The sequence below is a fragment of the Olsenella profusa DSM 13989 genome, assembly GCF_030811115.1.
GTDB classification, from domain to species: domain Bacteria; phylum Actinomycetota; class Coriobacteriia; order Coriobacteriales; family Atopobiaceae; genus Olsenella_F; species Olsenella_F profusa.
Map to the genome: position 1 here is coordinate 974695 of NZ_JAUSQK010000001.1, position 228109 is coordinate 1202803.

General features: G+C 63.5%; 223 protein-coding genes, 2 tRNA genes and 5 pseudogenes (2 of these 230 running past the window's edge). 141 read left to right on the plus strand and 89 right to left on the minus strand.

Annotated features, from left to right (window positions below):
* The 18 genes from J2S71_RS04455 to J2S71_RS04540 form a co-directional block, all read left to right on the plus strand.
* Nucleotides 1-779: the 3' portion of an RHS repeat-associated core domain-containing protein gene (locus J2S71_RS04455; protein WP_307389057.1), read on the plus strand. The gene continues 76 nt to the left of window position 1, outside the view; only the last 779 of its 855 coding nucleotides appear in the window; the start codon falls outside the window, past its left edge; its stop codon occupies nt 777-779.
* 2 nt (nt 780-781) lie between these two features.
* Nucleotides 782-1486 (plus strand): hypothetical protein, encoded by a 705-nt coding sequence (locus J2S71_RS04460; RefSeq protein WP_307389059.1) that lies wholly within the window; start codon nt 782-784, stop codon nt 1484-1486.
* A gap of 278 nt (nt 1487-1764) precedes the next feature.
* Nucleotides 1765-2076: a hypothetical protein gene (locus tag J2S71_RS04465; protein WP_307389060.1), complete on the plus strand. Its 312-nt coding sequence runs from the start codon at nt 1765-1767 to the stop codon at nt 2074-2076.
* 1 nt (nt 2077) lies between these two features.
* Nucleotides 2078-2803 carry a hypothetical protein gene (locus J2S71_RS04470; protein WP_307389062.1) on the plus strand — a complete coding sequence of 242 codons (726 nt, stop codon included), beginning with the start codon at nt 2078-2080 and terminating at the stop codon, nt 2801-2803.
* A 317-nt stretch (nt 2804-3120) separates the two neighbouring features.
* Complete coding sequence (locus tag J2S71_RS04475) at nt 3121-3825, plus strand: hypothetical protein (protein ID WP_307389063.1); 705 nt, start codon at nt 3121-3123, stop codon at nt 3823-3825.
* 296 nt (nt 3826-4121) lie between these two features.
* Nucleotides 4122-4838: a hypothetical protein gene (locus J2S71_RS04480; RefSeq protein WP_307389065.1), complete on the plus strand. Its 717-nt coding sequence runs from the start codon at nt 4122-4124 to the stop codon at nt 4836-4838.
* 76 nt (nt 4839-4914) lie between these two features.
* Nucleotides 4915-5598: a hypothetical protein gene (locus tag J2S71_RS04485; protein ID WP_307389067.1), complete on the plus strand. Its 684-nt coding sequence runs from the start codon at nt 4915-4917 to the stop codon at nt 5596-5598.
* Nucleotides 5599-5608: 10 nt separating this feature from the next.
* On the plus strand, nt 5609-5773 hold the full coding sequence (locus J2S71_RS04490) for a hypothetical protein (protein WP_307389068.1): 165 nt from the start codon (nt 5609-5611) through the stop codon (nt 5771-5773).
* 51 nt (nt 5774-5824) lie between these two features.
* Nucleotides 5825-6118, plus strand: a complete 294-nt coding sequence (locus tag J2S71_RS04495) for a hypothetical protein (RefSeq protein ID WP_307389069.1) — start codon at nt 5825-5827, stop codon at nt 6116-6118.
* A gap of 2 nt (nt 6119-6120) precedes the next feature.
* Nucleotides 6121-6660, plus strand: coding sequence for a hypothetical protein (locus tag J2S71_RS04500; protein WP_307389070.1), 540 nt, complete (start codon nt 6121-6123; stop codon nt 6658-6660).
* Between the two features lie 340 nt (nt 6661-7000).
* The gene (locus J2S71_RS04505) at nt 7001-7702 is read left to right on the plus strand and encodes a hypothetical protein (protein WP_307389072.1); all 702 of its coding nucleotides are present in this window, start codon (nt 7001-7003) and stop codon (nt 7700-7702) included.
* 12 nt (nt 7703-7714) lie between these two features.
* On the plus strand, nt 7715-8320 hold the full coding sequence (locus J2S71_RS04510; RefSeq protein ID WP_307389074.1) for a hypothetical protein: 606 nt from the start codon (nt 7715-7717) through the stop codon (nt 8318-8320).
* 158 nt (nt 8321-8478) lie between these two features.
* Nucleotides 8479-9894 carry an ATP-binding protein gene (locus tag J2S71_RS04515; RefSeq protein ID WP_307389076.1) on the plus strand — a complete coding sequence of 472 codons (1416 nt, stop codon included), beginning with the start codon at nt 8479-8481 and terminating at the stop codon, nt 9892-9894.
* 408 nt (nt 9895-10302) lie between these two features.
* Nucleotides 10303-10986, plus strand: coding sequence for a hypothetical protein (locus tag J2S71_RS04520; protein WP_307389078.1), 684 nt, complete (start codon nt 10303-10305; stop codon nt 10984-10986).
* A gap of 211 nt (nt 10987-11197) precedes the next feature.
* Nucleotides 11198-11794: a hypothetical protein gene (locus J2S71_RS04525; RefSeq protein WP_307389080.1), complete on the plus strand. Its 597-nt coding sequence runs from the start codon at nt 11198-11200 to the stop codon at nt 11792-11794.
* Nucleotides 11795-11871: 77 nt separating this feature from the next.
* On the plus strand, nt 11872-12978 hold the full coding sequence (locus J2S71_RS04530; RefSeq protein ID WP_307389082.1) for a hypothetical protein: 1107 nt from the start codon (nt 11872-11874) through the stop codon (nt 12976-12978).
* Between the two features lie 67 nt (nt 12979-13045).
* On the plus strand, nt 13046-13831 hold the full coding sequence (locus J2S71_RS04535; protein WP_307389084.1) for a hypothetical protein: 786 nt from the start codon (nt 13046-13048) through the stop codon (nt 13829-13831).
* 80 nt (nt 13832-13911) lie between these two features.
* Nucleotides 13912-14862, plus strand: a complete 951-nt coding sequence (locus J2S71_RS04540; RefSeq protein WP_307389086.1) for a hypothetical protein — start codon at nt 13912-13914, stop codon at nt 14860-14862.
* Between the two features lie 198 nt (nt 14863-15060).
* Here the strand turns inward: J2S71_RS04540 and J2S71_RS04545 are convergent, their stop codons facing one another.
* Nucleotides 15061-15963 carry a hypothetical protein gene (locus tag J2S71_RS04545; RefSeq protein WP_307389088.1) on the minus strand — a complete coding sequence of 301 codons (903 nt, stop codon included), beginning with the start codon at nt 15961-15963 and terminating at the stop codon, nt 15061-15063.
* A gap of 620 nt (nt 15964-16583) precedes the next feature.
* Between J2S71_RS04545 and J2S71_RS04550 the strand changes: the two genes are divergently transcribed.
* The 7 genes from J2S71_RS04550 (at nt 16584) to J2S71_RS04580 (ending at nt 21580) form a co-directional block, all read left to right on the plus strand.
* Nucleotides 16584-18275, plus strand: a complete 1692-nt coding sequence (locus J2S71_RS04550; protein ID WP_307389090.1) for a hypothetical protein — start codon at nt 16584-16586, stop codon at nt 18273-18275.
* Nucleotides 18276-18343: 68 nt separating this feature from the next.
* Complete coding sequence (locus J2S71_RS04555; RefSeq protein WP_307389091.1) at nt 18344-19105, plus strand: hypothetical protein; 762 nt, start codon at nt 18344-18346, stop codon at nt 19103-19105.
* Nucleotides 19102-19527: a hypothetical protein gene (locus tag J2S71_RS04560; RefSeq protein WP_307389093.1), complete on the plus strand. Its 426-nt coding sequence runs from the start codon at nt 19102-19104 to the stop codon at nt 19525-19527. Before J2S71_RS04555 ends, J2S71_RS04560 begins: the two co-directional genes overlap by 4 nt.
* On the plus strand, nt 19520-20053 hold the full coding sequence (locus J2S71_RS04565) for a hypothetical protein (RefSeq protein ID WP_307389095.1): 534 nt from the start codon (nt 19520-19522) through the stop codon (nt 20051-20053). The genes J2S71_RS04560 and J2S71_RS04565 overlap by 8 nt, the downstream gene beginning before the upstream one ends.
* 74 nt (nt 20054-20127) lie before the next feature.
* A complete protein-coding gene (locus tag J2S71_RS04570) occupies nt 20128-20460 on the plus strand; it encodes a hypothetical protein (RefSeq protein ID WP_307389097.1) in 333 nt (110 codons plus the stop codon).
* Nucleotides 20457-20816, plus strand: coding sequence for a hypothetical protein (locus J2S71_RS04575; RefSeq protein ID WP_307389099.1), 360 nt, complete (start codon nt 20457-20459; stop codon nt 20814-20816). Before J2S71_RS04570 ends, J2S71_RS04575 begins: the two co-directional genes overlap by 4 nt.
* A gap of 68 nt (nt 20817-20884) precedes the next feature.
* Nucleotides 20885-21580 carry a PoNe immunity protein domain-containing protein gene (locus J2S71_RS04580; protein ID WP_307389101.1) on the plus strand — a complete coding sequence of 232 codons (696 nt, stop codon included), beginning with the start codon at nt 20885-20887 and terminating at the stop codon, nt 21578-21580.
* Nucleotides 21581-21657: 77 nt separating this feature from the next.
* On the opposite strand, the gene J2S71_RS04585 is transcribed toward J2S71_RS04580, so the two are convergent.
* Entirely contained in the window at nt 21658-23247 is a 1590-nt protein-coding gene (locus J2S71_RS04585) for an IS3 family transposase (RefSeq protein WP_307387982.1), read from the minus strand.
* A gap of 205 nt (nt 23248-23452) precedes the next feature.
* Between J2S71_RS04585 and istA (J2S71_RS12260) the strand changes: the two are divergent.
* From istA (J2S71_RS12260) to J2S71_RS04610, 5 genes and pseudogenes are all read left to right on the plus strand, one after another.
* A pseudogene (gene istA / locus J2S71_RS12260) lies at nt 23453-24529 on the plus strand (IS21 family transposase); the annotation flags it as partial.
* Nucleotides 24530-24908: 379 nt separating this feature from the next.
* Nucleotides 24909-25673, plus strand: coding sequence for an ATP-binding protein (locus J2S71_RS04595; RefSeq protein ID WP_307389105.1), 765 nt, complete (start codon nt 24909-24911; stop codon nt 25671-25673).
* Nucleotide 25674: 1 nt separating this feature from the next.
* On the plus strand, nt 25675-25869 hold the full coding sequence (locus tag J2S71_RS04600; RefSeq protein WP_307389107.1) for a hypothetical protein: 195 nt from the start codon (nt 25675-25677) through the stop codon (nt 25867-25869).
* 151 nt (nt 25870-26020) lie between these two features.
* On the plus strand, nt 26021-27610 hold the full coding sequence (locus tag J2S71_RS04605) for an IS3 family transposase (RefSeq protein ID WP_307387982.1): 1590 nt from the start codon (nt 26021-26023) through the stop codon (nt 27608-27610).
* 97 nt (nt 27611-27707) lie between these two features.
* Nucleotides 27708-28280 carry an IS30 family transposase gene (locus tag J2S71_RS04610; RefSeq protein ID WP_307389108.1) on the plus strand — a complete coding sequence of 191 codons (573 nt, stop codon included), beginning with the start codon at nt 27708-27710 and terminating at the stop codon, nt 28278-28280.
* A gap of 49 nt (nt 28281-28329) precedes the next feature.
* On the opposite strand, the gene J2S71_RS04615 is transcribed toward J2S71_RS04610, so the two are convergent.
* The 9 genes from J2S71_RS04615 to J2S71_RS04655 form a co-directional block, all read right to left on the minus strand.
* On the minus strand, nt 28330-29919 hold the full coding sequence (locus tag J2S71_RS04615; RefSeq protein ID WP_307387982.1) for an IS3 family transposase: 1590 nt from the start codon (nt 29917-29919) through the stop codon (nt 28330-28332).
* Between the two features lie 266 nt (nt 29920-30185).
* Nucleotides 30186-30362, minus strand: a complete 177-nt coding sequence (locus J2S71_RS04620) for a hypothetical protein (protein WP_307389110.1) — start codon at nt 30360-30362, stop codon at nt 30186-30188.
* A gap of 803 nt (nt 30363-31165) precedes the next feature.
* Nucleotides 31166-31807 (minus strand): transposase, encoded by a 642-nt coding sequence (locus J2S71_RS04625; protein ID WP_307389112.1) that lies wholly within the window; start codon nt 31805-31807, stop codon nt 31166-31168.
* Nucleotides 31808-31814: 7 nt separating this feature from the next.
* Complete coding sequence (locus tag J2S71_RS04630; RefSeq protein ID WP_307389114.1) at nt 31815-32252, minus strand: transposase; 438 nt, start codon at nt 32250-32252, stop codon at nt 31815-31817.
* A 1236-nt stretch (nt 32253-33488) separates the two neighbouring features.
* Complete coding sequence (locus J2S71_RS04635) at nt 33489-34976, minus strand: glycoside hydrolase family 32 protein (protein WP_307389116.1); 1488 nt, start codon at nt 34974-34976, stop codon at nt 33489-33491.
* Nucleotides 34973-36019, minus strand: a complete 1047-nt coding sequence (locus tag J2S71_RS04640) for an ABC transporter permease (protein WP_307389117.1) — start codon at nt 36017-36019, stop codon at nt 34973-34975. Before J2S71_RS04640 ends, J2S71_RS04635 begins: the two co-directional genes overlap by 4 nt.
* Nucleotides 36016-37509, minus strand: coding sequence for a sugar ABC transporter ATP-binding protein (locus J2S71_RS04645; RefSeq protein WP_307389118.1), 1494 nt, complete (start codon nt 37507-37509; stop codon nt 36016-36018). The genes J2S71_RS04640 and J2S71_RS04645 overlap by 4 nt, the downstream gene beginning before the upstream one ends.
* A 100-nt stretch (nt 37510-37609) precedes the next feature.
* Nucleotides 37610-38620, minus strand: a complete 1011-nt coding sequence (locus tag J2S71_RS04650; RefSeq protein WP_307389119.1) for a sugar ABC transporter substrate-binding protein — start codon at nt 38618-38620, stop codon at nt 37610-37612.
* 225 nt (nt 38621-38845) lie between these two features.
* On the minus strand, nt 38846-40858 hold the full coding sequence (locus J2S71_RS04655; RefSeq protein ID WP_307389120.1) for a LacI family DNA-binding transcriptional regulator: 2013 nt from the start codon (nt 40856-40858) through the stop codon (nt 38846-38848).
* A gap of 156 nt (nt 40859-41014) precedes the next feature.
* Between J2S71_RS04655 and J2S71_RS04660 the strand changes: the two genes are divergently transcribed.
* The 5 genes from J2S71_RS04660 (at nt 41015) to J2S71_RS04680 (ending at nt 44304) form a co-directional block, all read left to right on the plus strand.
* Nucleotides 41015-42295, plus strand: a complete 1281-nt coding sequence (locus tag J2S71_RS04660) for an ISL3 family transposase (RefSeq protein ID WP_307388900.1) — start codon at nt 41015-41017, stop codon at nt 42293-42295.
* 177 nt (nt 42296-42472) lie between these two features.
* Nucleotides 42473-42736 (plus strand): hypothetical protein, encoded by a 264-nt coding sequence (locus J2S71_RS04665; RefSeq protein ID WP_307389122.1) that lies wholly within the window; start codon nt 42473-42475, stop codon nt 42734-42736.
* A 3-nt stretch (nt 42737-42739) separates the two neighbouring features.
* Complete coding sequence (locus J2S71_RS04670) at nt 42740-43003, plus strand: helix-turn-helix domain-containing protein (RefSeq protein ID WP_307389124.1); 264 nt, start codon at nt 42740-42742, stop codon at nt 43001-43003.
* Between the two features lie 122 nt (nt 43004-43125).
* Nucleotides 43126-43407, plus strand: a complete 282-nt coding sequence (locus tag J2S71_RS04675; RefSeq protein WP_307392429.1) for a transposase — start codon at nt 43126-43128, stop codon at nt 43405-43407.
* Nucleotides 43408-44148: 741 nt separating this feature from the next.
* Complete coding sequence (locus J2S71_RS04680; protein ID WP_307392496.1) at nt 44149-44304, plus strand: hypothetical protein; 156 nt, start codon at nt 44149-44151, stop codon at nt 44302-44304.
* 40 nt (nt 44305-44344) lie between these two features.
* Here the strand turns inward: J2S71_RS04680 and J2S71_RS04685 are convergent, their stop codons facing one another.
* From J2S71_RS04685 to J2S71_RS04705, 6 genes are all read right to left on the minus strand, one after another.
* Nucleotides 44345-45934, minus strand: a complete 1590-nt coding sequence (locus J2S71_RS04685; protein ID WP_307387982.1) for an IS3 family transposase — start codon at nt 45932-45934, stop codon at nt 44345-44347.
* Between the two features lie 615 nt (nt 45935-46549).
* A complete protein-coding gene (locus J2S71_RS12265) occupies nt 46550-47689 on the minus strand; it encodes a transposase (protein ID WP_370873206.1) in 1140 nt (379 codons plus the stop codon).
* A 623-nt stretch (nt 47690-48312) separates the two neighbouring features.
* Nucleotides 48313-50217, minus strand: coding sequence for an FtsX-like permease family protein (locus J2S71_RS04690; protein WP_307389126.1), 1905 nt, complete (start codon nt 50215-50217; stop codon nt 48313-48315).
* A gap of 1 nt (nt 50218) precedes the next feature.
* Nucleotides 50219-50962, minus strand: a complete 744-nt coding sequence (locus J2S71_RS04695; protein ID WP_307389129.1) for an ABC transporter ATP-binding protein — start codon at nt 50960-50962, stop codon at nt 50219-50221.
* Between the two features lie 165 nt (nt 50963-51127).
* The gene (locus J2S71_RS04700) at nt 51128-52102 is read right to left on the minus strand and encodes a sensor histidine kinase (RefSeq protein ID WP_021727245.1); all 975 of its coding nucleotides are present in this window, start codon (nt 52100-52102) and stop codon (nt 51128-51130) included.
* Complete coding sequence (locus J2S71_RS04705; RefSeq protein WP_307389132.1) at nt 52099-52800, minus strand: response regulator transcription factor; 702 nt, start codon at nt 52798-52800, stop codon at nt 52099-52101. The genes J2S71_RS04700 and J2S71_RS04705 overlap by 4 nt, the downstream gene beginning before the upstream one ends.
* A 445-nt stretch (nt 52801-53245) precedes the next feature.
* On the opposite strand from J2S71_RS04705, the gene J2S71_RS04710 reads away from it, so the two are divergent.
* The 4 genes from J2S71_RS04710 to J2S71_RS04725 all read left to right on the plus strand — a co-directional run bounded on the left by J2S71_RS04710 (nt 53246) and on the right by J2S71_RS04725 (nt 56836).
* The gene (locus J2S71_RS04710) at nt 53246-53629 is read left to right on the plus strand and encodes a hypothetical protein (protein WP_040652448.1); all 384 of its coding nucleotides are present in this window, start codon (nt 53246-53248) and stop codon (nt 53627-53629) included.
* Nucleotides 53630-53732: 103 nt separating this feature from the next.
* Nucleotides 53733-54059, plus strand: a complete 327-nt coding sequence (locus J2S71_RS04715; RefSeq protein WP_307389136.1) for a hypothetical protein — start codon at nt 53733-53735, stop codon at nt 54057-54059.
* A 77-nt stretch (nt 54060-54136) separates the two neighbouring features.
* Nucleotides 54137-56023 carry a hypothetical protein gene (locus J2S71_RS04720; protein WP_307389137.1) on the plus strand — a complete coding sequence of 629 codons (1887 nt, stop codon included), beginning with the start codon at nt 54137-54139 and terminating at the stop codon, nt 56021-56023.
* A gap of 306 nt (nt 56024-56329) precedes the next feature.
* A complete protein-coding gene (locus J2S71_RS04725; RefSeq protein WP_021727206.1) occupies nt 56330-56836 on the plus strand; it encodes a hypothetical protein in 507 nt (168 codons plus the stop codon).
* Between the two features lie 231 nt (nt 56837-57067).
* On the opposite strand, the gene J2S71_RS04730 is transcribed toward J2S71_RS04725, so the two are convergent.
* Both J2S71_RS04730 and J2S71_RS04735 read right to left on the minus strand, forming a co-directional pair.
* Entirely contained in the window at nt 57068-58645 is a 1578-nt protein-coding gene (locus J2S71_RS04730) for a Mur ligase family protein (RefSeq protein WP_021727260.1), read from the minus strand.
* A gap of 14 nt (nt 58646-58659) precedes the next feature.
* Nucleotides 58660-59589, minus strand: a complete 930-nt coding sequence (locus tag J2S71_RS04735; RefSeq protein WP_307389141.1) for an HAD hydrolase family protein — start codon at nt 59587-59589, stop codon at nt 58660-58662.
* A 132-nt stretch (nt 59590-59721) separates the two neighbouring features.
* Here J2S71_RS04735 and J2S71_RS04740 point away from each other — a divergent pair.
* The 7 genes from J2S71_RS04740 to J2S71_RS04770 all read left to right on the plus strand — a co-directional run bounded on the left by J2S71_RS04740 (nt 59722) and on the right by J2S71_RS04770 (nt 64054).
* A tRNA-Val gene (locus tag J2S71_RS04740) sits at nt 59722-59797 on the plus strand.
* 56 nt (nt 59798-59853) lie between these two features.
* Nucleotides 59854-60624 (plus strand): ribonuclease PH, encoded by a 771-nt coding sequence (rph, locus tag J2S71_RS04745; protein WP_307389143.1) that lies wholly within the window; start codon nt 59854-59856, stop codon nt 60622-60624.
* A gap of 22 nt (nt 60625-60646) precedes the next feature.
* A complete protein-coding gene (gene rdgB, locus J2S71_RS04750; protein WP_021727244.1) occupies nt 60647-61282 on the plus strand; it encodes an RdgB/HAM1 family non-canonical purine NTP pyrophosphatase in 636 nt (211 codons plus the stop codon).
* 155 nt (nt 61283-61437) lie between these two features.
* Nucleotides 61438-62064, plus strand: a complete 627-nt coding sequence (locus tag J2S71_RS04755; protein ID WP_370873207.1) for a 1-deoxy-D-xylulose-5-phosphate synthase N-terminal domain-containing protein — start codon at nt 61438-61440, stop codon at nt 62062-62064.
* Nucleotides 62065-62175: 111 nt separating this feature from the next.
* On the plus strand, nt 62176-63111 hold the full coding sequence (locus J2S71_RS04760) for an aldo/keto reductase (protein ID WP_307389146.1): 936 nt from the start codon (nt 62176-62178) through the stop codon (nt 63109-63111).
* 51 nt (nt 63112-63162) lie between these two features.
* A complete protein-coding gene (locus J2S71_RS04765) occupies nt 63163-63744 on the plus strand; it encodes an HD domain-containing protein (protein WP_307389149.1) in 582 nt (193 codons plus the stop codon).
* 37 nt (nt 63745-63781) lie between these two features.
* Nucleotides 63782-64054 carry an NAD(P)-dependent oxidoreductase gene (locus J2S71_RS04770; RefSeq protein WP_198009686.1) on the plus strand — a complete coding sequence of 91 codons (273 nt, stop codon included), beginning with the start codon at nt 63782-63784 and terminating at the stop codon, nt 64052-64054.
* Between the two features lie 27 nt (nt 64055-64081).
* Here J2S71_RS04770 and J2S71_RS04775 read toward each other — a convergent pair whose 3' ends face one another.
* Nucleotides 64082-65278: a cation diffusion facilitator family transporter gene (locus tag J2S71_RS04775; protein ID WP_307389152.1), complete on the minus strand. Its 1197-nt coding sequence runs from the start codon at nt 65276-65278 to the stop codon at nt 64082-64084.
* Nucleotides 65279-65833: 555 nt separating this feature from the next.
* On the opposite strand from J2S71_RS04775, the gene J2S71_RS04780 reads away from it, so the two are divergent.
* The 4 genes from J2S71_RS04780 to J2S71_RS04795 all read left to right on the plus strand — a co-directional run bounded on the left by J2S71_RS04780 (nt 65834) and on the right by J2S71_RS04795 (nt 71791).
* A complete protein-coding gene (locus tag J2S71_RS04780) occupies nt 65834-67594 on the plus strand; it encodes an AMP-binding protein (protein ID WP_307389154.1) in 1761 nt (586 codons plus the stop codon).
* Nucleotides 67595-67722: 128 nt separating this feature from the next.
* On the plus strand, nt 67723-68436 hold the full coding sequence (locus J2S71_RS04785; protein WP_307389156.1) for a TetR/AcrR family transcriptional regulator: 714 nt from the start codon (nt 67723-67725) through the stop codon (nt 68434-68436).
* 82 nt (nt 68437-68518) lie between these two features.
* Entirely contained in the window at nt 68519-69271 is a 753-nt protein-coding gene (locus J2S71_RS04790) for an ABC transporter ATP-binding protein (protein ID WP_307389158.1), read from the plus strand.
* Between the two features lie 9 nt (nt 69272-69280).
* Nucleotides 69281-71791 (plus strand): ABC transporter permease, encoded by a 2511-nt coding sequence (locus J2S71_RS04795; protein WP_307389160.1) that lies wholly within the window; start codon nt 69281-69283, stop codon nt 71789-71791.
* Nucleotides 71792-71860: 69 nt separating this feature from the next.
* On the opposite strand, the gene J2S71_RS04800 is transcribed toward J2S71_RS04795, so the two are convergent.
* Complete coding sequence (locus J2S71_RS04800) at nt 71861-72238, minus strand: hypothetical protein (protein WP_040652452.1); 378 nt, start codon at nt 72236-72238, stop codon at nt 71861-71863.
* 26 nt (nt 72239-72264) lie between these two features.
* On the opposite strand from J2S71_RS04800, the gene J2S71_RS04805 reads away from it, so the two are divergent.
* The 3 genes from J2S71_RS04805 to J2S71_RS04815 all read left to right on the plus strand — a co-directional run bounded on the left by J2S71_RS04805 (nt 72265) and on the right by J2S71_RS04815 (nt 76400).
* A complete protein-coding gene (locus J2S71_RS04805) occupies nt 72265-73137 on the plus strand; it encodes a methylenetetrahydrofolate reductase (RefSeq protein WP_021727277.1) in 873 nt (290 codons plus the stop codon).
* A 4-nt stretch (nt 73138-73141) separates the two neighbouring features.
* The gene (locus tag J2S71_RS04810; protein WP_307389163.1) at nt 73142-73897 is read left to right on the plus strand and encodes a hypothetical protein; all 756 of its coding nucleotides are present in this window, start codon (nt 73142-73144) and stop codon (nt 73895-73897) included.
* A gap of 67 nt (nt 73898-73964) precedes the next feature.
* Nucleotides 73965-76400: a homocysteine S-methyltransferase family protein gene (locus J2S71_RS04815; protein ID WP_307389165.1), complete on the plus strand. Its 2436-nt coding sequence runs from the start codon at nt 73965-73967 to the stop codon at nt 76398-76400.
* Here J2S71_RS04815 and J2S71_RS04820 read toward each other — a convergent pair.
* The 7 genes from J2S71_RS04820 to J2S71_RS04850 all read right to left on the minus strand — a co-directional run bounded on the left by J2S71_RS04820 (nt 76397) and on the right by J2S71_RS04850 (nt 84714).
* Nucleotides 76397-77116, minus strand: coding sequence for a DUF6580 family putative transport protein (locus J2S71_RS04820; RefSeq protein WP_307389167.1), 720 nt, complete (start codon nt 77114-77116; stop codon nt 76397-76399). The genes J2S71_RS04815 and J2S71_RS04820 overlap by 4 nt on opposite strands.
* Nucleotides 77109-78602, minus strand: a complete 1494-nt coding sequence (locus J2S71_RS04825; protein WP_307389168.1) for an ABC transporter ATP-binding protein — start codon at nt 78600-78602, stop codon at nt 77109-77111. Before J2S71_RS04825 ends, J2S71_RS04820 begins: the two co-directional genes overlap by 8 nt.
* The gene (locus tag J2S71_RS04830) at nt 78583-79569 is read right to left on the minus strand and encodes an energy-coupling factor transporter transmembrane component T family protein (RefSeq protein ID WP_307389169.1); all 987 of its coding nucleotides are present in this window, start codon (nt 79567-79569) and stop codon (nt 78583-78585) included. Before J2S71_RS04830 ends, J2S71_RS04825 begins: the two co-directional genes overlap by 20 nt.
* 14 nt (nt 79570-79583) lie before the next feature.
* Nucleotides 79584-80777, minus strand: a complete 1194-nt coding sequence (locus J2S71_RS04835) for a DUF4430 domain-containing protein (RefSeq protein WP_307389171.1) — start codon at nt 80775-80777, stop codon at nt 79584-79586.
* The gene (locus tag J2S71_RS04840) at nt 80749-83286 is read right to left on the minus strand and encodes an outer membrane protein assembly factor BamB family protein (protein ID WP_307389173.1); all 2538 of its coding nucleotides are present in this window, start codon (nt 83284-83286) and stop codon (nt 80749-80751) included. Before J2S71_RS04840 ends, J2S71_RS04835 begins: the two co-directional genes overlap by 29 nt.
* Before the next feature lie 488 nt (nt 83287-83774).
* Nucleotides 83775-84224 (minus strand): hypothetical protein, encoded by a 450-nt coding sequence (locus tag J2S71_RS04845; RefSeq protein WP_307389175.1) that lies wholly within the window; start codon nt 84222-84224, stop codon nt 83775-83777.
* 34 nt (nt 84225-84258) lie between these two features.
* The gene (locus J2S71_RS04850; protein WP_021727222.1) at nt 84259-84714 is read right to left on the minus strand and encodes a LytTR family DNA-binding domain-containing protein; all 456 of its coding nucleotides are present in this window, start codon (nt 84712-84714) and stop codon (nt 84259-84261) included.
* Between the two features lie 217 nt (nt 84715-84931).
* Here J2S71_RS04850 and J2S71_RS04855 point away from each other — a divergent pair, with 217 nt between their 5' ends.
* On the plus strand, nt 84932-85900 hold the full coding sequence (locus tag J2S71_RS04855; protein WP_307389177.1) for a Gfo/Idh/MocA family protein: 969 nt from the start codon (nt 84932-84934) through the stop codon (nt 85898-85900).
* Nucleotides 85901-85979: 79 nt separating this feature from the next.
* On the opposite strand, the gene J2S71_RS04860 is transcribed toward J2S71_RS04855, so the two are convergent.
* The 3 genes from J2S71_RS04860 to J2S71_RS04870 form a co-directional block, all read right to left on the minus strand.
* Entirely contained in the window at nt 85980-86594 is a 615-nt protein-coding gene (locus tag J2S71_RS04860) for a flavin reductase family protein (RefSeq protein WP_307389178.1), read from the minus strand.
* 271 nt (nt 86595-86865) lie between these two features.
* Entirely contained in the window at nt 86866-88797 is a 1932-nt protein-coding gene (locus tag J2S71_RS04865) for an oxidoreductase (protein WP_307389180.1), read from the minus strand.
* Between the two features lie 180 nt (nt 88798-88977).
* A complete protein-coding gene (locus tag J2S71_RS04870) occupies nt 88978-91803 on the minus strand; it encodes an oxidoreductase (RefSeq protein WP_307389181.1) in 2826 nt (941 codons plus the stop codon).
* 388 nt (nt 91804-92191) lie between these two features.
* On the opposite strand from J2S71_RS04870, the gene J2S71_RS04875 reads away from it, so the two are divergent.
* The gene (locus J2S71_RS04875) at nt 92192-93883 is read left to right on the plus strand and encodes a phospho-sugar mutase (RefSeq protein ID WP_307389183.1); all 1692 of its coding nucleotides are present in this window, start codon (nt 92192-92194) and stop codon (nt 93881-93883) included.
* A 187-nt stretch (nt 93884-94070) separates the two neighbouring features.
* Here the strand turns inward: J2S71_RS04875 and J2S71_RS04880 are convergent, their stop codons facing one another.
* Nucleotides 94071-94766 (minus strand): DUF4230 domain-containing protein, encoded by a 696-nt coding sequence (locus tag J2S71_RS04880; protein WP_307389185.1) that lies wholly within the window; start codon nt 94764-94766, stop codon nt 94071-94073.
* A 159-nt stretch (nt 94767-94925) separates the two neighbouring features.
* Here J2S71_RS04880 and J2S71_RS04885 point away from each other — a divergent pair, with 159 nt between their 5' ends.
* The 3 genes from J2S71_RS04885 (at nt 94926) to msrA (ending at nt 97282) form a co-directional block, all read left to right on the plus strand.
* Nucleotides 94926-95702, plus strand: a complete 777-nt coding sequence (locus J2S71_RS04885; protein ID WP_307389187.1) for an alpha/beta hydrolase — start codon at nt 94926-94928, stop codon at nt 95700-95702.
* Between the two features lie 92 nt (nt 95703-95794).
* Complete coding sequence (gene hslO / locus J2S71_RS04890) at nt 95795-96706, plus strand: Hsp33 family molecular chaperone HslO (protein WP_307389188.1); 912 nt, start codon at nt 95795-95797, stop codon at nt 96704-96706.
* A gap of 78 nt (nt 96707-96784) precedes the next feature.
* Nucleotides 96785-97282 (plus strand): peptide-methionine (S)-S-oxide reductase MsrA, encoded by a 498-nt coding sequence (msrA, locus tag J2S71_RS04895; protein WP_307389190.1) that lies wholly within the window; start codon nt 96785-96787, stop codon nt 97280-97282.
* A 12-nt stretch (nt 97283-97294) separates the two neighbouring features.
* On the opposite strand, the gene J2S71_RS04900 is transcribed toward msrA, so the two are convergent.
* On the minus strand, nt 97295-98395 hold the full coding sequence (locus J2S71_RS04900) for a M24 family metallopeptidase (RefSeq protein WP_307389192.1): 1101 nt from the start codon (nt 98393-98395) through the stop codon (nt 97295-97297).
* Between the two features lie 128 nt (nt 98396-98523).
* Here J2S71_RS04900 and J2S71_RS04905 point away from each other — a divergent pair, with 128 nt between their 5' ends.
* The 3 genes from J2S71_RS04905 (at nt 98524) to J2S71_RS04915 (ending at nt 99801) form a co-directional block, all read left to right on the plus strand.
* Complete coding sequence (locus J2S71_RS04905) at nt 98524-98814, plus strand: Veg family protein (RefSeq protein ID WP_021727292.1); 291 nt, start codon at nt 98524-98526, stop codon at nt 98812-98814.
* A 3-nt stretch (nt 98815-98817) separates the two neighbouring features.
* Complete coding sequence (gene ispE / locus J2S71_RS04910) at nt 98818-99711, plus strand: 4-(cytidine 5'-diphospho)-2-C-methyl-D-erythritol kinase (RefSeq protein ID WP_307389194.1); 894 nt, start codon at nt 98818-98820, stop codon at nt 99709-99711.
* Between the two features lie 13 nt (nt 99712-99724).
* Nucleotides 99725-99801 (plus strand) — tRNA-Pro (locus J2S71_RS04915).
* A gap of 275 nt (nt 99802-100076) precedes the next feature.
* Here the strand turns inward: J2S71_RS04915 and J2S71_RS04920 are convergent.
* Nucleotides 100077-100331: a type II toxin-antitoxin system RelE family toxin gene (locus tag J2S71_RS04920; RefSeq protein WP_307392434.1), complete on the minus strand. Its 255-nt coding sequence runs from the start codon at nt 100329-100331 to the stop codon at nt 100077-100079.
* Nucleotides 100332-100743: 412 nt separating this feature from the next.
* Here J2S71_RS04920 and J2S71_RS04925 point away from each other — a divergent pair, with 412 nt between their 5' ends.
* On the plus strand, nt 100744-101400 hold the full coding sequence (locus J2S71_RS04925) for a cupin domain-containing protein (RefSeq protein ID WP_021727293.1): 657 nt from the start codon (nt 100744-100746) through the stop codon (nt 101398-101400).
* A gap of 14 nt (nt 101401-101414) precedes the next feature.
* Nucleotides 101415-102605, plus strand: coding sequence for an oxygen-binding di-iron domain-containing protein (locus J2S71_RS04930; protein WP_307389197.1), 1191 nt, complete (start codon nt 101415-101417; stop codon nt 102603-102605).
* Nucleotides 102606-102735: 130 nt separating this feature from the next.
* Here the strand turns inward: J2S71_RS04930 and J2S71_RS04935 are convergent, their stop codons facing one another.
* From J2S71_RS04935 to J2S71_RS04945, 3 genes are all read right to left on the minus strand, one after another.
* Nucleotides 102736-104268, minus strand: a complete 1533-nt coding sequence (locus tag J2S71_RS04935) for a DUF438 domain-containing protein (RefSeq protein ID WP_307389199.1) — start codon at nt 104266-104268, stop codon at nt 102736-102738.
* A gap of 229 nt (nt 104269-104497) precedes the next feature.
* Nucleotides 104498-106321, minus strand: coding sequence for an IS1634 family transposase (locus J2S71_RS04940; protein WP_307388512.1), 1824 nt, complete (start codon nt 106319-106321; stop codon nt 104498-104500).
* A 125-nt stretch (nt 106322-106446) separates the two neighbouring features.
* Nucleotides 106447-106620: a DUF1858 domain-containing protein gene (locus J2S71_RS04945; RefSeq protein ID WP_307389201.1), complete on the minus strand. Its 174-nt coding sequence runs from the start codon at nt 106618-106620 to the stop codon at nt 106447-106449.
* Between the two features lie 284 nt (nt 106621-106904).
* Here J2S71_RS04945 and rplM point away from each other — a divergent pair, with 284 nt between their 5' ends.
* Both rplM and rpsI read left to right on the plus strand, forming a co-directional pair.
* Nucleotides 106905-107348, plus strand: a complete 444-nt coding sequence (gene rplM, locus J2S71_RS04950) for a 50S ribosomal protein L13 (RefSeq protein ID WP_021727314.1) — start codon at nt 106905-106907, stop codon at nt 107346-107348.
* A 3-nt stretch (nt 107349-107351) separates the two neighbouring features.
* Entirely contained in the window at nt 107352-107747 is a 396-nt protein-coding gene (rpsI, locus tag J2S71_RS04955; protein ID WP_021727248.1) for a 30S ribosomal protein S9, read from the plus strand.
* An 84-nt stretch (nt 107748-107831) separates the two neighbouring features.
* Here rpsI and rpe read toward each other — a convergent pair whose 3' ends face one another.
* From rpe to J2S71_RS04985, 6 genes are all read right to left on the minus strand, one after another.
* Nucleotides 107832-108494, minus strand: coding sequence for a ribulose-phosphate 3-epimerase (gene rpe, locus J2S71_RS04960; RefSeq protein WP_307389203.1), 663 nt, complete (start codon nt 108492-108494; stop codon nt 107832-107834).
* Between the two features lie 115 nt (nt 108495-108609).
* Nucleotides 108610-109206 (minus strand): KpsF/GutQ family sugar-phosphate isomerase, encoded by a 597-nt coding sequence (locus tag J2S71_RS04965; protein WP_282742806.1) that lies wholly within the window; start codon nt 109204-109206, stop codon nt 108610-108612.
* 5 nt (nt 109207-109211) lie between these two features.
* Nucleotides 109212-109730, minus strand: a complete 519-nt coding sequence (locus J2S71_RS04970; RefSeq protein ID WP_040652456.1) for a YjbQ family protein — start codon at nt 109728-109730, stop codon at nt 109212-109214.
* A gap of 8 nt (nt 109731-109738) precedes the next feature.
* Complete coding sequence (locus tag J2S71_RS04975) at nt 109739-110029, minus strand: PTS sugar transporter subunit IIB (protein ID WP_021727203.1); 291 nt, start codon at nt 110027-110029, stop codon at nt 109739-109741.
* A gap of 50 nt (nt 110030-110079) precedes the next feature.
* On the minus strand, nt 110080-111408 hold the full coding sequence (locus J2S71_RS04980) for a PTS galactitol transporter subunit IIC (RefSeq protein WP_021727275.1): 1329 nt from the start codon (nt 111406-111408) through the stop codon (nt 110080-110082).
* 81 nt (nt 111409-111489) lie between these two features.
* Nucleotides 111490-112185 carry a PTS sugar transporter subunit IIA gene (locus J2S71_RS04985; RefSeq protein ID WP_232204533.1) on the minus strand — a complete coding sequence of 232 codons (696 nt, stop codon included), beginning with the start codon at nt 112183-112185 and terminating at the stop codon, nt 111490-111492.
* On the opposite strand from J2S71_RS04985, the gene J2S71_RS04990 reads away from it, so the two are divergent.
* The 29 genes from J2S71_RS04990 (at nt 112157) to deoC (ending at nt 144137) form a co-directional block, all read left to right on the plus strand.
* Nucleotides 112157-114049, plus strand: a complete 1893-nt coding sequence (locus tag J2S71_RS04990; RefSeq protein ID WP_307389208.1) for a BglG family transcription antiterminator — start codon at nt 112157-112159, stop codon at nt 114047-114049. The two genes, J2S71_RS04985 and J2S71_RS04990, sit on opposite strands and share 29 nt — an antisense overlap.
* 158 nt (nt 114050-114207) lie before the next feature.
* On the plus strand, nt 114208-115545 hold the full coding sequence (gene glmM, locus J2S71_RS04995) for a phosphoglucosamine mutase (protein ID WP_307389210.1): 1338 nt from the start codon (nt 114208-114210) through the stop codon (nt 115543-115545).
* Nucleotides 115546-115969: 424 nt separating this feature from the next.
* Nucleotides 115970-116770, plus strand: coding sequence for a sorbitol-6-phosphate dehydrogenase subunit (locus tag J2S71_RS05000; RefSeq protein WP_307389212.1), 801 nt, complete (start codon nt 115970-115972; stop codon nt 116768-116770).
* A gap of 118 nt (nt 116771-116888) precedes the next feature.
* Nucleotides 116889-118796 carry a BglG family transcription antiterminator gene (locus J2S71_RS05005; RefSeq protein ID WP_307389214.1) on the plus strand — a complete coding sequence of 636 codons (1908 nt, stop codon included), beginning with the start codon at nt 116889-116891 and terminating at the stop codon, nt 118794-118796.
* Nucleotides 118797-118869: 73 nt separating this feature from the next.
* The gene (locus J2S71_RS05010) at nt 118870-119334 is read left to right on the plus strand and encodes a transcriptional regulator GutM (protein ID WP_307389215.1); all 465 of its coding nucleotides are present in this window, start codon (nt 118870-118872) and stop codon (nt 119332-119334) included.
* A 66-nt stretch (nt 119335-119400) separates the two neighbouring features.
* Nucleotides 119401-119979, plus strand: a complete 579-nt coding sequence (srlA, locus tag J2S71_RS05015; RefSeq protein WP_307389217.1) for a PTS glucitol/sorbitol transporter subunit IIC — start codon at nt 119401-119403, stop codon at nt 119977-119979.
* Between the two features lie 23 nt (nt 119980-120002).
* A complete protein-coding gene (gene srlE / locus J2S71_RS05020; RefSeq protein ID WP_307389219.1) occupies nt 120003-121025 on the plus strand; it encodes a PTS glucitol/sorbitol transporter subunit IIB in 1023 nt (340 codons plus the stop codon).
* Between the two features lie 72 nt (nt 121026-121097).
* Nucleotides 121098-121466 carry a PTS glucitol/sorbitol transporter subunit IIA gene (locus J2S71_RS05025; RefSeq protein WP_021727202.1) on the plus strand — a complete coding sequence of 123 codons (369 nt, stop codon included), beginning with the start codon at nt 121098-121100 and terminating at the stop codon, nt 121464-121466.
* A gap of 192 nt (nt 121467-121658) precedes the next feature.
* A complete protein-coding gene (gene acpS / locus J2S71_RS05030; RefSeq protein ID WP_307389220.1) occupies nt 121659-122225 on the plus strand; it encodes a holo-ACP synthase in 567 nt (188 codons plus the stop codon).
* A 4-nt stretch (nt 122226-122229) separates the two neighbouring features.
* Nucleotides 122230-123846 (plus strand): NAD(P)H-hydrate epimerase, encoded by a 1617-nt coding sequence (locus tag J2S71_RS05035; RefSeq protein ID WP_021727272.1) that lies wholly within the window; start codon nt 122230-122232, stop codon nt 123844-123846.
* Between the two features lie 2 nt (nt 123847-123848).
* Nucleotides 123849-125093 carry an alanine racemase gene (gene alr / locus J2S71_RS05040; RefSeq protein WP_307389225.1) on the plus strand — a complete coding sequence of 415 codons (1245 nt, stop codon included), beginning with the start codon at nt 123849-123851 and terminating at the stop codon, nt 125091-125093.
* Between the two features lie 9 nt (nt 125094-125102).
* Nucleotides 125103-125717, plus strand: a complete 615-nt coding sequence (locus J2S71_RS05045; protein ID WP_021727241.1) for a uracil-DNA glycosylase — start codon at nt 125103-125105, stop codon at nt 125715-125717.
* Complete coding sequence (gene tsaE / locus J2S71_RS05050) at nt 125717-126223, plus strand: tRNA (adenosine(37)-N6)-threonylcarbamoyltransferase complex ATPase subunit type 1 TsaE (protein ID WP_307389233.1); 507 nt, start codon at nt 125717-125719, stop codon at nt 126221-126223. Before J2S71_RS05045 ends, tsaE begins: the two co-directional genes overlap by 1 nt.
* A 219-nt stretch (nt 126224-126442) precedes the next feature.
* On the plus strand, nt 126443-128884 hold the full coding sequence (gene tsaD / locus J2S71_RS05055; protein ID WP_307389236.1) for a tRNA (adenosine(37)-N6)-threonylcarbamoyltransferase complex transferase subunit TsaD: 2442 nt from the start codon (nt 126443-126445) through the stop codon (nt 128882-128884).
* Nucleotides 128885-129046: 162 nt separating this feature from the next.
* Complete coding sequence (locus J2S71_RS05060; RefSeq protein WP_021727307.1) at nt 129047-129979, plus strand: transporter substrate-binding domain-containing protein; 933 nt, start codon at nt 129047-129049, stop codon at nt 129977-129979.
* Between the two features lie 74 nt (nt 129980-130053).
* Nucleotides 130054-131271: an amino acid ABC transporter permease gene (locus tag J2S71_RS05065; protein WP_307389240.1), complete on the plus strand. Its 1218-nt coding sequence runs from the start codon at nt 130054-130056 to the stop codon at nt 131269-131271.
* Nucleotides 131271-132041 (plus strand): amino acid ABC transporter ATP-binding protein, encoded by a 771-nt coding sequence (locus J2S71_RS05070; RefSeq protein ID WP_040652460.1) that lies wholly within the window; start codon nt 131271-131273, stop codon nt 132039-132041. Before J2S71_RS05065 ends, J2S71_RS05070 begins: the two co-directional genes overlap by 1 nt.
* 197 nt (nt 132042-132238) lie before the next feature.
* Nucleotides 132239-132517 (plus strand): hypothetical protein, encoded by a 279-nt coding sequence (locus J2S71_RS05075; protein ID WP_040652461.1) that lies wholly within the window; start codon nt 132239-132241, stop codon nt 132515-132517.
* A gap of 8 nt (nt 132518-132525) precedes the next feature.
* A complete protein-coding gene (locus J2S71_RS05080) occupies nt 132526-133020 on the plus strand; it encodes a hypothetical protein (protein ID WP_307389247.1) in 495 nt (164 codons plus the stop codon).
* 128 nt (nt 133021-133148) lie between these two features.
* The gene (locus J2S71_RS05085; protein WP_307389248.1) at nt 133149-134822 is read left to right on the plus strand and encodes a hypothetical protein; all 1674 of its coding nucleotides are present in this window, start codon (nt 133149-133151) and stop codon (nt 134820-134822) included.
* 218 nt (nt 134823-135040) lie between these two features.
* Nucleotides 135041-135385, plus strand: coding sequence for a hypothetical protein (locus J2S71_RS05090; protein ID WP_307389251.1), 345 nt, complete (start codon nt 135041-135043; stop codon nt 135383-135385).
* A gap of 1 nt (nt 135386) precedes the next feature.
* The gene (locus tag J2S71_RS05095) at nt 135387-135809 is read left to right on the plus strand and encodes a hypothetical protein (protein WP_307389254.1); all 423 of its coding nucleotides are present in this window, start codon (nt 135387-135389) and stop codon (nt 135807-135809) included.
* Nucleotides 135810-136186: 377 nt separating this feature from the next.
* Nucleotides 136187-138127, plus strand: a complete 1941-nt coding sequence (locus tag J2S71_RS05100; RefSeq protein ID WP_307389259.1) for an NAD(+) synthase — start codon at nt 136187-136189, stop codon at nt 138125-138127.
* Between the two features lie 125 nt (nt 138128-138252).
* A complete protein-coding gene (locus J2S71_RS05105) occupies nt 138253-138825 on the plus strand; it encodes a UBA domain-containing protein (protein WP_021727298.1) in 573 nt (190 codons plus the stop codon).
* A gap of 23 nt (nt 138826-138848) precedes the next feature.
* Nucleotides 138849-139550 (plus strand): response regulator transcription factor, encoded by a 702-nt coding sequence (locus tag J2S71_RS05110; protein ID WP_307389262.1) that lies wholly within the window; start codon nt 138849-138851, stop codon nt 139548-139550.
* The gene (locus tag J2S71_RS05115; RefSeq protein ID WP_307389264.1) at nt 139531-140811 is read left to right on the plus strand and encodes a sensor histidine kinase; all 1281 of its coding nucleotides are present in this window, start codon (nt 139531-139533) and stop codon (nt 140809-140811) included. Before J2S71_RS05110 ends, J2S71_RS05115 begins: the two co-directional genes overlap by 20 nt.
* 184 nt (nt 140812-140995) lie before the next feature.
* Nucleotides 140996-141286 carry a co-chaperone GroES gene (locus tag J2S71_RS05120; RefSeq protein ID WP_021727313.1) on the plus strand — a complete coding sequence of 97 codons (291 nt, stop codon included), beginning with the start codon at nt 140996-140998 and terminating at the stop codon, nt 141284-141286.
* A 27-nt stretch (nt 141287-141313) separates the two neighbouring features.
* Complete coding sequence (gene groL / locus J2S71_RS05125) at nt 141314-142954, plus strand: chaperonin GroEL (RefSeq protein ID WP_021727255.1); 1641 nt, start codon at nt 141314-141316, stop codon at nt 142952-142954.
* Nucleotides 142955-143495: 541 nt separating this feature from the next.
* Entirely contained in the window at nt 143496-144137 is a 642-nt protein-coding gene (deoC, locus tag J2S71_RS05130) for a deoxyribose-phosphate aldolase (protein WP_307389269.1), read from the plus strand.
* Between the two features lie 100 nt (nt 144138-144237).
* Here the strand turns inward: deoC and J2S71_RS05135 are convergent, their stop codons facing one another.
* Both J2S71_RS05135 and J2S71_RS05140 read right to left on the minus strand, forming a co-directional pair.
* Entirely contained in the window at nt 144238-145173 is a 936-nt protein-coding gene (locus J2S71_RS05135) for a pseudouridine-5'-phosphate glycosidase (RefSeq protein ID WP_021727228.1), read from the minus strand.
* A 47-nt stretch (nt 145174-145220) separates the two neighbouring features.
* Nucleotides 145221-146318 carry a PfkB family carbohydrate kinase gene (locus J2S71_RS05140; protein ID WP_307389274.1) on the minus strand — a complete coding sequence of 366 codons (1098 nt, stop codon included), beginning with the start codon at nt 146316-146318 and terminating at the stop codon, nt 145221-145223.
* A 227-nt stretch (nt 146319-146545) separates the two neighbouring features.
* On the opposite strand from J2S71_RS05140, the gene deoD reads away from it, so the two are divergent.
* From deoD to ychF, 9 genes are all read left to right on the plus strand, one after another.
* A complete protein-coding gene (gene deoD, locus J2S71_RS05145; protein WP_307389277.1) occupies nt 146546-147271 on the plus strand; it encodes a purine-nucleoside phosphorylase in 726 nt (241 codons plus the stop codon).
* Between the two features lie 144 nt (nt 147272-147415).
* Nucleotides 147416-148468, plus strand: coding sequence for a BMP family ABC transporter substrate-binding protein (locus J2S71_RS05150; RefSeq protein ID WP_370873231.1), 1053 nt, complete (start codon nt 147416-147418; stop codon nt 148466-148468).
* Between the two features lie 126 nt (nt 148469-148594).
* Entirely contained in the window at nt 148595-150124 is a 1530-nt protein-coding gene (locus J2S71_RS05155; protein WP_307389282.1) for an ABC transporter ATP-binding protein, read from the plus strand.
* Nucleotides 150121-151293 (plus strand): ABC transporter permease, encoded by a 1173-nt coding sequence (locus J2S71_RS05160; RefSeq protein WP_307389285.1) that lies wholly within the window; start codon nt 150121-150123, stop codon nt 151291-151293. The genes J2S71_RS05155 and J2S71_RS05160 overlap by 4 nt, the downstream gene beginning before the upstream one ends.
* Entirely contained in the window at nt 151286-152206 is a 921-nt protein-coding gene (locus J2S71_RS05165) for an ABC transporter permease (protein ID WP_021727217.1), read from the plus strand. The genes J2S71_RS05160 and J2S71_RS05165 overlap by 8 nt, the downstream gene beginning before the upstream one ends.
* A gap of 73 nt (nt 152207-152279) precedes the next feature.
* Nucleotides 152280-152726 (plus strand): cytidine deaminase, encoded by a 447-nt coding sequence (locus J2S71_RS05170; protein ID WP_021727232.1) that lies wholly within the window; start codon nt 152280-152282, stop codon nt 152724-152726.
* The gene (locus J2S71_RS05175; RefSeq protein WP_307389289.1) at nt 152723-154054 is read left to right on the plus strand and encodes a pyrimidine-nucleoside phosphorylase; all 1332 of its coding nucleotides are present in this window, start codon (nt 152723-152725) and stop codon (nt 154052-154054) included. The genes J2S71_RS05170 and J2S71_RS05175 overlap by 4 nt, the downstream gene beginning before the upstream one ends.
* Nucleotides 154055-154110: 56 nt before the next feature.
* On the plus strand, nt 154111-155400 hold the full coding sequence (locus J2S71_RS05180; RefSeq protein WP_307389292.1) for a 4Fe-4S binding protein: 1290 nt from the start codon (nt 154111-154113) through the stop codon (nt 155398-155400).
* Between the two features lie 39 nt (nt 155401-155439).
* Complete coding sequence (ychF, locus tag J2S71_RS05185; RefSeq protein ID WP_021727258.1) at nt 155440-156504, plus strand: redox-regulated ATPase YchF; 1065 nt, start codon at nt 155440-155442, stop codon at nt 156502-156504.
* A gap of 33 nt (nt 156505-156537) precedes the next feature.
* On the opposite strand, the gene J2S71_RS05190 is transcribed toward ychF, so the two are convergent.
* Nucleotides 156538-157938, minus strand: a complete 1401-nt coding sequence (locus J2S71_RS05190) for an LCP family protein (protein WP_307389297.1) — start codon at nt 157936-157938, stop codon at nt 156538-156540.
* Between the two features lie 554 nt (nt 157939-158492).
* On the opposite strand from J2S71_RS05190, the gene guaA reads away from it, so the two are divergent.
* Together guaA and J2S71_RS05200 are read left to right on the plus strand one after the other, a co-directional pair.
* Entirely contained in the window at nt 158493-160085 is a 1593-nt protein-coding gene (gene guaA / locus J2S71_RS05195; RefSeq protein ID WP_307389300.1) for a glutamine-hydrolyzing GMP synthase, read from the plus strand.
* A gap of 320 nt (nt 160086-160405) precedes the next feature.
* Nucleotides 160406-161512, plus strand: coding sequence for a restriction endonuclease, SacI family (locus J2S71_RS05200; protein WP_021727173.1), 1107 nt, complete (start codon nt 160406-160408; stop codon nt 161510-161512).
* On the opposite strand, the gene J2S71_RS05205 is transcribed toward J2S71_RS05200, so the two are convergent.
* The 5 genes and pseudogenes from J2S71_RS05205 to J2S71_RS05220 all read right to left on the minus strand — a co-directional run bounded on the left by J2S71_RS05205 (nt 161489) and on the right by J2S71_RS05220 (nt 167146).
* On the minus strand, nt 161489-162583 hold the full coding sequence (locus tag J2S71_RS05205; protein ID WP_040652467.1) for a DNA cytosine methyltransferase: 1095 nt from the start codon (nt 162581-162583) through the stop codon (nt 161489-161491). The genes J2S71_RS05200 and J2S71_RS05205 overlap by 24 nt on opposite strands.
* A gap of 582 nt (nt 162584-163165) precedes the next feature.
* A complete protein-coding gene (locus J2S71_RS05210; protein WP_021727219.1) occupies nt 163166-163327 on the minus strand; it encodes a helix-turn-helix domain-containing protein in 162 nt (53 codons plus the stop codon).
* A 162-nt stretch (nt 163328-163489) separates the two neighbouring features.
* Complete coding sequence (locus J2S71_RS05215; protein ID WP_307387982.1) at nt 163490-165079, minus strand: IS3 family transposase; 1590 nt, start codon at nt 165077-165079, stop codon at nt 163490-163492.
* 110 nt (nt 165080-165189) lie between these two features.
* A pseudogene (locus J2S71_RS12270) lies at nt 165190-165609 on the minus strand (UvrD-helicase domain-containing protein); the annotation flags it as partial.
* Nucleotides 165551-167146 (minus strand): ATP-dependent nuclease, encoded by a 1596-nt coding sequence (locus J2S71_RS05220; RefSeq protein ID WP_307389306.1) that lies wholly within the window; start codon nt 167144-167146, stop codon nt 165551-165553. The pseudogene J2S71_RS12270 and the gene J2S71_RS05220, both read right to left, overlap by 59 nt.
* Before the next feature lie 445 nt (nt 167147-167591).
* On the opposite strand from J2S71_RS05220, the gene J2S71_RS05225 reads away from it, so the two are divergent.
* The 8 genes and pseudogenes from J2S71_RS05225 (at nt 167592) to J2S71_RS05260 (ending at nt 177670) form a co-directional block, all read left to right on the plus strand.
* A complete protein-coding gene (locus J2S71_RS05225; RefSeq protein ID WP_307389310.1) occupies nt 167592-169016 on the plus strand; it encodes an IS3 family transposase in 1425 nt (474 codons plus the stop codon).
* 149 nt (nt 169017-169165) lie between these two features.
* A complete protein-coding gene (gene istA / locus J2S71_RS05230; protein WP_307389313.1) occupies nt 169166-170389 on the plus strand; it encodes an IS21 family transposase in 1224 nt (407 codons plus the stop codon).
* A 90-nt stretch (nt 170390-170479) separates the two neighbouring features.
* Nucleotides 170480-171556 (plus strand): annotated as a pseudogene (istA, locus tag J2S71_RS12275) (IS21 family transposase); the annotation flags it as partial.
* A 379-nt stretch (nt 171557-171935) separates the two neighbouring features.
* Nucleotides 171936-172700, plus strand: a complete 765-nt coding sequence (locus tag J2S71_RS05240; protein ID WP_307389105.1) for an ATP-binding protein — start codon at nt 171936-171938, stop codon at nt 172698-172700.
* Nucleotide 172701: 1 nt separating this feature from the next.
* Complete coding sequence (locus J2S71_RS05245; protein WP_307389107.1) at nt 172702-172896, plus strand: hypothetical protein; 195 nt, start codon at nt 172702-172704, stop codon at nt 172894-172896.
* A 117-nt stretch (nt 172897-173013) separates the two neighbouring features.
* Nucleotides 173014-174603 (plus strand): IS3 family transposase, encoded by a 1590-nt coding sequence (locus J2S71_RS05250; RefSeq protein ID WP_307387982.1) that lies wholly within the window; start codon nt 173014-173016, stop codon nt 174601-174603.
* A gap of 36 nt (nt 174604-174639) precedes the next feature.
* Nucleotides 174640-175920 carry a UvrD-helicase domain-containing protein gene (locus J2S71_RS05255; protein ID WP_307389316.1) on the plus strand — a complete coding sequence of 427 codons (1281 nt, stop codon included), beginning with the start codon at nt 174640-174642 and terminating at the stop codon, nt 175918-175920.
* Between the two features lie 463 nt (nt 175921-176383).
* Nucleotides 176384-177670 (plus strand): ATP-binding protein, encoded by a 1287-nt coding sequence (locus J2S71_RS05260; protein WP_021727337.1) that lies wholly within the window; start codon nt 176384-176386, stop codon nt 177668-177670.
* A 659-nt stretch (nt 177671-178329) separates the two neighbouring features.
* Here the strand turns inward: J2S71_RS05260 and J2S71_RS05265 are convergent.
* Entirely contained in the window at nt 178330-178617 is a 288-nt protein-coding gene (locus J2S71_RS05265; RefSeq protein WP_307389320.1) for a hypothetical protein, read from the minus strand.
* A complete protein-coding gene (locus tag J2S71_RS05270) occupies nt 178614-178880 on the minus strand; it encodes an ECs_2282 family putative zinc-binding protein (protein WP_307389324.1) in 267 nt (88 codons plus the stop codon). Before J2S71_RS05270 ends, J2S71_RS05265 begins: the two co-directional genes overlap by 4 nt.
* 563 nt (nt 178881-179443) lie before the next feature.
* Here J2S71_RS05270 and J2S71_RS05275 point away from each other — a divergent pair.
* The 3 genes from J2S71_RS05275 (at nt 179444) to J2S71_RS05285 (ending at nt 181604) form a co-directional block, all read left to right on the plus strand.
* On the plus strand, nt 179444-180100 hold the full coding sequence (locus J2S71_RS05275; RefSeq protein ID WP_307389326.1) for a type IV toxin-antitoxin system AbiEi family antitoxin domain-containing protein: 657 nt from the start codon (nt 179444-179446) through the stop codon (nt 180098-180100).
* Nucleotides 180097-180504, plus strand: coding sequence for a nucleotidyl transferase AbiEii/AbiGii toxin family protein (locus tag J2S71_RS05280; protein ID WP_307389329.1), 408 nt, complete (start codon nt 180097-180099; stop codon nt 180502-180504). The genes J2S71_RS05275 and J2S71_RS05280 overlap by 4 nt, the downstream gene beginning before the upstream one ends.
* 245 nt (nt 180505-180749) lie before the next feature.
* Entirely contained in the window at nt 180750-181604 is an 855-nt protein-coding gene (locus J2S71_RS05285; RefSeq protein ID WP_307389332.1) for an IS3 family transposase, read from the plus strand.
* A gap of 94 nt (nt 181605-181698) precedes the next feature.
* On the opposite strand, the gene J2S71_RS05290 is transcribed toward J2S71_RS05285, so the two are convergent.
* Nucleotides 181699-182049, minus strand: coding sequence for a winged helix-turn-helix transcriptional regulator (locus tag J2S71_RS05290; protein ID WP_307389335.1), 351 nt, complete (start codon nt 182047-182049; stop codon nt 181699-181701).
* A gap of 166 nt (nt 182050-182215) precedes the next feature.
* On the opposite strand from J2S71_RS05290, the gene J2S71_RS05295 reads away from it, so the two are divergent.
* From J2S71_RS05295 to J2S71_RS12280, 9 genes and pseudogenes are all read left to right on the plus strand, one after another.
* Nucleotides 182216-182851 carry an NAD(P)-dependent oxidoreductase gene (locus tag J2S71_RS05295; protein ID WP_307389338.1) on the plus strand — a complete coding sequence of 212 codons (636 nt, stop codon included), beginning with the start codon at nt 182216-182218 and terminating at the stop codon, nt 182849-182851.
* A 76-nt stretch (nt 182852-182927) separates the two neighbouring features.
* Complete coding sequence (locus J2S71_RS05300) at nt 182928-183626, plus strand: 4Fe-4S binding protein (protein WP_307389341.1); 699 nt, start codon at nt 182928-182930, stop codon at nt 183624-183626.
* Nucleotides 183627-183636: 10 nt separating this feature from the next.
* On the plus strand, nt 183637-184497 hold the full coding sequence (locus J2S71_RS05305) for an SIR2 family NAD-dependent protein deacylase (RefSeq protein ID WP_307389344.1): 861 nt from the start codon (nt 183637-183639) through the stop codon (nt 184495-184497).
* 160 nt (nt 184498-184657) lie between these two features.
* Nucleotides 184658-185056, plus strand: coding sequence for a macro domain-containing protein (locus tag J2S71_RS05310; protein WP_307389347.1), 399 nt, complete (start codon nt 184658-184660; stop codon nt 185054-185056).
* A gap of 477 nt (nt 185057-185533) precedes the next feature.
* A complete protein-coding gene (locus J2S71_RS05315) occupies nt 185534-186181 on the plus strand; it encodes a class I SAM-dependent methyltransferase (RefSeq protein WP_307389350.1) in 648 nt (215 codons plus the stop codon).
* A gap of 184 nt (nt 186182-186365) precedes the next feature.
* The gene (locus J2S71_RS05320; RefSeq protein WP_307389352.1) at nt 186366-187331 is read left to right on the plus strand and encodes an AAA family ATPase; all 966 of its coding nucleotides are present in this window, start codon (nt 186366-186368) and stop codon (nt 187329-187331) included.
* 107 nt (nt 187332-187438) lie between these two features.
* On the plus strand, nt 187439-189844 hold the full coding sequence (locus J2S71_RS05325; protein ID WP_307389355.1) for a S8 family peptidase: 2406 nt from the start codon (nt 187439-187441) through the stop codon (nt 189842-189844).
* Nucleotides 189845-190269: 425 nt separating this feature from the next.
* The gene (locus J2S71_RS05330; RefSeq protein WP_307389358.1) at nt 190270-191238 is read left to right on the plus strand and encodes a hypothetical protein; all 969 of its coding nucleotides are present in this window, start codon (nt 190270-190272) and stop codon (nt 191236-191238) included.
* Between the two features lie 1148 nt (nt 191239-192386).
* Nucleotides 192387-192644 (plus strand): annotated as a pseudogene (locus J2S71_RS12280) (ATP-binding cassette domain-containing protein); the annotation flags it as partial.
* Nucleotides 192645-192677: 33 nt separating this feature from the next.
* On the opposite strand, the gene J2S71_RS12285 reads toward J2S71_RS12280, so the two are convergent.
* Nucleotides 192678-193256, minus strand: coding sequence for a TetR/AcrR family transcriptional regulator (locus J2S71_RS12285; protein ID WP_370873208.1), 579 nt, complete (start codon nt 193254-193256; stop codon nt 192678-192680).
* A gap of 113 nt (nt 193257-193369) precedes the next feature.
* Here J2S71_RS12285 and J2S71_RS05340 point away from each other — a divergent pair, with 113 nt between their 5' ends.
* Both J2S71_RS05340 and J2S71_RS05345 read left to right on the plus strand, forming a co-directional pair.
* Nucleotides 193370-194119: an ABC transporter ATP-binding protein gene (locus tag J2S71_RS05340; protein ID WP_307389363.1), complete on the plus strand. Its 750-nt coding sequence runs from the start codon at nt 193370-193372 to the stop codon at nt 194117-194119.
* Nucleotides 194112-195332 (plus strand): ABC transporter permease, encoded by a 1221-nt coding sequence (locus J2S71_RS05345; RefSeq protein WP_307389366.1) that lies wholly within the window; start codon nt 194112-194114, stop codon nt 195330-195332. Before J2S71_RS05340 ends, J2S71_RS05345 begins: the two co-directional genes overlap by 8 nt.
* Before the next feature lie 268 nt (nt 195333-195600).
* On the opposite strand, the gene J2S71_RS05350 is transcribed toward J2S71_RS05345, so the two are convergent.
* The gene (locus tag J2S71_RS05350) at nt 195601-196296 is read right to left on the minus strand and encodes a DUF8612 domain-containing protein (protein ID WP_307389371.1); all 696 of its coding nucleotides are present in this window, start codon (nt 196294-196296) and stop codon (nt 195601-195603) included.
* A complete protein-coding gene (locus tag J2S71_RS05355; protein ID WP_307389374.1) occupies nt 196227-196817 on the minus strand; it encodes an ATP-binding protein in 591 nt (196 codons plus the stop codon). Before J2S71_RS05355 ends, J2S71_RS05350 begins: the two co-directional genes overlap by 70 nt.
* 251 nt (nt 196818-197068) lie before the next feature.
* Here J2S71_RS05355 and J2S71_RS05360 point away from each other — a divergent pair, with 251 nt between their 5' ends.
* Together J2S71_RS05360 and J2S71_RS05365 are read left to right on the plus strand one after the other, a co-directional pair.
* Complete coding sequence (locus tag J2S71_RS05360; protein WP_021724846.1) at nt 197069-197281, plus strand: type II toxin-antitoxin system Phd/YefM family antitoxin; 213 nt, start codon at nt 197069-197071, stop codon at nt 197279-197281.
* Nucleotides 197278-197661, plus strand: a complete 384-nt coding sequence (locus tag J2S71_RS05365; RefSeq protein WP_021724849.1) for a type II toxin-antitoxin system death-on-curing family toxin — start codon at nt 197278-197280, stop codon at nt 197659-197661. Before J2S71_RS05360 ends, J2S71_RS05365 begins: the two co-directional genes overlap by 4 nt.
* Nucleotides 197662-198979: 1318 nt before the next feature.
* Here J2S71_RS05365 and J2S71_RS05370 read toward each other — a convergent pair.
* The 4 genes from J2S71_RS05370 to J2S71_RS05385 form a co-directional block, all read right to left on the minus strand.
* The gene (locus J2S71_RS05370) at nt 198980-199549 is read right to left on the minus strand and encodes a hypothetical protein (protein ID WP_307389380.1); all 570 of its coding nucleotides are present in this window, start codon (nt 199547-199549) and stop codon (nt 198980-198982) included.
* A gap of 159 nt (nt 199550-199708) precedes the next feature.
* Nucleotides 199709-200146 carry a helix-turn-helix domain-containing protein gene (locus tag J2S71_RS05375; RefSeq protein ID WP_307389383.1) on the minus strand — a complete coding sequence of 146 codons (438 nt, stop codon included), beginning with the start codon at nt 200144-200146 and terminating at the stop codon, nt 199709-199711.
* A 9-nt stretch (nt 200147-200155) separates the two neighbouring features.
* Nucleotides 200156-200809 carry an ABC-2 transporter permease gene (locus tag J2S71_RS05380; RefSeq protein WP_307389385.1) on the minus strand — a complete coding sequence of 218 codons (654 nt, stop codon included), beginning with the start codon at nt 200807-200809 and terminating at the stop codon, nt 200156-200158.
* Entirely contained in the window at nt 200802-201524 is a 723-nt protein-coding gene (locus tag J2S71_RS05385; protein WP_307389388.1) for an ABC transporter ATP-binding protein, read from the minus strand. Before J2S71_RS05385 ends, J2S71_RS05380 begins: the two co-directional genes overlap by 8 nt.
* A 352-nt stretch (nt 201525-201876) precedes the next feature.
* On the opposite strand from J2S71_RS05385, the gene J2S71_RS05390 reads away from it, so the two are divergent.
* The 7 genes and pseudogenes from J2S71_RS05390 (at nt 201877) to J2S71_RS05420 (ending at nt 205253) form a co-directional block, all read left to right on the plus strand.
* On the plus strand, nt 201877-202155 hold the full coding sequence (locus J2S71_RS05390; RefSeq protein ID WP_307389392.1) for a type II toxin-antitoxin system RelB/DinJ family antitoxin: 279 nt from the start codon (nt 201877-201879) through the stop codon (nt 202153-202155).
* Entirely contained in the window at nt 202145-202489 is a 345-nt protein-coding gene (locus tag J2S71_RS05395; RefSeq protein WP_040650607.1) for a type II toxin-antitoxin system PemK/MazF family toxin, read from the plus strand. The genes J2S71_RS05390 and J2S71_RS05395 overlap by 11 nt, the downstream gene beginning before the upstream one ends.
* A 151-nt stretch (nt 202490-202640) precedes the next feature.
* A complete protein-coding gene (locus J2S71_RS05400) occupies nt 202641-203189 on the plus strand; it encodes a GrpB family protein (RefSeq protein WP_021724841.1) in 549 nt (182 codons plus the stop codon).
* Between the two features lie 24 nt (nt 203190-203213).
* The gene (locus J2S71_RS05405) at nt 203214-203345 is read left to right on the plus strand and encodes a hypothetical protein (protein WP_021724852.1); all 132 of its coding nucleotides are present in this window, start codon (nt 203214-203216) and stop codon (nt 203343-203345) included.
* 15 nt (nt 203346-203360) lie between these two features.
* Nucleotides 203361-203822, plus strand: a pseudogene (locus tag J2S71_RS05410) (GNAT family N-acetyltransferase); the annotation flags it as partial.
* Nucleotides 203823-203939: 117 nt separating this feature from the next.
* Nucleotides 203940-204095 (plus strand): nucleotidyl transferase AbiEii/AbiGii toxin family protein, encoded by a 156-nt coding sequence (locus tag J2S71_RS05415; protein WP_156900947.1) that lies wholly within the window; start codon nt 203940-203942, stop codon nt 204093-204095.
* Nucleotides 204096-204728: 633 nt separating this feature from the next.
* Complete coding sequence (locus tag J2S71_RS05420) at nt 204729-205253, plus strand: hypothetical protein (RefSeq protein ID WP_198009519.1); 525 nt, start codon at nt 204729-204731, stop codon at nt 205251-205253.
* Between the two features lie 382 nt (nt 205254-205635).
* Here J2S71_RS05420 and J2S71_RS05425 read toward each other — a convergent pair whose 3' ends face one another.
* Both J2S71_RS05425 and J2S71_RS05430 read right to left on the minus strand, forming a co-directional pair.
* On the minus strand, nt 205636-205899 hold the full coding sequence (locus tag J2S71_RS05425) for a type II toxin-antitoxin system RelE/ParE family toxin (protein WP_198009520.1): 264 nt from the start codon (nt 205897-205899) through the stop codon (nt 205636-205638).
* A gap of 27 nt (nt 205900-205926) precedes the next feature.
* Nucleotides 205927-206190, minus strand: a complete 264-nt coding sequence (locus tag J2S71_RS05430) for a type II toxin-antitoxin system prevent-host-death family antitoxin (protein ID WP_040650610.1) — start codon at nt 206188-206190, stop codon at nt 205927-205929.
* Between the two features lie 954 nt (nt 206191-207144).
* Here J2S71_RS05430 and J2S71_RS05435 point away from each other — a divergent pair.
* The gene (locus tag J2S71_RS05435) at nt 207145-207456 is read left to right on the plus strand and encodes a hypothetical protein (protein ID WP_307389404.1); all 312 of its coding nucleotides are present in this window, start codon (nt 207145-207147) and stop codon (nt 207454-207456) included.
* A gap of 60 nt (nt 207457-207516) precedes the next feature.
* On the opposite strand, the gene J2S71_RS05440 is transcribed toward J2S71_RS05435, so the two are convergent.
* Genes J2S71_RS05440 through J2S71_RS05455 form a run of 4 tightly spaced genes read right to left on the minus strand, consistent with a single transcriptional unit; the run spans nt 207517 to nt 209773 of the window.
* On the minus strand, nt 207517-207678 hold the full coding sequence (locus J2S71_RS05440) for a hypothetical protein (protein WP_307389407.1): 162 nt from the start codon (nt 207676-207678) through the stop codon (nt 207517-207519).
* Complete coding sequence (locus tag J2S71_RS05445) at nt 207675-209321, minus strand: GH25 family lysozyme (RefSeq protein WP_307389411.1); 1647 nt, start codon at nt 209319-209321, stop codon at nt 207675-207677. Before J2S71_RS05445 ends, J2S71_RS05440 begins: the two co-directional genes overlap by 4 nt.
* Nucleotides 209311-209553, minus strand: a complete 243-nt coding sequence (locus tag J2S71_RS05450) for a hypothetical protein (protein ID WP_307389414.1) — start codon at nt 209551-209553, stop codon at nt 209311-209313. The genes J2S71_RS05445 and J2S71_RS05450 overlap by 11 nt, the downstream gene beginning before the upstream one ends.
* Before the next feature lies 1 nt (nt 209554).
* Entirely contained in the window at nt 209555-209773 is a 219-nt protein-coding gene (locus J2S71_RS05455; protein ID WP_307389417.1) for a hypothetical protein, read from the minus strand.
* A 155-nt stretch (nt 209774-209928) separates the two neighbouring features.
* Here J2S71_RS05455 and J2S71_RS05460 point away from each other — a divergent pair, with 155 nt between their 5' ends.
* Complete coding sequence (locus J2S71_RS05460; RefSeq protein WP_307389420.1) at nt 209929-211083, plus strand: EcsC family protein; 1155 nt, start codon at nt 209929-209931, stop codon at nt 211081-211083.
* Nucleotides 211084-211106: 23 nt separating this feature from the next.
* Here the strand turns inward: J2S71_RS05460 and J2S71_RS05465 are convergent, their stop codons facing one another.
* The 3 genes from J2S71_RS05465 to J2S71_RS05475 are packed head-to-tail and all read right to left on the minus strand — an operon-like array spanning nt 211107 to nt 214521.
* Nucleotides 211107-212483, minus strand: coding sequence for a leucine-rich repeat protein (locus J2S71_RS05465; RefSeq protein ID WP_307389423.1), 1377 nt, complete (start codon nt 212481-212483; stop codon nt 211107-211109).
* A gap of 2 nt (nt 212484-212485) precedes the next feature.
* The gene (locus J2S71_RS05470; protein ID WP_307389426.1) at nt 212486-213574 is read right to left on the minus strand and encodes a collagen-like domain-containing protein; all 1089 of its coding nucleotides are present in this window, start codon (nt 213572-213574) and stop codon (nt 212486-212488) included.
* Between the two features lie 53 nt (nt 213575-213627).
* Nucleotides 213628-214521: a phage tail spike protein gene (locus J2S71_RS05475; RefSeq protein WP_307389428.1), complete on the minus strand. Its 894-nt coding sequence runs from the start codon at nt 214519-214521 to the stop codon at nt 213628-213630.
* Between the two features lie 50 nt (nt 214522-214571).
* On the opposite strand from J2S71_RS05475, the gene J2S71_RS05480 reads away from it, so the two are divergent.
* Complete coding sequence (locus J2S71_RS05480) at nt 214572-214721, plus strand: hypothetical protein (RefSeq protein ID WP_307389430.1); 150 nt, start codon at nt 214572-214574, stop codon at nt 214719-214721.
* Nucleotides 214722-214850: 129 nt separating this feature from the next.
* On the opposite strand, the gene J2S71_RS05485 is transcribed toward J2S71_RS05480, so the two are convergent.
* The 10 genes from J2S71_RS05485 to J2S71_RS05530 form a co-directional block, all read right to left on the minus strand.
* Complete coding sequence (locus J2S71_RS05485; protein ID WP_021725220.1) at nt 214851-215570, minus strand: phage distal tail protein; 720 nt, start codon at nt 215568-215570, stop codon at nt 214851-214853.
* Nucleotides 215567-215716, minus strand: a complete 150-nt coding sequence (locus J2S71_RS05490; protein WP_021725237.1) for a hypothetical protein — start codon at nt 215714-215716, stop codon at nt 215567-215569. Before J2S71_RS05490 ends, J2S71_RS05485 begins: the two co-directional genes overlap by 4 nt.
* Nucleotides 215713-216099, minus strand: coding sequence for a minor capsid protein (locus J2S71_RS05495; RefSeq protein ID WP_021725209.1), 387 nt, complete (start codon nt 216097-216099; stop codon nt 215713-215715). The genes J2S71_RS05490 and J2S71_RS05495 overlap by 4 nt, the downstream gene beginning before the upstream one ends.
* A 7-nt stretch (nt 216100-216106) precedes the next feature.
* Nucleotides 216107-216433 (minus strand): putative minor capsid protein, encoded by a 327-nt coding sequence (locus J2S71_RS05500; protein WP_021725241.1) that lies wholly within the window; start codon nt 216431-216433, stop codon nt 216107-216109.
* A 1-nt stretch (nt 216434) separates the two neighbouring features.
* Complete coding sequence (locus tag J2S71_RS05505; RefSeq protein ID WP_021725207.1) at nt 216435-216773, minus strand: hypothetical protein; 339 nt, start codon at nt 216771-216773, stop codon at nt 216435-216437.
* A gap of 2 nt (nt 216774-216775) precedes the next feature.
* Nucleotides 216776-217804, minus strand: a complete 1029-nt coding sequence (locus J2S71_RS05510; protein WP_021725217.1) for a hypothetical protein — start codon at nt 217802-217804, stop codon at nt 216776-216778.
* Nucleotides 217805-217807: 3 nt separating this feature from the next.
* Complete coding sequence (locus J2S71_RS05515) at nt 217808-218056, minus strand: hypothetical protein (RefSeq protein ID WP_210388942.1); 249 nt, start codon at nt 218054-218056, stop codon at nt 217808-217810.
* A 42-nt stretch (nt 218057-218098) separates the two neighbouring features.
* Nucleotides 218099-218350 (minus strand): hypothetical protein, encoded by a 252-nt coding sequence (locus J2S71_RS05520; RefSeq protein WP_307389438.1) that lies wholly within the window; start codon nt 218348-218350, stop codon nt 218099-218101.
* Nucleotides 218351-218452: 102 nt separating this feature from the next.
* Nucleotides 218453-218923 (minus strand): DUF6998 domain-containing protein, encoded by a 471-nt coding sequence (locus J2S71_RS05525; RefSeq protein WP_307389441.1) that lies wholly within the window; start codon nt 218921-218923, stop codon nt 218453-218455.
* 5 nt (nt 218924-218928) lie between these two features.
* Nucleotides 218929-219303, minus strand: a complete 375-nt coding sequence (locus J2S71_RS05530) for a 5-methylcytosine restriction system specificity protein McrC (protein WP_084620800.1) — start codon at nt 219301-219303, stop codon at nt 218929-218931.
* Nucleotides 219304-219417: 114 nt separating this feature from the next.
* Here J2S71_RS05530 and J2S71_RS05535 point away from each other — a divergent pair, with 114 nt between their 5' ends.
* A complete protein-coding gene (locus J2S71_RS05535; RefSeq protein WP_307389444.1) occupies nt 219418-220704 on the plus strand; it encodes an ATP-binding protein in 1287 nt (428 codons plus the stop codon).
* A 123-nt stretch (nt 220705-220827) separates the two neighbouring features.
* On the opposite strand, the gene J2S71_RS05540 is transcribed toward J2S71_RS05535, so the two are convergent.
* On the minus strand, nt 220828-221013 hold the full coding sequence (locus J2S71_RS05540; protein WP_040650904.1) for a hypothetical protein: 186 nt from the start codon (nt 221011-221013) through the stop codon (nt 220828-220830).
* A gap of 193 nt (nt 221014-221206) precedes the next feature.
* On the opposite strand from J2S71_RS05540, the gene J2S71_RS05545 reads away from it, so the two are divergent.
* The gene (locus tag J2S71_RS05545; RefSeq protein ID WP_307392437.1) at nt 221207-221482 is read left to right on the plus strand and encodes a type II toxin-antitoxin system prevent-host-death family antitoxin; all 276 of its coding nucleotides are present in this window, start codon (nt 221207-221209) and stop codon (nt 221480-221482) included.
* A gap of 254 nt (nt 221483-221736) precedes the next feature.
* Here J2S71_RS05545 and J2S71_RS05550 read toward each other — a convergent pair whose 3' ends face one another.
* From J2S71_RS05550 to J2S71_RS05580, 8 genes are all read right to left on the minus strand, one after another.
* Complete coding sequence (locus J2S71_RS05550; protein ID WP_307389447.1) at nt 221737-222258, minus strand: helix-turn-helix domain-containing protein; 522 nt, start codon at nt 222256-222258, stop codon at nt 221737-221739.
* Between the two features lie 970 nt (nt 222259-223228).
* Entirely contained in the window at nt 223229-223486 is a 258-nt protein-coding gene (locus J2S71_RS05555) for a SemiSWEET family transporter (RefSeq protein ID WP_307389450.1), read from the minus strand.
* Nucleotides 223487-223809: 323 nt separating this feature from the next.
* Nucleotides 223810-224031, minus strand: a complete 222-nt coding sequence (locus tag J2S71_RS12290) for a macro domain-containing protein (protein WP_198009548.1) — start codon at nt 224029-224031, stop codon at nt 223810-223812.
* A gap of 229 nt (nt 224032-224260) precedes the next feature.
* The gene (locus tag J2S71_RS05560) at nt 224261-225052 is read right to left on the minus strand and encodes an SIR2 family NAD-dependent protein deacylase (protein WP_307389452.1); all 792 of its coding nucleotides are present in this window, start codon (nt 225050-225052) and stop codon (nt 224261-224263) included.
* Nucleotides 225053-225426: 374 nt separating this feature from the next.
* On the minus strand, nt 225427-226311 hold the full coding sequence (locus tag J2S71_RS05565) for an EamA family transporter (protein ID WP_021725256.1): 885 nt from the start codon (nt 226309-226311) through the stop codon (nt 225427-225429).
* A 93-nt stretch (nt 226312-226404) separates the two neighbouring features.
* The gene (locus tag J2S71_RS05570; protein ID WP_307389455.1) at nt 226405-227064 is read right to left on the minus strand and encodes an ABC transporter permease; all 660 of its coding nucleotides are present in this window, start codon (nt 227062-227064) and stop codon (nt 226405-226407) included.
* Nucleotides 227065-227664: a hypothetical protein gene (locus tag J2S71_RS05575; RefSeq protein ID WP_307389458.1), complete on the minus strand. Its 600-nt coding sequence runs from the start codon at nt 227662-227664 to the stop codon at nt 227065-227067.
* Nucleotides 227657-228109: the end of an ABC transporter ATP-binding protein gene (locus tag J2S71_RS05580; protein ID WP_307389461.1), read on the minus strand. Its footprint extends 459 nt past the window's final position; only the last 453 of its 912 coding nucleotides appear in the window; its start codon lies off the right edge, out of view; the stop codon is at nt 227657-227659. Before J2S71_RS05580 ends, J2S71_RS05575 begins: the two co-directional genes overlap by 8 nt.

Genomic DNA, 228109 nt, shown 5'->3' on the forward strand with positions numbered 1-228109 from the left:
TCGGCGCGCCGCTGGCGTCCGACCCGCTCGTGCCCCTCGGCGCGTTCGGCTACGTGGCCGACCCGGCCACGGGCCTGCTCGCCTCGCCGACGAGGCTCTACGACCCCGCTCTCGGGCGCTTCCTCTCCCCGGACCCCGTGGGGGGCGCGCCCGACAGGCCCCACACCCTCAACCGCTACGCCTACGCCGCCTCCAACCCCACGCGCTACTTTGACCCGACGGGAGGGGAGGTGGTACTTGCCGCTATTGGTGCTATTGCTGCAGGGGCGGCGTTTGCCGCCGCCGAGGCGGCCAACGAGGCTATCAGCGGCCAGCCGCTAGATCCTGCAACGATAGGTGTTGCTGCTGGCAAGGGCGCCGTGTGTGGCGCTTTGGCGGGAGCCACCAACGGGCTTTCCCTTGCACCACTCCTACTCGCAAACTTTGGAGTCGGTGCTGGTGCCTCTGCCTTGGGCACAGTCGTAGACGATGGAATTCATGGTCGTAGCACGGACTATGGTGCGCTTGGTCTCAACGCCCTTAAAGATGGCGCGCTGAACGCGGTAACCATGACTGTGGGTGGCCTGGCCTGGCAGTCTGCCACGAAGGTGGCCGGGGCGGAGGCTGGCAAGGACCTGCTCGGGAGGAACGTCGCGTTCGCCGCGCAGCAGTTCCACGAGAACCTCGTGAAGGGCGTCGTGACGGACCCGAGGGCCCTCGCGAAGATGTACGAGAGCGTCTCCGAGGCGCTCGCCGGCTTCATGGGGGGCGGCTGCGCCCCCGAGGGGGAGGGGGAGTGACGATGGCGTGGGCAGTCGGCGCGTTCCTGGCGGTCTCGGCCGTGGGCCTCGTCTGGCGCCTCGCGTCCCGCCGCGACCGGGGCGCCGCCGTCGTCGCGCCGGGCGCCCTGGAGTGGCGCATGTCGCGGGTGTGGCCGGCCTTCGTGGCCGCCTGCGGTGTGGCGTTCCTCGTGCCCGCGGCCTGGGTCCTTAGCCGCGCTCGTCCCGAGGAGGCCTGGGTGCTCTGGGGGTTCCTCGCCTTCGCCGCGTTCGCCTTCCTCGTGGCCGCCCACATCGCCTCCTGGCGCGTCCTCGTGGACGGCGAGGGCGTCCACGCGAGGAGGTGGCTCTTCGGCCCGCGCGACGTCGCCTGGGGCGACGTCGACGCCCTGAGCGTCGTCATGGCGCAGCGTATGATGGCGGGCAGCGTGGACTCGGTCGCCGTCATGTCCGGCGGCAGGAAGGCCATGAGGATAAGCGGGCTCGTCCTCGGCGGCCCGGCCTCCCAGGGGCGCTTCCTCGACGAGGCCCGCCGCCGCGGCATCCCCGTGGCGCACCCCTCCGAGCTGCCCGCGGGCCTCACCCCCTGGGGGCCGCTGCACCGGCGCTACGCCGCGCTGCCCGGGTGGAAGCAGAACGTGGTCGCCATCGCCATCACCGCCGCCTCGCTCGGCGCGTTCTTCCTCCTGCTGTACGTCATAGGCACCGCCGTCGGGCAGATAAGGTAGGGGAGGGGGGCTGACGTGGATCTCGGCATGCTGCCGCGCCTCGTGCCGACGCTCACCGCGGCAGCAGGCGCTCGTGGTCGTACCCGCCACGCTCCTGGGGACGGCGGCCATCTTCGGCCTTATGATGCTGGTGTGCTACCTGGCCGTGGGGCACCTGTAGATGCGGTGGCGAGGACCCTGCCTGTCCCTGCGGCCGGTGGTCCTGTCGGTGGGGTTCTCGGCCTTGCGAAATAAGCGCGGGCATATATGCGAGGCGTGAGGAGATCAGGAGGGACGGGATGAGGGACTTCATGAGGAGGCGCCTGTGGGACGCGCTCGTCGTCCTAGCCGCCGTCGCCGTGGCGCTCGGGGTGCGCGCCGCGCTCGCCCCGAGCGGGGCGAGCGCGACGACACGGGGGCAGTGGGGCGACCTCCTTGGCTATGACGCCCTAGAGGAGGCCCTCTCGTTCATCTCGTCTGGGGGGATGTCATTGGCGGCGGACCAGGCTGGCATGACGTCCAAGCTTGCCAATGGGCTAGCCGTCCTCTCCGATTGGCTTGAGCGCTATTCGAGGTACGCAGTAGTGGCGTGCGCCCAAGGGGGTCGGTAGCGTGGACTACCCGATCCTCTCGCGCGTCGTGGGGGCGCTGGTTACCGTTGCGCTAATGGTTCTGCTCTTTCGTCGCATGGGGAAGCAGTCCCAGGAGAGGCGCGCCGCTTTGCCGGTGGAGGGTGCCGTTTCCTGCGGCCTTCCTCCTGCGCTCTGGAGGTTCTTCCTCGTGGCCGCCCTCATCCTGCTTGCCCTCGTCGGCATGCTCGGCTTCGCCGCGCCCGCGCTCACAGGTGGTGACCCCCTTGGCCAGCTGCCCGCCAAGCTCGGCTTCCTCGCGGCGGCCGCCCTCTGCGCGCTCCTTGGCGCGCACTACCGCACGTGGCGGCTCGTCGCTGACGGCGAGGGCCTGCACCTGAGGCGCCTGCTGCTGCCGAGCCTCGACGTCCCCTGGGGAAGGCTCGACTCGTTCGCGTTCTCGAACGACGGCCAGGGGGCCTACATCGTCTCTGACGGGAGAAAACGTGCCTCGTTCCCCGTGGTGTGCCTGGCGTATGGAGGTGACTCGGCTCGACTTGGCGAGGTGGTGCGCTCTCATGGGGTCCCTACGGAGCTGGAGCGCGACCTGCCGGAGGGGGTGCCGGGCCCGCACGGGCTCGAGCGTCGGCAGTCCTTCGACGACCGGATGAGGGCGCTTCCCGTGTGGGAGCAGCTCCTCCTCGCGCTGGCGTTCATCCTCGTGTTCTCTGCCGTGTTCCTTCTGCTCGTCGTGCTGCTCATGGGGTAGGGCGCCGTCGGCGGGGACGTCCCCGTGGCCTCCGGGGTGGGGGGCGGGCATGGAGATGGTGGGGCATAGGCTCTCAGTCCAGGGAAGGTAGGTTGGTACTGTGCTACCTTGGGTGGCGGTCGGGAGCCGGCGGCGGAGGCTGGCGAGGGCCCGCCCGGGAGGGACGTCGCGTTCGCCGCGCAGCAGTTCCATGAGAACCTCGTGAAGGGCGTTGTGACGGATCCGAGGGCCCTTGCAAAAATGTACGGAAACCTTTCTAGGTCGCTTGCTGGCCTCAGGAAGGGCGGCTGCGTTCCCGAGGGGCAGGGGGAGTGACGATGCTCTGGGCTGTTGGCGTGCTTCTGGCGTTGTCTGCCGTGGGTTTCGTCTGGCGCATCGCGTCCCGCCATGACCGGGGCGCCGAGTCGCCCGACCCGGGCGTGCTGGAGTGGCGCATGTCCCGCGTGTGGCCGGCCTTTGTCGTCGCCTGCGGCCTCGTCTTCCTGGGCTTCGCGGTGTGGGCGGGCCTCGCGTCCCCCGAGTCCGACAGGTGGACGGCTTGGGGGTTCCTCGGCTTCACCGCGTTCGCCTTCCTCGCCGCCGCCCACATCGCCTCCTGGCGCGTCCTCGTGGACGGCGGGGGCGTCCACGCGAGGAGGTGGCTCTTCGGCCCCCGCGACGTCGCCTGGGGCGACGTCGACGCCCTGAGCGTCGTCATGGCGCAGCGTATGATGGCGGGCAGCGTGGACTCGGTCGCCGTCATGTCCGGCGGCAGGAAGGCCATGAGGATAAGCGGGCTCGTCCTCGGCGGCCCGGCCTCCCAGGGGCGCTTCCTCGACGAGGCCCGCCGCCGCGGCATCCCCGTGGCGCACCCCTCCGAGCTGCCCGCGGGCCTCACCCCCTGGGGGCCGCTGCACCGGCGCTACGCCGCGCTGCCCGGGTGGAAGCAGAACGTGGTCGCCATCGCCATCACCGCCGCCTCGCTCGGCGCGTTCTTCCTCCTGCTGTACGTCATAGGCACCGCCGTCGGGCAGATAAGGTAGGGGAGGGGGGCTGACGTGGATCTCGGCATGCTGCCGCGCCTCGTGCCGACGCTCACCGCGGCAGCAGGCGCTCGTGGTCGTACCCGCCACGCTCCTGGGGACGGCGGCCATCTTCGGCCTTATGATGCTGGTGTGCTACCTGGCCGTGGGGCACCTGTAGGGGCCCGTGGCGTCGTGAAGGGGACCGACCCCGTGCTCGACCCGGGGAGGCGGGCCGAGATGTACGGGAAGATCATGGGTGCGGTGGACCGCTTCGCGGGCCGCCAGTGCGCCCAGGAAGGACGGGGGGAGTAGCCATGCGTGCCTTGGTACCAGTCCTGACGGTCGCGGTCCTGGGGGTCCTGGGCCTGATGGCGGCCCGCCCGGGGAGGGGTGCCGGGTCGCCCGACCCGGACAGGCTCGAGTACCGCATGCCCCGCGTGTGGCCCGCGACGATGGCGGCGTGCGGCGTGATCATACTCGGCTTCGCGGCGCTCTGCGCCTACGAGATGCATCGGGGCAATCCGACCGCCACCTGGCCCGTCCTGGCGTTCTTCCTCGGCTTCGCGGCGTTCGCCTTCCTGGCCTGCGCCCAGTTCCTCTCCTGGCGCGTCTCCGTCGACGGGTGGGGCGTGCGCGTGAGGAGGCTCCTCTTCGGCGCGCGCGACGTCGCCTGGGCCGACGTGGACGCCGTCTCGGTGGGCGCGAACCGCTACGCGCCGCCCGGCGTCCCCGGCGCCGTGGTCCTCATGTCCGGCGGCCGGAGGGCCGCCACCCTGGACGGCATGTACCTCGGCGGCGGCAGGGCCACCGCGGGGCAGCTCCTCGACGCGGCGCGCCGCCGCGGCATCCCCGTGGCCCCGCCCTCCGAGCTGCCCGCGGGCCTCACCCCCTGGGGGCCGCTGCACCGGCGCTACGCCGCGCTGCCCAAGTGGGGGCAGAACGTGGCCGCCGTCGCCATCACCGCCGTGGGCCTCGCCCTCTTCTTCGGCCTCTTGATGCTTGTGTACTACCTGGCCATGGGGCACCTGTAGGGGATTGCGCGTAGTTAGGGGGGCGGCGTGGCGTTCCCTGTCGGAGTTGGCTGTCAATCAGTGGAGGTGGGTTTCCATGCGTGCCCTTGTTCCCATCGTCACGGTCGCGGTCCTGGGCGCCTTGGGCCTGGCGGCGGCCCGCCCGGGGAGGGGAGCCGGGTCGCCCGACCCGGACAGGCTCGAGTACCGCATGCCCCGCGTGTGGCCCGCGGCGATGGCGGTGGGGGGTGCCGCCTCCCTCGGCCTCGCGGCGTGGATAGCCCCCATGGACGACCCGAGCGCCCTCCCCGTCGCCGCGTTCTCCCTCGGCTTCGCGGCACTCGCCCTCCTGGCCTGCGCCCAGTTCCTCTCCTGGCGCGTCTCCGTGGACGGCTGGGGCGTGCGCGTGAGGAGGCTGCTCCTCGGCGCGCGCGACGTCGCCTGGGCCGACGTGGACGCCGTCTCGGTGGGCGCCAACCGCTACGCGCCGCCCGGCGTCCCCGGCGCCGTGGTCCTCATGTCCGGCGGCAGGAGGGCCGCCACCATAGACGGCATGTACCTCGGCGGCGGGGCCACCGCGGGGCAGCTCCTCGACGCGGCGCGCCGCCGCGGCATACCCGTGGCGCCGCCCTCCGAGCTGCCCGCGGGCCTCACGCCCTGGGGGCCCGCCCGCCGCTGGTACGAGCGGCTGCGCCCGTGGCAGCAGGGGCTCGTGGTCCTCGAGTGCGTCGCGGCGTTCATGGCCGCGCTGTTCGCGGCCCTGCTTGCGTGCTGCTCGTAGGGTGGCGCCCGTGGCCGACCAGGCCCGCGAGATGTCACACTTGGGAACCTCGCGGACGTCAGGGCACACGGCGCTCCTCGTCCTGGCGGCCTGCGCCGCGTTCTCCCTCGCGGCGTGCCTGCTCCTCGTGCCGCTCATGCGGCGGGGCGCGCCGCCGGTGGCGCTAGACTGGTGACGGGGCAAGGGCGCCGGCGAGATCATAAGTGAAGTAAAGAATGGCGGGGATATGAACTTGGGGAAGACAGGTGTCGAGGCGGGCGAGGGCGCCGCCTGCGGCGGGGTCGCCGGGCTCACCTGCGGGGCAGGCCCCCTGCTCGCCATGGGCGCCGACCTCGCGGCCGGGGCGCTTGCGTACGGGACGGGCCAGTTCTGTGGTGCCGTGGTGAGGGATGGGGCAGACAGGCTGGCCTGGGACTCGGTGAGGCGCATGGACCTCTACAGAGAAGTGGTGGAGGGGACGAGGTACTACGTGGAGCACCCCTGCGAGCTGGCGCCCGTGGCGGCAAAGGGGGCGGTGTAGCCATGGCCATCCTCGTCCCGCTCGTCGTGATAGCCGTCTTCGCCCTCCTCGGCATGGCCACCTCGCGCCCCGCCGGGCGCGCACGGGCCGGGGGCTCGGGAGGGCTCGAATGGCGGGCCTCCCGGGCGCTGCCGGCGATGGCAATCGTGATCGGCGCGGGCTTCGCCCTCCTGGCCATGGTTGCCGTCCTCAGCGGCAACCCCACGGCCACGCCCCCCGCGCTGGCGTTCTTCCTCGGCTTCGCGGCGTTCGGAATCCTCTTCGGCGTCCAGGTGGGCTCCTGGCGCGTCCGCGCCGACGACGAGGGCATCCACGTGAGGAGGTGGCTCTTCGGGGCGCGCGACGTGGCCTGGGAGGACATGGACGCCCTGGTAGTCAGGGCGAGCCGCTACACCCCTGGCGTCCCCGACAAGATAGTAGTCGTGTCGGGCGGCAGGAAGGCCATGTCCATCGAGGGGCTCGCCCTCGGCGGCGGCAGGGCCACCCCCGGCCAGCTCCTCGATGAGGCCCGCAGGCGCGGGATTCCCGTCGGGGATGCGTAGCCGCCACGTCCCGCCTGCGGCTGGCGCGCCAGCCGCGACCACCCCCCGGTCGGTGCGTGCCGTAGGCGCCACCGTCGGGCAGATTTGATGCCGCGGTAAGGAGGGAGGCTCGTGTGGTGCCTGGTGAAGGCATGGCCGTTGCACCTCTTGTTGCGGTCACGAGGCTGTTGGCCTGGAGGTCGGTGCCCCGTCCTGGGTGGCGAAGCTCTGCCTCGCGATGCTTCAGATGCATGGCGACATCGTGAGAGGAGGTGAGCGACGCCGAGCGGTACAATGGCCTGGCGCCTATCCTCGACGCCATCGTGCGCGGGGCGTGCGCGCCGGAAGGGGGCGAGTGGCCATGGCACAGGTGGTAGCCGCCACGGTGGCCTTGGCGGTGATCTTGCTGCTGGCGGTGTCGTCCTCCCGCGAGCGGAGGGGCGCGTGGTCGCCCGACCCGGATCGCCTGTCGTACCGCCTGCCCCGCGCGTGGTGGGCCGTGATGTACGCCTGCTCCGCCCTCTTCCTGTTCGCCCTCGTGATGGCGGTGCGCGGCGCCGCGGCCGAACACGTGGGCTGGGACTGGGGCGTGGCCGGCTGGCTCGCCTTCTTCGTCCCCTCGGCCCTGCTCGGGGCCCATTGGCAGGCCTGGCGCATGGAGGTCGACCCGGGGGGGATCCGCGTGCGGCGGCTGCTGCTGCCCGACCGGGACCTGCCGTGGGGCTCCCTCGACGCCGTCGCGGTCGACGCCAACCCGCGGAGCAGGGAGTTCGACAACCTCACGTTCGCCTCGCGCGGGAGGAGGCTCCTCCGCATACAGAGGCTCTACCTGGGGGGCCGGGACGCGGCGGAGGGGCAGCTCCTCGACGCCCTGGCGCGCCACGGGGTCCTGGTGGCCCCAGCCGGCGAGCTGCCGCCCGAGCTCAGGCCCTGGGGGCGCTTCGGCTGGTGGTGGGACGGGCTCGCCGGCTGGCAGCGGGATCTCTTCGTCCTCGCCGTGTGCGGCGGGGTCGTGTTCGCCGTCTTCTTCCCGATCTGGGTCCTGACGACCTTTGGCTCGTAGGGGGCGGGTGACGTGGGCGTGGTGGGCATGCTGCTGGCGGTCTCGGCCGTGGGCCTCGTCTGGCGCCTCGCGTCCCGCCGCGACCGGGGCGCCGCCGCCGTCGCGGCGGGCGCCCTGGAGTGGCGCATGTCGCGGGCGTGGCCGGCCTTTTTGGTCGCCTGCGGCCTCGTCTTCCTGGGCTTCGCGGTGTGGGCGGGCGTCGCGTCCCCCGAGTCCGACAGGTGGACGGCTTGGGGGTTCCTCGCCTTCGCCGCGTTCGCCTTCCTCGTGGCCGCCCACATCGCCTCCTGGCGCGTCCTCGTGGACGGCGAGGGCGTCCACGCGAGGAGGTGGCTCTTCGGCCCGCGCGACGTCGCCTGGGGCGACGTCGACGCCCTGAGCGTCGTCATGGCGCAGCGTATGATGGCGGGCAGCGTGGACTCGGTCGCCGTCATGTCCGGCGGCAGGAAGGCCATGAGGATAAGCGGGCTCGTCCTCGGCGGCCCGGCCTCCCAGGGGCGCTTCCTCGACGAGGCCCGCCGCCGCGGCATCAATCCCCCAAAGGCTCGGGGCGGTCCCTCGGAGCCTTGGAAAACTGTAATGGGCGGGGCGTGCTTCCGGCGAGGGTGGGAGGCCTGATGGGTAGCCTTGTCCGGAGCTGAGGGCCCGTCGGGGGTGACAGCCCCACCGTCGATGCCGCCGCGGTCTCGGTCTCGCACAGGGAGCAGACGCACGAGTCTGATATCTATGGGTCTGCTACGATAGGCACGACGGGCAGCGAGGGACGAGGGGGCGTCGTGTTTGTCGGGCGAGAGGAAGAGCTCAAGGCCCTCGAGGACGTGTACGGCCGCGCCGGGTTCCAGATGGTTGTCGTGTACGGACGCAGGCGCGTCGGCAAGACGACCCTCCTCGACCGGTTCGCACGCGGCAAGCGCGCCCTGTACTTCACGGCACAGGAGGAGAGTGGCATCGCCAACCTCAGGCGGTTCTCGAGGCTTGCCTATGAGAGCTTCGGTGTGCCCGCCACGGCCGGTGCGTTCTCGAGCTGGTCCGACGCCCTCGAGTACGTGGCGTCCGAGGCGGCCAAGCTGGAGGGGCCATCCCTGCTCGTCCTCGACGAGTTTCCGTACGCGGCGCAGGCGGACCCCTCCCTGCCCTCTGAGCTGCAGATTGCCATAGACCATTCCTTCAAGGGCACGAACGTGACCATGGTGCTCTGCGGTAGCAACGAGGGGTTCATGGAGAGCGAGGTGCTGGGGAGCAAGAGCCCCCTGTACGGCCGTAGGGCGGCCCAGATCAGGCTGCGCCCCCTTGACTGCATGGACGTCAGGGACATGCTGCCGGGAGTGTCGGCCACGGACGTCGTCCGCTACTACGCGACGTTCGGGGGGACGCCCTACTACGTCGAGCAGGTGGACGTGGCCCAGAGCTACGACGAGAACGTGGCGAGGCTCCTCTTCAGCACCTCCGGCCTCCTCTACGCCGAGCCCTCGATGCTGCTCCGCCAGGAGCTGCGGGAGCCGGCCCTGTACAACTCGGTGCTCTCGGCGGTCGCCCGCGGCATGACGACGCCGAAGGGCATTGCCGAACGTGCGGGGGTGGAGCGCGTGTCGGTGGGCAGGTACCTGCGGGTGCTCGTCGACCTCGGAATCCTCGAGCGACGCGTGCCCTTCGGCACCAACCCGGACACGACGAGGCGGGCGTCCTACGCCATGGCGGATCCCTTCTTCTCCTTCTGGTACCGCTTCGTTGGCCCCAGCACCGACGCCGTGGAGCTGGGCGCGGGTGCGGCCGTCGCGCGGGAGGTGGCGTCAAGCCAGTCCCTGCCGACCTACGAGGGGACGCAGTTCGAGCGCGTGTGCATGGAGTGGCTCGCCCGGCGCAACGCCGCCGGCTCCCTGCCGTTCCTGGCGACGTCGTTCGGGAGATGGTGGGGGACCGACCCCCAGGCGAGAGAGCAGGCTGACATCGACGTGATAGCGGCCAACAGGTCTCGGCGTGCCCTCATATGCGGCGAATGCAAATGGAGGAACTCCTTCGACGAGAGCGGTGCGATACGGACCCTGGAGCACAGGGCCACCCTCGTCGACGGGCCATGGGACGAGTGCCACTACTACCTCTTCACCAAGCGCGAGGTGAGCGAGGGGACGAGGGGGAAGGCGCGGGCGAGGGACGACCTTCACGTCGTAACCGCGGAGGGGATGCTCGGCTGACGGGGACGCTCCGCCGGCGGGACCCACACCCGCCATGGTACCACGGCCGCTCCGTACCTCGCCGGCCTTCCCAATGGGGCCCGGACGGGGATGGTCACCCCCATGCGACCGATGCCCACGATTGGCACTGTGGCCGGTGGCGGGGGAGCGTGTCGCATGGGGGTTGCCCCAGGGCATCATGACCCCCGTGACCTCGGGTGCCACGGTACGGAGGACCGGAAGCTCGTTGCGTTCTTCTTCCCGGCTCCGTGGTTGCGTCGCATTCGCAGTGCTATCCTTCCTGCCGTACACGTTCGTCGGTGGGCGGGTGGCACCGCCAGCCTCGCTGAGATGGGGCCGTCGGTGGGTAGGCGCGGCCGCCGGCCCGTCCACGACGGCCGCGCCTAGCGCAGGGAGCGTGAGGGAGCCATGCAGTTCGTATCGACAGGGGTGGTGGTCGCCGTCCTGGCCCTCGTGGCGGTGCTGGCCCGTCGTGAGGGGGGCGAGCCCCCAGTGGATCCGGGCAGGCCCTCCTACAGGATGCCCCGGGCCTATCCGGCCGTGTTCCGCGTCTGTGCGGCGGGCCTCCTCCTCGGTGCGGCCTTCTGCGCCTACACCCTGTACAGGGGCAACCCCACGGCGGCCGGCGCCCTGCCCATCATCCTCGGCGCCGCCGCGCTCTGCCTGCTCTTTGCCGCCTACTACTCCCGCTGGCGCCTGGAGGTCGATGCAGATGGCGTCCACCTGAGGCGCATGCTGCTCCCCGACCGGGACGTGCCGTGGGGCTCCCTCGACGCCGTGGGCGTCGCCCCGAGCCACACCCTCGACGACTACGACGTCATCACCCTCGTGTCGGGCGGCAGGAGGGCGCTCTCCGTCCAGAGGGGCAGCCTCGGCGGAGGGGCCTCCCCGGAGCTGCTGCTCGACGCGGCGCGCCGCCGGGGCGTGCCCGTCGCCTCGCCCCTGGAGCTGCCGCCGGGCCTCTCCCCCTGGGGCCCGGCCCGACGCTGGTACGAGGGCCTTCCCGGGTGGCGGCGGGGGCTGGCCACGCTGGCGTCCATCGTCGTGTTCTCCGCTGTGTTCCTTCTGCTCGTCGTGCTGCTCATGGGGTAGGACGCGCCGCCGGTGGCGCTAGACTGGTGACGGGCGATGGCGCCGGCGCGGGGGGAGGGGCGTGGCATGGGGGAGTTCATGAGGAGGCACCGGCGGGACGCCCTGGTCGCCCTGGTCGCCCTCGCCGTGGCGCTCGGGGCCGGGGCCGCGCTCGACCGGGCCGGCACGGCCGGCGACGGCGGACAGGCCCAGGTGCAGGCCCAGCCCGCCGATGAGGGCACCACCGGCGGCGACCCCGGTCGGGACGCCGCGCCCGGCGCGGGGGGGCGAGGAGGCCGCCATCGTCCCGGAGTCGGAGCGCGTCGCGCCGGAGGGCACCGAGCGGGTGGTGTACCCGCGGCTCATCTCCGGGCCCGACGCCCGCGCGGCGGCGCGCTACGCCCGCGGCCTCCTCGACGCCTCCCCGAGGCCCTGCGAGGCGGCCTACGCCAACGAGGACGGCACGGTGGACGTCTGGCAGACGCGGGAGCAGGCCGAGGACGTCTCGCGCAGGGCGGGGGACGCGCTCGACTCGCTCCGCGCCGACCTCGCCTCGAAGGGGGTCTCGCTGGAGGTGTCGGGCGACCACCGCTCGGTCACCCTCACGGCGGGCGACGGCGCCACGGCGCAGGACCTCGCGCTTGGGATCGGGCCGGCCGTGAACGCGGCGTCGACCCTGCAGGTGGAGGAGACCGGCGGCGAGGGCTTCGCGCTCTCCGTGGACGTGGTGGACGGGGCCACGGGCGAGGTGATGGGGCACGCGGACCAGGACACGTACCTGGGCTGGAGCGCGGACCTCTCGTGGCTCGGGGGAGGCGGGGCGTCGTGAGCCGGTTGGTTCGGCTCGGCGGCGCGGAGGTCACGGTCCCGATCGGGGCTGGCAGGCCCCTCCCGGAGGTGTTCTGAGTGACGAAGGTAAGCATGCTTGTGTCATGCCGCCGGTGGGGCCGGGTGCCTGGGGCGCTCTTCCTCGCCTACGTGGTCATCCTCATTGCCGTCAGCGCCGTCTGCCCTGGGCTGGACGCGGCCGTCAACCACTCGCCGCTCGGCTACGTGCTGATATGGGTGCCCTTCGCGCTCTGCGTGGCCGCACTCCTGGTCATGGCGTCCCGCTATGTCTCCCTCGTCGGTTCCGCTGAGAGGCTGCTCGATGCCTCCTGCGACCCGGCGGCGCTGGCGGTGAGGGGCGACGAGCTCGGCCTGGCCGATCCGGTGCCGCAACGGGGCTGCACCCGGATAGAGGCAGTCCTCGTGCAGAGGTGGGCCGTGGCCCTGGTGGAGGTCGGTAGGGTCGCCGACGCCGCTGCCGCCCGCAGGAGGCTGGAGGAGTCGCTCGCGAGGAGGTGCCGCACGGGTAGGTCCCTCTACGGCGCGTCGCTGTGCATGCTTCTTGCCGACGTCTCCGCCAGGCTCGGTGACGGGGAGGCCGCAGCGGCGTACGCGGAACTGTTCTGCGACGTGCTCGCCCGCTCCGAACTGGGTCGCACCTGGCGCGCTCTCGGGACGGTGGGAACCGTGTCCATCGACACGGCCTTCGCGCTCTTCGCGCCGGGGCACGCCTCCGGAGGGCCGGGCTTCTCCGAGAGGGACGTCAGGGACCTCGAGGTCCGTGGCACCATGGGACGCAGACTCGCCTCCGAGGCGAGGCTCGCCCTCGCCCGGGAGGCCTCCCTCACGGGCGACCGGGATGCAGAGCTGCTCCTGCTCGCCGGTGCGTCGATGGCTGCGCCGTCCGTCCGCGCCGGCGCGCTGGCTGCCAAGGCTCTCCGGCGGCTCTCCTCGGGGGAGGCCCCATCCGGCGCTGGACTATATGCCTCACTCGTGCAGGCCCCTGCGGTCGATCCGCATCCCGCCGTCCTCGACGCCGATGCCGCTGTGCTTGCGGGTCGCCCCCGTGGCCTGCGGCACGTGCTCGCGACATTCGGTAAGGCGTTTCTCGTCGTCATCCCGGCGCTGCTGGTCGGCGCGATCGTCCTCAACGTCCTCGTGGCTCTCGAGGTCATAAGATGGTAGCCCCATGGGGCGCCCATATCAGGGGCGTATTCCCCGCAGCTCATGCACCGAGTTCGAGGAGGGCCCCATGGGCGAGCGTGGGCATGTAGGCGGCGGGACGAGGCAGGGGTCCGCGACGGTCACGCGGCGCCGGCTGCGCAAGGCCCTCGTCGCCGCGGCCGTGGTCGCCGCCGCCGTCCCCGCCCTGGTGGTGGGCGGCTGCGCGTACTCGTGCGCCTTCGTCCCGTCCTCCCCGGCCGACCTGCCCCAGTCCGTGGGGGAGAGGTCCGAGGCGGCGGCCGGGGCGGCCGCGGCCGCGCCGGACGGCGCGGGGTGGCGCGACACGATAGGCGAGGCGGCCTCCGCCGACGCGGGGGGTGGCAAGGCCGTCGAGGTGGTCGAGGACTTCCCCGACGCGGGCGAGGCGCTCGTGGTCCAGCCCTCGGGGTCGCCCGGCTGCCCGGCCGTCCGCATGGTCACGTACGCCCGCGAGGGCGGGCGCTACGCCGCCACCGGCCTCTGGGGCGCGAGCGTGGCGAGGCCCGGCGAGAGGTCGACCCCATTTGACCCCCTGTACGGCTACACCACGGCCGAGGTCGTCGCCGACGCCCTTGCGGCCTGCCTCACGTCGGGCCGCCCCGTCGCGTTCGGCGTGTCCGTCGACCCGGCCGTGCGCGAGCTCACCGTCGGGGGCGCCGCCCCCACGTGGGTGCGGGAGGTGCCCTGCGACGGGGGGGCCTGCTACGTCTGGTGCTACGAGGGCGTGGACGTGCGGTCCCTGTTCTCCGCCGCCGGCGTGGACCCCTCCGACTTCACCCTCCGGCAGGTCGTGGACGGCCTGGGCGTGCGCGTGGGCGGCGAGGCGCCGTACTAGGGGCGGGGGCGGGGCGCGTGCGGTGGCGGACGGGGACGCGCCCCCTCGCCGTCGAGCGCGCGTGACGGTCGGGAGGACCGATGACAAGGACGAGCGAGCTCAGTTGGTACAGGGTCGCCAGGGCCGCCTGCGTCGCCGCGGCAGTCGCCGCCGACGCGGCGATCGTGGCCTCGGCCCCCTCCGCCGGCGCGGGGCCGAGCCTGGCGGTCCTGGCCGCCACCGCGCTCGCGCTGCTGGCCCCCACCCTGGTCCAGCTGCGCGTCGTCGCCTCCGCGGAGCGCCTCCTGGACGAGCGGTGCGACCCCGCCTCCCTGGTGCGGCGGGGGGACGCCATGGGGCTGTCCGCCCCCATCCCGCGCAACGGGCTGTACCGCACGGAGGCCGTCCTGCTGCACCGCTACGGGATCGCGCTGGCCGACGTGGGCAGGCCGGCTGACGCCGCCGTGGTCCGCAGGCGCATCGAGGACGGCCTCGGCATGCGCCGGCGCCCCGCCCGCAGCATGGACTGCGCGGTGATGGCCATGCTCCTCGCGGACCTCTGCGCGCGGCTGGGCGACGCCGGGGCGGCCCAGGGGTACGCCGCGCAGTTCCTCGAGGGCCTCGAGCGCGTGCCCCGGTCCGCCCGAGGCGGCATCGACGGGGGCCTGGGGGCCGTGGGGGGCGTGACCGTGCGCTCGTCCGCGGCCCTGTTCCTCCCGGCCCACGTCGCCCCCGCCCCGCTCGCCGAGGGGGACGTCGCGGCCCTGGGGGGCTCGGGGGCCGGGCGCCGCCTGGCCGCCGAGGCGCGCATGGCCCTGGCGAAGGCCGCCGCCGCACGGGGCGAGCGGGATCGGGAGGTGCGGCTGCTCGAGCAGGTCGCGGCCGCGGCCCCCGGGATGCGCGTGGGGGAGCTGGCGGCGCGCCGCCTGGGGCGCCCCGCGGACGGCGGGGCGGGCGCGGCGGAGTACGGGTCGCTGCGCCTGGACGCCGCGGTCGACGCGCACGCGCCCGTCACGAAGGAGTACGGGGGAGCGCGGTCGGCGCATCCCTAGGCGTGTGGGTGCCATTTGCGCCGTGTGGGTGCGATTCTCCCGGCCCGGCCCCCCGCGACCTGCGGCCCCGTGGGCCGGTCACGGGAGAATGGCACCCACATGTAGCGAATCGCACCCACACGGGTGGGGAACCGCGCCCACGGCGGGATCCCGCGCCGATGGGGCCTCCAGCCTGGCGTGACCGGGCGGCACGCCAGGCTATGCCCGTCCCGCCGAGGTTGCGGGCTCCCGGGCCTGGGCGGGGTGCGCCGCGAGCCAGGCCGCGGCGTCGCGCGCGGCCCGAATGCCCCCTCCCCGGGCCGCCACGGAGGCGAAGCGCTCGCGCGCGAGCGTCAGGTCGCCCTGGGCCGCGGCGAGGCGGGCGGCTTCGACGTCGGGCGACAGCCTCTGGATCGGCGTGATCGCAGTTTCCCGCATCGTGCCGATCGCCTCGTTGCAGCGCTCCCAGTCGCCGGCCTCGAGCGCGAGGCCGAAGTCTATGCCCGCAAGCACCAGCGCGCCCGCCTTGGCCATTCTCCTGCTCGTTTGGAGAAGCGCCTCCACCTGCCCGCGTATGCGGGCGAGCTCCTCGTAGTCACCGCTGTGACGGGTGGCGTTGGCGCGCACGTTGCAGCACAGGACCCTCTGCGCCGTGCGCGGCCTGAGGTCCCGCTCGGCGTGGTCGACCCATTGGAGGGCGACGTCGTCGCGGCCGAGCTGCTGGGAGCATTGGGCACAGATTATGGCGTAGGTGGCCTGCGCCCACTTCCTGCCCTTGCGCCTCTCCATGACGATGGAGATGACGTCGAGCATCTTCTGGGGGTCGAGGTCGGTGTGGAGTATCCCGTAGAACCCGCTGATGTCGCGGATGAGCAGGAGCGCGAACAAGGCGATGGTAGCCAGGAGGGCCACCACGAAGAAGGCGATGGCCTCGGGGTGCTCGATGTCCGGGCCCGCCCAGGCACGGCATGAGAACGCCAGCACGAACACCGCCACCACGTACGCGGCCACGGTGAGCCTGCGCCGGCCCAGGAACCTTCCCGCCGCCTGCCGCGCGGTCAGGCCGGCGTACCTCGACTCCCCGGAGGGGACCATGAGCCTGGTGAGCCAACCTGAAGCCATGCGGCCTCGCCTCCCCGGGGCCGCCCTGCGGCGGCCTTCGCTCGTCTCCTCCCGCCCGTATGGTACCACGGCCGTACCGTGGCGCTTCCCCACTGTTCGACCGCGAGCAAACGGTGAAGCCGTCCGACTGTCCAACAAAGATGTTGCATGGCTGGTCAGTAGATTTTGGGCAGTATCGTTACAGGTGGCGTCCCGCACCAGCCCGAAGGTCCGGAACGATCCGGGAGGCTCGCGATGATGGCGGACGAAGGCCTGACGAGGGCCATCGAGGGCATGCCCGTGGTCCGTTGCCGAGATGCCGGAGCTCCCGCCATCCTCTAGGCCGCGCTGCGTGACCGACCGGGGCATGTACCAGGGGCCCTCCAGTTTCGCGCGCCGGCCACGCCCAGTGCCTGCCGCGGCTCGCCGCACGTCCGCCACGTCTGCACGGGACCCTACGAGACGAACGACGAGAGGGCGGAGGGATTCCCGGCTCCTCCCGGCGTTCCTGAGCACTACAACGTTCCTGAGCACTACAATGGTGACGGGGCACGCGGTGCCTGCGGGGCCTGTCTCCCGTGTCGCGCGTGAGCGGCGCCCTGACTCTGAGCGACTGGCGTACCGGAGGGCCAAAGGAGTGCATGACGACGAGGGTGACGATAGAGGCCACGGCTTCGGCCCTGGAGGGGGAGTCAGAGTCCCTGTCGGGCAAGGTCGATGCCGCGGAGGAGCAGATCTCGAGGATGGCAAACGCCCTGCAGTCGCCAGAGCTCGCCGGAGAGGGGTACGCGGCGATCCGGAGCGTCGCCCGGGACCTCGCGGTGCCCGCCGCGAAGGCATACTACGTGGCGTTCGACGCCATGAACTCTGCGTGTACGGCCGACGCGCAGGCGGTCAGGGGACTCCCCCAGTCATCCAGCGGCGTCTGCGACACGGACGAGTTCCAGAAGAAGATAGAGGCCGTCCAGAGCGACATAGAGGAAACCCAGAGACGGATCACCCAGAATCGCGCCAACGCGGGCGGCACGTCCACGAACGGATCATCCGGCAGCTCGTCCGGCGGCACGAACACGTCCCAGGACACCACGGCAAATGTCAACACGCAGGTTGACGAGGCCCTGCTGGAAAGCGAAAAGACGGAGAAGCAGGGCTACGAGGACGACCTCAAGAAGGCCCAGGAGTACGACGAGGCCAGCGCCTCCACCTACTCCTCCGCGCAGGACGCCGTCTCCACCATGAAGTTCGCCGCCGACTCGGTGTCGTCCTACCTCGCCGGCAACGGCTACGGGGACACCTCCTGGGCCGCGGGAGTGGACGACGCCTACTCCACGGTGTTCGAGCGCAGGGTCGAGGAGTGCGCGCAGAGTATCTACCACGACGGCGGCATCGACAGGGACGCGCTCTCCAAGCTCCTCGGAAGGGACGACCTCACCCCATCCGAGGCGGAGGCCCTCGCACGCGTGTGGAACGAGCACTCGGACGAGGACGGGGTCGCCGAGGCGTTTGCCGAGGCGGGATCGAAAGATGGGCAGATGACTGGTGCATACGCGGCATTTGTGACCCAGGAGCTGGCTGATGTCTACAACACCAACATGCAAGGTGCCGATCCGAGTGATCAGGCTTCCGAGGGGCAGAAGAAGCAGACGCTCCAGGCGATGGATGACGCCATTAATAAGCTGTTCCCCTCTATAGGTGCCACAGGGGCGTCATACAAGGTCTCTGTTCTTTTACCAAATGGTGTTTTATATACACGAGAGCATTCAGCTAGCGGGGATGTAGGTGGAGATGGTCCTCTCTCAACAGAGATTAAAAAGGATGCAAGCGGGAGACCTGTGCCAGGATCTCTTACCTTTGACCTGACTGGTGATGATTCAGCTGGTCCTGTCTTTGTTAACGAAGATGGGCAGGCTTGGACAGGAATTGAGACTAAAGGGTCTGTAGGTGATGGGATAGAAGGCGAATCCCGAGTGCTCTTTGTGTGGGACCCCGTTCATGGGTATAGCGCTGCTAGGGCAGAAGCAACAGTAAAAAGAGACACTGGCTCTACTTCCGCCTCTGTGACCGATAAAGAGACGCTGGAATGGGGGGTCAAGCAGCCCGAGACGGGCGTGCAGCTCGATGGGGTGCTCATGCCGTCCGCCTCGAAGTCCCCAGCGCCGTCCACGCACACAAACGCGGTGCAGCTGCCCGATGCGCAGACGGTCGGCGAAGGCGTGGCGGCTGCGGCAGTCACAGCCGTTGTGGCTTACGTGGCATTCAAGGTGGCGAAGGCTCTGATTGGCTTTGCGGTTGCCGGCCCTCCCGGCGCGGTTGTCGGCGCCGCCTTGCCATAGCTGTTGCCACCTAGGGTTCGGTAGTTCTGTGTGAGTGGAGTTTCGATAGAGAGTTAGGTGGAAACAGCATGGGAGAGTTCATGAGGAGGCACCGGCGGGGCGCGCTCGTCGCCCTGCTTGCCCTCGCGGTGGCGGTCGGGGCCAGGGCCGCGCTCGACCGGGCCGGCACGGCCGGGGGCGGCGACGGCGGGCAGGCCCAGGTGCAGTCCCAGCCCGCCGACGGGCAGGGCCGGGACGCGGACGCCGACGGCGGCGCCGAAGGGGGCGCTGAGTCCGACGAGGAGGACGCGGAGGCGCAGCCCATCGTCCCGGAGTCGGAGCGCGTCGCGCCGGAGGGCACGAGGCGCCTGAGGCTCCCCGGGATTATGACGGGCGGCAGCGTGCCCGACGCCCAGAGGTACGCCCGCGGCCTCCTCGACGCCTCCCCGAGGACCTGCGAGGCGGCCTACGCCAACGAGGACGGCACGGTGGACATCTGGCAGACGCGGGAGCAGGTCGAGGAGGTCGTGCGCAGGGTCCTGGTGGAGCTGGACTCGGCCCGGGAGGAGCTCGCCAGCGGGGACATCGACCTGGAGATGTCGGGCGACCACCGCTCGGTCACCTTCACGGTCGGCCCCGGTGCGAGCAGGGAGGACCTCGCCTACGGGATCTCCCGCGCGGTCCCCGGGGCGACGTACCTGCAGGTGGAGGAGACCGGCGGCGAGGACTTCGCGCTCTCCGTGGACATCGTGGACGGGACCACGGGCAGGGTGATGGGGCACTTCGACCAGGACACGTACCGGGGCTGGAGCATGGGGCCCACCTGGGTCGGGGAAGGCGAGGCGTCGTGAGCGGGTCGGTCGCGCTCGGTGGCGCGGAGGTTGCGATTCCGGACGGCACGACCGTCCGCCCGCTCCCCGCCGGCGCAGGTGTGGGAGTGGTCATGGAGGGAGGGGGTTGGTCGGTGATGGCCGTCCTCTCGACTGCGAGTGTGACCCCGCCGGAGCTCCTCGCGCTCATCGAGGCCGCGATCGGCTCGCGGGAGGGCGGGGTCGAGTGGGGGCAGGCGCTCGGTCCGGACGCCGACGGCATGTCGGGCGTCTCCGCGGAGTGCTCGCTGCCCGAAGGCGTGCGCGGCATAGCGCAGGTGACGCCCGCCCCGGAGGGGCTCCTGGTCCTCTTCGGCAGGATGGGGCCCGGCTCCGGCGACGGCGCCGTCCGCGCCGTGAGGTCGGTGCTCGAGTCCGTGCCCCCGGGGGTGCGCCGTGGGTAGGCGCGCGTCGGCGTCCCTGTGCAGGGCGCTGGGGAGGGCGGCCTCCGCGGCCGTCGCCGCGTGGGTGCTGTCGGGGCTCCTGCGGGCGCACGGCACCGCGGAGGGCGCGATCGTCCTCGCGGCGGTCGCCCTGTCGGCCCTGTCGCTCCCCGTGGAGGCGCTCGCCGCGTCCGGCTGGGGGCGCGACAGGGTCGCCGCATGGGAGCGCCCCGGCGGCGAGCGCCACGAGCCCGCCCCGTCCTCCCCGGTCGCCTACACGAGCGAGAGCGGCTTCCTCTCCTCTACCTCGAGGGTGAGGGTCTCCATCGGTCCGCGCCTGCCCGGCGAGTCCCGGGGGGAGCTCGACCTGGGCATACTCGACGGGGCCGACCCCTCCGCCGTGTCCGCGTCCCTGCGCGAGCTCCGGGGGTCCGGCGAGTGGTCGCGCAGGCTGGGGGACGGGGAGACGGAGCTCGAGATCGCATGCTCCGTCCCGCCGGTCCGCTGGGCGCGCGAGCGCGGCGAGAGGTGGGCGCGGGGAGGGTGACCTGCGGTGACCTGCGGGCGGCCTCGATGCCGCCGCATGAGTTGGGAGACACGACACGAGAGGAGCGATCGGCGATGCCAATGACGATGAGCGACGGGGATCCCGGAGGGGTCGGGGGCGGGAAGATAAGGACCCTGAGCAGCGCGGCTAACCAGGAGGCATGGGAGCTGCGCAGGGGCCTCGACGACTATTGCACGTACGAGAGCAGGACCATCTCAGGGACGAGCAGCGCCCAGGGGGCAGAGCCGCACGACGACGCCTCCGTGGGCATACGGACGAGCCTGAACACGTGGAAGGGGCTGGTGTGCGACCTCTCGGAGGCCATAGCCGAGGCCGACGACGCGTTGGGGAGGGCCGACGCCTCGTCGGCGGCGAGCTGGGGCCTCATCGGGGGGAAGCGCGGATGAGCGCGCGATGTGGCGAGGGCGACAGCCCGAGGCTGGCCGCCCGCGAGGCCGAGCGCCGGATGGACGACCTCGCCGAGGAGCGCGGGCGCGCCCGCGCGGCCCGGCTGCGGGCCGAGGGGGAGGTCGAGCTGCGTCGCGCCAGGGTGCTCGAGTACCTCTCCCTCAACCCGGGGAACCGCCACATGGAGGAGTCGCTCGGCATGCTCGCCATGGCGGGGGACGACGCCAGCGCGGCGTACGACGCCCTGGAGGCCGGCCAGGCCCGCGAGGCGTCGCGCCTGGAGGGGGCCCTCGCGGAAGCCAGGAGGCGCATGGCGCTCCCCGGTGACCGGCACGGCGGGGCTGCGACCCCGTGAGCCGCGCCGGGGGATCCTCGCGTGGGCAGGCAAACCGGGGGACGGTATGGAGAGGACGGGGACGGGCGATGGTCAGGGACTGGAACAGGGACGAGGCGTACTTCGACCACTTCATCGAGACGACCGAGTACTACGCCGACATGGAGAGGGGAAAGCTCGAGCGCGGCGAGGTCCGCGAGGACCGCGTCGGGGCGGTGAGCAGGGATCTGGTGCGTGACATGCTTCATGCGACCATGGCCAGCTACTCGCGGGGCGACCCCATGCCCGAGGTGGCCCGCCGCGGCCGCCTCGCGCTCGACGAGTTCTCGCGCTGGGGGCTCGCCCTCAGCCTCGCCGACCTCTGGCTGGTCTCCCTGGCCGCCCTCGTCCACGACGGGCCGGCCGAGATGGCCCGCCTGAGGGGCGCCCTCTGGGACCGGGACGCGCACGACTGGGCGTTCGACCTCCTGCTGGGCGACGACCCCGCCTCCATAGCCGGCGAGCCCGAGAGGCACTACCACTACCTGCGCGCCGTCTTCGACGCCCCGGAGGGGGAGCGGCCCGCCGAGATGGCCAGGCGCCTCTCGCGCTGGTACAGCTCCAAGAGGAGCTACTACTGGTGGGGCTTCCACAGGAAGGTGGACCGCTGCCTCTACTTCGGCTACTGGGCGCTGGAGTACGCCGCGCTGGCACGGCGCCTGCGCGTCGACGACTCGGCGCTCGAGGGGAGGAGGTACTACCCCTACGAGCTGGCGCACTGGCTGGACGGCGGGGAGGGGGAGTAGCCATGGGCATGGACGTGTGTGTTTGATAGCCTCTCAGTTGCGGGTTGGGGCCGGTACCGCTTTTCCGTACCTTGCTGCTAGGCTGCGAGGCCCAAGCTCTGCCTGTATTGTAGGGGGCTCATCGAGCCCAGCGAGCGCTTGATCCTCGTCTTGTTGTAACGCTCTATATAGGCGTCTATCCTCTCCTTGAGCTCATCCAACGTGACGCCCGCCCAGTCCCTGCCATAGAGCATCTCGACCTTCATGGTGCCGAAAAAGCCCTCCATGCGGGAGTTGTCAGGGCTGCACCCCTTGCGCGACATGGAGCGCATGATGCCGGCCTTCTCGCAGATGGAGATCCACTCGGGCCAGCGGTAGTGGCAGCCGCAGTCCGAATGGATCACGAGATGGCGGCGCTCCTCGTCTGTCGTAGTGGCCAAAGCCGCCTTGAGCATGGAGTTGGCCATCTCGGCGTTGGGCGAGGTCGAGGTCGTCCAGCTTACGATGGCGCCGTCGAAGCAGTCCAAAACCGGGCTCAGATAGAGCTTGCCGGCCGGTATCGAGAGCTGCGTGACGTCGGTGAGCCATAGGAAGTTGGGAAGTCCGGCTTCGAAGTCCTGGCAGACCTTGTTGCCGGGGTGTTCCGAGACCTCGCCCTTGTAGGAGCTGTAGGCCTTCCCGGGCTTTGCCTTGCCGTGCGCCTCGAGCTTCTCCTCAGCCATTATTCGCCCTATCCTGCGCTCGCCGATGACATGTCCTCGTGCCTCGAGCTCGTCGTGGATGCGGCGCCTTCCGTAGGCGCCGTCGTTGGCGTTGAAGACGGCGCAGACCAGCTCCCGCGCCCCGGCGTCCCTGTCCCCGGCGGCGATGGCCGAGAGTTGGTACTGGTGGCTCGATCGGGCCATGTCGAGCGCCGAGAGAAGCTCGCACAGCCTCCATTTGGGGCGCAGCGACTCAATCAGCAGAGTCTTCTCCCTGTTCGTGAGCTCGTTTGCCGGGTCGGCGCCCGTCCCTTTTCCCAGGATCTCGAGGGCGCCCTCCAGGATGTCGCGCTTGAGCTCGAGTTGGCGCAGCTCTTTCTCGAGTTCGGCCTTCCTGGCCTCGAGGGCATCTATTTCTGTCTGCGTGACGGGAGCCGCTCTGGCGGCTCCGGCGTCGGACGCGCCATTTGAGACGGCGTTGCTTGTGTCGGGCATCGGGGGCTCCTTCTCAGGCAATAGCTCTCGCTTCCACTTGTAGAGGGTACAACGCGTGGAGCCGACCTCGTCGGCGATCTGTTGCGCGCTTCCGGCTCGTCTGACAAGCGCTGTCACGGCTTTCTGCTTCTCTTCGAGAGTGAACGTCCTGGGCTCGGCTGTCCGCCTCTCGCCAGGTGCCAGCTCGTCTATCCACTCTCTGAGCTTTTGCGTACTTCCGGGGTATCCCAGCTCGCGTCTCGTATAGGCGTTGCAGCGGCCGTGCTCCAGATAGTGGTTGACGGCGGCCCGCCTTTGCCCTTCTGAGTAGCGTTCTAGGTTGCGCCCCCTGAGCGCGCCTCCGTTGTCCTGCCATTCCCGATACCATCCTACAAGCTGTGCCCGGCTTGGATATCCCAACTCGCGTATCGTAGCCGTGGCTTTAAAACCATACTTGATATAGAGCTCGACCGCTCTTGTCCTCTGCTCAAGGGAGTACACGCCATCCTCCAAACATCATCGTTTGGTACGGATTTCCGGTACCGGCCCCGTTTGAGCACCGAAGTCTTTCGGGTCTGAGCACGAAAATCTTTCGCATGTGTGCATGGGCACGCCGACCACCCGTTGATGTGGCCTACCTTTGTCGATGCGTCCGTTTTCGACACGAGGAGGCCAAGAGAGGATGATCGGCGTGGACAAGATCGAGGACATCAGGAGGATGTGGAGGAGAGGCGTCTCGGTGGCTGACATCGCGCGAGCCGCCGGCGTGTCCGAGCCCACGGTGCGCAAGCACAGGGACATGGAGGACCTGTCGCCGGAGCCGCCCAGAAGGACGGGGGGCGAGAGCGAGCTGCTCGCGCCCTATGCCGGCACCATCGACAGGTGGCTCGCCGACGACGCCAGGCACTGGAGGAGGCAGCGCCACACGGCCGTGCGCGTGTACGTGCGTCTGAGGGACGAGGAGGGCTACGACGGGTCGTACTCGACTGTGCAGAGGTACGTGAGGAGGCGCCGCGGGGAGATGGCCCGCGAGGCGGACCAGAGGGACGCCCAGGGCTTCCTGCAGCTGGACTGGCTCGCCGGCGAGTGCCAGGTCGACTTCGGCCAGGCGGACTCCGGGGTGAGGGGCGCGCTCACGCGCGGCCACTGCCTCGCGGTGAGCTTCCCGCACCCCGACGTGGGCCTCACGCAGGTCTTCTGGGGCGAGGCCGCCGAGTGCGTGCGCGAGGGGCTCGCGGGCGTCCTCGCGTTCGTGGGCGGCGTGCCCGCGCGCGCGGTGCTCGACAACGCGACGGAGGTCGGCAGGAGGGTGTGCGGGGAGGTGCGCACCAGCGAGCTCTTCAGGCTGTTCGCCGCCCACTACGGGCTCGACCACGCCCTCGCCGACCCCTACTCGGGCAACGAGAAGGGCAACGTCGAGAACGAGGTCGGCTGCCACAGGCGCGACGCCTTCGTCCCGGTCCCGAGCTTCCACGACGTCAGGGCCTTCGACCGGCGCCTGCTCGCGGACTGCCTGGACATGAGCGACAAGCCCCACTACCGCCTCGGCACCCCCGAGCCCGAGCTGTTCGAGGAGGACAGGGCCGCCCTGCGCGAGCTGCCGCCCGCCGCCTTCTCGTGCGCGAGGTGGGAGGTCCGCAGGTGCAGCAGGCAGGGCGTGTTCACGATGGGCGGCGTCCACCGCTACTCCGCGGGCCCCGCCTACGCCCGCAGGGAGGCCAACGTCGCGCTCGGCGCCTTCGACGTCACGGTGGTCGACCAGGAGACCGGCGAGGTGGTCGCCACCTACGAGCGGGAGTGGGGCGACGCGCCAGCCGACTCGTCGGACCCCATGCTGCAGCTCAAGCTGCTGTGCATGAGGCCCGCCGGCTGGCGCGACGGCATCGTGAGGATGTCCCTGCCCGGCGAGCTCGTCGCACACCTGGACGGCGAGGACGCCCCGGGCCCGGGGCGCGACCTGCGCATCCTCAGGGACGAGGCCGGCGCCCACGGGTTCGCCAGCGCCGTCGAGGCCATGGCCGAGTCCCTGTCCGCGACGGGCGGCATAGACGCCGCGACCGTCGGCCTCTCCGCGGCGCGCATCGCCTCGGGGGAGGCGCGCCGCGAGTACGGCGAGGACGTCGACCTCGGGGCCTACGACCGCGCGTTCGGGCTGGTGGAGGGGGGCGCCGGCGATGCAGCCTGGCAGCAGGCAGAGGTCGGAGGCCGAGGGCCTCCTCCGCGCGTGCGCGCGTGCGCTCTTCATATCTTGCGACTCCATAGACGCGTTCCTCGGCAGGGCCACCCCGGGCCAGCTCGCCGCCTGCACGTCGCTGCTCGAGGACGAGCTGTCGCACAGGGAGCGCGCCAAGCGCGGGCGGCTCCTCAGGCAGGCGGGGTTCCCCGTCCCCGAGACGCTCGGGGGCTTCGACTGGCCCAACGTCAGGCTCCCAGACGGCTGGGGCGCCGACGAGATGCGCAGCCTCTCGTTCGTGGACGCAGCGGAGGACCTCGTGTTCTTCGGGAAGACGGGCAGGGGCAAGTCGCATGCCTCGATAGGCCTTGGCACGGCCGCCGTGGCCGCCGGCACCCCCGTGCGGTCCTACCAGACCGCGCGGCTGGTGCTCGCCCTCGGGAAGGCGAAGCGCGACGGCACGCTCGACAGGGTTCTCGCGGACGTCGCGAAGGCCCGGCTGGTGATCCTGGGCGAGTTCGGCCACGTGCCCTTCGACGTGGACGGCGCGCGGCCGCCCTGCCAGGTCATATCCGACAGCCACGAGTGCCGGAGCATCGTGTTCACCACCAACGTGGAGTTCTCCAGGTGGGGCACGGTCCTCGCGGGCGACGAGCTGGCCGCGGCGATCGTCGACAGGGTCGCGCGCCACGGCAGGCTCGTGGAGTTCGGCGGGCCCAGCCACAGGCTGGAGAACTCGCTGATGCTCGGGAAGGGAGGCGAGTGACGTGAGGGAGAAGCCCGGGGCGCGCCGCGCCTCGTGCCCCATCTGGGACCTCGACGACTGGGTGCTGGAGCACCACGACGTCGTGACGCTCTGCAGGGGCTTCGACTGCCCCGAGTGCGTCGCGGACCCGGAGGAGCTGGGGCCGACCGGGCCCCCTGCGCCGCCGGACCCCGGCGTCCGCGAGGTCCCGTTCTAGGAGGTTGCAAGGGTCGGCGGGTCCGTGCGCAAACCCGCAAAAGTTTCGTGCACGGACCCGAAAGAAATGCGTGCACATTCCCGAATGTGTTTGATAGCCTTCAATTTGCTGATTGGGGCCGGTACCGGAAATCCGTACCAAACGATGATGTTTGGAGGATGGCGTGTACTCCCTTGAGCAGAGGACAAGAGCGGTCGAGCTCTATATCAAGTATGGTTTTAAAGCCACGGCTACGATACGCGAGTTGGGATATCCAAGCCGGGCACAGCTTGTAGGATGGTATCGGGAATGGCAGGACAACGGAGGCGCGCTCAGGGGGCGCAACCTAGAACGCTACTCAGAAGGGCAAAGGCGGGCCGCCGTCAACCACTATCTGGAGCACGGCCGCTGCAACGCCTATACGAGACGCGAGCTGGGATACCCCGGAAGTACGCAAAAGCTCAGAGAGTGGATAGACGAGCTGGCACCTGGCGAGAGGCGGACAGCCGAGCCCAGGACGTTCACTCTCGAAGAGAAGCAGAAAGCCGTGACAGCGCTTGTCAGACGAGCCGGAAGCGCGCAACAGATCGCCGACGAGGTCGGCTCCACGCGTTGTACCCTCTACAAGTGGAAGCGAGAGCTATTGCCTGAGAAGGAGCCCCCGATGCCCGACACAAGCAACGCCGTCTCAAATGGCGCGTCCGACGCCGGAGCCGCCAGAGCGGCTCCCGTCACGCAGACAGAAATAGATGCCCTCGAGGCCAGGAAGGCCGAACTCGAGAAAGAGCTGCGCCAACTCGAGCTCAAGCGCGACATCCTGGAGGGCGCCCTCGAGATCCTGGGAAAAGGGACGGGCGCCGACCCGGCAAACGAGCTCACGAACAGGGAGAAGACTCTGCTGATTGAGTCGCTGCGCCCCAAATGGAGGCTGTGCGAGCTTCTCTCGGCGCTCGACATGGCCCGATCGAGCCACCAGTACCAACTCTCGGCCATCGCCGCCGGGGACAGGGACGCCGGGGCGCGGGAGCTGGTCTGCGCCGTCTTCAACGCCAACGACGGCGCCTACGGAAGGCGCCGCATCCACGACGAGCTCGAGGCACGAGGACATGTCATCGGCGAGCGCAGGATAGGGCGAATAATGGCTGAGGAGAAGCTCGAGGCGCACGGCAAGGCAAAGCCCGGGAAGGCCTACAGCTCCTACAAGGGCGAGGTCTCGGAACACCCCGGCAACAAGGTCTGCCAGGACTTCGAAGCCGGACTTCCCAACTTCCTATGGCTCACCGACGTCACGCAGCTCTCGATACCGGCCGGCAAGCTCTATCTGAGCCCGGTTTTGGACTGCTTCGACGGCGCCATCGTAAGCTGGACGACCTCGACCTCGCCCAACGCCGAGATGGCCAACTCCATGCTCAAGGCGGCTTTGGCCACTACGACAGACGAGGAGCGCCGCCATCTCGTGATCCATTCGGACTGCGGCTGCCACTACCGCTGGCCCGAGTGGATCTCCATCTGCGAGAAGGCCGGCATCATGCGCTCCATGTCGCGCAAGGGGTGCAGCCCTGACAACTCCCGCATGGAGGGCTTTTTCGGCACCATGAAGGTCGAGATGCTCTATGGCAGGGACTGGGCGGGCGTCACGTTGGATGAGCTCAAGGAGAGGATAGACGCCTATATAGAGCGTTACAACAAGACGAGGATCAAGCGCTCGCTGGGCTCGATGAGCCCCCTACAATACAGGCAGAGCTTGGGCCTCGCAGCCTAGCAGCAAGGTACGGAAAAGCGGTACCGGCCCCTTCCCGAAACTGGGGCTTGACTAAACACACACGCTCGACCTGCCGGGTGCCGGCCCCGAAGGCCAGGTGCGGCGCCACCTGCGCAGGAGGGGGAGGGGGACCCGCGGGGAGGGGCCCGAGACGAGGGGCAGGGTCAGGGCCTCGCACACCGTGGAGGAGAGGCCCGGGGAGGCCGATGCGAGGTCGCGCCCCGGGGACTGGGAGGACGACACGGTCGTCGGCCCGGGGCCGGCATGCCTGCCCGCGCCCGCCGACAGGGCGTCGAGGCTGCCCCTCGCGAGGAGATGCCGGCATGACAGCGGCAGCGTCTGCAGGGCCGAGGTCGCGCTGCTCAGGGGACGCCCGCTCGAGACGGTCACCCCGGACAGGGGCAAGGGGTCCGCGGGGCACGCGGATGTCACAAAGGCCCTTGCAGGTGTGCAGTCCTGCTCCTGCGACCCCCACCATCCCTGGCAGAGGCCGACGGTGGAGGACGCCAACGGGCCCCTGCGGGAGCTCTTCCCCAAGGGCACCGACTTCGGCAGGGTCACGGACGAGGGGGTGCGGCATGCGGTGGACCTGGTCGACGACAGGCCGAGGAGGGTCCTGAAATACAGGACAGCCAACGAGGTCTACAGGGAGATGTTGCACTCAGCTTGACAATCCGCCTGCTCAAAAGGGGCCGGTACCGCTTTTCCGTACCTTGCTGCTAGGCTGCGAGGCCCAAGCTCTGCCTGTATTGTAGGGGGCTCATCGAGCCCAGCGAGCGCTTGATCCTCGTCTTGTTGTAACGCTCTATATAGGCGTCTATCCTCTCCTTGAGCTCATCCAACGTGACGCCCGCCCAGTCCCTGCCATAGAGCATCTCGACCTTCATGGTGCCGAAAAAGCCCTCCATGCGGGAGTTGTCAGGGCTGCACCCCTTGCGCGACATGGAGCGCATGATGCCGGCCTTCTCGCAGATGGAGATCCACTCGGGCCAGCGGTAGTGGCAGCCGCAGTCCGAATGGATCACGAGATGGCGGCGCTCCTCGTCTGTCGTAGTGGCCAAAGCCGCCTTGAGCATGGAGTTGGCCATCTCGGCGTTGGGCGAGGTCGAGGTCGTCCAGCTTACGATGGCGCCGTCGAAGCAGTCCAAAACCGGGCTCAGATAGAGCTTGCCGGCCGGTATCGAGAGCTGCGTGACGTCGGTGAGCCATAGGAAGTTGGGAAGTCCGGCTTCGAAGTCCTGGCAGACCTTGTTGCCGGGGTGTTCCGAGACCTCGCCCTTGTAGGAGCTGTAGGCCTTCCCGGGCTTTGCCTTGCCGTGCGCCTCGAGCTTCTCCTCAGCCATTATTCGCCCTATCCTGCGCTCGCCGATGACATGTCCTCGTGCCTCGAGCTCGTCGTGGATGCGGCGCCTTCCGTAGGCGCCGTCGTTGGCGTTGAAGACGGCGCAGACCAGCTCCCGCGCCCCGGCGTCCCTGTCCCCGGCGGCGATGGCCGAGAGTTGGTACTGGTGGCTCGATCGGGCCATGTCGAGCGCCGAGAGAAGCTCGCACAGCCTCCATTTGGGGCGCAGCGACTCAATCAGCAGAGTCTTCTCCCTGTTCGTGAGCTCGTTTGCCGGGTCGGCGCCCGTCCCTTTTCCCAGGATCTCGAGGGCGCCCTCCAGGATGTCGCGCTTGAGCTCGAGTTGGCGCAGCTCTTTCTCGAGTTCGGCCTTCCTGGCCTCGAGGGCATCTATTTCTGTCTGCGTGACGGGAGCCGCTCTGGCGGCTCCGGCGTCGGACGCGCCATTTGAGACGGCGTTGCTTGTGTCGGGCATCGGGGGCTCCTTCTCAGGCAATAGCTCTCGCTTCCACTTGTAGAGGGTACAACGCGTGGAGCCGACCTCGTCGGCGATCTGTTGCGCGCTTCCGGCTCGTCTGACAAGCGCTGTCACGGCTTTCTGCTTCTCTTCGAGAGTGAACGTCCTGGGCTCGGCTGTCCGCCTCTCGCCAGGTGCCAGCTCGTCTATCCACTCTCTGAGCTTTTGCGTACTTCCGGGGTATCCCAGCTCGCGTCTCGTATAGGCGTTGCAGCGGCCGTGCTCCAGATAGTGGTTGACGGCGGCCCGCCTTTGCCCTTCTGAGTAGCGTTCTAGGTTGCGCCCCCTGAGCGCGCCTCCGTTGTCCTGCCATTCCCGATACCATCCTACAAGCTGTGCCCGGCTTGGATATCCCAACTCGCGTATCGTAGCCGTGGCTTTAAAACCATACTTGATATAGAGCTCGACCGCTCTTGTCCTCTGCTCAAGGGAGTACACGCCATCCTCCAAACATCATCGTTTGGTACGGATTTCCGGTACCGGCCCCAAACCGAAAGCCAGACTTGACTAAACACAGCTGTCGGCACGGGACACGAAAAGTCGCGCCGGGTGAGGTCGCTGCGCTCGGGGGCGTCAGGTGCGGGCAGCGTCGTCCTCTTGGAGGCATTGGATCAGATGCCGCAGATGCCCAGCTCGACCATGCACCTCCGCACGCGGTAGCGGGTCGTGCCTGTAAATTTTGCGTACTGCGGATCTCCTGTGAGCTTGGATCAGACCTAGCAGGAGCTAAAGCGCCTGTCGCTTTCCTCCCATATCGCGCAGATAGCCTCCTTGAGGGGACCCCACGGGTCCTCACCGCCTCCGGCCTTGAGCCATCGGTAGAAGCCGGACCTGCTCACCCCCAGCACGCGCGCCATCATCGAGACGCTGTAGGTTGCCCTCTTTGCCAGCATGAGCTAAAACCTGTCCTTCGTCAGAGGCTCTTGGCGAAGAAGGCTGCCACTTTTTTAGGAACTCGTTTTCGCTTTCGAGCTCGTGCATGCGCCTATTCACTGCGTCGAGCTGCTTGTGCTCGTCGGTTCTTGCCTGGGTCACCCTTCCGGTCTTTGAGTGCTTGATGATCCAGTCGTTTAAGGTCTTGTCGTTGGCCTCAAGCTTCGCGGCGCATCCTCTGATGCTCTTCTTCGGGTTGGCCTTACGTGCCTTCCTGTAGTACTCAACAGCCTCGAGGCAATACTCCTTCAGTGTAGTGTCTGGGTGTTTCCGGCTTCGTGCGGGACTTTGCCTTCTCTATCTCGCTTGCGCTTAGCGACATCTCATCTCTCCAATCTGCTGGTGTTGGTAGGTGGGTATCTGGACAGAGCATATCTGTTGCCAGTCCCTGAATCCCCCTGTCCACCAAAAGATTACAGCTCACGCCTCATCCTCGAGAGGCTCCTTCCGTGCTCCAGGTAGTACGAGACGGCGGACTGCATCTGCCCGTCGCTGAATGCAGGGGTGCGCGGTTCCCTTTCCGGGACCTTCCCCATCCTCTCGTATTCCTTCCACCACATCCTTAAGCATTGTCCTCGATGGATAGCCGAGCTCCGCTATCGTGTCAGCGCTGCTGTGGTCGAACCTGATGTATGTCTCGATTGCAGCCCGCTTCTACTCCATGCTGTACATGGATCCTCCTACACCACTTGCGGTCCAAGATTTCCACCGCAGTCCCAATCGTAATTTCATGACATGGCCCCCAAGCTCGCGCATAACCCCCTCACTCCCTCCGCTCCCGGAAGCCGTCGTCGAGCAGCCCCAGCAGGCCGTCGCCCGGCCCGGCCTCGCGCAGCAGCTCCTCGACGCGCTCGCGCTGCCTGACCCTCGCCCCCGTGCGCGCCCTCGGGCTCGCGACGCGGGGCTGCGGGCCGAACGAGGCCTCGAGCTCGGCGCGGGGGACGTGCGGGGCGGCCGCGACGTCGGCGGCGAGCGCGGACGCCGGCGCGGGGCCCCTGTGGCAGTACCTCCAGCTGAACTCGTCGCACACGCCCTGCAGCCTCGCCCGCGACAGCCCGTGGAAGGTGCCGAGGGCGTACGCCTTGAAGTCCGATATCACGTGGTGCACGAGCGCGAGCGAGGAGGCCGGGTCCGACGCGTCGAACGGGCGCTGGTCGAGCCCCGGCCAGCCGCGCAGGCCGGCGGTGACGCCCTGCCACATGTCGGCGCGGACGTGCGAGAGCACCCCCACGTGCTCCTCGGCGAAGCGCGAGTACGCCCCGCCCGCCGCGTCGGGGACGACCCTGAGGGCGCACGTCCCGGGGCCGCCCCGGCCGCCGCGCGACACCGCGCAGATCATCGGCTGCCTGGTGGTCCCCCTGCCCACGGTCCCTGCGGCCGCGGCCCCCACGAAGAAGTCGTCCACCTCGGCCTCACCCGAGACCCGGCCGAAGGCGCCCCAATCCGGCGGACATCGCGCCGCGCAGCCTCAGGACCACGTATCGCGCGGTGGTCTCGCTCGTGCCCAGGGCGCGGGCCAGCTCGGCGGCCGAGACGCCCCTCTTCGAGCCGGCGACGAGCCGGAACGCCAGGAACCACTTCGGCAGCGGCAGCCTCGAGCCCTGCATCGGGGTCCCGGAGGTCACCGAGAACTGGAGCCTGCAGCGGGTGCACTGCCGCTTCCTCGGCCTGCCCGCTACGGGGCTGCACCTGCGGTTGCCGCACCTCGGGCAGACCCAGCCGCCCGGGAAGCGCAGCCGCATCAGCCCCTCCTCGCACGACGCCTCGTCCCCGTGCCTCGCGACCCAGGACAGGAGGTCCCCGCCGCCGCCGTCCGCCGCCGCCACCATCCGCGCGCTCATGCTCGTCATGCCGCCCAGCCCCTCTCGACGCCCTCGCCCTGCGGCACCGATTGTGCGACGGGGGCGCGACACAAATTAGCTGCCCTTATGCGCGAGCTTGGGAGCCATGTTTCATGAAATGACTGAGTACCTCCAGCATAACCGCAGGAGTTCCTGTCGCCTCCAAACCATACAATGAGGATGCAAGGCTGATGCATCCGAGAGGGCAAAGAAAGAGATGGCGAAGGGGCATGCAGGCGCTCTGAATAGGCGCGAATGCGAGAGCAGGGGGACATTGATGGGCCTTTTGAAGAGGTTCTCAAACGAGGAGTCGTGCGAGGGGAGGCTGCTCGAGGAGAAGTTTTCCGGCGGCTTTGCCTGCCCCGTATGCGCCAATACGTCCTGCTCGAAGGTCTGAGGCCGCGCGCACAAGTGGCAGTGCACGAAGTGCTCGCACCAGGTGAGCGTGAGCGCAGGGACTATTGATGGAGGGCACGCATATCGAGCTCAGGAAGTGGTTCGTGGGCGATATGGCTCATGTCCGCCCAGAAGGCAAGGATCAGCGCCTGCGCCCTGCAAAGGCAGATAGGCTGCAGCTTAAAGACGGCAGGGCGGGTCCTTGCAAGGATACGCTCGCCTGGGTCAGATCGCAGTGCGTTCAATGTCCTTGCAGCTGACACACACGAGGTGGACGACTTCTATATCGGTGCCAAGGCGGCAGGCAAAAGCGGACGCGGCACAAAGCAGCAGCCGATGCTTACAGCGGCAGGCAGGGCGCCTGCCCCCTGCGCTGCGCAAAGGAGTGCTCGAAAGATTCCTGGCGCCAGGTGGGGCATGACCAGCTCTGCCATACATCGAAGATAAGGGCGGATGGCTGGAGCGGCAAAGCTTGCCGGCCTCTCCTCGTTGCGCGGGCTCGTCTAAAGGGAGTACGACAGAGCGGACGGGGATGCATCCCTTCCCATGGTCCACAGGGTGATATCCAACTTCAAGGCCTACGTGCAGGGCGCCTTCCCAAGGCCCACATGCACTCCTTGCGGACTCGTTCAGCTAAAGATACAGCCACAGGGATGTAAGGGATGGCTGCATGGAGCTGCTGCACGAGATGTGCCTTATCCATGTCTCGCTCTCCGGCATCGCAGCCACCACGACGGTCCAGCCGAAGATGCCTTCGATCTTGCCTAAGCCGCTTACAGTTCAGAGAGCCTAACTATGCTGGAGGTACTCAGCCATTTTTCATGATTGACTTTTAATAGTTAGTCTTTCTTATTCACAACCAGTAATCCTAATATTGGTAAAGTCCACTAGCCCATCTCTCACGAACAGTCCCATCTGGTAATCAACCTGTCTATAAATACGATAGGTAAAAGCAATCTTTTCTCCTACAAAAATCTCCACTAAGTCATGATCAACAAGAGCGCTAATTTCGAAAGTGCTTCCATCCACAACTGTGAAATGCTTCTCTGCAACCCGATTTCCATCTGGTCCTGGCACTGCTGGACTCCCTACGTCTGTACAGGATTTCCTCCAGAACGGATCAACATCCATGGGCAGACTTAGAAGGGAAGCGCGTTGCATACCAATCTCGAAGCGCAGTTCGAGGCACTGATTTGCATCCGCATCCGTCTTGAACAAGATTCCAAAGTTATCGCGGCAATAGGAGATGCGGACGCGACATCTGAAGAGAAAGGTCTTCTCATGTATCTTGAGCAGGCTATAGCCGAACGAACCCGGAGAGTTGATAGATATGGATTTGTTACCAGCACTTGTAACCTGTCCAAGCCTTGGAACGAGTGACCATGGCAGGACTCTTGCACTGAGGCCTGACTCAATCTCATAGGGCATCTTTACGTCAAGCTCCCTATAAGAATTAGGAATAACCTCATGGGGTACACAGAAGTCACCGCCCCAGTACCACTCCCCGTCATCACGGCCATCGGCCCTATCATGCACCCAGCCGAAATATATGCAACGCCCCTCACTATTGATGCACGACTTGGCTGCATAGAATCTCCGTCCCCCGATCCCATCAATACGTGGGGTCCGCCAAGGACCAAAAGGCGAATCTGCCATACGGTAGATCGTCTCTACATGCTCTGAGAAACGCGAATACGAGAGGTACCAGGTATCTTTCAGCTTGTACATCTCAGAACACTCTGGACAGTTGGTATGATAGGGAGTGTAGATTGGCCCGTAATGCACCCAATGAGACAAATCGTCGGAACGAAACAACACGATACATCCCGACTTTGATGATGGACCCTTACGCAAGCGAGCGGATACAAGCAGCCAGTAGCATCCATCGTCCTTATTGAAAAAAATGTATGGATCTCTCCAGTCAAGAGGTCTATACAGATCGGTTAAAGGAACAAGGATGGGATTATCCGGATCTTTCATCCAGGATATGCCATCCTCACTGGTTGCATGGCATATCGTCTGTTGTGTTTTGGTGTGATAGTTGTAGCCAGTGTAAAAAATGTGGTAGAGACCTTTACCAAAGATGACCGATCCCGTCCATATGCCATCGGCGTCGGGCTCACTCCCCATACCTGGGCACAACGCTGTCGGCAATTCCTCCCAATTCCACAGGTCTCGAGAAACGGTGTGACTCCATGTTGTCCGAAGGCGGTCGGGATATACAGTCGTACCAGCTGGGGGTGTCAGAGAGAATATATGGTACATACCGTCATGGAAGAACGGAATGGCATCCCCGGTCGCATCTGCCCCCACTGGCTTACGGAATATCCCGTTCATTGCTCCTCCCCAGAAACGGTGTCTTTGGACTTGCTGGCAGGAGGCACAGTCTTGAAGAGCCAAGTGCTGAAGGAGCTCTTCTGAGAATCAATGATGACGGCAGCAAGAATGATAATTCCCTTCACAGCAAGCTGCCAGAATGAGCTTACACCCATGAGATTCAGCCCATTCGAAATCATGCCAATCACAACAGCACCAATGAACGTACCGCTGATGCTCCCTACGCCGCCAGACATCGAGATGCCACCAAGGACACATGCTGCGATAGCGTCCATCTCATATCCCGATCCAGAGGCCGGTTGCCCTGAGAACATTCTCGAGGCAAGAACGATACCTGCAAAAGCAGCAAGCAGACCTGAGATAGTATAAACCAAGATCTCCGTCTTCTTTATGGGAATACCTGACAGACGCGCACATTCGCGATTGCCACCGACTGCATAAACATAGGTACCAAACTTTGTCTTTGAGAGAAGCACAGAGAAGATGGTGGTCAGTACCACCATATAGACGACTGGCATGGGAATCCAACCAAAGAGATATCCCGTCCCGATGAGCGAGAAGGCATCATCAGTTACGCGCGTCGACTGGCCACCCGTATAGATATACGCAACGCCACGTGCAATGTTCATGGTAGCAAGCGTAACGATGAAGGCCGGTACCTTGAATTTAGAGACCACAGCGCCATTGAAGAATCCAACCAGGGCCCCCAGACAGAGACCGACCAATATCGCCCCCCACATAGGAAACTGGCTATAGGTCATGAGCCCAACGGTTATGGTTCCACTCATGGCGACGATAGATCCAACAGAAAGATCGATCCCACCAAGAATGATAACGAATGTCATGCCAAGGGCAAGAAACACGTTATTTGAAATTTCCCTGAGAACTGAAATTACATTGCTGGTAGTTAAGAATGATGGGCTGAGCAATGACATGAATATGAACAGTATTATCATTACGATAATAATACCTATGTTTTTCTTTATGATACTTCCGAATTTGCCGAGAACCGAAGTTGTTCTATTTCCCGCCTTCTTACTCACTGATCCTCCTCTGTCGCCAAATGCATAATCTTCTCTTGGCTGAACTCCCTACGTTGAAGCGTACCGGTGATACGCCCGCCATGAACGACGCAGATCCTGTCACACATGTTGATGAGCTCGGGAAGCTCAGAGGAGACAAGGATAATGGCCGTGCCCCCTTTTGAGAGCTCGTTGATGATCGAGTAGATCTCGGTCTTCGCTCCAATGTCAATACCTCGAGTTGGCTCATCTAGGATGAGAACCTTCGGATTTGTCGCAAGCCATTTCGCTAGGACTACTTTCTGCTGATTCCCGCCAGACAAGCTCGAGACCTCTGTTGATAACGAAGGTGTTTTGACATGTAGATCGTCGATGTATTTACTGACCAGCGTATCTGCCTTACCCCAGTTGACTATGCTGCCATAACTGATTTTCCCCAAGTTGGAAAGAGCCACGTTGAACCTCACTGATGCCAAGAGGTCCAAACCTTGCTTCTTTCGGCTCTCAGGAACGAGGGCAAGGCCGTTAATGATTGCGTCAGCGCAGTTCTTGAAGTAAACCGGATCCCCATCAATCAGCATCTCTCCAGAGTCATAGGTGCTACTCCCGAAGATGGCCTGCATGAGTTCGCTCCGGCCGGCTCCGATAAGACCAGCGAATCCAAGAATCTCACCAGCATGTACTTGGAAGCTCACATCGCCGAACACGCCTTTTTTCTCCAAATGTCTGGCCTCGAACACGACATGTTCAGTGGGCTCATAGGTTCTCTGATAGAAATTAGAGAGGCTGCGACCCACCATCATCTGCACAAGCTCGCCTTGATTGGTCTGACTGGTCCGGACAGTCCCTATGTACTCCCCATCGCGAATAACCGTAATACAATCCGTTATCTCAAGCAGTTCACTCATCCTGTGGGAGATGTATACGATGCTCACACCACGCTTTTTGAGATTTCTGATAATGCTAAACAGTGATTCCACTTCTTCATCTGAGAGCGAAGAGGTTGGCTCGTCCATCACGAGAATACGAGCATCAAATGAGACTGCCTTGGCAATCTCAACCATCTGCTGCTGAGCGATACTCAAATCCTTCACGAGAGTGGTGACGGATATGTCAACACCAAGCACGCTTAGCTTTTGTTTGGCCTGCGCTTCCATTTCCTGCTCGTCGACAATGCCACCTTTCTTGACTATCTCCCTACCAAGAAAGATGTTTTGCGCTATGTTCAGATAGGGAACGAGCACTATCTCTTGATGGATGATTTCGATACCGTTTCTTCGGGCGGTTGGCACACTATCAATGTCGACCTGGTTACCATCAATCTCAATGGAACCAGCGTTAGGTGGATATACGCCACCGAGAACGTTGATAAGTGTCGACTTACCTGCTCCGTTTTCACCAAGGAGTGCGTGGACCTCGCCTCTCTCAAGTTTGAAGTCGACCCCTTTGAGAACCCTCGTATTCCCAAAGGATTTGGTAATCCCGTGCATCTGTAGAATAGGTTTGCCCAAGAAGCTACCTCCCCTTTTGGATAATCCGACACGCGCAGCTTGCTTTCGTACAGGCTGCGCTTAGTCAGAGTCACAAATTACAGTACAGACAGGCTATCGGCTACTGCCATTCATCTTCTGTCTGCTTCGCCTCATCGATGGAGATGAGATGAGAGTCGAGCCATATCTCCTTGTCTACTGACTGGCCCTGCATGAGGTCAACTGCGCACTCGAACGCTTTTTCGGCTATACCGAGAGGTACTTGGCACGCAACGGCTTTAAAGTCGCCATCGATAAGCGCTTTCTTGCCATCAGGAGAAGCATCAATCGAATACACGTTAATCAACCCCTGCTTGTTTGCGGCCTTAATTGCGGCGACAGCACCAAGCGAGGAGGGATCATTTATACAGAAAAACGCTTGAAGGTTCGGATTGGCTTGAATGATGTCCTGTGCCACGTTAAGTGAGCTATCCAAGGTAGCCTTACCATCCTGTTGCGCAACTATATTGAATTTACTTGCGCTGTCGCCAAGCCCCTCATTGAAGCCCTTGACTCGCTTCACACAACTCTCGTTCGAGGGAAAGTCAAGAATGGCAATGTCAGCACCATTCGGATAGTCTTTTACCATTTGCTGCCCGACAAGCTGTCCTGCTTGCTCCGCATTCGTCCCGATCAGTGTGTCAATTAGAGACCTATCATCCTCAGTCACTGCCGTATCGACATTTAGAATCTTCTTGCCCGCATCTTTCAACTCTTGAAGGCCCGAGCGGATTCCTGCGGAATCGACCGGTATGACGAATACTGCATCCAAATCTTGGTTTGCCGCGTCTGACAGTTGGCTCAGCTGAGTATTGAGATTGTAGTCTGGATTTAGGCAGACGTATGAATAGCCTGCGTTGTCGCATTGCTCTTGGAACTTGTCATTCATAGAGGACTGGAAAGTGTTATTGAGGGTGTTCGTAAGAAAAGCAAAGGAGTAGGGACCATTCTTTGACGAAGACGACGATGAATCCTGCGCAGTCGAATTCGGTGTTACACCACAACCAGTAACTGTCAGACATCCAAGAACCGCAGCCGATACTCCAACACCCAAAAACTCACGTCGGCTTAGCTTCAAACCACCATTACCCATACTAAGATTTCCCTCCGTCTTCTCCTATCAAGACCTTGATAGGATTTTCGTAACTTATTTTAAACAGAGGGAGTGCTACGTTTATCTTGTCATGTTATCGACATCGGTAAGTGGACTTTTCTACGAATTTTACGTAAATTTTTAAAGAACGCTGTATTGCTCTTAAAGTCAAATGGGCAGACTCTCCTCCACCAGGATTGGTTCATGCAAGCAGCCATATCAAAATCAAAGTAACCCCCGTGGAAAAGGCTCATGCAAAATTTCCTTCCATGCATCAGCCAAGTTCTCGCGAGTAACTCCAAGTGGTGAAACACCTATATATTTATGGGAATCATTTCCCAGTAAGGCATGCGCAACCGCATATGCTGCAGCAACACCCTGCTCGAAAGGTCTTTGAGCAGATATCCCACAGACCAATTCTCCTTTTGCCATGAGCATACCTATTTCTTCATCAAGGTCACAGGTAAAGAGAACGATATCCGTCCGATTTAAGTCGCTTAGAGCTCGTACTGCTTGTAGGGCAGGACCATCCCAGCAGACATAAAGCGCCCTAATACCCGGATGTTCCGTTAGCATTTTGCAGCATATCTCATACGCGTCTGCTATATTGATGAATGAATTTGTAGCTTCGATTTTGATATTGGGATAGTTGCGCTCAATTGTTTTTACTGTAACCATGTCTCGCAGGAAGGTACCGTAGAAAGTACTGCCATGTTTTATAATTCCTATCTGCACGTTTTCTTGTCCGGCAAAGTAGTCACCTATCATATGCGCGATAATTCTGCCACTCTCACACTCATTGACAGAAACACAGGCCGAATAGTCTTTCCTTGAAAAACCGGAGGGGATGTTACTGAGAAAGACAAGTTTCGTTTGTTTCGAAAGACTTTTAAACGCAGGCGCTGTAATTTTGTCATCGACCGGAATGGCTATAACAGCATCAGGTCTCTGCATTTTTATGCCCTCAATTTGAACCATCTGCAGTTGAGGGTCAAGCTGTGCCTCGCATGTCGATATCACTGAAATGCCAAGATTGTTAAGCGTTTCCGTTATGCCAAGCTGATGCAGTGAGTGCCACGCAGTGCCACCATAATGAAATGCAAGAGCGACTGTATAGTGTCCTTCCTTGAGTTGATTCCGTTCATTTTCCGAGGGGACAATTTCATCCGGAGAGGTGGCGCACTCTCCAAACGGGCCTGCTCCGACTACCTGTGCTGAATTTCCAATATGCAGTTTCGTTGGAACTTTAATACTTCTATTAGAGTCTTCTAACATGCAACTAGATTTTTTTATACCAATGCAGGGCACTTTATTTACTATTCTCTCACTAACTATATCAGCCATTTGACTGGGATCTTGGCATACATAGGTAAGATTCTTATCAAAAGGATATGCTTCATCAAAACATCCATATCCAACGATGGATATGTCATCCGGGCACTTAAGACCATTCTTTTTGAGTGCCGCAATAAGATTGAGGGTTAGAAAATTACCACAAGATATTATTGCCGTTGGGGCAACATCATTAATAAAATTAGGAATCACTCTATTAAATATATCTGTATCGTTATGCATCATTGTAATTATCATATGCTCATCAAAGGGAACTCCAACCTCAGAGAGAGCTGCTCGATAACCATTAATACGTTCGGTAACCGAAGTCTTATTTTTGTCACCAAATATGCCAGCTATATGTCGGTGCCCAATTGATATCAAATATCGCACTGCGTCACGAGTACCTTCAAAGTCTTCCATAACGACGCAATCCTTCTCGTGCGTGGCAATAATTGCATCCATGAATTCCACTGCAAGTCCATTTGAATAAAGAGAGCTATATACGTCTACTCTCTCTTGAAGTGGAACAAGCGCGATGCCGGCGATACGACAATCTCCTAAAATATGCCTTAGAATCATTCGCTCTTTTTCGGAATCATTTTCATTGCAATATATTGCTGGAAGTAGCCCTCTTTTCATAAAATTACTCGATAGATGTTTTGTTAATATGTTATACATGGGGCTGTTGAATGTCGGTATAACAATGGCAATCACCTTATTGAAATTTATTTTCCCTTGTTTCATTCGAGAATCGAGCTTATGTATATAGCCTGTTGATTTAATCGCATTCCAAACGCAATCCGTCAAGTCATCACTAACATGTCTTGTCCCGTTAATGACGTGAGAAACTGTAGCAATTGATGTACCAGCTTGGTTAGCCACATCTCGAATTGTTGCGCTCATCAACAGCCTCGTTCTCTAATTTGTATCCGTTTGAGATACCTCTATATTTTGGCTCTTCAAAACTTCTGGTGGGTAGCACACGGGCTCCCACCGCGCCTCCCTCCCGGCAGGCGGTATGATTCCTGCGACTGGTGGACGCGACGATCGGAGCCGTGCATGGACGCGCAGGCCGGCATGCTGGCGCAGCTCTTCGAGAGATCGATGGGGCTGGGGCCGGAGTGGAGGGCCTCGGAGGTCTGGTTCGAGGAGCGCGGCGGGGCCCCGGACGAGCTGCACGTCCGCGTCGAGCACGTCCGCGGCCAGGCCGTGGGGCGCCCCGAGTGCGGGCGGAGGTGCGGCACCTACGACACCCGGGAGCGCACCTGGCGCCACCTCGACATCTGGCAGTACGAGACGGTCGTGCACTGCGCCGTGCCCAGGGCGGACTGCCCGGAGCACGGCGTCCGCACCGTGCGCATGCCCTGGGAGGTCCGGCCGAACTCGCACTTCACGGCCCTCTTCGAGGTGCAGGTGCTGGTCATGGCCCTGTCCGGGATGACCGTGGCGGCCATCGCGTCGCGGGTGCGGGAGGGCGACGCCCGCGTCTGGGCGCTCCTGCGCCGTGCCGTCGCCGAGGCGAGGGGGTCGGCCGACTACTCCGCCGTCGAGCGCGTCGGCATCGACGACACCGCGAGGGGGCGCGGCCAGAGCTACATAAGCACCATGGTGGACCTCGACGCCCGGCGGGTCGTCGCCGTCACCGAGGGCAGGGACAGGGGGTCGGTCGGCAGGCTCTGCGACCAGCTGGAGGAGCGCGGCGGCGACCGCTCCCGCGTGCTCGAGGTCACCAGGGACATGGCCGAGGCGTACTCGCTCGGCGTCGCGTCCGAGATGCCCCAGGCGGCCCAGACCGTCGACCGCTCCCGCGTGATGCAGCTCTTCTCGAGGGCCACGGACCGGGTGAGGTGCCGCGAGAGGCGCGAGTCCGAGGAGAAGAGGGCCATGCTCGCCGGCACGAAGTACGTCTGGCTCAAGCGCGAGTCCAACCTCACGGGGAGGCAGCTCGCGAAGAGGGCCGGGCTCGACCCGGCGCGCCCGCGCCCGAGGACCGCGAGGGCATGCCAGATGGCCGAGGCGATGCGCGACGTCTACGGGCTCCCCGGCCGCGAGTCCGCGGCGCGGGCGCTCGACCGGCTCTGCTCCTGGATGATGCACTCGAACGTCCCGGAGATGAAGGTGGTCGCGGGGACGCTCCGCAAGGAGCGGGAGGGCATCCCCGACTGGTGGCGGAGGGGCTCGACGAACGCGATCCTGGAGGGGCTCAACTCAATCGTCCAGTCCATCAAGAGGGCCGCGAGGGGCTTCAGGAACACCGGGTACTTCGAGACGATGATATTCCTCAGGCTCGGTCGCCTGGACTTCTCGGCCCAGCTGGCCGTCTCGACCGCTACCCACTAGAAACCGTAAAGAGCCTATATTTTAGGGCTCTTCGTCACTTCTGGTGGGTAGCACTTCTGCATCCCCTTGAGGGCGTGGCCTTTGAATGGTAGGATTTTCCCCGACAGGAGGCTGCGTTCTGGAGGTGCGATATGGATGTTCAGGCAGGGATGCTGGCAAGGCTCTTTAAGAGATCCCATGGGACTCAGGGACGAGTGGGAGCTCTGCGATGTCTGGTTTAAGGAGCGCGAGGGAGCGCAAGATAAGCTCCATGTGAGGGTGGCCCACAGGAAAGGGCAGGTGGTGGTGAGCCCCGTATGCCACAGGAAGTGCAGCACCTGTGACACGCGCGAGAGGACCTTGTGGCATCTTAGCATCTGGCAATACGATACGATCGTGCACTGCGCGCTGCCCAGGGCCGACTGCCCGAAGGACGGCGTGCATGCCACAAGGATGCCCTGAAAGGTGTGGCCGAAGACGCACTTCACAACGCTCTTCGAGGCGCAGGTGATCGTGATGGCGCTCTCGGGAATGACCGTGACGGCGATAGCGCATCTGATGCACGAGACCGACACGCGCATATGGAGGCTGCTGGGCAAGGCCGTGGCCGAGGCAAGGGATGCCGCCGACTACTCGGATGTCGTGCGCGTGGGCATAGACGACACCGCAAGGAGGCGCAACCAAAGCTACATCAGCATCATGGCCAACCTCGACTGTCAGCGTGCCTGAGCCGTCACGCAGGGCAGGGACAAGCTCGCCTTAGGCAGGCTCTGCGCCGAGCTTAAGGAGCACAGGAGGGGACCGGGCGAAGATCCAGGAGGTCATGCGCGACATGGCTTAAGGCATACTCGCTGGGGGTCGCCGCCAAGATGCCCCAGGCCACACAGACCGTGGACAGGTTCCATGTGGTGCAGCTCCTGAACAGAGCGATCGACCATGTGAGGTGCACAGAGCGGCGCGAGTCCGCCTCGAAGCGCTGGCAGCTTGCCCAGACGAAGTACGTATGGCTGAAGAAGAAGGAGTCGCTCACAAAGCGCCAGCTCGCGAAGAGGGAGGAGCTCGACCCCGCCAGGACCCATCTCAGAGAGGCACGCGCATGCCAGATGGGAGAGGCGCTGCAGGACGTGTACTGAGCCCTGTCAATATAATGGACAGAGGAATCTCAGATTTTTTTATGCGGTCTGCATTGCCTTCGGATCGTACGCAAGGCCTCTCTCGAGGCGCTCGAAGAACTCCTGCATCACCTCTGCGAGCACGCGATCTCCTATGGACTTATGCGGGCGGAAGCGGTTGTAGTACGACTCGATAAACTCGTGTGCCTTGTGCTTGGTCGTGGATGCGTCCGAGAGGCGCTTATGGTGAGAGGCGCTTATGGTAGTACCATTCGTTCTTGAGCGTGGCGAAAAGCGATTCGGCGACCGCATTATCGTGGCAGCTTCCGGTTCTCCCCACGGAGAGCCTCACGTCGTGCGCGGCTGAGCAGGCGGCGAACTCTGAGCTCGTGTACTGGCTGCCTGGGCTGCTGTAGAATATGGCCCCTCCAGCCACGTATCCGCGCGAATATGCCATCTTCAGGGCAAAGACGACAAGCCCTGCCCTCATGTTGTCCTGTATGCTTCAGCCCACCACCATGCGCGTGCACAGATGGTGCGCGACGGCGAGATATATGAAGCCTGCCGTGGTCCTGAGATAGGTTGTATCGCCCACAAGCTTGGCTGTCGTTGTGTTTGATAGCATCCGAGCTGCGGGTTTGAGCAAGGATTTCTTTCGGGTCTGAGCACGAAGTGCTTTCGGTTTCGTGCACGGGCCGCGCCGACCGCGAGATGGCCGGATATCGTCGATGCATCGGCAGTCGACGAAGGAGGCCGGAGAGGATGATCGGCGTGGAGAAGATAAGCGCGATACGCAGCCTGGGCAGGTCGGGCGAGTCGGTGGCGGGCATAGGCAGGCGCACCGGCGTGTCGGAGCCCACGGTGCGCAAGTACCTGCGGGAGGAGGACTTCTCGCCGAGTGTATTCCGTAACATCTAAGTCGACGAAAGGGCCGGTACCGCTTTTCCGTACCTTGCTGCTAGGCTGCGAGGCCCAAGCTCTGCCTGTATTGTAGGGGGCTCATCGAGCCCAGCGAGCGCTTGATCCTCGTCTTGTTGTAACGCTCTATATAGGCGTCTATCCTCTCCTTGAGCTCATCCAACGTGACGCCCGCCCAGTCCCTGCCATAGAGCATCTCGACCTTCATGGTGCCGAAAAAGCCCTCCATGCGGGAGTTGTCAGGGCTGCACCCCTTGCGCGACATGGAGCGCATGATGCCGGCCTTCTCGCAGATGGAGATCCACTCGGGCCAGCGGTAGTGGCAGCCGCAGTCCGAATGGATCACGAGATGGCGGCGCTCCTCGTCTGTCGTAGTGGCCAAAGCCGCCTTGAGCATGGAGTTGGCCATCTCGGCGTTGGGCGAGGTCGAGGTCGTCCAGCTTACGATGGCGCCGTCGAAGCAGTCCAAAACCGGGCTCAGATAGAGCTTGCCGGCCGGTATCGAGAGCTGCGTGACGTCGGTGAGCCATAGGAAGTTGGGAAGTCCGGCTTCGAAGTCCTGGCAGACCTTGTTGCCGGGGTGTTCCGAGACCTCGCCCTTGTAGGAGCTGTAGGCCTTCCCGGGCTTTGCCTTGCCGTGCGCCTCGAGCTTCTCCTCAGCCATTATTCGCCCTATCCTGCGCTCGCCGATGACATGTCCTCGTGCCTCGAGCTCGTCGTGGATGCGGCGCCTTCCGTAGGCGCCGTCGTTGGCGTTGAAGACGGCGCAGACCAGCTCCCGCGCCCCGGCGTCCCTGTCCCCGGCGGCGATGGCCGAGAGTTGGTACTGGTGGCTCGATCGGGCCATGTCGAGCGCCGAGAGAAGCTCGCACAGCCTCCATTTGGGGCGCAGCGACTCAATCAGCAGAGTCTTCTCCCTGTTCGTGAGCTCGTTTGCCGGGTCGGCGCCCGTCCCTTTTCCCAGGATCTCGAGGGCGCCCTCCAGGATGTCGCGCTTGAGCTCGAGTTGGCGCAGCTCTTTCTCGAGTTCGGCCTTCCTGGCCTCGAGGGCATCTATTTCTGTCTGCGTGACGGGAGCCGCTCTGGCGGCTCCGGCGTCGGACGCGCCATTTGAGACGGCGTTGCTTGTGTCGGGCATCGGGGGCTCCTTCTCAGGCAATAGCTCTCGCTTCCACTTGTAGAGGGTACAACGCGTGGAGCCGACCTCGTCGGCGATCTGTTGCGCGCTTCCGGCTCGTCTGACAAGCGCTGTCACGGCTTTCTGCTTCTCTTCGAGAGTGAACGTCCTGGGCTCGGCTGTCCGCCTCTCGCCAGGTGCCAGCTCGTCTATCCACTCTCTGAGCTTTTGCGTACTTCCGGGGTATCCCAGCTCGCGTCTCGTATAGGCGTTGCAGCGGCCGTGCTCCAGATAGTGGTTGACGGCGGCCCGCCTTTGCCCTTCTGAGTAGCGTTCTAGGTTGCGCCCCCTGAGCGCGCCTCCGTTGTCCTGCCATTCCCGATACCATCCTACAAGCTGTGCCCGGCTTGGATATCCCAACTCGCGTATCGTAGCCGTGGCTTTAAAACCATACTTGATATAGAGCTCGACCGCTCTTGTCCTCTGCTCAAGGGAGTACACGCCATCCTCCAAACATCATCGTTTGGTACGGATTTCCGGTACCGGCCCCGTTTGTCGACTTTTACTTGACGGAACACAGTCGCGGATGCCTCGACGGGGGAGTGGTCCGTCACGCCGAGGTTCCGGTCCATCGGGCGCTTCGCGGGCAACGGCCTCGCCGCCGCGCAGAGCGACGGGTAGCCCGCGGGCGGCGGGCGGGGTGTTGCCCCTCTCGATCATGTGGGTGTCTTTCTCCCGCAGGTGACTCACAAAACCGCACATATGTTCGTCGGCCTGTCAAGTGAGACATTTTTAGCAGAGCTCGCCAGCCCCTAGATAGCTAAGCCAGGGGCTGGCTTCCAAACCCTTTGGGCTCTCATCTTCCTGCGTGTCCTCATAGCGGATAAAAAGATCTATCCAGCTTCGGATGCTTCACATGCGATCCACTCACATATTCGCGGGTCTTCGGTTATACACTGAGCCGCACTACGATGCTTTCGGTATAGATGGAGCCGCATGACCACCGCATAAGGTGATCTGTCAGGTCTCACACATGACCCCTTTGGCTGCGTGTGCGGTTTTCGCGGGTCATCTTCACGCATCGATGATAAGAATGCTCGAAAGGATGTGGCTCTGTCAGTGGCAGGCCTAGGCCATGGAGCCTATCCCAGACTCCACCTTAAGCCCAATTACCCAAATCCAACAAGCAAGCTCGCGCACCACCGCCACTCTTGCGACGTTGGGATGTTTGCCTGAATCAACAAGCTCGTCAAAGCGGGACTTGAGACGTCTGTTGGCCTTACGGGCAAGTCGCCCAATCTCAGGCGACACCCCACACGTACGCACATGCCTCTTGGTATAGTCCTTCCTTCTGCAGATGGATGCAGGACCCTCAATAAGCAAGCGGCGCAGAAGGGTCGGCCCTTCCCTGGGGATGTGCCCGGGGCTGCATCTTGGGCCACCTGAGCGATCGGTTGCAGAACATCCTATCCACCGAGAGACCTTCCTGCCTGAGCTAAAGCGAGAAAGGCTCCCAAACTCGGCTGCCGCAGGAAGAGCAGTGGCACTGCCTATACCCAAGGGCAAAGAAATCGCATCAACATAAGGTGCCCAGCGCAAAGACTGACGGAGTCCCTCTACACTCTCTTTGAAGGCAGCACGGCTCTCTTCTAAGGCGCAGAGCCCTCCAGGCATGAGTTTCGGTGTGAGACTTGCGCCCTCACATCCCAGATCACAGCTTGCGACCCAGGCTCTGTAGGTCGCAGTATGAGTTGACTTCAATCTTCCTGAGGAGGTCCTCTCGTTCCAAACGCAGCCATGTCTAAGAAGAAAGGCTGCTATCCTGCGCCTCCGTGAGCTTACAAGAGTAGCCGGGGATGTGTACGCTCTCACGAGGTCACGTGCCCCTTCGGTCTCACGATCAGGAATCCAGACGTAGGAAATGTCACTTGCGGGACTGGGCATCTCTCTCAAGAGTATCGATGCGTCATTGCGATCGTTTTTGTGCCGGTTGTTCTTCGGGGACTTAGGAATGCTTGTTGCCGCAGCAATGTCACAGCTGAAGCCTGCAGCCTTCAGTGTGCGAGCAAGCTCATGGCCCGTACAGCCCGACTCGTACGCAAGGCGCACGGGCTGAGGTAGCTTCCCCAGCCACTCAAGAAGGTCCAAGACCATAGTAGAGCCACGAAGGCAGTGCTCCTTTACCTCTCCCGAAGTGACAACAGGCGCCTTGCACACGATACTCCTGGCGTGAACGTCCATTCCTACCTGCGTGGTATGCTCCCTCATGAAGGCCCCCTTTCTTCTCTTTGTGACCCTGGCTGAGGTTTGATGGTCTCATGCTGGCTCACGACTCAGGAGACAAGGGGGCTGTCTTGCTTTGGAGGAGACAGCCCACCAGCCTCTAAGCCGATGAACATATCGTCAGGTCACGAGAGACCAAATCGGGAGAAAAGCACCCACACGCAGCGATTGGCACCCACAGCGCCGGGGGACATCCATGCCACACCGCTCGACATGTCGTCCGGGCTTCGCTCCTCTACCTGCCTGATGCATGGACGGGCGTGGCCGATGGTACCGTGAAGTCCCACCTGGAGGTCTTTGGCGGTGCGGAACCCATCAGTCGCAGTGACTGGGATCGGATGTTCCAGGATGCCGACCAGCGCTACAACGATGCCTCCCACGCTGCCGAGCGGTATAGACGGGACGGCAAGGAGCATGAGGCGAAAATCGAGGATGGGTTTGCCGAAAGCGCCGAGGGGGAACGCAGCGCAGCGCAGGACATGCTCAATGGGATCGATGAGTATGTTGCGGCAACGGATGGGGCCTATAGCCAGGTGAACGAGATTCAGGCAGCCCTTGAACTCCTCAGGACCCCCCACCCTCAGGATGTCTCCCCCCTCGGCACGACGCTAGTCCTGTGGGCGGATGAAGGCCCTCACCTGGTTGCTGAAGCGGGCGTTCAGCACGGCGAAGAGCACGACCTCCAAGGCGAGCAGTGGTACCATGGTCGCGGTCATGCGCACGAAGATGTGTGCGCTCGCCGACCCGATGCTGATGAGGAACGCCATCGCGAAGCCCGTCAGCACGACCGCGAAGCCTATCGGCAGCGAGAACAGCACCTGGAGCTGGCGCTTTTGGATGCGCAGCACCTGCGCGACGGATAGCCCCATGCGGTTCAGGTTGCGCATGACGGGCAGGCTCTCGCGCACGTCGGAGAGCAGCCTGAAGTAGATGAGGCTGATCGATGCCACGATGAAGATGACCGAGAGCATGAGCGCGATGTAGGTGTTCATCTCGTAGGCGTATTCCTGCAGGACGATGGTCTCGATGCGGGGGATGAAGAGGAAGTTGTCCCCGTTGGCGAGTCCCACCCCGATGGTCTCGCGCACGCTCTCGCATGCCGCGCGCACCTCCTGCGCCTGGCCCTCGTCGTCCACGTCGAAGGTGAAGACTCGCACGTTCACGAACCTACCCGCATCGTGCAGTCGCTGCCAGTCGGCATCGGTCACGACGTAGCTGCCGAAGCGCTTCGCGTTGTCGAGCACGGGTGCGGACGTGCCGATGACCTCGAACGATCGACCTTCCGGCCCCTCGACCGAGCCCTCGTGCTCGGACGCTCCGGAGATGCTGACCGCCTGGCCGTCCTCGATCGAGAGCGTCGCGCCCGACTGCCGCTCGTACGCGCTCTGGGCGATGAACTTGGTCCCGAAGATGGTCTTCTCAGCCTGCAGCATGTCGTAGGAGTCTTCCGCATACGCTACGCCATTCGCATCGAGCTGCGATTCGATCTCGTCGATGTCCGATGCCTCGCGCACGTTGTCGCCGTACGAGAAGTACCCTATCGCGAAGGGAATGTCCTGTGTGATGTCCGCACGCACCGTCGTGACGAGCGCGAGCGAGACGATGATGGCGCTGAACGACATCGCGAGCATGACGGTTGACACGAACATCGTCATGACCGATCCCCTGAGCCTGTCGCGCAGGCCGGAGACCCAGATGGCGTTGCCGTTCTCCAGGTAGTAGCGCGAACGTGCGACTCGTGCGAGCGCGAGGAACGAGAACTGGCGGTACACGAGGAAGAGCCCGGTAAGCGTGCTCGCGATGATGAACCAGGGAATGACGCTCGCGAGCACGTCGTAGGGGTTCAGGAACATGCGCACGGGCGGGATGACACCAAACAAGCAGGTGCCACAACCGCAGGCGAGCAGGATGATGCCCAGGATGGCAAGGGGCTTCGAGAAGCGCATGTCGCGGCTCTCGTCAGCCTTGGCGGCGAGCAGCTCGACGATGGGGCGCTTGCATATCCCACGCGCCTGCATCGCGCTCGCCACGAGGAAGATGACGGCGAACGTGACGGCGGTCTGTACGATGGACGTTGCCGGGAACTGGTACGCGACGTCCTCCACGCGGATGATGCGCGCCATCAGCATGACCATGAGATGCCCGAAGACGAGCCCGATGACGAGGCCTGCGGCGATGGCGCTTGCGCCGATCAGAAGGCTCTCGAGCACGATGGACAGCTCAACCTGGCGCCTCTTCATGCCCATCGTGAGCAGAGCCCCGTACAGGCGGCGCTTGCGCTTCAGGAAGGCGCTCAGAGAGAGCCCTAGGAACCCGAGCGAATACACGGAGATGAAGGAAATCGCGAGACGCATGATGTCCTGCACGCTCTCGCTCTGCGCGAGCTGGGGATGGTTCATGTTGGCCGAGAACACGAAGAAGACCACGACCGAGAACACGCTGCTCAGCCAGAACGCGACGTAGCTCTCCTTGTCGCGCAGGACGTTGTTGAGGGCGAATCTGAAGAAGCTCATCTCACTTCGCCCCCATGAACTTGAGGACGTTCAGGATCTCGTCATAGAACGCCTGCCTGTCACCTTCGCGGTACAGCTCCTCCAGGATGCGGCCATCCTTGATGAAGATGGCGCGCGTGCAGAAGCATGCGGTCTTGGCATCGTGCGTGACGACGATGGTGGAGGTGCCACGCGATGCGTTGAGGTCCGCGAAGATGTGCATGACGCTCTCGGCAGCAGCCGAGTCGAGGTTGCCCGTGGGCTCGTCGGCCAGGAGGAGGTGCGGGTTGTGGATGATGGCGCGGGCGATGGCGGCGCGCTGGGCCTGGCCTCCCGACACCTCGTACGTCCGCTTGTCGAGGACCTCCCCTATGCCAAGGCTCTTGGCGATGCTCTCTGCCACGGTATTCATGCGTGCGGGCGGGATGCGGCGCATCATGAGCGGGAGCATGATGTTCTCGCGGATGGTCAGCGTGTCCACCAGGTTGAAGTCCTGGAAGACGAAGCCGAGCTCGTTGCGGCGGAACTCGGCGGCCTCGGACTCGCTCAGATGCGAGATGTCGCGTCCGCCGATGCGGATCTCGCCCGAGCTGAGCGGGAGGATGCCGGATATGAGGTTGAGCAGCGTGGACTTCCCCGATCCCGAGGCGCCCATGATGGCGATGAACTCGCCCTCCTCCATCCTCATGGACAGGTCGTTCACGGCACGCACCTGCACGTTGGTGCCGTATATCTTGCTTGCATGGTCAATGGTGAGGATCGTCATGATTGGTCTCCCTTCTGATCCGATGCAAGAAGCGTACGGAACGGGACGTGGCGCTGCCATCGAATGACGTGACAAAAGATGACGGGTCCTGTCACCTTTACGATGTCACCTTTACGGCTGCCGATGCGACGGCATGACAGCGACCTCGCGCGCACCCAAGGGCCGTCAGAGCGTGATGCTCACGCGGGTTCCGCGGCCAACCTCTGACTCCACCTCGATGTGGTGCCCAAGCCCATCGAGCACGCGCTTTGCCACGTAGAGTCCGATGCCTGACGACTGGTCGTGGTCGCGTCCGTTGCTCCCCGTGAAGTACAGGTCGAAGATGCGCGGCAGGTCACGCTTGCGGATGCCGATGCCGTGGTCCGTGATGTGCAGGGTCACGCCGTCCGCCGTTGCCTCTGCCCCCACCTCGACCGTGGACCCCACATCCGAGTACTTCACGGCGTTGTGCAGTGCCTGCTCGACCACGAACGCGAGCCACTTGCCGTCGGTGCGCACGTGCAGCGACGCGTCCACGCTCGACGTCGGGAACACCTCCCTCTGCACGAAGAGGCGGCGATCCTTCGCGATGACGCCATCGACCAGGTCCTTGAGCGAGACCTCCTCGACGGCGAGGTCCGATGCGAGCCGGTCCATGCGCACGAGGCCCAGGATCAGGTCGAGCTGCCCCTGCAGACGGTCGAGCTCGCACAGCGCGTCGAACGAGTCGGTGCGCCCGGGATCCTTCTGCACCATCAGGCGCAGGACGCTCACCGGCGTCTTCATCTGGTGCACCCACTGCATGACGTGCGTCCGCCAGCGGAGCATCGCGTCGTCCCGCTCGTTCAGGCGACGCTGGTAGCTTCGATACGCGTCGCGGCTGCGTACGATGTACGCCTCGGCCACGGGGTCGGTGCTGTGCCGGTCGATCAGGGACTCCATGTCATCGAGGTCCCCCTCGAGGCTCTCGTAGAGGGCGCGCTTGCGCAGGAACCTCACAGTGAGGAACACGACGAGCACGAAGGTCGAGACGAGGAGGAAGTACGCGACGCCGCCCGCCGTGGCGAACCCCTGGGCAAAGTGGAACGCGAGCGCGAGCGTCACGGACTCGAAGGCGAACAGGGCGATGACGTCGAGATGGTCCCTCAGGAAGAGCCTCATGACCGGTCCCTGCCGATGATGAGCCGGTAGCCCACGCTGCGCACGACCCTGATCTCGACGGGGATGTTGGCCTCGGCGAAGCGGTCGCGCAGGCGGCGGATGTTGACGTTCAGGGTGTTGGTCTCCACGAAGCCCTCCCCGTCCCAGGCGGCCATGTACAGGTCGCCGCGACGTGCCGTCTGCGGGTAGGACCTCAGCAGGCATTCGAAGAGGCTCGCCTCGATGGCGGAGAGCTCGACCGAGACGCCGTGGTACTCGGCCTTGAGGAGCCCCGGGAAGAAGGCGAGCCCATCGCGCTCGATGGATGCCACCTCCGATGTGGCGGGCGCGAGCTCCCCGTAGTTGCGCCGCAGCTGCGCCTGGACCTTGGCGAGCAGCACGTCGAGGTCGAAGGGCTTCGTCACGTAGTCGTCGGCGCCGGCCTCCATGCCCCGCACCTGGTCGGAGGCGGCATCGCGCGCCGATACCATGACGATGGGGACGCGAGAGGACTCGCGGATGCGCCGGCACCAGAAGAAGCCGTCATACCTCGGCAGGTTCACGTCGAGCAGGATGAGCGCGGGGTCGATGGTGCGGGCCTGGGCGTCGATGTCATCGAACGACTCCGCGACGCGACATGCGTAGCGGTAGCGTTCCAGCAGGCCGGAGACCTGCCGTGCGAGGGCGGTGTCGTCTTCTACGATGAGGATGGGGCGCATCGGCAGGCCTTTCGTTCGCTTGACCCGTTAATTCTCGCCGGTGCGCGGGCATTGGGCAAGGGTTAACCAGGGGCGCGGTTGACGGGTGGAGACGAGCGATGCTATTAGGAAACGCTTAAATGTTATGCGAAATATAAGAATACAGATGACTTAGAAACATGCGACAGCTCAGACGGTGAAGATGTGAGCAAGTAACATATCAGAAGGGGCGAGGTCCTCATGCCAACGGAGAAGAGCCCCCTCTGGTGGTGGCATGACGGCGGTTGGACCGGTCGGCATGCCGCATCGCAGGACCTTGGGCGTAGGTGCCACCATGTTCGTCGGGAAAAGGAGTGTGCTGGGTCCATCCCAACTCTCGAAATAGTGAGAGCACATCATATTCCCTGTCTGCTTTGCACTCTGTCCAGTTAGGAATGAGGTTCTACGGACAAGGGAGGAGGACGTCGTGGAATTGCATGATGTACGGTCCATATCTGAACTCGAAAGACTGTATCGGTCGCAGCGTGAACAGCTGAGTATGGGAGTGCGGGAGAAGCACAGACGTCAGGAGGAGCTTCTAGAGCAGACATACCGCATGGACGCCACTGGCCGTCGCACTGAGGACGATCTGTACTACACCATGAGGAACCTTTCCGGCGACACAGCCGTCGAGCTGGGACAGACACTATGGAAGATAGAGATGGAAGGTGCGGCGGCAAGGCGGAGCATGCAGTCCGAGATCGTCAGTCTCGAGGAAGAGGAGGTGGCTGACCGGAGGAGCATCGATCGTCTGGATGACGAGTACGCCCTTAGGAAGCGCGCGCTTTTCAGATCTGAGGAAGGGCGCTGAGGTCGTGACGTTGTGGCAGGTTCTATAGGTGTATGGGCTAGCGCAGTGTCGCACGAGAGCCACGCGTCGAGAAACGGAGCCTTGGGGAGAAAGGTGAGCAGTCATGTGCGGAGGAATCAACTCGAATGGCGTGTCAGCTGACGATGTGGCATCGACCTTGCGAAATAGTCTCGGTGACTACCTCGACTTTTCCCTGCAGAACCTGGGGGAGGGCGGCAGTGATGGCAGCGGTCTGGGAGATGGTGCCGTCGCGGCCCCTGTGTCGGGGAACGCTGATCATGATGCCCTCAATGGAACAGTGACCGATGCCCTGCACGCATGGAGCGATTTGATTGATGCCGATGCCGGGGCGGTTGTTGACGCGGCCTCCGTATTCGAGGATGTCGATGCGCAGGCGGCAGCCCGCATGCTTGGCGTGGACAGCGGATAAGACGGAGGCGGCCACATGAACAAGATAGGTTCGGCATGACCAATCTGGTGCTGTCGTAGGTTGATGGGGGTCTCTCAATGGGAGATGGAATAAGAATTGATAAGAACGAGTTCAACAATCGCCTAAACACCGAGATCAATGCGCTGAATGATGAATCATCCAAGGCTGAGAAGCAGGTTGACACCATGGCAAACTTCTCTCCCGAGGGCTTTGGCCTGACTGGCGATGGGTACCAGGCATTTCGTGATCTTGTGAACGGTAGGGCGACCATAGCGAAGGCGCACTACGTGTTCTTCCAGCGGATTATTGCTGCCGATGAGGCAAACCGTGGTGCGATGACGCAGGTCAAGGATTTTGCGGATGACAACACGGTTAATACTGCCAGGTGTCAGCAACGCATAGATGATGCTCGAAGCGAGATAACAAGCATCAACGGGGAGCGGTCGCAAGCTTTGAGTACGTCTGGAGGCGGTACTACCGGCAGCAATTTTGGAGATTCGCAGCTACAGGCTACAGAAGATTACTACCAAGGGCTTATCGACGCTCAGAATCAAATTATCCAAGCCAACCAGGAGGCCATCGATAGCGTGGCGACATACCAGACGGCTGTGAATGAGATGTATGGAGAGGCCGAGACGCTTGCCAACAGTATGCTACAAGCGGCAACCAATGCCATAGCGAATCGCATCTCCAATGGTAGCTATGGGGATATGTCGTGGGCCGATGGCCAGGATGGCCGCTACAGCAACGTGAACGATGCATATGATGCAGCACAGATTCGAGCTGACCTCATGCCAAACGGGGAGATCAATGCCGATAAGGTCAGGGAGTTGTTCGGCAAGGACAATCTCACGGATGCCGAGAAACGGGCATTGGGGATGATTTATGCAGATCTCATTTCAAGGGCCCAAGCCGGCGACAATGGACCGCTCAACGCATTCTTGAATCTTGGGTATCAACAGACAGGTCAGGATATAAGCCATGATGTAATGCCACCATATAGTGGAATCAGCGGTGCGACAACATATACAGCAACCTTTACACAGCTTCCTGGTTTCAAAATTGCGCTTGCTAGCTGGGCAGATGATAGCTATTTGCCTGTTGGTATCCCGAGGGACAGAATAAATTCCTGTGACGCTACTGCCATGGCACTTATAATGAGTCCCGCCTATACCAGGTCCGCTGAATATGATGCCATGTATGAACAGGCCCCGCACTTTGATTCGAATATCCAGGTCTACTTCTCAAAGTATACGCCAACCCACAAACAGCAGGATAAAGCTATACCTGATTCTTTTCATTTGGAGACAATCGCGTTTGGCAATGACTACGAGTCGCATGCCACATATGATTCGAGTCCTGATGTCAATGCCGATGAAATGTCAGTCTATCTCGCTGAGCAGGGACTTGAAGATCCGAAGGATAAGGCTATTGCCAAAGCGGGCAAGGGAATTTTTTCAGGGATTACGGGCTTTGGTTTTCCTGTTGATGCCCAGTCTTCAGCGGATAGTATCTTAAGCGCTCTTGGCAAGGGGGTATCCAGTACGAGTATGGCAGGAATAGGTCTCACTTTTGCCAAGGCGGGTGTAGATGGGCTGGCAGAATATTATAAGACCCAGGATGCCAATAAGGAACTTATCACTATCGGAAATGTGAATGATCTTTCCACAGACGCTGACGTAACCTTCCGTGACGGTGCTCATGGTGGTAGGGGTGGCGTCGTGGCCAATGGTGATGGCGTAGCTGTACAGGCTGGCTCGCCAACGCAGGAACAGCAGCGTGCGTATGCGAAGGCATGGGAACAATATGAGGCATGGGCAGAGGATCATTCTCAGCCTGACCCCTCCAATCCTGGTAGTTCCAAGCCAGATAAAACATATACGGACTGGCTCAACGACGCGGCCCCTGGTTCCTCGGAGAACAACATGCAAAAGATATGGGACGACGTGAAGAACGGCGGATGATGAGGCTGGGCAAGAAGCACGATGTCGTTCTCTGCCCTTCAGGATGCGTTGGGTTTCCTGATTGAGAGCATCCCATATGCTTACCACCTTCCGCTCGTCAGACAGAGTCGCAAACGGCCCCGATGCGGTCACGGAGATATCCAACGCCTATAATGACGGATCGTCACTATTGTTATCGGATTCTCCAAGGTGGCGCGACGGACAGGGACGCTTGAGTGCGGACGCGTGCGCTCGCGGTGCGATGCCCTTGTCACCGTGCGGCAGCGTGAGCACTGCGGGATCCGACTACCATGGAAAGGAAGCGTCATGATGATAGGCACCAGTACAAGGCACGCGAGGATCGGCAGGCTGGTGGCCACCCTTGCCGCGCTTCTCCCGCTTGCGTTCGTCGTCGTCCTTCTCGCGGGCTGCCACTCCTCCAAGTCGTACTCGTTCAACGTCTCCACGGGCGACAGCATCAAGGTCGAGCTGGACACGTCGAAGGGCGGGCTCGACCTTCAGACGAGCGACGACAATTCCAAGTTCACGATCGCGAAGGACGGTGACACGGAGACCCAGGGGCTCTTTGCCGAGGAGAGTGCGTACGACCACTACCAGGAGCTGGGCAAGCGCTCTGCTGGCGGCACCAGTGACTACCAGGCGGGCACGACCAAGGACGGCAACGAGTACTTCTCGTATACGGTCAATGGCAACGAGTGGGACTACTTCATCAAGGTCAAGGACTCGCACACGGTGATCGTGCTGACCAACACCGTCTCGCAGGAGTCCGCCCAGGAGGCGTTCGAGCAGTTGAGCCTCTCCTTGGACAAGTAGCTGCACGACGCACCTAGTGTCTGCGGTCGTTCGGTCGCTTGGCGGGTCGTGTGGGTGCGATTTGCTTCCCTGTGGGTGCCAATCGATTCGTGTGGGTGCCTTTCTCCCGGAGTCGTCTCCAGCGACCTGCTGTTTTGTGGGCCGTCTGCGGGAGAAAGGCACCCACACGCAGCGAAAGGCACCCACATGGCGTCGTTATGGTGCACGAAACGTACGTCGCCGCGCGTCGGTCTACGCCCGCCGCCTGGCCTCGATCGCCGCGGCCAAAAGGTCCGCGTCCAGGGGCGACGGCACCAGCCTGCCGCGCTCGTGCTGGGACCCCTCGGTGCCGCGCGCCAGCACGCAGACCACCACGTGTGTGGGGTCGTCCGCCGCAAGGTCTACGGCACGCCGCACGGCCTCGGCACGGTCGGGCACGATCTCGTAGGGCGTTCCCGCGGGCGTGGACGCCGCCATCTCGCGGCAGATGTCTTCCACGCGCTCGAACCCGGGATCATCCTTCGTGAAGATGAGCCGGTCGGTCCAGCGGGCCGCCTCGGCGGGCAGCTCGCGGCGGCGTTCCACGGCCTTGTCGCCCGTGGCGCCGAACACCGCGATGACCTTGCATCCCGGGAACTCCTGTCGCACGGCCGGGAAGAGGCGCGAGAAGGCCATCTTGTTGTGGGCGAAGTCCACGATGCCCGTGAGGCCCAGCTCGGGCGCGTCCACGATCTCCATGCGGCCGGGCACACGCGTGCGTGCGAGTCCCCGCACGGTCTCGTCGGCCGGGATGCCCAGGTACTCGGCGCAGCATATGGCCGCCAGGGCGTTCTCCACGTTGAACGAGCCGGGCATGCCGAGCTCGGCCTTGCCCTCCCAGCTGGGGGTATGCACCCAGAAGTGCAGGTGACCAAACGAGGGTTCGACGTCCCGCGCCCACACGTCCGCATCGCGCCCCCTCAGGGAGAAGGTCAGGAGCCTCTCGCAGCCGTGCGCCGCCGCAAGGATGCGCTCCACGTGGTCGGCATCCAGGTTGACTACGGCGCGCCGCGCCTGCTCGAAGATGCGCAGCTTGCTGGAGAAATAGTCCTCGAACGTGGGGTGCTCGAGCGGCGAGATGTGGTCCTCGCCGATGTTGGTGAACGCGGCCACGTCCAGCCTGAGGCAGTCGACGCGATGGTACTTGAGCGCCTGGCTGGAGACCTCCATCACGGCATAGCGCAGCCCGGCATCGCGCATGGTGGCGAGGTGCCGCCACAGGTCGGGCGCCTCGGGCGTCGTGTTGACGGACTCGCCGCTCCCGACGCCGTCGATGGTCTCGATGGAGCCGATGAGCCCCACGCCCTGGGCGGGCGGCGTCGCACCGCACACCCTTGTGGCCACGTGCTCCGCCAGGATGGCACGCAGCAGGTAGGCCGTTGTGGACTTGCCCTTGGTGCCCGTGAGCCCCACTACCGTGAGCGCGCGGTCGGGGTGGCCCCAAGCCTCCGCGGAGGCGACGGCCATGGCACGGCGGAGCCGGTCATCGGGCGCGGCGAGGGCGGGCACGCCGGGCGCGGCGGCCGCCAGCTCGTTCGCATGCGACTCGTCGCACAGGTAGGCGCAGGCGCCCGCCTCGAGCGCCTTGGTGAGGTACGCGGTCTTGAACTGGGTGCCCTTGCACACGAAGAGATGCCCCGGACGGATGACGCGGGAGTCGCAGTCGGCACCCGTCAGCGCCAGCGCCCGCTCCTCGGCGGAGAGCGCCGTGCGCGGTGTCGCAAGCCCCTCGTCCGCCAGCTGGCGTGCCAGGTCGCCCAGCGTCGTGTGAGTCCGTGCCATCTCACCCATGGACGGCCCTCCCGCTATCGCAGCGCCACGAGCGTGCGGGCAGCCTCGCACCAGCCGTCGACGGACGGCGCGCTGGACACCCAGGCGTTGCCTGCGGTGGCAAGTGCGGCCTGCACCTTGGGGTTCCTGATGCCGTTGCTCATGATGAGGAAGGTGCCCACATACGGTGCCATCGTGCAGTCCGCCGACGAGTCGCCGCAGGCCATGACCTCGGCGGGATCCCAGCCCATGAGCTCGATATAGCGCTGGAGCGCCGTGCCCTTGTCCAGCCCGCGCGGGTTGAGGTGATAGGTGTGGACGTCCTCCACCGTGCCGTCCTCGAAGGCGGGCAGGATGGTCGGGCCCGTTATGGTGGTCACGAGGCCGTTGTCCACCAGCTCGAGGGGTAGGCTCGTCTCGTCGAGCATGGCCTGCGCCTCGTCCTCCACCACGGCGCCGCGCAGCGCCACGGACACCTCGCGATACTGGTAGCCGATGCCGTTGTCGTTGTAGAGCTCCAGCGAGTCGAACCAGCGCGCGAGCAGGCGGTCCACGATGCCCGTCTCCATGATCAGGTCGTGGGGCGTCAGATCGCAGTCGGGATCGTAGGGCATCTCGGCCGTGAAGTACTCCCACGTTGCGTTGGCCCCCTCGTGCGTGCACAGGACGCCGCCCATCTCGCCGATCCAGCTGGTGAGGCCCAGCATGCGCGCATCCTCGCGGATCATGGCACGGTTGCGGCCCGAGCAGGGTGTGACGTCGATGTCCGCCTCCCTGAGCGTCACGAGCGTCTGGGGCAGCTCGAACGAGGGCTGGCGATCGGCGTTGGTCAGGGCGGTGCCATGGCTGACCATGGTGTTGTCCAGGTCGGTCACGATGTGGCGCACCCTGCCCAGCTGCTGGCGGAGGTCGTCGGGCAGCGCGCTCGAGGAGCGGGGGAACGTGGGAAGCGAGAGTGCGGGCATAGGGGTCCTTTCCTGAGGGGCCAGGGAACCAGGTGCGTGGCGAACGTCACAACCTTTCTTATAGTACGACACCGTGCCCCTGCGGGCCTTCGTGCGGACCTGGCGAGGGGCTGTGATACACTCCATCTGCACGGGCGGTTGGCGCAGCGGCGAGCGCAGGTGCCTTACACGCACAAGGTCGGGGGTTCGAATCCCTCACCGCCCACCACGTTCACCCATCCGGACGTCACGGCCGTGGCGTCCTTTTTTCAAAGCGAGGAGCCCATGCCAACCAGCCCAGACGCCTCCGGACGATGCGAGCGCAGCCGTGGTCGCGCGGCGGACGAGCTGCGCCCCGTCACGCTTACCCCTGGCGTGATGAAGAACGCCGATGGCTCGTGCCTGGCAGCGTTCGGCGACACGCGCGTGCTGTGCAGCGCCACGGTGGAGGAGGGCGTCCCCGCGTGGCGAAGGGGCCAGCGCGCCGGCTGGGTGACGGCCGAGTACGCCATGCTGCCCGCCTCGACCAACCGCCGCAGCCCGCGCGAGCATGCCAAGCGCAAGGGTCGCTCCATGGAGATCGAGCGGCTCGTGGGACGCAGCCTGCGCGCCGTGGTGAACCTGCGAAGGCTGGGGGAGCTCACCATCATCTGCGACTGCGACGTCATCCAAGCGGATGGCGGTACGCGGACCGCGGCCATCACCGGGGCATGGGTGGCCCTGCACGACGCCGTGGCGGCGCTGCTCGAGCAGGGCGCGCTCAAGCGCAGCCCGCTCACGGGACAGGTGGCGGCCATCTCCATGGGGTACGTGGGCGGCGAGGCGCTGCTCGACTTGGACTATCCCGAGGACTCCCATGCCGAGGTGGACATGAACCTCGTGGGCTGCGAGGACGACCGGATCGTGGAGGTGCAGGGCACCGGCGAGCGCGCGACGCTGGGTCGCCCCCAGCTCGACGTCCTGCTCGACCTGGGACAAGAGGGCATCCGCCAGCTGCTGGGGCTGCAGCGTCAGGCGGTCGGGCACGAGGGCGAGCGGGCACTCGGCGGACGATAGGGCATAGGACCAAGGAGCATCCATGGCACACGTCGACATCAACGAGCTCGACCCCGCGCACACCGTGGTGGTGGCCACGGGCAACGCGCACAAGGTGACGGAGATAGAGGCCATCATCACGCCCGTGATGGAGGGCGTGCGCTTCGTTGCCCTCGGCGAACTGGGCGACTATCCCGATCCGGTCGAGGACGGCGAGACCTTCCACGACAACGCCCTTATCAAGGCGCGTGCCGCGCTGGACGCGACGGGTCTCGTCATGGCCGTCGCCGACGACTCGGGCCTCTGCGTGGACGCGCTCGACGGCGCGCCGGGAATCCACTCCGCGCGTTGGGCGGGCGAGCATGGCAACGACGGCGCCAACAACGAGAAGCTCCTGCGCGAGCTGGCCGACGTTCCCCCGGAGGGCCGCGGCGCGCACTTCCACTCGTCCATCGTCCTCGTCGAGCGCGACGAGGACGGCGAGGAGGTGCTGTCTGGCGAGGGGGACTGCCTCGGTTCCATTGGCTTTGCGCCCGTGGGCACGAACGGCTTTGGCTACGACCCACTGTTCCATCCCGACGACACGCCCGGCAAGGCCATGGCCGAGCTTTTGCCGGCGGAGAAGAACGCCATCAGCCACCGCTTCCACGCGCTGCAGGACCTCGCGGCCAAGCTGTAGGCGCCAAGACGTTGTGACACCTCAGGCAGCGACGCCCCCCACGGGGTTGCCTTCCCGCTGTGCGGCGCCCTCGCCAAGCGGCGCGCCTCGGTAGGCTCGTGCCTGGAGTCCTGCGCGTTCCCGGTGCTTCGGTATGGCGCCAGCCCTCCCCGGGCATGTCACGCCCGTACTTCCGTGAAGAGACTCGGGAGGATGACCATGTACCTGGAGAACGTGAACTCCCCCGAGGACGTCAAGAGGCTCGACGCCACTGGCCTCAAGGGCCTGGCCGACGAGCTGCGCTCCGCCCTGCTCGTGCGGCCAGCAAGCATGGCGGCCACTTTGGCCCCAACTTTGGCCTCATCGAGGCGACCGTCGCCCTGCACGTCGTGTTCGACTCGCCGCGCGACCACGACCTCCTCGAGGTGGGCCACGCCTCCACGTCGGTGAGCCTGGCGCTGGGCCTGGCCAAGGCCCGCGACCTGGCGGGCGGCACCGAGAACGTCATCGCCGTCATCGGCGACGGCTCCCTCTCTGGCGGCGAGGCGCTCGAGGCCTTGGACGTTGCCGGCGGCGAGCTGAACAGCAGTCTCATCATCGTGTTCAACGACAACCAGATGTCCATCGCGGAGAACCATGGCGGCATCTCTCGCCGCATGGTGCGGCACTGCCTGTTGCCGCTCCGGGAAGACCGATACGTGGTCCCACCCTTCCAAAGTGCGCACGCAATGCATCTCATATGCATTCCGCGCGGCGTTTGCCCAGTTGGAGGCTTCCAGAATCCCATTGCGTGCGCACTTTGAGCGACATCTCTCAAGTACAAGCCCCCTGTCCGTCACTCCCGGGACTTGAGTCTGCGAGCGACGGGACCTATGCTTACGTCAACAGGTCCTACGGGCCAGGGAGGAGGGCTCATGCGGTACGTAGCGTTCGGTACGCGAAGGGTGAAGGTGTCTGAGGTCATCCTGGGTCTCATGCGCATCGGCGAGATGACGCCCACTCAGGTGGCGGAACTGGTGCAGACGGGCTTGGACGCAGGTGTCAACGCGCTCGACACCGCCGACATCTATGGGGATGGCCTATGCGAGGAGATCCTGGGCGACACCTTTGCCGCCAACCGTGGCCTGCGCGATCGCGTATGGCTGCAGACCAAGGTGGGCATCCGCCGTCACGAGGATCCCACGTTCACGTACTTCGACTTCTCCAAGGAGCACATCATCGAGGGCGTGAATGCAAGCCTCAAGCGCCTCCAGACCGATCACGTCGACTCGCTGCTGCTGCACCGCCCCGACGTCCTCATGGTGCCCGAGGAGGTCGCCGATGCCTTTCAGACCCTGCACGACCAGGGCAAGGTCCTCGACTTTGGCGTCTCCAACCAGAATCCCGCGTTGATGGGGCGCCTGCAGCACTACATCGGATTTCCGCTTGTCGTCAACCAGGTGCAGCTGTCCGTGGCATTCGCGCCCGCGTTCGAGGGCGCGTTCAACGTCAACATGGAGAACGACGCCTCGCCCATGCGCGACGGGGGCATCTTCGAGTATGCCTGCCTGCACGACCAGGTCATCCAGGCATGGTCGGTCATGCAGCACGGCTACTTCCAGGGCGTCTTTTTGGGCGATCCCTCCTATGCCGCGCTCAACGAGAGCCTCGAGCGCATCGCCGGCGAGCATGACACCAGCCCCACGGCCGTGGCCATCGCCTGGGTCCTGCGCCATCCGGCAAAGATGCAGGCCGTCATCGGTACCACCAAGCCCGAGCGCGTGCGGCTCTCGGCGGCTGCCTGCGACTTCGAGCTTACGCGCGAGGAGTGGTACGAGCTCTATCTCGCGGCGGGCCGCCAGCTGCCGTAGGCCTTGGGGGTACCGGTCAGGCCGAAGATAGTCGTCACGGACGGAGGCAGGATGGCGGACCATATCATCGACGAGGCCATCGACTATGCAAGCAGGCCGTTCGAGGAGGATGCGAGCGGCCACGACCTCGGACACTCCCTGCGTGTATGGAGAGGTGCCATGCTCATCGCGAGGAATGAGCCTTCGAGCGATGCCTTTGTGGTGGCGCTGGCGGCCATCCTGCATGACGTCGACGACCACAAGCTCTTCCTGACGAGGGGCAACGCAAACGCCCGCGCGTTTCTCGATGGGGTGCAGGTGGACCCGGACAAGGTCGAGCGCATCTGCGAGGCCATCAACTCTGTGTCGTTCAGCCAGAACAGGGGGAGAAGGCCGAGCACCATCGAGGGGAAGATCGTTCAGGACGCCGATCGGCTTGACGCCATCGGTGCCATCGGGATTGCCAGGGCATTCGCGTACGGCGGCGCACATGGCAGGGGCATGGAGTCCTCCGTTCGGCACTTTCACGAAAAGCTCCTGCTGCTGGTGGACGAAATGAACACCGACATGGGCAGGAAGCTCGCGGAGTCGCGCCACGCCTTCCTTCTGGCATTCCTGGACGAGTTCTCGGAGGAGATGAGCCTCACCGTCTGAGCGTGCCTCCTACCAATTGCACGGTGCATCGAGCCTCGTGAACGCGGGGAGGGGGGACCTGGTCGATCAGGAGGCCCTGTGCGAGGGGCTGGACGCGGGCCATCTTGCGGGTGCGGCGCTCGACGTGACCACCCCGGAGCCGCTGCCCGAGGGCTCCCGCCTGTGGAGCACGAGGAACCTCGTCGTGACGCCGCATGTGGGTGGCTTCTTCCATCTCCCCGTCACCAGGGAGTATGTGGTGCGCATCGCCCTGGACAACGTCGCCCGCTACAGGGATGGACGGCCCCTGCGCAACGTCGTCGCACGGTAGGTGTCCCGCGCCTGCGTGATGGCGGGGCTACCTCCCCTGTGCCTCGGTGCTGATGTCGGAGTCCAGGGCCACCTGGAACGTGTAGTTGGGATAGCGGCGCTTGAGGATGCCCCTGACCTTGTCGATGACCTCCTCGCGATCCGGCGCGTCAAAGCTCACCACGAGGTCGAAGCGGATGGACTTGGCCTCCTCGTCCACGTAGAAGCCATGGACCTCGAGCACGTTGTCGTTGGCGTACGCGATGTCGTAGACGTCGTGGCGGATCTTGGTGGCCAGGGCACCGCCCTCGTTGCGGGCGTAGATGCCCACCGTGTGCAGCACGACGCCGCACTCGCGGTAGACCTTGTTCTCGATCGTGCGTGTGAGCTCGTCGATCTGGTTGGCCGTCAGCTCGTCGGGCACCTCGATGTGCACGCTGCCCCAGAGCGTGTCGGGGCCATAGTCCTCGAGCAGGAGGTCGTAGGCGCCGTCGACGCCGTTGACGGACGCGACCGTTTGCTTGACCGTACGCGTGAGGTCGGCATCGACGCGCTCGCCGATGATCTTCGAGAGCACCTCGCGCAGGATGTCCACGCCCGCCTTGATGATGACGATGGCGATGACCAGGCCCAACCACGCCTCCAGGCTCACGCCCGTGAAGACGAAGACGAGCGCCGCGACCAGCGTGGCCGCGGAGAGGATGGAGTCCGTGAGGGCATCGGTGCCCGAGGCCACGAGCGAGCCGGAGTTGATGCGGCGGCCGACCCCGCGCGTGTAGAGGCCCAGCACGACCTTGGCCACCACGGCCACGGCGACGACCACGAGCGTCATTGCACCGTAGTCGGGCAGCTCCGGGGAGAGGATGCGCTGGATGGACTCGGTTGCGGCGGTGATGCCCGCCCACAGCACGATGACGGCGATGATGACCGTCGTGAGGTACTCGACGCGCCCGTAGCCAAAGGGGTGCTTGCGATCGGGCTGCCTGCCGGCAAGCTTGGTGCCCACGATGGTGATGATGGACGACGCGGCATCCGACAGGTTGTTGACGGCGTCGAGCACGATGGCGATGGAGTTTGCGATCAGGCCAAACGTCGCCTTGAAGGTCGCGAGCAGGAGGTTTGCCACGATGCCGACGACGCTCACGCGCACGACCTGCGCGCCGCGCGACGCGGCGCCCTCCTCGATGATGCGGCCGTCGACCTTCTCGGTCGTGACCCCCACGGCATTCCCTTGCGTTCCGGTCATTGTCCTCTCCCTATGGTGCCGCCCACCGATGGCGTCGTGCCGGGTGGCGCCGCATCCCAGAAGCCATCCTCGTATCGCGGGACGCTGCCCCGCGTGTCCAGGGTAGTTCTATACCCGCTCTGCAGGCCCGTCCTGCTGCGGGAGGCGGCGGCATCCCGAATTCATACATGCATGCGGCCCAGCGCTGCGAGGCCGACAAGGCGGGCCCCTCGCGCTGCCCTGGTTTGGGAAGCTGAACTATGCGGCTCTGGGCATCGCGCTGTTCACGACGACGCGACGGGACATGGAGACGCTCCGGAGTACAAGGCTCTGCGAGGCGTGCGCACCTGGAGGGTGCTCCCGACAATTTCGCTGGTCAGCAGCCACGTCATCATGAAACGCCCCGCCGCGCACCTGCGCCAGGGCGTTTGGGCACCCAGGGCGAGAAATGCAGCGGAATTGCGTAGATGCCCTCTCATGGCGCGACAAAGTGTTTGTCTGACTATACTCAGCGCCAGCACGTGATTCCAAGCACGTCGTTCGTGTACTGATCATTCGAGTAGTAAGGACATGCGCGTGCGTTACATATCCGAGAAGTACCTGTCTGGGTCACGGAACTTCAAGGGTGAGATCACCCATCTCAGCCTCAACTACAAGGAGAACTTCAACTGGGCCTATGACATCGTGGACGACATCGCCACGGTCGAGCCCGACCGGCCCGCGATGGTCTGGGCAAACCCCGAGGGCGAGGAGCACCGCTTCTCGTTCGCCGACATCAAGTACTGGTCCGACAAGACAGCCAACTTCCTCATGAGCCAGGGCATCCACAAGGGGGACATGGTCCTGGTCATCCTCAGGCGCCACTACCAGTTCTGGTTCACCGCGGTGGCGCTGCACAAGATCGGCGCGGTCCTGGTGCCCGCCACCTTCATGCTGCGCGGGCGCGACATGGAGTACCGTCTCAGGGCCGCGGGCATCAAGGCGTGCATCGTGACGGACAAGGGGGACGTGGCCGGCATCGTGGATGGCGTGGCCGATGGCTGCCCCGACCTCAAGGTGCGCATGATCGTCAATGGCGGTGGTGCCGGCATGGGCAACGGTGGTCGACCGAGCGATAGGGACGCCTGGCTCTCCGACCCCGACCACGTCTGCGAGCTGGCCAGCAAGCGGCCGGGATGGGTGGACTTCAACACGGGTGTCCGTGCGGCGGCAAGCAGCTGGGAGCGCGTGCCCATGAGCGTGCACGAGCCCTTCATCATGTACTTCTCGTCCGGCACCTCGGGCGAGCCCAAGATGGTGCTGCACAACGGCACCTATGCGCTGGCCCATACCGTGACGGCCAAGCTCTGGCACAACGTCACGGGCGATGGCGGCCTGCACTTCACCATCGCGGACACGGGCTGGGGCAAGGCCGTATGGGGCAAGTTCTACGGGTCCTGGACCATGGAGACGGCCGTCCTCACCTACGACTTCGATCGCTTCCACGCGGACGAGATCCTCGATCTCATCCCGCGCTACCGCGTGACCACGCTGTGCTGCCCGCCCACGATGTACCGCCTCATGAAGCGGACGGACTTCGGCACGCACGACCTCTCGTCGCTCAAGTACTGCACGACGGCGGGCGAGGCGCTCAACCCCGACCTCTTCTACTTCTGGCTGGAACGCACGGGGCTCTCCATCTACGAGGGCTTCGGCCAGACCGAGACGCCCCTCACCGTCGCCAACCTCAACAACTCCACGCTGCGTCCCGGCTCCATGGGGAAGGTCGTGCCGCTGTTTGACGTGCGCGTGCTGCGTTCCGACGGCACCGAGTGCGACGAGGACGAGACGGGCGAGATCTGCATCCGCTACGACCACAACGACCCGCCCGCGGGCGTCCTGATGGAGTACTACCGCAATCCCGAGAAGACCCACGAGACCATCCACGGTGGCTGGTATCACACGGGTGACACCGCGCGCAGGGACGGCGACGGCTACCTCTGGTACGTGGGCCGCATCGACGATGTCATCAACTCGTCGGGCTACCGCATCGGGCCGACGGAGATCGAGAGCATCCTGCTCCGGCGTCCCGAGGTGCGCGAATGTGCCGTCACGGGCGTGCCCGACAAGGTGCGCGGCCTGGCCGTGAAGGCGTCCGTCGTGCTCGTTGAGGGCGTCGAGGGCAGCGAGGCCCTCACCAGGGAGCTGCAGGACTACGTCAAGGGCGAGACGGCCCCCTACAAGTACCCGCGCATCATCGACTATGTGGACGAGCTGCCCAAGACCGTCAACGGCAAGATCAGACGCGCCGAGATCCGCGAGCGTGACGAACGGTCCGCGCAGAGGGGTCTGCTCTAGGCGCGGACGGGTGTCGGGCTCCTTGCTCGGAGAGGCGCGCCCTCCCCTGGTCCCATGGAAAAACAGTGTTACAATAAGCCGCGTACGGCAGAGTAGGATGATGCGGGGATGCGAAGGGGAGGTGGGCCATGCGCAGGACGGCCGAGGAGAGCGCGGGCGTGCGGCAGCGGCTCATCGCCGCGGCGGCACGCGAGTTTGCCCAGCTCGGCTACGAGCGGGCGTCGCTGCGCCACATCTGTGCGAAGGCGCGCACCTCGACCGGCTCGCTCTACTCGCTCTTCGGCAGCAAGGAGGAGCTGTTCCGCAGCGTGCTCGAGCCCGTGACGGGCCACCTCCTCGCGGTGCTCGCCCGCCATCACGCCGCAGAGCTCTCCGTGGACTGGACGAGCGGGCTTTCCGACCCAGTGTTTTCCGTCGAGGAGGACCTCAGGGCTGTCGCAGCGGTGTACGACACCATCGAGGGATGTCCCGACGTGAGGGACATCCTCCTCAACAACCGCAAGCAGCCGCCCGTGCGGGACTTCTTCGACCAGGTGGCGGACATGCTGGCCACCCATATGCGGAGCCTCGTGGGACGGGAGGCCCTGCGGGAAACCCCCTACGTGGGCGTGGACGACTACCTCTGCCACTGGATGTCGCACCAGCAGATCGACATGATCATCCACCTCCTCACGCACCCCCTCGACCACGAGGAGGCCCTGCGTGAGATCGATGCGATGGTGCGCTTCGATCGCGGTGGCGTCTTCGCGCTCATCGTGCGCGCCGAGCGCTCGGCTGCCGGTGGGGAAAGGGGGCCGGAGGGGACGGTCGCGCCCCCGGGGGAGGGGGTGCGCCACGCATAGGATGGACCTGGGGCCTCCGCGGCCCCTTTTTCGTAACGAATTGAAAACACTGTTATAAAAAACCTTTGAGAGGGGACGCGACGTGAGAAGACGTGAGACGGAACGGCCAGAGACGGCAACGGTGGGCGAAGGGGACGCCTTCGTCGAGGTGAGCGACCTGACCAAGGGCTACGGGGAGGGGGACGGCCACACGCAGGTGCTGCGTGGGCTCTCGCTGAGCGTGGACGAGGGAAGCAGCTGCGTCATCCTGGGCGCCTCGGGCTCGGGCAAGTCGACGCTGCTCAACCTCATCGGTGGTCTCGACACTGCCGACGCGGGCTCCATCCGCGTCGCGGGGCGCGAGGTCAGCGCGCTTGCGCCCAGGCGGCTCGTCGACTACCGCCGCGAGCTTCTGGGCTTCGTGTTCCAGCTCTACAACCTCGTTCCCACCCTCACGGTGCGCGAGAACGTCCAGGTGTGCGCCAACCTCTCCGACGACCCGCTCGACCTCGACGACCTCCTGGACACGCTCGGGCTCGTGGCGCACGCCGACAGGTTCCCCGGCCAGCTCTCGGGCGGCCAGCAGCAGCGCTGTGCCATCGGCAGGGCCCTCGTCAAGAACCCCCGACTGCTGCTGTGCGACGAGCCCACCGGTGCGCTCGACTCGCACACTGCCCACGAGATCCTCGCGCTGCTCGAGGACGTCAACAGGCGCCTCGGCACCACGATGCTCGTCGTGACCCACAACGAGGGCATCTGTCCCATGGCGGACATGGTCGTGCGCATCCGCGATGGCAGCATCGTCGACGCCCGCCACAACGCCCATAAGGTTCCTGCCCGTAAGCTCGAGCTCTAGGAGGCTGAGATGTGGAGGATTCTTCTGAGACGCGCCCTGCGCGAGCTGCGCGCGAACTGGTTGCGCAACGCGGCGCTTCTGCTTCTGACGGCGCTTGCGATGCTCGTCGTCGTGGGCATCGTCTCCACCGCCGTGGGGGCCACCCAGAGCATCGAGGAGAGCGCGCGGTCTCACGGGGTGGAGGACGGCGAGTTCACGACCCTCGTGCCGCTCACGAATGACGAGCTCGCCGCCGTGCGTGCGCGGGGCGTCACGGTCGAGGAGGCGCCCTCCCTCGACTTCTCGCAGGACGATGGCTCGACGCTGCGCGTGATGGCCAACCGGTCGCAGGTGGACACCGTCGCCGTGAGCGAGGGGAGGGTGGCCGACGCCCCCGGCGAGGTGCTCCTCGAACGCCTCTACGCCACGTCGCGCGGCATCTCCGTCGGTGACGTGATCAAGGTCGGGGGACAGGAGCTCACGGTCGTGGGCATAGGGACGAGCCCCGACTACGACCTGTGCATGGCGAGCATGGCCGACCTGGTGGCCGATCCCTCGACCTTCGGCTGTGCCTTCGTCACGGGCAGGCAGTATGCCAGTTTGCGTGACGCCGGTCAGGCCCAAAGTGCCGAGGAGACCCGCTACCTCTTCCGCCTCCCGTCCGACGTCTCCGTCGAGTCCCTGCGGGACCAGGTCCGCGACTTCAAGGCGTCCCTGGACCAGGCGGGCGACCCCGCCTTCGCGGCCTACCTGGATGAGCGCCTTGCCGAACGTCGCAGGATCGAGGATGCGATGAGGCAGTTCGTGGAGGCCGCCGATGGGCTCGACGAGGGCATCGGGCGGCTGGGCGGCTCCTCCCCCGCGCTCGCACGGGTCCTGTCCTCCGTCATCGATGGTGCGTCACGGCTCGACGATGCGGCCCACGGCTTCCAGGACACGTTGGGCGAGCAGCTTGACGAGCACTTCCCGCTCGAGGTGGACAACGTCACGAGCTTCGTCAAGGCCTCTGACAATCCCCGGATCGGAATCTCCGTCGACGACGTGAGCATCAGCATGTATGCCGGCCTGCTTGCCGGCGTGATCGTGCTCGTCCTCATTGCCTACGTGATCTCGGTCTTCACCGTGCACAGCATCGACCGCGCGTCGATGACGATAGGCGCGCTCGTCTCGCTGGGTGTGGGACGGCGCCGGATCATGGTGAGCTACGCCCTGGTTCCCACCCTCATCTGCCTGGTGGGAGGCATCCTCGGCACGGTGGTGAGCTTCTTTCCGCAGTGGCAGGAACTCATGCTGGGGCCGACGCTCACGTACTACTCCACCCCGCCCATCACCGCGGGGCCGACCATCCCTCTCCTGCTCTATGGCATCGCCCTGCCTGCTGCCCTGGCGCTCGTCGTGAACCTCCTGGTCATCGGGAGGCGCCTCGCGCGCCCCGTGCTCTCGCTGCTCAGGGACGATCCGGTACGGGTCCGTGCGGCGCGCGTGCGCCTGCGCGAGCGGGGCTTCACGCGCACGTTCCGCATCCGACAGCTGCTGCGCGAGCGGCGCAGCGTCGCGGCGGTTCTGGTGGGCATGTTCGTGAGCCTTCTGCTGCTGTTCATGGGACTCGACGCCTACACCCTCAGCGCCAACGTCTCGCACAAGGCCGTGGAGGACACCCGCTACGAGTACCTCTACCAGTATCGCTATCCCACCATGGTGGCCCCCACCGACGGCTGGGAGGCGGATCTCGCCTCCCTCAGCCGCTCGTCCATGGGGTACGACCTGAGCGTCACGCTCGTCGGCCTCACCGAGGGCGACCCCTTCTTCGGTAGCTTCGAGGCGAAGGGCACCGACGAGGTGGCGGTCTCGTCGGCCGTGGCCACGCGCTACCGCGTGAGGGTGGGCGACGAGCTCGTGCTCTATGACCGTGCCGACGACAAGGCCTACGCCTTCACCGTGAGCGACGTCGTGCCCTACTCGGCGGGCCTGTTCTGCTTCATGCACATAGACGACATGCGCGAGCTGCTCGGCGAGGAGGATGGGCAGTACAATGCCGTCTTCGCCGACCATGCGCTCGACATCGATCCCGACCGCCTGCTCGCGACCACGAGCCGTGATGACGTGTCCAAGAGCTCGGGCGTGTTCATGGACACGATGGCGCCGCTCATAGGCGTGCTGATAGTCTCGTCGGCGTTCATCTTCGTCATCGTCCTCTATCAGATGACGAAGGTCATGGTGGACCGCTCGGCCCAGGGCATCGCGCTCATGAGGCTGTTTGGCTACCGCGACCGGGAGATCCGCAGGCTCTACCTCGATGGCAACCTCGTGGTGGTGGCGCTGGGCGCGCTCGTGCTGATCCCCGTGGCCAAGCTGCTCATGGACGCGTGCTACCCCTATCTCGTGGCAAACGTGGCAGTCGAGCTCGACGTGGCGTGGCCCTGGTGGTTCTATCCCGCCACGTATGCGGGCATCATGGCCTGCTACCTCACGGTGCGCACGGCGCTGCTGCGCCGGGTGGGCAGGATACGTGCCGTCGACGTCCTGCAGCACAGGGAATAGGGGACGGTGCGGCGGTGCGACAGGTCCCGTGGTGGCGGGACCCGGAATCGTCCTTCGGGCCCCGCCACCCTAGGCGTCGATGTGCTGGCGCACGTCCACGCCCTCCCCACGCAGGTCGGCATCGAGCAGGTCGTACGACTGGGGCGTGCAGCGCATGAAGGTGCCGTCGCCCGTGGCCAGCGCACAGGTGGTGTGCGTGGAGAGGAACGCGTCGATGCGCGCGAGCGCGTCCTCGCGCGGCAGCCGCGTGCCCACCGCGTCCCTGCTCGTCCAGTCGCGTGCTGCCCTGTCGTACTCCTCTGGTGTCGTGATCCCTCCATCCCGTGCGGCCCTTCCTACCGTAACGCTCTGGGGGGCGTCATGCCCACCCCCAGCGCGCCTCGCTTGTTCACAGTTGGTCACGGCGTGCGCGCACGCGGGATGCGGATGGGTCCCATACTCTATCATGTGTCCAACCACACGAAGGGGGAACCATGGACATCCGTGACGCCCTGGCACGCAAGCAGACGCTTTCCTTCGAGATCTTCCCACCCAAGGGCGACCTGTCGGTTGAGCAGGCCGACACGATCGCCCACGCCCTTGCGCAGAGCGACCCGGATTGGATCAGCGTGACGTTCTCGGCCGGCGGCTCGGGCAACGCGCAGAGCTCGCGCGCCATCGCCGCGCTCGTCGAGCGCGAGTGTGCCCCGACGCAGGCGCTCGCGCACCTCACCTGCATGGGGCTTGCCGCCGCGGACGCCGACGCCTCTGTGGACGCCCTGCTCGCCGAGGGGGTGCACAACGTGCTGGCCCTGCGGGGCGACCGCGTGCCGGGGTGCGGGACCCGGGACTTCCCGCATGCGTCCGACCTCGTCGCGCACATCAAGCACCGTACCCCCGAGGTGTGTGTGGGAGGCGCCTGCTACCCCGAGGGCCACGTGGAGTGCGAGAGCCTGGACGCCGACATCGAGGCGCTCAAGCGCAAGCAGGATGCGGGCGTCGACTTCCTGGTGACGCAGCTCTTCTTCATGAACGAGGACTTCTATCGCTTCCGCGAGCGCTGCGTGCGGGCCCGCATCAAGGTGCCCATCGTCTGTGGCATCATGCCCTTCACCAGCGTCCGGCAGATCCAGCGCATGGCCTTCAGCTGCGGCGCGTCCATTCCCGCCAAGGTCGTGAAGCGCCTCGTGCGGGCCGGGGAGGATCCGGCGGCCCAGCGTGCGGCGGGTGTTGAGTACGCCTGCGAACAGCTCTGCGACCTTGCGGCAAACGGCGTGGACGGCCTGCACGTCTACAGCATGAACAGGCCCGAGGTCGGCAGCGCGGCGCACGAGGCCCTGCTCGCCTGCGGCTACCTGGGGGCGTAGGCGCATGGCGGGATGCGACGGCGGGGCACGGCGGGTCGCCGCGGGCGTTGCTGCGGCCCCCACCTACCACGACCTCGCCATCATGTCGATGGACCGCGGCGAGGTGCTGCGCTACATGGGATACCATGGGCAGGGCCTCGGCCCCGATCTGGGCTCGCGCATCGACGAGGCCATGGCGCGCTGTCTGGAGGTCTCACGTCCGCGTGCGGCCGTGGCGGTCTTCGAGGTGGCGGGTCGCACGGACGACGGGGTGCCGGAGGTGAGCCTGGGGGGCACCCCACTCGTGCTGCGTGGCAGCTCCATCGCCAGGCACCTGGACGGGGCGGTCGCCGCAGGCGTCATGGCCGTGACGCTTGGCATGGGTGACGAGCGCGAGCTCCATCGGCTCTCGCTCGTGGACCCCGTGGGCCAGGTGCTCTTCGACGCGGTCTCCACCACGCTCGTGGAGCGGGCGGCCGATGCTGCCGAGGCGCTGCTCGTGGGTGCTGCGGCCGCCGGGGGCCTCCACTGCAACGTCCGCTTCTCCCCCGGCTATGGCGACCTGCCGATGGACACGCAGCCGCCCCTGCTGGCCGCCCTGGGCGCCTCGCGCCTGGGCATCACGCTGTCACCCACCTATCTCATGACGCCCACCAAGAGCGTGACCGCCGTGGTGGGCCTGTTCGACACGCCACAGGCTGGTGCGCACGTAAGCTGCGCCGACTGCCTGTGCTCGGATTTCTGCATCATACGAAGGACGGGGACGACCTGCCATGGATGAGACGACTGCGACGAGCCCTGAACCAGTGGCACCGCACCCTGGCGCCTCTCGGCAACGCGAGCTGCGCGTGCGCGATGAGCATCTCCGGCGCGTGCTTGCGGGAGAGGACCTCCTGCTCTTCGATGGCGCCATGGGCACGCAGCTCCAGGCGCGCGGCATGGCCGCCGGCGCGGCGCCCGAGCTGCTCTGCCTCAGAGCACCTGAGATGATAGAGGACATCCACCGCGCCTACGTCGTGGCCGGCAGCGAGGTGGTGACCACCAACACCTTTGGTGCGAGTCCGCTCAAGCTGGACGGTGCGGCCCCGGTCGAGGAGATCGTCTCGGCGGCGGTGGGGTGCGCGAGACGTGCGGGCGCACGCTATGTGGCGGCCGACATCGGCCCCACGGGAGCGCTGCTGGAGCCCATGGGCACGCTGCCCTTCGATGAGGCCTACGAGCAGTTTGCCTGTCAGGTGAGGGCGGCCGACGCGGCGGGCGCCGACCTCCTCGTCATCGAGACGATGGCCGACCTCGCGGAGGCCAAGGCGGCCCTGCTTGCCGCCAAGGAGAACTCCGACCTGCCCACCTTCGTGACGATGACCTTCGACGAGGGCGGGCGCACCTTCCTGGGCACCACGCCCGAGGTGGCCGCCATCACCCTGAGCGCGCTGGGTGCCGACGTGGTGGGCATCAACTGCTCGCTGGGCCCCGCCGACGTGGCACCGCTCGTGCGGCGCATGCTGCCCTGGTCGCGCGTGCCGGTGATGGTGCAGGCCAACGCCGGCCTGCCGCGCGTGGAGGGGGGCGTGACGGTCTACGACGTGCGTCCCGAGGAGTACTGCGCCGAGGTGGCGGGCATGCTCGATGCGGGCGTGACCGTGATCGGTGGCTGCTGCGGCACCACGCCGGAGTACATCCGCCGGGAGGCGAAGCTCCTCGTGGGCCGCACGCCCGCGCCGCGCCGGGTGCGTGACGACTTCGTGGTCGCCAGCGCACAGGCGTCCTGTGCGCTGGGGATGGGGCAGGTGGGCGTCATCGGGGAGCGCATCAACCCCACGGGCAAGCGGCACATGAGGGAGGCCCTGCGCTCGGGCGACTTCGACTACATCATGTCGCTCGCCATCGAGCAGGACGAGGCGGGCGCCCAGATCCTCGACGTCAATGCGGGCCTGCCCGAGATAGACGAGGGCGCCACGCTCAAGCGCCTGATGGGCGACCTCTCCAGCGTCACAACCCTGCCCCTGCAGGTGGACTCCGCCGTGCCCGCGACCATCGAGGCCGCCGTGCGCGGCTATGCCGGCAAGCCCATCATCAACTCCACCAACGGCCGTGCCGACACGCTTGCCGCCGTCGTGCCCCTCGCCGCCCACTACGGCTGCGCCCTCGTGGGCCTCACCATCGACGAGGAGGGGATCCCGGCGACGGCCGAGGGGCGTCTGGCCATCGCGCGCAGGATCGTGGCCGCCACCGATGCGGCCGGCCTGCCGCGCCAGGACGTGGCCATCGACTGCCTGGCCATGGCCGCCTCGACGGACCAGACGGCGCCGCGCGCCATCCTCGACGGCATCGCCCTCATCAAGCGCGAGCTGCCGGGCGTGCGCTGCGTGCTGGGCGTCTCCAACATCAGCTTCGGCCTGCCCTTCCGCCCGCTCGTGAACGCCACGTTCCTGGCGGCGGCCCTCTCGGCGGGGCTCGACCTGGCCATCATCAATCCCCGGCAGCAGCGCATGATGGACGTGGTCAACTCGTGGCGCGTGCTGTCCGGCGAAGACGAGCGCGCGCAGTCCTATGTCGCCGCATATGCGGCGCGCAGCGACGCCGTGCCACGGGATGGGCGGAAGGCCCCTGCCGCGCCTTCCGCCGCGACGCCTCCCGACGCGGCGGCATCCGCCAGCCTCGGCGAGCAGGCGCGCTCACTCGTCCTGGCGGGGCGCAGGGGGGCCATGGCCGATGTCACCCGGCGGCTGCTGGAGGAGCACGACGCCCTGCACGTGATAAACGACGTGCTCATTCCCGCGCTCGACGAGGTGGGGGAGCGCTTCGAGCGGGGTACGTTCTTCCTGCCCCAGCTCATGGCCTCCGCCGAGGCGGCCAAGGCGGGCTTTGCGGTCATCCGCGAGGCAAGCTCCACCGGCAGGCGGGCCGTGGCCTCAAAGGGCACCGTGATCATCTGCACCGTGAAGGGCGACATCCACGACATCGGCAAGAACATCGTGCGCATGCTGCTCGAGAACTATGGCTTCGACGTCGTGGACCTGGGGCGCGACGTGGACCCCCGGCTGGTCGTCGATGCCGTGCGCGAGCGCCATGCGCGGCTCGTGGGCCTCTCGGCGCTCATGACGGCGACCGTGCCCGCCATGGCCGAGACCATCGAGCTGCTCCGCCAGGAGGCGCCCTGGTGCAAGGTGGTGGTGGGCGGGGCCGTGCTCACGCCCGAGTACGCCCGGATGGTCGGCGCGGACTTCTATGCCAAGGACGCCACCGAGACCGCGCGCATCGCCGAGGAGGTGCTGGGCACCTAGTCGTCGTGGCCATCCCGACCGGAGAGGTCGTACTTGGCCACCACGCGCCGGATGGAGCGGCCCCAGGGCAGCCAGATGAGGGCCAGGAAGCCCACGGTCGCAAGGCCGTGCACCACGTCCCAGGGCACGGCCGCCGCATAGCCCGCGAGCACCCCGGCAGCCGTGAGCGGGCGCACGAAGCCCAGGACGTACCAGCCGTTGAGGATGGCACCATAGAGCAGGGCGGAGGCGAAGCCGTACGCGAGGAGCGCCCAGCGATGGCGGCGTAGCGCCCCGGCATCGGTGAGGACGCCGGCAAGGTAGCCGACGAGCCCCCAGGCATACATCTGCCAGGGCGTCCAGGCTCCCTGGCCAAAGAAGGCGTTGGAGACGAGCGCCGCGAGGGCGCCGACCATGAAGCCGTTGCGGCGACCGAGCAGGGACCCGGCGACGATGGCGATGGCGGAGACGGGCTTCACGTCGGGCAGGGGTGCGAAGAGCACGCGCCCGGCAGCGGCGAGCGAGGCAAGGACCACCGTGGGCATGACCTGGCGGAGCGCTGGCCGCGAGGCCTCGTAGCCAGCAAAGACGAGCAGGAGCGCGAGCAGCGCGACCAGCATCGTGAGCCCCGCCGTGGCCTCGATACCGAGGATGGTGCAGGCGGCCATGGAGAGCGGCACGGCGGCAAGCGCGAGGGGCTCGAGCGCATGGAGCAGCCGTGCCCTGTGGCTACCCATGCCAGATCCAGCTGTTCTCGAAGAACGTCCCGATCGGCTCGGTCGTGGCGATGTCACCGTCGAAGAGCAGGGACACCGAGTCCGCGACCGCGCGGCAGAACGCCAGGTCGTGCGTGGCGATGATGACGGTCGCGCCCGCGTCGCGCGCGGCCGCCACGGCGCGGGCGACCGCAGCGCGGGCGACGTGGTCGAGCCCCGTGGTGGGCTCGTCGAGCAGCAGCAGGCGCGGGTGGGTGATCAGGAGCTTCGCGAGGGCCACGAGCTGCTGCTGGCCGGTCGAGAGATCGTAGGGGTGGCGCTGCCAGAGCGCGTCCGCGGGCGCTCCCAGCAGCTCCGACAGCAGCCCTTGAGCCGCCGCGCCGTCATAGCCTGCCGACCCCGACCACTCCAGGAGCTCCCCTGCTACCGTCTCGCGCGCAAGCAGCGCCTTGGGACCCTGCGGGAGCAGCGCCTGGCTCATGGCCAGCTCGTGCCCCACACGCACGTTCCCTCGCTGGGGCCGGGCCATCTGGGCCACGAGCGACAGGAGCGTGGACTTGCCCGAGCCGTTGGCGCCCACAAGGGCACGCACCTCGTGGGCGCCAACGGCAAGGCTGCAGCCCCGGCAGACCCACCCCTCGCCGCGCGCATAGCGAAACCACACGTCGGAGAGGCGCACGGCCACAGGCTGGTTTCCGCTGTCGTCCCGCGGTGGCTCCCGTGGCAGGGAGCGGGCCGTACGCAACGCGTCCAGCTCGCACGGCGCGACCGTTCCCGCCCGCCCACCCTCGCCCAGGGCGAGCGCCATCGTCGCATAGTCGGCCATGACCTCTGGCGCATGGGTCGCCACGACCACGGTGACGCCCAGCTCGCGGTTCACGCGAAAGAGCAGTCCCAGGAAGTTCTTGGCCGCCACGGGGTCGAGCATCGAGGTCGGTTCGTCCAACAGCAGGAGCCGCGGTCGCATTACCAGCGTCGCGGCAAGGGCCACCACCTGTCGCTGCCCGCCGGAGAGCTCATCCGTCATGCGGCGGAACCAGTGGTCGATGCCCAGGAAGTAGCCCGTCTCGGCGATGCGACGACGCATCTCGTCCTGGGCGACCCCCAACCCCTCCAACCCAAAGGCCATCTCGTGCCAGACGGTGTCACAGACGATCTGGTTGTCGGGACTCTGAAAGACGTACCCCACGCTCGCGGCTGAGAGCAGGGGGTCCCCTGCGAGCGCAGCGGTCTCGTGGCCAAAGACACGGACCCGTCCGGCGATCGTGCCAACCGGCGCGATCTCGGGCTTGGCGAGGCGCAGAAGCGTCGTCTTACCGCTGCCCGTTGCCCCCACCAGCAGGCAGAACGCACCTTGGGGAACGGAGAGTAACGCGTCGTCTAGGACGTGGGGGCCGTCCGCCCGCCCGTCCGCACCGTCCGCGTCCGGTGGGGGATAGGAGAAGCTGACATGCCCAAACTCGAGCGCCGTCTCGCGATCGGGCGGCTCATGCCTTCGCATGTCCATGGCCGCCCTCCCCTGCGGTTGACGCTGCGCACGCGCCGCGGTGGGCCGACGTGCAGGCCGCCCGTGCGCTGGCATGAGGCGCCCCAGCGCCTGTCCGCTCGATGTGGGACCAGCGCGCCCGCTCGCGCAGCGTCAGGGCCGCGGGCAGCAGCGTCAGCACGGCATAGGGCGCATAGCCCCACCAGACGACCAGCGTGGGGGTCGTGGGATAGAAGTGCCATTGCGCGCAGGCGACGGCGGCGAGCAGGACGTTCGCCCCCACGAGCGCGCCTACCCCAAGGAGGGCCAGGGCATCGCGGTCCCCGAGGCGCTCGGTCGCATAGCTCGTCCGGTGGGGGGCCGCCTGCCATGCGCGGGCGCGCATGGCGTCGGCACGTTCGAGGGAGCCCTCCATCGCCCAGCCCATGAGCGTGGTCGTGAGGCTCAAGGCCCCCTGCAGCGACGGGCGGCCATCGGCCCCAGAGGAGCTGCAGGCCCGTCGCACGGTCCGCGCCTCGGTGCCGCGTCGGACGAGCCGTGCCGACAGCTGCGCCGTCATGGAGACCATGAGCGCGACCACGGGCAGGCGCCGCCCCATGAGCCCCATCAGGCGGTCGTTCGTCAGGACGCGTGATGCCCCCTCGAACCAGAGGATCACGGCGATCAGGACGGATCCCATGCAGGCCCCATAGACCAGTGACTCGCGGTAGACGACAAGGGGTCCCACCTGCGCAAGCGCGGTCGAGCCCGACGCCGAGAACAGCGGGTTGGCAAGCGTGATGAGCACGAGCAGGGGAAGCTGCCAGCGCAGCTTGCGCAGCGTCCCCCGCACGCCCAGGGCACAGAGCGCGAACGCGAGGGCGCCTGCCAGCGAGAGGGCCACGTAGACGGGCTGCATCACGAACATGGCAAGCAGCAGCGCGCCCGAGAAGTAGGCGACGGCAACGCTCGCATGCGTCGTCTCGAAGGCAAGGTGGGCGGTGTCCATGGCCTGCACCGGCGCTACTGGGTGACGTTGACGTAGGACCACACGATGACGTCCCCCTCGGAAAGGGTGTAGGAGGCTGCGGAACGGTCGGGCTCGATGCCATTGACGGCGTAGGTCCAGCCGCTGCCGCTGCCGTGCTCCTTTTCGGCAAGCCCACCGATGCTCGACACGTAGACACCGTAGCTCGTCTGGCGTGCGTTGACGCCCACCCCGGTGGCCACCAGCGCGTCGTAGGCCGTCGAGCCTGCGGGTACGGTGACTGCGACGGAGTTCGATCCCCGGCCGGCTGCACTGCCATCGACGGTGACGGTGACGGTGATCCTCGCATCCGTCGGTGCGGGATCCCTCGGTTGGCTTGGGGTGGCCGTCGCACCGGAGCCCGAGGAGGAGCCGCCACCCGTGTCGGAGCCAGGCACGGAACCCGTGCCGGACGAGGAGAGTGCGCTGCCTCCCGTGGTGGACGTGGTGGTCAGCACCTCGCCGCCCGACGTGACCGATGGCTCGACCGAGACCGGCGAGGCGTCCGGCAGCGTGGGAACCGCCTCCGTGGACTGTGGGCAGTCGGGGCCGATGCCCAGGCTGGCATAGGCGTCTCCCGAGAGGGCATAGGAGGACGCCCGGGAGAGCAGGAAGGGTAGGTCACCGGAGGTGGGGGCGTCATCCGTGCCGTACGACACGGCCATACGCACCGCCCCCGCGCCATCCTCGGCAATCCACGTGACCTGGGGCACCTCCACGCCCGTCGTCGCCTCCCAGGTCGCAAGCGCTGCCGCGCGCCTGGCGGTGAGCGAGGCCATCGTGGGGGCATCGTCGAGCTCGACCTGATCGACCCAGATGCCGTCCTGTGTGAGGACGACGGTGGTCTGGTCGGGAGGGACGGATACGTCGGCACCGTCAAACTGCAGCGCGCCGAGGGCGGCCACCACGTCGTCATGCGAGAGGGTCGCTGTGGTGGCAGCTGTGCTGGCGTCGCCGTTCAGGTCGAACGTGCCGCTGGGGTCGGTGTCGTTCGTCGTGGTGAGGGCGCCCGATCCCGTGAGCCAGGCGAGGGGGTCGCGTCCCTGCGTGTACTCGGACATCGACCACGCGCAGAACGCGACGACCGCTACGGCAAATGCGACGAGCAGGATGCGGAGGTGCCTCGAGACACGAGACCCGCGTGTGGCCTCGTCCCGCTCGTCATCCCCTGTGGTGCCGTGAGCTGTCATGGCTGCCCCCCTTCCTCGTGCGCATGAGGTCTCGTACGAGTAGTACCACAAGCAGTGCCGCGCCGCACCCCATGCCCGCGACGGGCCACAGGGGCAGGTGGGCGACGGATGTCGACGATGGCTCCGCAGCGGCGCCCTGGCCCTCGGGCTGCATGGCCGTGGGACGTGTCGTCGTGACGCGCGTCAGCACGTCCGATGGCGTGCCAAAGAGGAGGGGCCGGGACGATCGGGCCCTTGCCGTGGCTCTGGCGGAGGGACGGAGCGTCCACCCGATGGCCGCGGTGCCATACATGCGGATCCCGCTCATGCCGGCAAGCATGTTGGCCAAGGAGCCGGGTCTCTCCCTGGGGCCCGTGGAGCCGTCTGCCATCACGGAGGTTGGCGTGGCGGTGCGCCCCGAGCCGCCCGCGTCGGTCGTGCTCCCCCTGCCGCCCGCGCCGTTTTTCTGAGACACGAGCTTCACCACGTGACTGGAGTCATTGAGATAGTAGAGGCTTCCCTGGGTATCGCAGATGACGGGAGAGTCGCAGAAGTTCGCGTTGGTCGTCGGCGCGTACAGCAGGTGCGCCTCGGTGTCGCCCAGCCGGTAGGCATAGAGGTTGCCACCCGACGCGTACGCTCCCGTGGCGGCATCAAAGGTGGCCGCGTTGACCGTGAAGTACGCGAACGTGCCCGTGGATGTGGTCGACACGAGCGGCGGTGCGGAGATGCCGCCAAAGCCCACTGGCAGGTCGAGGCCATCCGCCTTCGTGATCGTCTGCAGCAGCGACATGATTGAAGTGTTCACCACATAGAGTGCCGTCGGCGCATCGGGCGTCGTGTCCAGTGCGCCCCCGACGAAGGCATGACCGCCCACCACCACGGGTGCGGCCTTGCCCGTGCCGCCCAGCGCCACGGAGGAGACCTCGGCAATGCCGATGGTCCCGTTCGCGTCCGTGAGGCGCAGCCGGTGGAGGCGGCCATCCCTCGTCGCCACGAGGAAGTCCGTCTCGTCGAGCGCGACGACGTCCGCATTGACCGTCGACCCGCCCGGCACCTTCGACGTGAGCTGGTAGCTGGCGACCTCCCTGCCATCGCTCGCGCGGTAGGCGCTCACCCTACCTGCCGTGTCCGCCGCCACCAGGCAGCCGCCGACCGATGCCGCGCCGCTCCAGTACCAGCCGGAGACCTGGCTCTGGTCGAGGACTCGATAGCTGGCAAAGGAGCTCGTGGAGGGGTCGACGGTGAACAGCATGCCCGCGGAGCCCGATCCCTGGGAGATGCCGACGACGATCTGTGGGCTGCTCCCCGACGTGAGCGAGAGCGAGCAGGACGACTGATACCCCTTGGCCATGATCGGCGTGACCCAGCGCCTCTTGAGCGTTGCGGCGTCGAGCGCTTCGACCCTGCCGTCATCGAGCGCCACGACGATCATGCCTTTCACATACAGCGGCCTGCTCGTGTAGCTGATGGGCGCATCGAGCGTGCCCCTGGTGGCATCGACCGTGCCGGTCCTCTCGTCGATGCGAACGACCCTGTCGTCCACGGCCGCGTATATGGAGCCGTTCACGGAGAGGAGCTCGCTGACCCTGTGCCATGAGCCGCCGCTCCCGTACTGCGAGAGGTCGACGTCCCAGGCCACCGTGGCCGCGTCGGTGGGTGTGGCGGCCCTCTGGTCACCCAGGATCTGCTGGAAGCCGGGCCAGTCGGACGCATAGGTGGGCAGTTGGGTCGAGCTCGGTTCGGTGTCGGGCGTCTCGGCAGGCGCGGCCGTGCCGGTGGAGTAGTACCAGACGATCTCCCTGACCGTGCTCATGTCGATCGAGCTGATGCCCTTGCCGCTGGAGGTGAGGCCGGAGCCCGTGTTCACCAGGAGCGACCAGTACTTGCGGCTCGCTGCGTCGTAGCCCAGCTCCTGTCCCGTATAGGGACTCGTGATGCTGGCGAGGTATGCGCCGTAGGCCGTGCCCCTCACGGCATCGTAGGTAAGCCCGCCCTTCTTGAACGCGGCCTCCGTGGCATCGAGGCCGGTCGCCGTCGCGGCGACCGTCACGTTCGTCGCGGGCAGCCAGTCGACGTCATGCCCCTCGGCATCCGGCCCGACGACCCTCACGGAGACGTCGATGGTGGCGGCCTCTGCGTCCGGGGCGCGAGCAGGGGGCTCCTCCTTCGGTGGTGCCGTGGGAGCAGGTGTGCCGCCGTCCTCTGACGATCCCTGCCCTGACGGCTGCCCGGCCGTGTCCTGCGGGGGCACCGCGTCGTCTTTGGTGTCCCCGTCCTTGGTCTGCGATGCCGCTCCTGCGGCATCGCCCGTGCCGGTTCCGCCTGCGGCATCGCCCGTGCTGGCTCCGCCTGCGGCATCACTGGTCTTGCCGGATGTGGGACGTGTGCTGGGGGCCGACGCACCCTCGGCCTGCCCCTGCTCGTTCGTCGTGTCCTGGGTGGTCTCCTCGGCCATGGCCGGCAGGGGCGCCAGGTACAGGGCCAACACCAGGGCAAGCAAGGCGGCACACACACGACGCACCCCCACATGCCGCACAGCCCCTGCGTCGCTATGAACACGCCACCATGTCGTTGGGAACATCCCTGCTCCTCCTCACTCGTTGAGGGTGCCTGAGAGGGTGGATCCCGCATCGGTCGTGCCGAACCTGTCGGCTGCGCTTGGTCGCAGCCATGTGGGTGCGGCTGCCATCTCTCGGAAGCGTGGCTGGTTCCCTGTGCCAGGGTGCCTGGACCACTCAGACCATGCTCCCAGAGCATCCTGAGCCAAGACCATGATATCAGGTCGAATGTTGAGATGTCGTGCACAGGAGGTAGGATATGCCAATTCTCAACACGTCGGTACCCTAGCGCATGCAGATGAGGTGAACGTGTCGCGCGGACGTTGGCTGGCGTGTGAGTGCCCTGATGCCTGGATCGTGCCGGCCCGTGGGATGGGCCAAGGGAGAGGGGCACACATGAGGGCCCTGGCCATCAAGGGCAGTCCGCACGAGGGCCCCAGTCGCTGAGCCTCATCCACTAGCTGCGCCGGCGCGCGTGGTACGCGTCGAGCCTCTCCTTGTACTCGATGCCCCGTCTGTGCAGGAATGCTCCGATGACGAGCGTGAGCGCCACGAGGATGGCGAGGAAGATGACCGTGAACGTGACCCACGCCCACGGGTGCTCCGCCGGCAGCCAGCGTCCGAGCGCGGCGCAGCCCACGAGGACCGCATAGTACGTGAGGCCAAAGCCAAGGAGGCGCATGCTGTAGGCGAGGCGTCTCGTCGGACGCCAGTTGAACCAGACCTGCTGCAGGATGCCACCTGCAAGGCCCGCCACGATGTAGCTCAGGCAGAAGCGTGTGTTCTCGGTGAGGCCCTCGCGTGCGGCATCGATGCCGACCGCTGCCGCAAGCATGACGACGGCGATGAGGCTCCCCGTGAGCGCCCCTCGTCCGAGTGCGCCGCCCAGCTGGTCGTTCTCGCTCATGATCGTCTCTCCTTCGTCCCGTGGCGTTCCGTGCCTATCGTGCGATGCCGATGCGGCGCTTGATGTCCGCCGCATAGGTGCGTGTTGCGATGGCCACGTACCTGTCGTCCAGCACGAGCGCCAGCCTGCCGTTGGGCTCAGGGCGCAGCGCCGTCACGTGGTCGAGATTGACCAGCTCCTGACGTGACACGCGCACGCACTCGCTGTCCTGGAGCAGCTCCTCCAGCTCGAAGAGCCTGAGGGGACTTTCGAGGCGCCGATGGTCGGACGTATGGATCCAGGCCCTCCGTTCGGTGGTCTCGATGTGCGTCACGGTGTCCAGCGCGATGACGCGCCGTTCCGGTGATCCGGGGGTGGGGTAGCCGGTGAGACGCCCGAACGTCGTGCGCACGCGTTCGGCTATGCGCTGACCACGCGGGTCTCCCGGGGCGATGCGGACCGTGACCTCAAGCTCCCTGCGTCCGGGCTCTTCGATGACGTTGACGTTCATGGGGCCTCTTCTCGCGGTGGTATCGTCCGCCTCGTACTCTAGCGGGCGCAGTGCCGTGCCGCAGCATCGTTGCACCGAGTTGCACAAGGAGCCCCCTCGCCTGCAGGGGCGCGTGGGTCATGGGCTCGTCAGGTGCTGGGGGCCGGTTGCGCCGTCGGCCTCCCTGACCGTCACTTCCGCTCGCATGCATGCCAGGACGGACAGGGGAGGTGGCGCCATGGCTCGCCTTGGGGTGCTGGGCGCGGGGAACATCGCGCATCGCTTCGCACGAAGCCTTGCACATGTCGAGGGCGCCGAGCTCGTGGCCGCGAGCAGGCGCTCGCGCGCGGGTGCCCGTCAGTTTCTGGACGAGGTGCCCGCCGCGTCGGGCGCGCGGGCCTACGGAAGCCATGCCGAGCTGCTTGAGGACGGTGAGGTGGACGCCATCTACCTCGCCCTGCCGCATGAGTTCCACCGCGAGCGGGCGACGCGGGCCATCGAGGCGGGCAAGGCGGTGCTCTGCGAGAAGCCCGCCATGCTGACGGCGGCGGACATGGCCCGGGTGGCAGACCTCGCGCGGGAGCGCGGCGTCCTCTTCATAGAGGCGATGAAGCCGCGCTTCGTGCCGCTCTACCCCCTCATCGTCCAGGCGCTGCCGAGCTTGGGAGCGATCCGCCTCGTCGAGGCCTCGCTCTGCAACGACATGCTGTCCTCCGTCATGGAGGCGGGCACGTATCACATGACGCCCGGTCCCGGGGCGGGGGTGCTGCTCGACTGCGGTACCTACTGTGCCGCCTGGATCGAGGACCTGTGCCCTGGTGTGCCACGTCTGACGTCAGTCGACGGCAGGCAGGTGCGTGACGTCGACGTCCATGTGGATGCGTGCATGGACTACGGAGGCATCAAGGTGCGTCTGGAATGCGCCTTCGATCGGGCCAAGCCTCGCGTGTTGCGGGTGGTCGGCACCGAGGGGAGCCTGCTGGTGGAGGAGCTCCATCGGCCCCAGCATGCCGTCCTGCGGCTGGAGGGCGAGCCCCCGCGGTCCCTTGGTGGACCCTATGCGATCGATGACCTCTATGACGAGATCGCCCATTTTGTGGGACTGGCAGAGATGGGCACCCTCGAGTCCCCCGTCATGCCCGCTAGGGACTCCGTTCACGCCGCCCTCATACTGGACGTGGTGCGCGCGGGCCTTGCGTCCCGTTGACGCAGAACTCGCAGAACTATACGGGGCCACGCGCAGGGCGTGACCCCACCGTACCGTCCTCGCGATCCGGACGTGGGCGCTACCCCATGAGCCCCTTGCCGGCGGCCCACGCCCCCGCGACACGCTCCCCGAGGGCGTAGTAGTCGTTGTGGAACTGGTCGAAGATGAGGGGGTTGACCTTGGTGATGTCGGGCGCGCCGTCCGCGGAGAGCACCGTCTCGTCCGCCAGCACGTTGACGATCCTGCCCACCACGCGGTAGCCGCTTACGGACTCGCCGGCCTCGAGCACCTCGCACTCCAGCGTGAGGGGGAACTCCTCGATGACGGGGGCGTCCACGTGCTCGCTCCTCGCGGCCGTCAGCCCGGAGCGCTCGAACTTGTCCGCCATCCTGTTGCCCGTCGCGATGCCGAAGAAGTCGGCCTCCTGGACGTGCGCGACGTCCGCGACGGCGATGGTGAAGGCCCGGCGCTCCTTGATGTTGGCGACGGTCCTGTGCGTCTCGGTGATGTTGAGCGCCACCTTGTCGGTGCCGCAGATGCCGCCCCAGGCCATGTTCATGACGTCCACCGTGCCGTCGGGGCCGTAGGTGGCGATCATCAGCACGGGCATGGGGGCGAGGAACGGGCTGGGCTTGAGGGACCTCTTCATGGCGACCTCCTCCTTGGGGATGTGGGACATGCGTACGCGAGACATATGCGTCGCTTTTCCAACGATATCGTAGCACGGTGCGCGGCGGCTGGCCACGCTTGCCTCGTGTGGGTGCCTTTCTCCCGAGAAGGACTGACGTATCCACAGGTTACGAAGACCCGTTCCGGGAGAAAAGCACCCACACGCAGCGAAAGGCACCCACACGGATGAAGGACCGGATCATCGCACCCACAGGGGGAACACCCGCGGATCGGCGCACACAGGACAGGCGTGGGCTGGCCGTGAGCATGAACGCCTTCTCGCCTTAGTCGCCGCGCTAGATCTTGTACGCAACGGCAGTGGCCTCCTCGGTCGCCTTGTTGGCCTTTCCTACCTCTTTCGCGTCTCCGATCACATAGACCTCAGGTGCCAGCCCCTTAAGTTCGGACTCAAGCGGATTGTACGGTTGCGAGCCCATGGCGATGATGATGTTGTCAAAGCCCTCGGCGGTCCTCTCCGTGCCTTGCTGCCTGTAGGTTACGCCGTGCTCGCCGAACGACTCGATGGTTGCGCCCAGGATATACGTTGTGTCGTTGGAAGCGAGGCGAGCCTTGAGATGGGTCCCCACGCCGAGCACGCCGAAGTCCACCGTTTCGATCATGTCAATGAGGGTGCTCGTGCGTCCACCCCTCTCGCGCAGGAAATCGGCAGTCTCGAGTCCCACCAGGCCAGCACCGGCAATGAGGTTGTTCCTCCCCACGGTCACCTTTCCCTCTATGACGTCATTGGCCAAGACGACATGTGTCCCGTCAATGCCGGGGATGTTGGGAATCAGCTGCTTGGCGCCGGTTGCGAGTATGACGACGTCGGGCTTCTCCCGCTCGACCATCTCCTTGGTGAGGGGTGTGGAGAGCAGGTACGTGACGCCCTCCTTGCGGCCTTCCTGTATCCAAAAGCGAAGCGGACCTGTGATGAACGATTTTGCGGGAGGCAGCGCCGCAATGCGGAACTGTCCTCCCGGCTTATCCTCCGCTTCGTAGAGCGTCACCGCGTGACCTCTCTTGCCTGCGACGTAGGCGGCGTACAGTCCTGCAGGACCCGATCCAGCAACAAGAACCCGCTTGGTTTCTTGTGCCCTGCCGAAGGTGTACTCGGCCTCATGCCCCACTCGGGGGTTGACGAGACAGCATGCTTGCAGGTGCTGGGGGTCGGTCATGTAGCCCATGCAGGACTGCAGGCAGTTGATGCAGGGAGCGATTTCCGAGACGTTCCCCTCTCTGACCTTGTTGGGAAACTCCGGCTCAGCAAGGGTCTGCCTGGAGATGGAGACGAAGTCCGCCTTTCCTGTTTCGAGGATGTCCTCGGCAATCTCGGGTGTGTTGATGCGGTCGATTGCGATGACGGGGATGGAGAGCCCCTGCCGTATCTCCTCGGCATTGCGGGCGTTGAAGCCCATGGGGACGTCCTCTGGGGCACTCATCCAGTCGAGTGAGGCATAGGTGCAGATGGTGGCCTCGACGGCGTCATAACCAGCCTCCTCAAAGTACTTTGCGAAGATCTTGGTATCGGATATCGTCATGCCACCGGGCACCTTCTCCTCGGCGGAGAGCTTGATGATGACCGGGTAGTCCGCACCGCACCGCTTCTTGATGTCCCTGACGATTTCACAGGCGAAGCGTGCGCGATTTTCCAGTGAGCCGCCGAACTCATCGAAGCGCCTGTTGGTGAACTGCGAGAGGAACTGTTGCACCAGGTAGCCATGGCCCGCGTGTATCTCCACGCCGTCGAACCCGGCCTCCTTGGCCCTAACGGCCGCGTTCCCAAAGAGGTGGATGTTCTGCCACACCTCCTCGGTTGCGAGCTCGTGCGGGACCTCGTCAAAGATCGGGCATGCGAGTGGCGAGGGTGCCGAGACCTGATGTCCCAGGATGGCCTTCGTGTATTGCCTGCCGGGCTGATGCAGCTGCGGAAAGATCTTGCCACCGGCTGCATGTACCGCATCGGTGACCTTCTTCCAGGCGGGGATGTGCCTGTCATCGGCAAGGGACGGCTCGAAGGGCGTGCAGAACTCGTCCTCCTGGACCCTGCTGACCTCTGTGATGATGAGGCCGTACCCTCCCTTCGCACGCGCCTCGTAGTAGGCCACGGTGCGGTCGGTGGGGGTGCCGCCGAGCTCCGCGAATCCCACGCCCATAGCCCCCATGATGAACCTGTTCTTGAGCTCGAGCGAACCAATCTTCCCCGGTTCGAATAGCTTGTCGTAGCGCATGGCAGCTCTCCTCCCCCTTGATAGCATGCTCCCCTTTGCCTCAATGCATGGAGCATGCCCCATCCCTGCCGCCTACGGCAGGGATGGGTGCGCCTATGCCTCGCAGTCCACGCCCGCGACGTTCGGGCGCCCCCGAGCGCATGGCCCACGGGGGCGCCCATGGGGCCGCCGGCCGCCCGCCTAGATGCGACCCGTCTCCCGCAGGGTCGTGCGGTCGTACCACGAGGAGAGCAGGTAGGGCATGGTCGCCTTCGCGTCGACGTCGGCAAGCCTGCGCATGCCCCTCACCGTGAGGTCGAGTGTCGCGAGGCCGGCACCGATGACGGTGACCACGGGCAGCTCGCCCCAGGGGTCGTCGGGCGTGGAGCACACGTCGAGCCTGGTGACGTACGCAGGTTCCCAGCTCTTGTAGTCGTACTGCACGAGCGCGCTGAGCAGGGCGCCCGCGGTGAAGTCCGCCCCACCCTCGGCCCGTACGACGCGGTCGAAGTGATAGTAGAAGCCGCAGCCCTGGGTGGTCTTGCCCGCCGCGGGGGCCTGGAACACCCGGGACGTGAGCGGGCTGTTGTACTCGCCCAGGTCCATCTCGGCGTTGACGACCTGCCTGCCGCGCCTGCTCAGGCATGCGGTGACCCTGTCGCCGTCGCGGCGCATGACGAACTCGCCGCCCAGCTTCTTGGGCATCGAGCCGTTGTCGCGGCCCAGCTGCGTGGCCATCTCCGCGCCGTCGCCTCCCAGCAGCAGGGACAGCGAGTACTGGCCCAGCTGCTCGCCCGCGTAGCAGTATACGCCCAGGATCGCCTCGTAGTAGTCGTCGGTGAAGCTCGGGTTGTTGACGTGGTTGAGGGAGAGGGCCACCACGGGCATCGGGAAGGGGCTGAGCCCCGGTGGCAGGACGCGGGCGATGGCCTCGGGCGTCGTGGTGTAGGCGATGTAGACGCCCCGCTGGTTGCCCATGACGGAGGGGGAGCCGAAGCGCTCCACCTCGCTGTCCGCCAGATGGAAGCTCGCCTGGGGCCTCCTGTCCACAAAGAGCGAGCGTGCGGCGAGGTAGCCGCCGTGCGTGGCCGGCGAGATGTTGCCGTCCTGCATGGCGGAGCCCACCACCTGCACGTCCATGCCCCTCTCGCGCAGCTCGTCCGCGAGGCCGCGGTTGGGCCTGTTGCCCAACGAGAGCACCACGAGGTCTGCGGCGAGCTCGCTCGCCTCGCCGGTGTCGCTGCCCTCCAGGCTCACGCCGCGAGGGCTGACGGCGACGAGCTTCTGGCTCAGCTCGAAGGTGACGCCCTGCTTCCTGAGCCGGCCCATCACGTCCGCCACGTTGGTGGCGTTGGCGCCCGGTGCCACGGTGTCCACCATGTCCACCACGGTCGTGCTCGCGGCGCCCTGGTCCGCCACGTACTCGGCGGTCTCGAGGCCGGTGAGGCCCGCCCCCACCACGACCACCCTCCTGCCCGCGACCCTCACCTGGTCGTTCAGGACCTCCGGCACGGTGGCGACGCCGTCGCCCCCGATCCCGGGTAGGTCGGGGACGATGGGGCGGCCGCCCGTCGCGCAGATGACGGCATCGGGGGAGAGCGCCATCACGGAGTCTGCCGTGGCGCGTTCGCCCAGGTGGATGTCCACGCCCAGTTCGGGCAGCACGGCGCCATAGTAGTCGGCGACGAAGCCCATCTTCTCCTTGTGGGGAGGGCGTCCCGCCAGGTTGACGTCGCCTCCGATCCTGTCGTCTGCCTCCAGCAGGGTCACGCGCATGCCGCGCCGGGCGCCCACCTCGGCGGCCGCCAACCCCCCGGGGCCTGCGCCGACGACGACCAGGTGATGGTGGCCGGTGCCCGGCACCAGGGGGCCATAGCGCCGCTCGTTGGCGCACTCCGCGTTGACGGCGCACTCGAGCGGCATGCACCGCTCGGCGTTCTCCTCGAGCGACTCGAAGCAGCGCAGGCAGCTGATGCACTTGCGGATCTCGGACACACGCCCCTCCTGGACCTTGCGGCCCCAGTCGGAGTCGGCGAGCCAGGCACGGCCGAGCCCCGCGAAGTCGATGATGCCCTCCTCCAGGAACCTCTCGGGCACCTCGGGCCCACGATAGGCCGAGACGGCGATGATGGGCAGCGAGCAGCCCGCGCGCACGGCGGCGATGAGGTCGTGGCGCCAGCCCTCGGCGTAGCTCACCGGCTCGACGGAGGTTGCGCCCGTCTCGTAGATGCCGCAGGAGACGTCGATGAAGTCGATGCCCGCGCGCTCGAGCTCCTGCACGATGCGCACGCCCATCCTGATGTCGATGTACTCGCCCTCGGGGACGCCCATGGCCCCCAGGAACTCCTCCACCGAGAGGCGGCAGCCCACGGGGAGGTCCGTGCCGCAGCGCTCGCGGATGCCCGCGATGATCTCCAGCACCAGGCGCATGCGGTTCTCGAAGGAGCCGCCGTACTCGTCCTCGCGCTTGTTGGTGTAGGGCGAGAGGAACTGCTCGAGCAGGTAGCCATGGGCGCAGTGCAGCTCGATGCCATCGACGCCGGCCCTCTGGGCGCGCACGGCCCCCTCGATGAACTCGTCGCGGATGTGCTGCACCTCGTCATGTTCGAGGGCGCGCGTCCTCTGCTGGGTGTGCTTGCAGGGGATGGCCGAGGGGGCCACCACGGGCTGGCCGCCGATGAGGCTGGAGTAGGTCTCGCGGCCGGGGTGATGCAGCTGGAGGAACAGCTTGGCCCCATGGCGATGGACGGCGCCTACGAGCCGTGCGATGGCCGGGACGTTGCGATCGCGCGTCACGGAGATCTGGCGCATGAGCCCCACGCCGGTGACGTCGTCCACGCGGCAGATCTCGGGCATGATGAGCCCGGCGCCGCCGGCCGCGCGGGCCTCGTAGTAGGCGATCATCTCGTCGCCCGGCGTGCCGTCCAGGTTGGCGAGTCCCACGCCCATGGGGGTCATCACCAGACGGTTCTTGATATGCACCCCTGCGATCCTGCCGGGTTCGAAGAGCCTCTCGTAGCTTGCCATAGCGTCCTCTCTCATGTGACACGCCGCGGCTTCGCCCCTGTGGCATCCATCGGTTGTATCGGGCCCGCGGCCGTGCGACGGGAGCGCCATCCCCCGATGGGCGCCCGTCGGCTCCATTGTGCGGCCGTCCTCCCGGCCGTGGGACGGGATGTCGGTGGGATGACGCCTGGGGCCCAGCGATGGTCTGGGACGCGATGACCCCCTGGACGCACAGAGGCACCGGTGCCCGGAGGGCGGTGGCGACAAGGCCGATGGGGCGGAACAGTCGTACACTGGCAGGGATTGCCCGGAGGGGCAGGGGCTCCCTCCCGTCCGATGCGTGGGATCGTCCCTGACCTTGGCCGCCACAGCATACGTGCTTCCAGAGGGGCGCGAGAGGGGAGACGGTATGGACGCGCACGCGACGTTTGAGGCATGGCTCGGGAGGCTCGACGCGCAGGACCCGCTCCATGCGGAGCTCGAGGCCATAGCTGGCGACGAGGCCGACATCACCGACCGCTTCTACCAGGAGATCGTCTTTGGTACGGCCGGCCTGCGCGGCATCTATGGCGCCGGCACCAACCGCATGAACCGCCTCACGGTGGGTCGCGCCACCCAGGGCATAGCCCACTACATCCTCAGGTCGGGGGAGGACGCCAGCCGCGGCGTGGTGATCGCCTATGACTGCCGCCATCACTCCCGCGAGTTCGCCGAGCTTGCTGCCCGCATCCTGGCGGCCAACGGCATCCGCGCGCACCTCTTTGACGCCATGCGCGCCACGCCCGAGCTCTCCTTTGCCATCCGCAGGCTAGGCGCGCTCTCGGGCATCAACATGACGGCCAGCCACAACCCCAAGGAGTACAACGGCTACAAGGTCTACTGGGAGGACGGCGCCCAGATCTCCGGCGAGGTGTCGGACGGCATGCTGGGGGAGATCCAGGCGCTCGACCTCCTGGACGAGCCCAAGGCCCTTCCCCTGAGCGATGCGCACGAGCAGGACCTCGTGAGCATGCTCGGCGCGGCCATGGACGATGCCTACCTCGCCTACGTGCTCTCGATGGCACAGCGTCCCGACGAACAGCTCGACCGCACGTTTCCCATCGTCTACACGCCGCTCAACGGCGCGGGTAGCATCCCCATGGCTCGCATCGCCCACGAGCGCGGCTTCAAGAACTTCGCCGTGGTGGCCGAACAGCGCGAGCCCGACCCCGACTTCACGACGGTCCCCTATCCCAATCCCGAGGACCCGCAGGCATTCGAGCTCGCGGAGAGGCTGGGCCGGGAGCGGCAGGCAGACATCCTGATCGCCACCGACCCCGACTCCGACCGCCTGGCCATGGAGGTGCGTGAGGCGGACGGGAGCTACCGTTGGCTCGACGGCAACCAGACCGGGGCCCTCCTCATCGCCTACCTGGCCGAGAGCCAGCGCGAGCGGGGCACCCTGCCCACGAACGCCGCCATGGTGAAGTCCATCGTGACCGGCGACTTTGGCCGGACCATCTGTGACGCGTACGGCATCCGCGTCTATGAGGCCCTGACCGGCTTCAAGAACATCTGCGGCCGCATCCCCGACCTCGAGCGCGACGGCTGCCGCTACTTCTTTGGCTACGAGGAGAGCATCGGCTGCGCGCCCAGCGACGTGGTGCGCGACAAGGACGGCATCTGTGCCGGCATGCTCATCATGGAGATGGCGGCCTACTACCGGCGCCAGGGCATGGGCATGGCCCAGGCGCTCGAGGCGCTCTACGAGCGCTATGGCCACTTCGCCGAGGACCAGGTCTCGCTGGTGCTGAAGGGGCAGGAGGGGGCGGCGCGCATCGGGCGCATCATGGACGCGTTCCGGCAGGATCCGCCCCAAAGCTTCGGGAGCCTGAGGGTGCGTGAGGTCATCGACTACATCGACGGCTGGCAGGATGTTCCCGCCTCGAACGTGCTGCGCTTCTCGATGGAGGATGGCTCGTGGTTCGCCATGCGGCCCTCGGGCACCGAACCCAAGATCAAGTTCTACTACTACTCGGTTGCGGACGACGCGCGACGCTCGCAGGCCGCCGTCGCCGAGATGCGCGAGGCCGTGTCGCAGCTGGTGGAGGGCATAGCGTAGGCACTTGGTGTGCCATCTTCACGTGTGTATAAAGCGGACGACCGTCTATATAGAAGACGGCCGTCCGTCTCATGTGACAGCCTAGATCAGTTCCATGACAGCATCATATTGTTTACTAAGAAGAAGATGATGAGCGCCAGAAGGAGGATGCCAATACCGATGAGCACCTTAATGAACGCATTAGCCATCACTGGTCCCTCCATTCGAAAGTAATTGCCTGGTCTGCACCGAGGGCACTTTGGAACATACCTCGTATATTTGCCTCAACGTTTGCCTTGGCCTCGTCGTACAACCCGTTATCGACTGTCTCGGATTCGCTTTTCTCCATGCACTGCTGTTGGAATGCATCGACATCCTTCACATGGATGGGGTTGAGAATGTTATTGTGCTCTTCCAGTACGCCGGAGGCATCCATGTCTGGTGTATTGGAAATGATGTAGGGCTGTGAGAGTGAGACCACGATGGTGCCGTCATCCTGTTGTGTGATAGACGCATCGGATAGGTTCACACCAGCCTTGATTGTTCCCACATAGCGATACCAGAAGCTGTTCTCGGTGAAGGGAATATCAATCGTGCCCAGAAGCGTGTCAATGTGATTCTTGTCCGTCTCTTTTTCTGTGATGTTATAACGCTGTGATGCACCAACCATCTCATTCTCAGCCTTGATACGCTCGAGGACGGTGGATGCCTGAAGTATTTCCGGTTGGTTCTCAGGAGTGTCCGGTGGGTTGTAGTTGATAAAAGCGATATGTCCAATAACGCCCAGTACCAAGCCGATGACTAGGCATAGAAGGCCTATGCCCAATCTGCTGTGCGGTCGTCTCGTGCCCTTACGTCTCTTCTTTGCGTACGTGTCCCTTTCGTCCCCTTCGTTATCCGCCACAGCTCCTCCTTCTTTTGCTGATTAAAAGCTTAATCATTTTGACAAATTGTCAAAGGGAAGAAGCCGAGAAATCGACAATTGTTGCTTTTTTCGAATGCCATGACAGCGTCAAATCGACTGTCGATAACCGTGCGGGACATGTGAGCGGGGAGGTACCACATGGATAGGGACACCAAGCGTTTTGTGACGCGTGAGCTGTGGGTCGAGCACGGCGTGAGCCGCATCTACGGCGTGCTCCATCTCCCCAAGGGGGCGGAGCACGGCACACCGCTACCCGCGGTGATCTGTTCCCACTTCTTTGGTGGTACGCATCGCACCAGCTCGAAGTACGCGCGCGCCCTGGCGACACAAGGCTTCGTGATCTATGCGTTCGACTTCTGCGGAGGCTCTCCGGAGTCGCGTTCGACCGGTGTGACGACCGAGTGCTCCATCAGGACCGAGGAGGAGGACCTCTCCGCCATCCTCGACGCCATTCGCGACCTCCCCGGCGTGGACGCCTCGCGCGTGTTCCTGCTGGGTCAGAGCCAGGGTGGTGCGGTCTCGGCGATGCTGGCCGCCGCCCGTCCCCAGGACGTGGCCGGTCTTGTCCTGTGCTATCCCGCCTTCGTCATCCACGACGATGCCGTGCGCCGCTTCGGCACGACGGATAAGGTGCCCGAGACCTACCACATGTGGCTTGACCTGGGACGCGCGTACGCCGTGGATGCCATCGAGTACGACTTCTTCGAGCGCATCGGGGCTTATGCGGGCCCCGTGCTCCTGTTCCAGGGGGACGAGGACGACATGGAGCCGCCGGCCTATACCGAGCGCGCGGCACGGCTCTACGCCCATGCTTGCCTCGAGGTCATCCAAGGTGCCGGCCATGGCTTCCATGGCGCCGACTTTGCCCATGTCATCGATCGTACGGCCGAGCTCGTGAGGATGGGTGAGCTCTGAGCTCGGCCGGTAGCAGTTCCACGCGTCTTGTGCTGCGCACCCGCGCCGCTGGGTACAATCTGCAGTCATTGACGACAGCGAAGGAGCCTAGGGTGCAGAGTGATGTCATAGACTTTCAGGATGCCAGGATGCGCCAGGGCGACCACATCGTGCGTGGTACCGCGGCCGCAGGCATGGTGCGTGCCTTTGCCATCGATGGTCGCCGGACGGTCCAGGCGGCGCGCGACAGGCACGACACGAGCCCCGTGGTGACGGCCGCCCTGGGTCGCCTGATGATGGCGGGTCAGATGATGGGCGCCATGTCCAAGAGCGACGACGAGCTCATCACTCTGATCGTGCGGGGAGATGGCCCTGTGGGCGGACTCACGGTGACGGCAAACAGCCAGGGCCAGGTGAAGGGATTCCCCAGCCATCACGAGGTGTGGCTGCCCCTCAACGGGAGGGGCAAGCTGGACGTGGGCGGCGCCGTGGGCGCGGGCACGCTGCGGGTCATCCACGACCTTCCCGGGATGGAGCCCTACTCGAGCGAGATCGAGCTGGTCTCCGGCGAGATCGGCGACGACCTCACGCGCTACTTCGCCGAGAGCGACCAGGTTCCCACCTCCCTGGGCGTGGGCGTCCTGCTGGACACGGACACCAACGTCCGCCAGGCGGGCGGCTTCATCGTGCAGCTGATGCCCGGCCACAGCGAGGAGGTCGTCGACCAGCTCGAGGACAACCTCCGCGGCGTGGACTCCGTCACCAACCTCCTCGAGCGCGGCATGTCGCCCAGCGACATCCTGGACTTCGTGCTGCGTGGCATGGGCTTTGAGGAGCTGGACGTGATGGGTGCGGAGTTCCACTGTGGCTGCGACGAGGAGCGGGCGGGCCGTGCGGTGCTCGCCCTGGGCGCCGCCGAGCTTGCGGACATGGTCGAGAGGCGCGAGCCCGCCGAGGTGTACTGCCACTTCTGCGGGAGACGATTCGAGTTCTCGCCCGACGAGCTCTCGGCCCTGCTGGGATAGGCGAGTGGGGCTGGCCCTGCGGGCGCACGACAGACACGGACACACGAAGCCACCCCATGTGGTGGGCAAGGAGGGACCATGGCACAGCGCAAGGAGATCTACCTGGCAGGAGGCTGCTTCTGGGGCATCGACGAGTACTTCTCGCGCATCCCCGGCGTGGTGGCCACGGAGAGCGGCTATGCCAACGGCAGCACGGCCAACCCCAGTTACGAGGAGGTCTGTCACGGCTCAGGCCATGCGGAGACCGTGCGGGTGCGCTATGACCCCGAGCGTGTGGCCCTGGAGGTCATCGTCCGCCAGCTCTTCAAGGTCATCGATCCCACGTTGCGCAACCGGCAGGGCAACGACCGCGGTGTGCAGTACCGCACCGGCGTGTACTACACCGACGAGGCGGACCTGCCCGTGCTGCGCCAGGTCTTCGCAGACGAGCAGGCCGCCTACGACAAACCCATCGTCACCGAACTCATGCCCCTCGAGAACTTCTACATCGCCGAGGAGTATCACCAGGACTACCTCAAGAAGAACCCTGGCGGCTACTGCCACGTGGACTTCTCCTCGCTCAAGGGCCTGGGCTAGGGACTCGCTCGCCTACGCCTCGATGACCGTGGGCTCCTTGGGGTAGTGGTTCATGACCTCGCAGCCGTCCTCGGTGACGATGAGCAGGTCCTCGATGCGCACGCCGATCTCGCCGGGGATGTAGATGCCCGGCTCGATGGAGAAGCACTGGCCAACCTGCACGGGCTCGTCATGTGTGGACGAGACGTCGCCGGGCTCGTGGGCCGTGAGGCCGATCTGATGACCCAGGCGATGCGTGAAGTACGGACCGTACCCCGCATCCTCTATGATGCGCCGCGCCGTGAGGTCTATCTCGGCAAACGTGACGCCGGGCCGCACGATGGCCTCGGCGGCCTCGTTGGCACGGCGCACGGTGTCATACACCTCCAGCTGTCGTGCGGTGGGCTGGGCCGTGAAGAACGTGCGTGTCATGTCCGAGCAGTACCAGTCCCTCCTGCAACCCACGTCAAAGAGCACCATGTCGTCCCTGTGCAGCACGGTGTCATCCGGCTCGTGATGCGGGTCGGCGGCATTGGCACCAAAGCTCACGATGGGCGTGAAGCTGTGATCCTCGGCGCCCAGGCGGCGATACTCGCCAAGCAGCCCCTCGGCGATGGCCCGCTCGGTCACGCCCTCGTGCACCTGTGCCCTGAGCCAGTCCATGGCCTGGTCGTTCACGCTGCTGGCGGCACGCATGAGATCCTGCTCGTCAGGGGACTTGATGGAGCGGGCCCTATCCACGGCCTCGGACGCAAGCACGAATCCGCTTGCTGCGCCGACATCCATGAGGGGCAGGAGCCAGCGCGCGACAAGGCCCTTGTCCACGCCCAGCGGTGCGGCATGGTTGGTGCGGGCGGCAACCAGGGGTACGGGATCATCGGTGTCATCAAAGGTCACCACATCGTCCGCCCTGCCGCTGGCATCGGGGAACAGGCGATTGGCAAACAGCGTCGTGCGCACGCGGCCGTCTGCATCCATGCGGAGACAGAGTGCCAGAAAGCGCTCATAGGGCTCCGTGAAGTATCCTGTGAGGTACCAGATGGAGAGTGGCTCGCATACCAGCATCTGCGTAAGTCCCTGCTTCCTAAGGTTCTGCAGCACACGCATGGTGCGCCTGTCCGTTTCTTGGGCCATGTCATACCTCCTGGTAACTTTGTGTGAACAAATGTACCCTAGCGCGTTTGTGCCATAAAATGAACATTTAGAGCAAAGGACATCGCTGTCGCGTCTGCGGCTTGGCACTACGTACGTGGAGGTTCTTGATGGAGGTCACGGTTCCGTCCGTTAACAGGGTCGATCAGATTCACGAGGAACTGAGCAAGCTCAAGGGCACGCGCCTCAGGGTGCGTGCGAACCTTGGTCGCTCCCGTATCGTCGAGCGTAGCGGCGTGCTGGTAGGCATCCACCCCTCCCTCTTTGTGGTCGAGGTCGAGGAACGTCGTGGACGCAAGGCACGTCAGTCCTACCAGTACGTGGACGTGCTCACCTCCACCGTGGAGATCTACGATCCCGACACCGGGGAGCGCCTGCTGGACTTCTCCGAGGTGGAGTAGGGCATGAGCATGGAGGTGCTCCTCAAGGCACCGGCAAAGCTCAACTTGCACCTGGGCATCCATCCCAGGCGCGACGTGCGAGGCTATCATCGGGCGGATTCCCTGATGGTGGCTGTGGGCCTCTTTGATGAGGTCAGGATATGGGAGCGTGCGTCGGGGAGCGGCCTTTCCCTCTCCCTGAGCGAGGACGTGGGCGTGCCCGCGGAGCGGAATACCGTCTGGGTTGCCGCCCAACGCCTGTGCGAGGCATGCGACAGACCCAAGGATTATGCGATTGACGTGCGCAAGGCCATTCCCGTCCAAAGCGGGCTGGGTGGCTCGTCCTCGGATGCGGCCGGCGTGATTCTGGGGCTCTGCCGGCTGTGGGGTGTCGATGTGGGCGATCGGCGCGTGATGGACGTCGCCCGCTCCGTGGGTGCGGATGTCCCCTTCTTCCTGCGGCCACGGCCTTCGCTGTTCGCGGGGGTAGGGGATGTGCTGGAGCAAACGTTGCCCGAGATCAAGGGGCTGCCCATCGTGTTGGTGCGGCCGCGTGATGGGGTGTCGACACCTGCCGCCTACCGTGCCTTCGATGAGGCGCCCATCAAGCCACGCTCGCCCGAGGCGATGTGGCGGGCCGTCGGGCAGCGCGATGCCGCTGCCATTGCCGCGGCGCTCTACAACAACCTGGCTCTAGCTGCCGTGCGGCTGGTGCCTGCCTGTGCCGATGTCGTCTCGTGGCTCAAGATGCAGCCAGGTGTGCTTGGTGCCCAGGTGACCGGCTCGGGAAGCTGCACCTTTGGCATCTGTGAGCGCGCAGATGTTGCGGCGGAGGTGGCCGCTCGTGCGTATGGGCTGCGCGAGGGCTGGTGGACGTTCGCGTGCGAGACGGTTGGTTTGGGCGCACAGTTCTGTTAGAGTGACTCCGCTACGGGACGTAGCGCAGTTTGGTAGCGCGCACGGTTCGGGACCGTGAGGTCGCTGGTTCGAATCCAGTCGTCCCGACCACGGAAGTGCAGTTCAGGGGCTACTTTTAGCCCCTGAACTCCTTGTGTGACATGAAGCTGAAAAAGCCAAGCCCTTGCGCCGAAAAAGTCGATCCTCTGCGGTTCGGCCTTTCGGACGCAGATGAATACATGCGCCATTTGATTCGTGCGCCAGCGCCATGGCGTCCATAAGGCTTGCACACACGTGGCGCGGCCTTGCCATGGAGTCAACAAAAATGGAGAGTCGACCCTCTCAAACAAGGGGAAATGGTCTTGTCTTGCGCGGCGGCGCAGCTCTCATTTGCGATGCCGGTACGGCTCGCGGCGGTGGGAAACATCGATGACGAGGACGATCAGCAGCTTGTCTTCGATGTCGCGTACGATTCGGTAGTCGTCGGCCCGATAGCGCCACAGGCCAGCCATGTTACCGACAAGCGCCTTACCCATACTTCTCGGGTCTTCAAGCTGTGAAATCTCCCTGAGCTTCGTTGTGATCTGCTTGGCTACCTGCTTGTCCAGCATCCTCATCAAGCGCTGGACGTCCTTGTCAATCTCAACCCGTCAAGCCAAGGCTTTTCTCCAGCCCATCAAGCGTCACAGCTGTAGATGAGGGAGCGAATTGGCCCCAAGTGCGTGCTGGCTCGTTCCTCCAGGCGCCTCAGGTGGCCCCCAAAGGCCCCTCTCACACGGCTTTGCTCCCTCATTCTGTCGTAAAAGCAACACAAGTGGCCCTTCTCTCCCCTATATCATGGCTCCTTGTTGGGGAGAGGGCACGCACTTGGGGCCGATTCGCTCCATGAGCATAGCACCAGCAACTATGGCGCTTGCCACATGCGTCCCTGTGCCTAGCGCCGCGGCACACACGACGGTCTATGTTGGATATCAAACGCAATTGTGTTTGGGAAGCCCTACCCTTGATGCTGAGCGAGCCGATATGAAGGTAACTCTCGCGGGAGGAGACGGCATGGGTCTGTTGGCAGGTAGCGTGTTTTCCCTGGGTGCACGGAACGCCCCCATCGCGGGCTGTACCACGTCGGAGTCGCTTTATCGTGCCGACGCGTTTGTCGTGTCGACGTTCTCGCTCGCCCCTCGCACGGACATCAGTGCCGAGAGCTACGCCTATCACAAGCTCCTCATGGGCCTGGCCGGGCAGGTGCAGGTGTACCTGCAGGCAGGATGCGGCTGGCAGCTGGATGAGGGGGCGACGCTCGTCACGCCCAAGGACGCCCCCGTGGGGGTGCGTAGCTCCAATGGTGGTGTTTACCTGGAGATTTCCATGACGGAGGAGGCATCTATGAACGAGGCACTCGCAGCAGGTGAGGTAGTGAGGCTGGCAGACCTGCTGCCCTATCGGGAGGGCAGGGTCGTCAACATGGACCTGGCCCACAACGAGGGCTTCAAGCTCGCGCTCATGAGCTTTGATGCCGGCACGGGGCTTGATGAGCATGCCGCTCCCGGCGAGGCGCTGGTCTTTGCGCTCGACGGCGAGGGCATCATCGGCTATGAGGGCAGCGAGCACGTGATTCACGTGGGGGAGAACTTCAAGTTCGATCGTGGCGGCAGGCACTATGTCCGTGCCGACAGGCCCTTCAAGATGGCGCTGCTTCTTACCCTGCACTAGGAGAGGAGACGACCATGCGCAAGCAGGTAACGGGAAACGTCAGCTGGGTGGGCTACGTCGACTGGGAGCTCGAGAGCTTTCATGGCGATGACTACTCCATCAAGCACGGCTCGAGCCAGAACTCCTACCTCATCGAGGAGGAGAAGACCGTCCTCATGGACACCGTCTGGGCACCCCACCGCCTTGACTTCGTGAGCAACCTCAAGAGCGAGATCGACCTCACCAAGATCGACTGCATCGTGGCCAACCACGGCGAGTGCGACCATGCCGGCTCACTGACCACGCTCATGGGCGAGATTCCCGACACGCCCATCTACTGCACGGCCAATGCGGTGAAGTCGATCGAGGGACAGTTCGGCAAGCGTGCCTGGGACTTTCACGTGGTCAAGACCGGTGACGCCCTGGACATCGGCAACGGCAAGAAGCTCGTCTTCGTCGAGATGACCATGCTGCACTGGCCCGACTCCATGGCCACGTACCTTACCGGTGACAACGTGCTCTTCTCCATGGACGCGTTCGGCCAGCACCTCTCCGTCGAGGAGCTCTTCGCCGACAAGGCCGACCAGTGCGACCTCTGGCATGAGGCGCAGAAGTACTATGCCAACATCCTGAACCCGTTCTCGCGCTTCGTCGGCCCCAAGCTTGAGCAGATCGCCAGCCTCAACCTGCCCATCGACTACATAGCGCCCGCGCACGGCGGCATCTGGCGCGGAGACGACTGCGCCAGGATCATGGACGCGTATGCCCAGTGGGCCGATGCGTACCAGGAGGATCAGGTCACCATCGCCTACGACACCATGTGGCAGGGCACGGGGCGCATCGCCCATGCCATGGCGGCCGAGGTCCACCGCCAGAGCCCAGACACCGTGGTCAAGGTCTTCAACATCTCCAAGAGCGACAAGAACGAGGTCATGACGGAGGTGCTCAAGTCCAAGGCCCTCTGTGTGGGCTCGCCAACCGAGGGACAGGACATGCTCAGTAGTGTCGCCGGGTGGATGGCCTTCCTGAGATCCCTCAAGTTCCAGGGAAAGAAGGCGGCGGCATTCGGCTGCTACGGCTGGAGCGGCGAGTCGGTCAAGAGGCTCCAGGAGGCGCTCGCGGATGCGGGCTTCGACGTCATAGATGAGAGCGTCCGTGCGCTCTGGGTGCCTGGCGAGGATGACTTCGCCCAGGTGCCGGCCCTTGTTCAGTCCCTGCTGGCATAGGGTGGCCGCCGCGCCGGGCGACCATGTTCCCCTCCGTCCCCTCCGATGGTGCGGGGCCTTCTCCAACGATGAGAAGACCCTCGCACGACCAGGGGCCATGGGACGGTAGGGCCAGGGGCATCCCCTGGCCCTATCCCTGTCGCACGATGGGCGCCAGGCCCTCGAGCACCTCGCCAAACTGCTGCACGACTTCCAGCGTGCCGATGTACTCGTCATGCTCGTCATAGACGGCGTGATACACCACGCGCACGGGGTTCTGTGGGTTGGGGATCCAGCGTTCCACGTGGTCGGTCTCGTGCGCGCGAAAGCTGGCGAGCATCTCCTCGATCATGGGCTTGACCAGGGGAGGATGGCAGCTCCACACCTCGCGGTCGATGCAGGCGAGCGGCCGGTCGAACACGTGGCCCTCGTTGGAGAAGAAGCGCGTGCGCTCGTCGGCATCGATGAACGTGAGGTCAACAGGCAGCAGCTTGAGGACGGCCACCAGCTCCCCCACGGAGACGCTGCCGGTGGGGAGTCTCACGCGCCCATCCTGCACCTCGAGCCCCGGGTTCTCGGGCTTGGGCTGCAGGCCCATCCAGACCTCCGCGTCGAGCCACGTGGGCGCACCGTCGCAGAAGGCCCAGCCAAAGCCGGCAAGGTCACGATAGCAGGCGTACCAATCCTCGCGCGAGAAGTGTTCGAGGGCCAGCGGCAGGAGGATGTTCTCCTCCTTGTACCGCATCTCGCGGATGCGGGTGAGAAGCGCCGTCACGCGCATTGCGTCCGCGGCGGAGAGGGTCTCGTGCCCTGGCGAACCCAGCTCATGGGCGAGGGCACTGCGTTCGCGTAGGATCTCGTCATCCACGCCCCACATCACGTTGGAGGGGCCGTCGAAGCCGTAGCTGTCGAGCAGGGGCATGAGCAGCTGCTCCTTCTTGCCATAGTGCCTCTTGAGGGAGCGGATCCGCTCCAGCCCCACGAGTACGGGGGAGGTATCCGCACCCTCGCTCACCTGGGATCCCAGGGCATCGAGCTCCTTCGTGAGCCCCTCGTTCTCCAGCCTCAGGACCGATGCGGGATGCCCCGCGGGCAGGCCGTCCTCCGCATGGGTGGTGAGCACGGTGCAGCTTGCCTCGTCCTCCACCTCGGCCGCGGTCATGCCGTGGAAGAGCGCGGAGTGCACGTCGCACAGGCGCTGGACCTCGCGTACGGGCATGCCGTCGCGCATGAGCCTCTGCTCCGCCTCGGCAATCTCCGCCGCCGAGACGCTGGAGAAGTCGCGCACGAAGTCGCGGCGCACCTCCTCGAGGGGCTCGCCGTCCGAGAGGCGGCGCACCATGGCGGCAAGCTCGGCCTGACGCGCCTCCTGGGGCGAGGTCGGCGCCTTGGCTGCGATGCGCTGGCTGGCGCCCGTGGGCTCGCGGTCGGGTGTCCCGCCGGCGTCCTCGCCCGCTCCCACGACGGTGAGACCCGCCTCGCGGAAGGCCCTGACCATGTCGGCCACGTCCACGCCCTTGACGTCCGCACCCTTGCGTGGGGTCATGACGCGCCCGGCCGTCTGCATCATGGCGGGGTTCGTGATCTCTCCAAAGCCCAGCGTTACCATGACGTTGACGAAGCGGGGACAGGCGTTTGCGTTCTCCAGGACCGTGCGGTCGAGGTCGACGGTGCTCTCGTCCATGGCGGCCTTCCCTTCAAGTGTTAGTTTTCTTTTACTTGAAGCAAGGGTAGCGGCTTTCTGAAGGCTCATATGTCGCAATTCCAACGCGCGTGCCATCAGTGACGAGTCGCTCTTCAACATGCAGACTTCGCGAAGGAGGCAAATGCCTCCGCCTCGCGCAGGTCCTGTTGTATCCCCGTCTTTGACACTTAACCCTACATAACTCGCACATAAGGGCTGGTAGAGATAGCTATCTGCTGTCTCTGCCGGCCCTCTTCCTTGTGGTAATGGACGCCTTCTGGTGGGTCTTCTTCAAGATCCTCCTCATCTGGCTCTGCGGCACGATCTCGAAGTCGGTGCGGAATCCGAAGGCCTCATGCAGGGCATCGGTTATCTCTGTGCGCACGTAGAGGGGGCGGTATCCCTCGCCCTTGACCTCTTCCATGCGCATGTTCCTCAGGGTGTCTGCGATCTCAGGACAGGTCCAGAGGCACCCGAGCCTCTTCTCGAGGATCCGGTAGATGAGAAGCGCCAGGAAGCAGGTGAGGAAGTGGGCCTCGATGCGGTCCCTGCGCGAGAGGAAGACGGGACGGGCCCTGAACTCGCCCTTCATGATGCGAAAGCACTCCTCGACCTGCCAGCGTCCGGCGGCAACCTTTACGATGCCCAGGACATCCTCGTCGTCGAGCGAGGTAGCCAGGCCGTAGAGGCCGTCCCAGGAGGCTTCCTCCTCGACCTTCCCGTCGTCGACGGAGAGGATGCGCTCCTCGGCGACCTCGCCCTCCTCGGTCACGGGGGTGGAGGAGACGAAGCGCATGGGGTCCTTGGGCCCCTTGCGGTGCCTCTTGGCCGTCCCGTCCTCGCAGGCCCTGCGCGCCCGCTCCACCTGCGCCTTCCTGATGGAGCTCTGGTAGGCGCGGTACCTGAGGGAGAAGGTGACGATCAGGTTCTGCCCCAGCTCCTCGCCGGTCGCAGGGTCCTTCAGGGACGTCCACATCGTCTTGTAGAAGGTCCTGGCGAAGAGGGCCCGGCGCGTCTTCTCGGGCGTGAGGGGGTCGTCTGCCGCCTTCCGGACCTGGTCGAGGTCGAACGTGCCCGCCTCGCCTGCGCACGACCAGCCCTTGGGGCCGCGCACCCAGTCCCTGACCTCCTTCCTCTGGCCCCTGAGGGAGACCGTGGTGACGAACTGGAGGCTGCCCCTGCTGTTGTGGGCGCGGTTGGCGGCGCTCGAGAGACCGGCGTCCGTGCAGACGACGAGCTTCGAGAGGCCGAACTCGCCTTCGAGCCTCTCTTCCAGAGGGATGAGGGTGGGCTGCTCGGACTCGTTGCCTGGGTAGAGGTCGAAGGCCACGGGAAGCCCGTCTTTGTCCATCATGAGCCCCATGCCCACGATCGGGTTGGGCCGGTGCTCCTTGGAGGGGCCGTACCTTCTGAAGCCGTCTTCCTCTGTGATCTCGAAGTAGTAGTTCGTGCAGTCGTAGAAGAGCGTCTGGCAGCGCCTTCTCGCCAGGGCCTTGCTCCGCTCGAAGGCTCTCCTCTGTATGAGCCCAGAGTTCTCGGCGAGTACGGAGAGCGCCCGGTAGATGTGGTGGCTATCGAAGGCGGGCCCCTCCATCAGCTCCTGGGAGAACTCATGGGTCGCCCGCTTGGACGAGGGCTCGAGGATGCGTCCGTACACGAGCCTGGACAGGACCGAGTCGAGGTCGTAGTCCGCCTTGCTGCGTGAGGCGATGTCTCGGCAGATCTCGGGCAGGCCGAGTGCGGAGTAGATGTCCTGCAGGAAGAGGTAGCCGCAGTTGAACGTATGCCGCGCGCCTGCCCCTATCTGCCTTGTGGGGTCATACGACACCGTGACCTTGCGGGTGAGCTCGCGCTCCTCGAGGGTCATCCTCTTGGCCTCTTCTTTGGCCCAGCTCATCACATCTGTGCCTGGAGGAAGCATCTCCTCGAGCTCGGACCTGGTCCCCAGCCTTCTCGCGATCTTGGAGGTGGGCTTGCCCGTCTCCCTGTCACGGTAGGTCTTGGCTATGTAGAAGGTCTCGGCTGTCTTGGTCCTCGTCACCTGGACTTTCATGACCATCACCTATCTACATGCAACTGCTACCAGATACCACAATATATAGTACCACAACCTGAGCATAGGAAAGCCGGGAATCCCCAGGCAGAACTGGAAATTCCCGGCATATGTGAGCTCTGAATCTAGTGGCTAAGTGTTAAAGTCCCGCGTGGGGTCATGACGCGCCCGGCCGTCTGCATCATGGCGGGGTTCGTGATCTCTCCAAAGCCCAGCGTTACCATGACGTTGACGAAGCGGGGACAGGCGTTTGCGTTCTCCAGGACCGTGCGGTCGAGGTCGACGGTGCTCTCGTCCATGGCGGCCTTCCCTTCAAGTGTTAGTTTTCTTTTACTTGAAGCAAGGGTAGCGGCTTTCTGAAGGCTCATATGTCGCAATTCCAACGCGCGTGCCATCAGTGACGAGTCGCTCTTCAACATGCAGACTTCGCGAAGGAGGCAAATGCCTCCGCCTCGCGCAGGTCCTGTTGTATCCTGTTGTATACTGCTAAGGCTTTTCCACTGAGCCCCGTACCCTCATCGGAAAAGGCAACGGTGGCTCGTCCAGGGGCCATCGCATCGGAAGTGTTCGTAGGAGGAGTCACGTGACTACTAAGTCGACTCAGTACGCCAAGAAGGGCGAGGTCGAGCGCAACTGGGTGCTCATCGACGCCGACGGTGCCACCCTCGGTCGCCTCGCAACCCAGGCCGCCATGATCCTTCGTGGCAAGAACAAGCCCCAGTACACCCCCAACGCCGACACGGGCGACTTCGTGGTCGTCATCAATGCCGACAAGGTGCAGCTTACGGGTACCAAGGCCGAGCACAAGAGCTACTGGCGCTACTCCGGCTGGCTCGGTGGCCTCAAGACCGAGTCCTTCAAGGAGGCCATGGCCAAGCATCCCGAGCGCGTCATCGAGCACGCCGTCAAGGGCATGCTCCCCAAGACCACGCTGGGCCGCAAGCAGGGCATGAAGCTTAAGGTCTATGCCGGCCCCGAGCATCCCCACACCGCTCAGAACCCCACCAAGATCGATCTGGAGGCGTAACCGATGGCTGAGAACACCGCTGTGTACACCGGCACCGGTCGTCGCAAGGAGGCCACCGCGCGCGTGCGCCTGGTTCCTGGCACCGGCAAGGTCACCGTCAATGGCCGTGAGGCTGCCACCTACTTTGGTCGTCAGCAGCTCGTGGACAATGCGCTCGTTCCCTTCAAGGTGACCGACACCATAGGTCGCTTCGACGTCCTCGCCAACTGCGATGGCGGCGGCATCAACGGTCAGTCCGGGGCACTGCGCCTGGGCATCGCCCGCGCCCTGCTCGATGCGGGCGAGTATCGCGCCGACCTCAAGAAGGCGGGCCTACTCACGCGCGACAGCCGTGCTGTGGAGCGCAAGAAGTACGGCCTCAAGAAGGCCCGCAAGCGCCCGCAGTTCTCCAAGCGCTAGGGCGTGCGACAGAGTGCACCTGTGGGGGAGTCGCTTCGGCGGCTCCCCTTTCATCGCATGATAAGAGTATCGTTAATCAGATAATTAGCAAAGCAGAGCCACTTGCCTAAGCTGGTCAATCGCATCTGCACGATTGTCGGCCCCCATGACCGAACGTCCCGCAACCAGTATGTCGGCTCCAGCCTCTACACAAGCGCGGGCGTTTGAGGTATCAATTCCCCCATCGACCTCTAGAAGCGGACTGACATTATTCCTTTTGCATAGGTCGGATAATTCCTGAAGCTTGTAGAAAGTATGAGGAATGAATCGTTGATTGGGCTTTCCGGGATTGACGGCGAGCACGAGTATGAGGTCAATCTCTTGGATGATGGACTCAAGCCAAGAGACTGGCGTACCCGGATTGAGTGCGACACCCGCTTTCTTTCCACAGGAATGTATGTTGTCCACTATGCTTTGCCAATGTCGTGTTGCCTCTAAGTGAAACGTGACCGAGTTCGCGCCGGCCTCGATGACGCTGCGACACATGCGTTCTGGCTGTTCGACCATGAGGTGCACATCAATGGGAAGAGTGGTGCTGGATGCTACGGAGCGAAGGATGGGCTGTCCAAATGAGATGCTATCAACGAAGTGGCCATCCATAATATCAAGGTGTATCAGATCAGCACTTCCTAAACTTTCGAGTTCCTGTTTCAGGACAGAAAAGTCCGCGGACAGTATGGATGGAGCTATAGAGCAGGGATTCTTCATGATTGCTTTCGCATTCCTTATCAGGTGAAACGCAAGCTTGGGACCGATTATGGGCCGAAGTCTCCAAGCTTGCGCATACTTTGAGTCCGTTTTGTCTAACGCATGCTATTGATAGCTATGCATGCCCAGCCGCTAGTCGCGCACCCACATCCCCACTGGGGTGGTTTATGAGGAACTGTTCACGCGAATAGTGATTTTCTTGCATGATATTGATAGCTATCGCATCGAAGACGGACATGGTGGCAAGGGTGCTGGCCGTTGCCAGCATGTTGTACGTATCTGGCTCTCGATCTATTTGTACCTCAAGGAACAAATCCGCAGCTTCACTGATTGGAGAGTGTGCGGCTTCTCCAACGCTAACGATAGTAGTCTGCTTTTTCTGGAGGTTGGGAATGAAACTTAGGAGCTCCTGGGTGACCCCTCCTTTCGAGAGGAAAATGACGATGTCTCCCTTATGAACAGCGCCCAAACCACCATGAACGGCATCACTTGGCTCTAAAAAGAAGGCCCGCACGCCAATTACCTGTAAGGTGTGGATAGCCTTTCGCGCGGCTACGGCAGAGGTACCACAGCCAGTGAAAAACACATTGCCCCTACAGGAGCTAATCATGTCGGACAGCTTCACTAGCTCATCTAGGTGGACCTTCTCTGAGAGCTTGATGAGCTCTTCCCCCTCGGCACGAATGACGGACCGTAGCGTATCGGCACTCATCAGAATCAGTCCTCCGTTCCTATGATGACGATATTGCAATGACGATTGCGCTCTCGCGTTTGGTCGAAGTCTACGAAGTAAATCGATCCCACTGCTCCAATCAGAAGCTCCTTGTCCTTAATGGGAAAGGTCTCACTTGCTCCGAACAGGTCACTGCGCAGGTGCCCATCAGTGTTCAGCATGGTCCATGCCTGTGCGGGGTAGTCGGGATCCTTTTTTGTCATCCCATAGGCTATGTGTTTGGGGCCCGGACTATGGTATTGGTTCTCGGTCGTCTGTCGTGGGGCAATTCTGTCCAGCATCTGATCGAGATCAACATGAAGGTATTCGTCACCATAGTAGTTGCGATCATGCATGAACTCATCAAAGTAGACTGAGCAGGTCGTATGGGCAGACGCAATAGTACATATACCGTTTCGAACAGCGCTCTCAGCTACAATGCCCCTGACGTTCTCGGTGATGTTGTGGTATGAGGGACGTCCACTGACGGTATGCAAATCTATCCTTGCATGATGGACAATCATCTCGTCACCTACAAGTTAAGTTGTTCTTTAATCTGATCAAAGACGACGTTGGCTCCAACGCCTGTAAGGATGGCGAGACCATTTATGACCTTGTCCTGGATGTAGCTCGGAACCTGTGTCGTCGTAAGGACGGCGTCGTAGTGACCATCTTGGATGTTGTCGATTTCTGAGGCTACGGCGGACTGTCTGATTTCTACAGTATTGCGTAGTCCTTCGCTATCTAACCACTGCTCCACTTTGTTTCTGACAATTGTCGAGGTCGCATGGCCAGCACCACACATAATCAAAAGCTTTTTCATGTTCTTATGCCCCTTGAGTTATGCTGCACGATGGGTATGGATGTGATCTTCTAAGCTTGGTTCCATTTCTTGATGCGGTTCATGTAGAACAGGATTCCGAGTAAGATTACGGTGAGTATGCCAACGCCTGCGTACCCAAAGAACTGCGCTGACCCCAGAGTTATAACGTTGGGCCAAAGGCCTGCGGTTACAAATGAAACGATGCTTCCTCCTGCATCGTAACCGGCAATCTGGTAGGCACTGGTGAAGGCGGGAGCAATCCATGTGGAGAGATAGAGCATGGTAACAACGTAGACCGCACTGCCAAGCACGGAACGAATGATGTCTCCCCGATATGCGGCAACGGTAAGACAGAGTGCATAGACAAGCATGGGAAGATCGCCGAGAGGCAAGACCTTGTTTCCAGGGAGAATAACTGCAAGGAGCAAGGTAACAGGAATCATGAGGAGAGAGACGGCAAGGACGGCAGGATTACCAACAGTAAGAGCCGCATCCATGCCAATGTTGAGCGTCTTACCATGTAGATGCTTTGAGGTGAATTCTTGGGTTGCGCCTGCAATTGGAGTGAGGCCTTCCATGAACATCGCGATCATCTTGGGAAGCAATGCCAAGACCGCTGCCGTCTCCATGCCTAGCTGACAGATGTGACCGAACTCGAAACCGGCGAGAACGCCCATGACAATGCCAATGATGAACCCAATGATGATGGGATTGCCAAAGAAACCAAACTTCTTCTGAATAGTTTCTGGATCGATTTCAGTCCTCTTGAAGAAGGGAATATGATCGAAGAGCCAGTTGATAGGAGTTGCAAGGACGAGACCGGAGAGGGCCATCACATGCGTGATGGATATACCTGGTAGGTTGAAAAATTCACTAACCTTGGGTTGGAACGCATCGGCAAGAATGAGCTCAATGAGGAAGAATGGAACCATAACGAGAATGGCGAGCAAGTAATCACCCGTCACGCCCCAAGTCATGATACCGACGAATGCCGATTGCCAGAGGTTCCAGATATCAACGTTAAGGGTTTTGGTGAGCCCCGTGAAAATAAGTACGAGGTTGATGAAGATGGCGATAGGAATGATGATGATTCCCAAGGTAGTCGAGAAGGCGAGTGGACCACCTATACCGTTCCCCACATCCAGAATGCTTAGGGAGAGGCCAAAGTTGGAGACCATGGCCTGAACGGCGGGCTCCAAGGCGGTGGATAGGATACTGATGATGGCATTGGTGCCAATCATACCGATGCCTACGGTCAGTCCCGCGAGAATGGCCTTGGTAGGCCTAAGCTGGACTATCAAACCAAGTATGATAATGACGATGGGAATAAGGACGATGCCGCCCAGGCTGGTAACGAAATTAAGTGCCAATTGAAGCATTCCTGGACTTCCTTCCAAGCGTGTAAAGTGAATTTAGAATCGTGCACGTACGACGAAGTCTCTGGTGAATAAGCCTCCGATTCAGCAAATATGGTTCTCCGTAAGAATTGCCTCTAGCATTTCCATGCTTGTGCAGGCCTGCAGACATTTCACAGCTTTCTGGTTGGAGAGCATGCCCACAAGGTCACCCAGTGCATCTGCTTGCTCATGCGGTTGGCTCATAGCGATAATGAAGACCAGGATCGCTTGCACAGCCTTATCTCTGTCGATCATGTATCGAAAGACAACAGGTTTCTTAAGCGAGACGAATGCAATCTGCGACTTGTTGACAAAACGAGAATCGGTATGCGGAATTGCCACGCCTGTATAACCGATTTCTAGCCCCGTAGGGTAGTCCTGTTCACGCTTCAGGATGTTTTCTTCGAAATCTGGCTTTACGTCACCTGCATCAAGCAACAATTGAGAGCCGATGTGTATGACATCCTGAGCATTACGAGCGGATGCATGAAAAGCTGCCAATTTATCATCGAAAAACATTGCGTACACCTCCTTCCAGAAGGACGTCTGCCCCTTATTTTTCTCATGAATTTCGTTAAAGAAAAAACGACGAGCCTTCCGCTGCGGAGGAAGTTCTTGATTTGAACTAGATGAATGGCTTTGAGTAAAGTACTCAAAAGAATGCCTGTGAATCATCTGATACGAGGTGTTGAAAATGAAGATGGGCCCCAGCGCACTCATATCCCAACTCATGGAACAAAGTGGCTGGGTGGATGCCAAGACCTTGGCGACTATACTGCATGTGACTCCGAGGACGATCAGAAGCTATGTTCGCCGTCTTAATGAGGAGAGCAATGAGATCATTATAGAATCATCGTCGCGGGGCTATCGACTCGTGAATAATGAGTTTGGCATACAAACAAGACCAAAATCCTCGACGAGCACTTCGGCGGATAGTCGGGCAGAAAGGCTTATCAGAATCCTCTTGGCCACCGATCGACCTCAAAGTATTTACGATATGGCTGACGAGCTACATGTATCTGAGTCAACAATGCAACTTGTCCTTCGAAAGGCACGTAAGATTGTTCAGCCATACAAGTTGGTCATATCTCGTGCCCATGATTCCCTTGTACTTATGGGCAGCGAGTCAGATAAGAGGCGCTTCATCAATCGTATACTCATCGGTAGTAGGAACATGGATTTTTCTGCGCTCACGAATAGCACCGTCCTGAAAAACGGCTATGACGTGCACAAACTCAAGTATGCAATTACGGACGCACTTGCTGAGCACGGACTGACCTGTGATGACTATGGCCTCAACAATATGGTGATGCATCTGGCCATTATGCTGAGTAGGATTGAAGCACAGCAAAGAATGACTGCCGAAGAAGCACCGACTACTGGCAACGCATCCCCAGAGGTCATGTGTGCCACCGAGGTATGCATGGCGCTGGGAGAGTCCCTTGGCATCAGCATCGATGATCCAGACAGGTTCTATTTTGCTTTGGTGATAGAAGCAAACACCCGACGAGCAACGGCAGCTGGAATCATGACAAGTGGAAATGCGCCAGTATTCGAGGAACGGGACCTCTCGATTGCCGAACATGCCGCAGAAAGGGTGTCCACGACCTATTGCCTAGAGCGATTCTCCACCGAGTTCATTCAGCAGCTTGCTGTACACATACATGCGCTTATCAGTCGTGCCGCTACTAACACCTTTGTATATAACCCGCTGGTTAACGAGGTAAGATCAGAGTACCCCCTGATTCATGATATGGCAGTCGTTATGGCAGATGCCATCTCCCGTGAGGCGAGCATCAGGCTGACAGAGGATGAGATCGCATTTTTTACCTTTCACATCGGTGGGTACCTGCAGAATAGGTGCATGATAGATCGGGACTGTGTTACTTGCGTTGTCCTCTATATCAATTATCACAATATGCAGGACTATTTTATCCAGCGACTCCGAAGTCTTTTTAAGACTCAGTTGCAAATCATTTCGGTGCAGAGTGTCTTTGATTACGATTCGACTCGACTAGACTGTGAATTGATATTGTCACCATTGGAGGTGGATGTTCCGGAGGGCTGTAGGAGGGTAGTCATAAGTCCACTCTTTGGGAGAGAAGATGAAGAGGCGGTACGCAAGGCTGTCAACGAGATATCCCAAAAGAAGAGAGGAAGGCAGCTAGAATCCACTATTGCGCAGTTCTTGAGGCCTGACTTCTTTAAGCTTAACTTTTATCCTGGAAACTATGACGAGTTGATTGCAGCTATGGTTTTGGATTGTCTTGATAAGGGGCTGGTTGGCGAGGGTTATCTTGAGAAGGTTCTTGAGCGTGAAGCGTTGTCACCAACAGTCTTTGACAATCTCGTGGCTGTGCCACATACAGTGGAACCTGCGGCTCTGAGGTCGTTTCTATACCTCGTCATCAACGATCGGCCGGTTGCATGGGGACAATCAAGTGCCAATATCATACTTCTACTGGGGATTTCCGAGAATGATAGGGAATCTTTTACAAATTTCTACAGCGATTTTCTCTCTATACTCAGTAATGCAAAAAATGCGAGTGAGCTTATCGGTAGCGTCTCATACGAGGACTTCATGAGACGTCTTACAGCACTTCTCAAGGTCCGGCACAACTAACACCCATGGTCTCTGTAAGACATGTATGTCTTTCTAGCGTGGTACAGGCTCTCGCATATTGTTTTTGACGCATCCTCTCACATGGATGGCCCATGTCCGGCTGGTAGAATTCATCCATGCGTTTAAGATAGCAATGCTACGCTGCGAGGAGGGCTTGGATGAAGTACTTCGGCACCGACGGCTTTCGAGGGAGGGCCAACGAGGGGCTCAACGTCGAGCATGCCTTCAAGATCGGCCGCTTCGTGGGGTGGTACTACGGTGCGCGCCAAGAGCGCAAGGCCCGCATCATCATCGGCAAGGACACACGCCGCTCCAGCTACATGTTTGAGTCTGCCCTGGTGAGCGGGCTGGTTGCCAGTGGTGCGGATGCCTACATGCTGCACGTGATCCCCACGCCCGGCGTCTCGTACGAGACGGTGGACGGCCGCTTCGACTGTGGCATCATGATCACCGCCTCCCACAACCCCTACTCTGACAACGGCATCAAGTTGGTCAACGACGAGGGCTACAAGATGGACGAGGACGTCCTCGAGAAGATCGAGGACTATATCGACGGCAGGGTGGACGTGCCGCTCGCGACGGGCGACGCCATCGGCTGCACCGTGGACTACATGCAGGGCCGCAACCGCTACATCGCGCACCTCATCGCCAGTGCCAACTTCTCGCTGCAGGGCGTCAAGGTGGGCCTGGACTGTGCCAACGGTGCGGCCTCCAGCGTTGCCAAGCCGGTGTTCGACGCCCTGGGCGCCGACGTACGCGTGATCAACAACGCTCCCAACGGCTACAACATCAACGTGGACTGCGGCAGCACCCACATGGAGCGCCTCCAGCGCCACGTGCTCGAGCAGGGCCTGGACGTGGGCTTTGCCTATGACGGTGACGCCGACCGCTGCCTGGCCGTGGACGAGCGCGGCCACGTGATCGACGGCGACCTCATCCTCTACATCTGTGGCAAGTACCTGCACAAGCACGGCCGCCTCGCCGCGGGCACCGTCGTTCCCACGGTCATGAGCAACTTCGGCCTGTTCAAGGCGTTCGACGAGGCGAGCCTCTCCTACGTGAAGACCGACGTGGGCGACAAGAACGTCTACGCCTGCATGCGCAAGAACGGCTACTCGCTCGGTGGCGAGCAGTCGGGCCACATCATCTTTGGCGACATCGAGTGCACGGGCGACGGCATCATGACGTCGCTGCGCATCATGGAGGTCATGCGCGCCGAGCGCGAGACCCTCTCGCAGTTGGCGGCTCCCGTCAAGCTCTATCCCCAGCGGCTCGACAACGTGCGCGTGACCGACAAGCATGCGGCCATGGAGGCGCCCGCCGTGCGCGAGGCCATCGGGCGGGCGGAGCAGTTCCTGAGGGGCAATGGCCGCGTGCTCGTGCGTGCCTCGGGAACCGAGCCCCTCGTGCGCGTGTTGGCCGAAGCGCCCGACAACGACCTCTGCAGGCAGACCAACGGCATCGTGCTCAAGGCCCTGGAGCCCTTCAGGGCGTGATGCGACGGGATCGCGTGGCCCTCACAGTGTCATAGCGTAGAGGCTCAATGGGAGGGACTGCCTTGTCGGCTTGGGCGATGGGCCGCATGCTGCCATTCTCCCGGCGGCCAAGCCCGGGAGCCAGATAGCTCCTGCCATTTGGCAGGTCGAGTCGACCAATGGTCCCAAGGTGCTTCATCGGGCGCCACGATACCCTTGCCACCCCCGACCGAGCTGTCTTGGCCCTGGTCCCGAGGTCATGATGGCCGATACCCCATTTTTCTCACACCTCTCGATCCAGGCTCCCGAGTGTCCATAGCACTGTTCGTCCAGCCTTTTGCAGGCGGCCTGCAAAAGGTGAGACTTTTTCACCATAAAGGCGTACCTACACTCGACTCAAGGAGGTCCTCAAAAGGATGGACTCTCAGCGTGAGGGGAGCGTTCTATGGACAAGCAGTGGTTGGGGCTTGAGGACAAGGTCGCTATCGTCACCGGTGCGGCATCGGGCATTGGAAGGCACGTGGCGGAGGTTCTGAAGTCGGTTGGTGCCAAGGTGGTCGTGGCCGACCTCACGGTGGAGACCGGCGACGAGTTGGAGGGCATGTACTGCGTCAAGTGCAACGTCTCCGACCCCGACGGCGTCACCGCAATGACCCGAGCCGTCATGGACAGGTACGGGTCCATAGATGTTCTCGTCAACAACGCTGGCCTCAACAGGCCACGTCTGCTCGTGGACGTCAAGGGCGAGAAGCCCCAGTATGAGCTCGATGTCAAGGACTTTGGCCTCATGTTTGACGTGAACGTCAAGGGGCTCTTCCTCGTCGCGCAGGCCTGCGCGCGCCAGATGATCAAGCAGGGCAAGGGCGTCATCGTCAACATGTCGTCCGCGTCTGGCAAGGAGGGCTCGGTGGGCCAGTCAGCCTATTCCGCCACCAAGGGCGCCGTCGATTCCTTCACGCGCTCGTGGGGCAAGGAGATCAGCCCATATGGCGTGCGCGTCGTCGCCGTGGCTCCGGACATCATGGAGGCCACCGGCCTCCGCACCCCTGCCTATGAGGAGGCCCTCGCCTATACGCGCGGCACCACGCCCGACAAGCTGAACACGGACTACAAGAAGTCCATCCCCCTGGGTCGCCCTGGCAAGCTTGACGAGGTTGCCTGGACCGTGGCGTTCCTCGCTTCGGATCGTGGTGGCTACATCACGGGCACCACGATTAACGTCTCTGGTGGCAAGTCACGCGGCTAGCCTGCTGACGGGTCGCTGGGACGCATCTCCTAGGAATGCGTCCCGTCGCGACCGCATGTCCTCTCTGCCATCCACCTCCATTCTTCGGCTTGAGCCGTGCCCTCGAAAGGATGCTTTGATGCCACTGGCTGTCAACAACAGGATCTTGGCAATCATCAGCTACTTCTCGAAGTATGCCTCGTCGAGCTTTGGAGAGTTGGCTGCGCGCCTGGGGGTCAGCGTGAGGACGGTGCGCAATGACATCAAGCAGCTGAATGACCTGTTGCAGGGATCTGCCTCGATTGAGGCTGATCGGGGCACGCTCAGGCTCTACGTGTACCAGGAGAGGGACTACGAGGAGATCCTGGATGGGCTGGCCAGAAGCTCCCTTGGCGCAGACACTCCCGGGCGGCGTCAGGCACGCCTGTTTGGATTGTTGGCGCGTGCGACCAAGCCCATGACCATGGCCGACCTGGCGGGCATGCTCTTCGTGAGCCGTGCGACGCTGGCAGGCGATGTGACCCAGCTGAGGAAGGACATCGCTGGGTACGGTCTGACCATCCTCGGCAAGGAGAACTCCGGCCTCACGCTCGACGGCGATGAGATCGAGATTCGCCTCTACCTGCTCGAGCGGGCGTATGACGCCGTCTATGGCAACGAGTCGCTACCCGAGGACATCGTGCGGGCCGTTTCCGAGGGCGCCCATCGCATTTCGGCCGAGGAGAGCGTCTGTCAGTCGCTCATGCGCTACGTGACCGTCATGTGCGATCGCTTTGGGCATGGGCATGCCATCGGCGCGCTGAGCGACCAGGTGAGCGAGCTGGCTCGGACGCCCGAATACACCCTTGTTGACACCCTCGTCAATGCCATGGAGAAGATGTCCGGCAACTCGTATCCCCAGAAGGAGCGCCTCTTTGTCTCTCTGGCGATCATGGGCACGCGTGTTCCTGGCGATGCCGGCGAGGAGGTTGCGCCCATCGAGCTCGATTCCGAAGTGGTTTCCCTCATGCGTGAGATCATACGGGCCGTCTCGGATGAGCTCAACGTCTCCGTGTCCTTCGGGGACCTTACCAACGAGCTGCTGTATCACATCAAGTACATGCTCAATCGCCTGCGTTATTCCATCCTGCTCGAGAATCCGCTTCTGGATGACATCCGGAGACGCTATCCCCTCGAATACGCCATTGCGGGCGTGGCCTCGAAGGTCATAGAAGAGTACTGCAACGTAAAGGTGCCAGATGGCGAGCGCGGCTACCTCGCGGCGTATTTCGGCGTTCTCATGGAGCGTCTGCGCAGCCAGCATCCACGTACGGTGCGTGTTGCCATAGTAGCTGGGTCAGAGCGTATCACGGCGTGTCTCATAGAGGCTCAGCTGCACAAGGTGCTCGATGAGGCCATGCAGACGTCACTGTTTACGCGTTCGGAGGTCAACGAAGGGATCCTCAGGAACTTCGACATCGTCCTGAGCACGGCAGCGCTTCCCTTTGACACGGACGTGCCCGTCATCATCGTTCGCGAGGTCTTCGACGCCACCGAGCTTGTCGAGCGCATGCAACGAGCCCTCTCGTGGGCCTCGCCCCTTTCGTCAGCCACGGCTGCGGTGCGCACGGCAATCACTGGGCACCTGGATGATGACCACTTCTTCGTCCTTGACGCCAGCAGGGGCTATAGGGATGGCATAGAGAGCATGGTGGGCAACCTTGAGGGGATGGGCGAGCTTGACGAAGGCTTTCTGGATCGCCTGCGCGAACGCGAGCATCAGCATCGCATGGCGTTCGGTAACGGTGTGGCGCTTCCTCACTGCCTTCAGCTGGCAACGGGAAATGTCGCCCTTGCGCTTGGTGTCTACCCGCATCCCGTTCTCTATGGAGAGGAGGTCGTAAAGGTGGTCTTCCTGTTGGGTGTGCCTGCGGCGGATGGGGCCAAGGGGGCGAGCATCGTCAGGTACTACGACGAGATCGTCTCCGTGTCCCAGGATGAGGAGCTGGTGGACAGGCTTTCGGAGACACGGGACTTTCGGGCGGCAATCAGGGTGCTGCAAGGCTGACCATGCACCTCTGAGTTCCGTGGTTGGGAGATGGCGCTCATCCGTGGCGCCTAGGGGGAGGAAGGGGACTGACATGACAGGGGTCATCGTCGTGGGACTCGTGGCGGTAGCGCTGCAGCTGTTCCTGACATACCGACAGATGCTCCACTTTTCGAGCGAGTTCGCAGCGCTTAGGAGGAGGGGCAAGGTCGCCGTTGGGCGTAAGAGCGGGGGCTTCCATGCGGGGGCAATCGTCATGTTCCTAGTGGATGACCAGGGCATTATCCAGGAAGGGAGGTATATGGAGGGCGTCACGTCCCTTGCGCGCGTCAGGCCTCTTCCTGGTTTTGAGGGCAGGGATGTCGCGGAGCTCACCCGAGGGGACGGTCCCCGCAGGGGTCATCGTAACCTTGGCAGGGCCCTGGAGGATGCGGCCAACACCTACAGGCTCTACACATCGGGTGAGACCGTCTCGCAACCACCCTCTCCACTCATGCACATGACCGGTGCCGTCAAAAGGCTTGTGGGACGCCCCCAAGTTCGTGACGGGAGGCAGTAGGGAGCTCCTTGCGTGTGGCCCAAGGGGCATATGCGATCGTATTGGAGTCTGGAAAGGAGCACTGGCATGGAAATCATCTCATCGGCAGCATCAGCGTTCATGAACCTGTTCCAGCAGGGTGGCATTCAGTTCGTTGCATGGGTCTCGAGCATCATCCCCCTGATCGTGATGCTGCTCGTCTTCATGAATTCGCTTGTCGCCTTCATCGGCCAGGAACGCGTCAACAAGTTTGCCGCGCATGCTGCGGGCAATCCTGTCCTGCGCTACTTTGTCCTGCCCTTCCTCAGTGCACTGATGCTCGGCAACCCCATGGCGCTCTCCATGGGAAAGTTTCTGCCCGAATTCTACAAGCCCGCCTACTATGCGTCGGCATCCTATCACTGCCATACCAACAGCGGCATCTTTGCCCACATCAATCCCGGGGAGATCTTCATCTACATGGGCATTGCCAGCGGCATCACCACGCTTGGTCTCGACGTATCCCAACTTGCCGTTCGTTACATGCTCGTAGGATTCGTGGCCAACCTCATCTCTGGGTGGTCGACCGAGTTCACCACCAAGTTGGTCGAACGGCAGATGCACGTCCGTCTGGCGCGCACGCTTGACGAGGGTAACGTACACACCGACGCAAGCGAAGCGGCATAGCAGGTCCAGGAAGGAGACTCATCATGGCAGAGCTACATGCCATCAAGGTCGTGGCCGGTGATGGCGGGTGGGGTGGTCCGCTTGTCATCACACCCACACCGAAGCGCGACAAGGTCATGTACATCGTTGGGGGCGGCGCTGAGCCCGAGTGCCTGGACAGGGTCGTCGAGCTCTCTGGCATGGAGCCTGTCAATGGCTTCAAGACATCCTGTCCCGAGGAAGAGGTCGCCTGCGTCATCATCGACTGCGGTGGGACCTTGCGCTGCGGCATCTACCCCCAGAAGGGCATTCCCACGATGAACGTGATGCCCACCGGCAAGTCGGGCCCACTTGCGCAGTACATACACGAGGACATCTATGTCTCGGCTGTCAAGTCCAATTGCGTGTCCCTGGCAGATGGGGCCGGAGCGGTACGTCCCGCCGACGAGGCCGCACCCCCTGCCGCTGCGACGACGACCGATACGGTCAAGGCAAGCCAGGCGGACAAGGACTATATGGCCGACACTCCGCAGAGGAAGAACAGCGTTCTCTCTGCCATCGGTATGGGTGTCGGCACGTTCGTCAACACGCTTTACCAGGCTGGTCGTGATGCCATCCAAACCTGCATCACGACCTTGCTGCCCTTCATGGCGTTCGTCGCCATGCTCATCGGCATCATCAATGGCACGGGGCTTGGCAACATCATTGCCAACTTCCTGGCACCACTTGCGGGAAATCCCATCGGCTTGCTCATCCTGGGCATCGTCGTCTCCATCCCCGGCCTCTCCGCCCTGCTTGGTCCTGGCGCCGTCATCGCGCAGATTGTCGGAACCCTGATCGGCTCAGAGATCGGCAAGGGTACCATCGCCCCACAGATGGCGCTCCCTGCGCTCTTTGCCATCAACAACCAATGCGCGTGCGACTTCATCCCTGTTGGCCTGGGCCTTGCCGAGGCGGAGACGGAGACTATCGAGGTTGGCGTCCTGTCCGTCATGTATTCACGCTTCATGACCGGTTGGATCCGCGTGCTGCTCGCATTCGCCGCGTCTATCGGCCTCTATGTGTAGGGGCTGCAGAGGGTTCGTGGAACCGACGATCTCCTTCATAATGATGAAAACTCACGTTTATGGAGACAGACGATGAAAGTGATTTATGAAAACAAGGTTCTTGGTGCGGGAGCGCACGCAGAGGACTTTCGTGCCACCAACATGATCATCCTCTTTGGTGCCACTGCTCCTCCGGAGCTCAAGGACTACTGCTATCTCGTGAACGTCAATCCCATAGACGGCCAGATCGCCGCGGGGGACATCCTTCGCATTGGCAGCAACTTCTACAAGATCACCTGTGTCGGTGCCGAGGCACCCGTGACCCTACAGGGGCTTGGCCACTGTACCATCAGCTTCACGGGTCAGACCGAGCCCGAGATGGCCGGCACGCTCTATGTGGAGCAGGCTGAGGTGCCCGTGCTTGGGAAGGGCACAGAGATTCAGATCATAAAGTACGGGTAGGGAGACCTCCTGGCAGGCTCCTGATGATCGGACATGAGACATGCCGTAGGGGCGCCCTCCAGGTGGATGGGCGTCCTTCTGCTGTTTCCGTACGCATCCGGCACATGACCGCATTGCGGTGGGCGCGACAGCGACACGCGCTGGTACTATCATGAGGAAGGTCTCAGGGACACGGGCGAGAAGGGTGCGTGAATGGTCCAGGCAGGCGTCGGGGTGGACATGCTCGAGATAGCGCGTATGGAGTCGGTCATGCGCCGCCGCCCTCACTTCCTTGACGCCGTGTTCACAAAGGACGAGCGAGCCTATTGCGACGCGACGGCGCATCCTGCCGAGCACTATGCCGCACGCTTTGCCGCGCGAGAGGCGGTGCTCAAGTCGCTGGGAACGGGCTTCTCGGGCGGCATCGGCCTCAAGGACGTCTCGGTGGGCAGAGGCGAGCTGGGTCGTCCCCTCTGCATCCTGGCGGGCAGGGCCGCCGAGGTCGCCCGCGGCCAGGGCGTGCAGGAGATCGCCCTCTCGCTCTCCACCACACGCGAGGTTGCCGTGGCCAACGCCGTCGCCATGACGGAGGGATTGCGTCCGCATCAGGAGGAGGCCCCCGACCCCGCCAAGGAGCTGCGGGCGTCCTTCAAGCGGGCGCGTACCCTCATTGACGAGCTTGAGCGACTGCAGGGCGCGCTGAGCGATACCCTAGAGACCACTGTGGAGGACGAGGCGTCCGAGCACGCGGCCGAGACGCCCATACGTACGGGAGCGTGACACCATGCAGCCAGTCCTGAACGTCGAGGACATCCGGAGCGTCGAGGCGGACCTCACCGAGGAGGGCGTCAGCGTCTCGGAGCTCATGCACCGCGCGGGCGTCTCGACGGCGCGCGAGGTCATGGAGATGGGTGACATCCGGGACGTCGTGGTCCTGTCCGGCTTTGGTAACAACGGTGGTGATGGCTGGGTTGCCGCCGAGGAGCTGCTGCGCCACGGCGTGCACGTGAGCGTGGTGTCGCCCGTGGTGCCCGATGACATCCATGGCGACATCGCCCGCGTGGTGGCAACCAGCGCCCGTGGCGCCGGTGTGCACGTGGTGGTGGCACCGCCCCGTCAGGAGCTGGAGGAGCTGCTCTCGGGAGTGGACGTCATCATCGACGCCATCCTGGGCACGGGCTTCCACGGTGAGCCGCGCACGCCCTTTGACATCTGGATCGACTGCGTCAACGAGTCCGGCATGCGCATCGTGTCCGTGGACGTGCCCAGCGGCCTTTCCGCACAGACGGGGCTTGCCGCGGGGCCCTGCGTCTCGGCCGACCTCACGATCACCATGCTGGCGCTCAAGCCGGGCCTCATCTCGGACCATGGGCGCGACTGCTGCGGCACCATCGTGGTGGCCCCCCTGGCGGAGCAGACGGAGCGCCTGGTGATGGAGGCGGACCCCGTTGCCTGGCGCGCGGACCTCGAGGACTATGCGGGGCTGCTCCAGCCCCTCTCCAACGGGGACGACAAGTTCACCCGTGGCTCCGTGCTCGTGGTGGGCGGCTCCCTGCGCTTCCCGGGTGCGCCCGTGATGGCCGCCATGGCAGCCGCGCGCGCCGGTGCGGGCTATGTGACGCTGGCCGTGCCCGATCCCATCGTGCGCATCGTGCAGTCACAGCTGCTGGAGATTCCCGTGTTGGGATTGCCTGCCAACGGCAACGGGACCTTTGCCATCGGTGCCGCCGAGAAGATCGCCGAGTTGGCGCAGAAGCGCTCCGCCACGCTCGTCGGGCCGGGCATGCGCGTGACCTCCGGCACCGTCGGGGTGGTCTCGGGGCTGCTGGGAGTCGATGTCCCGCTCGTCATCGATGCCGATGGCATCAACTGCATCAGCCGGCTCACGTCCAACGCCGTGGACGAGTATCCCGAGATGCTCCGCCGTGACAAGCCCCTCATCCTCACGCCGCATCGTGGCGAGCTGGGACGGCTGGTGGGCCTGCAGGACAATCCACCCACCTCGCTCACCGCCGCCATGGATGCCGCGCGTCGGGTGGTGTGGGCCGATGGCGGCAGCGAGCTCTGCGTGGTGGCCAAGGGGTCGGCGACGGCCTGCGTGAGCGCGGACGTCGCCTTCCTGCCCAAGCCCGGTCCCGCCTCGCTGGCGACGGCAGGTTCGGGCGACGTGCTGGGCGGCATCATGGCAACGCTGCTGGCGCGCACGCCCGTGGACAACGAGGACCTTCCCTCCCTGGCCGCGCTCGCCTGCGAGATCCACAGCTACGCCGGCTCCATCGCCGTCAGCAGCCGCGGATCGCGCGGCGTCATGGCACGCGACATCATCGATGCCCTGGGGCTTGCCGAGGATGCGCTTGAGGAGGACATTGCCTTCCCCGAGGGGGAGGACGAGGAGGAGTGACGATGGCATACCGTGCCTCCCACGACTATGGGTTCGCAAGCGCTGGCCGCCGCACCGACGAGGGATGGGCGCACCCCCTGGCCCAGGAGTCCGTACGTCACTGCCCGGACGACCGCTGGGCGTGGGTGGAGATCGACCTCGACGCCCTGCGCGACAACGTGCGCGCCCTCAGGCAGTTCATGGACTCCCGCACCAAGATGATGTGCGCCGTCAAGGCGGATGCCTATGGCCACGGTGCCGTGCGCTGCGCCAAGGCGATGCACGCCGCGGGAGCCGACCAGTTTGCCGTCGCCACGGTGGCCGAGGGCGTCGAGCTTCGCAAGGCCGGCATCGGGTGGCCCATCCTCATCCTGGCGGAGCCCCCCATCGAGAGCGTACGGACGCTCGTGGAGTACGACCTCATGCCGACGGTCCACACCACCGACTTCGCCCTGGCCCTGGGCGAGGCGGCCGTTGCCGTGGACGTGGTGGCCAAGTACCACCTGGCGGTTGATACGGGCATGACGCGCATCGGCGTGCTGCCCGATGACGTGGTCGAGTTCCGCCGCATGATAGACTTCCACCGTGGGATCGAGTGCGCGGGCATCTTCACGCACTTCGCCACGGCGGACGTCATCGGCGACTGGGACTTCAAGCAGCAGGTGTCACGCTTCGACCATGCCGTGGCGGCGCTTGAGGCCGCGGGCCTCGACCATGGCCTCGTGCACTGCAACAACACCCCCGCCACGATCCTCCATCCCGAGCTGCAGCACGACATGTGCCGCGTGGGCATTGGCCTCTACGGCCTGCACCCTGCCGACACGACGGTGCCGCGTGTGAGCCTGCGGCCCGTCATGAGCGTGCGCGCCCGCATCACGCGCGTCATCAATCCCGCGGTGGGCGAGGGCGTCGGCTATGGGCTCACGTATCGCGTGCCCACGCCCAACATCCAGATCGCCACGGTGCCCCTGGGCTATGCGGACGGCCTTGCGCGCTCGCTCTCCAATCGCATGGACGTGCTGGTTGCCGGCCGCCGCGCCCGTCAGGTGGGGCGCATCTGCATGGATCAGTTCATGGTCGCCAACGACGTGAGCGGCATCCGCGCCTATCGCGCCGCGGCGCCGGTCGAACGGGGCGACGTAGTCACCATCATGGGCGCCGATGGCAACGAGGAGATCACCGCGGACGAGCTCGCGTCCCTGCGCGGCACCATCAACTACGAGGTCACCTGCAACTTCTCACAGCGCCTCGAGAGAGTCTACGTATAGGGGGAGCACATGTCCGTCATGCACATACCTGGCCATGAGCACCAGAGGCCCGGGGAGGTGACGCTTGAGGAGATCAGGTCCGTCATGGGCAACTGCCAGCTCTGCGAACTGGGGCAGACCCGTACCAACCTGGTGTTTGGCGTGGGCTACCCGCATGCCCGCGTGATGTTCATCGGCGAGGGACCCGGCAAGAACGAGGACCTCCAGGGCGAGCCGTTCGTGGGCGCGGCAGGCAAGAAGCTGGACTCCCTCCTCTCCATCGCGGGCCTCACGCGTGACCAGATCTACATCGCCAACGTGGTCAAGTGCCGTCCCCCCGGCAACCGCAACCCCCGCCCGGAGGAGATCGAGGCCTGCTCCCCCTTCCTGCGCGAGCAGGTGCGCTCCATATGGCCCGACGTCATCGTGTGCCTGGGCAACTTTGCCTCGCAGTGGCTGCTCAAGACCGAGATGGGCGTCACCAAGCTGCGCGGCAAGCTGTATCAGACCGGGCACTTCGTGGTGTGTCCCACCTTCCACCCGGCGGCGTGCATCTACCATGCCGACTGGCAGCCCCTGCTGGAGCAGGACCTCGCCCTGGTGGGCGCCTGGCTCAGGGAGCATCCCACGGAGGGTGCACGGTGATGGCAGCGTCGTTCGAGACGATGTCGCACTCCCCGGACGAGACCATCGCGCTGGGGCGGGCGCTGGGCGCCCTTCTGCATGCCGGTGACGTGCTGGTGCTCACGGGGGACCTCGGTGCGGGAAAGACACAGCTCGCCAAGGGCGCTGCCGCGGGCATGGGTGTGAGGGACGACGTCACCAGTCCCACCTTCACCATCGAGATGGTCCACGATGGTGCCGACATGCCGCTGTACCACTTTGACCTCTATCGCCTGGACGACCCCGGACAGCTGGAGGACGTCGGCCTCTACGATGCCCTGGGATCCGATGGCCCCTGCCTCATCGAGTGGGGCGAGCGGTTTGTGGACGAGATTGGCCCCGAGCGTGTGGACGTGGTGCTCACACGCCTGGATGAGCAGGTGGGGGAGGGTGTCGAGCCACCGCGCCGCATCCGTGTGGAGGCGCATGACGCCCGCGGCGAAGAGCTCGTCCGCGCCCTGGGCGCCCGCTGGGACAACGTCTCGTAACGTGACCTTGCCTCGCCGTCCCTGAGGTGGCACGGCCGGGCACGATGGCGGCGCGCGCCGCGTCCTTGCCCAGGACGTCCGTAGGGCCTGCGCGCGGCCTTGTCCACGGGCATCCCGACAGGTCGGCGCATGCGTTTTCGTTCCGGCTGGCGATGGGAGCGCTACACTGGCTAGGCTGTGACGTTTGATGCCGACCGCGGCGTGCGCGGCCGACGAGGGATGGGTGTTGTGATGTCCGCCGTGCTTGCGCTTGATACCTCTACCGACATGCTGGCCTGCGCCGCTGCGCGCGTGGAGGCGGGCGAGGTCGAGCCTTTGGCCTCGGGAGACCACCTCTGTCGCCGTAAGGCGAACGTGGAGCTTGCCACCACGGCCCTCGACGTGCTGAGGCGGGCGGGACTTTCCATGGCGGACGTCGACCAGGTGCTGGTTGGTCGTGGCCCAGGCTCGTTCACGGGCGTGCGCATCGGCATTGCGACGGCAAAGGGCCTAGCCTGCGGTCTGGGCGTGCCCCTGCACGGCGCCTCCACGCTGGACGCCGTCGCCTGGACGGCCTGGGGGGCCGGTCGGCGCGGCAGGCTCGCCGTGGTGGGCGACGCCATGCGTGGCGAGGTGTATCCGGGTCTCTACCTGCTGGACGACGAGGGCGCACATCGCCGCTTCGAGGCGGAGCGCGTGCTCAAGGCCGATGCGGCAGTGGCGGAGCTTGCCGACCTCCCGGATGTTGGGGAGCTGACCCTCACGGGCGACGGCCTCAAGAGGTATCGCACCCGCTTCGAGGGCGCAGGCCTTACGGACGTCCTGGAGGAGGGCCTCTGGCATCCCACGGGCGAGGGCCTGGTGCGTGCCGCCACCGCGCCCGACTTCGTGCCCGCCCTCGGTGACGGCGACCCCGCGCTGGTGCTGCCCATCTACACGCGCCTCTCCGACGCCGAGGAGAACGAGCGCACGCGCCTGGGGCTCAAGGAGCCCGTCTCGGTGGAGACCACCGGCGTGGCGGACCTCCTGGCCGGCCGTCACCTGCAGCTGCGTCCCATGCTGCCGGCCGACCTCGACGCCGTCGCCGCCCTCGATGGCGCAGCCTTCGAGGGGGCGGTGCACACCCCCTGGACGCGCGCCCAGTTCGCCCAGGAGCTCGGCCAGCCCCAGCGCAGCTGGTGGGTCGCACACGACCAGGGCACCATCATCGGGTATGCGGGCGGCCAGCTTGCCGGCGCGGACTTCGAGGTCACGGACGTGGCCGTCGCGGCGGGCCATCGTCGTCGGGGCATCGCGTCGCGCCTGGTGGCGCGCATCGCCTACGACGGGCACACCTATGGCGCCTCCACGATCTCGCTCGAGGTGGAGGCGGAGAACGTCGCGGGCCGTACGCTCTATGAGGGCATGGGCTTCAGGCAGGTGGGCCGGCGTCCCAACTACTATGGCCAGGGCAAGGATGCCCTGATCCTGCGGGCCGACCTGCCCCTCAGGGCGGATGCCGCACTCGTGGCGGAGGCGCCCGGGCCCAGCGCCTCCATCCGCCCCTGGTCCATCGTCCCCGCGCCGCGCAGCGAGGAGGCCCAGGCTGCCCTTGCCACCGCTGGCGACCTCGTGCTCGCCATCGAGTCCTCCTGCGACGAGACGGCCATGGCCATCATCGATGCGCAGGGAACCATCTGCGCGAACGTGGTGGCGACCTCCGTGGACTTCCATGCCCGCTTCGGCGGCGTCGTGCCCGAGATCGCAAGCCGCAAGCACGTGGAGGCCATCGTCGGCGTCTTCGAGGAGACGCTCGCCCAGGCCGGCCGACACTTTGGCTGCGACACGCTCGCCCCCTCCGACCTCGCCTGCGTGGGTGTGACCACAGGGCCCGGCCTCGTTGGCGCCCTGGTGGTGGGCCTCGCCTTCGCCAAGGGGCTCTGCGCCGCCACGGGCCTGCCCCTCACCTCGGTCAACCACCTCGAGGGGCACCTCATGGCCAACCTCTTCGAGGCGCCCGACCTCACGCCGCCCTTCGTGGCCAGCCTCGTCTCGGGTGGCAATACCATGCTCGTGCACGTGCAGGCATGGGGAGACTACGAGGTCCTGGGCACGACCATCGACGATGCGGTGGGGGAGGCCTTCGACAAGGTGGCCAAGGCCCTGGGACTGGGCTATCCCGGTGGGCCCGTCATCAGCAGGCTGGCTGCCACGGGCAACAGGAAGGCCATCCACTTCCCGCGCGCCATGATGCACAGCCACGACTACCGCTTCTCGCTCAGTGGGCTCAAGACCGCGGTCATCACCTACATCGAGGGGGAGGGCAGGGCGGGGCGTGCCATCAACCTGCCCGACCTTGCGGCGTCCTTCGAGGCCGCGGTCATCGACGTGCAGGTGTCCAAGGCCATCACGGCGATGGAGGAGACGGGCGTCTCGGACTTCTGCCTGGGCGGCGGCGTGGCGGCAAACCCCGAGCTCCGCGCCGCGTACAAGAGGAGGCTTGGCCGGCGTGGCGTGCGCGTGACAGTGCCGCCCCTGGCGGTGTGTGGCGACAACGGGGCCATGATCGCCCTCGTGGCCCTGCGCAACTGGCGATCGGGCGTCACGGTACCGCTCACGCAGGACGCCGATCCCAACGCCCGGCTGGGCAGCTGGTCGTCACCCGAGCCGCCTGTGGTGGGACAGGGCTGGCCTCGGCGCTAGCGGTGCGGTAGGCGGTGCGCCCCCGAGCGTTTCCTTCGTGTTTCCCCAACGTATCCAGGCCGCGCACCGTTTTGTCCCGGGGCGACGCGGCGGCCTACCGTTGACCTACACTGGTACCGTAGTGCCACGCCTTTCACGTATGTAGTTGCAAGGGGGACTGCCATGAATACTGATTCCACAGACATGCATGCCACGGCGGGCGGCGCGGGGGCTGGCCTGTCCCGCCGCACGTTCCTCAGGCTCTCGGGCATGGCGGCCCTGGGCACGGCGGGCGCCGGCATCCTTGCGGGGTGCGGGCCCTCCACCGAGACGGACGACAAGGGCGCCAGCCAGTCCTCCTCGGCCGCAGGCTTTGGTGACAACGGGACGATGCGCGTGGGCATGGAGGTCGCCTACCCGCCGTACAACTTCCAGGTCTCCGAGGAGTCCGACAACACCATTCCCGTCGAGGGCCAGGATGGCGCCTATGCCGACGGCTACGACATCGTCTTCGCCAAGAAGATCGGCGAGGCGCTCGGCCTGACGCCCGTCGCCGTGAAGATGGAGTTCTCCGGCCTGGTCGAAGGGCTCACCAACGGCACCATCGACATCATCTGCGGCGGCATGACGGCCACCGACGAGCGCCGCCAGTCCATCGACTTCTCCGACCCCTACTGGGACGGTCACTATGGCCTGCTGGTGAAGAAGGGCTCCCCCTACGAGCACGCCACGAGCTTCGCCGACTTCAAGGGCGCCTCGGTGCTCGGGCAGCGCGACACGCTGTTGGATGACGTGATCGACGAGATCGACGGCGTCAACCACCTCACCCCCGTCGACTCGGTGCCCGCGCAGCTCTCCAACCTCAACCAGGGGACCTGCGACGCCATCACGTACGACGTGGAGAACGCCAAGGGCCTGCTGGCCGCCAACCCCGATCTCGCCCAGGTGGAGTTCGATGGCAACCCCATCCTCTTCTCCGAGGATGCGCCCATCAACGCCGGCATCGCCAAGGGGCACGACGACGTGCTCGCCAAGATCGACGATGCCATCAACGCCGTCCCGCAGGACGAGCGCCAGGCCTACTGGGATGCCGTGCAGGAGCGTCTGCCCGAGTAGGGCGCAGCCCCCGCGCCACGGCGCCTCCCGTGCCGCCACGGGGCCCTCCGACCGATCCAAAGGAGCCTTTCCCCATGCAGGATTCCAACAGTGCGGCCAAGGGACGCCTCGCGCGCGTCCGGGCGTTCCTTCTGGAGGAGCACCGCTACGTGTTTCTGGGCACGAGCATCCTCGCCCTCTGCGGCCTCTGGCTCGCCAACCAGGCGCACTCGCCCCTGAGCCTCCTCAACCATGCCCGTGGCCTCGAGACGGCGCTGTACTACGTGCTCGTGGCATGGCTTGCGGTGTCCGCCCTGGCGCTCGTCAGCAAGCTCACACATTGGAAGGGTGACGCCTACGTGCGCACCTCGCCGTTCGCCCGTCCCGCCGCCCGGCGGGCCGAGCGCTACCTGTCGTATGTCATCTGGGCCGTCACGCTGGCGTTCATCGTCGACCGCGTGGTTCTGGGGTGCGTCTACACGGTGCAGTGGGGCAGGGCGCAGGCCACCAACCCCAGCGACTTCCTGGGGTCGACGGTCTACATGCTCCACCATATGGGGTCGACGTTCGTGCAGGGCATCATCAACACCGTGATCATCGCGCTCGTGGGCACCATCGTGGCGTTCTTCCTAGCGTTGGCTCTGGTGTTCCTACGCCTGCAGGAGCCCGACCGCTCCGACAACGACTGCGTGCGCCTCCTCAAGGTGGTGGGCTCGGGCTTTGCCAGGGTCTACTCGCAGGTCGTGCGTGGCACGCCCATGATGATCCAGGGCCTCATCATCTACTATGCCGGCACCGGCATCCTCACGGGACAGGGCATGACGCCCACGCAGGTGCTGAACGTGTGGTCGCCGTTCAACGCCGCCCTGGTCACGGTCTCGCTCAACTCGACCGCCTACATGATGGAGGTGCTGCGCTCGGGCATCGGTGCCGTCGACCCCGGGCAGACCGAGGCCGCGCGTTCCCTGGGCCTCTCGCAGTGGCAGGCCATGCGCAAGGTCGTCTTCCCGCAGGGCATCAAGAACTCGATTCCCGCCCTCTCCAACGAGCTGGTCATCAACATCAAGGACTCGTCGGTGCTCATGGCCATCGGCGTACTCGAGCTGACGTTTGCCACGCGCACCATCGCAGGCGTCTACTACAAGCAGATGGAGATGTACGTCGCCTCCGCGATCGTGTACCTCATCCTCACGCTGGTGGCATCGTGGGCGCTGTCAAGGTTCGAGCGGGCGTTCGACACCGACGCCCGGCCCGTGGTGATGGGGACGTCCGACCACCTGCCCGTCGCAGGGGAGAAGGGGGGCGAGGCGTGATGGCAGAGCAGCCCGTCGAACCCGTCGTGCGCATCGAGGGGCTCCGCAAGAGCTTCGGCAGCCACGAGGTGCTCAGGGACATCAACTTCTCGGTCATGCCCGGCGAGGTGGTCACCATCATCGGCGCCTCGGGCTCCGGCAAGTCCACGCTGCTGCGCTGCATCAACCTACTGGAGACGCCCAACGCCGGGCACGTGTGGTTCCACGGCGAGGACCTTGCCGCCGAGCACGTGAACGTCAACAAGCTGCGCGAGAAGATCGGCATGTGCTTCCAGACGTTCAACCTGTTCAACAACATGGACGTGCTCGACAACTGCACGCTCGCACCCGTGACGCTGGGGAAGCTTCCCAAGGCCGACGCCGAGAGGCTGGCGCTCGAGCGCCTGGATGACGTGGGACTCTCGGACTTCGTCCACGCCATGCCCGCAACGCTCTCGGGCGGTCAGAAGCAGCGCGTCGCCATCGCCCGCGCGCTCTGCATGAATCCCGACCTCATGCTCTTCGACGAGCCCACGAGCGCCCTCGACCCCGAGATCGTGGGGGAGGTGCTCGAGGTCATGCGCGACCTCGCCGCCCATGGCATGACCATGGTGGTGGTGACGCACGAGATGGAGTTCGCAAGGAACGTCTCGGACAAGGTGGTGTTCATGGACCAGGGCGTCATCGCCGAGCAGGGCGACCCCAAGGACATGTTCACGCACCCCCAGCTGCCGCGCACGCGCGAGTTCCTGGCGCGCTACCTGGATGATGCATCCCAGGCCGACGGGTAGCGCCTCGGGCCATCGCGGGGGGGACGGCCGGGCCGCCACGGGCGGGCTCGTGCCTCGCGGACGAGCTGCCCACGGCGCGATGCGACGATGCCGCCGCACACGCTTGCAAGGCATGCAGTTGACAAATTAGTATTGCTTTATTTAAATTTAGATACCTCTTAGAAGATGGCGCGAAACGATATGGATGCGTGATCCCCATGACCATGATTGAGAGCGGAGAAGCGTCATCAGCCAGCAATGCCTCGGCTCTTAAGCAGGGTCTTGGTAGCTACTGTGACTTTAAGCTTGACACGTTGCAATTGACCATACCGGTGAGCGGCAGCTCCACGCATGACTCGACAATAGGGGATGGCATAGGTGAGGCCCTTGATGCCTGGAGGGACCTCATCGAGGCCGACGCCGATTCGATCGTCCTGATTTACGATGCCCTGTCGGCGGCAGATGACGCGATAGCCGCCCAAATGAGCGAGAGGTAGCTTTGGCCATGGACATCCGTATTGTAAAGAGCAGTGCGGAGCAAGCGCTCAGTGATGAGAACGCGAAGCTTGAGAATCAGATGGATGCCTGCCAGGCCCAGGTCGAAGCCGTGGGAGACATCTCGCTTGAGAGCATGGAAGGGGCTGCGGCAGAGGCGGCAACCCAGACCATTCACATGCACAAGGCGGTGGTGGAGTCACACTATTCGCTCTATGAGTCGCTGCGCAGCGCCAACGAAAAGAACAAACGCGCCGTGTCGGGTCTCTACCCGACCGAAGGGGACGTGGTGGACACGAAGGTCGCCGAACAGCGTCTTCAGGAGGCACAAAGCGAAATCGCTCGTCTACGGCAGGAAGAGCGGAGAGACGTGTCTTTTGCGCGGCAGCAGAACCAGCAGGCACAGAGAGATGGCGGCAGCGCGGAATCATTGATAGACGTGCAGTCCATCTCAGATGGCTACTCATCACTCATCGCGTCGCAACAGGAGACGGCGCAGTATTAGAACCAGCAGGCACAGAGAGATGGCGGCAGCGCGGAATCATTGATAGACGTGCAGTCCATCTCAGATGGCTACTCATCACTCATCGCGTCGCAACAGGAGACGGCGCAGTATTACCAAAAGTCATCGACTTGGCCAACCAGTATGACTCCGACTCGGCAGGCTTTTATGGGGAGGTTGACTTCAGCCAACTGCGTGCCGCCACGGCGTCCGTCGTCAGTTATACGACCACAGGCTCATGGGGCGATACCAGTTGGGCAGATACTGCCGACGGTGACTATAACCACTCGATTGCCGAGTATAAGTGCGAAATGGCACGTCCGTATTTGACGGATGAGGAGCTTGAGGCATACCGACAGGCCTATGAGAACGACGGCCGTCTTACTGCAGACGAGATCTATAGTGTCGACGAAGATGGGACGGGGCACTTCACGGAGAACCTCTATGCGGCGCTTGCAAAGATTCCTTCCGTCATGGTCTCAGATGCTGAGGTGGGCGAAGTTGCCAAGGCCTATGAAACAATGTGGGATCAGATGGACACCGATAGCATCGAGAGGTTTCTCGAGCTTTCCTATGTGGCTACAGGTAAGGAGCAGGATGCCTCCGGCGTCGGCCCCATGCCGGATCCAAATGATCCCACCAAGACCATAAACTCCAACCACATCTATGAGTACGTACCGTCTCCCCTGCTCTCTCGTGTCGCCGCCGCGGAAAAGGCTGACGCACGGGATTGGAACAACCGGTCGGATACGTATTGGCCGCGTATCGCCGGGTTGAACCTGATCGACTCTATGAGCCAGAAGAACGAGACGATTCGGGTCCCGGCAGATGACTGTGGGCTCGATAGTGATGGAAATGCATGGTACTCCACGGATGGCGTTGACTTTGCCCTGACGGTCATCAGAGGAAAGAACTCAGACGGCAGTGATGACAGCGCATTCATGTGCATGCTGGAGTCGAATCCTTCCTTGCACATCGATGACTCATCCTCCACAGGATCGGTTGGCATAGGGCTTGATGACCCAAGTGGGAGTGCCATGTATGAGACGGACATATACGTGTCTGGCAGTACTCCCGATGTATTGGTACTGCTGTCCCATTTGAATAATCCAAAAGCTCACCTGCAGCAGGTCACTGACCCTGCTGAGAGAGTTATGTATGGCGGAGATGGCTTTAGCGTCATGGGATCTGCAGCCAAGTCTCTGGTAGACAAGGGTGTCGACGTAGCGATTGAAAACCTGCCTGGTGGTGGGACATTGCTGACAATCATGGGTTTCGCCAAACAACTGTCAGAGAGCTACCAAAATAACCTGTCAGAAGAGCAGAAGCAGACGCTGAGTGAAGAGACGGCAGAGTCAATTCGCACGTCCGGAGCTTCGCCGCTTGAATACATAGGCATTGGCACCTCATACGATGACGTGAATTTCCCTGACTTCAACAGCCCCGATGGGACACGCAGCTATACGCTGGACAGCAATATAAATGTGTATGTCACTGACTCGGAGCAGGAGGCTATCCAATCAACGATAGATGCCTATAACCAGTCACATGGTACTTCCTATACCTACGACGACTTCATGAGCGATATGACCAACAACTCCATAGACGCACTTGTTGGCCGGGGAGAGGGACAGGATACTACTGCCTTTATTGAGTGGTCAAAGGATGTTGCTGATCTATCATATATATCGGATAGCGATGTGTCGAAAAGTGCCAACCCCAGCCAAGTAACCAATTACCAGTATATTTTAGATAAACAGCAAGGTGGGCCCTTGTCTAATAGCGTTACGTTCAGCTGGGAATAGCGATGCAACACCATACACATACTCATAGGTTTGTAGCCTTTGCGCTCCTTGTGGCTGCCGTAATAGCTGCTGCATCCGCATATGGGTTTTACGCATACCATAAGACGCAGGACCAAGGGCGCATAGATGCTGCACGACAGAGAATGGGGGCATTCTCTGAATTCGATGTTGTTACAGTGCGGGTTAATGCTTGGGGCAACGATGTGCCGGGCATACAGATGACCGATGAGACCCGTGTCTTATTGGGGGAGTTGGCTGCCGCATATAATGCCGACCCATCCACTTCGCCAAAGGTTGACCCTTCTAAGTTGGAGCGTGCATATTATGAGGACGCGCTAGAGACGTTCGGCGGCGACCCCTCCCGGGACGCCGCCCTCGCCCTGTGGCTCTGGATGGCGCGGCCGGCCGACCTGGTGTACGCGGGGGACGACCCCGTGGCGGGCGCCCGCGCGGGCGCCGACGCAAACGTGAGTGGGGGCATGACGAACTTGCAGTTTTGTAACTCCAGAATGTATGGTAGCAGCCTGGTGGCTAATATGCGCTTCAGGTGGGAGGATCAGTAGCATGGAACCTGCGGATGAAGGCTCCCGCGTCTATGATGCGTTCGCCGCGGAAGCCCGCAGGAGGATCATCCAATCGGAGGATCGTGAGCAGGAGCTGGTCCGCCGTCGCGGTGTGGTGGAGGACTTCCTGGTCAAGCTCGAATACGAGCAGCGTCGCTCGGCGATGCTGCGTGAGCAGATGATGGCTGAGCTCGGCCCGTACTGTCCCCGCTCCATCTATGCCCTGGAAGACGAGGCGCGGGTGCATGCGATGCGGGCGCTGGACTCGGCCGCCAACGCATCCTCTGCCCTCGAGGCTGCCCGCAAGAGGGAGGCTGCCCACCGCGACGACCTCTACGAGGAGCTTTATCGACGGCAGCGCATCGAGTGGGCGCGGAGGGAGGACGAGAGGCGTTCCTCGCGGGGGACTAGTGCTGGGTTGTAGCGGAGGAGTTTGTCGTTTGCGCACACAAGAGGAACGTTTGGGCCTGAAGTGCGTGGCCATATCGCGCCAAACGCGGCCCGAGTGTATCGTCACGCACGATTTTCAAGCAAAAGAAGGGTCACCCCACGGCTGCGGACAGGCCATCGTGGTCCCGTGGGTCCTACGTTGTCGACCAGCATCGCGCACTTCAGGGCCAAACGTTCCTCCCGTCCCACATTCTGGCTGAGAATCCGCCACGTCGCCGTATGCGCCCTTCGGCAGGAGCCTCCGAACGCCCCCGGCCGTCTCGCGGCGACGGCTGGGAAATCGCGATACCATGGGTGGGACATGATGGACGGCGTGGCCATGGCCATGTGCGATACCGGCGGGAGAGCCCCATGCAGGACGGATTCATCAAGGTCGCGGCCCGCTCGCCGCAGGTGCGGGTCGCCGACGTGGATGCCAACGTCGATGCCTGTGTCAGCGAGATCACCGATGCCGTGCGATCCGATGGTGCCAGGCTCGTGGTCCTGCCCGAGCTCTGTGTGACGGGCTACACCTGCGAGGACCTCTTCTGGCAGGATACGCTGCTCGACGCCGCCGAGCGCGGCCTTGCGGCAGTGGCCAGGCGCACGGCGTCATGTGATGCGCTGGTGCTGGCGGGCGTCCCCGTGCGCGCGAACGACAAGCTCTACAACTGTGCCGCCGTCCTCGCCCACGGTGAGCTCTTGGGGCTGGTCCCCAAGCGCCACATCCCCAACTACAACGAGTTCTATGAGGTGCGCCACTTTGCCGCTGGACCCTGGGATGTGTCGCACGTCCGCTTCGCAGGCTGGGAGAACGTGCCCCTTGGCACGGCGCAGCTGTTTGCCTGTGACATCCTTCCCCAGCTCAAGGTAGCCGTCGAGGTCTGTGAGGACCTCTGGGTCGCCAGTCCGCCCTCCATCGCCCATGCCCAGGCGGGCGCCACGGTCATCTGCAACCTCTCTGCCTCCAACGCCGTGGTGGGCAAGGCCGACTACCGTCGCGACCTCGTGGTGGGCCAGAGCGCCCGCCTGGTCGCCGCCTATGTGTATGCCAGCGCCGGGTGGGGCGAGTCCACGCAGGACCTCGTGTTCTCCGCGCACGACCTCATCGCCGAGAACGGCGTGCTCCTCGCACAGGCCGACCCCTTCGGTGACGGCCGCGCCACCACCGAGGTGGACGTGACCGCCCTGGCCGCGGAGCGCCGCCGCCTCTCGACGTTTGGGTGCGCACCCACGGCTCAGGACGCGGACTACGAGGTCACGACCTTCACGCTCGACACGGCGGAGACGCGCCTCACGCGCCGTGTCGACCCGCATCCCTTCGTGCCTGCCAATCCTGCCCGCCGCGCCGAACGCTGCGAGGACGTGTTCTCCATCCAGGCGTACGGACTGGCCAAGCGCCTCTCGCACACGCGCTCCGAGTGCGCCGTGGTGGGCGTCTCGGGTGGGCTCGACTCCACGCTGGCGCTGCTTGTGATAGCGCGGGCCTTTGACATCCTCGAGCTTGACCGCTCCGGCATCCTGGCCATCACCATGCCGGGCTTTGGCACCACGCGACGCACGCACGCCAACGCGCTTGAGCTCACGGAGGTGCTGGGGGCCACCCTGCGCGAGGTGCCCATCGCCGACGCCGTGCGCCAGCACTTCGCCGACATCGGCCATGACGAGGACGACCATTCGGTGACCTATGAGAACGCCCAGGCGCGCGAGCGCACGCAGATCCTCATGGACGTCGCCAACCAGGAGGGCGGGCTCGTGGTGGGCACCGGCGACCTCTCCGAACTGGCGCTGGGCTGGGCGACCTACAACGCCGACCACATGAGCATGTACGGCGTGAACGCAGGGGTCCCCAAGACGCTCGTGCGCCACCTCGTGCGCTACGTGGCGGACACCACCGACTCCGGCGACCTCTCGCGCGTGCTGATGGACGTGCTGGACACGCCCGTCTCGCCGGAGCTGTTGCCCGCCACGGCCAGGGGCGCCATCGCGCAGCGCACGGAGGACCTCGTGGGTCCCTACGAGCTGCATGACTTCTTCCTCTACCAGGTGCTGCGCCGTGGCTTTGCCCCACGCAAGGTGTACCGTCTTGCCCGCCATGCGCTGGGGGAGGGGACGGCTGCCGGCTATGCCAATGCCACGATCCTCAAGTGGCTGCGCACGTTCTACCGGCGCCTCTTCTCGCAGCAGTTCAAGCGCAGCTGCCTGCCGGACGGTCCCAAGGTGGGCTCTGTGGCGGTGAGCCCGCGCGGGGACCTGCGCATGCCGAGCGACGCCTGTGCCAACGCCTGGCTGCGTGAGCTTGCCGAGCTGTAGGGCCGCCGCGCCTCCGGCATTCTTAATCGAGCTTAACCCAACGCCAATGGTCGCTTAATCTACGCCTGCGACTATGGTCCTAGGCGAAGCGAGAGGCGCTTCCATACCAGGCGAGAGGTACGACCATGAGCAACGCAGATGACACGAGCCTCGAGAAGGTCGAGCTTGTCCGCTCCAAGACGGGAGTCAGCTACGAGGATGCCAAGAGGGCCCTCGAGGCGTCGGGCGGCAACGTGCTCGACGCCATCATATGGCTCGAGCACGAGGGGAAGGCACACACCGCAACGGCGAGCTACAGCACGGGTGCCACGGATGGTGGCCAGGAGCAGGGCGCCAACTCGCCCGAGATGATCCGTGCACAGCAGGAATACCAAGAGTCCAGCAGGAAGTCCGACCTATGGGAGACGATCAAGCGCGTTCTGCAGAACGGCATCGACTACAAGTTCGTCGCCATCAGGCACGATGACGACCAGCTCATGAGGCTGCCGGTGCTCGTGCCCATCGTGGGGATCTTCGTGTGGGGGGCCACCATCTGGCTGCTGATCATTGGGCTCTTCTTTGGCGTGCGCTACCGTATCGACAAGCCGGGCGATGCGTCGCACTCGGCAAGCAAGGTGACTGAGGACGTGAACGATGCCATGAGTGGTGCCGCTGACTTTGCTGATACCATCAGGCGGGATGTGACCGACAGAAGGTAGGCATGTGCGGAGGGAGGCTGCCCGTGACGAGGGTTCTCATCGTCGAGGACGAGGAGAGGATCGCGCGCTTCCTCGAGCTCGAGCTCTCGCATGAGGGCTACGAGGTGACCAAGCTTGCCGACGGTCGCGCGGCGGTCGAGGCGGCGCTTGCCCAGGACTTCGACCTCATCCTGCTCGACGTGATGCTCCCCGGCCTCAACGGCCTGGAGGTCCTGCGGCGCATCCGCAGGACGCGAGACACGCCGACCATCATGCTCACGGCCCGCGATGCCGTGATGGACAAGGTGGCGGGCCTCGATGCGGGGGCTGACGACTACGTGACCAAGCCCTTTGCCATCGAGGAGCTGATGGCCCGCATCCGCGTCGCCCTCAAGCGACACGAGCCCACGGGGCCTGCGGCCGGCACGACGGGTGCCGAGGCGGGCGCGCATCTCGCGAGCGGGGGCGTGTGCCTTGACCTGGAGGCCCATGAGCTCACGGTCCGGGGCCGGGAGGTCGAGCTCACCAACAGCGAGTTCGAGGTGCTGCGTGTGCTGCTCGAGCATGCGGGCGTGGTCATGGCGCGCGAGCGCATCGCGTCCGAGGCCCTGGGCTACGAGCTCATGGGCGAGACGAACAACGTGGATGTGCATGTGGCGCATCTGCGCAGGAAGATAGATGGCATGCTCGGACGGCAGCTCATCTCGACCGTCAGAGGGGTCGGCTATGTCATCCGCGAGGGATAGGCGTCCCCTGCAGGGGGGAGCCGGCACGGGCGATGGGGGCCGCAGGCCCTCCCTTGCGCCCTCCATCGCCCGCAGCATCAGCTGGGGCTTCTGGTGGCGCCGGCTGGTCGGTTGCCTCTCGTTCGACCTGGTGGCCCTTGGCCTGTACCTGGCACACGCCCTTGCTGGGGGGCTTGCCCCCACAGGTGTCGGGGAGTTCGTCGCAACGTCGTGGGCGGAGCTGTGGCCCTGGGTCGTGCCGCTCCTCGTGGTGCAGCTCCTGTGGCCCCTTCATGCCCTCTCCGACACGCGTCGCGTGCGTCGGCAGCTCAAGCCGCTCAACGACCTCGCGCTCAGGATGGATGCGCTCGTGGGAGGCGCGTTGCCTGGCCAGGGGGCTGACCAGGGGGTGGGCGACCGCGGGAAGATGGCAAGTCTCGAGCAGGCCATCGAGCGCGCCAGCGTGGACTCGCCCCACGTGAGCACGGGCGACAGGGATCTTGCGAGCATAGAGGTGGCGCTCAACCGACTGCTCCGCCAGATGCAGGATGCCAAGCTCCAGCAGATGCGCTTCGTCAACGATGCGAGTCATGAGCTGCGCACGCCCCTTGCCGTCATCCGGGGCTACGTGGACATGCTGGATCGCTGGGGCAAGGATGACCCCACGGTGCTGGAGGAGTCGATAGCCGCTCTCAAGTCGGAGGGCGCCCACATGCAGGAGCTTGTCGAGCAGCTGCTCTTTCTTGCACGGGGCGATGCCGGCAGGAACGAGCTGCACAGGTCCCGGATGGATCTGGCCGCGCTCGTGCGGGAGGTCTGCGAAGAGTCCCAGATGATAGACGACGCCCACCAGTACCGGTTCGTTCCTGGCGCCGTCGACCCGGGGCAGCTCGCGGGCGGCCACCTTGAGGTCGAGGCCGACGAGGCCCTCGTCAAGCAGGCGCTGCGCATCATCGTGCAGAACGCGGCCAAGTATTCTCCTGAGGGCACGACGATCTCCCTGTCTGCGAGCGCCGAGGGGCCGCACGCGTGCGCGAGCGTGCAGGACGAGGGCACGGGCATGTCAGAGGAGACCGTCCGCCACGCCTTCGAGCGCTTCTATCGCGGCGAGGAGGCGCGCCAGCATGTCGAGGGCACGGGGCTGGGGCTCTCCATAGCCAAGTGGATCGTGGATCGGCATGGCGGCACCCTGTCCGTGGTGTCGAGTGCGGGCGTGGGCAGCCGCCTCACCATAGCACTGCCCCCATCGGCGGCATGTCGGTCCCATGAGCATGCCATGTGATGGCCGTGGTCCATGCATGCGATAGGACGAGTCAGAAAATCTAAGCGCGCTGTGTAAGATTTTGTATCTCGCGTGTATGAGACCATGTGTTTGGGTAGTATTCCTAACGTTGGAAAAGGCGGCTACGGTCTGGCCGTCTTGGGGTTTTGCGCCATCAGGCGCACGCAGAAGGAGGTACTTGGATATGACTCTTAAGCCGTTGGGCGATCGCGTTCTCGTCAAGCCCGCTCCCAAGGAGGAGAAGACTTCCACCGGTCTCTACATCTCCTCGGGTGCCCAGGAGAAGCCGCAGCGCGGAGAGGTCATCGCCGTTGGCGCCGGCAAGCTCAATGACAAGGGCGAGCGGGTCGTGCCCGACGTCAAGGTGGGCGACCAGGTGTACTACGGCAAGTTCGGCGGTAACGAGGTCAAGGTCGACGGTGTCGATTACCTACTGCTTCGTGCTGACGACATCTACGCCATCATTTCCGAGTAACAGGCATAACGTTTGGAGGACAAGAACATGGCTAAGGACATTGCCTTCGGCACCGATGCGCGTGCCAAGCTCGCCAAGGGCGTGAACACCCTTGCGGACGCCGTTACCACTACCTTGGGGCCCAAGGGCCGCTACGTGGCGCTCCAGCGCTCCTACGGCGCCCCCACGATCACCAACGACGGCGTCTCCGTCGCCAAGGAGATCGAGCTCAAGGATCCCATCGAGAACATGGGTGCCCAGCTGGTGAAGGAGGTTGCCACCAAGACCAACGACACCGTGGGTGACGGCACCACCACCGCGACCCTGCTCGCTCAGGTCATCGTCAACGAGGGCCTGCGCAACGTGGCCGCTGGCGCCAACCCCATCGCCATCCGCCGCGGCGTCGACAAGGCCGTCGCGGCAGCCGTCGACCAGATGAAGTCCGCCTCGCGCGACGTCTCCACCTCCGAGCAGATCGCCTCGGTGGGCACCATCTCCGCTGCCGACCCTGAGATCGGCCAGAAGATCTCCGAGGCCATGGAGGTCGTGGGCAAGGACGGCGTCATCACCGTCGAGGACTCCAACACCTTTGGCATCACCATCGACACGGTCGAGGGCATGCAGTTCGACAAGGGCTACATCTCCCCGTACTTCGCCACCAACAACGACACGATGACGGCCGAGCTGCAGAACCCCTACATCCTGATGACCGACCAGAAGATCTCGAACATCCAGGACATCCTGCCGGTGCTCGAGGGCATCCAGAAGAGTGGCTCCCCGCTGCTCATCATCGCCGAGGACGTCGACGGCGAGGCGCTCGCGACGCTCATCCTCAACAAGCTGCGCGGCACCCTCAACGCCGCCGCCGTCAAGGCCCCTGGCTATGGTGATCGCCGCAAGCGCATGCTCGAGGACATTGCCATCCTCACGGGCGGCCAGCCTGCGATGAAGGAGCTGGGCGTCGAGCTCACCGACGTGACTGCTGAGATGCTCGGCCGCGCCAAGTCGGTCAAGATCACCAAGGACAACACCACCATCGTTGACGGCGCAGGCTCCAAGGACGCCATCTCCGAGCGTGTCGGCCAGATCGAGAACGAGATCGCGAACACCGACTCCGACTTCGACAGGGAGAAGCTCCAGGAGCGCAAGGCCAAGCTGGCCGGTGGCGTTGCTGTCATCAAGGTCGGCGCGGCCACCGAGGTCGAGCTCAAGGAGATCAAGCATCGCATCGAGGATGCCCTGCAGGCCACGCGTGCGGCCGTCGAGGAGGGTATCGTCGCCGGTGGCGGCGTCGCCTTCCTGCAGGCTGCGGGGGTGCTTGAGCAGGTCGAATGTGCCGACAACGACGAGAAGATCGGCGTCGACATCATTCGCAAGGCATTGACTGCACCTGTGCGCACCATCGCTCAGAACGCTGGCTTCGAGGGTTCCGTCGTGGTCGAGAAGATCAAGGGGCTGAAGGAGGGCGAGGGCCTCGACTCCGCCAATGGCGAGTGGGGCGATATGATCGAGATGGGCGTGCTTGATCCCGTCAAGGTCACGCGCACCACGCTGCAGAACGCCGCCTCCGTGTCGTCGCTGATCCTCATCACCGAGGCGACCATCTCCGACGAGCCCAAGGACACCACCATCGAGGATGCCATCTCCCGTGCGGCCGCCGCAGGCGGCCAGGGTGGCGGCATGTACTAGGCCGTACGGCACACGCCTTGCGACGCTGGGATCCCGCACACAGGTGCGGGATCCCTTTGCATTATTGTGGCGGTCCTTGGCGCCTGATGGAGCGAAATGGCCCCAAGTGCGTGCTCAGATGGGCCTGTGCGGCACGGTCACAGGGTGGTCGGCTGGCAAAAGCCCAGGATTGCCTTGGATACGCGTTCGAGGGGCTCCCCAGCCGACTCCTCGACACCCCTTGAGGGGTCCTTTCATGGGGAGCCCAGCGCGCACTTGGGGCCATTTCGCTCCCTTCCGCAGCCTTCTCGCACTGCCTCCCGGTCCCATTCCTCTTGGGGCGGCACATGGACTGGCCGGCCAGGCATATCAGGGTATCGAAGTTGCCTTCGTTCACAGAGGCGCAGGGGTATCTATGCTTGCCTCCCGTGTCGGCCGCCCTTGCCGCGCGGTACCATTCCGCCATAACGTGGTGCAGCCGCACATGGGGTCGCGCTAGGATGGGAGGGACATGAGAGGAAGACTCGGCACCTGCCTTGTGGGCAGGGAGAGGGAGAAGCACATGAATCTTGCATCCATTATCGACCATACCAACCTCAAGGCCGATGCCACCAAGACCGACCTCGTCAGGCTCTGCGACGAGGCCAAGCGGTACGGCTTCGCGAGCGTCGCCATCAATGGCTGCTGGACCGCCTCTGTGTCAGAGTGGCTGGCGGGTTCCGGTGTGGGCATAACCACTTGCGTCGGCTTCCCCCTGGGTGCGGCGGCCACGGCAGGCAAGGCAGCCGAGGCGCATCAGGCCGTCATTGACGGCACCACCGAGCTCGACATGGTCATCAATGTGGGCAAGCTGATCGACGGGGACGACAATTACGTGGTGAGTGACATTGCCGAGGTCGTGCGCATGGCCGAGGGCCGCCCCGTCAAGGTGATCCTTGAGTGCTGCCTGCTGGATGACGAGCAGATCGTGCGAGCCTGCGAGGATTGTGTCGAGGCCGGTGCATCCTTCGTCAAGACGAGCACGGGCTTCGGCACGGGCGGTGCCACCGTGCATGATGTGGAGCTCATGCGCAGGACCGTGGGAGAGCGCTGTAAGGTCAAGGCGGCGGGTGGCATTCACAGCAGGCAGGAGGCCGAGGCCATGGTGAAGGCCGGGGCCGATCGTCTGGGCGTGAGCGCCTCCATTGCCATCATTGGGGGGTAGCTCCGCATTCCCATGCGCGCGTGGATCGCAGGCACGGGCAAGGGTCGGCGGGCCGGACGCCAAGGCGTCCGGCCCCGACGCATTCACATGTCGTAGCCACCTATGCCCTCCTGGCGCAGAGCTCCCTGGCCACCGTGGCTCCGAGCACCACGTTGTTGTATACGAGCTGGATGTTGGCCTCCAGGCTGGCTCCGCCCGTCATCTTCTGGATCCTGTCAAGCAGATGGGGCGTGACGTCCTTGCCGTGAATGCCCAGCCACTCCGTCTCGGCCACGGCCTCGTCGATGTTCCTGCTGATCGTGTCGGCATCCATGGAGTACCGCTCGGGGATGGGATTGGTCACGAGTAGGCCACCCTCAAGGCCCAGCTCCTCCTTGGTGTGGAAGATGCCTGCCAGCTCGGCGGGGGTGTCAACCTGATAGTCAACCCCAAATTCGCTCTCGCGCGTGTAGAACGCGGGCAGCGTCTTGGTCTGGTAGCCCAGCACGGTGACGCCATGGGTCTCCAGGTACTCCAGGGTGAGACCCAGATCGAGGATGGACTTCGCGCCGGCGCAGATCACCATCACGGGCGTATGTGCCAGCTCCTCGAGGTCAGCCGAGATGTCCATGGTCGTCTCGGCACCACGATGCACGCCGCCGATGCCGCCGGTGGCGAACACGGAAATGCCTGCCAGGTGGGCGATGATCATCGTGGTGGCCACGGTGGAGGCACCGTCCTCGCCACGCTCCACCAGCACGGGAACGTCCCTGCGGCTGGCCTTGGTGACCTTGAGGCCCCGCTTGCCCAGATGTTCGATCTCCTCCGCGCTGCAACCGGCGACGAGCTTTCCCTTGATGATGGCACAGGTGGCGGGTACGGCGCCCTGCTCGCGAATGATCCTCTCCACATTGAGGGCGGTCTCCACGTTCTTGGGGTAGGGCATGCCGTGCGAGATGATCGTGGACTCAAGTGCCACGATGGGCCTGTTGTCATCGAGGGCCTCCTGAACCTCGGGAGCGACAACCAGATGTTTCCTGAGCGCTTCCGTGTTCATGCGGTGCTCCTTCTCGATATGCCTTGTGGGAGTGCGGATGGCGTGGCTCACTGGGCCGACTGCTCGAGACGCTCCTGCACCAGCTCGGGGCTGAGCAGGGAGTTGATGGTCTCGGGACTCTCTACGCAGGTGGCGGCCGCAGCATTGCTCAGGCGTCCGATCTCCTCCAGGCTGCGCTTGTCGAGCCACCCCCATACTATTGCGGCCATGAGGCAGTCACCCGCACCGGTGGTGTTGACGACCTTGGTGGGCAGGGTCGGTATCGACAGTCGCTCATCGTCGCGGGCGCAGTAGAGACCATCCGCGCCACGAGACACGAAGACGCTCTTGAGCCCCGTCTCCAGGAGACTGCTCACCGCCCGGTCGAGCGAGGCGTCGTCGGTCACCTTGATGCCCGTGAGCGTCTCGAGCTCAAGCACGTTGGGCTTAAGGACCGTGAGCTTGCCCAGGCAGCGCTTGACCTTGGGCGCCTTTGCCGTGGACACGGGATCGCAGAAGATGGGGACTCCCGCATGATCCACGATGAACTCGATGGAGCTCTGGGGCAGATTGGCATCGATGATGCAGGCTGTGGAGTTGTTGATGAGATGCATGTGCTGCTCGAAGAACGTGGGCGTGAGCCTTTCGAAGATCTTCATGTCGGAGATGGCCTGCGTCATGCTGCCCGTCTCGTCGGTGACATAGAGGTAGGTGGAGGTGGCGAAGTTGGGTACCGTGAGGGAGTGCGAGATGTCAATGCGGGCACCTCGACAGGCGGCACGCAGGACACCCGCATACTCATCGGTGCCAAAGGCCGTGATGAGACGAACGTCGATGCCCAAAAGCGATAGGTTATGCGCGATGTTGCGACCAGCGCCTCCGGGGGACGTGGTCACGGTGCCGGGATTGGAGTCCCTGGCGACGAGGACGTGCTCTGGCCATCCGCCGATGTCGATGTTTGCGCCGCCGATGACCACCACGTAGGGATGGTCACGTACCACATAGCGCCTGCCCAGGATGACGCCCTTGCGCATGAGGTTTGAGATGTGGACGGCCACCGAGGAGCGCGAGATGCCCGCACGCTCTGCGATTTCGGCCTGTGAGATGGAAGGATCCTCCTCGATCCATGAGAGAATCTGACGTTCCCGCTTGGTTATTGAGCTCATGTGCACCCCCATAGTTAAACAATCATAAGAACGTTAAACAAAAGTATACACATTGAATCGGATGCCGGGCGGTCTGTCAAGGCCCCTACAGGAAGAACGCACATGAGGCTTCGGTGCAGTATCATTCGCTACGATGGGTTCTGTCGTCCGGGCTGCACGTACCGGATGTCCCAGCCGCTCGTCACCGACACGTCACGTCTCACCACCGTCCTCAAGGAGGCCCCGCCATGGCAAACGTTCCCACCCCCCACAACGACGCGATCGAGGGCCAGATCGCCAAGACCGTGCTCATGCCCGGCGATCCCCTGCGGGCACAGTATGTTGCCGAGCACTACCTCGAGAACGTCACCTGCTTCAACCACGTGCGCAACATGCTGGGCTTTACGGGCACCTATCAGGGTCGCCCCGTCTCCGTGATGGGCAGTGGCATGGGCATGCCCTCCATCGGTATCTACTCGCATGAGCTCTACAACTTCTATGGCGTAGACGCCATCATCCGCATCGGGAGCGCAGGGGGCATCGGCGAGGGGCTTCAGCTGCGCGACCTCGTGATCGCCCAGGGCGCGTGCACCGACTCCAACTACGCGCACCTGTTCAAGCTGCCGGGCACCTTTGCCCCCATCGCCAGCTACGACCTGCTGCGGCGTGCCGTGGACAAGGCCCAGGAGCTGGGCGTGCGCACGCAGGTGGGCAACGTCCTCTCCGAGGACGGCTTCTACGGAGGAGACCCTGAGGACACCGGGCGCTGGGCCGACATGGGCGTGCTTGCGCTCGAGATGGAGTCTGCTGCGCTCTACATGAATGCCGCCAAGGCCAAGAGGAAGGCGCTCTCACTGCTCTCCATCTCGGACCTCGTGCTCACGGGCGAGTCCTTGCCCGCGAGCGAGCGGCAGACCAGCTTCACGCAGATGATGGAGGTCGCCCTCTCGTTGGCGCTGCCCGAGGGCGCATAGGCAGGCTTGCAGCTCGGTTGCAGTTGCGCCTCGTTCGCCGACGTCAGGCGGAAAAGTGGCCGATGTTGTCGCATACTGACAGGTGTCTAGCTTGTCAGAAACATCGTAGGCCCACCTTGAGGAAGGAAGACCATCATGCACATGATGAACCGCAGGACCTTCGTCGGCTCAGCGGCAGCGGCTGCCGCCCTTGTCGGCCTTGCTGGCTGCGGTGGCAGCTCCAGCGACTCCGGCAGCGATAGCTCCGCAACATCCTCCAGCTACAAGATTGAGATGGTCACGGACACGGGTGGCGTCTCCGACCAGTCGTTCAACCAGAGCTCCTGGGAGGGGCTGCAGCAGCTCCAGCAGGACAAGGGCTGGACGGTCAGCTACCTCGAGTCCAGGCAGGAGTCCGACTACAAGACCAACCTCGACAAGGCCGTCGACGATGGGGCCAACCTCGTGTGGGGCATCGGCTTCGCCATGGCGGACGCCGTGGAGTCCTGCGCCCAGACCAACCCCGACGTGCAGTTCGCCATCATCGACAACGGGTATGACGACCCTTCCGCCAATCTCACGGGCGTCATGTTCCGCGCCCAGGAGCCCTCGTTCCTGGTGGGCTACATCGCCGCTCGTGTGAGCACGTCGGGCAAGGTGGGCTTCGTCGGTGGCATCAGCTCGAACATCATCTCCCAGTTCGAGTGGGGCTACAAGGCGGGCGTCGCCTATGCCAACAAGAAGGAGGGGCTCAACGTGCAGGTGACGTCCCAGTACGCCGAGAGCTTCTCCGATGCCGCCAAGGGCAAGTCCATTGCCCAGAAGATGCTCAGCAATGGCTGCGACGTGGTGTTCCATGCCGCCGGTGGCTGTGGCACGGGCGTCATCGAGGCCGCCAAGGAGGCGGGCAAGTACGCCATCGGCGTCGATCGCGACCAGGCCTATCTCGCTCCCGACAACGTGCTCACCTCCGCGCTCAAGCTCGTCAACAAGGCCATCATCGAGGTGTCCGAGGGCCTGCAGTCGGGTGAGGACAAGGGTGGTGCCAACGTCGAGCTGGGCCTCAAGGAGGATGCCGTGGGCATTCCCGAGGATCACCACCTCTTCAGCGACGAGATCTACGACAAGGCCATCTCGTTCGAGGATCTCATCAAGGACGGGACCATCACCCCTCCCGCCACGGAGGATGACTACAACACCTTTGCAAGCACGCTGTAGTCCCTGGTAGTGCGAGTGCAAACTCCCCACCGAGAGTATGGGGCGAGACGTTCGGAGCGGTTTCCGGCGCCTCGCCCCCTTTGAGGGCGCACCGCGTCACACCTGCGAGCAGAGGGAAAGAGGGTCATGGAAGTCAGTCCCGACTACGCCGTGCAGATGCACGGCATCGTCAAGGCATTCGGCACGTTCCGCGCCCTTGATGGGGTTGATCTCGACGTCAGGAAGCGGACCATCCATGCCATCCTGGGAGAGAACGGCGCGGGAAAGTCCACGCTCATGAACGTCCTGTATGGTCTCTATCAGGCAGACGAGGGTGAGTGCTACCTCAATGGCGAGCGGGTCGACATCAAGGGGCCGGCAGACGCCATCGCGCACGGCATCGGCATGGTCCACCAGCACTTCATGCTGGTGGAGAACTTCACCGTCACCGAGAACATCATGCTGGGCGACGAGGTGGTGAAGGGCCTGGGCGTCCTCGATGTCAGGAAGGCACGCCAGGAGGTCGAGCGCATCATCAGGGAGTACGGCCTCGCCGTCGATCCCGACGCCAAGATAGAGGACATCACCGTTGGCATGCAGCAGCGCGTGGAGATCCTCAAGGCCCTCTACCGGGGTGCGGACACGCTCATCCTCGACGAGCCCACCGCCGTGCTCACCCCGCAGGAGATCGAGCAGCTGGTGCGCATCATGCGCGACCTCGTCGACAAGGGCAAGACGATCATCATCATCACCCACAAGCTCAAGGAGATCATGGCCTCCGCGGACGCGTGCTCCATCATTCGCCGCGGCGTGTACATGGGCACCGTGGACGTCTCTGAGACCACCGAGGAGGAGCTTGCCTCCAAGATGGTGGGGCGCCATGTCAGCCTCACGGTTGAGAAGACGCCCGCCAAGCCAGGCGAGCTCGTGCTCTCCATCAGCGACCTGTACGTGAACGACGAGCGTGGCATACCGGCCGTCAAGGGGCTCAGCCTGGGCGTGCGCGCCGGCGAGATCGTGGGCATCGCAGGCATCGACGGCAATGGGCAGCAGCAGCTCGTGGATGCCATCGAGAACCTCGCGAAGGTGGAGTCGGGCACCATCGAGGTCAAGGGCACGAGGATCGAGAACAAGGACCCCCGTACCACCATCGACGCGGGCGTCTCGACCATTCCGGCCGACCGCCAGCGCTGGGGCCTCGTGCTGCCCTTCACCGTTGCGGAGAACTTGGTGCTCGAGCGCCACGACGAGGACGAGTTTGGCCGCGGTGCGCGGCTCGACCTCGCCGCGGTGCGGACCTTCGCGCGGGGCCTCATCGAGGAGTACGACATCCGTCCCGCCGGCTGCGAGGACCAGGTGGCCACCGGCCTCTCGGGCGGCAACCAACAGAAGGTCATCATCGCCCGCGAGGTCTCCAACGAGCCCGATCTGCTCATGGCCTTCCAGCCAACGCGCGGTCTGGATGTGGGTGCCATCGAGTTCGTGCACAAGGCGCTCATCCGCGAGCGCGACCGCGGCACGGCCATCCTGCTCGTGTCGCTCGAGCTCGACGAGGTCATGGACGTCTCGGACACCATCGCCGTCATCCATGACGGCCAGATCGTGGGCACCTTCGAGCAGGGCAGCGTGACCGAGAAGCAGGTTGGCCTGCTCATGGCGGGGGGTGGTGCCAAGTGAGCAGGCTCATCAAGGTCCTGAGGAGGCCCATCACCGCATCCATCCTCGCCATCGTCGTGGGCTTCATCGTGGCGGCCCTCGTGCTCGCGGCTGCGGGCTATGCCCCGGGCCCGTCGTTTGCCGCGCTGTTCAACGGCGTGTTCAGCAAGCCCAAGTACATTGCCAACGTGATCATCAAGGCGACGCCCCTCATCTTCACGGGTGTCGCCGTGGCCTTCGCCTTCAAGACGGGGCTCTTCAACATCGGCGCCGAGGGCCAGTACATCGCGGGCACCATCTGTGCCGTCACCGTGGGCGTTCTGGTCGACCTTCCGGCGGTGTTGGAGGTCCCTCTCGTGGTGCTTGCCGGCACGGCGGCGGGGGCCGGCCTGGGCGCCCTCGTGGGCTGGCTCAAGGCGCGCTTCGGCATCAGCGAGGTCATCACCAGCATCATGTTCAACTGGATCAGCCTCTACGCCTGCAACTTTGCGGCCAACAGCTCCCTGCTGCACCAGCCCAACTCCACGGGCAGCCTTCCCATCAACCCCTCGGGCTACACGATGATCCTGCCCAACTGGAAGCTTTCCGAGCAGGGCATGACAACGCTCAGGAACGTGCCTTGGCTCTATGACATGCTCGTGAGAACCGACATGAACGTGGGCATCCTGGTGGCCATCGCCTGCGCCATCCTCATCGCCTACCTGCTCACGCGCACCAAGGTGGGCTATGAGATGCGCGCCGTGGGCCTCAACCGCGATGCCGCCCAGTTCGCGGGCATCAACGTGAGCAAGAACATCGTGCTCTGCATGCTCATCTCCGGTGCGCTCTGCGGGCTCGCCGGTGCCCTCGCCATCACGGGTACCGAGCCGCATGGCATCGCCACGCTCGCGGCCTTCGAGAACAACGGCTTCAACGGTCTCTCGGTGGCCTTCATAGCGGGCACCAACCCCATCGGCTGCATTCCCGCCGGCTTCCTGTTCGCAGGGCTCATCTACGGTGGCCAGAGCGTGCAGCAGGTCATGGGCGCCCCGTCCGACATCATCAACATCATGATCGGCACCATCGTGTTCATGATGGCGCTCGCGCAGGTCGTGCCCATGATTGCCGACTGGCTCAGGCGCCGCGAGGCCAACAGGGAGCGCGCCGCTGTCACGGGCGGGGCCGACGGCAAGGAGGCGGACCATGCTTAACGGCATCCTGGTGCTCGTGGGCATCACGCTCATGTACTCCACCCCACTCGTCTTTGGGGCACTCTCGGGCGTCATATCCGAGCGCTCCGGCGTCGTCAACATCGGCGTCGAGGGCATGATGATGGTGGGTGCCTTCACGGGTGGCTGCGCCTCCTACTTCTCTGGCAATCCCTGGCTGGGCTTTCTGGCGGCAGGCGTCGCGGGCGGTCTCATCGCCACGCTGCATGCCCTGGCATCCGTCACGTTCAATGCCGACCAGACCGTCTCGGGCGTGGCCATCAACCTGCTGGCACCCGGCCTGGCCATCTTCTTCTGCCGTCGCTTCTTTGACGGCGCGGCCATGACGCCGCCCTATGCGACGCTCCCCAAGCTCTTTGGTGACAACGCCTTTGCAGGCACGCCCTGGGCCAACCTCAATGTGGACGTTACGGTGCTCCTGGGGCTCATTGCCACGGTCATCCTGTGGTTCGTGCTCTACAAGACCAAGTGGGGGCTGCGCATCCGCTCCGTGGGCGAGCACCCCGCCGCCGCGGACACGCTGGGTATCAGCGTGACCCGCATCCGCTATGGGTGCGTCATCGTGTCCGGCATCCTCGCCGGCTTGGGCGGGGCCTGCGTCACGCTGGCCATCGTCTCGCAGTTCCAGCAGACGTCCATCAGCGGCCAGGGCTTCATCGCGCTGGCAGCGGTGATCTTCGGCCAGTGGAAGCCCCAGGGCGCCTATGGTGCCTGCCTGCTCTTTGGCCTCACGCAGGCGTTGGCCATCGTGCTGGGCGGTGGGATCGTTCCGGTGCCCAGCACGATCTTGGCCATGCTGCCCTACGCGATGACCATCATTGTGCTCGTGCTCTTTGTGGGCAAGTCCGTGGCCCCCCGGGCCGACGGCGTCCCCTACATCAAGGGGAGTCGCTAAGCCCTACAATGCCAGCAAGTCATGTGCACCGCGGCTGGGGTGGGGGCGCATCCGTCATGAGGGGGGTGACAGCGTGGCAAGCGATGCCCAACTGGTTCAGGAGGCACTCAGGGCGCGCGATCATGCCTACGTGCCGTATTCGCGCTTCTCGGTGGGCGCGGCGCTGTTGGACGCCCAGGGGGCCATCTGGCATGGCTGCAACATCGAGAACGCGGCCTATACGCCCACCAACTGTGCCGAGCGGACGGCCTTCTTCAAGGCCGTGAGCGAGGGCAGCACCGACTTCGTGGCCATCGCCGTCGTGGGTGGTGCCGCCGGGCGTCCCGCGACTCGCTGGTGTGCCCCCTGCGGCGTGTGCCGTCAGGTGATGCAGGAGTTCTGCGATCCCGAGACGTTTCGCGTGATTTTGGGACGCTCGCCGGACGACCTGAGGGTCATGCTCCTGAAGGACATGCTGCCGGACGGTTTTGGCCCCCAGGACCTGCGGCAGGCGTTTGAGGAGGAGGGGACTGTCTCATGAGGATGTACGATGTCATAGAGAGGAAGCGCAACGGCGGCGAGCTCTCCGGTGAGGAGATTCGCTTCTTCGTCAAGGGCTACGTGGCCGGAGACGTTCCCGACTATCAGGCTTCGGCGCTCTGCATGGCCATCTACTTCCAGGGGATGACGCAGCGCGAGACGGTTGACCTCACGCGCGCCATGCTTGCCTCCGGGGACGTCATCGACCTCTCGAGCATCCCCGGCATCAAGGTGGACAAGCATTCCACCGGTGGCGTTGGTGACAAGACCTCGCTGGTGGTGGCACCCATCGTGGCCTCGTTGGGCGTGAGGGTCGCCAAGATGAGCGGGCGGGGGCTGGGATATACCGGGGGCACGCTGGACAAGCTCGAGAGCATCCTGGGTCTCTCCGTGAACATCAGCCGCACGCGCTTCGAGCGCATCGTGAGCGAGGTGGGCTGCGCCATCATCGGCCAGACCGGCAACCTCGTACCTGCGGACAAGAAGCTCTATGCCCTGCGCGACGTTACGGCCACCGTGGACAGCACGCCGCTCATCGCATCCTCCATCATGAGCAAGAAGATCGCGGCGGGATCCGACAGGATCCTGCTGGACGTCAAATGTGGTTCCGGTGCCTTCATGAAGACCGTGGATGACGCCATCGCCCTCGCCCGTGAGATGGTCGCCATCGGAGAGGGCATGGGCAGGCCCACCGTTGCCCTCATCACGGACATGGGTCGTCCCCTGGGCACCTGCATCGGCAACGCCCTCGAGGTGGCCGAGGCCGTGGCCACCCTCAAGGGTGAGGGGCCGCGCGATCTGACGGACATCTGCGTGGAGCTTGCCGCCAACATGCTCTTCCTCGCGGGGCTGGGTACCATAGAGGGCTGTCGTGGCTTCGCGCGCAACCAGATCGACAATGGTCAGGGCTTCCACAAGCTCAAGGAGATGGTGGCTGCCCAGGGTGGCGATGCGTCCCTTCTGGATGATGCCTTCGGACGGCTCGCCCGGCCTCGCGCGAGCCGTGAGGTGCGTGCCACCAAAAGCGGCTATCTCTATGCCATGGACACGGAGCGCTGTGGCCTCGCCTCGGTGGCGCTGGGAGCGGGGCGTGCCACCAAGGATGATACCATCGACCACTCCGCCGGCATCGTGCTCTCTGCAAAGACCGGTGCCGTCGTGGAGGAGGGCGATGTGCTGGCAACGCTCTATGCCGCCAACGACCGGCTGCTCGACGAGGGTGAGCACGCGTTGCGTGCGGCATTCGACATCCGTGCGGAGCAACCTCGGCCCGTCCCCCTCTTCCTCGCGCGCGTGACGATCGATGGTGTGGGGCGTGCCGGGGCGTAGCGCAGGGGCGCGCGTGCTAGAATGGGCGCTCGATTGGACCTGGGGAGAGGAGGGGCATGGCCGAGCGGCATGACATGATAGATGACCTCATCGACATCCGTGACAACTGGTCGTCCGTCTCTCACCCCTTGGGGAGCATCGGCGACGTCCTCGATCCCAACCAGGAGCGCTTCGACCCCTCCTCCTACAAGGAGAGGCCCCGCGTCAACTCCATCTTCTGCCTGCAGTGCACGGCCCATTCGCTCGTGAGCGAGGAGCGGTCCTATGATGCCTGCCACCGGTGCCAGGACATCTGTCCGGTGGATGCCATCGACATCCAGAAGGCCACCGTCCGCGTGGGGGACACCTGCCGCAAATGCGGCCTCTGCGTGATGACGTGTCCCACAGAGTCGTTCATCGTGCAGAGGGTGATGGCCAACCAGCTCTTCGAGCGGATCGTGCGCGCCGCCGGCTCACATGAGCAGTGCTATGTCACCTGCACGCGTGCCCTGGGCAGGCTCGGGCGCATGCCCCGCGACAACGAGGTCGTGCTGCCCTGTGTGGGCGATGTACCGCGCGAGTTGTGGTTCTCGGTGCTCGCGGATCACGACAACGTGAACGTGTACCTACCGCTGGGCATCTGTGACCGCTGCCGCAACACCACGGGCGAGGAGGCCTACACCACCGAGATCGCGACGGCGGAGGAGTGGTCGCAGGCTTCCGTCGGCCTCGAGGTGGATGCCAGCGCGCTCAATCACGAGCAGACCCGCGCCTACAAGCGGGCCCAGCTCATGGCCGACATCGCCCGTGCCGGTCGTACGACCGTGTCGGCGGCAAGCCCCGCGCTCTCGGGCGCACAGGCCATCGCCAAGCACATCAGGAACCATGCTGACCAGCTCTACAGGATGCAGCGCCACCTTGAGCAGGCGGTGGGCGACAAGACCTTTGCCAGCCGTCGTCGCATCCTCACGCAGAAGCGCAAGGCCGTGCTGGGCATGGTGCAGAACCATCCCGCCCTCGCGGGTCGCATGCGCCTCGAGGTCCCCGCCTGTGACGCCACGCGCTGCACCATGTGCGGGGACTGTGCTAGGGAGTGCCCCACCAACGCCTGCGACCTGGATGCTCATGGGCACTTCTCCGTGCAGGCGGCCTACTGCGTCAACTGTGGGGCATGCGTGGTGGTGTGTCCGGAGGACGCGCTCGCCCTGCATCCCTGCGACCCGAGCGAGCTGGTGGTGCGCGACGAGGATGCCGAGCGCAGGAGGCGCGAGGCCGAGCGGCGGCGGGCGGCCCTTCAGAAGGCTGCGCGCACGGGCAAGAGGCAGGCGCGGCGCGTGCTCGATAGCCTGGAGGGCAGGGCGAGCTAACGGGATGCGAGACGTCCTTGGACAGACGGAGATGAGAACGTGGCACTTTCCATCGGCATCGTGGGCCTCCCCAACGTGGGCAAGTCGACCCTCTTCACGGCCCTCACCAAGAGGGGTGGCCTGGCGGCCAACTATCCCTTTGCGACCATCGATCCCAACGTGGGCATCGTGGACGTGCCGGACGACCGGCTACAGAGGCTGGCCGACATCGTGCATCCCGCGCGTATCGTCCCAGCAACCGTCGAGTTCGTGGATATCGCCGGTCTGGTGAGGGGTGCCAACGAGGGGGAGGGCCTGGGCAACCAGTTCCTCGCCAACATCCGCAGCTGCGATGCCATCTGCGAGGTGGTGCGCTACTTCTCCAATCCCGACGTGGTGCACGTGGATGGGCGCGTCGACCCCGATGCCGATGCGGACACCATCCAGACCGAGCTCATCCTGGCCGACCTCGGTTCGCTCGAGCGCTCTGTGTCCAAGCTCGAGAGGGATGCTAAGCGTGACAGGGGACTCCAGCCGCGCCTTGCCATTGCCAAGCGCCTGCAGGGGTGGCTCAACGAGGGCCATCGTGCGGCCGAGCTGGACATGACGGACGGGGAGCGCGCCGCTGCGCACGACCTCTTCCTGCTCACCATGAAGCCCCTGCTCTATGTGGCCAACGTGGATGAGGACAAGGTGGCCGGGACTCCCGCGCCGCTGGACGGGCAGGCGCCGATTCCCATCTGCGCCGAGGTGGAGGCCGAGCTTGCGGACCTCGACGCCGATGAGGCCACGGAGTACCTGGCATCCCTTGGCCTTAGGAGGAGCGGCCTAGAGACGCTGGCCCAGGCGGCCTATCGCCTGCTGGGGCTGCAGAGCTTCTTTACGGCCGGCCCCAAGGAGGTGCGGGCGTGGACCATACGCATCGGCGCCAAGGCGCCCGAGGCGGCCGGTACGATCCACTCTGACTTCGAGCGTGGCTTCATCAAGGTGAACACCATCAGCTACGAGGACTACGTCACCCTGGGCGGCGAGGCCGGCGCTCGTGAGGCGGGCAAGCTGCGCATGGAGGGCAAGGACTACGTGGTCCAGGAGGGTGACGTGATGGAGTTCTTGTTCAACGTGTAGGGGCGCCCCTGCCCATCCGTGCCGGATTCTCCCTCAGTACGTGTCCGTTCCCAAGATGACGATGACGTCGCTTGATGTGTTGTAGGTGCCATCGTTTTCCTCAGGCGTTATGGTGCCGCCCAGGGTCTCGGCGACGCCGAGGGCGGCCGCATGGCCCTTCTGACCGTTATAGATGATCTTGGTGGTCGTGGACGTCCGTCCCAAGCTGCCCGGCGTGGCCGTAAAGCCCCTTTGGGTGAGCCGACCTGCCACCGTGGCGGCGGCGCCATTCGTGGTCGTGGCGTTGAGTACCTGTACGGTTCCCGTATACGTTGCGGTCGTCTCGCTGCCCGAGCTGGTGGACTCCGTGTTCTCGTACTGGGCCGCCTCATCGCTCGATGAGGCGGCGACGCCTGCCGTGGGATCCTCGCTGCCATTCTCATAGGGGGGCAGTCCCTGGTCAACACGCTGCATCATGGTCTTCCACGCGGTCGTGTCGCAGATCTCGTACCACGTGTTGTTGGTGTAGTGCGAGGTCGTGGGCTCCATGCCGCTCATGATGTCCTTGTCGGTGTCCATGCCTTTGAACTGGGCGGCGAGCGAGACGATGGAGCTCACGTCCATGTCGGTGTGAACCATCTCGGCCATGGCGGATACGGTGTTGGCCATGGTGGCAGGGTCGCTTGCGAGGACCTTCTGGGCCACGGCGGTGATGACGGCACGCTGGTTCTTGGCGCGATAGGCATCACCGTCTCCGTAGTTGTCGTAGGCGTGGCGTGCGCGGCAGAGCAGGGTGGCCGTGGCGCCGTCGAGGGTCTGTTCGCCTGCGGGGAGGTCGAGACCGGTGTAGTTGGGATCCTTGACGGGGACGCCCAGATCGACGGTCACACCGCCCACGGCATCCACCACCTTGGCCATGCCGTCCATGTCCACTTCGGCATAGTGCGAGATGTTGACGCCCGCAAAGTTCGATATGACCTTCGTGGCGTAGCTGGGCCCACCGAAGGAGTAGGCGGCATTGATCTTCTGCGTGCCATACGAGTCCATGGTGACGGCCGTGTCGCGGTGGATGGAGACCAACGTGACCTTCTTGTTCTGCGGGTCGATGCGAACGAGCATGATGGAGTCCGAGCGATAGGCGCCATCATCCGCGCCGTAGTCGGCGCTGTCCGCGCGCTCCTCGTCCTTGTCCACGCCTAGGAGCAGCATGTAGAAGGGCTGCCCGCTCTCCGTGGGGGTGAGGGTGCTCTTGAGGTTGTCGTCGATGCCCTCGTTGAGGTTGGAGTTGATGGCGTGGAGCCAGGCAAAGGCGCCCGCGGCAATCACGACGACCAGCACGGCAAGTGCGATGGCAGCATTGCGTACGATGCGACCGTGGATTGCCTTGCGGCGCTTGCGCGCATAGTGCGATCCTGACAGGGCGCTTCGACGCGACAGGGAATGCGCATCATCCATGAGGTGCGTGAAACTCTTTTCGGTGCGTGCCAAGAGGCTACCTCCGTGAACGCCAAGCTGGCAGAATCCGAAGCTGCTTATGTCATACCTAACATGCATATGATAGAGGTGTCCGCCCCACACCGCACGAAGTTCATATTGGGGCCCACCTGAGCTGGCATGAAGCTTGCCGATGCGGCGCCGTCCGTCGACCGTGTCGGCCCGTCTCCCAGGCCCATGCCCGTTCGTCCTTGCGTGTGGGTGCCATTCGCTTGCGTGTGGGCGCCCTTTGATTGCTGTGGGTGCTTTTCTCCCGGGAGGGATCGACAGATCCCCAGTTCAGAGAAAATGACTTTGGGAGAAAGACACCCACACGCAGCGAAGAGCACCCACATGAGGGAGCATCGCATCCACACGGAGGGGCCGGTCGTCCACAGGAGGTCGAGGGCGGGCATCCCTCCACGCCCGATGAACAAAGCATCTCTCTGTGTCGCTTCCGCCCTGCAATGGCGGTGCGAAATGGCATGATAGGAGCGATGAATCGTATGCCAGCGCATGACGGAAAGGGACCTTCCATGCAGCAGAACCAGGGGACTCAGCAGCTTGTTGCCGTGCTCGATTTTGGTGCCCAATACGGGCAACTCATCGCACGACGCGTCCGCGACCTGCATGTGTACTCCGAGATCGTTCCCTGCGACATTCCTGCCGGGGAGCTTGCCGCCCTGCGCCCCTCGGCCATCATCCTCTCTGGAGGCCCCGCGTCCGTGTATGCCGAGGATGCCCCTACGATCGATCCTGGCGTGCTGAGACTGGGCGTTCCCGTCTTTGGCTTCTGCTATGGCCAGCAGATCATGGCCACCGCGCTGGGGGGTGCGGTGGGACACACCGACAAGGGCGAGTATGGTCCGGCGACGCTGCGTCGTCGGGGCGTCTCGCGCATCCTGGATGGGACGCCCGAGGAACAGATCGTGTGGATGAGCCACCGCGATGCCGTGAGTCAGGTGCCTGAGGGATTTACGATTACGGCGACGACGGACGTGTGCCTCATCGCGGCCATGGAGTGCCCGGAGCGGGGTCTCTATGCCACGCAGTTCCACCCCGAGGTGCGCCACACCGAGTACGGTCGCACCATGCTCGAGCACTTCCTGTTTGACGTGGCCGGCCTTGCGCCCAGGTGGATCATGGACAGCATCGTGGAGCAGAAGGTTGCCGAGATCCGCAGGCAGGTGGGGGAGCGGAAGGTCATCCTCGCGCTCTCGGGTGGCGTGGACTCCTCCGTGGTGGCGGCGTTGGTGCATCGCGCCGTCGGCGACCAGCTCACCTGCGTCTTCGTGAACCACGGGCTGCTCCGCAAGGGCGAGCCCGAGATGGTGGAGGAGGTCTTTCGCGAGCAGTTCCACGTGCCGCTGGTGCATGTGCATGCGGAGGAGCGCTATGCGCGGCTGCTTGCCGGCGTGAGCGACCCCGAGCAGAAGAGGCGCCTCATCGGAGGCGAGTTCTGGAAGGTCTTCTTCGAGGAGGCACAGAGGATCGGCGACGTGCAGATGCTGGCACAGGGCACCATCTATCCGGACATCATCGAGAGCGGCGCGCGCAAGACGGGCGGAAAGGCCTCGACCATAAAGAGCCACCACAACCTGATTCCCTTCCCAGAGGGCGTGCACTTCGACCTCATCGAGCCGCTGGACCACTTCTTCAAGGACGAGGTCCGCGAGCTGGGCGTGAGCCTGGGCCTTCCGGACAGGATGGTGTATCGCCAACCCTTCCCGGGGCCGGGCCTGGCCATCCGCATCATCGGCGGCGTGACGCCCAAGAAGCTGGACATCCTGCGCGAGGCGGACGCCATCGTGCGCGAGGAGCTGGACGCGTACAACGAGCGTCTCTTCGAGGAGACGGGCGAGCGCAACAGCGAGCACTCCTGCTGGCAGTACTTCGCCGTGCTGCCCGACATCAGGAGCGTGGGCGTGATGGGCGACGAGCGCACGTACGCGCGGCCGGTCATCGTGCGCGCCGTGGAGTCGAGCGACGCCATGACGGCAGACTGGGCGAAGCTGCCCTACGAGGTGCTCGGGCGCATCAGCGGGCGCATCGTGGGCGAGGTCGCGGGCGTCAACCGCGTGGTCTACGACATCACGCCCAAGCCGCCCGCGACGATCGAGTGGGAATAGTTCAGCACTTTATCGTGAGGTTGATTTTACGGTGTGCTTGGTTGGCTGTGGTCTACCAGGTGCACCGTTTTTTGCGTTTGTGAACCTGCAAGCCAGTGGAGGGACGGTTGGCTCAATTGGCTCTGGCGTGTCGAATAAAGACCAGTTCAGGCTATAGAAGTGAGATCAGCGGAATCGCGACTGGTACTCACGGGAGCCTCGAATTGGTCTAGCGAGAGAACGGTTGGTACTCAAATGGTACTCATGCAGGTCAAAGCCTCTGCCCGAGCAGTAGAATCGACTCTACTGCAAAACGGATTTGGGAGGGGAGTGAGGCGAGCATGAGCATCACAGTGAATCAGGAATTTGTTAGCAAGGGGAATACGCTTCTCAATGATCTTTGGGACGAGGTATTTATGCTCGGCTCGCCCCCAGAGTGCCTTATTTCAAAGTGCATTGACCACGTGTTGGTATACGACAGGGCAAAGACGTACAAGTACATCCTGCTGACCCAGCTTCTTGGTAAGGCCGTCGATGATAAAGTCAACATCCTTGCCATGAAAGCGTCGAGCGTACTCCCCGGAGCCTGGGATGCCCGCAATCTCTGCGAGGGGGTCATTACGCGGGGCGGATTCGAGAAGAATGTCCTTCTGGGCATTCTTGGCAGAAGCAAGCAGCCGTACAATAGCTCCCCGGCCCAAAAACCCGAGCTTAGCAAGAGCAACCACACGCGACCAAGCGACATTGCCCTAAGAGACGAGCTGATTGACGCGCTGTCTACGATTGATTCCTCCGAGGATGCGATTGCGGCTATCCGCTACTACTTGTATGTCTGCAAAGGGCAGATAGCCCAAATTGTAAAGGAGGAGCCTCTCCCAGAGCTTTCCGGAGACATTGTCTCATGCGCAAGGACCAGGCAATTCTGGAGAGAGCTAGCTCAAATTGGAAGAGAGGGCGAGGGATTGGGCCTTGCTGTGGGAACGCTACTCAAGATGGCGCTCGACGAGGTTTTTGTCCCGGTTCTGTATCAGATTAATACTTCTTGTTCAGGGCATGGCGATCTCGACCTTTACTACGCTACTGAACGGTTTGCCACTCTCGAGATTAAGGACAAGCCCTTCAATCCTCATGAGGTATACGAATACGCTAACTCTGCGTTTGACGATGGATGGAGTCGGTTTGCGTTTGTCTACGGCTACAAGGCGGGGGCTCCTGGACAGGTGTTTACCGAGAAGGACTACTCGGACTTTGCGGACCGAGGGGTAATTGCGGTGTGCTTGTCGTTCGAGTCACTATTGGATTCGACGCTGCTTTCGCTCACGAGCGTACCACTCGATGACCTTCGCAAATCGCTGATTGCCTACATCGACGATGCCAAGGTCGGCACCGAGACGGCCAATCCAGCGAGACAGCTACTGCGTAACCTAATCAACGAGATTCACAAGTGATTCGATTGCTGCTTCGGCCACGGTGCGGGCGAGTTCACAAGGTACGGCATTCCCAATCTGTCGATACCGTTTGTTCCTCTTGCCTGAGAAGCGATAGTCGGCAGGGAACGTCTGGAGAGCCGCGGCCTCTGCGATGCTGAGCCTTCTCAGTGTTGGCGGGATGTTCCCCTCAGCCTCCTGTGGGGTAGTTGAACCTGCCAAGAGCCTGTCGTGATAGTCAGCAACCCAGTCGAAGCCTAAGGGGTTTTCAAGCAGGGATTGGTCGATGATGGGCGTGTGGTTTCCGCCCATCTGAGCCGGGAGCGTCTTGGCGACCACATCGAGTCGCATGGGGCGTCCGCGCCCGTTGAAGAGAAGCGAGCCATCATAGGGGCTTCTGCGAAGTATCGGATTCTTCGCGAGATGAAGCTCTGCAGTGCTCCCCTCACAATTCCCTGGCATGCCGAATCGAGGAAGGAAACTCAGGGCTTCGCGCACCGTCTTTCCCGGGGTCAGTCTCGCCTCAAGAGACCTTTCCATATGTGATCTTACGGAATCGGAAGATGCACCTCTTATACCGATGAAGAAGAACCTCTCCCGTGCTTGCGGGACGCCATAGTTTGCTGCGTTGAGGATAAAGAAGGAATTGCCGTATCCAAGGTCATTTGCTTCGCTGACCAGTCTCTTGCGTACGTCACTCCACTTGGAGAGCGAACCGAGAGCCTTCACATTTTCCATAACGAACATCTTCGGCCGGGTCCTACGGATAACGTCCATGAAGACCCAGATGAGACGGCTCCTCTCGTCATCGGGATTCATCTTTCCGGCAACGGAGAAGCCTTGACAAGGTGGGCCGCCATAGACGACGTCGACGTTCGAAAACCCCTCAACCTCCTCAAGGAGACCATAGATATCTCCGGGATGCATTACCGACGGGTCGAGGTAGGAGGGATTGGACGTATAGGCTTGTACGGCATCTTCATCAAGCTCATTTGCAAAAACGGGAATGATACCTGCAGATGTGAAGCCGATATCCATGCCACCTGCTCCAGAGAAGAGAGAGATGCCGCTGAGACGCGTGCTATTTGGCATACGTACTCCCTTCCTGAGCCTGTAGGCGGAATTCTGAAGATAGGACAATTCTACAAACATGTGCTCCCCGCGTGTGTGGTAATGGTATCCCACCGCGCGGACATCATCGTTTTGCTAGGGGTTACGGGGGCTCCCTCGTGCGCGGCGTTTTGAGCGGAGGGAGCCGACCTGTTGGGAGACTCCCTCCATGCCGCGCCGGGGTAGCAAGCGGCGGACGAAAGCAAGTGTCTATGGGGACGTGTACGGACCAATTAGGCCACTTGCTGTACGGACGCGAAGAGCCGTCTGAACGGCGGGGGGTCCAGTTCCCGGTACGCGAGGTCGCGCACTGTGTTCTCGCTCACTTGTATGAGCGCTACCACGTCCTGGATGGTTTAGAAGTCCTTGAGAGGAACCTGCAGCTTGGTCTGTTTGGCTGCTGTCATTGCCGAATCACCCCTTCGGTTGCTCGCCTTACGTCCTCCCCGCAATCAGCGCGGGACGGCAGGCGGCGAGGCGAGCGCGAGGGGGCGTCGAGCCCTGGGGTTGTGGCGATGTGGCGAGTTTCTCTCGCAAGGGGGCGCGCAGCCATGGGATTCCCGATCAGATGTCGTTGCCCATGGCGCGGAGCGTCTCGTCTAGCTCGTCTTTCCTGACGCGCAGCAGTCTCCCGATCCTTATGGCGGGAATCTTCTGCCGCTCGATGGGCCTGTAGACCGACGTCTTCGATACGTGCAGGTAGTTGGCGACCTGCGGCGCGTCCATGAGGCCGTCGGGCAGGTCGCTCGCCTCGGATGTCGAGGGGGCGGCAGACCCCAGTATCTCCGCCCCGGCATTCTCGCGACTTTCGGAACCATTATCCGATATTGTGTTCTGTCAAGATGATTTGAGCAGAGGGGGCCGGTACCGCTTTTCCGTACCTTGCTGCTAGGCTGCGAGGCCCAAGCTCTGCCTGTATTGTAGGGGGCTCATCGAGCCCAGCGAGCGCTTGATCCTCGTCTTGTTGTAACGCTCTATATAGGCGTCTATCCTCTCCTTGAGCTCATCCAACGTGACGCCCGCCCAGTCCCTGCCATAGAGCATCTCGACCTTCATGGTGCCGAAAAAGCCCTCCATGCGGGAGTTGTCAGGGCTGCACCCCTTGCGCGACATGGAGCGCATGATGCCGGCCTTCTCGCAGATGGAGATCCACTCGGGCCAGCGGTAGTGGCAGCCGCAGTCCGAATGGATCACGAGATGGCGGCGCTCCTCGTCTGTCGTAGTGGCCAAAGCCGCCTTGAGCATGGAGTTGGCCATCTCGGCGTTGGGCGAGGTCGAGGTCGTCCAGCTTACGATGGCGCCGTCGAAGCAGTCCAAAACCGGGCTCAGATAGAGCTTGCCGGCCGGTATCGAGAGCTGCGTGACGTCGGTGAGCCATAGGAAGTTGGGAAGTCCGGCTTCGAAGTCCTGGCAGACCTTGTTGCCGGGGTGTTCCGAGACCTCGCCCTTGTAGGAGCTGTAGGCCTTCCCGGGCTTTGCCTTGCCGTGCGCCTCGAGCTTCTCCTCAGCCATTATTCGCCCTATCCTGCGCTCGCCGATGACATGTCCTCGTGCCTCGAGCTCGTCGTGGATGCGGCGCCTTCCGTAGGCGCCGTCGTTGGCGTTGAAGACGGCGCAGACCAGCTCCCGCGCCCCGGCGTCCCTGTCCCCGGCGGCGATGGCCGAGAGTTGGTACTGGTGGCTCGATCGGGCCATGTCGAGCGCCGAGAGAAGCTCGCACAGCCTCCATTTGGGGCGCAGCGACTCAATCAGCAGAGTCTTCTCCCTGTTCGTGAGCTCGTTTGCCGGGTCGGCGCCCGTCCCTTTTCCCAGGATCTCGAGGGCGCCCTCCAGGATGTCGCGCTTGAGCTCGAGTTGGCGCAGCTCTTTCTCGAGTTCGGCCTTCCTGGCCTCGAGGGCATCTATTTCTGTCTGCGTGACGGGAGCCGCTCTGGCGGCTCCGGCGTCGGACGCGCCATTTGAGACGGCGTTGCTTGTGTCGGGCATCGGGGGCTCCTTCTCAGGCAATAGCTCTCGCTTCCACTTGTAGAGGGTACAACGCGTGGAGCCGACCTCGTCGGCGATCTGTTGCGCGCTTCCGGCTCGTCTGACAAGCGCTGTCACGGCTTTCTGCTTCTCTTCGAGAGTGAACGTCCTGGGCTCGGCTGTCCGCCTCTCGCCAGGTGCCAGCTCGTCTATCCACTCTCTGAGCTTTTGCGTACTTCCGGGGTATCCCAGCTCGCGTCTCGTATAGGCGTTGCAGCGGCCGTGCTCCAGATAGTGGTTGACGGCGGCCCGCCTTTGCCCTTCTGAGTAGCGTTCTAGGTTGCGCCCCCTGAGCGCGCCTCCGTTGTCCTGCCATTCCCGATACCATCCTACAAGCTGTGCCCGGCTTGGATATCCCAACTCGCGTATCGTAGCCGTGGCTTTAAAACCATACTTGATATAGAGCTCGACCGCTCTTGTCCTCTGCTCAAGGGAGTACACGCCATCCTCCAAACATCATCGTTTGGTACGGATTTCCGGTACCGGCCCCGAGTGAGCTTTGCGGATTTTAAAGCGGCTTCAACTTGTTCTCGCGTTTCCTTATTGCAATTCAGCGTCTGAGCATTCCTTCTAACCCAATCAAAGCCGGCAACTTCCCAGGTTTTGTCTATGCCCACAACGCCTCCGTGCGCTTTTATGATTCGTGCGGCCAAACCATGGAAGTTGCATACGGTAACGTGTTCTCTTAGCGTTTTGGTATCAATGTACTTTCTAAGCCTCTCGCTAATATTGTCTCGAGCTTGATTGGTGAAGGAGACAATAAGCAGCCTTCTCCCGTTCCCTGAAAAATCGTATCGCTCAAGGAGGCCTTTTGCCCTGTAGGCAAGCGCTTCGGTTTTACCGCACCCAGCAGGCGCGGTAATCACCATGCCATAAGGCTCGTAATCGAAAATCTCCTGCTGCTCATCAGTAGCTCCGTAAGAATTAGATGGCATTTCGGAGCACCTCGATGACACTGGAAACCCGTTGTGCAGAGGCCTCATCTAGCAACTTGCAAGCAACAACAGCACTGAGAATTTTATTTTTCTTACGCCTGCAGAACTCTGCAAGTTCATCTTCATTGGGTTTTCCCGAGTCATCTAAGATGGTGCAGGTATTCAGCATGTTTTGCGTGAACAGGCTCGATTCCCCCAATGCCTTCCATAGGCTATCCGCACCAATAGCTGCTACGTACTCCTCCTCAAGATCACGCCTTGATACATAAACAAATTTTGACGCTAGGTCTTCTTTATTGGCTCCTAACGCATTGGCCATATCTTCTTCAGCGTCTTCATCAACCAAGATGCTGATCTGGAGGCAGAACCCGTCTTCTCCAAAGATTTCTAAGACATGCGGCATCTCCCTGCATCCACCGGCTTCGAGGATTTCAATACCGTCTCTTTCAAGATGACACCCCGTGTTCCCTGCTACCTTTTCGAGCAGCATCCTATCCGATTGCCCCTCGACCGCTATAATCTGTTTCGCCGTCAGAAGCTCAATCCTGCTGCTTATCCACCACCTTGCAAGAGTCTTCTGATCTTCTTGACCCGCGAGGAAACCTCGCTTCGGCTGCACGGGAGAAAACCCTTCGCGAGTAACCGCGATGTTGTCGGGTTCGAATTCGCCAGCAACAACCCCAGAATGCGTGGCTATGACAAGCTGCCGCCCCGTACTCTTCAGAATGCGTATCAAGTTTCTCTGGGCCAATGGGTGCAAGTGGGTTTCCGGCTCATCAATGGCAATCATCCCGCCCGAATTAAGCAGGCCAAAGATGGAAAAGGCGATAAGGGCTTTGGTGCCGTCAGACTGTTCTGTCGCCTGGCGAGCAGTTCCAGACCTGCCCTCAATCTGAAGCCGGACGTTATTCAACAGATCCCCATTGATTGCGGCTTCGGGGACGAAGTGAAGCTTGTTTGCCGTAATGCCTCCGTCGAGCACGGGGTCAAGCTGATCTGCAAGGGAACCCAATGCTTCATTGAAGGCATCTGATCCGTCAATCGCATCACTGAGAGACTTGATGGCCTCAGCTAATTTCGATTCATCTCCAGAGGCATCCACCTCTTTGAGGTAGTCGTCTACGATGGTCTTCCTACCTGGCTCAAGTTGAGTGGTTGAAAAATCGGAAGGAATCATGCTCCATCCGATGCTCTCAAGCTGCTCTCGCCTTAAATTATTATCGCCAGCGCCCTTTGGAAAGTATCGCCTAATCGTGAGATCGTCTTTGTCCAGAGTAGCTTCCATGCGAACAGTCAACGAGTTGTCTAATGCATCGTAATCATCTGGAAAAAACGACAACTCATCTTCGCTGAGCCCTTCTAGCCTAACTTCAACAGCAAAAGGTTGCTCCTCGTCCTCGAAGTCAGAGTTGTCGATGGAGTAATACAGCTGCTGTGTTGTCTTGCCAAGCGCCAGATCTATGCACCTTATGATTGAGCTTTTTCCGCTGCCATTTGCTCCTACCAATATCAAGTTGTCTCTGACATCGATGGTGCAGTTGGGAATCCTGCTGTGGTTGTTTATGCGGATGGATGTAATTTTCATTGTTCTGCTGTCCCTTGCACCTACGCAAAGCAGGTGTTGTTAATTAGTTTGTAAGTACAAACATTATCGTTCAAAACGATTGCATTGCGTGTCTGAGAGCGGAAAGCGGCAGACCCCCGCCGCTCTTTTTTTCATCAGTCCGCAACCTAGCGAGCTTTAGCGTGGCCTAACGTCCCGTGTGGCTTTGCGCACGCGCCCCCCAACAGGTATCTCTCTGCTTGTCCCGTCGAAAGGACGAGACTCCTTGGGCCTCGTTGCGACCCGAGGGCACCAGATGCAAGACGAGAGGACGGTAGGCCACCCCATGAGAGACGACATCCTCCAGATGCCACGCAACGCGTTCCCGGCGCCCACCGGAATATCGGTGTTGATGTTCACTAAGAAGTGACGCAAAGGGACTGCGGTGGAAATCCTGGACCAAGGCAGGACCGGGAGGAACACGCAGATGTACGGCAAGGAGCAGAGAAGGAAGGCCATCGAGACCTTCGCCAGGTTCGACCATAGCTACGCGGACACTGTTGCTGAGCTGGGCCATCCCACCACTTCGGCATTGCGCGGGTGGTGGAAGGAGCACCAGCTCCACGGTGACGAGTTCCTGGAGAAGAGCTGCCGCAAGCCGAAGTGCCCCGACGAGAAGAAGCAGGCGGCTGTTGACTACTACCTGGAGCACGGAAAAAGCCTCACACGGACGATAGGGGCCATGGGGCATCCAAGCCGCGAGATGCTCGGCACCTGGATTGACGGGCTCGCGCCCGGCCAGAGGAAATGCCGCGGGCCGAATCCCAAGAAGGGCGCTCTGCCGATGGAGACGAAGGCGCGGGCCGTGGCGGAGCTCGAGGCACGGGCCGGCAGTGCCGCCGAGGTTGCCGAGCGCCACGGCGTGTCCCGCGTCGCACCCTATGCCTGGCGGCGAGAGATCCTGGGGCACAATGAGGGGAACCCCGAAGAGAAAGGGGTCCCCGCGAGCAAGCCCTACGATGATCTGCCGGATGGCATTCGCGAGCTAGAGAGGATGCAGCCCGACCTGAGGGCGCGGGTCAGGAAGCTTCAACTCGAGATAGACGTGCGCCAGGCGACGCTCGAGATCCTAAAAAAAGAACCGGGCACCGACCCGAACCGGCTGACGAACGCGGAAAGGGCGGCGACAGCCTCGCCGCTGCGTCCGAAGTGGAGGCTCAAGGACCTGCTGGCGCTGATGCAGATGGCGAAGAGCAGCTATGAATACGCGGCTGCCGCCCTGGTACGACCTGGGAGCGCGGAGCGCGCCGAGTCGAGGGCCGCCGTCATCAAAGCGTTCGACGACAGCGGCGGCACGCACGGCTACCGCAGGATCGTCGCCCAGACGGGCGCTGGGGGGTGGACCGTGCGGACGATCATGGACAAGGAGGGCCTCGTCGCCCGCACCGCAAAGAAGAAGCGCCGCTACAGCTCCTACCAGGGGGAGGCATCCGAGGCGCCGGACGACCTGCTGCGCGACGAGCGCGGGAAGCACCACCTCAAGTCCGAGAAGCCGAACGAGCTCTGGGTGACGGACGTCACGGAGTTCCGTATCCCCGCCGGCAAGCCCTACCTCTCCCCGATAATCGGCTGCTTCGACGGCATGCCGATAAGCTGGACGATATCGACCTCCCCGAACGCCGAGATGGCGAACTCGTCGCTTATGGGCGCATGTGCCCAGCTCAGGGAGGGCGAGCATCCCAAGGGGCACAGCGACCGAGGCTGCCACTACCGCTGGCCCGAGTGGATCAAGATATGCGATGACCACGGCATCGTGAGGTCGATGCCGAGGGAGGGGTGCAGTCCCGACAACGCGAGGGCGGAAGGGTTCTTCGGAAGGCTGAAGATAGAGTTCTTCTACGGATGTGTTTGATAGCCTCTCAGTTGCGGGTTTGAGCACCGAAGTCTTTCGGGTCTGAGCACGAAAATCTTTCGCATGTGTGCATGGGCACGCCGACCACCCGTTGATGTGGCCTACCTTTGTCGATGCGTCCGTTTTCGACACGAGGAGGCCAAGAGAGGATGATCGGCGTGGACAAGATCGAGGACATCAGGAGGATGTGGAGGAGAGGCGTCTCGGTGGCTGACATCGCGCGAGCCGCCGGCGTGTCCGAGCCCACGGTGCGCAAGCACAGGGACATGGAGGACCTGTCGCCGGAGCCGCCCAGAAGGACGGGGGGCGAGAGCGAGCTGCTCGCGCCCTATGCCGGCACCATCGACAGGTGGCTCGCCGACGACGCCAGGCACTGGAGGAGGCAGCGCCACACGGCCGTGCGCGTGTACGTGCGTCTGAGGGACGAGGAGGGCTACGACGGGTCGTACTCGACTGTGCAGAGGTACGTGAGGAGGCGCCGCGGGGAGATGGCCCGCGAGGCGGACCAGAGGGACGCCCAGGGCTTCCTGCAGCTGGACTGGCTCGCCGGCGAGTGCCAGGTCGACTTCGGCCAGGCGGACTCCGGGGTGAGGGGCGCGCTCACGCGCGGCCACTGCCTCGCGGTGAGCTTCCCGCACCCCGACGTGGGCCTCACGCAGGTCTTCTGGGGCGAGGCCGCCGAGTGCGTGCGCGAGGGGCTCGCGGGCGTCCTCGCGTTCGTGGGCGGCGTGCCCGCGCGCGCGGTGCTCGACAACGCGACGGAGGTCGGCAGGAGGGTGTGCGGGGAGGTGCGCACCAGCGAGCTCTTCAGGCTGTTCGCCGCCCACTACGGGCTCGACCACGCCCTCGCCGACCCCTACTCGGGCAACGAGAAGGGCAACGTCGAGAACGAGGTCGGCTGCCACAGGCGCGACGCCTTCGTCCCGGTCCCGAGCTTCCACGACGTCAGGGCCTTCGACCGGCGCCTGCTCGCGGACTGCCTGGACATGAGCGACAAGCCCCACTACCGCCTCGGCACCCCCGAGCCCGAGCTGTTCGAGGAGGACAGGGCCGCCCTGCGCGAGCTGCCGCCCGCCGCCTTCTCGTGCGCGAGGTGGGAGGTCCGCAGGTGCAGCAGGCAGGGCGTGTTCACGATGGGCGGCGTCCACCGCTACTCCGCGGGCCCCGCCTACGCCCGCGGGGAGGCCAACGTCGCGCTCGGCGCCTTCGACGTCACGGTGGTCGACCAGGAGACCGGCGAGGTGGTCGCCACCTACGAGCGGGAGTGGGGCGACGCGCCAACCGACTCGTCGGACCCCATGCTGCAGCTCAAGCTGCTGTCTGAGCACGAAAATCTTTCGCATGTGTGCATGGGCACGCCGACCACCCGTTGATGTGGCCTACCTTTGTCGATGCGTCCGTTTTCGACACGAGGAGGCCAAGAGAGGATGATCGGCGTGGACAAGATCGAGGACATCAGGAGGATGTGGAGGAGAGGCGTCTCGGTGGCTGACATCGCGCGAGCCGCCGGCGTGTCCGAGCCCACGGTGCGCAAGCACAGGGACATGGAGGACCTGTCGCCGGAGCCGCCCAGAAGGACGGGGGGCGAGAGCGAGCTGCTCGCGCCCTATGCCGGCACCATCGACAGGTGGCTCGCCGACGACGCCAGGCACTGGAGGAGGCAGCGCCACACGGCCGTGCGCGTGTACGTGCGTCTGAGGGACGAGGAGGGCTACGACGGGTCGTACTCGACTGTGCAGAGGTACGTGAGGAGGCGCCGCGGGGAGATGGCCCGCGAGGCGGACCAGAGGGACGCCCAGGGCTTCCTGCAGCTGGACTGGCTCGCCGGCGAGTGCCAGGTCGACTTCGGCCAGGCGGACTCCGGGGTGAGGGGCGCGCTCACGCGCGGCCACTGCCTCGCGGTGAGCTTCCCGCACCCCGACGTGGGCCTCACGCAGGTCTTCTGGGGCGAGGCCGCCGAGTGCGTGCGCGAGGGGCTCGCGGGCGTCCTCGCGTTCGTGGGCGGCGTGCCCGCGCGCGCGGTGCTCGACAACGCGACGGAGGTCGGCAGGAGGGTGTGCGGGGAGGTGCGCACCAGCGAGCTCTTCAGGCTGTTCGCCGCCCACTACGGGCTCGACCACGCCCTCGCCGACCCCTACTCGGGCAACGAGAAGGGCAACGTCGAGAACGAGGTCGGCTGCCACAGGCGCGACGCCTTCGTCCCGGTCCCGAGCTTCCACGACGTCAGGGCCTTCGACCGGCGCCTGCTCGCGGACTGCCTGGACATGAGCGACAAGCCCCACTACCGCCTCGGCACCCCCGAGCCCGAGCTGTTCGAGGAGGACAGGGCCGCCCTGCGCGAGCTGCCGCCCGCCGCCTTCTCGTGCGCGAGGTGGGAGGTCCGCAGGTGCAGCAGGCAGGGCGTGTTCACGATGGGCGGCGTCCACCGCTACTCCGCGGGCCCCGCCTACGCCCGCAGGGAGGCCAACGTCGCGCTCGGCGCCTTCGACGTCACGGTGGTCGACCAGGAGACCGGCGAGGTGGTCGCCACCTACGAGCGGGAGTGGGGCGACGCGCCAGCCGACTCGTCGGACCCCATGCTGCAGCTCAAGCTGCTGTGCATGAGGCCCGCCGGCTGGCGCGACGGCATCGTGAGGATGTCCCTGCCCGGCGAGCTCGTCGCACACCTGGACGGCGAGGACGCCCCGGGCCCGGGGCGCGACCTGCGCATCCTCAGGGACGAGGCCGGCGCCCACGGGTTCGCCAGCGCCGTCGAGGCCATGGCCGAGTCCCTGTCCGCGACGGGCGGCATAGACGCCGCGACCGTCGGCCTCTCCGCGGCGCGCATCGCCTCGGGGGAGGCGCGCCGCGAGTACGGCGAGGACGTCGACCTCGGGGCCTACGACCGCGCGTTCGGGCTGGTGGAGGGGGGCGCCGGCGATGCAGCCTGGCAGCAGGCAGAGGTCGGAGGCCGAGGGCCTCCTCCGCGCGTGCGCGCGTGCGCTCTTCATATCTTGCGACTCCATAGACGCGTTCCTCGGCAGGGCCACCCCGGGCCAGCTCGCCGCCTGCACGTCGCTGCTCGAGGACGAGCTGTCGCACAGGGAGCGCGCCAAGCGCGGGCGGCTCCTCAGGCAGGCGGGGTTCCCCGTCCCCGAGACGCTCGGGGGCTTCGACTGGCCCAACGTCAGGCTCCCAGACGGCTGGGGCGCCGACGAGATGCGCAGCCTCTCGTTCGTGGACGCAGCGGAGGACCTCGTGTTCTTCGGGAAGACGGGCAGGGGCAAGTCGCATGCCTCGATAGGCCTTGGCACGGCCGCCGTGGCCGCCGGCACCCCCGTGCGGTCCTACCAGACCGCGCGGCTGGTGCTCGCCCTCGGGAAGGCGAAGCGCGACGGCACGCTCGACAGGGTTCTCGCGGACGTCGCGAAGGCCCGGCTGGTGATCCTGGGCGAGTTCGGCCACGTGCCCTTCGACGTGGACGGCGCGCGGCCGCCCTGCCAGGTCATATCCGACAGCCACGAGTGCCGGAGCATCGTGTTCACCACCAACGTGGAGTTCTCCAGGTGGGGCACGGTCCTCGCGGGCGACGAGCTGGCCGCGGCGATCGTCGACAGGGTCGCGCGCCACGGCAGGCTCGTGGAGTTCGGCGGGCCCAGCCACAGGCTGGAGAACTCGCTGATGCTCGGGAAGGGAGGCGAGTGACGTGAGGGAGAAGCCCGGGGCGCGCCGCGCCTCGTGCCCCATCTGGGACCTCGACGACTGGGTGCTGGAGCACCACGACGTCGTGACGCTCTGCAGGGGCTTCGACTGCCCCGAGTGCGTCGCGGACCCGGAGGAGCTGGGGCCGACCGGGCCCCCTGCGCCGCCGGACCCCGGCGTCCGCGAGGTCCCGTTCTAGGAGGTTGCAAGGGTCGGCGGGTCCGTGCGCAAACCCGCAAAAGTTTCGTGCCCGGACCCGAAACCTTTCGATGCTCAAACGGGGCCGGTACCGGAAATCCGTACCAAACGATGATGTTTGGAGGATGGCGTGTACTCCCTTGAGCAGAGGACAAGAGCGGTCGAGCTCTATATCAAGTATGGTTTTAAAGCCACGGCTACGATACGCGAGTTGGGATATCCAAGCCGGGCACAGCTTGTAGGATGGTATCGGGAATGGCAGGACAACGGAGGCGCGCTCAGGGGGCGCAACCTAGAACGCTACTCAGAAGGGCAAAGGCGGGCCGCCGTCAACCACTATCTGGAGCACGGCCGCTGCAACGCCTATACGAGACGCGAGCTGGGATACCCCGGAAGTACGCAAAAGCTCAGAGAGTGGATAGACGAGCTGGCACCTGGCGAGAGGCGGACAGCCGAGCCCAGGACGTTCACTCTCGAAGAGAAGCAGAAAGCCGTGACAGCGCTTGTCAGACGAGCCGGAAGCGCGCAACAGATCGCCGACGAGGTCGGCTCCACGCGTTGTACCCTCTACAAGTGGAAGCGAGAGCTATTGCCTGAGAAGGAGCCCCCGATGCCCGACACAAGCAACGCCGTCTCAAATGGCGCGTCCGACGCCGGAGCCGCCAGAGCGGCTCCCGTCACGCAGACAGAAATAGATGCCCTCGAGGCCAGGAAGGCCGAACTCGAGAAAGAGCTGCGCCAACTCGAGCTCAAGCGCGACATCCTGGAGGGCGCCCTCGAGATCCTGGGAAAAGGGACGGGCGCCGACCCGGCAAACGAGCTCACGAACAGGGAGAAGACTCTGCTGATTGAGTCGCTGCGCCCCAAATGGAGGCTGTGCGAGCTTCTCTCGGCGCTCGACATGGCCCGATCGAGCCACCAGTACCAACTCTCGGCCATCGCCGCCGGGGACAGGGACGCCGGGGCGCGGGAGCTGGTCTGCGCCGTCTTCAACGCCAACGACGGCGCCTACGGAAGGCGCCGCATCCACGACGAGCTCGAGGCACGAGGACATGTCATCGGCGAGCGCAGGATAGGGCGAATAATGGCTGAGGAGAAGCTCGAGGCGCACGGCAAGGCAAAGCCCGGGAAGGCCTACAGCTCCTACAAGGGCGAGGTCTCGGAACACCCCGGCAACAAGGTCTGCCAGGACTTCGAAGCCGGACTTCCCAACTTCCTATGGCTCACCGACGTCACGCAGCTCTCGATACCGGCCGGCAAGCTCTATCTGAGCCCGGTTTTGGACTGCTTCGACGGCGCCATCGTAAGCTGGACGACCTCGACCTCGCCCAACGCCGAGATGGCCAACTCCATGCTCAAGGCGGCTTTGGCCACTACGACAGACGAGGAGCGCCGCCATCTCGTGATCCATTCGGACTGCGGCTGCCACTACCGCTGGCCCGAGTGGATCTCCATCTGCGAGAAGGCCGGCATCATGCGCTCCATGTCGCGCAAGGGGTGCAGCCCTGACAACTCCCGCATGGAGGGCTTTTTCGGCACCATGAAGGTCGAGATGCTCTATGGCAGGGACTGGGCGGGCGTCACGTTGGATGAGCTCAAGGAGAGGATAGACGCCTATATAGAGCGTTACAACAAGACGAGGATCAAGCGCTCGCTGGGCTCGATGAGCCCCCTACAATACAGGCAGAGCTTGGGCCTCGCAGCCTAGCAGCAAGGTACGGAAAAGCGGTACCGGCCCCCTCACTTGTCTGATGATGAAGTAATGAGAAGCCTTCAGGAACAGGCAAAGAATGGAGCGGTTGGCCAGCTTGCGGTGGCCATGGAAAGCAAAAGGGTCGAAGCGCGTGTCGTCACCTATGACGATCAAATACGAACCGCTCTGTGGGTACTGCAGGATGATAAAGTCGCCCGGCTTTATCAGAACCATTTCTTTGCTGCGCTTGTGGACGAGTTTCAGGACTTGACCCCCCAGCAATTGCGACTGGTCAAAGCCCTGTGTGGAGACAACATTACTTTCGCCGGTGACCTCGCGCAGAGCATCTTCTCTTTTGCTGGAGCGGATCCTGACTATACCTATCAAGAGATTTCTAACAGTACGAACAAGCAGATAAAGCTCTTGAAATCTTTCCGTTCAGCACCTGCCGTCCTTAATGCAGTTAACTCGCTTTCCCAAATGACACACAGTGAGCAACTTGTGGCCGCCTTTCCCAATCATTGGGGTAACAGTGGGCTCTCAGCATTTGCCTCCTTTGATAATGAGAGGACTGAAGCAAGTTGGATTGTCAAAATGGCACAGAGGATTTTGCAACTTTGCCCAAATCAGCGCGTTGGAGTCATCACTAGAGTCGGCTTCAGGATAAAAGGCGTAAAAGATACGCTGGCTGCAAATGGAATCCAGTATACCGACTGGTCGAGTGGCATATTCAGGCCGGAAATCGCGAGAGCCCTTCGACATACATGCGATGACCTGTTAAGTAGAGCTACAGAGGGTATTAGTTTCAAAAGCAAGCTAGATATCTACCGATACATAGTTGAAAGAACAACTTTGCTGCAGAGCGGTACGCATGCGGAACTTGAAGATGCCTGCTCCTGGCTATTTGACCAGGTATTGGAAAGAGACGCTAACCTGTCCCGGGCATCTGAAATAAGGGAAAGCATTTGCGAGATGCGAGGCGATGAGAGCTTTGCGACGCGCAAGGGCATACATTGCTTAACGGGTCATACTGGCAAAGGACAACAGTTCGATTGGGTGTTCATAGTCGGGCTTGATAAAGGCTCAATTCCCTTTTACAAAGCTTCTACCGATCAAGAGATTGGAGAAGAGGCACGAGTTCTCTCTGTAATGATTTCACGTGCAAGGATTGGATTTGTTACAACTTCCACGGAAATCAATGCATACGGATACTCTAGGGAGCCATCATCTTTTCTTTCATTGCTTCAAAGTGCTCCAGGTTTTATCTGTGGGAGCGACTGCATAGTAGATTGGTGCGCCAAAGCAGATTGGCAAGGCATATCGAAAATATAGCGATGCCTACTTGCCAATGCCGCTGTTGAGGAAATATTGCTTCTTCAAAGAGTGTAGTCAGTTGTATGCAATAGAAACTCATTTCCCCAGCTCAAAGCCGTCACTCTTCACTCGGAATTTGTCACTCTTGGGTCGGGGAGCGCCCCACCCCGTTTGCGCCTCATCAGCCCATGTAGTCAGTTGCGCGCAATCGAACTGTGTTTCCGCAGTTCAGACATATCACTCCTCGGTCGGTCGAAAATACTCTCCTCAAGTGACTACAGAGCATGTGGTCACCACTGACTACAGGGTGACTACACGGTTTTCGAGATAGGAGAATGGGGGAAATCCCAGCTCACTCGCCCCGCTGACTACATGGAGATGGGCTATGCAACGATCGAGTGGGAGTAAAAAATTCGGAAAAATTGACGCTTGCGTCATAGATACCGTATCATTACCTTGCATGCAGAGGAGATGATTCGGTGTGGAGATCAGACGCGACAAGTATCTGAACGACCTCGTCGTCCGCAAGGGCAACGGAATGATCAAGATCGTCACGGGCATAAGGCGCTGCGGAAAAACCTATCTGGTGTTTGACTTGTTCGTCCGCCATCTCATCGAGTCAGGAGTTTCAGAAGACCACATAATCACATTGGCTCTCGACGACAGGGCTAACGCGCGCTACCGAGATGTCGACGCTCTCTATGACTATCTCATGGAGAGGATCGGCAACGATCGAGGGGTCTACTACATCCTCCTTGACGAGATACAGTACGCCATCACGGCGAAGGAGCTCAGGAGCAAGGACGAGCCCCCCGCGCTCTACGGCGTGCTCAACGGCCTGCTTCATCGTCGTAACGTCGACGTTTACGTGACTGGGAGTAACTCCAAGCTGCTCTCCACGGACGTGATGACCGAGTTCAGGGGTAGGGGCGACGAGGTGCGCATCCACCCGCTGACCTTCGCGGAGTTCATGCAGGCGTTCGACGGCGACCGTCAGGAGGGCTGGGCCGAGTACGTCATGTACGGCGGGCTGCCCCTCGTGCTCTCCATGAGGACTCCTGAGCAGAAGGCCGTCTACCTTGCGAGCCTTTTCGATGAGGCCTATCTCTCGGACGTTGTCGAGCGAAACCACCTCACCAAGTCGCAGGAGCTCGAAGATTTAGTGGACGTGCTCGCTTCCTCCATCGGAGCCCTCACGAACCCTTCGAAGATCGAGGCGACGTTCAGGAGCGAGCTGCGCTCGAAACTCGACGCCGACACCATCAGGCGCTATCTCGGACATCTTGAAGAGGCGTTCCTCGTGAGCGAGGCGACCCGCTACGACGTGAAGGGGCGCAGGTACATCGGCACGCCCAAGAAGTACTACTTCGAGGACATGGGGCTCCGGAACGCACGGCTGGGGTTCAGGCAGGTCGAGGAGTCGCACATTATGGAGAACGTCATCTACAACGAGCTGCGCGCCCGGGGGTTCTCTGTGGATGTCGGCGTGGTGGACAGGCGCATGAAAAACAACGGTCGTGACGAGCGCTGCCGCTACGAGGTGGACTTTGTGGCGAACCTCGGCTATCGCCGTTACTACATCCAGTCTGCGCTGCAGCTCGATACCCCTGAGAAGGTCGCGCAGGAAAAGCGTTCGCTCACGCTCATCGACGACAGCTTCAGGAAGATCGTGGTGGTAAACCGCGTCATGCGGCCCTACATGGACGACGACGGCATCCTTACCATGGGGCTGTTCGATTTCCTGCTCGACCCAAACAGCCTCGACTGATGGGTGCATGCTCTGGCGGGGATCTTCTGCCGCTCGATGGGCCTGTAGGCCGACGTCTTCGATACGTGCGGGTAATCGGCGACCTGCGGCACGTCCATGAGGCCGTCGGGCAGGTCGTTCGCTTCCGATGCCGAGGAGGCGGCAGATCTTTAGCTTCTCCGCCCCGGCATTCTCGCGGCCTTCCGCATCATTATCCGATGTTCCCGATGGCTCCGGGAACGCGTCGCGTGGCATCTGGAGGATGTCGCCTTTCATGGGATGGCAAACCGTCCTCTCGCCTTGCATCCGGTGCCTTCGGTTCGCAAGGAGGCCCAAGGAGTCGCGTCCCCTGGACGGACAAGCAGGGATGTGCCTGTTGGGAGGCGGGAGGCGTGCGTGCAAAGCCTAGCGGGGCGATAGGCCACGCCAGGGCTCGCTAGATTGAGGTTCGGAAGCGATACAACTGCCTACCGCTGTTATTTAGCACGTAATGATGTTGTCTCGGCCACGCTCTACGCCATCGGTGTCATGCCAGTGCGTGGTGATGGTGAATTTCGAAGGCGAGCCATCGGCGAAGAATACGACCTGGTCGAAGCTCTCGCCGGGTTCCAAGCGCTCGAATGGCTCCTTATCCTGCCTATACGCATAGGGACCCTCGCTGCACGTGGTAGTCACGTCTGTCACAACTGTGCCGCCGACGTTCGCGAGCGAATTCGATGGCCCTTGACGCCAACCAGTACGTGGCGGGCTTCTACCTTTGAAGATGTTTTCGCAGCCGCTTCCTCCTGCGCCTTCTCCAGCTGCAGTTCTCCTAGCTGCAGCTGGAGTTGCTGGAGCCCCTCGCTTTGCTTCTTATTCCGTTTTTCAAGCTGGTAGTTTTTAACTGATGCAACCACCGAAGCAATCAGGCTGACAAGAGATATGACGATAGGTGCCCATGTGGCAACAAGCGAAAGGTCTGCGCTCATTTAGTCTTCCACCCCTTGAATGCCTTCTTCAGCTCCTTCTCGGCAGCCTCAACGATTTCGTCCTTCATGTCGTCGACGGCGGCGTCGATGGACTCGGCATTTGCCTCTATGAGTTCTTTGCGGGTAAAGGTCCTGCCGCAGTGCGCGCAGGTGAATGGCCAGTCATCGGCGTACTCTTCGTTATCCTTGGGTTGCTCTGACTCAAATTCCGTGCAGCCGCAAGTTGGGCATGTGAGGCCAACTTGAATTGAAAGATCGTCCACGGTGTCTCCAATAGTACGTTTGCAACGTTGGCTCGATTTTATCGCCAGCGTCGGACGTAGATATTCTCTGCATCATGCAGGGTGTAAGGGAAATCGGTACGTGGCCACTCCATCTGCCATGAGATACGTTTCCCCAGCTCAGAGCTGTCGCTCTTCACTCGTGAATCGTCACTCTTGGGTCGGTGGGTACCCCACCCCGCCGGAGCCTCTTCCACCCATGTAGTCAGTTGCGCGCAGCCGAACTGCGTTTCCGCAGCTCAAGCGTATCACTCTTCGGTCGCATGAAGATACTCTCCTCAAGTGACTGCAGAGCGTGTGGTCACCGCTGACTACAGGGTGACTACGAGGTTTTCGCGATAGGAGAGTAGGGGAAGTCCCATCTCACCTGCCCCACTGACTACTTTAAAGCAGGCTGTGTGACGATCCAGTGGGAATACATCGCATTTAGCATTAGCTGGCAGCCGCTAGCATCGAATGTCGTTTCGTATGACCTCGCGTCTCTACTCGTCCTTTAACCAGAAGCACATCGTTGCAACTGTAGGGTAATAGCCTACAGTCGCAACATGAGATATTCGAACCACATAGGGGCAATAGCCGAGCTCTCCGAGTCCGAGGGCGTCTTCACCACGGCCCAGGCGGCCCGCATGGGCATCCCGCGCGACGCCCTGCACGACGCGGTCGAGTCCGGACGCCTGGGGCGCGTCGTGCGCGGCGCCCACCGCATGGTGGGGTCCGGCTCCTCCCTCACGGACGAGCTGGCGGCGATATGGAAGCTCACCGCCCCGGCGAGGTTCTCCCACGAGAGGATGCGGGTCTCGGACTGGGATGGCATCGCCGTCGGGGGGTCGACCGCCTCCGCCCTCCTCGGGATCGGCGATTTGCGGCTCTCTCCCTACCGGCTCTACGCCCCCAGGAGGGTGAGCACGAGGAACCCGTCGGCGGGCTTCGCCAGGCGCACGGTGGCGCGCGACGAGGTGACGTTCGAGTCGGGGCTCCCCGTGACGCGTCCCGGGCGCACCGTCCTCGATCTCGCCGTAGACGACGAGGACCCCTCGCTCATGGCGGACGTCCTGGGCGATGCCTCGAGGAAGTACCCCGGCTTCGACCACGGGAAGCTCCAGAGGCTGCTCGAGGGACATTACGGCGAGAAGCGGGGGCGCGAGATTCACCGGAGTCTGATTGAGGATTCCGGGCTTCTCGGGAAGGAGGTGCAATCATGAGGTACAAGAGCGCGGCCGCGCTCGAGATGGCAGTCAAGGCTGCCGCGGCGGCGTCGCCGATGGAGACCGGACTCGCCGTGTCGTCCTTCTACTTCCACCGGCTTTTGTGCCGCGTGTTCGTCGGCGGCAACGAGTCGTTCGTGCTCAAGGGCGGCCGGGCGATGCTCGCTCGCACCGTCGATGCCCGCGTGACGCGCGACATCGACCTGCTCTCTACCGAAGAGAACCTGGACGAGGCGCTCGAGAAGCTCGTCCGGCTCGCCGAGACCGACCTGGGCGACTTCGTGACGCTTGAGTTCGCGGGGTCGCATCCGATAAAGGCCGAGGACGAGTACAGGGATGGCCTGTCGGCCAGGTTCGTCCCCGTACTCGGCGCGAAGCGCCTGCAGCAATCCTCCTCGTAGGTGACTACATGATTTTCACGATAGGAGAGTAGAGGGAGCCCCAGCTCACGCGCACTGCTGACTACGCGGAAACGGACCCTGCGACGATTGAGTGGGAATAGGCCATAGGGCACAAAACCCCAGTTGAACAAGATAGCTCCTCGGCAACGCGCTGAACCGCCTCCCATTTCTTGGACATGGAAATAGAAGTCCGAGGAATGGGAGGCTTTCTCATGCCTGTAGATTTGCGCTTGAAGCACGACCGTTTGCTCGGGGAGCAGGCCGTCGAGACGTTCGAGAGGGGACTCGGCTACAGATCCGCCACCAAGAGCCTTGGCGTCCCCGCCGAGGCCGCGAGAAACTGGCTGAAGACGTACCGCGCAATCGGGAGGGACGGGCTTCTCGCCATGGGAGGAAAGCAGGCCAGATACGACTACGAGACCAAGGTTGCCGCGGCGAGCGCCGTGGTCGACGGTGGGATGAGCAAGCCTGAGGCGCAGGTGGCGTGCCTAAAAAAAATCGATAGCCCTGAAGGCGGAGAGGCGCTCCCGAACCGGGAGAAGGCCCTAGCGGTCGCCGAGCTTTCAGGGCTTGGGCACAAGGCGTCCGACCTCCTCGAGGCGGACGGCCCCTGGCAGAAGATGGGCACCGGCGTCACCGAGTTCAAGCTCTCATTCGGCAAGGCCTACCTCGCGCCGGTCTACGACTTCGGCAGCAAGGAGATCGTCGTCCACTCCATATCCCTGCATCCCGACCTCGCGCAGCAGGAGGAGATGCTGGAGATGCTCATGGAGGCGAAGCCCGAGGGCACGGAGCCGATCCTGCACTCGGACATGGGATGGCGGTACCAGCACGCGGTCTACGTCGGCGCGCTCGCTGGGAACGGCTTCGTCCAGAGCATGTCGCGCAAGGGCAACCGCATCGACAACGGCGCCACCGAGCAGGTCTTCGGGCACATCGAGGACGAGTTCTTCCGCGGCCAGGACTGGGAGACCTTCGAGAGCCTCAAGGCCGACCTCGACGCGTACATCATGCATTGGAACACGAAAGGGCGCCAGGCGAAGCTGAAGGGCCTGACCCCGGCGGAATTCCGGGATCAGGCCCTTCGGGAAGCCGCATAGCGGCTATGATTTAACGCGTCCAAGTTTTGGGGCGCATTCACTCTCGCTCGCCAGAGGGGTTTCTTAAGCCCGTATAAGCCTTTCTAAAACATCGCTACGCCGAACGCACCTTGCGCAGCCGATCCTTGTAGCTCTCGCCCCACGCCCACATCGCGTCGAGGACCGGCTGTAGCGTTGCGCCCAGCTCGGTCAGCGAGTACTCCACGCGCGGCGGCACCTCCGCGAACACCTCCCGGTGCACGATGCCCGACTCCTCCATGGCCCTCAGGTTGGACGTCAGCACCTTCTGCGAGATCTTGCCAATGGAGCGCTGCAGCTCCTTGAACCGCATGGTGCCGTTCAGGTTCAGGTCGCGAAGTATCAGCACCTGCCACTTGTTTCCTATGAGCATGAGCGTGGTCTCCACTGGGCATGCTGGCAGGTCCTCGAGCCTCGGTTCCGCCATCTTCGATTCTCCTCCAAATATATTCCAGCAGTTAAAAACCAATAGTTACTTTTTAATGCCTATAGCACAATATAGTGCCTACTTTCTTAATAATACCAATCAGCATACAGTACGAGCTGTCAGCAAGCAAGGGTGGCAGGAAGCCGTAAGAGGAAAGGAAACCATCATGACCAAGAAGATCGCAGTCGTCGCAGCCAACGGCAAGGCCGGCCAGCTCATCGTGAAGGAAGCCGTATCGCGCGGCATGAACGTCACCGCATTCGTGCGCGGCGAGAACAGGATCGCAGCCCAAAAGGTTGTCGTGAAGGACATCATGGACATCGAGGCTGCCGACCTCGCTGGCTTCGACGCGGTCGTGGATGCCTTTGGAGCGTGGACGCCCGAGACGCTCGACCAGCACTCAACCACGCTCGCGCACCTGTGCGACTGCGTGGCGAACACCGACGTGCGCCTGCTCGTCGTGGGTGGAGCAGGCTCGCTCTACGTCAACCCCAAGCACACCATGACCGTCTCCGACACGTCCGACTTTCCCGACGCATTCAAGCCGCTGGCCGGCGCCATGGCCAAGGCCCTGGGCGAGCTTCGCGGGCGCGGCGATGTGAAGTGGACCTACATCTCCCCGGCTGGCGACTTCCAGGCCGAGGGCGAGCGCACCGGAGAGTACATCCTGGGCGGCGAGGAGCTGACGCTCAACGCAGCCGGCGAGTCGATCATCAGCTATGCGGATTATGCTATCGCCATGGTCGACGAGATCGAGTCCGGAGACCACATCCAGCAGCGCATCAGCACTGTGCGCAAGTAGCAGCACAGGAAGGCGAATTCGATCGGGGGCGGTGGCATGCTGCCCCCGACGTGGCATGGAGGAAAGGGAAGCAAAGATGACCTACTGCGTCGAAAGCGAGATTGCAGCCTTCGAGAAGGGCGAAGGGCTCGACCTGACGGCGACGCCCAATCCCGAAGATGTCGACGCCGCGTGGTGCCTGCGGTTCCTGCGGGCCATCCGCGACGTCGCGTTCGCCACCGTGGGAACCGATGGGCTGCCGAGCGTGCGTATCATCGATGTCATGGCCGTCACGGGCGCCCGCCTGTACTTCCTTGCGCCGCGCGGCAAGGCATTCCACGATGACGTGATGCGCGAGCGATTCGTGGCCATCGTAGGCCAGACGCCCGACTATCGTACATGCCGTATCCGCGGGCGCGTCGTGCATCCCGAGGGCGAAGCAGCGCAGCATGCGCTCGTCGACGCCATCTTCGATCTGAACCCCTCGATGAACCTGCTCTACTCGGGCAAGAACCGCTGTATCTGCGACGTGTTCTACGTCGAGGAGGGCGGGGGAGAGTACTTCGACCTGGGCCAGAATCCCGTCTACCGCAAGCCGTTCAGGATTGGCGGCAAACTGGATGCACGTGGCACGTTCCTCGTTACAGATGCCTGCATCGAGTGCGGGACCTGCGCCGCTGTCTGTCCGGAGCAGTGCATCGCGCTCGGCAGCCCCTACGATATCGACCAGTCCCATTGCCTGCGCTGCGGCATCTGCCAGGAGGCGTGTCCCGTGCAGGTGATTGTCAAGCGATAGGAGCCGAGGCATGGAAAAGAAAAGCTATGCGCAGACGCTCACCGAGCTCCGCGATGCAATCGATGCCGCCGACGCCATCGTGGTCGGTGCGGGCGCAGGTCTTTCGATCGCAGCTGGGCTCACGTACTCGGGCGAGCGGTTCGAACGCTACTTCGGCGACTTCATCGAGAAGTACCGCTTCCGCGACATGTACTCGGCTGGGTTCTTCCCGTTCCAGACCCTCGAGGAGCAGTGGGTCTACTGGAGCCGCCACATCTGGTACGACCGCTACGTCGAGCCGCCGAAGGACACGTACGCCAAGCTGCTGCAGCTCGTGCAGAGCAAGGACTTCTTCGTCATCACCACGAACGTCGACCACCAGTTCCAACGCGCAGGCTTCCCTAAGGAACGGTTGTACTACACGCAGGGCGACTACGGCTTGTGGCAATGCAGCGTGCCGTGCCACGACAAGACCTACGACAACTATGAGACCGTGAAGCGCATGATGGAGGAGCAGCGCGACATGCGCGTGCCGACAGAGCTCGTGCCCCACTGTCCTGTATGTGGCAAGCCCATGGTCATGAATCTGCGGGCCGACAACACGTTTGTGGAGGACGAGGGATGGCGTGCAGCGGCCGAACGCTACCGCGACTTCCTGAAAGCCCACCAGGATGGTAGGGTCCTCTTCCTGGAACTGGGCGTGGGCGCGAATACCCCTGCCATCATCAAGTACCCGTTCTGGCGCTACACCTATGCAAACCCCGAGGCGACCTATGCCTGCGTGAACTATGGCGAGGTGTACATGCATCCCGACATCCGCGACCGCTCAATCCTCATCGACGCCGACATCGACCGGGTTTTAGAAGACATATTGGGAGGGCAAGATGGATAACAACCGCAAGCGAGAGCTGTTGAAGAGCCTCGTGACCGGCCTCTGCGCCGGGCGCGGCTACGAACAGCCGAAAATGGATGACGTCGGCGAGCTGTGAACCGCGTTCCGCGCTCTCGTGAACACGCGCCCGCTGAGTCCGGCAAACGACGAGTGGCTTGCGATGCAGGACGAGCTGCTGCAGGGCATGATTGCCGAGGCGGACGTGAGCACGGCGGACGACGCGACTCCCTCGTCTGGCGACCCGCGTCTGCGTCTGTGGCGCGGCGACATCACCACGCTTGCGATGGGCGCAATCGTGAACGCCGCGAACAGCCAGATGCTCGGCTGCTGGGTGCCAGGCCACCATTGCATCGACAATGCCATCCAGACGTTCGCGGGCGTGCAGCTGCGCTCCGAATGCGCGCGCATCATGGAGGAGCAGGGGCACGAGGAGCCTACTGGCACAGCCAAGATCACGGGCGCATACAACCTGCCGTCAGGTCACGTCATCCATACCGTGGGGCCCATCGCGAACGGCCATCCAGTAGCATCTTTTGGAACCAAGACCACCCGTCAATAGTCGGGAGCTTTTTATTCAATCCCCGTGTATGCCGTCGAACTTATTCTTCCTAACACACAGGCGGGCTTTTAATTCTAATTGCAGAGATCTGGCGCCTTTCGATGGGTTTGTAGGCCGACAATCGCGAGGCGTGTAGGCACTCGGCAACCTACGAGACGCTTGGCAGGGCGTCATCCCAGTCGCATGTAGTCGTATGCATCTTCGGTTGAGGAGGAGCCAGACTCCCATTTCATTGTCTTGACATTCTCGCAACTCGCGTTTTCATCATCGGATGTCTTGTCTTTTAAGGCATTGGCACCGAGCGCGGGGATTCACCGTGGTTGAGATGGTGCAGTCACGAGGCGCTTGTGGCATGCCGGCAGGAAGACCGGTTGAGATGGCTGTGCCCAACCGAAACAGCGATGAAGGGCTCTCTGGTACCATTAACCACTTAGAATCTGTCTCGTGGCAGTCATGGCCCGGCGGGATCGAGGAGGCATGGGCGGGCGAGCGCACATATCATCGAGGCGGACGGCGAGTGCCGGCTGCCGCTGGAACCACAACTCCGCGTACTACCCCGAGCTGGTCTCGGACGCCGCACTGAGGGGCGGAGTTGCCCTCGACGTGGGTTGCGGGGATGGGGCGCTCCTGGAGCTTCTGGCCGGAGTCTGCAGGCATGTCGTGGGGGTGGAGGCGGACCCCGCCACCGCGCGGACGGCCGCCGGCAGGGTCGCAGGCAGCGGCACCGTCATCTGCGGCGATTTCATGGCTGCCCAGGATTTTGCCCCGGAGGAATTCGATACCATAACCTGCGTCGCGTGCCTGCACCACATGCCGCTCGAGACGGCGCTCGTTCGGATGGCGGAGCTGCTGCGGCCCGGCGGCAGGCTGCTCGTCGTCGGACTGTCAGCGAACAAGACCATTGCGGACTGGCTGCTCTCCGCTCTCATGGTCGTCCCCGCGAGGGTGTCAGGATGGCTCCATCACGAGGGCACCTACCAGGGGATGAGGGTCGCCCGGCCCTGTGAGTCCCTGGACGAGATTCGCGCTGTTGCAGGCGAGCGACTCCCCGGCGCACTTGTCAGGAGGCGTCTTTACTGGCGCTACTCCCTTGAGTGGACAAAGCCCTTCACTGTGCAGTCCTAGCGTCCGTACCCCGCTTCGGACTCTGCCCTGTGGCAGGGCCCTCTCTTCTTGGGGGAGCCCTCGCGGCGACCTGACTTAACCCGACAAGCTGCCATATGGTTACTTACCATCAACTATCGAAGCGCCTCTTTCACGCCAGCCTGATGAGCGATAAAATTTGAAAGACATAGATAGGAGGTGTCTCTTGGCAACCGGCGAACAGGTGAAGGCTCTCATCAAAGCCCACTATGACCAGGATAATGAGCGTTTCAAGACTACGGCATTGCGCATAGCGGCATCCGAGACGCGCATCGGCCATACCACTCTAGGCAGGGAAATCACCGCCATGGTCGACGCATCCACTCGTACGAAGGGCAATGTCATCAATCTCGCGAACAAGGACAATCTGTTCCTTGTCTCATTCCCTGGGGTTAGATTGGGCGACTTGGTAGTCTCGTCGGAAATCACCGAGAAGATCAACCGTATGCTGGCCGAGTATCGCCAAAGGAAGAAGCTCGCCTCGTTCGGCCTGAGCTGCCGCCGCAAGCTCCTGCTGGAGGGAGAGCCGGGCACTGGCAAGACGATGACGGCGTCGGTGATTGCAGCCGAGCTCGACATGCCTCTGTTCATCGTGCAGACCGACAAGCTCATCACGAAGTACCTTGGTGAGACCAGCACTCGGCTTCGGCAAATTTTCGATACCATCGCCAGCAACCGTGCCGTCTACCTGTTCGACGAGTTCGACGCCATCGGGGCCGACCGCAGTAGAGACAACGAGGTTGGCGAGATGCGTCGCATCCTGAACTCCTTCCTGCAGTTCATAGAGACAGATACCTCCGAGAGCATCATCATCGCCGCCACGAACAACAGGAAGATTCTCGATCAGGCGCTCTTCCGCCGCTTCGACGACGTCATGCACTACGAGCTTCCCACCGTCAACGAAGTCAAGCGCATCGTGGCTAATCGCACGGGCGCCTATGACCCGGCGTTCTCCCTCACCGATGGGACGGCCAGCGAGCTCTCGCAACTCTGCCAGGCCGACATCACGCGCCTTTGCGAGGATGCGGTGAAAGAATCCCTGCTGACCGATTCTTCGCTGTGCGACGAGCTTTTCCAGCGTCTCTGCGCGGACAGGCTGTCCGTATACAACAGCGAGGATAAGGTCGGCTAAGCAGCATGGAGAGACCGAATCTCATCCTCGCAAATACGTGCCACCAAGAGCCTTATACAGCCCCTCAGAGCGGTCGGGGTAAACCACCGATTGCGCGCAACCCCACATTGCACGCAGCGAAGCTCAACAAGGAGTTGCAAGACGCATTTGCTGCGGATGATGATAGAAGAGCACATGCTGTTGCTGACAGGCATGGAATCTATCTTGAGTTTACAGGCCCTCAAAACGGCGATTTGGCCACAAAGAGCTTGGAGGATGTACGGCAGGGTGTGCGCCTTCTCAATGTTCGCGAAGAGGACGGCGCCATGCGGGCGACTGTGTTTATCCCATCTGGGAAAGAACACTTTTTTCTTGATAGGGTGAAGGCATATGGCGATCCGCACCAGGTCACCAAGAAGGGCAAGCCTCGCCACGAGAAACTGGTGTCTAGCATCGAGGATATCCGTCTGGCCATCGTCGATTCCCTCTGGACAGGCAGCGATGGCAAGCGTCCAGCAGACCAAAAGCAATGGCTCGAAATCTGGCTCCGGACAGGCAAGGATGAGGATGGCGGATCCTTCGAAGCGTATGCGGCGCTGCTCGATACGCTCCATATCGAGCACAAGAGTACCTTCATCTTGTTCCCCGAGCGCATGGTCACGCTGGCATATGCTAGCAAGGCCGATCTCGCCAGCCTCCTGAACAGCTACGATGGCCTTGCCGAGATAAAGGAGGCGCCCCTCGCGTCATCGTTCTTCGCCAACCTCGAGGCATTCGAGCAGCGCGAGTGGATCGACGACCTATTGAGCAGAACGTCCTTTGCGTTTGGCAGGGCAAGCATCTGCATCCTCGACACGGGCATCAACAGCGGACATCCGCTCTTGTCCCCAGCCGTCGATGGAGATGTCGTTCTGGCTTATGACGATGCGCTGGGAACCGAAGACCGAGACAACCACGGTACCAAGCTTGCGGGGCTGGCCCTATATGAAGATCTGAAGGATAGCTTGTCATCTGCTGATCCGATTGAGGTGACCCACACCGTCGAGTCCGTGAAGATTCTGGACATGAACAGACAAAGCGAGCCTGACTTGTACGGAGACATCGCCAAGCAGGCGATAGACAGGGCTTTCGTGGCAAAGCCGAAGAGGAACAGGGTCTTCTGCTCCGGAGTTACTGCCAATGAATCCGAAATTACTGATGGTTTGCCTACCTCTTGGTCTGCCGCGCTTGACGAGGCTATCTCCCACGCGGACGACCCCTCGAGCGAGCATGAGTTCGTGCTTGTTTCCGGTGGGAATATTCCATTGTCTATGCTGAATGGAACAGTCTATCCCGAGGCGAACGAGATCCGCTCCGTCCGTAGCCCAGGCCAATCGTGGAATGCGCTGACCGTCGGGGCATACAGCGAAAACGCTCTGGTCGAAGAGGATGACATACTGGCCACAGGCTACGAACCCGTTGCGATGCCAGGAGAGCTGTGTCCGCTTAGCACGACCTCCCTGCAGTGGAGGCATTCGATTGCGCCGGTGAAGCCCGAGATCGTCTGCCCCGGTGGAAACATAGTTGGGATGAATAGCGACTATTCAGACTGTCAGGATTTATCGTTGCTGACCACTGGCTCTGATGTAGCATCGCGCCCGCTTGACACCGTCAACGCGACGAGCGCGGCAGTTGCCGAGGCTGCCTATATGGCGGCTGAGCTGGAGAATGCCTATCCAGACCTATGGCCCGAGACGGTAAGGGGCCTGCTAGTGCATTCCGCCCGCTGGTCACGAGCGATGATAGACAGATACTCGCCCAAGGGGTCGCCCGAGGACACGGCCACGAAGGGGCGCAGGAGGCTGCTTAGGGCTTGCGGCTACGGCATACCGGACTTGAGCCGTGCAATCGAATGCAGGGAGAGTAGCGTCAACCTCATCATCCAAGAGGTTCTGCATCCGTATGAGGTGAAGGATGGCCGTGAGACGATGAGAGAGATGCACCTCCATGCGCTACCTTGGCCAAAGGACGTGCTCATTTCGCTTGCCGACGCCGACGCGACGCTCCACGTGACACTTTCCTATTTCATCGAATCAGGGCCGGGGCAGATCGGATGGAAGGACAAGTATCGCTACGCTTCGCATGGCCTTCGCTTCGATGTGAACAAGCCAGGTGAGAGCAGGGATGAGTTCGAGAAGCGCATCAACGTCAGCGTTCGCGATGAGGACGAGGGCAAAACATCGAGCGGCTCTGGCGACTGGTTTCTTGGCGTCAACAATCGAAACGTGGGCTCGATTCATTCCGACTACAAGTATGCATCCGCAATTGAGCTGAGCGATATCGAGTTTGTTGCCGTGTATCCAGTGATTGGCTGGTGGAGGTCCCGCAAATACCTCGGAAGGATTGACTCCGAGGCGCGATACTCGCTGATAGTGAGCATCGAGACGCCTGGCATGGAAACTGATCTCTATTCGGAGATTACCCAGGTGATAGAGAGCACGTCGGCAACGGCCGTCCCTATCACTGTCACCGGCATACAGCAAGCCGATCTCTAGAAATCTTGAACTCAGAACGATATCGTTAAGACGCGTTTCCTCGGTTCAGGGTAGACGCCCTCCATGCGGGTATCCTGTGATTCCAAGGGGCCGCGTCTTTTGGATGGGCGTGCAGAGATGTGCCTGTTGAGGGGGCGCATGCAAAGCTTTGTGTGAACTAGGCACGTCATGCTATGGCTTGATATGAGCTTGAATTTTAGCGGCACCACAGTGACTGGGAAGCATTCTGCCGCCGCCGTTTCGTGAGTGGACTGGCAACATCAGTATGACGGTCCGTTTCTTGCTTGCAACGTAGATGCGCGTTTTCAATGCGATAAAAATTTTCCAAGTCATGGGTTGCGTGCGAAGGCAGAATACTCCATGCACATCGGAAGGGAAAAGGGACTTGGCGTTTGACACGGCCGATAAGATTATTCGCTTCAGAGATGAGTTCTAGGGCAGGGGAAAGCCCTCCGGGGTGGAGTGGCTTCTATTACGACGAGACGAACAACTTCAGAAGACTTAAGGCCGGGAAGGCTCTAATCGAATCTCCTGGCGGAACTCACATTGCATCAGACAGCCTCGAGAAGAACTTCGTGATAGGCGGGGTTGCGTTCGCTACCAAGGAAGCCGAGGAGGCAACCAGACGGGCTTTTGCTGACCAGCAGTTCCCGACTTCGCCAGACAGCCAAAGCGGCAAGCGCGAGACGAAATGCAGGCAGATCTGCATCGGGCACAATGCCATCCAAATCCTAACCAACACCAGAGTTGGGAGAGTGAGTGACTTCCTGAGGTTGCTGGACAGGGATGACGTCTACGTTCACGTCAGCACGACTAATGCCTTCCTCTATTACATCGTTTCTGAAATTGTCCAGAAGCTGGCATGGATTCTAGGGACAGACGACAAGGGCATCGACTACAGCTCACACTTCCTAGAAGACATACTCTACGACATCGCGAGAGACGACAAGGCATCGCTTGTGGAAACCCTTAAGTGCTGGGGATATCCGTCCATGGATCATGCCCCAGACATTAGAGAGTTTTGCGATGCCCTCGAAAAGCGCGTGGAGAGTGCTGGGGACTCGACTCTCTGCGGCTATTCACTTAAACGTGACCCCATGAGACGGTATGGGCTGAGACGTCTGCTTCGTCACGTTGCAATGAAGTGCATTCTTATAGGGAGCAGCTCTGATGAGCGGCTGAGAATCAGTCCGGGAGATGATTGCATAGTCGACTCCCTCTGCGACTTTTACTGGTCGCCCTGCCTCGTGTGGTACCCCTCCTCGCACCATGTGTTCGATGAGGAAACGACAGTCAAAGAAAAACTGGAGTCCTTGCTCCCCGAGGGAACGATTATTAATGGTGAGATGCGCAATTCCGCCGAGGACACGATGATTCAAGCCTTGGACATTTGAGTTGGCCTGTATGTCAAATATGAAGAGCTGCTGGATGACTATGTGGCAAAGATGATTCTGCCGAATTACAGAGTGAATCCCAGGCACCTTTCGTCAGAGGATGTGACGGGGGAAATCACTGCGAGGATTGAGGCGGAGAAAGAGCAGCTTGATGTCCTGTATAGGGCAAGCGGAAACAAAATTGCTCATAACGTTGCCCTGAGGGGCTGCAAAGCAAATTCGAAAGGGAGCTCGACGCCAGCGCACGCGAGCTAAGTCTCCCAAATACGGATGAGGCCACTCAGGGTGCTGCTGATGCTATTCTGAGGCGGCTAAGCGAGACGGGCAAGGAAAGCATCCGCTTGATTAGCAGGCTTATCGTCAAATCAGTCGATGCGGACGAATACATGTACCACATCGAAGATAGCGAGACTGTTTACCAGCTTAGGGTGGGCCTGGTAAAAGCGCTTGCCGCATCTTGAGCTCCTAAGGAATCCGGTACAACAACGATATCCACAGCCAATCGTAATGCCGAGCACTCTTTTGAAAGGCAGTAGGAGACGGGGCTCAGTTGCGAGTTACAAATGGTCATTTCCGCAGTCCCGGCATTTGCTCCCAGTGGGTTGTGTTTATTCTCGGCTTCGCGTGCTGAAGCGGAACTCAGCACTGAGTTCCAGGTGAGTTCTGGTTTTGGGACGATTTCGCGGACGTGAAAATAAACATAGCCGATGGTCAGACGGCTCGTTGGGTTTATGCTTCCCTGTTTTGCGTCTATCGAGTGGGAATAGATAAAAACCTTGTTCAGGGCTTTGTATGAGTACCATTTTCATGCATTTGGCTACCGCCTCTTATACGGTTTTGGACAGGAAGCGCGGGAGTAAATAATCAACGAAGTGCTTCGGACCTACTGGCCGGAGCCCTTTTCATATGCCCGATTACCTGCGGTTTTACTCCTCATTGGCGATGCTGCGCGTCCAAAACCATGAAAGAGTGGCTACGAGAGCACATGAGACATTACGGAAATGCAGTGATGGGGCTTTTGATACAGCCCCTTCCGTTGGGCGCGGCCTGGGCTCCTGCAGCCGTTCCCACGGCCTTTAGCGTTCCTTTGGACAGCCTGCCCAAACTGGGAGATGAAAGGTTGGACGGCAAAGAAGGAAGGAAACGACATGACGAGATGCGTTCTGGAAACGCGTGGGTTCGTGAAACGCTTCGGGCGGGGAGGCAGCGCCCAGACGGCGGTGGACCACGTATCGCTGTACGTCGATGAGGGGAAGGTCTACGTGCTGCTCGGCCCCAACGGCGCGGGCAAGTCGACCACGCTCAAGATGATCGCGGGCATGCTGCATCCCACCAAGGGCCACGGCCTGCATCAGGCCGCGTACGTAACCGACGACACGCATGCAGGGCGCGGCTCCAAGCGTGGCGCCGCCGTTGCCCCGCAGTGCGCCCCTCGCCGCTCACCCGAGCATCGCCTTAGCCGGGCCGCGCAGAACGGCGGAGCGCGCCGTCGCGACAAGCTCTTCGAGCGGCATGTCGCGGTCCGACGCGAGCCAGCGCGCGTACATGCCCAAAAGCATGCTCGACGTCCCGTAGAAGACGAGGGCCTGCCGCTCGGACATCCTCTCGATGCCGACGTGTGCGCAGACCACCCCCATCGCGGCCAGGCGCGCCCGCTCGACGAAGGATGGGTCGGCCCCGTTGAGGAGCACGGCGAGGTGACCGAAGTGGTCCCCGAGCGCCTCCTCGATGCACCGCGCGGTTCTTGCGCATCCCCTGCGTCCTCCCGGCGCGAGGGCTGCGAGCACCTCCGGGAAGAGAACTTCCTCGACCCGCTCGGATATCTCGGCCTCGCATTGGTCGCGCACGTCGTAGACGCTCGAGAAGTGCGTGTAGAACGTGGACCGCGTGATGCCGGCTCTTCCGCACACCTCGCGCACAGTGATGCGCTCTATAGGGTCGTCCCTCATGATCTCGAACAGACCATCGGTGATGCGCCGCTTCGTCGCCGCCACGGTCCTGGAATCGCATTCTCCCACGGGTCCTCCTCCCGGAAATCGGACACATCCGCCCGTTCTGTCGCTTGAACGGGGGTGGGGCTCCCCGCACAATGAAATCGGACACGGTGTCCATTTTACGGAAGGAGGCTGCCATGGGTCAAGAAACGGCACTCGTGCGGGTCGAGTCCGCATCCAAGAGCTTCGGGAGGAGACGCGTGCTCGACGAGGTGTCGTTGGAGGCGCACTGCGGGCAGGTCGTGGGGCTCATCGGCCCCTCCGGGTGTGGCAAGACGACGCTCGTCAGCCTCGTCGTCGGGTCGGCGGTCCCGAGCTCGGGCCACGTCTTCCTCGACGGCGAGGAGGCCCCCTATCCGACGATGCGCCCGAAACTCGGCTACATGCCCCAGGACGCGGCCCTCTACGAGGGCGTCACCGCCCGCGAGAACCTAGCCTTCTTCGGGGCGCTCCAGGGGCTCTCCCGCACGCAAATCCGCATACGTGAGGCGGAGCTGCTGCCGCTCCTTGGTCTGGAGGACGCCCGCGATCAGCTCGTCGGCAGCTTCTCGGGCGGCATGAAGCGCCGCCTCTCGCTCGCCGTGGCGCTCGTCGCCAAGCCCGACATCCTGGTGATGGATGAGCCCACGGTGGGCCTCGACCCGGTGCGGCGCATCGAGCTCTGGAGCCTCTTCAGAACGCTCGCCGACGGGGGTGCCGCGCTGCTGGTGACCACCCACGTCATGGACGAGGCCGCCCACTGCGACGTCGTCGCTCTGATGAGGGAGGGCGCTCTTGTGTCTGTCGGCTCGCCCCGGGTGATTCTCGAGTCGACATCGACGGGAAGCTTGGAGGAGGCCTTCGTCGCCCTCGTGGGGCCGAAGGGGAAGGAGACCGACCATGCGTAGCCTGCTCGCGGTTGCCCGCCGCATCATCGCGGAATTCGCCCATGACCGGAGGGTGGTCGCGGTGCTCGTCCTTGCCCCCTGCGTCACCTTCCTCCTGTTCTACCTCGTTCTGGGCGTGCCCCCCTACGTGCCCCGGCTCGCACTCGTCAACGTCCCCGACAGCTTCGTCTCCTACCTCAGCAACGAGAACTGCGCCCTGCAAACCGCCAACGCCCAGGAGGCGCAGCGGCTCCTCGAGGCGGCGGAGGTGGACGCCGTCGTCTCGGCGGGCGACGGCCACGTCCTCGAAGTGCGCGTCGAGGGCGCGGACGCCTCGCACACCGCCGCCGCGCTATCCATCATCCGCTCCGCCCTTGTCAAGCAGCAGGAATCCGCTCGCGACGAGCTGCTTTCCCAGGCGGGCGAGTTCGAGGAGCGCATCGACTCCATCGAGTTCGACATCGACGACGAGACGCGCTCACGCCTGCCCGCCGGAGTTCTCGAGGCGATAGAGGAGGCGGAATCGCTTGCAAGAGACGTCCCCGACGTGGAAGGCGCCATGCCCTTCACGTCCATCGAGGTCGGCTACCTCCACGGCCGGGCCGACTGGACCGTCTTCGAGTACTACGGGCCGGTCTTCATCGGGCTGTTCGTGTTCATGTTCGTCTTCATGACCGGCTCCATGAGCCTGCTCGCCGAGCGGACCTGCGGCACGAGGGAACGGCTGCTCACCACACCCGTGAGGGGCTGGCAGGTCGCTGGCGGCTACACGCTCGGATTCGGCTTGGTGGCCCTGCTGTACACGGCCGTCACGATCGCCTTCACCGTGTGCGTGGTGGGCTTCCCGAACGAGGGCTCGCCGCTGCTCGTCGCGGCCCTCGCAGTCTCCATGGCGGCGGTGTCGCTCACCCTGAGTCTGGCCGTCTCGGGCCTGGCCAGGAGCCCCTTCCAGGTCATCCAGCTGCTGCTCGTGTTCGTCATACCGCAGCTGATGCTTTCGGGCATCTTTGACCTCTCCCAAGCGCCGGCATGGCTGCGGGCCGTCGCCTCGGCGCTGCCGCTCGGCTACGGGGCCGAAGCCTTGCGCGACGTCATGCTGCGCGGAGCGGGGCTCGAGGCGGTAGCTGCCCCCCTCGCCATCATGTGGGGCTTCGCCGCCCTCTTCTTCGCCCTGGCGTGCTTGAGCATGAGGCGGCCGCAGGTCAGGCGAGCCGGGCTCTCCTGGCCCCGATGAGGAGGCGGATGCGGTCTCGTTCGCCACGAACTGTTTTTCCCGAAACCTCGCCAGACGCGTCATGGGTCTTCCAGAGTCGACGGGCGGTTGTGCCGGATGGTCGAAAGGCCTGTTCGGACACTGGTGCTTAGGGGGTGTTCCGCTAGGCGGTACGCCCTGGGGGGCACGTCGATGCTGCTGCAAAATGCCAACACGGGAATCCACCGCGCCCATTACAGTCTGAGCCGCAGACAATCCGTGCGTCTTGATTTTCGCCGTCGTCGATGGGCTATGTTGGAAGCGATGCGGGTCTCGCTGAAGGACTCGCTGCCGTGCTCGCGTACGACCTCAAGACGCCACTCACGGTGACGCTCGTCAACGCCGACCTGCTCGTCGAGACCGCCGCCTCGGGCACGCTCGGCGCGGACCAGGCCGCATGCGCCCAGCGCTCAACCTGGTGGGAAGCGTCTGCGACCATGCGCGCGGGGGCCGGGTGTCGCTCTCGTTCTCCTATGATGCCGGCGTGCGGGTCCTCTCTATCGCCGTCGACGGCGTATCCCCGGCGTCTCAACTCGTTGTAGACGACGCTCTCTATGCCGAAGCCGACGTCATTCTGCCTGAAGTTGATTTGCGCGTTACGAAGCCCAACATCCTCGGGGTAGTACTTCGCCGGGGTCTTCAGGTACGCCTTGCCCTTGATGTCATATCGGCGCGCTCTCTCGAACAGGAACGCATCCTCCAGGTGCTGAATGTAGGCGTAGACCGTGTCGTCGGTAATCTTGACGTGCTTCTCGGTCTGCAGGGTGCCCGCGAGACCGCTCGTGCTCACAAGCGAGCCGGTGGTGGAGCAGAGTACGTCGAACAGCGCGGCCATCTTCTCAGGCAGGAGCACGTCGTTGCGTTCGACAACGTCGCTCAGGTACGTCTGCGCGACCAGGTTCTCAAGGTAGCGCATCTTCGAAGCCTCGTCCGGCTCGTCGAACAAGTGCGGCATGCCGCCGTAGGCGAGGTGCTCCTGCAGCGCAAAGCGCTTGTGCCCGCATAGGCGGCATAGAACTCGCAGTAGGAAAGCGGATGCACACGCACTTCAGTGCCGCGGTCCCTGAAGCCTGTCGCGATATCCCTCGAGAGGAGCTTGGAGTTGCTTCCCGTGATGTACACGTCGTAGTTCGTGTGGTTGTTCAGCGATATGACGACTCCCTCGAACGCCTCCACCATCTGGATCTCGTCGAGGATGATGTAGTACTGGGTGCCCTCGTCAGGCGCCGCCTTCTCCACGTACTCGCGCAGTGCCTTCCTCTCACGCAGCTCTTCGAACCTGTCGTCGTCGAGCGCTACGATAACGATCTGATTGTCGCGTGCGCCCTCGCCACGGAGGTAGTCGCAGAACAGGTTCTTGAGAAGATAGCTCTTGCCGCAGCGGCATACCCCGGTGATTATCTTAGCGTAGGGACTGAGCATCCTCTGCTTCAGTTGCTCCAGATATTCATCCCTCTCGATTCTCATAATCCCTCGATCTTCGATTCACATGTGCAGTATTTTTCGACTGGTATGCTAAAAGCATCGCACTCTGCCGCATCATTCAGATCAGGGTTTCGATCGAGTTTCATGTAACGAGGGATACCCACCGTGGTCGGATGAAGTTGTTAATCAACCCGATGGAATGTGTCGGTGAGCATTTTTATAGTGTTTGTCCATCAGTTGGTACCAGACTATATACTGGCTATAATTTTAGCCAGTATCGAAAGGAGCCGGGTATGGCGGCATTGACGATTGGCCTAGCTGAGGCAAAGAACAACTTTTCTCGCGTGACGGCGGAAGTGAACAGGACTGGCAGGTCGGTCACCGTCCTGAAGAATAATAGGCCATGGGTTGTCATCCAGCCTGCGCAGAGGACGGCCAACGCTACGGATGTTGCCGTCAACTTCATGGACGAGTACGCGGACGTGTTCGAGGAGCTTGCCAAGTGAGCGCTGCGGCGTTCTCCAAAGAAGACGTGCTCGCCATTCACTTGGCGACAATCGACCGATTCGGTGGGCTCGAAGGAGTGCGTGACGAGGGGCTCCTCGACTCGGTGCTAGCGCAGCCGTTCCAGACCTTCGGCGGCGAGGAACTGTATCCGACCCCCATCGAGAAGGCATGCAGGTATGCGTTCGGGGTTATCTCAGGCCACCCGTTTCTTGACGGCAACAAGAGGACGGGCGCAGCACTGCTGGGCACCTACCTCATAATGTCCGGCATCGACTTTAGACCCGACCATTCGTCCTTTCTCGAATTCGTGTTGGGCGTTGCGGACGGCTCCGTGGATTACGATGCGCTCGTCGACTGGGTTGCAAGCGTAGTGCTTTGATCCCCTGTTCACTTCGAGTGGACTCAACCCTGCCGTTCCCGCGGTCGCCATTCCCGCCGTTTTCACCCAAGCCACCCTGATCAGCGGGAGCCAGGAAGAATTCGGGCGGCGCGGCGTCATGCAGCCGGGGCTCGAAGAGAAATTCCCCCCCCTACCCTGCGGCCACGTTCGTTACGGGACTCGTCTGGTCGTCTGACACCTTCCCTTCTGGTTCACGTCTGGTGAATCGCATCTGAGCCTCTCCTTTGCACTCTTCGCCCTGCAGGCAGTGCTTCTCTCGTTTCGGATGGCGGGCATGCGCCGGCGCGAATCGTCGGTGCTCCATTGCATAATCCTCCACGGAGCCGTCAACACCGCGATGTCCGTCTCTGCCGTTCAGTTGGGTGCTCCGCTCGTCATCTCCTTCGCCGCCGTCACCGTCCTTTCAATCCGGCTTGGTATGACGGGCAATTGCGTAAAGCAGTGCTGTAGGCTTAGGAATACATCTAAATTTGCAGAGCGTGGAAGATGAAGAACATTGACGTCATATACATGAACCAAGTCTTATCGCTTACGAGATTCGAGGATGACGGCAAGATTGTGCCTACGGGCCAAAAATCGGCTCTTCGCTGTTTCTAGTGGGTAGCGAGCGGCCGAGCCCGAGGGACATCATCGTCTTGAGGTGTCCTACGTTCCCGAATCCCCTCCTCGCCCTCTTGACGGGCTGGATCACGGATGTGTTTGATAGCCTCCCGTTTGCGGGTTCGGGCGTCGGAAGGTTTCGGGTCCGAGCACGAAAGACTTTCGGGTTCGGGCAAGGGCGCGCCGACCATCCGCGGTCGGCCCGACAATGTTGTCGCCTCGGTCTGCGACGCGGGGAGGGCCGGAGGGGAGTGAACTGCGTCCCAAAACTTGGACGCTTCCAATGCAGGGCTAATGGACTGGGTAGGATAGTCATGCGGGGGCTCGGTCCCGTCGGCAAAGGCGCGACCAGGGAGGAGAGTGGGGGCCCTTCAAAGGCCAGCGCCCTCTTCGCGGGCGAGCGGCTGTGAGGGGGCCGAGTTCGGTTTCATCGCCGCCCGCCTCGGCGAGCGCAAGGCGGCTACGGTGTGCCGGGCGCCCGGCGCCGCCAGGTGGGGCCACTACCAGTGGGCCAGCAGGCCCGACGGCGCGCACGACCTGCGCGACCTCGGGCTGGCCAGGCTGGTCGGCGGCGAGCACGGGGCCAGCATGGGCATCTGCGGCGCGCCGAAGGCGTCCATGCGGCCGGAGACGTCCGGCGTGGCCACCTCGCGCAGGCGCGTCGCCCGCATCATGCGCGAGCACGGCTGGCGCGGCGTCACCAGGAGCCGCGCCAGGAGGGCCTCGGGGGAAAGGCGCGCGGCGGGGCGGACTCGCACGACGACCTGGCCAGGCGCGACTCCGGCGCGACGGGCCCGAACGAGGCGTGGTTCGCCGGCATCACCCACGCGCGCACGCACCAGGGCCGGCCCTGCCTCGCCGTCGTCATGGATGTGTGGCCCAGGATGGTGGTGGGGTGGTCGATGGGCCCGAGGATCACCGCGGAGCCCGCCGACGACGCCCCCAGGATGGCCATCGCCCGCGGGCGGCCGGGCAGGGGCTGCACCATTCGGGCCACGGCGCGCAGCACGCTGGCCTGCTCCTCGGCAAGGCCATGCGCGGCAACGGCATCAGGCCGCCCATGGGGCCCGTATCCTCGCCGTGGGACAACGCCGTGACCGAGTCGCCGGCGGGCGTCATCAGGTCCGAGTGCGTGCACGCGGGGACGCTCGAGAGCCGCGAGCAGGCAGCGCTCGCGCTCTTCGAGCACATCGAGCGTCTCCACGACAGGATCGGGACTCACTCGGCCCTCGGCTGGGTCAGCCCCGCCGAATTCGAGAGGATTCACGATGGGAAAAGCCGTCCGAAGGCGGCATGGGACCTGTCAACGCAAACGGGGCAGATTCAGAATCAAGGCGCCAGCCCAGCAGCACAAGGTCGATGTCCGCGGGCGGAAGCGAAGGGACAGGTGGGAACCCCCGCCCTATAGCGTTCCCCTCGGCGCGCGTCACTCGCCATCAGGGAACAAAGCCCGGTTCACAAGCTCGATCCTCCGCTCGAAGATCTCGGCCGGGATCAGGGCGAACCCCTCGTCGTCCTTGCTCAGCAGGACGAGCCTCTGACCCGCGCAGAGGCCGAAGCTGTCTCGCGCAGCCTTCGGGATGACGATCTGGCCGCGCTCGTTCATGGTGACGATACCCCATATGTCCTTGCCCCTCGGTGCGGGGAGCAGCACGCGTCCGTCGTCCATCTCCTCGGTCCTCAGCAGGGCGTCAACCGTGGTGTCGTACACGTGCGCGAGCCGCGCGCACTTCTCGACGTCGGGGATGGTGGCGCCGCTCTCCCACTTGGCGTACGCCTGGCGGGAGATGCCGACCCTCTCTGCGACGTCTTCCTGCGAGAAGCCGTGGATGCTTCGCAGCATGAGCAGGTTGTCCTTGAGCATGTCCGCCCCCTACAGGTCCGTCCTCTCGAAGCTTGTCGCGGCGCTTCTCAGCGCGATCCCGGTAAGGGCGATATAGCACGCCACGCCCGTCGCGAGCAAGCCGAGCTGCAGGGGCAGGTGAGAGAAGCCAAAGGCGTTCAGTGTCTCCAGCCCGGAGACGTGGTGCAGGGCCTCGGCGGCCGCAATCGCCACGAACGCGACGACGATGAAGGCCACGAAGGGCTTGCCGAGCTTATACGAGGTCCTGAAGAAGCCCGCGACGAAGATGAGGTTGAACAGCCCAAACAGCACAAACGCCACGCCGAGTGCGAAGGGGTTCGCGTTCATGAGCGCGTTTTGCAGGTACACCGGCGTGTCCGCGAGCACCGTCATACGAACCACCATCGCAATCGTCATTACGAGCAGCGTGCACATCTCGATGACGCACGAGAAGCAGACCTTGCCCTTAGCAACGTCCTGCTTGGACACGGGAAGGAGCGCTGAGAACACCAGGTCGTTTACCTCACGGGCATTCTGGAAGCTCTGGAAGATGCCGAGGCACGAGAAGAACACGCCGCACAGAATCGGGTACCCGGGGAGGAGGAACATTAAGCCGAACGCGATGAAGGCGTACGAGAGCACCGAGGCGGAGAGCCTCATCTCCTTGACCAGCAGGTTACGCATCCTGCTCACCCCTCTCCAGACGCAGGAACGCCTCTTCGAGCGTCTCGCCTCGCTCTTGGCAGCGTTCCGCGAACTCCTCCTTGGGACAGGCAGCTACGATCTTTCCCTTGGATACGTACACGATGTCATCGGCGCACCGTTCGATGTCGGAGATGATGTGCGTGGAGAAGAAGATGGCCACGCCCGCCTGCCTGATCCGGTCGAAGAGCCCCAGGAGCTCGTCGCGGGAGAACGGGTCGAGCCCGCTGGTCGGCTCGTCCAGGATGAGGGCCTCCGCGCCGTGGGAGAGGGCGAACAGAAGGTTGCACTTCACCTTCATGCCATCGGAGAGCTCGCGCGGTGCCTTGTCCTCGTCGACCGCGAACATGCGCAGGTAGCCCTCGTAGGCCGCGTCGTCCCAGGTATCGTAGAAGAGCTTCATGACATTCTTGATGTCGCGGATCCTCTTGCGCGGGTACCAGCTGACGGTGCCCGTGGAGTAGCCTATGCGCTTCTTGATTCGCGCCTCGTTGCCCGCGAGCGGCAGTCCGAAGTAGTCGATTTCGCCGCGATCGGGATGGACCAGGTTCAGCATCGACTTGATGGCCGTCGTCTTGCCCGCGCCGTTGCGGCCGATGAAGCCGGCGATCCGTCCCCCGGCAAGCGAGAACGAGACCGCGTCGAGTGTGAAGCCGGGATACGTCTTGGTCAGGTCCCGGACGGTAACGATGTCCATGCTCCTCCTCAGAAAGATTTGATTTGTATGAACACCGTAGCGTTCGGTTGCACCCGCTTCTACCAACCGCACTTGGCGAATATCGGCAATTTCCGTTAGCTTTGGTTGCGTCACCCCCACATCCAGACAGCCGTGCAGCGCTTCGGCCACCACTGGATGTCGCGGCGTTCTGGTCAACGGAAAGAGTATGCGGAAGACGTTTACCGATCGTCGGTTTAGTAAGGTAAGACAATTAGGGTTTTTATCTGGACCCATAGGGCCTTGAGTTTCGCACAATACTTTTAGAGGCGCAGCGCTTGATAGAAGTACCCACTCTGGGTACATTATGGGTACAGTTATTTAGGAGGAAATCATGGCGACAGCGACCAGACCGCGCAAGGCGGAGATAAAGACCAGGACGACCGACCAGGTGAAGGAAGACGCCACGAACGTCTACTCACGCTGGGGCCTGAGCCTTTCCGATGCCATAAACATGTTTCTCATCAAGTCCATCGAGGTGGGCGGCCTGCCGTTCAATCTCCGTGTCGAGAAGCCGTCCTACGAGGCGCTTTCCGCCAAGGCATACCATGTTGAGCTGAATCCTGACGGCATCGCCGTCCTGCCAGCCGAGTGGGACGACGATGACGAGTAGCGGAGTTCCTCGGCCTTGGGAGCTATGGCACGCCCGAGTCGATTTCTCCGAGGGCAGGGGTTACAAGTACCGGCCAGTGATCGTCGTGGGCGTTGCGGAGGATGGCTCCATCGTCATGATGGTCACGTCCGCCACGAACAGGCTGCATTTGGAGCACGACCATTTCATCAGCGGATGGCAGGCTGCAGGGCTCGAGAAGCCCCCCATCGCCAGAGCGGACAGGATCGCCCAGATTCCTGCCGACTACCTGAGTACTGCAGGGCGCATCGGTCGCCTCGACGGTGCCGACATCCAGGCGATAACCAGGATCCTTTCCGAAATAGCTGAGAGCTGAATAATCGCCGGCGGCAGTGGCGACGGTGGATCTCCGATGGAGGCGGCGTTTCAAGAGACAAGAGGGGAGCCCGACGTTGTATTCGAAAGCATGGTGCAACTTCCCTCGACGGAGGGAGAGAGGCCGGGATATAGGAAAAGAGCTGTCCGAGATGACGCTGGAGGAGCTCTGGGAGCTGTTCCCCATATTTCTCGTCGAGCATAACGACGAATGGGACTCGCGCTACGACGAGATGGAGGCCCGGCTGCGGCATGTTCTGTCCGAGTGTCCCGTAAAGAGGATCAGCCACGTGGGAAGCACGGCGATTCCCAGGATATGGGCAAAGGACATCGTTGACATTCTCGTCGAAGTCTCAGGCGAGGCGGATTTGGAAGCCGTCGCACACGCCATCGAGGGCGGTGGGTTTCTACGAATGTCCGAAGGTAGGGACAAGATGTCCTTCAACTGCGGCTATACCGAGGATGGGTTTGCGGAGAAGGTCTTCCACGTGCACCTCCGGCGCAGCGGCGACAACGACGAGCTGTACTTCAGGGATTATCTGAGGGAGCATCCGCAGATCGCCCGAGAGTACGAAGCGCTGAAGCTGGACCTGTGGAGGCGATTCGAGTACGACCGCGACGGCTACACCGAGGCGAAGACGGAGTTCGTCAGAAAATGGACCGACGAGGCGAAGGAGGATTACGAGGGGCGCTACTCCTGACCCCGGCTTCGCGTAGGCGAATCTGTGATTCGCCCCCAGCTCCGCGTGCTACAATCGCCCGAGCAGACGATCCGGCGGGAGGCTGGCATGACGTTCGAGACCGAGAGGCTCCTCCTCAGGCCATGGGACGAGAGGGACGCGGAGGATCTGTACTAGTACGCGAGCCATCCCGACGTGGGCCCCATCGCAGGCTGGCCCGTCCACACGAGCGTGGAGGACAGCTGGGAGGTCATACGTAACGTGCTCTCCGTGCCGGAGAGCTACGCCGTGGTCCTCAAGGAGGCGGGACGCCCGGTCGGCAGCATCGGGCTCATGGTCGGTGGGGCGAGCAACATCGGCATCCCGGACACCGAGGGAGAGATTGGCTACTGGATCGGCGTCCCGCACTGGGGGCAGGGGCTCATCCCTGAGGCCACGCGCGAGATCATGCGCCACGGCTTCGAGGATCTTGGGCTCGAGAGGATGTGGTGCGGATACTTCGACGGCAACGATAAGTCGAGACGCGTGCAGGAGAAGTGCGGCTTCCGCTACCACCACACGGCGGAGAACGTCCCCTGCCAGATTGACGGTCTCCGCAGGACAGAGTACGTCACCTGCATCACGAGGGACGAATGGAGTGCCTCCCGGTCGTAGGTGCGCAGTACGTAAGCTGACCTCCGGCGAGGTCGAGAGATACCTGTCGGAGCGCTCGTTTCCGGTGGGCGCGTACGGCGCCCTACATCTGATGTGCTTGATAGTAGCGTTCACCTGATGTCCCACCCGCTTGAAACCGTACTCGCAGAGAAGCTCGAGACCGTCGTCTCCCGTGGCGTGACCACCACACGTCCGCGCGACTTCTACGACGTACACTTCTATGGCGGACCAAGGGCGACACCTGCGGCGTGCCGACATTGCGTGAGGCGCTAAAGGCTGCATGCACTAAGCGAGGCCGCGCAGAGAGGATGGAACGTTGGCGGGCGGTTCTCGATGAGGTCGCGGCCGCCCAGACGATGCTTGCGCTCTGGGGCAAACATGTGAAGAAGAACCCTTACGCATTCGGCATAGAGCTGGCACGCTGCTGCGTGAGTGTTTGCCCGCATAGGCAGTGGCATTATTCGGCTTGAGCAACGCCGATATCCTGTCTGGGCGGGGGCGATCCGGTCCATGATGGCGTCGGCGCGAACGCCGCTGCCCGGTCTTGCGTGCCAGCCCTCCTACTGGAGCTGCGTGCGGGAGATCGTCGACCCCCCTGGACCGTCGCTCCATGATCTCCGGGATGAACGCGCGGAAGCCCTCGTCTGGCTCCTCGAGGGGCCGCTCGTCCATCACGGGAAGCCGGAGGTTCGCCAGCCTGCGGTCGGTGCCGCCCTTCGCCAACGCCGCGCGGCGCGCTTCTCCGAGGTCGGGGACGCGCGCGTGGTGAGCCCTCATCCCACTTCGGCGGCCCTCCCCGGCGGGCGTGCCCCGCCGGCCGCCATCCGCACCCTCCCCTCGCAGGTCATGCCCATGCGCACCGCATCGTCCCGGGACCCGAGAGCCGCGAGGGAGTCCACCGCGCCCATGTCGCGAAGCTCTCCCCTCGCCCCTGCGCTGACGTTCGTCCGCGGCCCTCCGCAGCAGTCGGCGCCGCGGACGCAGCCGGTCGTGGCGCCGCCCACCGCTCCCGCCTTACCCTGGTCGGTCTCGGGCATCGGTGGGTTGGGTGTTCCGCTCTTCGCTGATGCTGACCTTACCGGAGGCAAGGTCAAGGCCTTCTTCGACCGTGTGAAGGTGTGGGACCTCTACGACGTTGCGAATCTCAAGCGCGTGCTCGACGGAAGAGGCGCTGCCGAGTGCGCCGTCGCCCACAAGGCGATTCTCTTCTATGCGTCGCTTTCGGCGGCGTTCCTGCATGGGTTCGAGGATCGCCTCGGACGCTTTGTCGACAGGGGACGCGAGCTCGAGGAGCAGCTCCTGCCCATGCTCAGGAGGGACGAGAAAGTGCCTACCCTCGATGGGCTGATCGGCACCGCGTACGAGTTCGTTTCCGCCTACGTCTTGCCGCGGACGGATGCCGAGGAAGAGTATCTCGGGCGGCTCTCGTAGGGAGCGTTCGATCCAAGCCTGCTCCTCGAAGACGAGGCGATGGCGCGTGCGGCGATCGCCAGTCCGGAAGCCCAGTGGAAGCTGCAGAACATCAGGAAGCTGCGAAGGCATGGCCATGGAGATGCCTAGCTGCATGTAGTCACTCCTCGCGCACGTGGCCATGCCTTCGCAGCTCAGTGCCGCCACTCTTCACTCGGAGCCGTCACTCTCGGGTCAGGGGACGTCCCGTCCCGCCGGCACTGCTTTCGCTCATGTAGTCAGTTGCGTGCAATTGAAATACGTTTCCGTAGGTCAAATTTAAGAGTGGTTGGGATGCTTTTTCGCCCTAACTCTGTCCCGCCACAGAGCCCAAGAGGAGCCTAGCGTTCTCCGAAGAGCTCCTTCATATAGAGTCGCTCTTGGCATAATGGACTCTGACTATCAGCGCACGTCCTTGTTTGCAGGAGAAGAGCACCATCCAGTTGCCACTGACCATGTAGCGGTATCCCGTGTCTAGACCGTTGACGGAGCGAAGCATCATGCCGGAACCGGGAACGCCGGTGAACAGCTGCGCCTTCTCTATGACGGATTCCACCAGGCGTCTTGCGGCGGTTGGGCTGGAAAGCTCGAACTCGGTATGATCCGCGGCTGAAGCGAGGCCTTCCACGGTAGCGGGCAACCGGACGAAGTCCACCTAGCCAGCCTGAGGGAATCGCTTGTCGAACGCCGCGCGAACCTGATCGGTAGTGAGGGTTTCGCGCTCCTCCACAGAATGCACGTCATAGCCAAACTGGGCTATCAGGGTTCGCTCTGCCTCGTAACGCTCGTAGTCCGACACGTCCTGGATGACGAATCTCCCGCGCCCGTTCTTCGTCAGGAACACAGGAGAGCCCGGTGCCACCTCGTCGAGCACCGCGCTGTAAGGCCTCAGATCAGAAATGGGCTTGATGTTCGGCATCACAAGCCTCCTAAGCTGCACATTCACACGTTAATATCACAGTGTCGCTCCGTTCGCCGCAATGCGAAAACGAAGACGCCCCGTTGCCCTTGGGCCCCGAGCTCGCCCCAGCATTCAGGGCTGAGAGGGGAATCCACGACGCTCGGGCACACGCTGGCGAGACATGCAGCCAGGCAGCCCGTGTTGAAATCCGGCGGTACTATGACTGCGTCGGACGGCATGGACTCGACCTCTTCGGCACTTGCGGCCGTGTAACTGCTCTGCCCGCCCGAGCCGAATTCGCCGTACGCAACCCCGCCGCCCCGCGGAGCACCCGCCTTGCTCGAATGTGCTTCAGCCTTTGTGACCCTTGAGATCCCTGCGTCCGCAGCGTCCTTGCCGGGGGTCCCTTCTCGCGACGTCGGATTCCGGCTTCAGGGCGTCGGATTACGAAGCCATCGCAAAGCTCCTTTCGCCCTACTTGTTCCCACTGTGGCGAGGCGACTCGTCAGAGAGCAGACGCCTCGTTCGGCCGTCATTCCCCGCGGGCCCCGCCGCGTGCCACGATCCAGCGTTGCCGCAAGGCGGGCGTTTAATCCTTACTGATCTGCGCTCATTCTCCGCCATTGCGTGTCAAGGCGGAACTCAGTCCTGAGTTCCAGGCGAGTTCCGGTTTTGGGACGATTTCGCGGACGTGAAAATAAGCAAAGCCGCTGTTCAGGCGGCTCGTGGGGTTCGCGCTTCCCTGTTTTGTGTCTATTGAGTGGGAGTAATTTTCGGCTCGCAACACTCTTTCACGGTCTACCTCTAAATACAACGTTTTCGCAGGTCAGAAGTGTTGTATTGAGAATTTCGGCGCACCACTTCATCCCACAAAACAACGCTCCTTTGAGGATATTTCTTCCATGAATTCTTCCATGGAAAATTCCGTGGGAGCGCTGAGATTCGTACAAGTATTTATGAAGGGGACCTGCAATGATCAACGAAGCGAAGATGACCGAACTCACCCAAGCCGAGGACATGGCCTACTTCCGAGCGGATCTCTGCCTGTACTCGCCGGAGAGCTACAGCCTGGAGGAGAAGAAGGAGATCTGCAACGACATGATGGCCACGAGCAAGGCGGTGCTCGACGCCATGCGCGAAGACTTCGAGCAACTGCCCCCGGACGCCCGTGCCAAGCTCCTGGACATGCTCTGCGCCTCCGGCGTCGAGTCGCCCCAGTGGTGGTGGGACGTGCTCGTGGGCGATGGGGACCCGCTCTACCGCGAGCTCGAACCGCTCAGCTAGCCCGAGAACCCACACAGCAAGGCGGAAGGCCGTCTATCAAGCGATAGGCGGCCTTCCGCCCTATTCGCCATCGCTCCCGTAGAGCCCTCGGACGTTGTCGTATGCCCGAAGCAGGAGCACCAGCGGCAGCAGGAACACAAGCAGCGGCAGGCAAAGCAGGATCCCCAGAAGCGCGTCGATCTGCTCAAGCAGCCACCGCGCACGCCTCAGCCACTTCCTCATGACAACAGCACCTCGTTCACGCGCCGCTGCACAACTGAGTAGTACGAACCAAGGCGGCGCTTCCTCTCATCGCCGTTGCCGTAGTCGCCACGGATCACCGCCCGCGCCATGGCGTCGACGTCCATGGAGGTCGAGCTCGTGCCAGAAGTCCCCAGGATCTCGTTCACGCGATCCTGCACGGCCGAGTACTTGGACCCCAGGCACCGTTTGCGCTCGTCGCCGTTCCCGAACTCGCCGGCGATGACGCGCCGAGCGAGCGCGTCCACGTCGTAGGAGCCAGAGGACGAGCCGCCAGACAGGATCCGGTTGACCTCCGCCTGGACCACGTCGTAGCGGGAGCCAAGCGCCGCCACGCGAGCATCGCCATTTCCGAACTCTCCGGCGATGACCCTCGCCGCAAGCTCCGACACGTCGCCGGAGGGCGCACCAAAGCTGCATACGACCGAGGCCCCGCCCACGTCGGCCTTGCCGTTGTAGTGGAGCACGCCGTCCCAGTGCCCGCTGTAGTAGTCGTGGATCCAGCTCTCGCGCCCGGTCTGGTCGCCGGGCTCGCCGTCGATGCCGCCGGTCTCCGAGATCGAGAATTCACCAAGCAAGTCGACCGTGCCGTCGTTGCGGATGCACATGGCCGTGTGAGTGGACTCATCCAGGTAGATGTCGCCGCGCTTGGCGTCGAGCGACATCGACTTCCAGGAGAAGAGGCCCGAGCCCACGAACATCTCGCGCATGCCGCCGATCCAGTTGTAGCGCGTGATGAGCCCGTCGTATGCCGTGCCGGCCAGCGCCAGCTCCCACGCCTCACACACGGCAGAGGAGCAGTCGCGGTCGCCCTTGGTGACCTTGACGACGCCCGCATCGGTGCTCACGTTGCAGTGCCCCGAGGTACCGTGCCGTCCGGGCTGCGAGTACCCATGCTCGGCACAGTTGCAGAGGTGCTCCATGATCTGAGCCGCCACGTTCGCCCTGCTGATAGCCACTTCCTTCACCTCCCCGGTGCCAGCGGAGGCGCCGGCTACCGCGCAGAGCCTCCGCCAGTCGTCCCTGGTGCCGTAGAAGAGGTCGAGGTCCAGGTGCCCGCCGTAGCCGGGTATGCGCCCGGTGCCCGTGTACTGGAAGACCAGCGGAGAAGACCACGCCCCGAAGTCCCAGCCGTCGGTCCACGGCTCGGAGAGGAAGCCGGTCTCTTCGTAGTTGGGGTACTGCGCCACCCACAGCGGGTACGCCTTGGCCACGGCCGCCCAGTCGTACGCGAGGCACACGCTCTTGCTCGTGTAGATGCCGGGCGTCACGCCGGTCTTGTCTCTAACGCGGTCGAGCCACTTCTTCGCCCAGGCCACGCCAAGGTTCAGCGCGTCCGCCTCCCAGTCCAGGAACGGGATCGCCTTGCCGACGTAGGGCCTGAACGCGTTGATGAAGTGGTCCGCCTCCGCCTCTGCCGAGCCTTCGTGGCCCCGGTCGCGCGCGTAGTGGTAGCAGCCGAGCAGCTTGCCGCAGGAGAGCGTGTCGTCGGCGTGCCGGCGGAAGCACTCGTTGGCGTAGCCGGCGCCGCCGGTCGCCTTCACGATGACGAAGTCGCAGGTGTCCATGGCCGATACGACCAGGTCCTCCTGCCAGCCGGAGATGTCGATGCCGTTAAGCCCCACGGACCTCACCCCTCGGGATCTCCTGCTTGTCGCCGTCGCCTCCGCCGAGCGCGGCCATGATGGGGCTCAGCACCGCCATCACCAGCGCCACAACTAAAGCGCGCACGCTCGGGTCCATCACGCACCAGCCCATGATCAGGTCCAAGTTCGCGATCACCACGCCCAACACGCCCTGCACGATCGTGCGCAGGAGCCTCCACTGCCAGTCGTTGCTTGCCAGGAACTCGCTCATCTCATGCCACCTTCCCCTTGATCTCATCGATGTCGTGCTTCGCCACGGCCATGTCCTGCTCGAGCTGATAGGTGCGCTCCAGGACCTGGTTGTGCTTCTCGACCTTTGCCGTGAGGGCGTCCAGCTTGACCTCCATGACGGCCCTGCTCTTCGAGTTGGAGAGGATCACCCCGACGAGGGTCACCACCCCCGTGATGCAAGCGACGATGATTGACTCCATAAAGAACTGCCTCCCAAGGTCTCGTTGTCCGTCCTCGGGAGGCAGTGTCTTATGGCGTCACAAACCCATCCATTCGATGGCATATGCCTGATGTGCGCGTATGCGGCCAAGAGAGCCAGCAATTGGGTCGTATAATTCCGCGTGGAGGTATTCATATGAACGAGCAAACACAAGAGAAGCGACAGCCCGTCATGCCTAAGCCAATACTCGACGAGCGCGAGTGCGAAGAGCTTGATGCGCTGATCGAGCGATATGAGAAGCTGACCAGCCCAGGGCCAATAAGGCGGGCGGCGAAGAAGGCCGGTGCCATAGTTCCGGCAAGCGTTAAGGATGCGGTTGCGAATATCGGCAACAATATCTCGGAACAGGAGATCTACGAGCAGGCGCTCAAGCTCATAGGCAGCGGCTTCAAGGTGCTTGAAGAACAGGCGGCCCGTGTCACGGTGAACGAGGCGAGCATAATCAAGAACGTCAACGCAGTCTCAAAAGCCGCGGACATCGAGAGCATCGAGGAGGTCTGCAGAATCCGCGCCTATGACGTCTCGAAGGCTGCCAACAAGAAGAACACCCAGCATATCCTCGCAGCGCTCGCAGAGGGAGGCGGCACCGGCGTCGCGGGCTTTGCAGGCATACCCTTCAATCTCGTCTTGAGCACGTTCATCTACTATCGGGCCGTCCAGTCGATTGCCATGTCATATGGATACGACGTCAAGAACGACCCGGCAGAACTTGTCATAGCCTCCGAAGTGTTCGCGAATGCGCTCAGCCCTGCGAGCAAGGGTGGGAATGGCGTATCCAATAACGTCGCCAAGTTCATGGCGATCAGCGCCGCAGAAGGCGTAAAGCAGACAGCGAAGAAGACGTGGACCGCGATGATCGAGCGTGGCGGTCCGGCCCTCATCCTCGCTCAGATGCGCGCGCTTGCGAACGCTGCGGCGAGAAAGGCGCTTGAGAACGCGGGTAAGAAGGGCTTGGAGAACAGCGTATTCAGGGAGATCTTCGAGCAGATTGGTAGGAGACTAACGCTCAAGGCAATCCAGCGTGCCGTCCCAGTTGTTTCTGCTGGCATAGGCGCTCTTATCGATACCGTTCAGATGAACACCGTGCTCCAGTATGCTGACATCTTCTACCACAAGCGCTTCCTCATCGAGAAGAAAGATCGCGTGCACCGCCTCTTTGGCATCGTGTCCGACCCTCAAGCTGAGTTGGAGATCGAAGTGCTCGAAGAAGAGCCCATCGATGTCGAGGCCGTAGATGCGACGGAGGACTCGGCAGAAGTGGACAAGCCTGATGGTGAGGCGGCTGAATAGCTCGCCTCACCCTTGAATAGGAATTACGCTGCCGTCAAATAGCCAGCCTGCCCAGCCTTGTCGATCCTCATGTACGTATAGTTCGTGTTCGAGCTCGACCAAGCCGTGCCGTTGCCGCCGACCAGCTTCTTGCAGTTGTAGAAGCACTGCATGCCGGAGATGCCGCTCGTGGGCAGCGCCCAGGTCGAGTCCGCGAGGATCGTCGTGAGGCTGCCGCATCCCGAGAAGCAGTAGAAAAGGTCGGTCAGGTGCGACGGGTCGAAGCCGCGCAGGTCGAGCGTCGTGAAGGCGCAGGAGCTGAACGTGTAGCGTATCGAACGCACGTTGCCCAGGTTCCCCATGCCGGTGACGGCGGCGAGGTTGGTGCAGCTGTAGAACAGGTAGATCAGGCTCAGCTCCGCGAAGGTGCCCATGTCCGCCGCGAAGTGCACGCTCGTGAGCTGCGGGCGGTTCGAGCTGTCCCAGGGCGTGAAACCCATGCCCGTGTACTTGCCGATGGCGCAGATTCGCCCGGTCGCCAGGAGCTCGCGCGTTGCGTCCGGCGTCGCGGTGGCCGTGAGCACCGCCTGGCCGTCGGCGTAGAAGTGCCCGTAGAACCAGGTGCGGCTGTCCGAGTTGGGGTCCGTGAGCACGCCGCCGGTCCCGAGCTTGCACACGCTGCCCGCGCTCGTGCTCGTCGGCACGTAGCCATCGGTGCCGCCCACCAGCCTGCTGCAGCCGTAGAACATGGAACCCGAACTCGTGATGGCGTTCGTGAAGCTCGTGGCGTAGATGGTCTCCAACTTGTCGCAGCTCGTGAACATCTGCGTGGTGGTCTTCACGCCGGAGAGGTGCTCGAACCCGCGCACCTCGGTGCATTCCGAGAACGAGTTGAACCAGTACGCGCAGTTGGTGAGCCCGAGGGGACCGATGGTCGAGTCGATGTAGACCTTCTTCACCAGCAGCTTGATGGAGTCGTAGGAGCGTGCGCTCGCAGACGAGTAGCCCGCCGGGTCGATCTCGAATACCTGCACGATGCGCCCGCCGGTTACGCTCGTGCGCCGCTCGTAGTAGTTGATCTCCAGCGTACTGTCGTCGAGCAAGAGCGCCCGGATCTTGTAGCCCACGTCCCATTCGAGTGCGAGTATCGCGGCCGCCATGTCTCCCGGCGCGTAGAGCGTACTCTCGCCGTTCTGGCCGCGTATGGCGGCAGCGATGTCCGAGAAGACAGACTCCGGCAGCACGCCGGACTCAAGGGTCATGTACGGCTGCGCCTGGTAGTTTCCGGCGTCCGTGCCGTCGAGCGCGGCCACCGCAGCGGCCATCTCACGGGGCTTGTACAGCGTCGCCACGCCCGCCTGGTAACGGATCGCGTTGGCTATGTCGGTGAGGATCGATGTCGAGACGGTTCCAACAGCCATGCCTAGAACTCCTCTTCCTCGAGGTTCGCCAGTGCGGCGATCGCATCGTCCACGTACTGCTTGGTGGCGTAGGCCGAGAGGTCGGGCGTCGTTCCCGCCGGCCCCTGCGGTCCCTGAGGTCCGGTCGCGCCTTGCGGTCCCGTCTCTCCTTGGGGACCGGTCTCGCCCTGGACACCCTGGATGCCCTGCGGACCGCGAAGGTCGGCCGAGCTCGTGCCCGCCGCGCTCGTGACGGTCAGCACAGAGCCGTTCCAGCTGTGCGTGCAGGGCGTTCCGTCGGCGCCTGCAGGACCGGTGGCGCCCTGCGGCCCGGTGTCGCCTGTGTCACCCTTGGGACCTTGAGGTCCCGTCGCGCCGGCGTTGCCAGTGTCGCCCTTCGGGCCCTGGGGGCCGGCCTCGCCGGTGTCTCCCTTGTCGCCCTTAACGCCCTTGGCCACGTCGGCCGTGGTCGTGCCGTTCCTGTCGGTTATCGTGATGGCGCAGCCGCCCTCGGTCTGTGTGACGGTTGCCGTTGGGCTGTAGCCATCCGTGCCGTCGTAGTCGCCCCGGGCCGCCGCCTGCTGAATCGCCGCGGCCACCGCGCTCGCGCTGTCTGCCGCGTCGCCAGCCGCCTCGGCCGCCTCGTTGGCGGCGTCGGCAGCAGCCGTGGTGATCTCGATCGCGCCCTCGTAGCGCTTGATCGTCTCCACGAACAGGGCGAAGCCGTCCTCGCTCTCGGTGCCGCCGACGATGACGGGCTCCACGCGGATCGTGAACGCGCGAGTCGAGATGGACTTGTCGTCCCAGCTCACCATGAACTGGGCGTCCACCGCACCCTCGGACTCCTGCATAGCAGCCGGGTAGTACACGACGTACTGGCCCAGCGACTCGTCGATCTCCTCCATGGGCTCGCACCCGCGCCTGCCGGCCATCTTGTGCCGCCAGAGGAAGTAGACCTCGGCGCCGGTGAGGTCGGCCGCCGCGCCGCCCTGCCGCACGTGCAGCTCCAGCCCGCGCCCCGAGGCGTCGGCCGGAGAGGCCACCAGGAAGTCTCCCAGCCGCTCGTCCGCCGAGTCCCATATCATCGTGTGAAGTCCGTAACCGTCGAGCATGCCGCCCTCCTCGCGTATGAGTTGCCGAGAAGAGCATCCGCCCGCGTCACAGATTAGAAGTCCAAATCCGCCAGCTCGTCCAGGTCGTCGATCGCCGTTGTCACGGTGTTCTCCACCACGGTCACCGATGCGGCCGTGGTCAGGTTTCCGTCGATGCCCACCACGTCGTCGCGCAGCGTGGCCACGTCGGCTGCCAAAGCGCTCACCTGCGCGTAGTCCACGGGCTCCACGGTGCCGATCGTCACCCGCGCCACCACCTGCTCGCCGAAGGTCCGCACGCGCCGCACGACGCGGGCAGTAAGCCGCCACTCCGGGTCGCGCGACGTGTCTATCACGGCCACGGTGTCGCCCAGGTTCGCGTCGTCGCCGTCGAGCGCTGCCACGTCCACCTCGTAGCTCACCTTGGGCTGCGACGCCTCCACGAGCGTCCGCCTGGTCAGCGCCAGCAGCCGCTCGGGCTCTGTCACCTCGGAGAACGTCACCTGCCCGAACGAATGCGCCTTCGCCGTGCGGTCAGCGTTCCAGCGTCCCCAGACCTGCTTGGCGCTCTCGTCTGCCACGTAGTTCAGCCCGCCGTTGATGTCCCCGAAGGTCAGCTTGCGCCTATAGCCCGCCTTGTAGTTGCCGTCCTCGTCGGTGAAGGGCAGACCCGCCCCGAAGCCGTAGAGGGCGGTGTACACGTCCTGCTCTAGCACCGTGCGCGTGCAGCCGGCCATGTTCTTGCCGTAGGTGAAGCGCAGGCCGCGCCAGTCGCCGCGCTGGGCGTCCAGGCGGACCGAGCGCGATGCCACGTGCCCGCCCGAAACGGTGATGATCGGCGTCACCTCGCCGCCCCACACCTCGGCCACGCGCCGCAGCGCCCAGAGCGCGTTCTGGTGGTAGATCAGCGCCCCGGCGGTGCCGAGACTCGCGCAATACGCAACGCTCCACCTGGTCGGCGCCAGCACGGGCCGCCAGGGCCTGCGCCGCCGTCCTGCTCACCAGCTGGGCCTCCTCGATGAAGTCGTCCAAGAGCTCGCAGAGCGACGACTCCGCGTACACGCTGCAGAGCCCGGCCACCGGCTCGTCGGTTCGCACCACCACGTGCTCGCGCCAGGTCGAGCCGTCCAGCCACAGCAGCCGGTCGCCCTTCGCGGGCACCTCGTAGCTGCAGAACTCGAGCGTGTCCTCGCCGTTCAGCTCCTCGGTGTGCACGAGCTCGCCGACCACGCGAAGGAGCCCGATCCGCTCGTCCCACCGGTCGAACCAGTAGAGCGTCGGCACCGAGCCCGCCATGCTAGGCCCACCTCTCGCAGAAGCGCGTCTCCACGTAGGTGCAGTTGGAGGTCGACACGACGCAGTCGCCGGGCTCCAGCGCGAAGAAGTCGCTCGCCAGGGCCACGCAGTCCCGAGCGTCAACGTCGTTTATCAGCACCGTCTCGCCCTGGCAGTCGATCACCACGGCCTCGCCGCCCGCGAAGTCGTAGTCCACGCGGATGCCCTTGCCGACAGACGGCAGCGAAACCTGCAGGTATGACCCCGCAGAGGCCACCACGCGGAACTCCGGCAGCGTCGGCCAGTCGCCGCCCACCTCGAAGCGCGACGTGCGCTCCACGCGCTCCGCGCCCCAGCCGATGGGGTCGAACAGGGTGAAGGTCAGCGTGCACTCGCCGGCCTCGAAGAGGTTGGACCAGTCGGGCGCGCCCACGAGCATCGCGTCGCGGTACTCGACCTCGGGGTCGTCGGGCAGCACCAGGCTCCCGCCGCCGGGCCAGCTGAGCCACCGGCGCACCTTGCCGCGCATCCGCGCCATGCCGGTGAATCCGGGGTTGTAGCCCATGTCCATGAAGAGCCGCACCCGCACGTCCACGGGCGGTATGTAGCCGGAGACCAGCAAAGCACCGGCGCGTCCCGGCACGGCCATGGCCTCCGCGACGATGGGGTTGGCCGCCCGCTCGATCACCTCGGCGCTGCAGATCTCGGAGAAGTCGTTCCCCGCGTAGACGATCGACCTCATGCGTTGCCCCTGGCACGCCCGTAGGCCGATGCCCGGCGCTGCGACTCGCGCGCCGCCCTGTCGTCCTTGCCGAACGGCCGCGCACGCTTCAACGTGGCCTCGGCCACATGCCCGCTCGCGTTCACGCGCTTGCCCTTGTCGCTCATAGGCTCCTCACCACCGTAAGCACAACGTCGAAGGTCCAGACGAAGCGCCCGGACCCGTCCCTCTCCTTGAACGCCGGCGCCGTGGTGTCCAGGCCCGCGATGCGCCAGCTGCCGTTCTCCGCCACTGGCTCCCAGCCGTAGCGTCGGATCCACCTCTCGCAAGCGATAGCGTCGGCCTCGGCCTTGGCCGCCACCTCGCGCACGACCATCACGGCGACGGTGACGGTCCCGCGCTCCTCGTGCTCCATGCGGCTCACGCGCTCGAGCCTGCCCTCGCGGACCACGATGGGCTCGGGCTCCATGTCGGCCGACGGAAGACTTGCGAAGTAGCTTGCGAAGTCGCCCTCAAGCAGGGCCTTCGCCACCAAGAAGGAAAGCTGCAAGACCAGCTCACCTCACCTTCAGTTCCCAGTGGTGCACGCGGCCAAAGAGGTCGCAGCACGCGTGCGACTCGGCCACCATCATCGAGTGCCCGCTCACGGCGACGCGCGATCCCGCCGGCACGTCGAACGCGCCGATGGAGTTCACGGCGTCCACGAACACCGTTCCCTGGCCCGCGTCGGCGCTTCGGTGGTCGTCCTCCGACACCTTCTGCGTCCGCTCGAACCGCACGTTGGCGATGATCTGCGGCTCCTCGAAGGTCCCGTCGGCAAGCGGCACCCTCACGGTCATAACGTCGGGCAGCGCCGAGCGAGGTATGGGCCGGATGGAGCGCATGTCAGCACACCCCCGTGAACGCCATGCCGGAGAGCCCCAGCTCCCGCAGCGCGGCCGCCGTCGCCAGCTCCTCGCCGGTCGTCTGCTGGCTCGCGTAGTTCTTGACCGAGAACTCGCCGATCTGGAACCCCCCGACCTCGCCCGCGCCGTACTCGGCGAAGGCGTCCACGGCCGCGCACACCGCGCGCTTGAACACGTTGCAGGTGGTCGTCGCTCCCTTCACGGCGCAGAGCCACCTCACGTGCGCGTCGGCCATGGGCAGCGATGCCGCGAAGGCGGCCTCGGAAAGGCCGCCCCCGTAGGTTTGCGAATACCACTCGTATGTCACGGTGGAGGCCACGGCTACTCCGTCGCCGCCGAGACGTACACGCCGTCGAGCTTGTTGTCGAAGAGCTCCACGATGCCGTACTTTCGGTACTTCATCATGTAAGAGTCCAGGGATTCCAGCTCGTCCGGGCTGAACACGCGCGACGCCACGTGCTTGTCGAACTTGATCACGGCGCTCTTCTCCACCACCATGAAGTTGATGGCGCGCCCCACGCCGGTGAGCTCGTAGTAGCCGGACAGGCCGCTCTTGGTGGGCGACGCCACGGCGGTGTAGGTGTAGCTGCCCTCGCTGCCGCTGCGCGTGTAGTAGGTCTTGGAGGCGTCCACCTCGGTGTCGGCCGTGGGCGCGTAGCTGCCCTCGGAGCGCTGGTAGCCGAACTGGTCCCCGTCGCCGGAGAGCAGGTCGATCGCCGTGTAGAAGCGCACCTGCGGCACCTCAACGATGCGCGAGAAGCGCTCGAGCACGCGGTTGGAGCGCGTCGGGTTCGCGTAGGAGAAGTCGTCGAGCACGCCCTTGAGCGTCGGCGTGATGAACAGGTAGCGGCTTCCCAGCGTCACCTGCTTCTCGTCCATGACGCTGGTGACCTCGCGGAGCTCGGCCAGCACGTCCAGTGCGGAGGCCTGCGAGAAGTCGTCGGTGGCGACCTCGACGCCGGCGTGCCCCGCGATCTGCGCGAAGGTGAAGGCGTCGGCCTCGGGCGCCACCTGCGTGCGCTGCAGCTCGGCGCCGGCCTCGACGAAGCAGTCGTTGACTCCGGCCTCCTCCACGTCCATCACGTCCGCGAACAGGCGGATGCCGCGGTCGTAGTTGAAGGTCTTGGTCTCGAACTCGTAGGTGATCGCGCCGGTCTTGTAGCCGACGTTTCTGGTGTAGTTCCCGAGGCCCGTCACGGAGATCTTCGGGATGAGGATCTCCTTTGCGTTGTGGCCCGCGCGCACCATGCGGCGGCCGCTGTTCAGGCAGCCGGACACGGATGCGCGCTGGTAGACCTCGTCGATTACGGATGTGTAGTTGCGTGCGAACGCGATGTTGTTGCTAGGCATCTCTTAGCCCTCCTTCTTGGTGTCGTCGTCATCGTCGGTGAGGCCCGCGATCTCGCGCCAGTGCTTGAGCGTCTTGCCTTCGTCGCTGGCCGCGCCCGCGTTGGGCAGCCCGGTCGTGCCGGAACCCGCAGAGCTGCCGCCCTTGGCGTGCTTGCCCGTGGCCTCGAAGAGCCAGGGCTCTGCCTCCTTGAGCTTGTCCACGTCGTTGCCGTGGTCGGAGAGCAGGGCGCGTGCCGCCTTCACGTTGCGCACGCCCGCGAGCTTCAGCCTGAAGTCGATCCGGTCGCTCTCGCCCTAGGCCTTGAGCTCGGCGATCTCGCCGCGCAGCTGCTCGGCGGTCTCGGCGTTCTTGGCCGCCTCGGCAACCTGGGCCTCCAGGGAGGCGATCTTCTCGTCGCGCTCGGCGATTTGCTTCTCGTAGTCGGTCTCGCTGCCGCTTACCTGCGACTGGCCCTGTTGCGTTTCCTGCTGCTCTTGGCCCTGCTGTTGCGCCTGGTCCTGCGCGCCCTGCGTGGCTTCCTGGCCGCCATTGGTCTCACCGTCCATGTTCTGTCCTGCCTTTCGTCTCGTAAGGCGGGCAGAGACGAACAATGCCCGCACCTTTACCGGTACGGGCATTGTCTTGGGGTGTCACAAGCTGGTGCGTATTTACGTCAGCGCGGGTATCCTGTCCCTCTCATCAACCGCTTTGTTCAGGGCTTTGAGCTTCGAGAGCGACACTTGGTATTGGCCGTTCTTCGGCCTTGCTCGGTTCTCGAACAAGTTCCAGACGGGTTGACCGGGTCCGTTGTACACCTCGCTTATCTCGCCGTCCCCATCGATCTTGAGAACAATCAGGAAGTCCGGGTTCTCGTTCAAGGCCACGCTGCCGCGTTGAGTGGCCTTGACTTGCACGAGCCTCCCGTCCGGCGATGTTCCGTCATGTCTGGGCGTTGACGAGACGAAGAGGTCGATGCCGTACCTTTCGGCCGCGTAGACCTCGCCGATGCTTCCGATCAGATGCCCGTCCAGCGTAAAGTGGCGGTGCTGGTCATGGTAGTCATGTTCCAACTCACCGACGATGCCGTACAAGCGTCGGATGATCTCGGCAAGCTTCTTGCTGCCTGCGGTTTCTCCCATGGTGCCTACTCCCTGCATCCTGCAAGCGATTCGATCGTTTCGAGGAGTGACGTGATGTTATCTGCAGCGTTGGAAAGGTCGAAGAAGAAAATGTCCACCTGCACGCCGTCGCTGCTCACGTGCCTGCCCTCGGGCATCAGCCCAGGCTTCACGCCCTCATGCCATGGGTAGAGAAGGACGACGTGTTGCATACCCTCGTCCTCGGCGCGGTACCGCTGCCCGTAGGCGTACATCTGGTGCATGTCCGCCACCGACAAATCCCTTGGGCCGAAGACGTGCTTCCACTTGGTATCGAGCACGACGCGGCGCCCGTTGGCGCACCCACAGAGGATGTCGGGGCGCAGCGAGACGCGCCTGCCCTCGAAGAGTGGGAGTAAAATACATCATCATATTAGCCAATTTTTCCAGAAATACGTCCTTATTTTCGCCTTTTCGTGTGAAAATAAGGACGTATTAATATCGAAATGATTGGAGGGACCATGGAGCGACCCCTCATGGAAGACCTCGTCAGGTGGAAGGACGCCGCCCGCAGGAAGCCCCTCGTGCTCAACGGGGCTAGGCAGGTCGGAAAGACCTGGCTACTCAAGGAGTTCGGCGCAAGGTACTTCGAGAATGTCGCCTACGTCAACCTTGACAACAACCCAGGCCTTGCCACCCAGTTCAATGCAGGCTACGACCTGTCCCGCCTTTTGCTCGTGATTCAAGCGGAGAGCGGGCAGAGGGTGACCCCCGGCAAGACCCTCGTCGTGCTCGACGAGATCCAGGAGTGCCCCAAGGCGCTCACCTCGCTCAAGTACTTCTGCGAGAACGTCCCCGAGCTCGCCGTGGCGGCGGCGGGGTCGCTCCTCGGCATCACGTTCCATGAGGGCACCGGCTATCCCGTCGGCAAGGTCGACACACTCGACCTCCATCCTCTGAGCTTTCGCGAGTTTCTCGACGCGACAGGTAACCCAATGTTGCGGGAGATCGTCGACTCGGGCGACGGAGAGCTCCTCGGATCCTTCGCGGTGAGGTTCGTGGAGCTGCTTAAGCAGTACTACTTCGTCGGGGGCATGCCTGAGGCGGTTGCCACGTTTACCGAGTCCGGCGACCTGGCCGCCGTTCGTGCCGTGCAGGAGGGCATCCTGTTTGGCTACGAGAGGGACGTCTCGAAGCACCTGGGGGCTGTCGAGGCGGAGCACGCCCTTGCCGCGTGGCGCTCGCTGCCGGCGCATCTCGGGCAGGAGAACAAGAAGTTCGTCTTCGGGCACGTCAGGGAGGGCGCCCGGGCTCGGGACTACCGTTCGGCGATTACCTGGCTCACCCGGGCCGGCATCGCGACCAGGGTCTCTAGGGTGTCCAAGCCGGGCATCCCTCTCTCTGCCTACGCCGACGAGTCCGCGTTCAAGCTCTTCGCCCTCGACCTCGGCCTCCTCGGAGCGCTCTCCGGGCTTGACGCCTCGAGCATTGTCGACGGCAACGCGCTCTTCACCGAGTTCAAGGGAGCCCTTACTGAGCAGTACGTCTGCCAGCAGCTGATCTCGGACTGCGGCCTCAGCCCGTGCTACTGGTCCGCGCAGAACTCCCGAGGCGAGGTCGACTTCCTCGTGCAGCGCGGCGGCAGGGTCTACCCCATCGAGGTGAAAGCTGAAGAGAACCTGAAGTCCAAGAGCCTGGGGGCGTTTTCCGAGCGGTATCCCGGCACGATGCCGAGGCGCTTCAGCCTCTCGGGCTTCCGCGACCAGGGCTGGATGCGCAACGTGCCGCTCTATGCCATCGGAAACCCAGGGTGCTGGGATTAATGGGCGTCGTGGTAGGCGTTACGAGCTAAGGTTGCCTGGCAGATGAAATTTACTCCTTCTGGTCCAAAAGGGGCATGATTGCACGTGAAAGGGGCAGAGTCAGGTGGTCATTGCACCACGTGCTCATGATGCCTCGGATAGCACCTCGGCGATGGCCTCCGCGGGCGTCCTCCATCCCAGCGTCTCGCGGGCTCTGCCGGTGAGGAGGTCTTGGACGCAGACCACCTCTGCGTGGGCGGTTCCGCCCTTCTTGCGCAGCTCCACGGTCTTTTGCTCGGACCCCGTCGTGCGCCTGGGTGATCGGGGCATGCAGACTCCTGACCGGACCGCATCGGGCCCAACTTTTCGTCCGCATGCCCCTACCGCTCAAACCGAATAATGCCACTGCCTATGCAGGCAAATACTCACGCAGCAGCGTGCCGTAGTCAGCCTTCACATTGATCTCATCCCTGGCCATGATTCTAGTCAGGATCGAAAGGAGACCATCATGTCCGCTTTGACCATGGGGCTCGCGGATGCGAAGAGCAACTTCTCCCGCGTCACCGTCGAGGTGAACAGGACCAGCAGACCCGTCACGATACTGAAGAACAACAACAAGCCCTGGGTCGTCATCCAGCCCGTCAAGAGCGCAGACAGCTCCTGGACGTCGCGGTCGGCTTCATGGACGAGTACACGGACGCCCTCGAAGAGCTCGCCAGGTGAGCGCGCCCAAGATGTCCGGACACGAGTTCAAGCCCAGCCATGGCGAGCTTCTGGAGACGATTCTCGGCGTGACTGACGGCACCTTGAGCTACGGAAGGTCTCGTAAGCTGGGTGCAGAGCGCTATGGGCTAGGGGGAATGCGGGTTGCGGCTGCTCCGGCATCGTCGGCCTCACAAGGGCTCCTTTGACAACAACTGCATGGCCCCCTTTTATTCGCCGTGTCAAGGGGTCTAGGGGTAAAAGCGTTATCCTTGATAATTTGCGACCGAGATGATACATAAAAAGCAATGGCGCCACCCGCAAGAACAAGACCGATGATAATCAAGACATTCATCTGTTGTCCTCCGTTTTCTTACCCAGCAGTCTCAGCTTGAATTCCCTGATCCGGGCCGCAGATCTGCTTGTGAAGATCACGCCGAGAATAATCATTCCAAATGCAATGCCAAGGCCAAAACCATCGATGCCGTCATATGGCGTAGTCTTATCCAGCCCTAGCAATGTAATCACCAGAAAAGCGGCAAAGCCGATCAGGCCGGCGATAAACAGCCAGTGCATCCTGCGAAGCAGTCTTGCTTTTTCCTCGTTGCTGTAATCTGCAACCTGCAATACCGTATCTTTCAGTTCCTGACTCATATGCTCACTTTTCCTTTCTCCGTTCAGGATCTCACGGAGGTCAACTGTGTAGAAATCAGATAATTCGATCAGGATGTCCAGATCCGGCATATTGCTGCCGGTCTCCCACCGGGATACCGTTCTGCGCGCGACGCCAGTCCGCTCCGCGAGCTGCTCCTGCGTGAGTCCCTTTTCCTTACGAAGCTCCTGAAGGATTTTCCCAATCTTTACAAGATCCATGGTCTTATGGCCTCCTCTCTGGGTTCAGCATGCTGCAGATTTCTTTTGCATAACAGGACACAAAGTGAGCAATTACCCTATTCCAAGGATGAGACATGGCATGACTCGTTGACATTAAAGATCATTGCTTTTTGCTTTTGCTCTTGAACGCCTTGACCATAGCATCACTAAGCCCCTGAGACGGCACTTCCGTACCCATCGGTCTGGGCGGCCAGTCCGTGAACCTCCCGATTTCCCGTTTGCCGCTTCCGAGGTCACCGTAAAGACTTCCATCGACGGCACCGTCGAGAACCTCAGGGATGTCCCCCAGCTCATCAAGGATGGAGAGTTCTCAATCAGTGCTAAACCCATCACCTCCGACGAAATTCCCGAAGGCCTCGAACTCCCCGAGCAGGGCAAGGTCCCCGCTCGCCTTGTTGCCATGGCGGAGCAGCTCACGTTGAGCCTCTCAAAAGGTCGCGCATATCCCCCGTCGTCACCCTTGGGCGGCAGGGGGCTTCTGATGGTGCGGCACTATCATTTGCTCCACCACCGAGGCCTTCTTACTTGACGGAATACAGCCTCGACGTCCCCGTCGATCTTGAGGTTGTCTGGGGACAGCTTACGCTTTCGCTCAAGCACACTCCAGAGTCCCTCGATCATCAGTCTCCCCTTCAGGCAGAGAACCGTCTTGGCCGAGGTCGGTATGTCCTAGTCGCTTCGGCCTCGCTCATGCGCAGGTCGACGTACTCGCTGACGTCTACCGCGAGCAGCTTCCCGTGCTTCTCCGACGTCAGCTCGACTCTATATTTCTCCGCAGGTATGGCACCACCCTTCCCTCGTGTGGCGCCATCCCATCGAATATAAGGAGATTAATCACCAGTTTAGTGCCCTTTTCCTGGACTCTTTCAATACGTCACGTAGCCTTGGGTTGCATGGCTTCCGACCCGTGCTGCGACAGTTAATTCTAATCAGCTTTCTGATCAGCTGACTACAGGGCGGTGATTGCGGCGATTGCACCAAACAAAACGCCAAGAGCATTTGCCACCATGATAGGCCAATCCTTTTTCTTTTGAAAGAAGCCATAGCAGACCCATAGAGTGCAGTTTATTGCAGCAACCATAGGCTGCAAGAAACCACTTTTATCTCCGTGAAGGTTATTTATGATCTGAGGGAAGTAAGCTATATACATGAGCATGGCGGTGCATGTTGCTATCCACCCAACAGTTTTGAATGTTTTTTGGTTCATAGTCTATTCCAACTTTCAGCGACGACAAGATGCACAAGATGGAAACGAAACAGCAGTAAGTAGAATAAAGCCCAACTCTATATATTATTACGAAAGCTATAGCGAAGTTTCATAAAAGTAACACGGTATATGCTAATCCATTTGAAAATACCCTTTCAGCACTTGGTAGCAAATGGTAGCTTCCGGTCTCATCTATCGTGCCGCCCCAACCACTTCCTGGGAGTGCTCGAGGCGTCTCCTTTACGCTTGCCATCGGCACTACAAGCCGAGAGGACGTCTCTAGAATGCGAGATCCTCATTCGAGGACACATCGAACGTCGCCATCATCTCCGAGCCTGTGTCGTCAGGCCATTTGCGAACTGTCCTGACAGCGATTTTCGCTCCTCCTTCTGCGGGAAGCCGAATACGCCCGTGCCGATGCAGCAGAGGACAATCGAAGACAGGCTGTAATTCTTCGCCAGGACCAGGCAACTGCTGTGGCAGCTGGCGAGCTGTACGTGGGTGAAGGTCCGTGAGACTCCCGTGCGCGATGGTACCGGCCGTATGGATGACGTGCTTCGAGGGGAGGTTGTACGCGGTGGTGATCTTTACCGATTAACCCCTCGAGCAGCTCGTCCTGCGTTTTGAGCCAGTTTTCATCCGCAGGTGTCGGTGACCTGGTGTTCACTAAGGTGCGGGACGCGTTCCCCTAGCTCATTTGCGTCGTTCGCCGGAGGGGCGTGGAGCCCGCGCTCGGCACACAGCTCTGCCGCTAGATGCTCAGGCAATCCCTTCTTACGACCGGACTCCATGCTGCGCCTCCTCGTGGCCGATCAACGCCAACGCCTCGGAGAGTGCCGTGTCGATATCGGCATCGAGTAGAATCAAACGGCTGCGGATCTCAGCCGGCGTATACGCCTCCCCATAGTTGGCGCATGCGTACTTGGCCTGCGGATTGGTGCTCGTGTGCTGCCAGAAGGGATATTTGATGATGACGGGTGTGCTCATGCCCACCCCCAGCTCGAGATGGGACACCCTTCCCCACCCGTGTGCGTCCATGAAGTCACGGTAGCGCCCCGCTGCCTCGTGCCAGCCGTTATCTTCCACAAAGGTGTCGTCTGCTCGCAGGTTCATGCTCATAGGCGCCCCGCATTTGGGGCAATGGGGCACCAACCTTTCCGGTACCCGCATGCCATGCTCCTCCTCTACCATGCGCTTCACCGCCCCGTAGCTATCATAGGTGGCGTCGTGGCACGGTACGCTGCGCTGCCACAGGCCGTAGTCACCCTGTGTGTAGAACAAGCGCTCCTTGGGGAATCCTGCCAGCTGGAACCGATGGTTCACGTTAGTGGTCAGGATGAAGAGATCCTCACCGTCAAGCAGGCGCAGGAGTTTCTCGTAGGTACCCTTTGGCGCGTCTACGTAGCGGCTGTACCAGATGTGGCGACTCCAGCATGCCCATTGCTCCTTAAATGTGGGGAAGGGGAGGAAGCCGGCCGAGTACATGTCGGTGAATCCGCGCGACTTGATAAAATCGGCGAAGCGGTGACGGAAGCGCTCGTCGCCGTAGGCGAAGCCCGTGGCCATTGAGAGGCCCGAGTCGGCGCCACTCTTGCACTCGTCTGCAGTGATTTCCTGCAGAAAGCAGGGACTGAAAGCCTGTCTGTGTGAAGGGCAAGCCCGCTTTGGACGGCTTGACGTCGTAGTCGTAGTGCGAACGAATAAATATGTGACCGAAAATTATGCAGAGAACCTCAAGCGCAGGCGCAACTCCCGCAAGCACAGTAGCGACGAAAAAACTCCCTCCTCTGGGCTCTCCCGCCATTGATGCCAGAGTAGTCAGGACAGCAAATTGTGCGATGCCAGTTCCGCATAGCATAACCATCCAATGACAGGGCGGTTACGTCGTCATCGGCGGAAAGAGATAGGTGCTGGCTTCCACATGTACGGGGTATCGGGACCTACGCCCAGATGGCCATCGCGAGCGTCGCCACCGTGACCAGCGCGAGGCCCGCGAGCGCCCGCCTGGTGTAGCGCTCGCGGAGCACGGTGGCCGCGAAGCCCATGGATACGAGCGTCGAGAGCCTGTCGATGGGCACGACGACGCTCACGATGCCCTGCTGGATGGCGAGGTAGTAGCAGAGCCAGCTGGCGCCCGTGGTCACGCCCGAAAGGGCGAGGAAGGCGAGTTCGCGCCGGTCGAGCGCGGAGGGCCGCGCCTGCGGCAGCTTGTGGCGCAGGGCCACGACGAGCCAGGCCATCACGAGCACGAAGCAGGTGCGCACGGCCGTAGCGAGGTTGGAGGGCACGCCCACGATGCCGACCTTGGCGAGGATCGAGGTGAGTGCCGCGAAGACGGCCGAGCCGACCGCATAGACGAGATAGGCGCTGCCGTGTGCCGCGGCCGTCTCGGCATCCGCCGCCTGCCTGCGTTCGACCATCATGAGGGTGCCCAGCAGTATGGCCGCGGAGCAAGCGAGCTTGAGCGGCAGCGCATCCGTCTCGCCAAAGAGCGCCATGGCCAGGAGGATCGTGAGGACGGAGCTCGTCTTGTCGATGGGGACGACCTTGTTGACGTCACCCATCGAGAGCGCCTTGAAGTAGCAGATCCAGCTCGCACCGGTGGCTACGCCCGAGAGCGCGAGGAAGGCCCACGACGTGGCGCCGATGGAGCCGAGTGCCCCCGCCTGCCCCGTCAGTGCCGCCATGAGCCAGGCGAAGGCGAGCACTACGACGGTACGGATCGCCGTCGCCACGTCCGGGTCGGTCCTCCTGATGCCGAGCTTGGCGAGAACCGCCGTCACGCCCGCGAAGAGCGCCGAGCCAGCGGCAGCCAACAGCCACATGTCTGGTCATCCCCCAGGGGCCGCGATCCTGCAATCGCATCAGACTGTAGCGCCTTGGCGAGCCAAAATCCATGGCATCCCGCGGCCGCGTCGCTATGCCACCTGGTGCCTTCTGAATGACACTGCGGACAGGGGCACGCAGACGACCAGCGCCAAGCCGTAGAGCGCCGTCACGACGGCCTCCAGGTCGAGCACCACCGGTCCCAGGGCATACGAGACACCTTGGGTGAACAGCGGGCTGGGGGCCAGCGCATTCGTGGGGAACAGGTAGGACAGGCGTTCCAGCAGGTCCACGTCCCCGGTCGGGATCAGCGCGGTCATCAGCACGAGGACGACATCCACCATGAACACGGAGAGCGTCGACCTGGTCCGTGACGAGAGGGCCAGCGTGAGCGCCGCGAAACCCATCGCCATGAGGTAGGCGAGCGCGACGCCGACCGCCACCGCCTGACCCATCGTGAGGGCATATGGTGCAGTGACCGATACCAGCTGCACGGGGAGGTCTCCTCCCTCCGCGCCGAACGCCCCGAGCGCGATGCCGCAGAGGATGGCCGCGCAGAGGGCGAAGTACGCCGTCGAGAAGAGGAGCGATGCCGCGACCTTCGCCGCGACGAGCCGGCCTCGGCCGTGCCGCGTGGCCAGGATGACGGCGTCGGTGCCATCCTGGTACTCGGAGGAGAACACGGGGGCGAGCACGACGCAGATGGCTATCATGGGGAACGCCAAGAAGCCGAGGCAGTCGAGGACGTCCACCTAGCCGCCCGCGTACCCGTACGAGAGGGGCCTGCTGATCGCGGCTTGGCGGGAGGTCCAGTACGCCACCCCCGCGTCGGTGTAGTCCCAGCCGTTCCCTCCGTGGATGAGCTCTTGGTACCTTGCGTCCACGGCACCGTAGAAGTCGCCCTCCTCGTCGGACGAGAGGCCCGCAACCGTCTGGCAGGGCTCCTGCCCACGGACATGCCAGGGGGAGAGGAGGTAGGCGTAGTATTTGTTTGACATCGTCTCGAACGTGGCGGCATCGTGGCTCTCGAGCATCAGCGAGTACGCCGCCTCGTCGCTCACGTCGAGGACGTCGTCGGGCGAGACGGTTCCGAAGGCCATGGAGCGATATCCCTCAAGGTCTTCCCGGACCCTCTGTGGGGTGAGGATCCCCGCGTGCTCGGCCGCCTCGGACCGCTCGTAGGCGATCGCCTCGGTTCCCGCAAGCACCCTTCCGGCACCGGCCTGCACCCGTGTCTCCGCCACGTTGAGGGCCATGATGCCGCACATGAGGAGGGCCACACCGATGCAGGTGAGCAGCGAGACCCGGCGGGAGAGCGTCTTCTTGAGCTCGAACGCGATGAGGCTAGGCATCCTCGTCCCCCTTCCTGGCGGCGGTGGGGCCGTCTGTGTTCACATCGCTGAAGACATGCATGTAGAGGTCCTCGAGCGTCCCGGGGACCGTCCGTGCGCCCGGGAGGGGGCAGGAGTCGCTCACGATGCGCACGATGGCTCGCCCGCTGTCGTCGTACCTCACGTTGCAGACGCAGAGCCGCTCCGTGAGGGCATCCGCCTCGGCGGCGGAGGTCGCACATTCCCAGACCTTGCCGTCGACGTGCGAGACCACCTCCCGCGTGGCGCCCTGCAGGACGAAGGAGCCGTCCCTCATGACGAGCACATCGTCGGCTATGTGCTCCACGTCGGAGACGATATGGGTCGAGAGCAGGACGATCTTCCCTTGGGCGAAGCCAGCTATCAGGTTTCGGAACCGGACGCGCTCCTTGGGGTCGAGGCCCGCCGTCGGTTCGTCGAGGACGAG

Bases quoted from the DNA above. Each gene is read 5' to 3' on its own strand.
- J2S71_RS04460 (WP_307389059.1), top strand. From the start codon at position 782: ATGGCGTGGGCAGTCGGCGCGTTCCTGGCGGTCTCGGCCGTGGGCCTC.
- J2S71_RS04465 (WP_307389060.1), top strand. From the start codon at position 1,765: ATGAGGGACTTCATGAGGAGGCGCCTGTGGGACGCGCTCGTCGTCCTA.
- J2S71_RS04475 (WP_307389063.1), top strand. From the start codon at position 3,121: ATGCTCTGGGCTGTTGGCGTGCTTCTGGCGTTGTCTGCCGTGGGTTTC.
- J2S71_RS04480 (WP_307389065.1), top strand. From the start codon at position 4,122: ATGCGTGCCTTGGTACCAGTCCTGACGGTCGCGGTCCTGGGGGTCCTG.
- J2S71_RS04485 (WP_307389067.1), top strand. From the start codon at position 4,915: ATGCGTGCCCTTGTTCCCATCGTCACGGTCGCGGTCCTGGGCGCCTTG.
- J2S71_RS04495 (WP_307389069.1), top strand. From the start codon at position 5,825: ATGAACTTGGGGAAGACAGGTGTCGAGGCGGGCGAGGGCGCCGCCTGC.
- J2S71_RS04500 (WP_307389070.1), top strand. From the start codon at position 6,121: ATGGCCATCCTCGTCCCGCTCGTCGTGATAGCCGTCTTCGCCCTCCTC.
- J2S71_RS04505 (WP_307389072.1), top strand. From the start codon at position 7,001: ATGGCACAGGTGGTAGCCGCCACGGTGGCCTTGGCGGTGATCTTGCTG.
- J2S71_RS04520 (WP_307389078.1), top strand. From the start codon at position 10,303: ATGCAGTTCGTATCGACAGGGGTGGTGGTCGCCGTCCTGGCCCTCGTG.
- J2S71_RS04525 (WP_307389080.1), top strand. From the start codon at position 11,198: ATGAGGGCACCACCGGCGGCGACCCCGGTCGGGACGCCGCGCCCGGCG.
- J2S71_RS04535 (WP_307389084.1), top strand. From the start codon at position 13,046: ATGGGCGAGCGTGGGCATGTAGGCGGCGGGACGAGGCAGGGGTCCGCG.
- J2S71_RS04540 (WP_307389086.1), top strand. From the start codon at position 13,912: ATGACAAGGACGAGCGAGCTCAGTTGGTACAGGGTCGCCAGGGCCGCC.
- J2S71_RS04545 (WP_307389088.1), bottom strand. From the start codon at position 15,963: ATGGCTTCAGGTTGGCTCACCAGGCTCATGGTCCCCTCCGGGGAGTCG.
- J2S71_RS04550 (WP_307389090.1), top strand. From the start codon at position 16,584: ATGACGACGAGGGTGACGATAGAGGCCACGGCTTCGGCCCTGGAGGGG.
- J2S71_RS04555 (WP_307389091.1), top strand. From the start codon at position 18,344: ATGGGAGAGTTCATGAGGAGGCACCGGCGGGGCGCGCTCGTCGCCCTG.
- J2S71_RS04570 (WP_307389097.1), top strand. From the start codon at position 20,128: ATGCCAATGACGATGAGCGACGGGGATCCCGGAGGGGTCGGGGGCGGG.
- J2S71_RS04575 (WP_307389099.1), top strand. From the start codon at position 20,457: ATGAGCGCGCGATGTGGCGAGGGCGACAGCCCGAGGCTGGCCGCCCGC.
- J2S71_RS04580 (WP_307389101.1), top strand. From the start codon at position 20,885: ATGGTCAGGGACTGGAACAGGGACGAGGCGTACTTCGACCACTTCATC.
- J2S71_RS04595 (WP_307389105.1), top strand. From the start codon at position 24,909: ATGCAGCCTGGCAGCAGGCAGAGGTCGGAGGCCGAGGGCCTCCTCCGC.
- J2S71_RS04620 (WP_307389110.1), bottom strand. From the start codon at position 30,362: ATGCTGGCAAAGAGGGCAACCTACAGCGTCTCGATGATGGCGCGCGTG.
- J2S71_RS04630 (WP_307389114.1), bottom strand. From the start codon at position 32,252: ATGACGAGCATGAGCGCGCGGATGGTGGCGGCGGCGGACGGCGGCGGC.
- J2S71_RS04635 (WP_307389116.1), bottom strand. From the start codon at position 34,976: ATGAACGGGATATTCCGTAAGCCAGTGGGGGCAGATGCGACCGGGGAT.
- J2S71_RS04650 (WP_307389119.1), bottom strand. From the start codon at position 38,620: ATGGGTAATGGTGGTTTGAAGCTAAGCCGACGTGAGTTTTTGGGTGTT.
- J2S71_RS04655 (WP_307389120.1), bottom strand. From the start codon at position 40,858: ATGAGCGCAACAATTCGAGATGTGGCTAACCAAGCTGGTACATCAATT.
- J2S71_RS04660 (WP_307388900.1), top strand. From the start codon at position 41,015: ATGGACGCGCAGGCCGGCATGCTGGCGCAGCTCTTCGAGAGATCGATG.
- J2S71_RS04665 (WP_307389122.1), top strand. From the start codon at position 42,473: ATGGGACTCAGGGACGAGTGGGAGCTCTGCGATGTCTGGTTTAAGGAG.
- J2S71_RS04680 (WP_307392496.1), top strand. From the start codon at position 44,149: ATGATCGGCGTGGAGAAGATAAGCGCGATACGCAGCCTGGGCAGGTCG.
- J2S71_RS12265 (WP_370873206.1), bottom strand. From the start codon at position 47,689: ATGAGGGAGCATACCACGCAGGTAGGAATGGACGTTCACGCCAGGAGT.
- J2S71_RS04690 (WP_307389126.1), bottom strand. From the start codon at position 50,217: ATGAGCTTCTTCAGATTCGCCCTCAACAACGTCCTGCGCGACAAGGAG.
- J2S71_RS04695 (WP_307389129.1), bottom strand. From the start codon at position 50,962: ATGACGATCCTCACCATTGACCATGCAAGCAAGATATACGGCACCAAC.
- J2S71_RS04700 (WP_021727245.1), bottom strand. From the start codon at position 52,102: ATGAGGCTCTTCCTGAGGGACCATCTCGACGTCATCGCCCTGTTCGCC.
- J2S71_RS04705 (WP_307389132.1), bottom strand. From the start codon at position 52,800: ATGCGCCCCATCCTCATCGTAGAAGACGACACCGCCCTCGCACGGCAG.
- J2S71_RS04715 (WP_307389136.1), top strand. From the start codon at position 53,733: ATGTGCGGAGGAATCAACTCGAATGGCGTGTCAGCTGACGATGTGGCA.
- J2S71_RS04720 (WP_307389137.1), top strand. From the start codon at position 54,137: ATGGGAGATGGAATAAGAATTGATAAGAACGAGTTCAACAATCGCCTA.
- J2S71_RS04725 (WP_021727206.1), top strand. From the start codon at position 56,330: ATGATGATAGGCACCAGTACAAGGCACGCGAGGATCGGCAGGCTGGTG.
- J2S71_RS04730 (WP_021727260.1), bottom strand. From the start codon at position 58,645: ATGGGTGAGATGGCACGGACTCACACGACGCTGGGCGACCTGGCACGC.
- J2S71_RS04735 (WP_307389141.1), bottom strand. From the start codon at position 59,589: ATGCCCGCACTCTCGCTTCCCACGTTCCCCCGCTCCTCGAGCGCGCTG.
- rph (WP_307389143.1), top strand. From the start codon at position 59,854: ATGCCAACCAGCCCAGACGCCTCCGGACGATGCGAGCGCAGCCGTGGT.
- rdgB (WP_021727244.1), top strand. From the start codon at position 60,647: ATGGCACACGTCGACATCAACGAGCTCGACCCCGCGCACACCGTGGTG.
- J2S71_RS04755 (WP_370873207.1), top strand. From the start codon at position 61,438: ATGTCACGCCCGTACTTCCGTGAAGAGACTCGGGAGGATGACCATGTA.
- J2S71_RS04760 (WP_307389146.1), top strand. From the start codon at position 62,176: ATGCGGTACGTAGCGTTCGGTACGCGAAGGGTGAAGGTGTCTGAGGTC.
- J2S71_RS04765 (WP_307389149.1), top strand. From the start codon at position 63,163: ATGGCGGACCATATCATCGACGAGGCCATCGACTATGCAAGCAGGCCG.
- J2S71_RS04775 (WP_307389152.1), bottom strand. From the start codon at position 65,278: ATGACCGGAACGCAAGGGAATGCCGTGGGGGTCACGACCGAGAAGGTC.
- J2S71_RS04785 (WP_307389156.1), top strand. From the start codon at position 67,723: ATGCGCAGGACGGCCGAGGAGAGCGCGGGCGTGCGGCAGCGGCTCATC.
- J2S71_RS04795 (WP_307389160.1), top strand. From the start codon at position 69,281: ATGTGGAGGATTCTTCTGAGACGCGCCCTGCGCGAGCTGCGCGCGAAC.
- J2S71_RS04800 (WP_040652452.1), bottom strand. From the start codon at position 72,238: ATGATAGAGTATGGGACCCATCCGCATCCCGCGTGCGCGCACGCCGTG.
- J2S71_RS04805 (WP_021727277.1), top strand. From the start codon at position 72,265: ATGGACATCCGTGACGCCCTGGCACGCAAGCAGACGCTTTCCTTCGAG.
- J2S71_RS04810 (WP_307389163.1), top strand. From the start codon at position 73,142: ATGGCGGGATGCGACGGCGGGGCACGGCGGGTCGCCGCGGGCGTTGCT.
- J2S71_RS04820 (WP_307389167.1), bottom strand. From the start codon at position 77,116: ATGGGTAGCCACAGGGCACGGCTGCTCCATGCGCTCGAGCCCCTCGCG.
- J2S71_RS04825 (WP_307389168.1), bottom strand. From the start codon at position 78,602: ATGGACATGCGAAGGCATGAGCCGCCCGATCGCGAGACGGCGCTCGAG.
- J2S71_RS04830 (WP_307389169.1), bottom strand. From the start codon at position 79,569: ATGGACACCGCCCACCTTGCCTTCGAGACGACGCATGCGAGCGTTGCC.
- J2S71_RS04835 (WP_307389171.1), bottom strand. From the start codon at position 80,777: ATGACAGCTCACGGCACCACAGGGGATGACGAGCGGGACGAGGCCACA.
- J2S71_RS04845 (WP_307389175.1), bottom strand. From the start codon at position 84,224: ATGAGCGAGAACGACCAGCTGGGCGGCGCACTCGGACGAGGGGCGCTC.
- J2S71_RS04850 (WP_021727222.1), bottom strand. From the start codon at position 84,714: ATGAACGTCAACGTCATCGAAGAGCCCGGACGCAGGGAGCTTGAGGTC.
- J2S71_RS04855 (WP_307389177.1), top strand. From the start codon at position 84,932: ATGGCTCGCCTTGGGGTGCTGGGCGCGGGGAACATCGCGCATCGCTTC.
- J2S71_RS04860 (WP_307389178.1), bottom strand. From the start codon at position 86,594: ATGTCTCGCGTACGCATGTCCCACATCCCCAAGGAGGAGGTCGCCATG.
- J2S71_RS04865 (WP_307389180.1), bottom strand. From the start codon at position 88,797: ATGCGCTACGACAAGCTATTCGAACCGGGGAAGATTGGTTCGCTCGAG.
- J2S71_RS04870 (WP_307389181.1), bottom strand. From the start codon at position 91,803: ATGGCAAGCTACGAGAGGCTCTTCGAACCCGGCAGGATCGCAGGGGTG.
- J2S71_RS04875 (WP_307389183.1), top strand. From the start codon at position 92,192: ATGGACGCGCACGCGACGTTTGAGGCATGGCTCGGGAGGCTCGACGCG.
- J2S71_RS04885 (WP_307389187.1), top strand. From the start codon at position 94,926: ATGGATAGGGACACCAAGCGTTTTGTGACGCGTGAGCTGTGGGTCGAG.
- msrA (WP_307389190.1), top strand. From the start codon at position 96,785: ATGGCACAGCGCAAGGAGATCTACCTGGCAGGAGGCTGCTTCTGGGGC.
- J2S71_RS04900 (WP_307389192.1), bottom strand. From the start codon at position 98,395: ATGGCCCAAGAAACGGACAGGCGCACCATGCGTGTGCTGCAGAACCTT.
- J2S71_RS04905 (WP_021727292.1), top strand. From the start codon at position 98,524: ATGGAGGTCACGGTTCCGTCCGTTAACAGGGTCGATCAGATTCACGAG.
- ispE (WP_307389194.1), top strand. From the start codon at position 98,818: ATGAGCATGGAGGTGCTCCTCAAGGCACCGGCAAAGCTCAACTTGCAC.
- J2S71_RS04925 (WP_021727293.1), top strand. From the start codon at position 100,744: ATGGGTCTGTTGGCAGGTAGCGTGTTTTCCCTGGGTGCACGGAACGCC.
- J2S71_RS04930 (WP_307389197.1), top strand. From the start codon at position 101,415: ATGCGCAAGCAGGTAACGGGAAACGTCAGCTGGGTGGGCTACGTCGAC.
- J2S71_RS04935 (WP_307389199.1), bottom strand. From the start codon at position 104,268: ATGGACGAGAGCACCGTCGACCTCGACCGCACGGTCCTGGAGAACGCA.
- J2S71_RS04940 (WP_307388512.1), bottom strand. From the start codon at position 106,321: ATGAAAGTCCAGGTGACGAGGACCAAGACAGCCGAGACCTTCTACATA.
- J2S71_RS04945 (WP_307389201.1), bottom strand. From the start codon at position 106,620: ATGGACGAGAGCACCGTCGACCTCGACCGCACGGTCCTGGAGAACGCA.
- rpsI (WP_021727248.1), top strand. From the start codon at position 107,352: ATGGCTGAGAACACCGCTGTGTACACCGGCACCGGTCGTCGCAAGGAG.
- rpe (WP_307389203.1), bottom strand. From the start codon at position 108,494: ATGAAGAATCCCTGCTCTATAGCTCCATCCATACTGTCCGCGGACTTT.
- J2S71_RS04965 (WP_282742806.1), bottom strand. From the start codon at position 109,206: ATGAGTGCCGATACGCTACGGTCCGTCATTCGTGCCGAGGGGGAAGAG.
- J2S71_RS04970 (WP_040652456.1), bottom strand. From the start codon at position 109,730: ATGATTGTCCATCATGCAAGGATAGATTTGCATACCGTCAGTGGACGT.
- J2S71_RS04975 (WP_021727203.1), bottom strand. From the start codon at position 110,029: ATGAAAAAGCTTTTGATTATGTGTGGTGCTGGCCATGCGACCTCGACA.
- J2S71_RS04980 (WP_021727275.1), bottom strand. From the start codon at position 111,408: ATGCTTCAATTGGCACTTAATTTCGTTACCAGCCTGGGCGGCATCGTC.
- J2S71_RS04990 (WP_307389208.1), top strand. From the start codon at position 112,157: ATGGAACAAAGTGGCTGGGTGGATGCCAAGACCTTGGCGACTATACTG.
- glmM (WP_307389210.1), top strand. From the start codon at position 114,208: ATGAAGTACTTCGGCACCGACGGCTTTCGAGGGAGGGCCAACGAGGGG.
- J2S71_RS05000 (WP_307389212.1), top strand. From the start codon at position 115,970: ATGGACAAGCAGTGGTTGGGGCTTGAGGACAAGGTCGCTATCGTCACC.
- J2S71_RS05005 (WP_307389214.1), top strand. From the start codon at position 116,889: ATGCCACTGGCTGTCAACAACAGGATCTTGGCAATCATCAGCTACTTC.
- J2S71_RS05010 (WP_307389215.1), top strand. From the start codon at position 118,870: ATGACAGGGGTCATCGTCGTGGGACTCGTGGCGGTAGCGCTGCAGCTG.
- srlA (WP_307389217.1), top strand. From the start codon at position 119,401: ATGGAAATCATCTCATCGGCAGCATCAGCGTTCATGAACCTGTTCCAG.
- srlE (WP_307389219.1), top strand. From the start codon at position 120,003: ATGGCAGAGCTACATGCCATCAAGGTCGTGGCCGGTGATGGCGGGTGG.
- J2S71_RS05025 (WP_021727202.1), top strand. From the start codon at position 121,098: ATGAAAGTGATTTATGAAAACAAGGTTCTTGGTGCGGGAGCGCACGCA.
- acpS (WP_307389220.1), top strand. From the start codon at position 121,659: ATGGTCCAGGCAGGCGTCGGGGTGGACATGCTCGAGATAGCGCGTATG.
- J2S71_RS05035 (WP_021727272.1), top strand. From the start codon at position 122,230: ATGCAGCCAGTCCTGAACGTCGAGGACATCCGGAGCGTCGAGGCGGAC.
- alr (WP_307389225.1), top strand. From the start codon at position 123,849: ATGGCATACCGTGCCTCCCACGACTATGGGTTCGCAAGCGCTGGCCGC.
- J2S71_RS05045 (WP_021727241.1), top strand. From the start codon at position 125,103: ATGTCCGTCATGCACATACCTGGCCATGAGCACCAGAGGCCCGGGGAG.
- tsaE (WP_307389233.1), top strand. From the start codon at position 125,717: ATGGCAGCGTCGTTCGAGACGATGTCGCACTCCCCGGACGAGACCATC.
- tsaD (WP_307389236.1), top strand. From the start codon at position 126,443: ATGGGTGTTGTGATGTCCGCCGTGCTTGCGCTTGATACCTCTACCGAC.
- J2S71_RS05060 (WP_021727307.1), top strand. From the start codon at position 129,047: ATGAATACTGATTCCACAGACATGCATGCCACGGCGGGCGGCGCGGGG.
- J2S71_RS05065 (WP_307389240.1), top strand. From the start codon at position 130,054: ATGCAGGATTCCAACAGTGCGGCCAAGGGACGCCTCGCGCGCGTCCGG.
- J2S71_RS05070 (WP_040652460.1), top strand. From the start codon at position 131,271: ATGGCAGAGCAGCCCGTCGAACCCGTCGTGCGCATCGAGGGGCTCCGC.
- J2S71_RS05075 (WP_040652461.1), top strand. From the start codon at position 132,239: ATGACCATGATTGAGAGCGGAGAAGCGTCATCAGCCAGCAATGCCTCG.
- J2S71_RS05080 (WP_307389247.1), top strand. From the start codon at position 132,526: ATGGACATCCGTATTGTAAAGAGCAGTGCGGAGCAAGCGCTCAGTGAT.
- J2S71_RS05090 (WP_307389251.1), top strand. From the start codon at position 135,041: ATGACCGATGAGACCCGTGTCTTATTGGGGGAGTTGGCTGCCGCATAT.
- J2S71_RS05095 (WP_307389254.1), top strand. From the start codon at position 135,387: ATGGAACCTGCGGATGAAGGCTCCCGCGTCTATGATGCGTTCGCCGCG.
- J2S71_RS05100 (WP_307389259.1), top strand. From the start codon at position 136,187: ATGCAGGACGGATTCATCAAGGTCGCGGCCCGCTCGCCGCAGGTGCGG.
- J2S71_RS05105 (WP_021727298.1), top strand. From the start codon at position 138,253: ATGAGCAACGCAGATGACACGAGCCTCGAGAAGGTCGAGCTTGTCCGC.
- J2S71_RS05115 (WP_307389264.1), top strand. From the start codon at position 139,531: ATGTCATCCGCGAGGGATAGGCGTCCCCTGCAGGGGGGAGCCGGCACG.
- J2S71_RS05120 (WP_021727313.1), top strand. From the start codon at position 140,996: ATGACTCTTAAGCCGTTGGGCGATCGCGTTCTCGTCAAGCCCGCTCCC.
- groL (WP_021727255.1), top strand. From the start codon at position 141,314: ATGGCTAAGGACATTGCCTTCGGCACCGATGCGCGTGCCAAGCTCGCC.
- deoC (WP_307389269.1), top strand. From the start codon at position 143,496: ATGAATCTTGCATCCATTATCGACCATACCAACCTCAAGGCCGATGCC.
- J2S71_RS05135 (WP_021727228.1), bottom strand. From the start codon at position 145,173: ATGAACACGGAAGCGCTCAGGAAACATCTGGTTGTCGCTCCCGAGGTT.
- J2S71_RS05140 (WP_307389274.1), bottom strand. From the start codon at position 146,318: ATGAGCTCAATAACCAAGCGGGAACGTCAGATTCTCTCATGGATCGAG.
- deoD (WP_307389277.1), top strand. From the start codon at position 146,546: ATGGCAAACGTTCCCACCCCCCACAACGACGCGATCGAGGGCCAGATC.
- J2S71_RS05150 (WP_370873231.1), top strand. From the start codon at position 147,416: ATGAACCGCAGGACCTTCGTCGGCTCAGCGGCAGCGGCTGCCGCCCTT.
- J2S71_RS05155 (WP_307389282.1), top strand. From the start codon at position 148,595: ATGGAAGTCAGTCCCGACTACGCCGTGCAGATGCACGGCATCGTCAAG.
- J2S71_RS05165 (WP_021727217.1), top strand. From the start codon at position 151,286: ATGCTTAACGGCATCCTGGTGCTCGTGGGCATCACGCTCATGTACTCC.
- J2S71_RS05175 (WP_307389289.1), top strand. From the start codon at position 152,723: ATGAGGATGTACGATGTCATAGAGAGGAAGCGCAACGGCGGCGAGCTC.
- J2S71_RS05180 (WP_307389292.1), top strand. From the start codon at position 154,111: ATGGCCGAGCGGCATGACATGATAGATGACCTCATCGACATCCGTGAC.
- J2S71_RS05190 (WP_307389297.1), bottom strand. From the start codon at position 157,938: ATGGATGATGCGCATTCCCTGTCGCGTCGAAGCGCCCTGTCAGGATCG.
- guaA (WP_307389300.1), top strand. From the start codon at position 158,493: ATGCAGCAGAACCAGGGGACTCAGCAGCTTGTTGCCGTGCTCGATTTT.
- J2S71_RS05200 (WP_021727173.1), top strand. From the start codon at position 160,406: ATGAGCATCACAGTGAATCAGGAATTTGTTAGCAAGGGGAATACGCTT.
- J2S71_RS05205 (WP_040652467.1), bottom strand. From the start codon at position 162,583: ATGCCAAATAGCACGCGTCTCAGCGGCATCTCTCTCTTCTCTGGAGCA.
- J2S71_RS05210 (WP_021727219.1), bottom strand. From the start codon at position 163,327: ATGGACGCGCCGCAGGTCGCCAACTACCTGCACGTATCGAAGACGTCG.
- J2S71_RS05220 (WP_307389306.1), bottom strand. From the start codon at position 167,146: ATGAAAATTACATCCATCCGCATAAACAACCACAGCAGGATTCCCAAC.
- J2S71_RS05225 (WP_307389310.1), top strand. From the start codon at position 167,592: ATGTACGGCAAGGAGCAGAGAAGGAAGGCCATCGAGACCTTCGCCAGG.
- istA (WP_307389313.1), top strand. From the start codon at position 169,166: ATGATCGGCGTGGACAAGATCGAGGACATCAGGAGGATGTGGAGGAGA.
- J2S71_RS05240 (WP_307389105.1), top strand. From the start codon at position 171,936: ATGCAGCCTGGCAGCAGGCAGAGGTCGGAGGCCGAGGGCCTCCTCCGC.
- J2S71_RS05265 (WP_307389320.1), bottom strand. From the start codon at position 178,617: ATGAGCGCAGACCTTTCGCTTGTTGCCACATGGGCACCTATCGTCATA.
- J2S71_RS05275 (WP_307389326.1), top strand. From the start codon at position 179,444: ATGAGATATTCGAACCACATAGGGGCAATAGCCGAGCTCTCCGAGTCC.
- J2S71_RS05280 (WP_307389329.1), top strand. From the start codon at position 180,097: ATGAGGTACAAGAGCGCGGCCGCGCTCGAGATGGCAGTCAAGGCTGCC.
- J2S71_RS05290 (WP_307389335.1), bottom strand. From the start codon at position 182,049: ATGGCGGAACCGAGGCTCGAGGACCTGCCAGCATGCCCAGTGGAGACC.
- J2S71_RS05295 (WP_307389338.1), top strand. From the start codon at position 182,216: ATGACCAAGAAGATCGCAGTCGTCGCAGCCAACGGCAAGGCCGGCCAG.
- J2S71_RS05300 (WP_307389341.1), top strand. From the start codon at position 182,928: ATGACCTACTGCGTCGAAAGCGAGATTGCAGCCTTCGAGAAGGGCGAA.
- J2S71_RS05305 (WP_307389344.1), top strand. From the start codon at position 183,637: ATGGAAAAGAAAAGCTATGCGCAGACGCTCACCGAGCTCCGCGATGCA.
- J2S71_RS05310 (WP_307389347.1), top strand. From the start codon at position 184,658: ATGCAGGACGAGCTGCTGCAGGGCATGATTGCCGAGGCGGACGTGAGC.
- J2S71_RS05315 (WP_307389350.1), top strand. From the start codon at position 185,534: ATGGGCGGGCGAGCGCACATATCATCGAGGCGGACGGCGAGTGCCGGC.
- J2S71_RS05330 (WP_307389358.1), top strand. From the start codon at position 190,270: ATGAGTTCTAGGGCAGGGGAAAGCCCTCCGGGGTGGAGTGGCTTCTAT.
- J2S71_RS05340 (WP_307389363.1), top strand. From the start codon at position 193,370: ATGGGTCAAGAAACGGCACTCGTGCGGGTCGAGTCCGCATCCAAGAGC.
- J2S71_RS05345 (WP_307389366.1), top strand. From the start codon at position 194,112: ATGCGTAGCCTGCTCGCGGTTGCCCGCCGCATCATCGCGGAATTCGCC.
- J2S71_RS05355 (WP_307389374.1), bottom strand. From the start codon at position 196,817: ATGAGAATCGAGAGGGATGAATATCTGGAGCAACTGAAGCAGAGGATG.
- J2S71_RS05360 (WP_021724846.1), top strand. From the start codon at position 197,069: ATGGCGGCATTGACGATTGGCCTAGCTGAGGCAAAGAACAACTTTTCT.
- J2S71_RS05375 (WP_307389383.1), bottom strand. From the start codon at position 200,146: ATGCTCAAGGACAACCTGCTCATGCTGCGAAGCATCCACGGCTTCTCG.
- J2S71_RS05380 (WP_307389385.1), bottom strand. From the start codon at position 200,809: ATGCGTAACCTGCTGGTCAAGGAGATGAGGCTCTCCGCCTCGGTGCTC.
- J2S71_RS05385 (WP_307389388.1), bottom strand. From the start codon at position 201,524: ATGGACATCGTTACCGTCCGGGACCTGACCAAGACGTATCCCGGCTTC.
- J2S71_RS05390 (WP_307389392.1), top strand. From the start codon at position 201,877: ATGGCGACAGCGACCAGACCGCGCAAGGCGGAGATAAAGACCAGGACG.
- J2S71_RS05395 (WP_040650607.1), top strand. From the start codon at position 202,145: ATGACGAGTAGCGGAGTTCCTCGGCCTTGGGAGCTATGGCACGCCCGA.
- J2S71_RS05400 (WP_021724841.1), top strand. From the start codon at position 202,641: ATGACGCTGGAGGAGCTCTGGGAGCTGTTCCCCATATTTCTCGTCGAG.
- J2S71_RS05415 (WP_156900947.1), top strand. From the start codon at position 203,940: ATGTCCCACCCGCTTGAAACCGTACTCGCAGAGAAGCTCGAGACCGTC.
- J2S71_RS05420 (WP_198009519.1), top strand. From the start codon at position 204,729: ATGTCGCGAAGCTCTCCCCTCGCCCCTGCGCTGACGTTCGTCCGCGGC.
- J2S71_RS05430 (WP_040650610.1), bottom strand. From the start codon at position 206,190: ATGCCGAACATCAAGCCCATTTCTGATCTGAGGCCTTACAGCGCGGTG.
- J2S71_RS05435 (WP_307389404.1), top strand. From the start codon at position 207,145: ATGATCAACGAAGCGAAGATGACCGAACTCACCCAAGCCGAGGACATG.
- J2S71_RS05440 (WP_307389407.1), bottom strand. From the start codon at position 207,678: ATGAGGAAGTGGCTGAGGCGTGCGCGGTGGCTGCTTGAGCAGATCGAC.
- J2S71_RS05450 (WP_307389414.1), bottom strand. From the start codon at position 209,553: ATGAGCGAGTTCCTGGCAAGCAACGACTGGCAGTGGAGGCTCCTGCGC.
- J2S71_RS05455 (WP_307389417.1), bottom strand. From the start codon at position 209,773: ATGGAGTCAATCATCGTCGCTTGCATCACGGGGGTGGTGACCCTCGTC.
- J2S71_RS05460 (WP_307389420.1), top strand. From the start codon at position 209,929: ATGAACGAGCAAACACAAGAGAAGCGACAGCCCGTCATGCCTAAGCCA.
- J2S71_RS05465 (WP_307389423.1), bottom strand. From the start codon at position 212,483: ATGGCTGTTGGAACCGTCTCGACATCGATCCTCACCGACATAGCCAAC.
- J2S71_RS05470 (WP_307389426.1), bottom strand. From the start codon at position 213,574: ATGCTCGACGGTTACGGACTTCACACGATGATATGGGACTCGGCGGAC.
- J2S71_RS05480 (WP_307389430.1), top strand. From the start codon at position 214,572: ATGAAGTCGTCCAAGAGCTCGCAGAGCGACGACTCCGCGTACACGCTG.
- J2S71_RS05485 (WP_021725220.1), bottom strand. From the start codon at position 215,570: ATGAGGTCGATCGTCTACGCGGGGAACGACTTCTCCGAGATCTGCAGC.
- J2S71_RS05490 (WP_021725237.1), bottom strand. From the start codon at position 215,716: ATGAGCGACAAGGGCAAGCGCGTGAACGCGAGCGGGCATGTGGCCGAG.
- J2S71_RS05500 (WP_021725241.1), bottom strand. From the start codon at position 216,433: ATGCGCTCCATCCGGCCCATACCTCGCTCGGCGCTGCCCGACGTTATG.
- J2S71_RS05510 (WP_021725217.1), bottom strand. From the start codon at position 217,804: ATGCCTAGCAACAACATCGCGTTCGCACGCAACTACACATCCGTAATC.
- J2S71_RS05520 (WP_307389438.1), bottom strand. From the start codon at position 218,350: ATGGACGGTGAGACCAATGGCGGCCAGGAAGCCACGCAGGGCGCGCAG.
- J2S71_RS05525 (WP_307389441.1), bottom strand. From the start codon at position 218,923: ATGGGAGAAACCGCAGGCAGCAAGAAGCTTGCCGAGATCATCCGACGC.
- J2S71_RS05535 (WP_307389444.1), top strand. From the start codon at position 219,418: ATGGAAGACCTCGTCAGGTGGAAGGACGCCGCCCGCAGGAAGCCCCTC.
- J2S71_RS05540 (WP_040650904.1), bottom strand. From the start codon at position 221,013: ATGCCCCGATCACCCAGGCGCACGACGGGGTCCGAGCAAAAGACCGTG.
- J2S71_RS05545 (WP_307392437.1), top strand. From the start codon at position 221,207: ATGGGGCTCGCGGATGCGAAGAGCAACTTCTCCCGCGTCACCGTCGAG.
- J2S71_RS05550 (WP_307389447.1), bottom strand. From the start codon at position 222,258: ATGGATCTTGTAAAGATTGGGAAAATCCTTCAGGAGCTTCGTAAGGAA.
- J2S71_RS05555 (WP_307389450.1), bottom strand. From the start codon at position 223,486: ATGAACCAAAAAACATTCAAAACTGTTGGGTGGATAGCAACATGCACC.
- J2S71_RS05560 (WP_307389452.1), bottom strand. From the start codon at position 225,052: ATGGCCACGGGCTTCGCCTACGGCGACGAGCGCTTCCGTCACCGCTTC.
- J2S71_RS05565 (WP_021725256.1), bottom strand. From the start codon at position 226,311: ATGTGGCTGTTGGCTGCCGCTGGCTCGGCGCTCTTCGCGGGCGTGACG.
- J2S71_RS05575 (WP_307389458.1), bottom strand. From the start codon at position 227,664: ATGCCTAGCCTCATCGCGTTCGAGCTCAAGAAGACGCTCTCCCGCCGG.